At 65.0% G+C, this 226,467-nt stretch carries 210 protein-coding genes and 4 tRNA genes (2 of these 214 running past the window's edge); 101 read left to right on the forward strand and 113 right to left on the reverse strand.

Annotated elements, in window-relative coordinates:
• Positions 1-1,079 carry the 5' portion of a tetratricopeptide repeat protein gene (locus JQ617_RS06685; RefSeq protein ID WP_349630596.1) on the reverse strand. It extends 31 nt beyond the left edge of the window, so the window shows 1,079 of its 1,110 coding nt (coding positions 1-1,079); its start codon is at positions 1,077-1,079; its stop codon lies off the left edge, out of view.
• 162 nt (positions 1,080-1,241) lie between these two features.
• On the opposite strand from JQ617_RS06685, the gene JQ617_RS06690 reads away from it, so the two are divergent.
• Both JQ617_RS06690 and JQ617_RS06695 read left to right on the forward strand, forming a co-directional pair.
• The gene (locus tag JQ617_RS06690; protein WP_063683444.1) at positions 1,242-2,183 is read left to right on the forward strand and encodes a hypothetical protein; all 942 of its coding nucleotides are present in this window, start codon (positions 1,242-1,244) and stop codon (positions 2,181-2,183) included.
• A 166-nt stretch (positions 2,184-2,349) separates the two neighbouring features.
• On the forward strand, positions 2,350-2,592 hold the full coding sequence (locus tag JQ617_RS06695; protein ID WP_212025325.1) for a hypothetical protein: 243 nt from the start codon (positions 2,350-2,352) through the stop codon (positions 2,590-2,592).
• 92 nt (positions 2,593-2,684) lie between these two features.
• Here the strand turns inward: JQ617_RS06695 and rimO are convergent, their stop codons facing one another.
• Positions 2,685-4,010 carry a 30S ribosomal protein S12 methylthiotransferase RimO gene (gene rimO, locus JQ617_RS06700; protein WP_145659978.1) on the reverse strand — a complete coding sequence of 442 codons (1,326 nt, stop codon included), beginning with the start codon at positions 4,008-4,010 and terminating at the stop codon, positions 2,685-2,687.
• Between the two features lie 111 nt (positions 4,011-4,121).
• Between rimO and JQ617_RS06705 the strand changes: the two genes are divergently transcribed.
• The 5 genes from JQ617_RS06705 (at position 4,122) to JQ617_RS06725 (ending at position 10,069) form a co-directional block, all read left to right on the forward strand.
• Positions 4,122-4,712 (forward strand): ANTAR domain-containing response regulator, encoded by a 591-nt coding sequence (locus JQ617_RS06705; RefSeq protein WP_063683447.1) that lies wholly within the window; start codon positions 4,122-4,124, stop codon positions 4,710-4,712.
• Complete coding sequence (locus tag JQ617_RS06710; protein WP_212025327.1) at positions 4,709-5,872, forward strand: CmpA/NrtA family ABC transporter substrate-binding protein; 1,164 nt, start codon at positions 4,709-4,711, stop codon at positions 5,870-5,872. The genes JQ617_RS06705 and JQ617_RS06710 overlap by 4 nt, the downstream gene beginning before the upstream one ends.
• 337 nt (positions 5,873-6,209) lie before the next feature.
• Entirely contained in the window at positions 6,210-7,991 is a 1,782-nt protein-coding gene (locus tag JQ617_RS06715; RefSeq protein ID WP_212025329.1) for a NirA family protein, read from the forward strand.
• Positions 7,988-9,595 (forward strand): sulfite reductase subunit alpha, encoded by a 1,608-nt coding sequence (locus JQ617_RS06720; RefSeq protein WP_212025331.1) that lies wholly within the window; start codon positions 7,988-7,990, stop codon positions 9,593-9,595. The genes JQ617_RS06715 and JQ617_RS06720 overlap by 4 nt, the downstream gene beginning before the upstream one ends.
• 321 nt (positions 9,596-9,916) lie before the next feature.
• Positions 9,917-10,069 carry a hypothetical protein gene (locus tag JQ617_RS06725; RefSeq protein ID WP_212025333.1) on the forward strand — a complete coding sequence of 51 codons (153 nt, stop codon included), beginning with the start codon at positions 9,917-9,919 and terminating at the stop codon, positions 10,067-10,069.
• Positions 10,070-10,190: 121 nt separating this feature from the next.
• On the opposite strand, the gene JQ617_RS06730 is transcribed toward JQ617_RS06725, so the two are convergent.
• Genes JQ617_RS06730 through pxpB form a run of 3 tightly spaced genes read right to left on the reverse strand, consistent with a single transcriptional unit; the run spans position 10,191 to position 12,759 of the window.
• Complete coding sequence (locus JQ617_RS06730) at positions 10,191-10,961, reverse strand: LamB/YcsF family protein (RefSeq protein ID WP_212025335.1); 771 nt, start codon at positions 10,959-10,961, stop codon at positions 10,191-10,193.
• A 32-nt stretch (positions 10,962-10,993) separates the two neighbouring features.
• Positions 10,994-12,031, reverse strand: a complete 1,038-nt coding sequence (locus JQ617_RS06735; RefSeq protein ID WP_212025337.1) for a 5-oxoprolinase subunit C family protein — start codon at positions 12,029-12,031, stop codon at positions 10,994-10,996.
• A complete protein-coding gene (pxpB, locus tag JQ617_RS06740; protein ID WP_212025340.1) occupies positions 12,028-12,759 on the reverse strand; it encodes a 5-oxoprolinase subunit PxpB in 732 nt (243 codons plus the stop codon). Before pxpB ends, JQ617_RS06735 begins: the two co-directional genes overlap by 4 nt.
• Positions 12,760-13,015: 256 nt before the next feature.
• On the opposite strand from pxpB, the gene JQ617_RS06745 reads away from it, so the two are divergent.
• Together JQ617_RS06745 and JQ617_RS06750 are read left to right on the forward strand one after the other, a co-directional pair.
• Positions 13,016-13,714, forward strand: coding sequence for a ribonuclease activity regulator RraA (locus JQ617_RS06745; RefSeq protein ID WP_027536148.1), 699 nt, complete (start codon positions 13,016-13,018; stop codon positions 13,712-13,714).
• A 26-nt stretch (positions 13,715-13,740) separates the two neighbouring features.
• Positions 13,741-14,145, forward strand: coding sequence for a (R)-mandelonitrile lyase (locus JQ617_RS06750; RefSeq protein ID WP_063683455.1), 405 nt, complete (start codon positions 13,741-13,743; stop codon positions 14,143-14,145).
• 142 nt (positions 14,146-14,287) lie between these two features.
• Here the strand turns inward: JQ617_RS06750 and JQ617_RS06755 are convergent, their stop codons facing one another.
• The 3 genes from JQ617_RS06755 to JQ617_RS06765 form a co-directional block, all read right to left on the reverse strand.
• Positions 14,288-14,644 (reverse strand): hypothetical protein, encoded by a 357-nt coding sequence (locus tag JQ617_RS06755; protein WP_212025342.1) that lies wholly within the window; start codon positions 14,642-14,644, stop codon positions 14,288-14,290.
• A gap of 181 nt (positions 14,645-14,825) precedes the next feature.
• Positions 14,826-15,704: a DUF2147 domain-containing protein gene (locus tag JQ617_RS06760; protein WP_212025344.1), complete on the reverse strand. Its 879-nt coding sequence runs from the start codon at positions 15,702-15,704 to the stop codon at positions 14,826-14,828.
• A 226-nt stretch (positions 15,705-15,930) separates the two neighbouring features.
• The gene (locus tag JQ617_RS06765; protein WP_063684829.1) at positions 15,931-16,722 is read right to left on the reverse strand and encodes a transporter substrate-binding domain-containing protein; all 792 of its coding nucleotides are present in this window, start codon (positions 16,720-16,722) and stop codon (positions 15,931-15,933) included.
• A gap of 111 nt (positions 16,723-16,833) precedes the next feature.
• On the opposite strand from JQ617_RS06765, the gene JQ617_RS06770 reads away from it, so the two are divergent.
• Entirely contained in the window at positions 16,834-17,331 is a 498-nt protein-coding gene (locus tag JQ617_RS06770) for a DUF1993 domain-containing protein (protein WP_212025986.1), read from the forward strand.
• A 57-nt stretch (positions 17,332-17,388) separates the two neighbouring features.
• Here the strand turns inward: JQ617_RS06770 and JQ617_RS06775 are convergent, their stop codons facing one another.
• From JQ617_RS06775 to JQ617_RS06800, 6 genes are all read right to left on the reverse strand, one after another.
• Complete coding sequence (locus JQ617_RS06775) at positions 17,389-17,925, reverse strand: hypothetical protein (RefSeq protein ID WP_212025346.1); 537 nt, start codon at positions 17,923-17,925, stop codon at positions 17,389-17,391.
• Positions 17,926-18,094: 169 nt separating this feature from the next.
• A complete protein-coding gene (locus JQ617_RS06780; protein WP_212025348.1) occupies positions 18,095-19,084 on the reverse strand; it encodes a hydroxyacid dehydrogenase in 990 nt (329 codons plus the stop codon).
• 36 nt (positions 19,085-19,120) lie between these two features.
• Complete coding sequence (locus JQ617_RS06785) at positions 19,121-20,221, reverse strand: ABC transporter ATP-binding protein (protein WP_212025350.1); 1,101 nt, start codon at positions 20,219-20,221, stop codon at positions 19,121-19,123.
• A 6-nt stretch (positions 20,222-20,227) separates the two neighbouring features.
• Positions 20,228-21,139, reverse strand: coding sequence for a carbohydrate ABC transporter permease (locus JQ617_RS06790; RefSeq protein ID WP_063683464.1), 912 nt, complete (start codon positions 21,137-21,139; stop codon positions 20,228-20,230).
• Positions 21,139-22,077, reverse strand: a complete 939-nt coding sequence (locus JQ617_RS06795) for a carbohydrate ABC transporter permease (protein WP_063683465.1) — start codon at positions 22,075-22,077, stop codon at positions 21,139-21,141. The genes JQ617_RS06790 and JQ617_RS06795 overlap by 1 nt, the downstream gene beginning before the upstream one ends.
• 154 nt (positions 22,078-22,231) lie before the next feature.
• Positions 22,232-23,572 carry an ABC transporter substrate-binding protein gene (locus JQ617_RS06800; protein ID WP_063683466.1) on the reverse strand — a complete coding sequence of 447 codons (1,341 nt, stop codon included), beginning with the start codon at positions 23,570-23,572 and terminating at the stop codon, positions 22,232-22,234.
• A 516-nt stretch (positions 23,573-24,088) separates the two neighbouring features.
• On the opposite strand from JQ617_RS06800, the gene JQ617_RS06805 reads away from it, so the two are divergent.
• Positions 24,089-24,910, forward strand: coding sequence for a Spy/CpxP family protein refolding chaperone (locus JQ617_RS06805; RefSeq protein ID WP_212025352.1), 822 nt, complete (start codon positions 24,089-24,091; stop codon positions 24,908-24,910).
• A gap of 112 nt (positions 24,911-25,022) precedes the next feature.
• Positions 25,023-25,400: a response regulator gene (locus tag JQ617_RS06810; RefSeq protein ID WP_212025355.1), complete on the forward strand. Its 378-nt coding sequence runs from the start codon at positions 25,023-25,025 to the stop codon at positions 25,398-25,400.
• A 91-nt stretch (positions 25,401-25,491) separates the two neighbouring features.
• Here JQ617_RS06810 and JQ617_RS06815 read toward each other — a convergent pair whose 3' ends face one another.
• The 3 genes from JQ617_RS06815 to glk all read right to left on the reverse strand — a co-directional run bounded on the left by JQ617_RS06815 (position 25,492) and on the right by glk (position 27,130).
• Positions 25,492-25,647 (reverse strand): hypothetical protein, encoded by a 156-nt coding sequence (locus JQ617_RS06815; protein ID WP_212025357.1) that lies wholly within the window; start codon positions 25,645-25,647, stop codon positions 25,492-25,494.
• Positions 25,648-25,805: 158 nt separating this feature from the next.
• The gene (locus tag JQ617_RS06820; RefSeq protein WP_212025358.1) at positions 25,806-26,009 is read right to left on the reverse strand and encodes a hypothetical protein; all 204 of its coding nucleotides are present in this window, start codon (positions 26,007-26,009) and stop codon (positions 25,806-25,808) included.
• Positions 26,010-26,158: 149 nt separating this feature from the next.
• A complete protein-coding gene (gene glk, locus JQ617_RS06825; RefSeq protein WP_212025360.1) occupies positions 26,159-27,130 on the reverse strand; it encodes a glucokinase in 972 nt (323 codons plus the stop codon).
• Positions 27,131-27,395: 265 nt separating this feature from the next.
• Here glk and pncA point away from each other — a divergent pair, with 265 nt between their 5' ends.
• The 10 genes from pncA (at position 27,396) to JQ617_RS06875 (ending at position 38,530) form a co-directional block, all read left to right on the forward strand.
• Positions 27,396-28,040 (forward strand): bifunctional nicotinamidase/pyrazinamidase, encoded by a 645-nt coding sequence (gene pncA / locus JQ617_RS06830; protein ID WP_212025363.1) that lies wholly within the window; start codon positions 27,396-27,398, stop codon positions 28,038-28,040.
• Between the two features lie 16 nt (positions 28,041-28,056).
• On the forward strand, positions 28,057-29,175 hold the full coding sequence (locus tag JQ617_RS06835) for an alpha/beta fold hydrolase (RefSeq protein WP_212025365.1): 1,119 nt from the start codon (positions 28,057-28,059) through the stop codon (positions 29,173-29,175).
• A 138-nt stretch (positions 29,176-29,313) separates the two neighbouring features.
• On the forward strand, positions 29,314-31,347 hold the full coding sequence (locus tag JQ617_RS06840) for an NAD(+) synthase (RefSeq protein WP_212025367.1): 2,034 nt from the start codon (positions 29,314-29,316) through the stop codon (positions 31,345-31,347).
• A gap of 39 nt (positions 31,348-31,386) precedes the next feature.
• On the forward strand, positions 31,387-31,770 hold the full coding sequence (locus tag JQ617_RS06845) for a GrlR family regulatory protein (protein WP_212025369.1): 384 nt from the start codon (positions 31,387-31,389) through the stop codon (positions 31,768-31,770).
• A gap of 452 nt (positions 31,771-32,222) precedes the next feature.
• The gene (locus JQ617_RS06850; protein WP_212025371.1) at positions 32,223-33,038 is read left to right on the forward strand and encodes a sugar phosphate isomerase/epimerase family protein; all 816 of its coding nucleotides are present in this window, start codon (positions 32,223-32,225) and stop codon (positions 33,036-33,038) included.
• A 30-nt stretch (positions 33,039-33,068) separates the two neighbouring features.
• Positions 33,069-34,706: an ABC transporter substrate-binding protein gene (locus JQ617_RS06855; RefSeq protein WP_212025373.1), complete on the forward strand. Its 1,638-nt coding sequence runs from the start codon at positions 33,069-33,071 to the stop codon at positions 34,704-34,706.
• Positions 34,707-34,708: 2 nt separating this feature from the next.
• On the forward strand, positions 34,709-35,692 hold the full coding sequence (locus JQ617_RS06860) for an ABC transporter ATP-binding protein (protein ID WP_212025375.1): 984 nt from the start codon (positions 34,709-34,711) through the stop codon (positions 35,690-35,692).
• On the forward strand, positions 35,689-36,681 hold the full coding sequence (locus JQ617_RS06865) for an ABC transporter ATP-binding protein (protein WP_212025377.1): 993 nt from the start codon (positions 35,689-35,691) through the stop codon (positions 36,679-36,681). The genes JQ617_RS06860 and JQ617_RS06865 overlap by 4 nt, the downstream gene beginning before the upstream one ends.
• Complete coding sequence (locus tag JQ617_RS06870; RefSeq protein ID WP_212025379.1) at positions 36,681-37,610, forward strand: ABC transporter permease; 930 nt, start codon at positions 36,681-36,683, stop codon at positions 37,608-37,610. The genes JQ617_RS06865 and JQ617_RS06870 overlap by 1 nt, the downstream gene beginning before the upstream one ends.
• Complete coding sequence (locus tag JQ617_RS06875) at positions 37,607-38,530, forward strand: ABC transporter permease (RefSeq protein ID WP_249156673.1); 924 nt, start codon at positions 37,607-37,609, stop codon at positions 38,528-38,530. Before JQ617_RS06870 ends, JQ617_RS06875 begins: the two co-directional genes overlap by 4 nt.
• A 16-nt stretch (positions 38,531-38,546) precedes the next feature.
• Here JQ617_RS06875 and JQ617_RS06880 read toward each other — a convergent pair whose 3' ends face one another.
• Both JQ617_RS06880 and JQ617_RS06885 read right to left on the reverse strand, forming a co-directional pair.
• Positions 38,547-39,923 (reverse strand): SagB/ThcOx family dehydrogenase, encoded by a 1,377-nt coding sequence (locus JQ617_RS06880; RefSeq protein WP_212025988.1) that lies wholly within the window; start codon positions 39,921-39,923, stop codon positions 38,547-38,549.
• A 94-nt stretch (positions 39,924-40,017) separates the two neighbouring features.
• Positions 40,018-42,264, reverse strand: a complete 2,247-nt coding sequence (locus JQ617_RS06885) for a TOMM precursor leader peptide-binding protein (protein WP_212025380.1) — start codon at positions 42,262-42,264, stop codon at positions 40,018-40,020.
• Positions 42,265-43,074: 810 nt separating this feature from the next.
• Between JQ617_RS06885 and JQ617_RS06890 the strand changes: the two genes are divergently transcribed.
• The 4 genes from JQ617_RS06890 (at position 43,075) to JQ617_RS06905 (ending at position 47,579) form a co-directional block, all read left to right on the forward strand.
• Positions 43,075-43,944 carry a VOC family protein gene (locus JQ617_RS06890; protein ID WP_349630597.1) on the forward strand — a complete coding sequence of 290 codons (870 nt, stop codon included), beginning with the start codon at positions 43,075-43,077 and terminating at the stop codon, positions 43,942-43,944.
• Positions 43,945-44,124: 180 nt separating this feature from the next.
• Positions 44,125-45,975, forward strand: coding sequence for a dihydroxy-acid dehydratase (gene ilvD / locus JQ617_RS06895; protein WP_212025382.1), 1,851 nt, complete (start codon positions 44,125-44,127; stop codon positions 45,973-45,975).
• Between the two features lie 218 nt (positions 45,976-46,193).
• Positions 46,194-46,517: a hypothetical protein gene (locus JQ617_RS06900; RefSeq protein ID WP_212025384.1), complete on the forward strand. Its 324-nt coding sequence runs from the start codon at positions 46,194-46,196 to the stop codon at positions 46,515-46,517.
• Between the two features lie 318 nt (positions 46,518-46,835).
• A complete protein-coding gene (locus tag JQ617_RS06905) occupies positions 46,836-47,579 on the forward strand; it encodes a hypothetical protein (RefSeq protein WP_212025386.1) in 744 nt (247 codons plus the stop codon).
• A gap of 72 nt (positions 47,580-47,651) precedes the next feature.
• Here the strand turns inward: JQ617_RS06905 and JQ617_RS06910 are convergent, their stop codons facing one another.
• A complete protein-coding gene (locus JQ617_RS06910; protein WP_156527675.1) occupies positions 47,652-47,822 on the reverse strand; it encodes a hypothetical protein in 171 nt (56 codons plus the stop codon).
• Between the two features lie 464 nt (positions 47,823-48,286).
• On the opposite strand from JQ617_RS06910, the gene JQ617_RS06915 reads away from it, so the two are divergent.
• From JQ617_RS06915 to JQ617_RS06945, 7 genes are all read left to right on the forward strand, one after another.
• Positions 48,287-49,561, forward strand: coding sequence for a tyrosine-type recombinase/integrase (locus JQ617_RS06915; RefSeq protein ID WP_212025388.1), 1,275 nt, complete (start codon positions 48,287-48,289; stop codon positions 49,559-49,561).
• Positions 49,558-50,040 (forward strand): hypothetical protein, encoded by a 483-nt coding sequence (locus JQ617_RS06920; protein WP_212025390.1) that lies wholly within the window; start codon positions 49,558-49,560, stop codon positions 50,038-50,040. Before JQ617_RS06915 ends, JQ617_RS06920 begins: the two co-directional genes overlap by 4 nt.
• Positions 50,041-50,137: 97 nt before the next feature.
• A complete protein-coding gene (locus tag JQ617_RS06925) occupies positions 50,138-50,332 on the forward strand; it encodes an AlpA family phage regulatory protein (protein WP_212025392.1) in 195 nt (64 codons plus the stop codon).
• A gap of 11 nt (positions 50,333-50,343) precedes the next feature.
• Entirely contained in the window at positions 50,344-50,565 is a 222-nt protein-coding gene (locus JQ617_RS06930; protein WP_212025394.1) for a hypothetical protein, read from the forward strand.
• Positions 50,562-50,825: a hypothetical protein gene (locus tag JQ617_RS06935; RefSeq protein ID WP_249156678.1), complete on the forward strand. Its 264-nt coding sequence runs from the start codon at positions 50,562-50,564 to the stop codon at positions 50,823-50,825. Before JQ617_RS06930 ends, JQ617_RS06935 begins: the two co-directional genes overlap by 4 nt.
• Positions 50,822-51,991, forward strand: a complete 1,170-nt coding sequence (locus JQ617_RS06940) for an AAA family ATPase (RefSeq protein WP_212025396.1) — start codon at positions 50,822-50,824, stop codon at positions 51,989-51,991. The genes JQ617_RS06935 and JQ617_RS06940 overlap by 4 nt, the downstream gene beginning before the upstream one ends.
• Positions 51,984-52,913: a terminase small subunit-like protein gene (locus tag JQ617_RS06945; protein WP_212025398.1), complete on the forward strand. Its 930-nt coding sequence runs from the start codon at positions 51,984-51,986 to the stop codon at positions 52,911-52,913. The genes JQ617_RS06940 and JQ617_RS06945 overlap by 8 nt, the downstream gene beginning before the upstream one ends.
• Here JQ617_RS06945 and JQ617_RS06950 read toward each other — a convergent pair.
• Positions 52,883-53,077, reverse strand: coding sequence for a hypothetical protein (locus JQ617_RS06950; protein WP_212025400.1), 195 nt, complete (start codon positions 53,075-53,077; stop codon positions 52,883-52,885). The genes JQ617_RS06945 and JQ617_RS06950 overlap by 31 nt on opposite strands.
• Positions 53,078-53,450: 373 nt before the next feature.
• Here JQ617_RS06950 and JQ617_RS06955 point away from each other — a divergent pair, with 373 nt between their 5' ends.
• The 13 genes from JQ617_RS06955 to JQ617_RS07015 all read left to right on the forward strand — a co-directional run bounded on the left by JQ617_RS06955 (position 53,451) and on the right by JQ617_RS07015 (position 60,651).
• Positions 53,451-53,876, forward strand: coding sequence for a hypothetical protein (locus JQ617_RS06955; RefSeq protein ID WP_212025402.1), 426 nt, complete (start codon positions 53,451-53,453; stop codon positions 53,874-53,876).
• Positions 53,877-53,881: 5 nt separating this feature from the next.
• Positions 53,882-54,256 (forward strand): hypothetical protein, encoded by a 375-nt coding sequence (locus tag JQ617_RS06960; protein WP_212025404.1) that lies wholly within the window; start codon positions 53,882-53,884, stop codon positions 54,254-54,256.
• The gene (locus JQ617_RS06965) at positions 54,249-54,599 is read left to right on the forward strand and encodes a hypothetical protein (RefSeq protein ID WP_212025406.1); all 351 of its coding nucleotides are present in this window, start codon (positions 54,249-54,251) and stop codon (positions 54,597-54,599) included. Before JQ617_RS06960 ends, JQ617_RS06965 begins: the two co-directional genes overlap by 8 nt.
• Positions 54,599-55,633 carry a tail fiber protein gene (locus tag JQ617_RS06970; RefSeq protein WP_212025408.1) on the forward strand — a complete coding sequence of 345 codons (1,035 nt, stop codon included), beginning with the start codon at positions 54,599-54,601 and terminating at the stop codon, positions 55,631-55,633. Before JQ617_RS06965 ends, JQ617_RS06970 begins: the two co-directional genes overlap by 1 nt.
• 4 nt (positions 55,634-55,637) lie before the next feature.
• Positions 55,638-55,964, forward strand: coding sequence for a hypothetical protein (locus JQ617_RS06975; RefSeq protein WP_212025409.1), 327 nt, complete (start codon positions 55,638-55,640; stop codon positions 55,962-55,964).
• Positions 55,965-56,070: 106 nt separating this feature from the next.
• Positions 56,071-57,009 carry a hypothetical protein gene (locus JQ617_RS06980; RefSeq protein WP_212025411.1) on the forward strand — a complete coding sequence of 313 codons (939 nt, stop codon included), beginning with the start codon at positions 56,071-56,073 and terminating at the stop codon, positions 57,007-57,009.
• A 23-nt stretch (positions 57,010-57,032) separates the two neighbouring features.
• On the forward strand, positions 57,033-58,019 hold the full coding sequence (locus JQ617_RS06985) for a DUF5309 domain-containing protein (RefSeq protein ID WP_212025413.1): 987 nt from the start codon (positions 57,033-57,035) through the stop codon (positions 58,017-58,019).
• Positions 58,020-58,034: 15 nt separating this feature from the next.
• Positions 58,035-58,469, forward strand: a complete 435-nt coding sequence (locus JQ617_RS06990; RefSeq protein ID WP_212025415.1) for a hypothetical protein — start codon at positions 58,035-58,037, stop codon at positions 58,467-58,469.
• A gap of 52 nt (positions 58,470-58,521) precedes the next feature.
• Positions 58,522-58,827, forward strand: a complete 306-nt coding sequence (locus tag JQ617_RS06995) for a hypothetical protein (protein ID WP_212025417.1) — start codon at positions 58,522-58,524, stop codon at positions 58,825-58,827.
• Entirely contained in the window at positions 58,827-59,657 is an 831-nt protein-coding gene (locus JQ617_RS07000) for a hypothetical protein (RefSeq protein ID WP_212025419.1), read from the forward strand. Before JQ617_RS06995 ends, JQ617_RS07000 begins: the two co-directional genes overlap by 1 nt.
• Entirely contained in the window at positions 59,620-59,964 is a 345-nt protein-coding gene (locus tag JQ617_RS07005; protein WP_212025421.1) for a hypothetical protein, read from the forward strand. Before JQ617_RS07000 ends, JQ617_RS07005 begins: the two co-directional genes overlap by 38 nt.
• Positions 59,934-60,248: a hypothetical protein gene (locus tag JQ617_RS07010; protein WP_212025424.1), complete on the forward strand. Its 315-nt coding sequence runs from the start codon at positions 59,934-59,936 to the stop codon at positions 60,246-60,248. Before JQ617_RS07005 ends, JQ617_RS07010 begins: the two co-directional genes overlap by 31 nt.
• 184 nt (positions 60,249-60,432) lie before the next feature.
• Entirely contained in the window at positions 60,433-60,651 is a 219-nt protein-coding gene (locus tag JQ617_RS07015; RefSeq protein WP_212025426.1) for a hypothetical protein, read from the forward strand.
• Here JQ617_RS07015 and JQ617_RS07020 read toward each other — a convergent pair.
• Complete coding sequence (locus JQ617_RS07020) at positions 60,648-61,214, reverse strand: hypothetical protein (protein WP_212025427.1); 567 nt, start codon at positions 61,212-61,214, stop codon at positions 60,648-60,650. The two genes, JQ617_RS07015 and JQ617_RS07020, sit on opposite strands and share 4 nt — an antisense overlap.
• Before the next feature lie 250 nt (positions 61,215-61,464).
• Between JQ617_RS07020 and JQ617_RS07025 the strand changes: the two genes are divergently transcribed.
• Entirely contained in the window at positions 61,465-62,259 is a 795-nt protein-coding gene (locus tag JQ617_RS07025; protein ID WP_212025429.1) for a hypothetical protein, read from the forward strand.
• A gap of 450 nt (positions 62,260-62,709) precedes the next feature.
• A complete protein-coding gene (locus tag JQ617_RS07030) occupies positions 62,710-63,030 on the forward strand; it encodes a hypothetical protein (protein ID WP_212025431.1) in 321 nt (106 codons plus the stop codon).
• A gap of 151 nt (positions 63,031-63,181) precedes the next feature.
• Here the strand turns inward: JQ617_RS07030 and JQ617_RS07035 are convergent, their stop codons facing one another.
• From JQ617_RS07035 to JQ617_RS40180, 3 genes are all read right to left on the reverse strand, one after another.
• The gene (locus JQ617_RS07035; protein WP_212025433.1) at positions 63,182-63,562 is read right to left on the reverse strand and encodes a hypothetical protein; all 381 of its coding nucleotides are present in this window, start codon (positions 63,560-63,562) and stop codon (positions 63,182-63,184) included.
• A 529-nt stretch (positions 63,563-64,091) separates the two neighbouring features.
• Positions 64,092-64,181 (reverse strand) — tRNA-Ser (locus JQ617_RS07040).
• A 50-nt stretch (positions 64,182-64,231) separates the two neighbouring features.
• The gene (locus tag JQ617_RS40180) at positions 64,232-64,354 is read right to left on the reverse strand and encodes a hypothetical protein (protein WP_283842036.1); all 123 of its coding nucleotides are present in this window, start codon (positions 64,352-64,354) and stop codon (positions 64,232-64,234) included.
• 97 nt (positions 64,355-64,451) lie between these two features.
• Here JQ617_RS40180 and JQ617_RS07045 point away from each other — a divergent pair, with 97 nt between their 5' ends.
• Positions 64,452-64,643 carry a hypothetical protein gene (locus JQ617_RS07045; RefSeq protein ID WP_063683483.1) on the forward strand — a complete coding sequence of 64 codons (192 nt, stop codon included), beginning with the start codon at positions 64,452-64,454 and terminating at the stop codon, positions 64,641-64,643.
• Positions 64,644-64,704: 61 nt separating this feature from the next.
• Here the strand turns inward: JQ617_RS07045 and JQ617_RS07050 are convergent, their stop codons facing one another.
• On the reverse strand, positions 64,705-64,935 hold the full coding sequence (locus JQ617_RS07050) for a hypothetical protein (RefSeq protein ID WP_212025435.1): 231 nt from the start codon (positions 64,933-64,935) through the stop codon (positions 64,705-64,707).
• Positions 64,936-65,178: 243 nt separating this feature from the next.
• On the opposite strand from JQ617_RS07050, the gene JQ617_RS07055 reads away from it, so the two are divergent.
• Entirely contained in the window at positions 65,179-65,496 is a 318-nt protein-coding gene (locus JQ617_RS07055; RefSeq protein ID WP_212025437.1) for a DUF1476 domain-containing protein, read from the forward strand.
• Between the two features lie 18 nt (positions 65,497-65,514).
• Here the strand turns inward: JQ617_RS07055 and JQ617_RS07060 are convergent, their stop codons facing one another.
• A complete protein-coding gene (locus tag JQ617_RS07060) occupies positions 65,515-66,093 on the reverse strand; it encodes a TIGR00645 family protein (protein WP_212025439.1) in 579 nt (192 codons plus the stop codon).
• A gap of 244 nt (positions 66,094-66,337) precedes the next feature.
• Here JQ617_RS07060 and JQ617_RS07065 point away from each other — a divergent pair, with 244 nt between their 5' ends.
• On the forward strand, positions 66,338-66,571 hold the full coding sequence (locus JQ617_RS07065) for a hypothetical protein (protein ID WP_502754871.1): 234 nt from the start codon (positions 66,338-66,340) through the stop codon (positions 66,569-66,571).
• Positions 66,572-66,599: 28 nt separating this feature from the next.
• Here the strand turns inward: JQ617_RS07065 and JQ617_RS40185 are convergent, their stop codons facing one another.
• Positions 66,600-66,728, reverse strand: coding sequence for a hypothetical protein (locus JQ617_RS40185; RefSeq protein WP_283806131.1), 129 nt, complete (start codon positions 66,726-66,728; stop codon positions 66,600-66,602).
• An 818-nt stretch (positions 66,729-67,546) separates the two neighbouring features.
• On the opposite strand from JQ617_RS40185, the gene JQ617_RS07070 reads away from it, so the two are divergent.
• Entirely contained in the window at positions 67,547-68,482 is a 936-nt protein-coding gene (locus tag JQ617_RS07070; RefSeq protein ID WP_082884843.1) for a septal ring lytic transglycosylase RlpA family protein, read from the forward strand.
• A gap of 47 nt (positions 68,483-68,529) precedes the next feature.
• Here the strand turns inward: JQ617_RS07070 and JQ617_RS07075 are convergent, their stop codons facing one another.
• Positions 68,530-72,795 (reverse strand): IPT/TIG domain-containing protein, encoded by a 4,266-nt coding sequence (locus tag JQ617_RS07075; RefSeq protein WP_249156680.1) that lies wholly within the window; start codon positions 72,793-72,795, stop codon positions 68,530-68,532.
• A 458-nt stretch (positions 72,796-73,253) separates the two neighbouring features.
• On the opposite strand from JQ617_RS07075, the gene JQ617_RS07080 reads away from it, so the two are divergent.
• The 4 genes from JQ617_RS07080 to JQ617_RS07095 all read left to right on the forward strand — a co-directional run bounded on the left by JQ617_RS07080 (position 73,254) and on the right by JQ617_RS07095 (position 75,547).
• On the forward strand, positions 73,254-73,796 hold the full coding sequence (locus JQ617_RS07080) for a phage tail protein (RefSeq protein WP_212025441.1): 543 nt from the start codon (positions 73,254-73,256) through the stop codon (positions 73,794-73,796).
• A gap of 99 nt (positions 73,797-73,895) precedes the next feature.
• The gene (locus JQ617_RS07085; protein WP_212025443.1) at positions 73,896-74,423 is read left to right on the forward strand and encodes a phage tail protein; all 528 of its coding nucleotides are present in this window, start codon (positions 73,896-73,898) and stop codon (positions 74,421-74,423) included.
• A 39-nt stretch (positions 74,424-74,462) separates the two neighbouring features.
• Positions 74,463-75,005 (forward strand): phage tail protein, encoded by a 543-nt coding sequence (locus JQ617_RS07090; protein WP_212025445.1) that lies wholly within the window; start codon positions 74,463-74,465, stop codon positions 75,003-75,005.
• Between the two features lie 23 nt (positions 75,006-75,028).
• Positions 75,029-75,547 carry a GNAT family N-acetyltransferase gene (locus tag JQ617_RS07095; RefSeq protein WP_212025447.1) on the forward strand — a complete coding sequence of 173 codons (519 nt, stop codon included), beginning with the start codon at positions 75,029-75,031 and terminating at the stop codon, positions 75,545-75,547.
• Here JQ617_RS07095 and JQ617_RS07100 read toward each other — a convergent pair.
• Entirely contained in the window at positions 75,544-76,500 is a 957-nt protein-coding gene (locus JQ617_RS07100; RefSeq protein WP_212025449.1) for an alpha/beta fold hydrolase, read from the reverse strand. The two genes, JQ617_RS07095 and JQ617_RS07100, sit on opposite strands and share 4 nt — an antisense overlap.
• 152 nt (positions 76,501-76,652) lie before the next feature.
• Between JQ617_RS07100 and JQ617_RS07105 the strand changes: the two genes are divergently transcribed.
• The 6 genes from JQ617_RS07105 (at position 76,653) to JQ617_RS07130 (ending at position 83,395) form a co-directional block, all read left to right on the forward strand.
• Positions 76,653-77,915 (forward strand): D-alanyl-D-alanine carboxypeptidase family protein, encoded by a 1,263-nt coding sequence (locus JQ617_RS07105; protein WP_212025451.1) that lies wholly within the window; start codon positions 76,653-76,655, stop codon positions 77,913-77,915.
• 2 nt (positions 77,916-77,917) lie between these two features.
• Positions 77,918-78,604 carry a dTMP kinase gene (gene tmk / locus JQ617_RS07110; protein ID WP_212025452.1) on the forward strand — a complete coding sequence of 229 codons (687 nt, stop codon included), beginning with the start codon at positions 77,918-77,920 and terminating at the stop codon, positions 78,602-78,604.
• Positions 78,601-79,647, forward strand: a complete 1,047-nt coding sequence (locus JQ617_RS07115; RefSeq protein ID WP_212025454.1) for a DNA polymerase III subunit delta' — start codon at positions 78,601-78,603, stop codon at positions 79,645-79,647. The genes tmk and JQ617_RS07115 overlap by 4 nt, the downstream gene beginning before the upstream one ends.
• A gap of 111 nt (positions 79,648-79,758) precedes the next feature.
• Positions 79,759-81,795 carry a methionine--tRNA ligase gene (gene metG, locus JQ617_RS07120; protein ID WP_212025456.1) on the forward strand — a complete coding sequence of 679 codons (2,037 nt, stop codon included), beginning with the start codon at positions 79,759-79,761 and terminating at the stop codon, positions 81,793-81,795.
• 12 nt (positions 81,796-81,807) lie between these two features.
• Positions 81,808-82,584 carry a TatD family hydrolase gene (locus JQ617_RS07125; RefSeq protein ID WP_212025458.1) on the forward strand — a complete coding sequence of 259 codons (777 nt, stop codon included), beginning with the start codon at positions 81,808-81,810 and terminating at the stop codon, positions 82,582-82,584.
• Positions 82,585-82,597: 13 nt separating this feature from the next.
• Entirely contained in the window at positions 82,598-83,395 is a 798-nt protein-coding gene (locus JQ617_RS07130; protein WP_212025460.1) for an MBL fold metallo-hydrolase, read from the forward strand.
• Positions 83,396-83,402: 7 nt separating this feature from the next.
• On the opposite strand, the gene JQ617_RS39905 is transcribed toward JQ617_RS07130, so the two are convergent.
• From JQ617_RS39905 to JQ617_RS07155, 5 genes are all read right to left on the reverse strand, one after another.
• Complete coding sequence (locus tag JQ617_RS39905) at positions 83,403-84,791, reverse strand: autotransporter outer membrane beta-barrel domain-containing protein (protein ID WP_212025462.1); 1,389 nt, start codon at positions 84,789-84,791, stop codon at positions 83,403-83,405.
• 237 nt (positions 84,792-85,028) lie between these two features.
• The gene (locus JQ617_RS07140; protein ID WP_212025464.1) at positions 85,029-86,678 is read right to left on the reverse strand and encodes an acyl-CoA synthetase; all 1,650 of its coding nucleotides are present in this window, start codon (positions 86,676-86,678) and stop codon (positions 85,029-85,031) included.
• Between the two features lie 21 nt (positions 86,679-86,699).
• Positions 86,700-88,589, reverse strand: coding sequence for a TRAP transporter large permease (locus JQ617_RS07145; protein ID WP_212025466.1), 1,890 nt, complete (start codon positions 88,587-88,589; stop codon positions 86,700-86,702).
• Between the two features lie 15 nt (positions 88,590-88,604).
• A complete protein-coding gene (locus tag JQ617_RS07150; RefSeq protein ID WP_212025468.1) occupies positions 88,605-89,624 on the reverse strand; it encodes a TRAP transporter substrate-binding protein in 1,020 nt (339 codons plus the stop codon).
• A gap of 494 nt (positions 89,625-90,118) precedes the next feature.
• Positions 90,119-91,042: a helix-turn-helix domain-containing protein gene (locus JQ617_RS07155; RefSeq protein WP_212025470.1), complete on the reverse strand. Its 924-nt coding sequence runs from the start codon at positions 91,040-91,042 to the stop codon at positions 90,119-90,121.
• 197 nt (positions 91,043-91,239) lie between these two features.
• Here JQ617_RS07155 and JQ617_RS07160 point away from each other — a divergent pair, with 197 nt between their 5' ends.
• The 5 genes from JQ617_RS07160 to JQ617_RS07180 are packed head-to-tail and all read left to right on the forward strand — an operon-like array spanning position 91,240 to position 97,264.
• Positions 91,240-92,460, forward strand: coding sequence for an amino acid ABC transporter substrate-binding protein (locus JQ617_RS07160; protein WP_212025472.1), 1,221 nt, complete (start codon positions 91,240-91,242; stop codon positions 92,458-92,460).
• 58 nt (positions 92,461-92,518) lie between these two features.
• Positions 92,519-93,394: a branched-chain amino acid ABC transporter permease gene (locus tag JQ617_RS07165; RefSeq protein WP_212025474.1), complete on the forward strand. Its 876-nt coding sequence runs from the start codon at positions 92,519-92,521 to the stop codon at positions 93,392-93,394.
• On the forward strand, positions 93,391-95,061 hold the full coding sequence (locus JQ617_RS07170) for a branched-chain amino acid ABC transporter ATP-binding protein/permease (RefSeq protein WP_349630599.1): 1,671 nt from the start codon (positions 93,391-93,393) through the stop codon (positions 95,059-95,061). The genes JQ617_RS07165 and JQ617_RS07170 overlap by 4 nt, the downstream gene beginning before the upstream one ends.
• Positions 95,054-95,785, forward strand: coding sequence for an ABC transporter ATP-binding protein (locus tag JQ617_RS07175; RefSeq protein WP_212025476.1), 732 nt, complete (start codon positions 95,054-95,056; stop codon positions 95,783-95,785). The genes JQ617_RS07170 and JQ617_RS07175 overlap by 8 nt, the downstream gene beginning before the upstream one ends.
• Positions 95,786-95,812: 27 nt before the next feature.
• Positions 95,813-97,264 carry an aldehyde dehydrogenase gene (locus tag JQ617_RS07180; RefSeq protein WP_212025478.1) on the forward strand — a complete coding sequence of 484 codons (1,452 nt, stop codon included), beginning with the start codon at positions 95,813-95,815 and terminating at the stop codon, positions 97,262-97,264.
• Positions 97,265-97,444: 180 nt separating this feature from the next.
• Here the strand turns inward: JQ617_RS07180 and JQ617_RS07185 are convergent, their stop codons facing one another.
• The 3 genes from JQ617_RS07185 to JQ617_RS07195 form a co-directional block, all read right to left on the reverse strand.
• Positions 97,445-98,260, reverse strand: coding sequence for a hypothetical protein (locus JQ617_RS07185; RefSeq protein WP_212025480.1), 816 nt, complete (start codon positions 98,258-98,260; stop codon positions 97,445-97,447).
• An 86-nt stretch (positions 98,261-98,346) separates the two neighbouring features.
• A complete protein-coding gene (gene fsrB / locus JQ617_RS07190; RefSeq protein WP_212025482.1) occupies positions 98,347-99,636 on the reverse strand; it encodes a siderophore utilization protein FsrB in 1,290 nt (429 codons plus the stop codon).
• Between the two features lie 28 nt (positions 99,637-99,664).
• The gene (locus JQ617_RS07195) at positions 99,665-101,977 is read right to left on the reverse strand and encodes a TonB-dependent siderophore receptor (protein ID WP_212025484.1); all 2,313 of its coding nucleotides are present in this window, start codon (positions 101,975-101,977) and stop codon (positions 99,665-99,667) included.
• A 359-nt stretch (positions 101,978-102,336) separates the two neighbouring features.
• Between JQ617_RS07195 and JQ617_RS07200 the strand changes: the two genes are divergently transcribed.
• Positions 102,337-102,894 carry a helix-turn-helix domain-containing protein gene (locus JQ617_RS07200; RefSeq protein WP_212025486.1) on the forward strand — a complete coding sequence of 186 codons (558 nt, stop codon included), beginning with the start codon at positions 102,337-102,339 and terminating at the stop codon, positions 102,892-102,894.
• An 11-nt stretch (positions 102,895-102,905) separates the two neighbouring features.
• Here the strand turns inward: JQ617_RS07200 and JQ617_RS07205 are convergent, their stop codons facing one another.
• Positions 102,906-104,897 (reverse strand): primary-amine oxidase, encoded by a 1,992-nt coding sequence (locus tag JQ617_RS07205; protein WP_212025488.1) that lies wholly within the window; start codon positions 104,895-104,897, stop codon positions 102,906-102,908.
• Between the two features lie 216 nt (positions 104,898-105,113).
• Entirely contained in the window at positions 105,114-106,310 is a 1,197-nt protein-coding gene (locus tag JQ617_RS07210) for a serine hydrolase domain-containing protein (protein WP_212025490.1), read from the reverse strand.
• A gap of 183 nt (positions 106,311-106,493) precedes the next feature.
• Here JQ617_RS07210 and JQ617_RS07215 point away from each other — a divergent pair, with 183 nt between their 5' ends.
• From JQ617_RS07215 to JQ617_RS07225, 3 genes are read left to right on the forward strand one after another with little or no spacing between them, the layout of a single operon-like run.
• Positions 106,494-107,474, forward strand: a complete 981-nt coding sequence (locus JQ617_RS07215) for a helix-turn-helix domain-containing protein (RefSeq protein ID WP_212025492.1) — start codon at positions 106,494-106,496, stop codon at positions 107,472-107,474.
• A 50-nt stretch (positions 107,475-107,524) separates the two neighbouring features.
• Positions 107,525-107,926, forward strand: a complete 402-nt coding sequence (locus tag JQ617_RS07220; protein ID WP_212025494.1) for a CU044_2847 family protein — start codon at positions 107,525-107,527, stop codon at positions 107,924-107,926.
• Positions 107,927-107,952: 26 nt separating this feature from the next.
• On the forward strand, positions 107,953-112,863 hold the full coding sequence (locus JQ617_RS07225; RefSeq protein ID WP_349630600.1) for an nSTAND1 domain-containing NTPase: 4,911 nt from the start codon (positions 107,953-107,955) through the stop codon (positions 112,861-112,863).
• A gap of 99 nt (positions 112,864-112,962) precedes the next feature.
• Here JQ617_RS07225 and JQ617_RS07230 read toward each other — a convergent pair whose 3' ends face one another.
• From JQ617_RS07230 to JQ617_RS07255, 6 genes are all read right to left on the reverse strand, one after another.
• Positions 112,963-113,736 carry a MetQ/NlpA family ABC transporter substrate-binding protein gene (locus JQ617_RS07230; protein WP_212025498.1) on the reverse strand — a complete coding sequence of 258 codons (774 nt, stop codon included), beginning with the start codon at positions 113,734-113,736 and terminating at the stop codon, positions 112,963-112,965.
• Positions 113,737-113,764: 28 nt separating this feature from the next.
• A complete protein-coding gene (locus tag JQ617_RS07235; protein WP_212025500.1) occupies positions 113,765-114,430 on the reverse strand; it encodes a methionine ABC transporter permease in 666 nt (221 codons plus the stop codon).
• Positions 114,420-115,547 (reverse strand): methionine ABC transporter ATP-binding protein, encoded by a 1,128-nt coding sequence (locus tag JQ617_RS07240; protein ID WP_249156686.1) that lies wholly within the window; start codon positions 115,545-115,547, stop codon positions 114,420-114,422. Before JQ617_RS07240 ends, JQ617_RS07235 begins: the two co-directional genes overlap by 11 nt.
• Before the next feature lie 231 nt (positions 115,548-115,778).
• Positions 115,779-117,260, reverse strand: coding sequence for a DASS family sodium-coupled anion symporter (locus JQ617_RS07245; protein WP_212025504.1), 1,482 nt, complete (start codon positions 117,258-117,260; stop codon positions 115,779-115,781).
• Between the two features lie 113 nt (positions 117,261-117,373).
• Entirely contained in the window at positions 117,374-118,180 is an 807-nt protein-coding gene (locus JQ617_RS07250) for an enoyl-CoA hydratase/isomerase family protein (RefSeq protein WP_212025505.1), read from the reverse strand.
• A gap of 35 nt (positions 118,181-118,215) precedes the next feature.
• Complete coding sequence (locus JQ617_RS07255; RefSeq protein WP_212025507.1) at positions 118,216-118,974, reverse strand: PA4824 family protein; 759 nt, start codon at positions 118,972-118,974, stop codon at positions 118,216-118,218.
• Between the two features lie 62 nt (positions 118,975-119,036).
• On the opposite strand from JQ617_RS07255, the gene nthA reads away from it, so the two are divergent.
• The 3 genes from nthA to JQ617_RS07270 are packed head-to-tail and all read left to right on the forward strand — an operon-like array spanning position 119,037 to position 120,696.
• A complete protein-coding gene (gene nthA, locus JQ617_RS07260; protein ID WP_212025509.1) occupies positions 119,037-119,663 on the forward strand; it encodes a nitrile hydratase subunit alpha in 627 nt (208 codons plus the stop codon).
• Positions 119,660-120,319: a nitrile hydratase subunit beta gene (gene nthB, locus JQ617_RS07265; protein WP_212025510.1), complete on the forward strand. Its 660-nt coding sequence runs from the start codon at positions 119,660-119,662 to the stop codon at positions 120,317-120,319. Before nthA ends, nthB begins: the two co-directional genes overlap by 4 nt.
• Complete coding sequence (locus JQ617_RS07270) at positions 120,319-120,696, forward strand: nitrile hydratase accessory protein (protein ID WP_212025512.1); 378 nt, start codon at positions 120,319-120,321, stop codon at positions 120,694-120,696. The genes nthB and JQ617_RS07270 overlap by 1 nt, the downstream gene beginning before the upstream one ends.
• A 165-nt stretch (positions 120,697-120,861) precedes the next feature.
• On the opposite strand, the gene queC is transcribed toward JQ617_RS07270, so the two are convergent.
• A complete protein-coding gene (queC, locus tag JQ617_RS07275) occupies positions 120,862-121,575 on the reverse strand; it encodes a 7-cyano-7-deazaguanine synthase QueC (RefSeq protein WP_212025514.1) in 714 nt (237 codons plus the stop codon).
• A 127-nt stretch (positions 121,576-121,702) separates the two neighbouring features.
• Between queC and mazG the strand changes: the two genes are divergently transcribed.
• Positions 121,703-122,521: a nucleoside triphosphate pyrophosphohydrolase gene (mazG, locus tag JQ617_RS07280; RefSeq protein ID WP_212025516.1), complete on the forward strand. Its 819-nt coding sequence runs from the start codon at positions 121,703-121,705 to the stop codon at positions 122,519-122,521.
• On the forward strand, positions 122,521-122,994 hold the full coding sequence (locus JQ617_RS07285; RefSeq protein WP_249156861.1) for a GNAT family N-acetyltransferase: 474 nt from the start codon (positions 122,521-122,523) through the stop codon (positions 122,992-122,994). The genes mazG and JQ617_RS07285 overlap by 1 nt, the downstream gene beginning before the upstream one ends.
• A gap of 101 nt (positions 122,995-123,095) precedes the next feature.
• Here the strand turns inward: JQ617_RS07285 and hflX are convergent, their stop codons facing one another.
• The 12 genes from hflX to JQ617_RS07345 all read right to left on the reverse strand — a co-directional run bounded on the left by hflX (position 123,096) and on the right by JQ617_RS07345 (position 137,586).
• Complete coding sequence (hflX, locus tag JQ617_RS07290; protein ID WP_212025519.1) at positions 123,096-124,490, reverse strand: GTPase HflX; 1,395 nt, start codon at positions 124,488-124,490, stop codon at positions 123,096-123,098.
• A gap of 11 nt (positions 124,491-124,501) precedes the next feature.
• Complete coding sequence (gene hfq / locus JQ617_RS07295; protein ID WP_007591126.1) at positions 124,502-124,750, reverse strand: RNA chaperone Hfq; 249 nt, start codon at positions 124,748-124,750, stop codon at positions 124,502-124,504.
• Between the two features lie 312 nt (positions 124,751-125,062).
• The gene (ntrX, locus tag JQ617_RS07300; RefSeq protein WP_063683535.1) at positions 125,063-126,433 is read right to left on the reverse strand and encodes a nitrogen assimilation response regulator NtrX; all 1,371 of its coding nucleotides are present in this window, start codon (positions 126,431-126,433) and stop codon (positions 125,063-125,065) included.
• Positions 126,434-126,450: 17 nt separating this feature from the next.
• Positions 126,451-128,889, reverse strand: a complete 2,439-nt coding sequence (locus tag JQ617_RS07305) for a sensor histidine kinase NtrY-like (protein WP_212025521.1) — start codon at positions 128,887-128,889, stop codon at positions 126,451-126,453.
• A 204-nt stretch (positions 128,890-129,093) separates the two neighbouring features.
• Positions 129,094-129,558 carry a hypothetical protein gene (locus tag JQ617_RS07310; protein WP_212025523.1) on the reverse strand — a complete coding sequence of 155 codons (465 nt, stop codon included), beginning with the start codon at positions 129,556-129,558 and terminating at the stop codon, positions 129,094-129,096.
• Complete coding sequence (locus JQ617_RS07315) at positions 129,542-130,459, reverse strand: DUF2950 domain-containing protein (protein ID WP_212025524.1); 918 nt, start codon at positions 130,457-130,459, stop codon at positions 129,542-129,544. The genes JQ617_RS07310 and JQ617_RS07315 overlap by 17 nt, the downstream gene beginning before the upstream one ends.
• A complete protein-coding gene (locus tag JQ617_RS07320; RefSeq protein ID WP_212025526.1) occupies positions 130,456-132,183 on the reverse strand; it encodes a DUF3300 domain-containing protein in 1,728 nt (575 codons plus the stop codon). Before JQ617_RS07320 ends, JQ617_RS07315 begins: the two co-directional genes overlap by 4 nt.
• Before the next feature lie 116 nt (positions 132,184-132,299).
• Positions 132,300-133,295, reverse strand: a complete 996-nt coding sequence (locus tag JQ617_RS07325) for an ABC transporter substrate-binding protein (RefSeq protein WP_212025528.1) — start codon at positions 133,293-133,295, stop codon at positions 132,300-132,302.
• 108 nt (positions 133,296-133,403) lie between these two features.
• Positions 133,404-135,287, reverse strand: a complete 1,884-nt coding sequence (locus JQ617_RS07330) for a sensor histidine kinase (protein WP_212025530.1) — start codon at positions 135,285-135,287, stop codon at positions 133,404-133,406.
• Positions 135,288-135,511: 224 nt separating this feature from the next.
• Positions 135,512-135,925 carry a hypothetical protein gene (locus JQ617_RS07335; protein WP_212025532.1) on the reverse strand — a complete coding sequence of 138 codons (414 nt, stop codon included), beginning with the start codon at positions 135,923-135,925 and terminating at the stop codon, positions 135,512-135,514.
• 19 nt (positions 135,926-135,944) lie between these two features.
• The gene (locus JQ617_RS07340; RefSeq protein ID WP_212025534.1) at positions 135,945-137,177 is read right to left on the reverse strand and encodes an HlyD family secretion protein; all 1,233 of its coding nucleotides are present in this window, start codon (positions 137,175-137,177) and stop codon (positions 135,945-135,947) included.
• Complete coding sequence (locus JQ617_RS07345; RefSeq protein ID WP_249156863.1) at positions 137,170-137,586, reverse strand: hypothetical protein; 417 nt, start codon at positions 137,584-137,586, stop codon at positions 137,170-137,172. Before JQ617_RS07345 ends, JQ617_RS07340 begins: the two co-directional genes overlap by 8 nt.
• Positions 137,587-137,750: 164 nt before the next feature.
• Between JQ617_RS07345 and JQ617_RS07350 the strand changes: the two genes are divergently transcribed.
• Both JQ617_RS07350 and ppk2 read left to right on the forward strand, forming a co-directional pair.
• Positions 137,751-138,203, forward strand: a complete 453-nt coding sequence (locus JQ617_RS07350) for a hypothetical protein (protein WP_212025536.1) — start codon at positions 137,751-137,753, stop codon at positions 138,201-138,203.
• A 22-nt stretch (positions 138,204-138,225) separates the two neighbouring features.
• Positions 138,226-139,026 (forward strand): polyphosphate kinase 2, encoded by an 801-nt coding sequence (gene ppk2 / locus JQ617_RS07355; protein ID WP_212025538.1) that lies wholly within the window; start codon positions 138,226-138,228, stop codon positions 139,024-139,026.
• 69 nt (positions 139,027-139,095) lie between these two features.
• On the opposite strand, the gene JQ617_RS07360 is transcribed toward ppk2, so the two are convergent.
• The 4 genes from JQ617_RS07360 to JQ617_RS07375 all read right to left on the reverse strand — a co-directional run bounded on the left by JQ617_RS07360 (position 139,096) and on the right by JQ617_RS07375 (position 144,901).
• Entirely contained in the window at positions 139,096-139,530 is a 435-nt protein-coding gene (locus JQ617_RS07360; RefSeq protein ID WP_212025540.1) for a hypothetical protein, read from the reverse strand.
• Positions 139,531-139,544: 14 nt separating this feature from the next.
• On the reverse strand, positions 139,545-141,245 hold the full coding sequence (locus JQ617_RS07365) for an aspartate:alanine exchanger family transporter (protein WP_212025542.1): 1,701 nt from the start codon (positions 141,243-141,245) through the stop codon (positions 139,545-139,547).
• 18 nt (positions 141,246-141,263) lie between these two features.
• Positions 141,264-144,017: a decarboxylase gene (locus JQ617_RS07370; RefSeq protein WP_212025544.1), complete on the reverse strand. Its 2,754-nt coding sequence runs from the start codon at positions 144,015-144,017 to the stop codon at positions 141,264-141,266.
• Positions 144,018-144,220: 203 nt separating this feature from the next.
• Positions 144,221-144,901, reverse strand: a complete 681-nt coding sequence (locus JQ617_RS07375; protein ID WP_212025547.1) for a YoaK family protein — start codon at positions 144,899-144,901, stop codon at positions 144,221-144,223.
• A gap of 137 nt (positions 144,902-145,038) precedes the next feature.
• On the opposite strand from JQ617_RS07375, the gene JQ617_RS07380 reads away from it, so the two are divergent.
• From JQ617_RS07380 to JQ617_RS07390, 3 genes are read left to right on the forward strand one after another with little or no spacing between them, the layout of a single operon-like run.
• The gene (locus JQ617_RS07380; protein ID WP_212025549.1) at positions 145,039-146,727 is read left to right on the forward strand and encodes an aspartate:alanine exchanger family transporter; all 1,689 of its coding nucleotides are present in this window, start codon (positions 145,039-145,041) and stop codon (positions 146,725-146,727) included.
• A 10-nt stretch (positions 146,728-146,737) separates the two neighbouring features.
• The gene (locus JQ617_RS07385) at positions 146,738-147,625 is read left to right on the forward strand and encodes an alpha/beta hydrolase family protein (RefSeq protein ID WP_212025550.1); all 888 of its coding nucleotides are present in this window, start codon (positions 146,738-146,740) and stop codon (positions 147,623-147,625) included.
• Positions 147,626-147,648: 23 nt separating this feature from the next.
• The gene (locus JQ617_RS07390; protein ID WP_212025552.1) at positions 147,649-148,233 is read left to right on the forward strand and encodes an invasion associated locus B family protein; all 585 of its coding nucleotides are present in this window, start codon (positions 147,649-147,651) and stop codon (positions 148,231-148,233) included.
• Positions 148,234-148,247: 14 nt separating this feature from the next.
• Here JQ617_RS07390 and JQ617_RS07395 read toward each other — a convergent pair whose 3' ends face one another.
• Positions 148,248-148,616: a response regulator transcription factor gene (locus JQ617_RS07395; protein WP_212025553.1), complete on the reverse strand. Its 369-nt coding sequence runs from the start codon at positions 148,614-148,616 to the stop codon at positions 148,248-148,250.
• Positions 148,617-148,803: 187 nt separating this feature from the next.
• On the reverse strand, positions 148,804-149,430 hold the full coding sequence (locus JQ617_RS07400; RefSeq protein ID WP_249156689.1) for a response regulator transcription factor: 627 nt from the start codon (positions 149,428-149,430) through the stop codon (positions 148,804-148,806).
• A gap of 311 nt (positions 149,431-149,741) precedes the next feature.
• Between JQ617_RS07400 and JQ617_RS07405 the strand changes: the two genes are divergently transcribed.
• Positions 149,742-150,425, forward strand: a complete 684-nt coding sequence (locus JQ617_RS07405) for a helix-turn-helix domain-containing protein (protein ID WP_212025555.1) — start codon at positions 149,742-149,744, stop codon at positions 150,423-150,425.
• Positions 150,426-150,441: 16 nt separating this feature from the next.
• Here the strand turns inward: JQ617_RS07405 and JQ617_RS07410 are convergent, their stop codons facing one another.
• Genes JQ617_RS07410 through JQ617_RS07420 form a run of 3 tightly spaced genes read right to left on the reverse strand, consistent with a single transcriptional unit; the run spans position 150,442 to position 152,741 of the window.
• A complete protein-coding gene (locus tag JQ617_RS07410; protein WP_212025557.1) occupies positions 150,442-151,131 on the reverse strand; it encodes a MarC family protein in 690 nt (229 codons plus the stop codon).
• Entirely contained in the window at positions 151,124-151,576 is a 453-nt protein-coding gene (locus JQ617_RS07415; protein ID WP_212025559.1) for a potassium channel family protein, read from the reverse strand. The genes JQ617_RS07410 and JQ617_RS07415 overlap by 8 nt, the downstream gene beginning before the upstream one ends.
• 10 nt (positions 151,577-151,586) lie before the next feature.
• The gene (locus JQ617_RS07420; protein ID WP_249156690.1) at positions 151,587-152,741 is read right to left on the reverse strand and encodes an AI-2E family transporter; all 1,155 of its coding nucleotides are present in this window, start codon (positions 152,739-152,741) and stop codon (positions 151,587-151,589) included.
• Positions 152,742-153,095: 354 nt separating this feature from the next.
• On the opposite strand from JQ617_RS07420, the gene JQ617_RS07425 reads away from it, so the two are divergent.
• Positions 153,096-153,242, forward strand: a complete 147-nt coding sequence (locus tag JQ617_RS07425) for a hypothetical protein (protein WP_212025562.1) — start codon at positions 153,096-153,098, stop codon at positions 153,240-153,242.
• 216 nt (positions 153,243-153,458) lie between these two features.
• Here JQ617_RS07425 and ntrC read toward each other — a convergent pair whose 3' ends face one another.
• From ntrC to dusB, 3 genes are read right to left on the reverse strand one after another with little or no spacing between them, the layout of a single operon-like run.
• A complete protein-coding gene (gene ntrC / locus JQ617_RS07430; protein ID WP_212025564.1) occupies positions 153,459-154,901 on the reverse strand; it encodes a nitrogen regulation protein NR(I) in 1,443 nt (480 codons plus the stop codon).
• 9 nt (positions 154,902-154,910) lie between these two features.
• Positions 154,911-156,086: a two-component system sensor histidine kinase NtrB gene (locus JQ617_RS07435; RefSeq protein ID WP_063684848.1), complete on the reverse strand. Its 1,176-nt coding sequence runs from the start codon at positions 156,084-156,086 to the stop codon at positions 154,911-154,913.
• On the reverse strand, positions 156,083-157,084 hold the full coding sequence (dusB, locus tag JQ617_RS07440) for a tRNA dihydrouridine synthase DusB (protein ID WP_212025996.1): 1,002 nt from the start codon (positions 157,082-157,084) through the stop codon (positions 156,083-156,085). The genes JQ617_RS07435 and dusB overlap by 4 nt, the downstream gene beginning before the upstream one ends.
• Between dusB and JQ617_RS07445 the strand changes: the two genes are divergently transcribed.
• The 3 genes from JQ617_RS07445 to JQ617_RS07455 are packed head-to-tail and all read left to right on the forward strand — an operon-like array spanning position 157,056 to position 159,158.
• On the forward strand, positions 157,056-157,304 hold the full coding sequence (locus JQ617_RS07445) for a hypothetical protein (protein WP_167358181.1): 249 nt from the start codon (positions 157,056-157,058) through the stop codon (positions 157,302-157,304). The genes dusB and JQ617_RS07445 overlap by 29 nt on opposite strands.
• A 60-nt stretch (positions 157,305-157,364) precedes the next feature.
• Positions 157,365-158,546 carry a bifunctional 2-C-methyl-D-erythritol 4-phosphate cytidylyltransferase/2-C-methyl-D-erythritol 2,4-cyclodiphosphate synthase gene (locus tag JQ617_RS07450; protein WP_212025566.1) on the forward strand — a complete coding sequence of 394 codons (1,182 nt, stop codon included), beginning with the start codon at positions 157,365-157,367 and terminating at the stop codon, positions 158,544-158,546.
• 3 nt (positions 158,547-158,549) lie between these two features.
• Positions 158,550-159,158 (forward strand): CinA family protein, encoded by a 609-nt coding sequence (locus JQ617_RS07455; RefSeq protein ID WP_063683560.1) that lies wholly within the window; start codon positions 158,550-158,552, stop codon positions 159,156-159,158.
• A gap of 68 nt (positions 159,159-159,226) precedes the next feature.
• Here the strand turns inward: JQ617_RS07455 and JQ617_RS07460 are convergent, their stop codons facing one another.
• Entirely contained in the window at positions 159,227-160,006 is a 780-nt protein-coding gene (locus tag JQ617_RS07460; protein WP_212025568.1) for a mechanosensitive ion channel family protein, read from the reverse strand.
• A gap of 100 nt (positions 160,007-160,106) precedes the next feature.
• Entirely contained in the window at positions 160,107-160,301 is a 195-nt protein-coding gene (locus JQ617_RS07465; RefSeq protein WP_212025570.1) for a hypothetical protein, read from the reverse strand.
• Between the two features lie 304 nt (positions 160,302-160,605).
• Here JQ617_RS07465 and JQ617_RS07470 point away from each other — a divergent pair, with 304 nt between their 5' ends.
• The 7 genes from JQ617_RS07470 (at position 160,606) to JQ617_RS07500 (ending at position 166,595) form a co-directional block, all read left to right on the forward strand.
• Positions 160,606-161,070 (forward strand): MaoC/PaaZ C-terminal domain-containing protein, encoded by a 465-nt coding sequence (locus JQ617_RS07470; protein ID WP_212025572.1) that lies wholly within the window; start codon positions 160,606-160,608, stop codon positions 161,068-161,070.
• Between the two features lie 366 nt (positions 161,071-161,436).
• Positions 161,437-162,141 (forward strand): c-type cytochrome, encoded by a 705-nt coding sequence (locus JQ617_RS07475; RefSeq protein ID WP_212025574.1) that lies wholly within the window; start codon positions 161,437-161,439, stop codon positions 162,139-162,141.
• 11 nt (positions 162,142-162,152) lie between these two features.
• Positions 162,153-163,403: a cytochrome c gene (locus JQ617_RS07480; RefSeq protein ID WP_212025997.1), complete on the forward strand. Its 1,251-nt coding sequence runs from the start codon at positions 162,153-162,155 to the stop codon at positions 163,401-163,403.
• 19 nt (positions 163,404-163,422) lie between these two features.
• Positions 163,423-163,599: a hypothetical protein gene (locus JQ617_RS07485; protein WP_018641890.1), complete on the forward strand. Its 177-nt coding sequence runs from the start codon at positions 163,423-163,425 to the stop codon at positions 163,597-163,599.
• Entirely contained in the window at positions 163,596-164,171 is a 576-nt protein-coding gene (locus tag JQ617_RS07490; RefSeq protein ID WP_212025576.1) for a cupredoxin domain-containing protein, read from the forward strand. The genes JQ617_RS07485 and JQ617_RS07490 overlap by 4 nt, the downstream gene beginning before the upstream one ends.
• Positions 164,158-165,780, forward strand: coding sequence for a b(o/a)3-type cytochrome-c oxidase subunit 1 (locus tag JQ617_RS07495; protein WP_212025577.1), 1,623 nt, complete (start codon positions 164,158-164,160; stop codon positions 165,778-165,780). The genes JQ617_RS07490 and JQ617_RS07495 overlap by 14 nt, the downstream gene beginning before the upstream one ends.
• Positions 165,780-166,595 carry a c-type cytochrome gene (locus tag JQ617_RS07500; RefSeq protein ID WP_212025579.1) on the forward strand — a complete coding sequence of 272 codons (816 nt, stop codon included), beginning with the start codon at positions 165,780-165,782 and terminating at the stop codon, positions 166,593-166,595. The genes JQ617_RS07495 and JQ617_RS07500 overlap by 1 nt, the downstream gene beginning before the upstream one ends.
• Positions 166,596-166,781: 186 nt before the next feature.
• On the opposite strand, the gene JQ617_RS07505 is transcribed toward JQ617_RS07500, so the two are convergent.
• Positions 166,782-167,252: a type II toxin-antitoxin system RatA family toxin gene (locus JQ617_RS07505; protein ID WP_063683566.1), complete on the reverse strand. Its 471-nt coding sequence runs from the start codon at positions 167,250-167,252 to the stop codon at positions 166,782-166,784.
• A 6-nt stretch (positions 167,253-167,258) separates the two neighbouring features.
• The gene (gene lipA, locus JQ617_RS07510) at positions 167,259-168,215 is read right to left on the reverse strand and encodes a lipoyl synthase (protein WP_063683567.1); all 957 of its coding nucleotides are present in this window, start codon (positions 168,213-168,215) and stop codon (positions 167,259-167,261) included.
• Between the two features lie 130 nt (positions 168,216-168,345).
• Between lipA and JQ617_RS07515 the strand changes: the two genes are divergently transcribed.
• On the forward strand, positions 168,346-168,948 hold the full coding sequence (locus JQ617_RS07515; protein WP_212025581.1) for a DNA-3-methyladenine glycosylase: 603 nt from the start codon (positions 168,346-168,348) through the stop codon (positions 168,946-168,948).
• Positions 168,949-169,062: 114 nt separating this feature from the next.
• Here JQ617_RS07515 and JQ617_RS07520 read toward each other — a convergent pair whose 3' ends face one another.
• The 11 genes from JQ617_RS07520 to JQ617_RS07570 all read right to left on the reverse strand — a co-directional run bounded on the left by JQ617_RS07520 (position 169,063) and on the right by JQ617_RS07570 (position 182,054).
• Positions 169,063-171,939 (reverse strand): valine--tRNA ligase, encoded by a 2,877-nt coding sequence (locus JQ617_RS07520; RefSeq protein ID WP_212025583.1) that lies wholly within the window; start codon positions 171,937-171,939, stop codon positions 169,063-169,065.
• A 153-nt stretch (positions 171,940-172,092) separates the two neighbouring features.
• On the reverse strand, positions 172,093-172,869 hold the full coding sequence (locus JQ617_RS07525) for a PopZ family protein (RefSeq protein WP_063684852.1): 777 nt from the start codon (positions 172,867-172,869) through the stop codon (positions 172,093-172,095).
• 308 nt (positions 172,870-173,177) lie between these two features.
• Entirely contained in the window at positions 173,178-174,569 is a 1,392-nt protein-coding gene (locus JQ617_RS07530; RefSeq protein ID WP_212025998.1) for a TolC family outer membrane protein, read from the reverse strand.
• 206 nt (positions 174,570-174,775) lie between these two features.
• Entirely contained in the window at positions 174,776-175,438 is a 663-nt protein-coding gene (locus tag JQ617_RS07535; protein WP_212025584.1) for a protein-L-isoaspartate O-methyltransferase family protein, read from the reverse strand.
• A gap of 138 nt (positions 175,439-175,576) precedes the next feature.
• Complete coding sequence (locus JQ617_RS07540; RefSeq protein ID WP_212025586.1) at positions 175,577-175,756, reverse strand: hypothetical protein; 180 nt, start codon at positions 175,754-175,756, stop codon at positions 175,577-175,579.
• A 213-nt stretch (positions 175,757-175,969) separates the two neighbouring features.
• Positions 175,970-176,044 (reverse strand) — tRNA-Asn (locus JQ617_RS07545).
• 195 nt (positions 176,045-176,239) lie between these two features.
• Positions 176,240-176,608 carry a hypothetical protein gene (locus JQ617_RS07550; RefSeq protein WP_063683573.1) on the reverse strand — a complete coding sequence of 123 codons (369 nt, stop codon included), beginning with the start codon at positions 176,606-176,608 and terminating at the stop codon, positions 176,240-176,242.
• A 212-nt stretch (positions 176,609-176,820) separates the two neighbouring features.
• Positions 176,821-178,521 carry a flotillin family protein gene (locus JQ617_RS07555; RefSeq protein ID WP_212025588.1) on the reverse strand — a complete coding sequence of 567 codons (1,701 nt, stop codon included), beginning with the start codon at positions 178,519-178,521 and terminating at the stop codon, positions 176,821-176,823.
• Between the two features lie 20 nt (positions 178,522-178,541).
• On the reverse strand, positions 178,542-179,204 hold the full coding sequence (locus JQ617_RS07560; protein WP_212025590.1) for an OB-fold-containig protein: 663 nt from the start codon (positions 179,202-179,204) through the stop codon (positions 178,542-178,544).
• A 10-nt stretch (positions 179,205-179,214) separates the two neighbouring features.
• Positions 179,215-180,378 (reverse strand): PspA/IM30 family protein, encoded by a 1,164-nt coding sequence (locus JQ617_RS07565; RefSeq protein WP_212025593.1) that lies wholly within the window; start codon positions 180,376-180,378, stop codon positions 179,215-179,217.
• 1,412 nt (positions 180,379-181,790) lie between these two features.
• A complete protein-coding gene (locus tag JQ617_RS07570) occupies positions 181,791-182,054 on the reverse strand; it encodes a hypothetical protein (RefSeq protein ID WP_212025595.1) in 264 nt (87 codons plus the stop codon).
• Between the two features lie 251 nt (positions 182,055-182,305).
• Between JQ617_RS07570 and JQ617_RS07575 the strand changes: the two genes are divergently transcribed.
• On the forward strand, positions 182,306-182,500 hold the full coding sequence (locus JQ617_RS07575) for a hypothetical protein (protein ID WP_063683582.1): 195 nt from the start codon (positions 182,306-182,308) through the stop codon (positions 182,498-182,500).
• 88 nt (positions 182,501-182,588) lie between these two features.
• Here JQ617_RS07575 and JQ617_RS07580 read toward each other — a convergent pair whose 3' ends face one another.
• The 7 genes from JQ617_RS07580 to JQ617_RS07610 all read right to left on the reverse strand — a co-directional run bounded on the left by JQ617_RS07580 (position 182,589) and on the right by JQ617_RS07610 (position 193,052).
• Entirely contained in the window at positions 182,589-182,735 is a 147-nt protein-coding gene (locus JQ617_RS07580; RefSeq protein ID WP_212025596.1) for a hypothetical protein, read from the reverse strand.
• A 189-nt stretch (positions 182,736-182,924) separates the two neighbouring features.
• Positions 182,925-182,998, reverse strand: a tRNA-Cys gene (locus tag JQ617_RS07585).
• A gap of 99 nt (positions 182,999-183,097) precedes the next feature.
• Positions 183,098-183,832, reverse strand: coding sequence for a tRNA-uridine aminocarboxypropyltransferase (locus JQ617_RS07590; protein ID WP_212025598.1), 735 nt, complete (start codon positions 183,830-183,832; stop codon positions 183,098-183,100).
• A 37-nt stretch (positions 183,833-183,869) separates the two neighbouring features.
• Positions 183,870-186,977, reverse strand: a complete 3,108-nt coding sequence (locus tag JQ617_RS07595; protein WP_212025600.1) for an efflux RND transporter permease subunit — start codon at positions 186,975-186,977, stop codon at positions 183,870-183,872.
• A complete protein-coding gene (locus JQ617_RS07600) occupies positions 186,977-190,126 on the reverse strand; it encodes an efflux RND transporter permease subunit (protein ID WP_212025601.1) in 3,150 nt (1,049 codons plus the stop codon). Before JQ617_RS07600 ends, JQ617_RS07595 begins: the two co-directional genes overlap by 1 nt.
• A 36-nt stretch (positions 190,127-190,162) precedes the next feature.
• Positions 190,163-191,578, reverse strand: a complete 1,416-nt coding sequence (locus JQ617_RS07605) for an efflux RND transporter periplasmic adaptor subunit (protein ID WP_212025603.1) — start codon at positions 191,576-191,578, stop codon at positions 190,163-190,165.
• Positions 191,568-193,052: an efflux transporter outer membrane subunit gene (locus JQ617_RS07610; RefSeq protein ID WP_212025605.1), complete on the reverse strand. Its 1,485-nt coding sequence runs from the start codon at positions 193,050-193,052 to the stop codon at positions 191,568-191,570. The genes JQ617_RS07605 and JQ617_RS07610 overlap by 11 nt, the downstream gene beginning before the upstream one ends.
• Positions 193,053-193,712: 660 nt before the next feature.
• Here JQ617_RS07610 and JQ617_RS07615 point away from each other — a divergent pair.
• Complete coding sequence (locus JQ617_RS07615) at positions 193,713-194,747, forward strand: cysteine synthase A (RefSeq protein ID WP_212025607.1); 1,035 nt, start codon at positions 193,713-193,715, stop codon at positions 194,745-194,747.
• A gap of 13 nt (positions 194,748-194,760) precedes the next feature.
• Here the strand turns inward: JQ617_RS07615 and JQ617_RS07620 are convergent, their stop codons facing one another.
• From JQ617_RS07620 to JQ617_RS07655, 8 genes are all read right to left on the reverse strand, one after another.
• Complete coding sequence (locus tag JQ617_RS07620) at positions 194,761-195,294, reverse strand: DUF805 domain-containing protein (protein ID WP_212025609.1); 534 nt, start codon at positions 195,292-195,294, stop codon at positions 194,761-194,763.
• A gap of 126 nt (positions 195,295-195,420) precedes the next feature.
• Complete coding sequence (locus tag JQ617_RS07625; protein ID WP_212025611.1) at positions 195,421-197,658, reverse strand: O-linked N-acetylglucosamine transferase, SPINDLY family protein; 2,238 nt, start codon at positions 197,656-197,658, stop codon at positions 195,421-195,423.
• Complete coding sequence (locus tag JQ617_RS07630; RefSeq protein WP_212025613.1) at positions 197,655-199,892, reverse strand: O-linked N-acetylglucosamine transferase family protein; 2,238 nt, start codon at positions 199,890-199,892, stop codon at positions 197,655-197,657. The genes JQ617_RS07625 and JQ617_RS07630 overlap by 4 nt, the downstream gene beginning before the upstream one ends.
• A 129-nt stretch (positions 199,893-200,021) precedes the next feature.
• A complete protein-coding gene (locus JQ617_RS07635; RefSeq protein ID WP_502754866.1) occupies positions 200,022-202,259 on the reverse strand; it encodes an O-linked N-acetylglucosamine transferase, SPINDLY family protein in 2,238 nt (745 codons plus the stop codon).
• A gap of 96 nt (positions 202,260-202,355) precedes the next feature.
• Positions 202,356-203,093 carry an amino acid ABC transporter ATP-binding protein gene (locus JQ617_RS07640; RefSeq protein ID WP_063683592.1) on the reverse strand — a complete coding sequence of 246 codons (738 nt, stop codon included), beginning with the start codon at positions 203,091-203,093 and terminating at the stop codon, positions 202,356-202,358.
• Between the two features lie 11 nt (positions 203,094-203,104).
• Positions 203,105-204,610, reverse strand: a complete 1,506-nt coding sequence (locus JQ617_RS07645; protein WP_212025615.1) for an amino acid ABC transporter permease — start codon at positions 204,608-204,610, stop codon at positions 203,105-203,107.
• Positions 204,607-205,812 carry an amino acid ABC transporter permease gene (locus JQ617_RS07650; protein WP_212025617.1) on the reverse strand — a complete coding sequence of 402 codons (1,206 nt, stop codon included), beginning with the start codon at positions 205,810-205,812 and terminating at the stop codon, positions 204,607-204,609. Before JQ617_RS07650 ends, JQ617_RS07645 begins: the two co-directional genes overlap by 4 nt.
• A gap of 26 nt (positions 205,813-205,838) precedes the next feature.
• Positions 205,839-206,855, reverse strand: a complete 1,017-nt coding sequence (locus JQ617_RS07655; RefSeq protein WP_063683594.1) for an amino acid ABC transporter substrate-binding protein — start codon at positions 206,853-206,855, stop codon at positions 205,839-205,841.
• A gap of 382 nt (positions 206,856-207,237) precedes the next feature.
• Here JQ617_RS07655 and metC point away from each other — a divergent pair, with 382 nt between their 5' ends.
• Positions 207,238-208,422 carry a cystathionine beta-lyase gene (gene metC, locus JQ617_RS07660; RefSeq protein ID WP_212025619.1) on the forward strand — a complete coding sequence of 395 codons (1,185 nt, stop codon included), beginning with the start codon at positions 207,238-207,240 and terminating at the stop codon, positions 208,420-208,422.
• 12 nt (positions 208,423-208,434) lie between these two features.
• Here the strand turns inward: metC and JQ617_RS07665 are convergent, their stop codons facing one another.
• On the reverse strand, positions 208,435-209,475 hold the full coding sequence (locus JQ617_RS07665) for a hypothetical protein (protein WP_212025621.1): 1,041 nt from the start codon (positions 209,473-209,475) through the stop codon (positions 208,435-208,437).
• A 250-nt stretch (positions 209,476-209,725) separates the two neighbouring features.
• On the opposite strand from JQ617_RS07665, the gene JQ617_RS07670 reads away from it, so the two are divergent.
• Entirely contained in the window at positions 209,726-211,417 is a 1,692-nt protein-coding gene (locus tag JQ617_RS07670; protein ID WP_212025623.1) for a Na/Pi cotransporter family protein, read from the forward strand.
• Here the strand turns inward: JQ617_RS07670 and JQ617_RS07675 are convergent.
• From JQ617_RS07675 to JQ617_RS07710, 8 genes are all read right to left on the reverse strand, one after another.
• The gene (locus JQ617_RS07675) at positions 211,388-211,777 is read right to left on the reverse strand and encodes a DUF3592 domain-containing protein (protein WP_212025625.1); all 390 of its coding nucleotides are present in this window, start codon (positions 211,775-211,777) and stop codon (positions 211,388-211,390) included. The genes JQ617_RS07670 and JQ617_RS07675 overlap by 30 nt on opposite strands.
• A 93-nt stretch (positions 211,778-211,870) precedes the next feature.
• On the reverse strand, positions 211,871-212,209 hold the full coding sequence (locus JQ617_RS07680) for a lipid-A-disaccharide synthase N-terminal domain-containing protein (protein WP_063683599.1): 339 nt from the start codon (positions 212,207-212,209) through the stop codon (positions 211,871-211,873).
• Positions 212,206-212,940, reverse strand: coding sequence for a glycosyltransferase family 2 protein (locus JQ617_RS07685; protein ID WP_212025627.1), 735 nt, complete (start codon positions 212,938-212,940; stop codon positions 212,206-212,208). Before JQ617_RS07685 ends, JQ617_RS07680 begins: the two co-directional genes overlap by 4 nt.
• A 65-nt stretch (positions 212,941-213,005) precedes the next feature.
• Complete coding sequence (locus tag JQ617_RS07690) at positions 213,006-213,851, reverse strand: phosphatase PAP2 family protein (RefSeq protein WP_212025629.1); 846 nt, start codon at positions 213,849-213,851, stop codon at positions 213,006-213,008.
• 1 nt (position 213,852) lies between these two features.
• The gene (locus tag JQ617_RS07695; RefSeq protein ID WP_145659689.1) at positions 213,853-215,595 is read right to left on the reverse strand and encodes an ArnT family glycosyltransferase; all 1,743 of its coding nucleotides are present in this window, start codon (positions 215,593-215,595) and stop codon (positions 213,853-213,855) included.
• Positions 215,596-215,645: 50 nt separating this feature from the next.
• Positions 215,646-217,706, reverse strand: coding sequence for a penicillin-binding protein 1C (pbpC, locus tag JQ617_RS07700; protein ID WP_212025631.1), 2,061 nt, complete (start codon positions 217,704-217,706; stop codon positions 215,646-215,648).
• A 158-nt stretch (positions 217,707-217,864) separates the two neighbouring features.
• Complete coding sequence (locus JQ617_RS07705; protein WP_212025633.1) at positions 217,865-223,069, reverse strand: alpha-2-macroglobulin family protein; 5,205 nt, start codon at positions 223,067-223,069, stop codon at positions 217,865-217,867.
• Complete coding sequence (locus JQ617_RS07710) at positions 223,066-223,311, reverse strand: hypothetical protein (RefSeq protein ID WP_212025635.1); 246 nt, start codon at positions 223,309-223,311, stop codon at positions 223,066-223,068. The genes JQ617_RS07705 and JQ617_RS07710 overlap by 4 nt, the downstream gene beginning before the upstream one ends.
• Positions 223,312-223,473: 162 nt before the next feature.
• Between JQ617_RS07710 and JQ617_RS07715 the strand changes: the two genes are divergently transcribed.
• The 3 genes from JQ617_RS07715 to JQ617_RS07725 all read left to right on the forward strand — a co-directional run bounded on the left by JQ617_RS07715 (position 223,474) and on the right by JQ617_RS07725 (position 224,010).
• A tRNA-Arg gene (locus JQ617_RS07715) sits at positions 223,474-223,550 on the forward strand.
• Positions 223,551-223,650: 100 nt separating this feature from the next.
• Entirely contained in the window at positions 223,651-223,839 is a 189-nt protein-coding gene (locus JQ617_RS07720; RefSeq protein WP_212025637.1) for a hypothetical protein, read from the forward strand.
• A gap of 9 nt (positions 223,840-223,848) precedes the next feature.
• The gene (locus tag JQ617_RS07725) at positions 223,849-224,010 is read left to right on the forward strand and encodes a hypothetical protein (protein WP_212025639.1); all 162 of its coding nucleotides are present in this window, start codon (positions 223,849-223,851) and stop codon (positions 224,008-224,010) included.
• 99 nt (positions 224,011-224,109) lie between these two features.
• Here JQ617_RS07725 and JQ617_RS07730 read toward each other — a convergent pair whose 3' ends face one another.
• The 3 genes from JQ617_RS07730 to JQ617_RS07740 all read right to left on the reverse strand — a co-directional run.
• Positions 224,110-224,757, reverse strand: coding sequence for an SGNH/GDSL hydrolase family protein (locus tag JQ617_RS07730; RefSeq protein ID WP_212025641.1), 648 nt, complete (start codon positions 224,755-224,757; stop codon positions 224,110-224,112).
• Positions 224,758-225,707: 950 nt separating this feature from the next.
• Positions 225,708-225,911 carry a hypothetical protein gene (locus tag JQ617_RS07735; RefSeq protein ID WP_212025643.1) on the reverse strand — a complete coding sequence of 68 codons (204 nt, stop codon included), beginning with the start codon at positions 225,909-225,911 and terminating at the stop codon, positions 225,708-225,710.
• A 259-nt stretch (positions 225,912-226,170) separates the two neighbouring features.
• A protein-coding gene (locus JQ617_RS07740) for a helix-turn-helix domain-containing protein (protein WP_283842038.1) crosses the window boundary here: on the reverse strand, positions 226,171-226,467 show its 3' portion. 24 nt of this gene lie beyond the right edge of the window; 297 of the gene's 321 nt are visible here — the last part of the coding sequence; the start codon falls outside the window, past its right edge — the gene reads right to left on this strand; it ends in the stop codon at positions 226,171-226,173.

A 226,467-nucleotide genomic window follows, 5' to 3' on the forward strand; every position in this document is an offset into this window, starting at 1 on the left:
GCGATGCCGGGATTGATCGCTTTTGCCGCTGCGATGTCCCGCTCGGCGCCTTCAGTGTCGCCCTTCTTCCGCTTCGCAAGCCCGCGGCCGTAAAGCGAGCTGTCGAGCTGCGGCTTTGCGTTCAGCGCTGCGTCATAGTCGGCGATCGCCGCGTCGAGATTGCCGAGCTTGAGGTAGGCGAGGGCGCGGCTGTCGAGCGTATAGGGATCGTTGGGCGCCATCCGCAGCGACTGCTCGCAATCGGCCAGCGCCTCCTGCAGGCGCCCGAGGATCGCTCGCGTCATGCAGCGCGAATTGAACACGCCGGAATAGATCGGATTGGCCTGGATGGCGCGGTCGTAATCCGCGAGAGCCAGCGCGTAATCGTGCGTATCGAAATACATGCTCGCGCGCGCATAGAAATCGAGGTCGTTGTTCGGGGAGAGCTGAAGCGACTTGCCGAAATCGGCGAGTGCCCGGGCTCGGTCGCCGCGATCGCGATAGATCCGCGCGCGATTGCCATAGGCCTTGCCGTAATTCGGGTCGAGCTTGATCGACATGTCGAAATCGGCGAGCGCGCGGTCGGCCTCGCCGTGCTCGCGATAGGCCGTGCCGCGGTTGTAATAGGCCAATGCGAATTTCGGATCGAGCTTGATGGCCTGATCGTAATCGGCGAGCGCATGCGCGTAGTCGTCTTTGCCGATGTAGGAGTTGCCGCGGTTGTTGTAGTAGCGCGAATCGCCGGGCTTGAGCCGGATCGCGCCCGTATAGTCGACGATGGCATGATCGCGATCGCCGAGATCGTCATAGGTAATTCCGCGATTGTACCAGGCGATGGCGTCCTTGGGATCGAGGTCGATGGCGCGGTTGAGGTCGGCCAAGGCGCGCTCCGTCTCGCCCCTGCGCCGAAAGGTCTCGCCGCGATTGGCAAGCGCCCGTTCGTTGGACGGATCGGCCCGCAGCACCATCGAGCAGCCGGCGAGGCGCTGGTCGTCATCGATGCCGCTGGTGCCGAAGCACCATTGCCGCGCCTGCGCAGGTGAGGGGATTGGGCGGCGGCGGGAAGCGAAAGCAGAATCAATGCTGTGCCAATCGCGCACAGTCCGCCTCGGATACCAACCTTGTGATTGTTTTTCATCGATCGTCGCGTAGAAACCATTGAGCCTCTAGCGCGTTTGTGATCAAGGGACGCATATTGGTTCGAACCGGACGCCGAACGGTCGAGACCAAGAATGGCGGGACCAACCAGACAGTTTTCAGCCTTGTCCGATACCCCTTACCCGATCGACCTCGACAGCATTCGCGGCGCGTTTCCGCCGGGAATCGAAGCACCACCGCTGCTGGTCGACTTTGCCGGCTGGCTCAAGGGGCGCCCCTGGGGCAGCGTCGGCTGCTTCTCCCTGCAAGGCCAGTTCTCCGATTCCGCGCCGATCGTCGACGGCAGCCCGTTGCGCGACCGGTTTTCGCTGTTCATGCGCCTGCCTGATGGCTCGGCCGTCGGCGGCTGGTATGGCGCCGGTCTCGACCGCGACAATCCGCCGATCGTCGGGCTGGGATCGGAAGGCGACTACGAGCTGCTCGCGCCGAGCCTCGACGCCTTGCTGACCAAACTCACCTCGCAAGCCTTCGACAGCGCGTGGAGCGATCTGCGTCCGCACGAGGATGTCGAGTGCCAGACGGTCGAGCTCGCGCAATGGCTCGCCGGGCAGCCAGCCGGCGACAAGGCGGCCTGCGATGACGGCGCATCCGAGCTTCCGGACTTCCGCGGCTTCGTGGAAAAATGGAGCAGGGACCGCGAGGATTATTGGGCCAATCATCGCCTGATGGCCGAGCTCGGCTGGCGGCTCGCCGCGCATCTGCCGAAGGGCAAGAAGCCCTGGGACAAGACGCATTTCGAGATCGCGATCGTCGGCAAGCAGTATGAGGCCCGCGTGCTCTCGCGCGGCCCGCAGCCGTTCGAGGAAGCGGCCTCGATCGAATCGCTGCTGCGCGACCTGCGCGAGGAGATGCGCCGCGCCCAGCCCGAGCTCGGGCTGTGGTACGCGATGAAATTCGGCCTCTATGCCGACGGCCGCGTCATGCCGAGCTTCGAATACGACGTGCACCCGACCATCGACGGCGAGCCGGCGCTGCTCGCCGAGGCGAAGGCCGATCTCGCCCGCGCCCCGCGCCCGGAGCGCTGGGTGCCGAAATGGCTGGCGTGACGGCGCCTGCCGGTTTCTCGTTCTCTCGCCCGCCCAGCTAGCTCATCGTGCGTTCCGCCAGGCCGTGGCGTCATCGCGGTTTCCGATTGCAGGAATCCGTGCCGTCTACTTGTGGATTATGTTCCAGCCGCTATCCTGCCGCCGTTTTTCTTTGGGGGAGATTGCGGTGAAAATTCTTCGATTGAGTGTGTTGGCTGCGTTCGTTCTCACGTCACATGCCGCCCTGGCGCAAACGGTGATGAAGTCCGAGCCGCCTCCCGGGCAGCTCGGCCCGGGGCAGGTCGTCTACGTCGAATGCGGTCCCGGCAAGGCCAGGAAGATCACGGGCGGAAGCAATGTCAGCTCGAGCGGCGTCGTTGGTCCCGGCCAGCGTCGGCAATACGGGCCCTGCGTGGCGATGAAGCACTAGCCGGCGCCGTAAAACCCACGGGCAGACATCTCAATGGCCGAGAGACATCGGGCCGGCTTCGCCGACCCGGTATCGAGACCGTTCGTCGCGGGCTAGAATCCGGCGACGCTGCCGTGCAGATCATACTGATCGGCGCGTTCGATCTTCGCCGTGACGATCTCGCCGACGCGCAGGGGGCGCCGGCTGGAGAGATATACTGCGCCGTCGATCTCCGGCGCATCGGCCTTGGAGCGGCCCTTGGCCACGGTGGGGCCGACCTCGTCGATGATGATCTGCTGGCGCGTACCGACCTTGCGCTTCAGCCTGCGCGCGGAGATCTTCTGCTGGCGGGCCATCAGCGCGTTGTAGCGCTCCTGCTTGACCTCTTCCGGCACCGGGTTCTCGATCGCGTTCGAGGTGGCGCCCGCAACCGGCTCGTATTTGAAGCAGCCGAGCCGATCGATCTCGGCCTCGTCGAGCCAGTCGAGCAGATAGGCGAAGTCGGCATCGGTCTCGCCGGGGAAGCCGACGATGAAGGTCGAGCGCAAAGCGAGATCCGGGCATTCCTCGCGCCAGCGCTTGATCCGCGCCAGCGTCTTGTCCTGCGCGGCCGGGCGCTTCATCGCCTTCAGCACCTCGGGGCTCGCATGCTGGAACGGGATGTCGAGATAAGGCAGCACCTTGCCCTCGTTCATCAGCGCGATGACCTCGTCGACATGCGGGTAGGGGTAGACGTATTGCAGCCGTACCCAGGCCCCGAGTTCGCCGAGCTCGCGGGCGAGGTCGAGGAATCTGGCGCGGACCTGGCGGTCCTTCCACGGGCTCTCGGCGTATTTGAGGTCGACGCCGTAGGCCGAGGTGTCCTGCGAGATCACCAGCAGCTCTTTCACGCCGGCGCCGACCAGGCGCTCGGCTTCGCGCAGCACGTCATTGGCCGGGCGCGAGACGAGGTCGCCGCGCAGCTTCGGGATGATGCAGAAGGTGCAGCGGTTGTTGCAGCCCTCGGAGATCTTCAAATAGGCGTAGTGGCGCGGCGTCAGCTTGATGCCCTGCGGCGGCACCAGGTCGAGATGCGGATTGTGCGCCGGCGGCAGCGCGCGGTGCACGGCGTCGAGCACGCTCTCATATTGCTGCGGGCCGGTGATGGAGAGCACGCCGGGATAGGCCTGCTCGATCTGCTCGGGCTCGGCGCCCATGCAGCCGGTCACGATCACCTTGCCGTTCTCGGCCATGGCCTCGCCGATCGCCGAGAGCGATTCCTGCTTGGCGCTGTCGAGGAAGCCGCAGGTGTTGACGATGACGATGTCGGCCCCGTCGTGCTTGCGCGCGAGCTCGTAGCCTTCGGCGCGCAGGCGCGTGATAATGCGCTCGGAATCCACCAATGCCTTGGGACACCCGAGCGACACGAAGCTGACCTTGGGCGCAGCCGTCTGATCCATATCCAAATCTGCCTGATTGACAGGCTTGAGCTAGTCCCAATTGCCCATAATTACAACCCTTTGCATGGCCTTCCGGCGTGCTATGGATGAATCACCTGCCGTGAGTGAGCTATGAGCGCCGAACAGTCGCCTAAAATCGTGATTGTCGACGAGAGCCCGATCCGGGCCGCGATCCTCCAGGAGGGGCTGCGGGAGGCCGGGTTCACCCAGGTGGTCCATATCAGCGAGATGCAGAGCCTCTTGGCCCGTATATATGCGGTGGACCCCGACATCATCCTGATCGATCTGGAGAACCCCAGCCGCGACGTGCTGGAGGCGATGTTCCAGGTCAGCCGCGCCGTGAAGCGCCCGGTCGCGATGTTCGTGGACCAGAGCGATTCAGCCTCGATCCAGGCCTCGGTCGAGGCGGGGGTGTCGGCCTATATCGTCGACGGGCTGAAGAAGGAGCGCATCAAGCCGATCCTCGACCTCTGCGTGTCCCGTTTCAACGCCTTCGCAAAACTCCAGGAGGAGCTGGAGCGCACCAAGTCGCAGCTCGAGGATCGCAAGATCATCGAGAAGGCCAAGGGCATCCTGATGAAGGTCAAGGGCCTCACCGAGGACGAGGCCTATGTGCTGCTGCGCTCCACCGCGATGCGCGAGAAGAAGAAAATCGGCGAGATCGCGCAGTCGATCATCACCGCGTCGGAGATGCTGAAATGACCGGACCGCTCCGCATCGGGTTCATCCCGCTGGTCGATGCCGCTGCGCTCATCGTTGCGGTCGACAAGGGGTTTGCCGCCGCCGAAGGCCTCGAGGTCGAGCTGGTCCGCGAGGTCTCCTGGTCCAACGTCCGCGACAAGCTCAATATCGGCCTGTTCGACGCCGCGCATCTGCTCGCGCCCGTGGCCATTGCGTCCTCGCTCGGTCTCGGCCACGTCAAGGTGCCGATCGCAGCGCCGTTCAATCTCGGCATCAACGGCAATGCGATCACGGTGTCGCCGACGCTGTATGCGGCGCTGATGGAAGAGATCGACGGCGACCGCTTCGATCCGCTTGCCACCGCGAAAGCGCTGGCGAAGGTGGTCGCCAAGCGTCGCAAGGCCGGCGCGGAGCCGTTGACCTTCGGCATGACCTTCCCGTTCTCGACCCACAATTACCAGCTGCGGTTCTGGATGGCTGCGGCCGGCGTCGATCCGGATGAGGATGTGCGCCTCGTTGTGCTGCCGCCGCCCTACATGGTCGAGAGCCTCAAGAGCGGCCACGTCGATGCGTTCTGCGTCGGCGCGCCCTGGAATTCCGTCGCGGTCGATCTCGGCATCGGCCATATCCTGCATTTCGTCTCCGACATCCTGGTCCGCGCGGCGGAGAAGGTGCTGGCGCTGCGCCAGGTCTGGGCCGACAAGAATCCCGATGTGGTCGCAGCATTGGTGCGCGCGGCGGTGAAGGGAGCCGAGTTCATCGAGCAGCCCGCGAACCTGGCGGAGGCCGCGCAAATCCTCGCGCAGCCCGAGCGCATCGGCGTCGATGCCGAAGTCATTCAGCGCACTCTCACCGGGCGCCTCAAGATCTCGCCCGATGGCACCTTGCGCGAAAGCGGCCGCTACCTCCTCGTGGGACGCGAAGGGGCAGGGCGTCCGGAGCCGGTCCAGGCGGCCTGGCTCTACGCCCAGATGGTCCGCTGGGGGCAGACCGCGCTGACGCCTGATGGCGTCAAGACGGCCATGGCGGTGTTCAGACCGGACCTCTACGACGCGGCCGTGGGGCGTGAGCCGCCCGCCGATGCCCCGGCAGCCTTCGGTGCATTCACCGGGCCCGCCTTCGATGCCGACAATATCCGGGGGCACCTGGAGGCCTTCGAAGTCGGCCGCTGGAAGGCCTGATTCGCTTCCTGCATAAAGATTAGGCAATATGTGTCATCGGCTAAATTTTGAGCCGAGTGCTCGAATTTCGTGTGAGTTCCGGGGTCGGTAGTTTCCGGGGCAGCTCGTATTCCACTGAAATCTAACGCGTTTCCTTTCCGTCAAAGCTGGCACGCAACTTGTATGTTGCACTGCGGCCAGCTTGTCATTGGTGCCTGCTGAGCCAAGTCCCGCAGCAACGAAGCTGATTGGACCGTCGGGTAAGCAGAGCTGGCTCCAGCGCCAGCCGTCTTCCCCGCGGGTCGCGCAATTGTCCGTCGATCCCACCGTGGTGGCCGCAGGAGCTTCGTTACCGACCATGAAAATCGATACGGTCTCAGTCGACTTTACCGACGAGCAGAAACGTTATCTCGAAGGCTTCACGACGGGCTTGCAGATCAGCCGCGTCGGTCGCGGACTTGGCGGCGGAGCCGGCAAGGCGAATGCCGAGCCCACCGGTCCCGATGCCGTGCACATCAAGGCGCAGGACAAGGTCATCGCGGCAGGCAAGAAGCTCGCCGACCAGGAGAAGTTCAAGCGCGACGAGCATCCCTTCGATGCCTATCCGCGGCTGCGCCAGCAGGCCCACGACAACGCCCCGCCGAGCCCCGCCGACAATTTCCGCTGGCGCTATTACGGCATCTTCTACGTCGCGCCGACGCAGGACTCCTACATGAGCCGCCTGCGCATCCCCAATGGCATCATGAAGCACTGGCAGATGTCGGGCCTTGCCGATCTCGCCGACGAGCTCTGCGGCCCCTACAGCCACGTCACGACGCGCGCCAACCTCCAGCTACGCGAGATCCCGCCGAAGCACGCCATCAAGCTGCTCGAGGGCATCCAGGATCTCGGCCTGTGCTCGCGCGGCTCCGGTGCCGACAACATCCGCAACGTGACGGGAACGCCGACGGCCGGCGTCGATCCGCAGGAGATCATCGACACGCGGCCCTTTGCGCGCGAGTGGCACCATCACATCCTCAACGACCGCTCGCTCTACGGCCTGCCGCGCAAGTTCAACGTCGCCTTCGACGGCGCCGGCAAGATCGCGGTGCTGGAAGAGACCAACGACATCGCCTTCACCGCCTATGAGGTGAAGGACGGTTTCGGCGTCGAGCCCGGCGTCTGGTTCCGGCTCGGTCTCGGCGGCATCACCGGCCACAAGGATTTCGCAAAGTACTCCGGCATCATCGTCCGGCCGGAACAGGCGACCGCCGTCGCTGACGCCATCGTGCGTGTCTTCATCGACCATGGCGACCGCACCAACCGCAACAAGGCGCGGCTGAAATACGTGCTCGACGCGATGGGCCATGATGGCTTCCTCAAGCTCGTCGAAGAGCGGCTGAAGACGCCTTTCGCACGCGTACCGGAGGAGGCCTTCGTGCCGCGGCCTGCGGCCGACCGTATGGCCCATGTCGGCGTGCACAAGCAGAAGCAGGACGGCCTCAACTGGATCGGCGTGTCGCTGTCCCTCGGCAAGCTCAGCTGCGAGCAGATGCGCGGCCTTGCCAAGGTCTCGCGGGATCTCGGCGACGGCGAGATCCGCCTGACGGTCTGGCAGAACCTGTTGATCTCGGGCGTGGGTGACGAGAATGTCGAGCTCGCCATTGCCGCGATCAAGCAGATCGGTCTCGCGGTCGAGGCTTCGCATATCAAGGCCGGCCTGATCGCCTGCACGGGCAATGCGGGCTGCCGTTTCGCGGCCTCCAACACCAAGCGCAATGCCGCCGAGATCGGCGACTGGTGCGAGCCGCGCGTCGCGATGGACAAGCCGGTCAACATTCACCTGACGGGTTGCCACCATTCCTGTGCGCAGCATTATATCAGCGATATCGGCCTGATCGGGGCGCGGGTGCCCGTGAACGAGGAGGACACGGTCGAGGGCTATCACCTCTTCACCGGCGGCGGGTTCGGTCCCGACGCCGATGTCGGGCAGGAGGTCTATCACGACCTCAAGGCCGAGGACGCGCCGAAGACGGTCGAAGCGCTGCTCAAGGCCTATCTCGCCCATCGCTCGTCGCCCGACGAAACCTTCCTGTCCTTTGCGCGCCGCCATGACGGCGAAACGCTGCGCAAGCTTGCCGATGCACAGGTGTCCGCATGAACCAGATCACCCCTCCGCCGAAACTCGACATCATTCCCTCAAGCGCCCCGTTCTCGGATGCGCAGCGCTCCTGGCTGAACGGCTTCTTTGCCGGCCTCTTGTCGCCCGACGTCGCAACGCCGTTGTCGGCGGAGCAGGGCGCCGCCGTCATGTCGGCCGGGGACGGCGACGACGGCGAAGCGCCGTGGCACGACCAGACCATGCCGATCGCCGATCGCATGAAGCTCGCCGAGGGCCGCCCCGTGCGCCGCAAGATGATGGCGGCGATGGCACAGCAGGATTGCGGCCAGTGCGGCTACAATTGCCACGACTATTCGGAGGCGATCGCGGGCCGCAGCGAAGCACGGCTCAATCTCTGCGTCCCCGGCGGCAAGGAAACCGCGCGGATGCTGAAGTCGCTGTACGAGGAGCTGGACAAGGCGCCCGCGGCGAAAGCACCGGAGAAGTCGGACGCGATCGCCGCGCCCGCCGTCACCGTGACCATCGCCGAGCCCGGCCGCTCGCGCGACAATCCGACCGAGGCCACTTTTCTGTCGCGCCGTCTCCTCAACAAGGGGAAGTCGGAGAAGGAGACCTATCACGTCGAGTTCGATCTCTCCGCGAGCAAGCTCGACTACGTCGTCGGCGACAGTTTTGGCGTGTTCGCGCGCAACGACGTCGGCCTCGTCGACCAGATCATCGCGCTGCTCGGCGCCTCCCACACCACCAAGGTCAACGGCAAGACGCTGCGCGAGGCGCTGATCGACGACGTTTCGCTGTCGCCCGCGCCGGACTCGCTGTTCGAGCTGATCTCCTTCATCACCGGCGGTGCGCAGCGCGAGAAGGCGCGGGCGCTGGCGCAGGGCGAGGATCCCGATGGCGATGCGGCGACCCTCGACGTGATGGCGGCGCTGCAGAAGTTTTCCGGCACGCGGCCGCATCCCGAAGCCTTCGTCGAGGCGCTGGAACCGCTGCAGCCGCGACTCTATTCGATCTCGTCCTCGCACAATGCGACGCCCGGGAAGCTGTCGCTGACGGTCGATTCCGTGCGCTACGTGATCGGCAAGCGCAAGCGCGTCGGCGTCGCCTCGACCTTCCTGGGCGAGCGCATCGCCGAGGGCGAGAAGCTCAAGGTCTACGTGCAGAAGGCGCACGCCTTCGGTCTGCCACAGGACCCGAAGACACCTGTGATCATGATCGGGCCGGGCACCGGCATCGCGCCGTTCCGCGCGTTCCTGTTCGACCGCAAGGCGACCGGCGCGCCCGGCAAGAACTGGCTGTTCTTCGGCCACCAGCGCAGCGATTGCGATTTCTTCTACCAGGACGAGCTCAATGCGATGAAGACCTCGGGTCTGCTGACGCGCATGTCGCTGGCCTGGTCGCGCGACGGCGAGAAGAAGTTCTACGTGCAGGACCGCATGCGCGAGGTCGGCCGTGAGCTGTGGACGTGGCTGGCCGAAGGTGCGCATCTCTACATCTGCGGCGATGCCAAGCGCATGGCCAAGGACGTCGAACGAGCGCTGGTCGACATCGTCGCCCAGTTCGGCGCGCGCTCGACGGACGAAGCCGTCAGTTTCGTTGCCGAGCTCAAGAAGACCGGCCGCTTCCAGGCTGACGTCTACTAAGCCGCGGCGGGGGCAACGGTTATCGTCCCGGCGGCGCAATCGCCGGGACGTCGCGCACCGGTCCGGTTTCTACTGTGCATGGGGTTGTTTTCGACGTTTTGTTTGGAGGGGGGCCCGACCGGCTGTCATCCCGGCGTCATGGAACCGGTTCCGGCTCGGTCGGATCTTAACGAATAAGATTCTTGGAACCGGCGCCTGAGAAGAATTTGCGCCTGCGATGGGGCTATCCGGGAGAACCCTCATCGCTATTTGTTCCGGAGTCTTGCCTGATCCCCCGGTCGATCCTTCATACTCCCACGGATGGAGCGTTGGAGATCGACCATGCGCGAACTATCGGCGGAAGCCAGACTGCACTTCTACGCGCGCTCGCTCTCACGGCGGACCGGGACGAGCATGCACCATGTCGCGCTCTACAGCGCGTTCGCGGTCATTGCAGCGATCGTGTTCGGGACGTTGTCGGTACACCCGTTCTAACGAGCGTAACCATTCTCGTAGGGTGGGCAAAGCGAAGCGTGCCCACCGCCTGTCTCGATCATGTGGAGATGGTGGGCACGGCGCATCCCGCCTTTGCCCACCCTACGGCACCTGACGTGCCTCACGCCCCGCGCTTGAACGGTGCGACCTCGATCCCCGCTTCCTTCAACGCCTGACGCAAGGTCCGCGCGATCTCGACTGCGCCGTGGGTATCGCCATGGATGCACACCGTGTCCGTGCGCATCTTGATGACCTTGCCGGTCACCGACACCACCGCACCGTCCTGCACCATGCGCACCACACGGTCGGCGATCGCCTTGGCATCGTGCAGCACCGCGCCAGGCTTCTTGCGCGAGACGAGGTTGCCGTCGTCCTCATAGGCGCGGTCGGCGAACACCTCGTGCACCAGCGGCAGATTGGCATCTTCGCCGGCTTTCACCAGCTTCGAATTGGCAAGCACGACGAAGATCAGATTGGGATCGACGGCCTTGATGCCGGCGGCGATCGCCTTCGCCGTCATGTCGTCCTCGCAGGCGACGTTGGAGAGCGCGCCGTGCGCCTTCACATGCGTGACCTTGTGGCCGGCCGCGGTCGCGATCGCCTGCAGCGCGCCGATCTGGTAGGCGACGAGGTTCTCGATCTCGGACGCCTTCAGGCCCGCGATCGGGTGGCGGCCGAAGCCGTGCAGGTCGCGGTAGCCGGGATGCGCGCCGACCGAGACGCCGCGCGCTTTCGCCAGCTCCACCGTGCGGCGCATGATGTCGGGGTCGCCGGCATGGAAGCCGCAGGCGACGTTGACCGAGCTGGCGAGCTCGATCATCGCGGCGTCGTTGCCCATCTCCCACGCGCCAAACCCTTCGCCGAGGTCGCAATTAAGGTCGATCGTCTTCATGGGGTGCTCTCCGCCTCTGGTCTTGTTGCCGCTTACGGTTCCGCCGTCACCTGCCACGTTCCGGCGTCGACTGCGCTCACTGCATAGCCGGCGACGTTGGCATCGCTCAGCGCCTCGATGTTGAGCTCGACGGTGTCGGAGGAGCGCAGGCGGTCGGGGAGGCCGCGGATCAATTGGGCGAACTTGCGCGCCTCGTCCTGCGCCTCGGCCATGCCGACCTGCTTGAAGCGGAACGCCGTTCCTGCCGAGGTCTGTGCCAGCCGGCCGATGTCTGCGGTGATCACGGTCGCGATCTTCGGATAACCGCCGGAGGTACCACGGTCCATCATCAGCGCGATCGGCGAGCCGTTGCCGGGCACCTGGATGCTGCCATTGACGGTGCCGTCCGAGACGATGTTGTGGCCGTGCAGGTGCTTGATCGCGGGGCCTTCGAGCCGGTAGCCCATCCGGTCCGACGTCGCCGAGATCTTCCATTCGCTGTCGAGGAACAGCGCCTTGTTGGCATCGTCGAATTCGTCGTCCTGTGGACCCAGCAGCACGCGGATCGGACCTGTCGCGGGCTTCGGCAGCTCGATGCGCAGCTCCGGCGCGCCGCTCGCGGCATCGGCGGTGAACTCGTCGCCGGCCTGGAGCGGACGCGGGTAGGGGCTGCCGAGGCCGGCCCGGGCGTTCACGGCAAGGCTTCCGAACACGAGCTCGCCTTTGATGCCGCCTTCGATCGCCAGATAGGTGAAGGCGCCGCCGCGGGCAAAGCCCAGCGTCAAGGTCTCACCGTCCTTCAGCGTCACCGACGTGTCCATGGCCACCGGCTTCCCCGCGACGTCGGCATTGCGCGGCGCGCCCGCGATCGCCACGCGCACGGCGCCATCCTTGGCGGTGAACGTGGCGCCGAACGGGCCGATCTCGACGCTGGCCGCGAACGGGGCGTTGCCGACCAGCGTGTTCGCCGCCGCCAGCGACAGGCGGTCCATCGCGCCACTGACCGTCAGGCCGTAGCGCTGCGCACCGTGGCGGCCGCCGTCCTGGACGGAGCTTGCCGGCCCGATGCTGGCAATGACGAGCCGGCTCATGCGTCCACCTGCTCGGCGATGATCTCGCCAGCCTCGGCGGCGCGGTCCATGTCTTCGAACGTCTTGTGGTCGATGGCGAAAAACGTCACGCGGTCACCGGGTTCGGTGAGGAAGGTCGGATTGCGATGGAGCTGATAGGTTCTGACCGGCGTGCGGCCGAGCAGGTGCCAGCCGCTCGGCGCGGCCAGGCACTGGATGCCGGCCTGGATGCCGCCGATCGAGATCGTGCCGGCCGGCGTCAGCAGCCGCGGCGATTGCCGCCGCGACATGTGCAGGGATTTGTCGAGGCCGCTGAGATACGACCAGCCCGGCGTGAAGCCGATCATGGCGACCTTGTAGTCGCCGCCCGCATGCCGGGCGATGATGTCCTCGGGCGTGGTGTTGAGGGCCTTGGCGACATCCTCGAGGTCGATGCCATGCTCGCCGCCATACGCCACGGGAACGCGCCAGCGCCGCGCCTTGGTGGCCGGAGGCAACGGCCGGCTGGCGATCGGGAGGATCTTCTCGCCGAGCGCGTCGAAGCCGATCTTGCCGGGATCGTAGTGCACCAGCAGCGAACGATAGGTCGGCACGGTCTCGGTGATGCCGTCGATCGGGCTGGCGGCGAGCGCCTTGTCGAGCGCCAGCACGCGCTGGTTGGCGTCGTCGTCGATGGTGCGGCTGAACTCGACCGTGACGGCACTGTCGCCACTGGGCAGAAGACGGGGCGGGGGAAGCGTCGCGGCCATGAGCTGTCAAAGCGCTGTCGAAATCGGGCTTCTCGGGAAAGCGGGCTCGACCTTGAGTTCCGCTTGTCCCTGCTTCGCGTAAATGCGCCCGCAAGTCCAATAAATTAATGCCGGGGGGAGCGATAAAGCCTTGTTATCGCGTCGCATAACGGCGCTGCCGCCCTGCATTCCTGCGGGCCTTTTCGCCCTTGACGCACGGCGCGCGGCTCGCAAGATGCGCGCGTTCTTTCCCGCACCTCGGAGCTCGTTCTCGTCCATGTCGCTGTCCCCCGAAGCCCGCAAGACCCTCGCCGGCATCACCACTGCCACCATCACCACGGTCCTGCTGAAGAAGGGCCTGCGTAACGTCTGGATGCGCGGCGCGCGTCCGCTGCGTCCGGGCCTGCCGCGCCTGGTGGGGCCGGCCTTCACGCTGCGCTTCGTGCCGGCGCGCGAGGATCTGGCGACGCCGGAATCCTGGTCCTCGCCGATCTCGACCCGCACCGCGATCGAGGCGATGCCGGAAGGCTGCATCGCCGTGGTCGATGCCATGGGCATCACCGATGCCGGCATCTTCGGCGACATCCTGTGCGCGCGCATGATGAAGCGCGGCGTCACCGCGCTCGTCACCGACGGCGTGGTGCGTGACGTCGAGGGCGTGCTCGGCACCAATCTGCCGGTGTGGTGCGACGGCTACGCCGCGCCGCCGTCGGTCGCGGGCCTCACCTTCGTCGGCTGGGGCGAGCCGATCGGCTGCGGCGGCGTTGCCGTTTTCCCGAACGACATCGTGGTCGCCGACCAGGACGGCTGCGTGCTGATCCCGCAGGCGATGCTCGAGCACGTCCTCAACGAGGGCGTCGAGCAGGAGCGCATGGAAGCCTGGATCGTCAACGAGGTGAACAACGGCGCCGTGCTGCCGGGCCTCTATCCCATGAACGCCGAGACCAAGGCGCGCTACGCCGCCAGCAAGAAGTAACAACACCCCAAAAGCGAGGTACCCCCATGGAGATTCACGTCGCAGGCACGCGGCCGACCCGCCGCGCGCCCAAGGAAAACTTCACCGGTACGGTGTGGCAGGACCCTGTGATCATGACGCCGGAGCCGGCGCACCTGAATTGCTCGCGCGTCTCGTTCGAGCCCGGCGCGCGCACCAACTGGCATCATCATCCGCTCGGGCAGACGCTGTACGTCATCTCCGGCGTCGGCCGCATCCAGGCCAAGGGCGGCCCGATCCGCGAGATCCGCCCCGGTGACACCATCTGGATCCCGCCCGGCGAACTGCACTGGCACGGCGCGTCGCCGACCAACGGCATGTGCCACATCGCCATGCAGGAAGCGCTCGACGGCAAGTTCTCGACCTGGCTCCATCCGGTGACGGACGAGGAATACGGCGCAGCCCTGGGCTGATCTTTCGTGTCCCGGACAAGACGCATCGCGGAAGCGATGCGTCGCCGATCCGGGACCCAGAGATCTGGACCACGAAGAGTGCTGGGTCCCGGCTCAGCGTCGCGGCACTTGGCGCCGCGCCGCTGAGCCGGGACAAGAGAAATCACATCCGCTCCGCCGTCCAGGTGCCCGTGCACAGCGCGCCGCGCCAGGTGCCGGAGCCGGAGGTGCCGCTGAGCCGGCCGAAGCCGACCGCGCGCTTGATGCCGGTGCTCAGGGTGACGTTGATGCTGCCGGCCTCGGCCACGCGGCCCGAGGCCGTCACCGCGCTGCTGCTCGAGGCGATCTGGCCGTTGTTGATGCCGATCGCGACGGTCGCGCCGTTGCCGCAGGTCTCGCTCGACGACGAGATGCGGACGTTCCACGTGCCGTCGAAGCTGCTTGTCGCGGCAGACGCCTGCGTCAGCGGACAGGCGATGGCGACAAGAGTAGCGAAGAGTCCTCTGCGAAAGCCGTGCATGGCACGCCCCTGTGGTTGACAATGCGGGGGAACGTGGCACGGCGTGCGGAACCGGCGATGTGAGGGGGCTCACGCCTGCAAGCGGCTCTGTGAGGTGGCTCACCTCGCAGTGAGATCGCGGGCAAAGCAAAGGGGCCCGGATCGCGGGCCCCTTGTTTTGGTCAGAGCGTCGACGCCGAACTCAGTTCACGCGCGTCCAGGTCTGGCCGCCGCAGAACATGCCGCCGAAGGCGCAGCCCTGCACGCGCAGGCGGTCGGTGCCCTTCATGGCGATCGTGGAGTCGTAGGTCGATCCGCTGTTGGGATCGAGGATGCGGCCGGACCATTTCTGATCCTTGCCGGGCTTCATGTTGATCAGCACCTGCTCGCCGTTCTGGTTCGATTTGCTGTCGACCGAATAGCCGCAGAGATTGCTGCCGCACTGTTCGATGCGGACCTTGCCTTCCTTCTCCTCGGTGAGCCAGACGCCGAGCGGCGAATTGAGATCGCGCGTGGGCGCGGCGGCCGGAGCCGGCGGGGCGACGGCGGCGGATTGGACCGGTGCGGGGGCCGGCGCCGGCGGCGGGGCCGGGGGAGCGGGCGGCGCAGCTGCCGCTGTGGCAGGCGGCGGCGCAGGTGGTGCCGCGGGAGCGGCCTGCTGCTCGGCGGGAGCGGGGGCCGGAGGCGGTGCGGGTGGAGGCACGAGAGCCGCGTCGGCCGGAGCGGCGTTGGCGGTCGCGGGTGGTGGCGGAGCAGGCGGCGGAGGCGGTGCGGCCACGACGGGCGCGGGAGCCTGCGTGGCGACGGGCGGAGCTGCGGCCGGAGCAGGTGGAGGCGCCGGTGCGGCCGGCGGCTGCGGATCGACCTTGGCCTCCTGCGGCTGCTGGCCCGGCGCCGCCTCGTTCTTCTTGGTGGTCTTCTTGGCCTTGCCCTGACCGGTGTTGTCGTACACGCCGGGGATTTGCACCGTGCCGCGGTCGGGATCGATGCGGATGGTGCGCCCGCCATATTCGAAGGTGTACTGCGCCTGCGCGGCAGTGCTCACCAAAAGGAATGCGGCCGCGGCCAACAGCTTCCTCATTTCCATCTCCTGAACAGGTGGTCCCCGCACCGACGCTTACGCGCCGGCTTCATTCCAAAACGTGATCTAGATCACTGTCTCGGTATGAGTCGTCGTCCCGCTGTTCCCGGTTCAATACGCGAGGGGCCGGTCCAAAGTTTGGCGGAGGCAAGCGACAGGAGGACGCGGCCTGGCGCGCCGTTCCCCCGGAATCGGAACGGCGCGCGAGCTCCAGCGCGCGAAACGCCTAGTCGAACCAGGCGGCGTAGATCTTCCTGTAGCTGCCGTCTTCCATGGAGATGTGCAGCCACTGGTCAACGAAGGCCTTGAACGCCATGTCGCGCTGGAGCCAGTAGGCCTTCTCGGAGAAGTCGAACGGCTTTTCCGGATGCACCGCGCAGAGCACGCCAGCGTGCTGCTTCTGCTGGTAGCGCGTCTCGGAGGCGTCCGTCATCATCAGGTCGGCATTGCCCTTGGCGATTTCGTCGAAGATCACGGTGTTGTCGGCGAACACGGTGATCTCGGCGTCCTTGATGTTGGCGCGCGCGAAGCGCTCGTTGGTGCCGCCGGGATTGACGATGACGCGGGTGCCCTTCTTGTCGATGTCGGCGATGCTCTGGTACTTGCCGACGTCGCCGCAGCGCGTGATCGGCGTCTTGCCCTCGCGCATGATCGGCATCGAGAAGAAGCCTTTCTTCTGCCGGTCGAGCGTCACCGACACGCCGCCCATGGCGATGTCGAACTGGTCCGCCTCGAAATCCTTCATCAGCTTCGGCCAGGCCGTGGCGACGTATTCGACCTTGACGCCGAGCGCCTTGCCGAGCGCTTCCGCCATGTCGACGTCGAAGCCGCTGAACTGCTGCGTGGTCTTGTCGAGATAGGTGAAGGGCTTGTAGTCGCCGGTCATGCCGACCCGCAACGTGCCGCGCTTGACGATCTCGTCGAGGCGCGAGGGCGCCTGCTGTGCCTGCGCCGAAAGGTTTGCCAGCAACGCCACGGCCAAGGCCGTCACGATTCGAACGGATATTCGAACGATCATCTTTTCCACCCATGCCCGAGCTGTCATTGTGCAGCTCTTCAGACGTGGATTTAGACCAGATGCCCGCCGCTGGCGAGGCGGAATTGAAAGGAATGCCGGGTGACGATCTCGATGTACGAGGCCTCGGTCGGCCTCTTCGTGCCGAATTTGCGCAACCTGTCGGTTCTGCTCGACAAGGGTGTTGCCTATGCCGAGGCCCGCAAGTTCAATCCGGCGGTCTTGCTCGGCATGCGCCTTGCGCCGAACATGTACGATCTGGCGCAGCAGATCGGCGAGGCCTGCCGCCACGCCACCGTCGCGCCGGCCCTGCTGGCGCAGCAAGAGCCGGTGGCGCTGCCGGTGCTGGAGCACGACATGGCGGGGCTGCAGGCGCGCATCGCCACCTCGATCGAATTCATCGAGAGCCTGCCGCGCGCGGCGATCGATGCCGCGGCGGAGCAGAACGTCTTCTTCAGGCTGAAAAACGGGACCGAGCTGCCCTTCACCGGGCGGACGCTGCTGCTGACGTTCAGCGTCCCGCAGTTCTTCTTCCACGTCACCACCGCCTACGACCTATTGCGGCACGCAGGCGTCGAGCTCGTGAAGAAGGATTATCTCGGGCGGAAGTAGCGGGAGGCGGGATAGGCACCTCTCCCCGGCGGGGGAGAGGTCAAGATCATGCGGGCGTCAGGATTCGCCCTTGCGCTCGAACTCGGCGAGCGAGCTGCGGCCGGCGATCTCGCTGCGCAGCAGCTCGAAACGCCTGTTGGCTTCGTCCTCGTGCGCATCGACGAAATGCACGGCGGCCTCGCTCGTCATCGGGCCGCTGACCACGGGCGTGGACTGCTCGCCGATGGTCTCGTGGACGTAGTACTGGCCGTCATCGCCGCGATGAACCGTCCATTTGAGGCGGATCGCCACCATCGGCCCGGGCCCGACCTTGCTGTAGCCGTCGGCATCGGTGTGCTCCGGCACCAGCGGCTGCTCCTCGACCACGGGATGCTCATCGGCGACCACATGCTCATCGGCGACCACATGCTCGTCGGCGGAGGCTGAATGCTCGCTCGCGACCGTATCCTCGTTGGCGCCCGTATCCTCGTGAGCGACCGTCTCCTCGTCGGTGGCCGCCGCTTCGGTGTCGCGGGCGACGAGGGCGGGCTCGGGGTTCTCCAGGATGCTGGCGATGGTCGCCAGCGCGTGGTCGGTCGGGTCGATCTCTGACAAGGGTCCATCCTCCAGCTCGACGCGGCCGGCAAGTCTGTCCCACTGCCGCCGCGGCCGGGAACATTACGCAGGTTTGATTAAGGCTGAGTTGGGGCCCGATCTGCACCAAAATGGGACGCTTTCTGGCGGTCCGAAGGCGGGCGGCATGGGCGGCCCGCCTTCGTTGAGCTCAGCCGAGCACGTCCTGATTGATGACGTTCTGCGTGATCGGATCGCCGTCGAGCACGCTCAAAATGTTGCGCGCGGTCTGCTCGCTCATGCGCTGCACCGCCTCGACGGTGACGCCGGCGACGTGCGGAGCCATGATGACGTTGGGCAGCGCGAACAGCGCGTTGCTGACCGGCGGCGGCTCCACCTCGAACACGTCGATGCCGGCGCCCGCGAGCTTTCCGGACACCAGCGCGTCGTACAGCGCGGCTTCCTTCACGATGCCGCCGCGAGCGGTGTTGATGAGATAGGATTTCGGCTTCATCCGGCCGATCCGCGCGGCGTCGAACAGGCCGACGGTCTCCGGCGTCTTCGGGCAGTGGATGGTGACGAAATCGGCGTTCGGCAGCGCGGCGTCGAGATCGGTAACCGGTTCGCATCCGGCCGCCTTGATGTCGGCCGCGCCCTTGTAGGGATCGTAGACCTGCACCTTCATTTCCATCGCCAGGCAGCGCTTGGCGGTGCGGCTGCCGATGCGGCCGAAGCCGATGATCAGCACGGTCTTGCCGTAGAGATCGAACGGCAGCATCCCAAGCCGATTGGCCCATTGGCCGTCCTTGACGCAGGAATGCATTTCCTGGGCACGCTTGGCGAGCGTCAGCATCATGAACAGGGCCTGCTCGGCGACGGACGGCGAGTTCGCGCTGCCGGCGACCATCAGCGGCACCTTGCGGCGGGAGAGGGCGGGGACGTCGACGGCGTCATAGCCGACGCCGATACGGGTCACCACCTTCATGTCCCTGGAGGCCTCGAGCTCGGTCTCGCCGAAGGCGGTGGCGCCGAGCGCCACGCCATGGACCGGCGCATGGCTCTTCAGCATGGCCTCGAAGTCCTTGGCCGAGATCAGATTCGAAAACTCGACGAGCTCGATATCATCCCGCTGGGTGAGGAGGGCGCGTGCCCCTTGCGACAAAGTTTGTGTAACGAAAATCTTCTTCTTGTTGGACGCCATCGCTCCCCTGCCTGCCTTGCGTTTCTTGAGCCGGCGTCACAGGACGGCGCCGGTCTCCTCGTTTAGCAGGTGCATGTTGTTGAGGTCCATCGCCAAACGCATGGGAGCCCCGTCCTTGGCGCCGGCATTGGGATCGACACGGCCGCAGACCGGTGTGCCGTCGAGCCCGAAATAGACCAGGGTCTCCATTCCCATCGGCTCGGTGACGTCGAGCACGGTGTCGAAGGTCTCGACGCCCGGCCCCAGATGCGCATGCGCCTCGGTGAGATGCTCGGGCCGGATGCCGAGCAGCAGCTTGTCGGTCCGCGGCAGCGCGTTGTAGCGCGCGGCGCGGGCCGCCGGCAGCGCGAAGGCGATGCGGTCGGTGAGGCGAAGCTGAAGCGCGCCGTCGACATCCTCGAGGCGGCACGGGAGGAAGTTCATCGCGGGCGAGCCGATAAAGCCCGCCACGAAGCGCGTCGCCGGCTTGTGGTAGAGCTCGTTCGGCGTGCCGATCTGCTCGATCTTGCCCTTGTTCATCACCACGACGCGATCGGCCAGCGTCATCGCCTCGACCTGGTCGTGGGTGACGTAGACCGTGGTGGTGCGCACCTTCTGGTGCACCTTCTTGATCTCGATCCGCATCTGCACGCGGAGTTTCGCGTCGAGATTGGACAGCGGCTCGTCGAACAGGAAGACCTTCGGGTTGCGCACGATGGCGCGCCCCATCGCGACGCGCTGGCGCTGGCCGCCGGAGAGCTGCTTCGGCTTGCGGTCGATCAGGTCGGTGATGTCGAGGAGCCGGGCGGCTTCCGTCACGCGGGCCTTGATCTCGGCCTTGGGATAGTGCTTCAGGCGCAGCCCGAACGACATGTTCTCGGCGACCGTCATGTGCGGGTACAGCGCGTAGTTCTGGAACACCATCGCGATGTCGCGATCCTTCGGTGGCACGTCGTTGACGACGTCGCCGCCGATCATGATGTCGCCGTCGCTGATGTCCTCGAGCCCGGCGATCATGCGCAGGGTGGTCGACTTGCCGCAGCCGGAGGGGCCGACCAGCACGATGAACTCATGGTCGGCGATATCGAGGTCGATGCCGCGCACGGCTTCGACATCGTCGTAACGCTTGACCACCTTCCGCAAAGCAACGTCAGCCATGAGTCATCAACCCTTTGTCGCACCGGCGGTCAGGCCGGCAATGTAGTAGTCCATCAGGAATGCGTAGATGATCAGCGGCGGCGCGGCGCCGAGCAGCGCGCCGGTCATGATCTGTCCCCAGTTGAACACGTCGCCCTTGATCAGCGTGGTGGTGATGCCGACCGGCAGCACGAGCTGATCGACCGACGTCGTGAACACCAGGGGATACAGGAACTGCGCCCAGGACACCGTGAAGGCGAAGATGGTCGCGGCGATCAACCCGGGCAGCGCGACGGGGATGAAGATCCGCGTCAGGGTCTGCAGCCAGGAGGCACCGTCGATGAGGGCGGCCTCGTCGAGCTCCTTCGGGATCGAGGCGAAATAGCCGATCATGATCCACGTGCAGAACGGCACCGTCAACGTCGGATACACGAACAGCAGCACGTACCATCGGTTGAGCAGCGTGATGCCGGTCACGTCCTGGACCACCCCGAGCATCTTGAACAGCGGGATGAACAGAAGGCTGTCCGGGATCAGGTAGGTCAGGAAGACGCCGGTGGCGAGCGTCGCCGAACCCCAGAATTTCATCCGCGCCAGCGCGAAGGCCGCGGGGATGCTGATCAGCATCGTCACGATGACGACGACGATCGACACGATCGCCGAATTCCAGAAGAAGCGCAGGAACTGGTTCGAGGTCAGCAGCTCGACATAGTTCGACAGCGTCGGGTGGAATACCCACCAGGGATTGGTGGCCGCCGATATCTCCGCGCTGCTCTTGAGCGAGGTGATCAGCATGTACACCGGCGGCGTCAGGAAGAAGATCGCGAACAGCACCAGGAAAAAATAGGACCAGCGCAGCGCCCAGGTGCGGTCGCGGCTCATGCTGCCGTATTTGACCTTGCGGGAGGGGCCGGCCTTGTCGATTGCAAGCGTGCTCATCAGGCTTCGTTCCCGCGTTTGTTGACATCGCGCAGGATGAAGATCGCTGCGACGGCGAGGATCGGCACCATGAACAGCGAGACGCAGGCGCCGAGCGGAATGTCGCTGCTCTGGATGCCGACCTGGAACGCCCAGGTGGCGAACAGATGCGTCGTATCCAGCGGGCCGCCCGACGTCAGGATGCGCACGATGTCGAAATTGGCAAAGGTCACGATCAGCGAGAACAGGGTCGTGATCGCGATGATGTTGCGCATCATCGGCAAGGTGATGTGCCAGATCTTCTGCCACCAATTGGCGCCGTCGATCGACGCCGCCTCGTAGAGCTGGTCCGGCACGGATTTCAGCGCGGCGAGATACATGATCAGGAAGAACGGCGCGCCGTACCAGACGTTGACGAGGATGACGGAGAAGCGCGCCCAGAAGGTGTCGCCGAGCCAGGGGATCGGGCCGACGCCGAAGAAGGACAGCGTATAGTTGAAGGCGCTGTAGGAGGGGTCGAACAGCCAGAGCCACGCCAGCGTGCTCATCGCAGGCGGGATCACCCAGGGCACCAGCAGCATGCCGCGCCATTTGCGCTGCTTCTTGCCGGGAATGTTGTGGACGAAATGCGCGACGATGAAGCCGATCAGCGCCTTGAAGATCACGGCGGTGATCGCGAAGATGCAGGATTGCTGCACCACCATCCAGAACGTCTCGCGCTTGAACAGGAAGGTGAAGTTGCCGAGGCCGACGAATTTCGTCATCGCCTTGTTCAAGGTCGCCAGATAGAGCGAATAGAAGGCGGGGTAGAGCACCAGCAGCGCGATCAGCAGGATCAGCGGCAGCGTCAGGAGGAACGCGACCGTCGATTTCCGCCCTAGCGTATTGCGCAGGCTTGATCCCTTACGCGCGCCCGTCGCACGGGCGACGGGACCTCGCTCAACGACGACATCGGCCATGTCAGCTTCCTTGAATCAGCTCTCTTGAGTGCTTCTCTTCGCGGACTTCCAACTGCAAAGCCGGCCGTTCGGGCGGCTTCGCAGGCATGCGAATCCGGTGATGGGATGCGGACGACTCGCGCACGCGGCGCGAGCCGTCCTGTCCCATCGCGGTCTAGCTTCGCATGAAGCCTTCGCACTCGCCTTCGGCCCAGGCGAGCGCCTGCTCCATGGTTTCGCCGCGCGCAAAGCGCAGCGCCATCTTGGTCAACGTCGCCTGGAAGTAGATCTGTTGCGCGATCTTCGGCGGCGCCGGCGACGCTGCGATCGACAGCGTCTGATGCTTGTAGGGGTCCGGATAGTGGAACAGCGTTCCCTTCGGCGGACCTTCCTCCTCCCATGTCTTGAACTTGGTCATGTTCGCGTAGGCCGGCAGGTCATAGCCGCCGCTGACTGCCACGAACTTCTCGATCGACGAGGGCGAGGACATGTGAACGAGCAGGCTCTTGGCGGCCTCCTTGTTCTTCCCGAAGCTCCAGACGCCCCAGAAGTAGGGCAGGTACGGTGCGAACCGCCCCTTCGGACCGGACGGGAAGCCGTGTGTCCAGCACTGCTCGGCGACCTGCGGTGCGTCGCGTTTGGCAACGGCCCACGCGCTCGGCGGATTGAGGATCATCGCGCCGCGGCCGGAGATCAGCCATTTGTTGTTGGAGGCGTCGTCCCAGGACGGCGCATCCGGCGGCAGGAAGGCGATCAGCTTCTTGTAGAACTCCATCGCCTGGCGGACCTGGTCGGTCTTCACCGTGATGTCGCCCTTGGCATTGACGAGCTCGGCGCCGAACGACTGGAAGATCGCACCGGCGGTGTCCACGCTGTCGGTGGTCTCGCCCATGCCGATGCCGAACGCGAAGCCTGCCTTCTGGCAAGCCTCGGCCGCCTTCAGGAAGGTCTCCATGGTCCAGTTCTCGACCTTGGGCGGGCCGCCGGCCGGATACATCTCCTGCACGTCGATGCCGGCGTGCTTCTTCATCAGGTCGATGCGGGAGCAGGGGCCCTTGATCTGGCTGCCGGGCGTCGCAGGCACTGCGAGCCATTTGCCGCCCGACTGCCCGAGATATTTGACGGTGCCGTTCACCTCGCCGTTCTGCTTGAGCAGCGGCTCCATGACGTCGTTGAGCGGCTCGAGATTCTCGGCGTAAGCCTGCGGCCACCAGCTCGGCATCTGCAGGATGTCGTGACCGGACTTGGCCTGCGCTTCGGCGGCGGCGGTCAGCTCGATCTTCTTGTTGTTGCTGGTGATGTAGTCGATGGAGACTTCGACCTTCTCCTTGGCGGCCCATTCATTGACGAGATCGGTCGAGGCCTTGTTGGCGCCCGGCACCCAATGGTCCCAGAAGCCTATCGAGAGTTTGCCGGCGGCGTAGGCGCCGCGGACGTAAGGCGCTGAGATCAGCGCCGCGGAGGACATTGCAGTGGCAGCCACAAATTGACGTCGCGTCAGTGTCTTTCGTGACATCTCGTTTCCTCGCTTGGGTGTTTTATTGTTCTGGGTTTCCTCTGAACTCTTCCGAGTTTTGCTTTTGATTTTCTTGTTGGCGTTTCTTGTTGATCGCAGCTTGATCGCGTCTTGCCGGTGCCGTCAGCGCCGATCCCGATCATGCGCCGCGCGACAAATTGGTAGCGCGATCAGATCATGATTGATTGCATCTGTCGAGAAAGCCGAACGGCGTTTGTCTAGAACTAACGTTGTGCTTGGATGCGCGGCAGCGCCTTGCGTTGCTGCGCGCCGGACGCAAGCCGGCGTCGGCTTCTTTTGCGCCGCACACGTGGCGTCAGCCGTGCGGGAACGCTCCGTGCGCAATTACGCCGCAGTTTCGAATAAGCCTGCATAACCGCTTCGCGCGAAAGACTTTTCGGGCGTGGACAGCGATTGACTGCGTCTGGACCTCGAAGCGGCGAAAACGATAGAGTTGCAACCGGCGGGAAGCTCCCACCCCGACAGAGGCCAATCCGTTCGACGATGGAGACGAGAATGATCGACCCGGCGCCGCCAGCGCGGCTTCACCTGCGACGATGGCTGGCGTTGGGGAGCGTGCTCACAGTGCTGCTCGGCGCGGCCGCGGTTGCCAATGCTCAAGGATTGGTCAAAGGCGTTCAGGAGGGCGCGGCGGCCGGGAACAAGGCGGCCGGCCCGGTCGGTGGCGTGCTTGGCGGCGCGATCGGCGGCGTAGTCGGCGTGTTCACCGGCGTGCTCGGTGTCGGCAACAACAACAATGCCAATCCGCCGCCCGCTGCCAACAAGGATGCCAGCAAGGATTCGAAGGACGCCAAGCAGCAGGGCGCCGGCAAGGACGCAAAGGACGCAAAGAGCGCCAAGGAGAATGCCAAGGCTGGCAAGGGCAGCAAGGCGAGCAAGGAAGCCAAGAACGCCCCGCAGGATGCCAAGGACACCAAGGACAAGGACGTCACCGTCCTGACCCAGCCCGGCGCGCCGCAACAGACCGCCGAGCAGATCGTCGCCAACAGCGATTCCTACATCGAGCGGATCAAGACGGAGCTGAATCTCACGCCCGACCAGGAGAAGCACTGGTACGGCTTCTCGAGCGCAATGCACTACCTCGGGCATAATGGTGCAGAGCGGCTCAACCTGCGGGTTGCCCGCGCCAAGCGCGATCCGCCCGACGACATCATCGAGCAGATGCGCAACGAGGCGCAATTCCTGATCGACCGCGCCTCCGACCAGCGCAACGTCGCCGACGCTGCCGAGCCGCTCTATTCGAGCCTCGACGACAAGCAGAAGCAGGTCTTCATCCAGGAGATGGTGCGCCTCAGCCACGAGCGCGGACTGGATTGATCAAGTTGAATCGGATTGCGGGCGCCTGAATTAACGGCGCTCGCCACGAATTCGTGAATCCTCTCCGCGATTCGGGTATGGTTAGCTTCGCAAGGCTGACTGCGGGGTTGATATGGCGGACGGACTCTCCGTTTTCCTGGTCGAAGACGAGGCGTTGATCCGGATGATGATGGCCGACATGGTGGAAGAGCTCGGCCACCACGTTGTCGCGGAAGCGGACAATGTCCGGGACGCGAGCGCCTTTGCGATGACCGCGCAATATGATTTCGCCATCCTCGACATCAATCTCATGGGCCTCTACGTCGATCCGGTCGCCGACCTGATCGAGCGCCGCGGCAAGCCGTTCCTGTTCGCGACCGGCTACGGGCCGGAATTGCTGCCGTCCTTGCTTCGCCGCAGGCCCATCCTGCGCAAGCCGATTTCGATCGACCAGCTCAAGGCGATGATCGATTCGATGTTTCCGGAAGCCACTGCAAAAGTGTCGCACTGAGCCCGCGCGCTGGACGATGGGCCGAGGCGCCGCGCCAACGAAAATGGCCGCCCGAGGGGGCGGCCATGTCGCGAAAGGAATTCGTCCCGGCTCACATCAGGCCGGCGCTGATATCGATGCCGCGCGCCATCAGGCCGAGCGAGGCGAGAAGGCCCGCGCAGCAGAACAGCAAGATGGTCTTGAACGAAGAATTGGCAAAACGCGCTTCGGCAGCGACCGGCATTGCGGCAAGCGAAAGCATGCTCATGTTCATTCCCCCCTGTGTTGATCCTGAATTGCATCAGGTGAGGGAACTCTTAGAGCAAAAAGTTTGACGCGAGCTTGCGAGGGATCCTTAACGGAATCGCAATCGGTACGCATTGGCGCGCGTGCCGCGACCGGCTCACACGCTACGGCATTGCAGGCTCAGCCGCGTCCGTTCCTAAGCACGGTGGCGATGGTATGGGCCGTCATGGCGGCGCGATCCGAGGCGCGCTGGGCGGCCAGCCGGTCTCGCGCCTTTTCCTCGATCAAGAGCTCAATCAGCGCGCGCCGCTTGTCCTCGTCGTCCGCCTCGGTCAGCAGGCGGTGATAGCGGTGATAGTCGAATCCTACGTCCTGCTTACGCATGTCACGCCCCCGCAACTAACGCCACACACAGGCGCGAATTGTTTCCCATCGGAAACAAAGGGGCAAGCAGGATCGCGCGTGGAACCACGTGTGCACTGCAATCAGCTGTGAATAGTTAACGGACCGGACAGCCTCGCTGCCGGTCGTGCTCAATCCGGATTGTGGTCGGCAAAGGTCTTCAGGCCGAGGAAGCTCGCATCGGGCTTGGTGACCAGCCGGGTCGGAATGTTGCGCAGGTAATCCTGGAAGCGCCCCTTGGCTTCGAAGCGCGCGCGGAAGGCCGAGGCCGCGAGGAATTCCGGGAAGCGCGGCACGATCCCGCCGGCGATATAGACGCCGCCACGGGCGCCGAAGGTCACCGCGAGATTGCCGGCGACCGAGCCGAGGATGGCGCAAAACATCTCCAGCGTCGCGCGGCTGTGCGCACAGCTGCCGTCGAGGGCCGCCTTGGTGATCGCGGCGGCATCGCGGTGCGGCACCTGGGCGCCGTCGACCTCCGCCAGAGCCTCATAGAGGCTTTGCAAGCCGGAGCCGGAGAGGGCGCCGCGCTCGATCGAGACATGGCCGAGGCGCTGCCGCAAGGCCGCGATGACGCGCTCCTCGCGCTCGTTCTCGGCCGGAAGCGTGGCGTGCCCCGCCTCGGTGACGACGGCGAGCCGCGCCCCGTGGCGCTCGACCAGGCAGGAGACGCCAAAGCCGGTTCCGGGGCCGACCACCAGCAACGGTTCTCCGGACAGGCCGTCTTGTCCGCCGAGCGGAATGAGGTCGGCCGGCTGCAACGCGGGCAGGGACCACGCCACCACCTCGAAATCGTTGAGCACGTGGACGCGGTCGAAGCCGAGCGCCGGCTGCAGCTCGTAGCCGTCGATGACCCAGGGGCTGTTGGTCATGACGCAGCGATTGTTGGTGACCGGGCCCGCCACGGCCAGCACGGCGCGCGGGGGCGCTTCGCCGCCGGTCCGGCGCGCCAGCACATCGGCAATGGCTTCCCGAACCGTCGGGAAGTCGGCGACCTTCACATAGTCGATGGCCCCGATCTGGTCGCCCTGGCTCAGCGCGAAGCGCGCATTGGTGCCGCCGATATCGGCGAGAAGAATTTGGCCTGTCTTGCCGATACCCATGTCCTGCTGATTCCGATGCCCTGCGGCTGCCGCGGCCTTTCCGGCCTGCGGGAACCCTTGTCGCCGTTGCTGATCCGGTCCGCAACTCGCGAACGGTTCGAGACTCCTCGCCTGATTGTGCCTAGTCAACACGGAGGATGCGAAACCGTTGCATTCCCATGACGCGCATTGGCTCGGCGCGACATCGCCACACGCTGTCGGTGGTTGCGAAGCCGGGCCGGAAGATCGACATTGAGGGAGCGCCGGGCGGTTCGTTGACCGGCGGATGGAATGGAGCCTTGCGATGAAGATTGCCGACCGCGACGTGCTGCTGGTGATCGACGTCCAGAACGACTTCTGCACCGGCGGGGCGCTGGCCGTGCCCGGCGGCGAGAAGGTCGTGCCCGCCATCAATCGCATCGCCCAAAAATTCGCCAATGTGGTGCTGACCCAGGACTGGCATCCGGGCGATCACGTTTCCTTCGCGCAAAACCATGCCGGCAGGCAGCCGTTCCAGACCATCGAGCTCGACTACGGCACCCAGGTGCTGTGGCCGACGCATTGCGTGCAGGGCACGGACGGCGCCGAATTCCACCGCGCGCTGGACGCCTCAAGGGCGAACCTCGTGGTGCGCAAGGGCTTTCGCCGCGGCATCGATTCCTATTCGGCGCTGTTCGAGAATGATCACAAGACGCCGACGGGCCTGCTCGGCTATCTGCGTGAGCGCGAGCTCAGAACCGTTTTCGTCGCAGGACTGGCGCTCGACTTCTGTGTCCGCTTCTCGGCGGAGGATGCCCGCAAGGCGGGGTTCGAGGTCGTCGTGATCGAGGACGCCTGTCGCGGCATCGACCTCGACGGCTCCATGGCGGCGGCCCATCGGAGCTTCGGCGAACACGGCATTTCCGTCATCAGCTTCGAGGCGTTCTTGTGAGGCGCGCGAGATAGATTTGGTGGACAAGACGGGCAAACAACCGGGCGGACCGGATCACGTCCAGGGCGACCAGCTGCTCTGGCCGTTTGCGGCGGCGCGCCTCGCTTTGGATGCCTGTTTCTGGTGGATGGAGCGCGGACCGGCCGACCCGCCGGCCGACAGCAGCCTGCCCTGGACCACGCCCGGCACGGTTGCGCTCGAGCTCGCGACCATGCGCCTGCGCGCCTGCGCGAAGGACCGGTCCGGCCAGCCGGCGCTGGTCTGCGCACCCTATGCGCTGCATCGGGCCCTGATCGCCGACTTCGCGCCGGGACACAGCGTGGTGCAGTCGCTGCAAAATGGCGGCGTCGACCGGGTCTATCTCACCGACTGGCGGTCGGCGACACCGGACATGCGCTACCTCTCGATCGACAGCTACCTTGGGGATCTCAACGTCGCCATCGACGAGATCGGTGCGCCGGTCGACCTGGTCGGCCTGTGCCAGGGCGGCTGGCTGTCTCTGCTCTACGCCGCGCGGTTTCCGGCCAAGGTGCGGCGGCTGGTCCTGGTCGGCGCGCCGGTCGATCTGTCGATCGAGTCTTCGCTGTCCCGGCTTGCCCGCAACGCGCCAGAGCTGGTCTACGACCAGCTCGTCGCGCGCGGCGGCGGCAATGTCAGCGGCGAGGAGATGCTGCGCTTCTGGTCGCGGACGCCCAGCCGCGAGGATATCGCAGCCGCTTTGCAAAGGGAGCTCGCGGACGAGGAGGGCGCGGCGCTGCTGGCGCGCTTTGACCACTGGAACGTGGAGACTCTGGATCTGCCCGGCAGCTATTATCTCGAGATCGTCAACCGGATATTCCGGGAGAACCGGATTGCCGGCGGCGACTTCGTCGCGCTCGGGCGCCGGGTTGATCTGAAGGACGTCAAGGCGCCGGTCTTCCTGCTAGCCGGGCTTGACGACGACGTGGTGCCGGCGACGCAGGCTCTTGCTACCGCCGCACTCGTCGGCACGCCGCCGGCCTTCATTGCTGCGGCGTCCGAGCCGAGCAACCATCTCGGCCTGTTCATGGGCGCGCGGACCCACGCGCATGCCTGGCCCCGGATCGCGCAATGGCTGCGCGGCGACCTGTCCGGCGTGCTGGCCCGTAGCGCCTGAGATCGCCGGGATTGGCCCGGCCGGAGCGCAAATCCGTTATGCATGACGGCGGATGACCTGCACGGGGCGGGGTCCATAGGTTACATAAGAGGCGGAGCTGACGGCTGCGGCCGGCCGCGAAGAGATTAAGGGTACTGGATGACTTTCCACTCGATCTACGCCCACGGATTTGCGCGCGTGGCGGCCTGCGTGACCACCTCCCATGTGGCCGATCCTTCGGCCAATGCGAAGGCCGTTCTGGCGGCGGCCAATGCCTGCCACGAGCAGTCGGTTGTGGTCGCCGTGTTTCCCGAGCTGTGCCTGTCCGGTTACGCGATCGAGGACCTCGTGAAGCAGGACCCGCTGCTCGACGCGGTCGAGCGCGGGCTCGCCACCATCGTCGAGGCTTCCGCGGCGCTGATGACCGTGCTGATCGTGGGGGCGCCGCTGCGCTTTGGCCACCGCATCTACAATTGCGCCGTCGTCATCCATCGCGGCAACGTCCTTGGCGTCGTGCCGAAAAGCTACCTGCCGACCTACCGCGAATTCTACGAGGGCCGCCATTTCGCCTCTGGAGCAGGGATCGCCGGCGAGACCATTGCCTTTGGCGGACTGCATGCTCCGTTCGGCGTCGACCTTCTGTTCGCCGCGGAGGACGTCCCGGGCCTGACCCTTGGCGTCGAGATCTGCGAGGACATGTGGATCCCGGTGACGCCGGCCTCGGAGCTGGCGCTGGCCGGTGCCAGCGTGCTGGTCAACCTCTCGGGCAGTCCGATCACCATCGGCCGGGCCCGCTCGCGCGCGCTGTTGTGCCAGTCGACCTCGGCGCGCTGCCTCGCCGCGTACGTCTATTCTGCTGCCGGTGCCGGAGAGTCGACAACGGATCTGGCCTGGGATGGCCAGACCTCGATCTACGAGAACGGCGTGCTGCTGGCCGAGGGCGAACGGTTCCGCCAGGGCGGCCAGGTCACCACGGCCGACGTCGATCTCGACCTGCTCAGGCAGGAGCGCGCCCTGATGGGCACGTTCGACGACAACCGCCGCCAGCGCGAGGCGTTCTTCCGCAAGGTGACGTTCGCGCTCAAGCCGCCTTCCGGCGACATCGGTTTCCTGCGCAAGGTCGAGCGCTTTCCGTTCGTGCCGAGCGACGAGAGCCTCTTGGAGCAGGATTGCTACGAGGCCTACAACATCCAGGTCGCCGGCCTCGTGCAGCGTATGCGCGCGACCGGCACCAAGCGCGTCGTCATTGGCGTCTCCGGCGGCCTCGATTCCACGCATGCGCTGATCGTCGCCGCCAAGGCCGTCGATCTGCTCGGACTGCCGCGAGAGAACATCCTGGCCTACACCATGCCGGGCTTTGCCACCGGCAGCGAAAGCAAGACCAACGCGCTGGCGCTGATGAAGGCGTTGCAGACGACCTGGCAGGAGCTCGACATCCGCACCACCGCGACGCAGATGTTGAAGGACATCGGCCATCCCTTCGGCAAGGGCGAGAAGGTCTATGACGTCACCTTCGAGAACGTGCAGGCGGGCCTGCGCACGGACTATCTGTTTCGCCTCGCCAACCATCACGGCGGCATCGTCATCGGAACCGGCGACCTCTCCGAGCTCGCGCTCGGCTGGTGCACCTATGGCGTCGGCGACCAGATGGCGCATTACAACGTCAACGCCGGCGTGCCGAAGACGCTGATCCAGCATCTGATCCGCTGGGTGATCGCCTCGAAACAGTTCAGCGGCGACGTGAACCGGACGCTCGCCTCGATCCTGTCGGCTGAAATCTCACCGGAGCTGGTTCCGGTGCAGCCGGGCGAGAAGCCGCAGAGCACGGAAGCGTCCGTCGGTCCCTACGAGTTGCAGGACTTCAATCTGTTCTACACGCTGCGTTTCGGCATGCGGCCGTCCAAGATCGCCTTCATGGCGCTCCAGGCGTGGAAGGACGTCGCCGGGGGCGAGTGGCCGCCGGCATTCCCGACCGACAAGCGAAGGGCTTATGATCTTCCCGAGATCCGGCGCTGGCTGGAGGTGTTCCTGCGCCGCTTCTTCGCCTTCAGCCAGTTCAAGCGCTCGGCCATGCCGAACGGCCCGAAGGTGTCGGCCGGCGGCTCCTTGTCGCCGCGCGGCGACTGGCGCGCGCCGTCGGATTCGAGCGCGGCGGCCTGGCTCGAGGATCTCGAGCGCAACGTGCCGAACTGATTTGGCGGGGGCGGATCGGGCACCAGGGGAGACGATCTGATGTCGGCCGGAGCAGGCGCAGAAGCGGGTGAAGGGGCCAGCGTCGTCAACGGCCTCTACATCTTCGACATCGAGATGCGGGACGGCAAGCGCGGGCAGGCGAGGGGCGTGGTCGTGCTCTGCGACGGCCGCATCATGGGCGGCGACAGCTACTTCTACTACACCGGCAGCTACACCTTCCGGAACGGCAAGTGGCGCGGCGACATGATCGTCAATCAGCACACCGAGGCGGTCGGCAGGACGCTCGCCTTTGGCGGCAGGGAGGTCAGCTGCGGCTTTTCCGGCGATTATTTCGCTGGAGGAGCCGACATCGAGGGTATGGCGCTGGTCGGCAAGACCAGCGTGACCTTCACGGCGCGGCTGACGCTGCAGGATGCGATGTGAGCTGACGCTCGGCGCGAACTGCTTCGCGGCAAGCACATGTGGATCTCGGAATATCTGGCGTGCCCGCGCTGATGGAAAGCGCGAGGTCCGGAGTGCCTAGGAGTCCGGACCTCGTCACCTTGCCCCAGCCTTCGATCCCCCGCCCCAGTTGGTCCCCCAACCCCTTGGTGCGCGATCAGAGGGTGATGCCCTTGGAAGTGGCCGCCGATCGATGTCGCGCGATGTACGCGAGATCGGGATAGGATTCCATTCCGGGTCACTACGGACACGATTGAACTTGCTTCTGCGGCAAACTGCACGCGGCTGCATCGACGGCGGCGCTGCTGCACAAGATCGATGCGGGCGATGCGCGGGATGTCCACATCTGCCGCTACTGCGGAACCTCGATTTCACGGGCCTGTCACTGAACTGGTCTAGCGCTGCTCCCGTCATCGCAGACGAAGGAGCAAGCCATGTCGAAGCCGGTGTTGGGCGCCGCATTGTCCATCAAGTCGATCCCCGCGCATCGTGACTGGCTGCTGGAACGGCAGCGCGATCTCGAGATCCAGGATTTCTTCCGCGCCGATCTACTCGACAGCGACTGGCGTGCGACCGCCGGCGAGATCAAGCAGATGCTCGCGGGCCACACTGGCCGGCTCGGCATCCACGGGCCGTTCTGGGGCTTCAAGATCGACAGCCACGACCCGATGATCCGCCAGGCTGTGACCAAGCGCCTGCTGCAGGGCCTCGATGCCGCTGAGTTCCTCGGCGCGACGCAGATGGTGATCCATTCGCCGTTCACGACCTGGGACCACAACAATCTCGACCTCTATCCCGACAACCGCACCAACATCGTCGAACGCGTCAAGGCGACGCTCGCCGAGGTGATCGCGCGCGCCGAGACGATCGGCTGCGAGATCGTGATCGAGAACATCGAGGACAAGGATCCGCGTGACCGCGTGCGCCTCGCCAAGGCGCTCGAAAGCAGCAAGGTCCGCGTTTCGCTCGACACCGGACATGCCAACTACGCGCACATCTCCACCGGCGCGCCGCCGGTCGATTATTACGTCGAGACCGCCGGCGACATGCTGACGCATGTCCACCTCCAGGACACCGACGGCTTCGCCGACCGGCACTGGGCGCCGGGCGAAGGCAACATCCCGTGGGTCGCCGTGTTCCGCGCGCTGGGACGGCTGACCTCGAACCCGCGGCTGATCCTGGAACTCCGCAACCACGACGACGTCCGCAAGGGCGCAGCGCATCTCGCCGCGCTCGGTCTCGCCGAATAACCGACATCACAGAGGGCAGGGGCTATTGCCATGACCAAATTCACCCGTCGCACCATCCTGAAGACCGGCGGCGCGGCCGCAGGCACGCTGCTACTGCCGCGCTTTGCCATCGGCCAAAGCGACAACCGTCCGTCGGTGACCATCGCCGTGCAGAAGGTGACCAATTCGAACGTGCTCGACGTGCTGCGCGAGCAGTCCAATGTCGGCGAGCGCGTGTTCTTCTCCTCGATCTGGGAAGGCCTGATCTCCAAGAACTGGCGCGGCAGTCTCGAAGCCGTGCCGGGCCTTGCCACCGAGTGGCGCCGCATCGACGACCAGACCGTCGAGGTGAAGCTGCGTCAGGGCGTCAAGTTCCACAATGGCGACGAGCTGACGTCGGAAGACGTGGTCTTTACCTTCAGCCGCCAGCGCATGTTCGGCGAGACCGAGGCCAAGAGCCGCAGCACCATTCAGGCCTTCGAGAAGATCCCGACGCCGCGCCCGGGCAAGGAGCTGCCGCCTGACGTTCCCGCCGTTGCCCGTCGCATCTGGCCGGACCTCGTGCGCGTCGACGCCGTCGACAAGTACACGGTGCGCTTCTACAACGCGACGCCCGACGTCACCATCGAGGGCCGGCTGTCGCGCTACGGCTCCGACATCGCAAACCGCCGCGCCTGGGAAGAGTCCGCCAGCTATCTCGACTGGGCCCGCAAGCCGATCACCACGGGGCCGTACAAGGTCGTCGAGCTCAAGCCCGACGTGTCGCTGACCTTGGAGGCCCACGACGAATATTGGGGCGGCCGTCCGCCGCTCAAGCGCATCCGCTTCCTCGAAGTGCCCGAGGTCGCGAGCCGCATCAACGGGCTCTTGTCGGGCGAATACCAGTTCGCCTGCGACATTCCGCCAGACCAGATCGCCGGCATCGAGAAGAACACCGCGTTCGAAGTGCAGGGCGGCACCATCCTCAATCACCGCCTCACCGTGTTCGACAAGAACCACGCCGTGCTCGCCAATCCGCTGGTCAGGCGCGCCTTCACCCACGCAATCGACCGCCAGGCCATCGTCGACAGCCTGTGGGCCGGCCGCACCCGCGTGCCGAAGGGCCTGCAGTGGGAGTTCTACGGCGACATGTTCAACGCCGACTGGAGCGTGCCGGCCTACGATCCCAAGCTCGCGCAGGATCTCTTGAAGCAGGCCAATTACAAGGGCGATCCGATTCCCTATCGCCTGCTCAACAACTACTACACCAACCAGGTCGCGACCGCGCAGGTCCTGGTCGAGATGTGGAAGTCGGTCGGACTCAACGTGCAGATCGAGACCAAGGAGAACTGGTCGCAGATCATGGAACGTGCGCCGAGCCGAGCCGTGCGCGACTGGTCGAACTCGGCCGCCTTCAACGATCCGGTGTCCTCGCTGGTCGCCCAGCACGGGCCGAACGGCCAGCAGCAGCAGATCGGCGAATGGACCAATGCCGAGCTGAACACGCTCTCGGAGTTCCTGGAGACCTCGACCGACCGCGCCGCCCGCAAGAAGGCGTTCCGCCGCATGCTCGAGATCGCCGAGCGCGAGGATCCCGCCTACACGGTGCTGCACCAGAACGCGACCTTCACGGCCAAGCCGAAATCGATCAAGTGGAAGGCGGCGCCCGCCTTCGCGATGGATTTCCGCGCCGGCAATTTCGAGGCCTGAAGGTGTCGCCGCTGGTCAGCATCCAGGGCCTGAGCGTCGCGTTCAACGGCGTGCCGGTCCTGCGCGGTGTCGACATCGCTCTCGGCAAGGGCGAGGCCCTCGGCCTCGTCGGCGAGTCCGGCTCCGGCAAGTCGGTGACCTGGCTTGCTGCGCTCGGCCTGTTGCCCCGGCATGCCCGGGTCTCAGGCTCGGTGCGGCTCGACGGACGCGAACTCCTTGGTGCGCCGGCGGCCGAGCTGGATCGCGTCAGGGGCGGGCGGGTTGCCATGATCTTCCAGGATCCGGCAAGTGCGCTCAACCCGGTGCTGACCATCCGCAAGCAGCTCTGCGAAGCGCTGGCGCTGCATCGCAATCTCCAGGGCGAGGCGGTCAAGGCCGAAGCCAAGCGCCTGCTCGACCTCGTCGGTATTCCCGATGCGGCGCGCCGGCTGTCCGCCTATCCGCACGAGTTTTCGGGTGGCCAGGTCCAGCGCATCATGATCGCGATGGCACTCGCCGGAAATCCTGATGTCCTGGTAGCGGACGAGCCGACCACGGCGCTCGATGCCACCATCCAGGCGCAGATCCTCGAACTGCTCTCAACCATCCGCCGCGACATGAATATGGCGATGGTGCTGATCAGCCACGACCTCGGTGTCGTCGCCGAGAATTGCGACCGCGTGGCGGTGATGTATGCCGGCCGCATCGTCGAACAGGCCCCCAGTAACCAGCTCTTCGCCGACCCTGTTCATCCCTATGCGCAGGGCCTGATCGGCGCGCTGCCGCCGCTCGACGGTCCGCGCCGCCGCCTCACCGCCATCCCCGGCACTGTGCCCGATCCCGCGCATATGCCCGGCGGCTGTGCCTTCGCGCCGCGCTGCGCGCTGGCGGAAGAGGCCTGCGGCCTTGGCGCGCCCAGCTTGGCGCCGATTGCGAACGACCGGACCGTTGCCTGCATCCGCGCCGAAGCCTCGCGGCGGGCGCTGCTCGGAATCGCCGCCGAATGAGCCCGCCGCTCGTCGAAGTGTCCGGGATCTCGCGCAGCTACGCCATGCGCTCCGGAATGTTCGGCCGCAGTACCGCCGTCCATGCGGTCGACGGCGTGTCGCTGACGATCGCCAAGGGCGAAACGCTGGGCCTCGTCGGTGAGTCCGGTTCGGGCAAGTCCACCACCGGTCGCATCGTCCTCGGCCTCGAGCCGCCCGACCGCGGCGAGGTGCGGTTCGACGGCAAGCCGATGGCCGCACCGGGGACCGCCGCATGGCGTGCACAACGTGCGCGCATGCAGATGATCTTCCAGGATCCGCTGGGCGCGCTGGACCGGCGCCTGCCGGTTGCGACGCAGATCCGCGAGCCCTTGGACATTCACGGCCTCGGTTCGTCTGCCGAGCGCGAAGACCGCGTCCGCGAATTGCTGCGCGCGGTCGAGCTGACGCCGGCGCATGGCGCACGCTATCCCGGCGCGCTCTCTGGCGGGCAGCGTCAGCGCATCGTGCTGGCGCGGGCGCTGGCGACGAAGCCGGACTTCCTGGTCTGCGACGAGCCGGTCAGCGCGCTCGACGTCTCGATCCAGGCACAAGTGGTGAACCTGCTTTGCGATCTTCAGGCCCAGCTGTCACTGACGCTGCTGTTCATCAGCCACGATCTGCGCGTCGTCAGGCAGATCAGCAATGTCGTCGCCGTGATGTATCTCGGCCGCATCGTCGAAATCGGCAGCGCCGATGATCTCTTTGCGCGCCCCGAGCATCCCTACACGCAGGCGCTGGTCTCGGCCTCGCCCGCGCCGGGCCGCCGCAGCGCCGGCCGCATCGTGCTGGCGGGCGATCCGCCGAACCCTGCGGCGCGTCCGCAGGGCTGCGCCTTCCATCCGCGCTGCCCGCGCGCCATCGCGCGCTGTGCGAGCGAGGTGCCGGCACTCTCGTCCGTCGGCGGCGACAGGCAGGTCGCCTGCCATCTCGTCACCGGGCCGCGGGTCGAAACGCGGGATGCGGCGTGATGGGACGCTATGTCGCCATTCGCATCGGACGCGCGGCGCTGACCATCGTGCTGGTCGTGACCTTTGCCTTCGTGGTGCTGCGCCTCTCCGGCGATCCCGCTCTGATGATCCTGGGACCCGAGGCGCCGCCCGAGGTGATCGCTGCCTTCCGCAAAGCCTGGGGGCTCGATGATCCCATCTGGCTCCAATATCTCGATTACTTCAGCGCGATCGCCCAGGGTGAGCTCGGCCGCTCCATGCGCGACGGCCGGCCCGCGATCCAGCTGGTGCTGGAACGCATCCCGGCCACGCTGGCGCTGACGCTGCCGGCCTTCTTCTTCAAGGTCGCGCTCGGCGTTCCCGCCGGCATCTACGCCGCGCTGCATCGGGGCTCGGGGATTGATCGCGCCGTGATGATGACAGCGGTGGCCGGCTTCACGGTGCCGAGCTTCGTGCTGGCATTGCTGCTGGTCCTCGTCTTCGCCGTGCAACTCGGCTGGCTGCCGTCGGGCGGGCAGGACAGCTGGCGCCACGCCATCTTGCCGATCATCACGCTCAGCCTTGGCGGCGCGGCGGTGCTGGCGCGGTTCACCCGCAGCGCCATGCTGGAGGTGCTGGGCCAGCCCTATATCCGCACCGCCTCGGCCAAGGGCGTGCCGTGGCGCAAGGTGGTGACCTCGCATGCGTTGCCCAATGCGGCGATCCCGACCGTGACCATTCTGGGCTTCATGGTGGGCACGCTGATCGCGGGCGCGGTCGTGGTCGAGAGCGTGTTCGCCTGGCCGGGAGTTGGGCGCCTCCTCGTCGTCGCCGTCGCCAACCGCGACCTTGCCGTCGTGCAATGCATCCTGCTGCTGGTCGCGATGACCATGGTGACGTCCAACCTGATCGTCGATTTCCTATACGGCTTCCTCGATCCGCGCCTGCGCGCCAAGGGAGCGCACGCATGACCGACGCGACGCTGAAGGATACCAAAGCGTTTTCAAGCGAAGCGGATACCGGTTCGCGTAAAGAAAACGCGTCAAAACTAGAATCTAGTGTTCGCCGCCGGTTCAGCCTGCCGGCCATTCCGGTCTCGGTCGTGCTCGCGATCACCTGGATCGCGGCGATGCTGGTGGTCGCGGCTTTCGCCGAGAAGATCGCGCCCTACGGCTTCACCCAGCTCGACCTGCGCAACCGGCTGGCCGCGCCCGGCAATGCCGCACACTGGCTGGGTACCGACGAGCTTGGCCGCGACGTGCTGTCGCGCCTTCTCGTCTCCATCCGCATCTCGCTGCTGATCGCCTTTGGCGCCACCGCGATCTCGGCCGTCGTCGGTACCACACTCGGCTTCCTGGCCGCGCATTTCCGCGGAGCTGTCGAGCAACTCGTGCTGATGCTGACCGACTTCCAGGCCAGCATGCCCTTCCTGATCATGGCGCTCGCGGTGCTCGCCTTCTTCGGCAACTTGCTGCCGCTGCTGATCGGCCTGATGGGCCTGTTCGGCTGGGAGCGCTACGCCCGCATCGCCCGCGGCCTCGCCATCTCCGCCAACGCGCAAGGCTATGCCGCTGCGGTCCGCCAGCTGGGGGCTACGCCGTCGCGGATCTACCTGCGGCACATCCTGCCCAACATCGCATCCACGCTGATCGTCTCGACCACGCTGGTGTTTCCCGAGGTGATCCTGATGGAATCCGGCCTGTCCTTCCTCGGCCTCGGCGTGCAGCCGCCGATGACCAGCCTCGGCAACATGGTCGGTTATGGCCGCGAGTACCTGACCCGCGCGCCCTGGATCATGCTGGCGCCGGCGACCACCATCGTGGTGACGACGCTGGCGGTCTCGGTGATCGGCGACTGGCTGCGCGACCGGCTGGATCCGACGCTGCAATAGCGCGACCGGCTTGAGCCTAGCTTTGGACGTCCGGCTTCTTGCCGCGCCCGAGCGCGAATTGACCGACCGGGCCCTCTATATGCAATTCCAGCCCCGTCATTTTCGCGAACAGATCGATGTCGGTCGTTCCGATGGCGCAGCCACCAAGGCCCATATCGGTCGCTGCCAGATAGAACGTCTGAAGCAGGCTGCCGACGTCCTTCAGGATCAACGAATATGCGATTGAGCTGTATTTCCAGGAGACCCGCCCAAAGCGCGCCGCGATGGTGATCAGGATTTGCGGTTGACCAGGCGCGTCCATGGCGAACTGAGCCGCCACCGAGAGAGCCTGGAGTTGCTGGACGGAGGCGCTGATCGCGACCAGCGCGTGTTGCCCTGCGTCGTAGTGGTAGAATCCGCGCGCGATCCCTTCGCAGTTCGAGACTGCCAAATACAATTCCAGCTCGTATGCGCTGCCCGCCGACGGATAGGGCCTCGTGCTGTATGTGACTTCGGGACCGCCGTCAAAATACGGTCCGCTCTTCCATTCGGACACAACGCGCGCGGTGGTGTCGAGAAACTGCGCGAGTTCGTCGAGCGTGATCGGATGCTTGTCGTCGAAGTCCCGCGTTGAATGGCGTTCGCGCAACAGCTTCGGGAGGAGAGAGTGCGGCTCCAGGGAGGGGAATTTACGCAGGGCGATCTTGTTGCCGGGCCAGCGCGGACGCACCGCCGGCGGCGGCGGAACGACACTCGCGTAGCTGAACGCGGCACCGACCGGATTGGCTTGCCGGCCTTCCGTGCTCCGCGTGTGAAATACCAGATCATGGAAATCCCAGAGAACGAGATTGCCGTCGCCTTCATTCACCCGCAAGCCGTCGCCGCTTTTCGCATCGAGCTTGATCAGAATCTGGCATTCCGCCAGCAGTTCGAGCAGAAGGAGGTTGAACGAGAGCGCCTTCGCGTCGAGCTTGCCGATCTTCCGAGGCTGCGACAGCGCAGCAAGGGTAGCGGCGATGGCGGGATCGCCAATCCGGAACAGCGCGCCGGCGCGGGGCGATTCCAGCACCATCTCATTGCCGCGCCGGCGCAGATAGGCAAAGCGCGACAACACGACGGTATCGCGGCTGCCCAGCTTCGCGCGTCGCGGCCAGTAGTCGGGGACTTGAGGCTCGATGACCACGAGGTCCTGCTCGTCACGCGAGGAGGAGAGGCGGTATTCCAGCAGCCCGTGCCGGGCCAGGCGATGCACCAGCGCGTCGATTTCCCTGGCGAGTTTGCTCTTGCCTGCAAACGAAGCGAGCGGAAGGCCGGTGCTCAGATGTCGCGCATGGTCCATCGCAGCCTCGCTGAATTGTCCGAGGTTGACGGAATAGTCGCCCACAGTGGCTGTGATGTTTCCGTCCGGCTGCATCTGGAGGGAGAAGCGATGGCCCAATCGGGCAGCAATGTCTGGAGCGATCTTCCTGGTCGGCTTCTTCCGGGGAGCGCGCACGACGAGGAGGCCTTCAGGTGTGTGGAAGGAATGAAGTCAGATCGCTTTCCAGTCGCGGCCGGTCCAACAATCCGAGCTTGACCGGCACATCGTAAAGGCGGCCCGGTGCGAAGCGGCGATAAAAATGACGCAAGCCGGGAACGAGCACTCTGACGACCGGAACCTCGACGTCGGGACGTGTCTGATCGAGGACGAGGAAATCGTAGCCCGCACGGGCGGCGATCTCGACACAGGCGATGGCCTGGTCACGCGTATTGTCGTGAAGCTTGAGGCTCGGCGCTGGGGGGACGATCGGGCGATTGCTGGGGATCAGGAACGGGTAGTTTTCCAGGCGCAGCGGTGTCACCCCGTCGAGGGTCGGCTTCTCGCCGCTCGCACCCCCCATCATGCTGACGGACATGAATTGGGTCAGCTCGGTGAGGGAGCGCAGCAGGGCTATGCGGCGGTCGAAATGCGCGCCGGAGCCGAACTCGATATGCTCGTGTCCATTCTGCATCCAGTGCATGATTGCCACGTAAGTGGGAATGCCAAGGTCGGTCGTAACATCGAGCACCCACAGCTTGCGCCCGGCTTCCGCAAATTGAGACTGGAGATCCCGGACATAGAAATCGTCGAACTGCTCGAGGTCGACCTCGGCGCGCTGCACCCGGTTGTACCACCAGATCGCGTAGGCATCGCGTTCGATCAGTTCGAGGAAGCCCTGGACAATCGCTTCGTCGCGGGTGTTGCCGGCCGCGCATCCGTTGGAATCCGTATGAAAGCCGCCGTAAAAGAAATACAGCAGGCCCGTCGGCAGGTATTTGAAGCGTTTGTCGCGCAATGATGAGACGGGCGACCACTCGGTCCTCGTCGATGGATCGAACGGCTCGGGGACCGGATGGGGATCGTCCGGCTGCTGGAGAAATCTGTTCTTGAACTGCGTTTCGCTGAAGAGCTGGACATCGTTGGGAAGAATCGCGTCGCCAGGCGCGAAGTCGGCAAATCGACGCGTCGTCCTGATCTCGTCGCCCTGGAAAATGCCCGAATAGCGTTCGATCGATTCCATCAGCGCGCTGGCTTCACCCTGCTCGGCGGTCGATCCCTTGCCAAAACTGCCGCCGCTCAATCCGGACCTGAGCTGGTCGATGCTGTGGGCCGGCGCGGAGAAATTATGCTGGGCGAAGTAGTTGGTGTTCATGGGTAGATCGACGTCGATTCGTTCGAGCCTGGTCACCACCCCTGTCAGTGGGCTCACATGCTTGCGGAAGCGCGACACCGTGGATCGCGACGTCACGGTGCGATATCCACCGCTGGTCATGACGAGCCTCTTGCCCTCGGCAATCTCGACCAGGGCCGGAGATCGGCGCGGGTTGTTCAGCTTCCTGCTGCCGCAGGTCGGACATTGCGGACGTCGCGTCACGTAGTGCTTGGCGATGGCGGCGCCGGTCAGGTCGATACTTGCGATGTGATCGCACAGATCGGTACGAAAATCCGATGCAATCGCCTTGGCGATTTCGATGGCCGCAAAATGGATTCCGGTCTGGCCGACACTTTCTCTGACGAGCGGCGATATGGCAACCGCACGCGCCGGTCCCCGGTCGAGAAACCCCTTGATCTCCCGGTTGCGGATCATGCGATCGAACAGGCAGGTCCAACAGGCGCTCTCGCCCGGTTTGAACACGGGTCCGACCAGCGGAAATGGGCCGGATGGCTGTACCAGCAGCCAGGTCGTTTTGCCGGCCGCACGTTCCTGGTTCAGTTCGGCAAGTCGCCGGTCGAGATAGTCGTTCGCCAGCGTGATCGTGAGCTTCGGCGCTCGCTTGGCGATTTGAACACCGAGCTTGCTCAACGCCGCGGTCAGCTCCTTGGCGCCTTTGACGTCGATCGTCTCGATCTGGACGGGGCAATTGCGAAGATTTTGTTCCGCGATCTCCAGGGGCATGCCGAGGCTCGCCAGGAAACCGCCGACAGCGCCGTCGAATGCTTTCGGGGGCCGCGCAACGACGTAACGGCGATCGAGCAGCCGCTTGATCGCTTCCTCGACCTTGTTGGCCGGAAAGTGCTTCGAAAGCTGGCTGATGATTTCCGGCCACGCCTTGCCATGGTTTCCGATCGCAGTGGCCAGGGCACAGTAGAGCTCGCCGTGCAGGAAGAACTTGCGGTCCTCGGAATAGAGGCAAACCGCATCAGGAGGCAGGACGTAAGCGGTGAAATTCGGTGCAAATCGGAGAATGTCTTTGCGGGTCTGCCGCGCAGCGCGGGTCTTGCGAGTTGCAGTCATTGCGTCAGCACGCTGATCCTGTTGCCGTCACGCCGGTCGTCGCGAAATCAAGCAATTGGCCGGACCCTTTCGTGAGGCCGGCCAATAACCTATCAACCCGTAAATGTGACATTCGGAGCGCGCCGAGGCCTAGCACCAGCGGCAGCGGCCCCACGATGCGCAGCAGCCCGCGCATGATACGGCGCATCCCACCACGCCAACGCCACAGCCGACGGCACAACCCGCACATCGGCAACCGACGCCACATCGGCAGCCACGGCAACCCCGACAGCCTCTGCAGCCACGGCAACCGCCGCATCCGCGCCATGCCAGCTGCACGCGGCTGCCGGCGTTTTCCTTGTCGAAGAGATGGAAGGTGGCCAGGCTGACGTCAGCCATTTCCTCTTCATCGAGCGTGATTGCCTGACCCGATCCGAAGTGGGGTAATTGTTGTACGTCGGATGTTGGCACGGCGGACGCTGATGCGCCTCCTGCCAGCGAGAACGTCAACCCTGCGGCTCCGAACGCCGGCACGGCGACTTTGGTTACGCGCTTCTTCCCTTTAGAAGTCTTCTTCGCCTGCCGCATGGTCCAACCTCCGAGCATTGCAAGAAGCGTCCCAGCCGCGGTAAGCCTACGCCCAGGAAATGACGCGAGCAACAATTTCGCGCACGGAAGCGCGACGCAGCATGTTCAGGATGATGCATTCATCTTCATGAACGACATCGGCGCGGTCAGTTGACACAACGCATCAACGATCCACGCTGTTGGTGCGCGTGCAGTTTTGGTGCAGTGCCGCAAGTGCATCGCATCTCGAATGGAGAGAGCGGCGTGGCAAATCGATCAGGGCGTTTCGCTTGGTATGAACTCCTGACCACGGATGTCGCGGCGGCGGGCGCATTTTACAGCAAGGCCGTCGGCTGGGGCGTGAAGGACGAGTCGACCCCGGAACTGCCTTATACTGTGCTTAGTAGCGGCGGCGCTCCGCTCGGCGGGCTCATGGATATTCCGGAAGAGGGGCGGAGACTGGGGGCGACGCCGCGGTGGATGGGATACGTCGCCGTCGACGATTTGGACGCCACCGCCGCGCGGATCGGGCGTCTTGAAGGCACGATCCTTGTACCGCCAACCGACACCAATATTGGCCAGATAGCAGTCGTTGCCGATCCGCAGGAGGCGACGTTCGGGCTGATCAAAGAACCGACATATGGCCGGCGGAAGCCGGGCCGGCTGGACGAGCCGGGGCGCGTAGGCTGGCATGAGTTATTGGCCGCCGACCGGACCGTGATCTTCGATTTCTACAGAGAACTATTCGGTTGGCAGCAGGCCGACGCACAAAGCGATCCAGCGGACTGGTATCAATTGTTCTCGGCGGGTGGGCAGACGGTCGGCGGCATGCTCACGAAACTTCCGAGCGTCGCGCACCCGAGCTGGCTGCATTACTTCAATGTCGCCGACATCGGCGCTGCCAGCAAACATGTGATTGCCGGCGGAGGCCGGATCCTCCAGGGGCCGATCGAATTGCCTGATGGCTGCTGGATCGCGCGATGTGTCGATCCCCAAGGCGCCCTGTTTGCATTGCAGGGCGCCCGAGGTCAGACAAGCATTGAACCATCCTCGGCTTCGGAAATCGACTGGTCCGCCAAATGGGGTGGCATTGCCTCCCAAGGGAGAATTGTGCTGCCCAAGCCAAAGCGCTAGCGGTAGCGTCTGTCCGACACTGCCGCGACCCCTGCAATAACCCGCGCCGGGAGCAGGGAAGGCCTGCCATGCCCAAGTTCCCGTTGCGCGCGCCCGGTCCGTGCGCTATCCGGCCGGAAAGGCCTGAGGCGGCTCCATATTTTCCCGCCCGGCCACCCAAACCCGAGGACGGAAACCGCCATGCCAGCCTATCGCTCCCGCACCACCACCCACGGCCGCAACATGGCGGGCGCGCGCGGCCTCTGGCGCGCGACGGGCATGAAGGACGGCGATTTCGGCAAGCCGATCATCGCGGTCGTCAACTCCTTCACCCAGTTCGTGCCCGGCCACGTCCACCTCAAGGACCTCGGCCAGCTTGTCGCCCGTGAGATCGAGCAGGCCGGCGGCGTTGCCAAGGAATTCAACACCATCGCGGTCGATGACGGTATCGCCATGGGCCATGACGGCATGCTCTACAGCCTGCCGTCGCGCGAGCTGATCGCCGACAGCGTCGAGTACATGGCCAACGCGCATTGCGCCGACGGCCTCGTCTGCATCTCCAACTGCGACAAGATCACGCCCGGCATGCTGATGGCCGCGCTGCGGCTCAACATCCCCGCCGTGTTCGTCTCGGGCGGCCCGATGGAAGCCGGCAAGGTCAAGCTGCAGGGCAAGACCAAGGCCGTCGACCTCATCGACGCCATGGTGGCTGCGGCCGACTCGAAGGTCAGCGACGAGGACGTCAAGGTGATCGAGCGCTCGGCGTGCCCGACCTGCGGCTCCTGCTCGGGCATGTTCACCGCCAACTCCATGAACTGCCTGACCGAGGCGCTTGGCCTCGCGCTGCCCGGCAACGGCACCGTGGTCGCCACCCATGCCGACCGCAAGCGCCTGTTCGTGGAGGCCGGCCACACCATCGTCGATCTCGTCCGCCGCTATTACGAGCAGGACGACGCGAGCGTGCTGCCGCGCAACATCGCGAACTTCAAGGCGTTCGAGAACGCGATGACGCTCGACATCGCCATGGGCGGCTCGACCAACACCGTGCTGCATCTGCTCGCCGCCGCCCATGAAGGGCAGGTTGCGTTCACCATGCAGGACATCGACCGGCTGTCGCGCCGCGTGCCCGTGCTGTGCAAGGTGGCACCGTCCGTCGCCGATGTTCACGTCGAGGACGTGCATCGCGCCGGCGGCATCCTGGGCATTCTCGGCGAGCTCGACCGCGCCGGCCTGATCGACACGTCGTGCGCGACCGTGCACGCGCCGACGATGAACGAGGCGCTTGAGCGCTGGGACATCAAGCGCTCCAAGAGCGAGGCGGTGCGCACCTTCTATCGCGCCTCGCCCGGCGGCATCCCGACGCAAGTCGCCTTCAGCCAGGAGCGCCGCTACGACGAGCTCGACGCCGACCGCGAGAAGGGCGTCGTGCGCGACCTCGAACACGCTTTCAGCAAGGACGGCGGCCTCGCCGTGCTCTACGGCAACCTCGCGCAGGACGGCTGCATCGTGAAGACCGCGGGCGTCGACGCCTCGATCCTGAAATTCTCCGGCCCGGCACGCGTGTTCGAGAGCCAGGACGCGGCCGTCGACGGCATTCTCGGCGGCAAGGTCGTCGCCGGTGAGGTCGTGGTCATCATCTATGAAGGCCCGCGCGGCGGCCCCGGCATGCAGGAGATGCTGTATCCGACCAGCTATCTGAAATCGATGGGCCTCGGTAAGGCCTGCGCGCTTGTCACCGACGGCCGCTTCTCCGGCGGCTCCTCGGGCCTGTCGATCGGCCATCTCTCGCCGGAAGCGGCGGAAGGCGGCAACATCGGTCTCGTGCGCACCGGCGACATCATCGCGATCGACATCCCGAACCGCAGCATCACGCTGGAGGTCTCCGACGAGGAGCTCGCCAAGCGACGTGCGGCGGAAGAGGCGAAGGGCGACACCGCCTGGCAGGCGATCGGCCGCAAGCGCAACGTCTCGACCGCGCTGCAGGCTTACGCCGCGCTCACCACCAGCGCCGCGCGCGGCGCGGTGCGCGAGGTGAAGCGGCGTTCGAACTGAGCACTGCAACGCGCGCCACGCGCGCATGGTCAACAAGTCCTGAACGGCCGGCGAAAGCCGGCCGTTTGCATTAAGGACGTCCCCATGAACTTCAGCAGGTTCGGATTTTGCGGCGTATACTGCGGCGACCTTCGCAAATCCATTTCGGGCAACTGGGGCACCGCATAATGTCTCGTACTCTTGCTGTTGTTTTCTCCACGGCGATCGCCGCGATTTCCATGACGACTGCTGCTTCCGCCGGCTGCTACAATTGCTACACGCCGCCGCCGTGCCAGACCTGCTATCAGCAGCAATACGTCGCGCCGCAATACCGCACCGTGGACGAGACCGTGATGGTGTCGCCGGGCTCCGTCGTCGCGCATCGCACGCCGGCGCAGTATCGCACCGTGATGGTGCCGCAGACCGTGATGGTGGCGCCGCCGGGCGTGCAGTACGAGCGCATCCCGCCGCAATACGCCACGCGCCAGCGCGTCGAGATGGTCGCGCCGGGCTATTCCTATTACGCGCCGGTGCAGATGGGCTGCGCGTCCTGCGGCTACTGACGCCGACGCAGCAATCAACGTTTTCGAACGGCGCTCCCACGGAGCGCCGTTTTCTTTTGCGCATTCGCAAACGAGGCCCGGATTGGAGGTGAACCCAACCGGGCCTCGTCACCAGCGACGCCCTGGGAGATGTCGCCGGTATTGCGGAATGCTGAGGGCGATAGGCTAAGGCATCAGGCTGACATGCGCCTGACAGCCGCCGGATCAGGAAATTTCGTCTGATCGTTCCTGCGTTGCGCGGGACGCGCTTTCGATGAGAAGGATCCCATGCCAAAAGCTGGACCGCCATTGCCATGGTCGGGCATAGCGAGAGGAAGCATGGCGGACACATTTTGCAGCGACGACGTGCTTGCTTACGAACGCAGCCGGACGCGGTTCGCGCCCGGGCAAGGCATGATGCTCGACGATGCCTACCGTCTGGCGCATCTGCCCTTGGTCGCGCCTCATGATCCCAGGGTGATCGCGACGAAGGATGGCACCGCCTATGATATGGGGCGTCACCCAACGGCCTACTCGGTGGTGCTGCCGGTCCCGGCCGATGCACTGGAGGCATCGCCGGCCTATCAGGCGCTCGATGCGGAGCTGCGGGCAGCTCCCTTTGCGCGCAAGGTGGCGTGGCACGTGATGGGCAAACGGCGGGAGCGCCTGCACGCAACCATCTGCGGTGGCCTCGGCTCCGAACCGCCGGCGATCGACGCTGCCCGCCGCTCGGCCCTGGCCGGGCTCGGACCCATCAGGGCCGAAATCCGCGGGCTGTTCTCGGGGAATGTGAACCGGGGACGGCTCTACCTGCGAGTCTACCCAGCGCAGCGCGACGGCGCGAACCTGTTCCATGCCGTGCAGCACGCACTCGGCCGTCCGACGACGGATCTCTACGTGGTCGGCCTCTGGAATCTGATAGACGATCTCGATGCCGGCGAGGCGGCAATCCTGGCGGCGATGATCGAGCGCTGGTGGTCACGCTCGTTGCTGCAGGTCGAGGCCGACGAGCTTTGGTTGCTCGGCGCGCGCGACGACCTCGTACTGGACGGGGAGATCAGCGACCGCCTGCGGCTTCGTTGAGGTGTAGTGGGCTCGGATTTCACTGTAGATTGCGCTGGAGCCTTCTGATCTCCAACAGCTGCCATCTTGCTACTATTGCCAGAGCCGACGAGTGATGTTGAACAAACCGGCGAGCGGCACGCCGACCAAAACGCCCGCAAGGCCGTACGCAATCCCGAACAGCGCTGCCGTCCATGGCCCCGAGCTTGTAGCGAAGCCGTATGCCGCAGCCAGCGCGCCAAGTGCCCCCGCAATCGCGAACATGTTCCGGTCGTTGCGCGCCTCTACGTTATGGATCGGCGTCCGCTTACGACTAAGGACCGGAGGACCAAAAGGGTGTCGCGACCCGCAACTCGGGCACGCAGCGGCGTTCCCAGAGACTGAATGTCCACAGTCGTAGCAATCGATAAGTTCCTGAACGCGGCCCATCTCGGGCACCCTAGGCGGCGACACACACGTTGTCGATTCCGCGTGCTTTGTCCGCGGTGCCCTTTGATCCCCAATAGGCTGCCGGATCGCACCCGAAACGTTGGGCGGACCAGAACGTCTTTCGACTAGCAGATGGCGGAAGGGGTGGGATCATTTTTCTGGTCTCCGGAAGTCTACCGACTGCCATTATACCCCTTGTTTTGTAGCGGATGCGCACATTTTTAGGCTATACAGGATTCCAGAAGTCTACTAGCTTCCACGTCTGATTTGTACGTAGTTCGATACGTAGGAGCGGGGCGATGGGGCGAGCAGTCAACCAACTCTCGGACAAGTGGATCAAGAAGGCCGACATCCCGCCCGGCCTGTACGGCGACGGGAACGGGCTTTACCTCCAAGTCAGCCCCTCGACCACGGGCGACGAGCAGCCGACCAAGAGCTGGATTTTTCGGTTCATGATTCGCGGCCGAGCTCGGAAGATGGGTCTTGGCGATACTGACCAGGTCAGCCTCAAGGACGCCCGCAAGCTAGCCCAGGCGCAACGCCTGATCGTTGTTGAGGGCCGCGACCCGATCGAGGAGCGGAACACCCGCAAGCTTGCCCTGGTGACCGAGCACGAGGCTCAGAAGGCCAAGGCTACGACCTTCCGGCAGTGCGCCGAGGCATACATCAAGGCCAATCAGGCCGGCTGGAAGAGCGCCAAGCATGCCTCCCAATGGGAAGCCACGCTCGAAACGTATGCCTATCCGACCATCGGCAACCTGCCCGTAGCCCTAGTCGATCGCAACCACGTCATGAAGATCCTTGAGCCGATCTGGACGACCAAGACGGAGACGGCAAGCCGGGTCCGCGGCCGAATCGAGAAGGTACTGGACCGCGCCAAGGCGATGGGGCTGAGGGAAGGCGAGAACCCGGCTCGGTGGATCGGCCACCTCGACCAGCTCTTGCCCCGCAAGTCCCAGGTTGCGCCGGTGGAGCACTTTGCTGCGCTACCCTACAAGCAATTGCCCGCCTTCATGACAAAGCTTCGCAAGCGCGACGGCATCAGCGCGCGGGCGCTGGAGTTTACGATCCTCAACGTCACCCGCACCGCCAACACAATCGGCGCGAAATGGGATCAGATCGACACCAAGGAAAAGACGTGGACGATTCCGGGTGAACTGATGAAGGGCAAGAAGGGGAAGCGCCGGCCGAACCATGTCATCCCGCTCTCAGACCAGTCGCTGGCAATCCTGCAGGATCTGCCTCGCGATGGCGATCATGTCTTCCCGGGCGCGAAGGAAGGCACCGGACTGAGCAACATGGCGATGGCCGAAACCCTCAAGGAAATCGGGGTTGATGCGACGGTGCACGGCTTCCGCTCCACTTTCAAGGATTGGGCCTCCGAGCAGACGGCCTACGCCAACGAGCTGACCGAAATGGCGATGGCTCACATCGTCAGCGACAAGACCGAGCGGGCGTATCGTCGTGGTGACCAGCGGGAGAAGCGTGTTCGGCTAATGCAGGATTGGGCGAGCTACTGCGAAACGAAGGCGCCGGCCGGTGACAACGTGGTAGCGATCGGAGCTCACCGATGAGCCGTGGCGGCAAGCGAGATGGCGCGGGTCGGAAGCCAGACCTCCTGCCGGAGGATGCGAAGCTTATCCGCGAGGACTACGAGCAGCGCGCGAGGCAAGTCCGAAAGGTACAATGGGAGAAGGGGCTCGGGAGACAACTTAAGAAGAGGGACATCGAGCCGAATCCTGGCGAGCTAAAGTGTCCAAAGAGCTGGACCCCAGAGAGGGTGTTCGAGTTTCGGGCAAAGTACAATCCGATCGTTTCGGAATACGGCTTGTCGAGAAGGAAGGTACCGGAAGGGCTGCCAATGAATGTTGAGCACGCCATCATGAAGATGCGGCACAACAGACAGAAGGGCATAAGGAAACGGTATTTCTCGACCCAGGATCTGCCGCGACTCTATCGTGGCCGGCAAGCAGTAATTGAGGCAGTGGCTCATTCCTGGGGAATCTCTTCCCGGATGGTAAGGACTATCATTGAGGCCGATACAGGCGTTTGATTGTTGGCGCAATTGCGGGAGGTGACCACTTCCGCTTGGTGTCATCTTCCACCTCGTACTCCAGCGGACGCTGTCCGCCCAACAGACGAGGTAGAAAATGCAAAAGGCTCTACGGCTTCCCGCTGTGATGGAAGCAACCGGTCTGGCAAAGGCCACCATCTACAAGCACATCGGCACCGGAAAATTTCCGCCCGGCACTCGGCGAACCGACATCCGTCTGCACACTTGGGACGCCGACGAGATCGAGCGTTGGAAACGTGGCGAGTGGAAGCCGGCGGAGGCTGTGGCCTAATGCAGCCTCGCATGGAAAACCCCGCAACGCTGGCGGCGTGCGGGGCTCCGAAACCTGATCTGGCTGGCGCTTCGATCGGTTCGGAATTTATCGACAACCTTCCCGCAATTCAAGCCGATCCGATGGCGGAGCGCGCGTTTGCGTATCAGCTCGCCGCGATCGTTTTTGGCAAGCCTATCGCACCCGTAATCGAGCGGAAGCGACGGCGGCCGTTGTGGAGGCCCGCCCGATGAAGCAAGAGCGAATTTCGGTGCATCTTGCACCGAAAATGGAGCGCGGCTTGCTGGTGGTCTCCGACCCGGAGATCCGCAAGCAGCTTCAGCTTGCCGACCTGCGCTTCCTCTATAGCCGAGCTCATTGGCTTGCCCATGAAGCGAAGGTGATGGGGCTTGCGATCAAGAACGGCACCATGACGACGGCGGAGCTTGACGCGAAGCTGGAGGACATGGGCGCGCTGGATCTTGTTTATCCCGAGCTGATGAGGTGCGAATGAATCAGTTTAGCGCACCACCACCGCCTCCTAACCCGAGCGATCCGTTCCCCGACACTTGGCCGAAGGCTGAAACCGCCAAGGCTGAAAAGGATGAGCGCAAGCAGCGGCTGGCAACACTAAAGCCGCGCAAAAATGCCGATCTCAAGGTTGAGCCCATGGAAATCATCGGCGCCAACTTCGATGAAAGTCAAAAGGCGCACATTATCAAAGGCATCATAGCATGGGGCGAAACTTCGGCCTGGATCGCTCCGCCTGGCGGGATGAAATCGGCATTGCTCGCATCAGCAGCTATGAGCGTAGCGCTCGGCTCCTCTTGGTTCGGAAGAAGGCCGACGAACCCGATCGGAGTTGTCTACTTTGCCCTAGAACGCGCTGACTTGGTGAAGCGCCGATTGATCGCGCACTGCCGCAAGCTCGGACTTCCGGACAGCAAGCCGCTCCCCATCGTAGTGGTCGGCGGCATGCTCGACATGATGAACCCTGCCACGGTCCCTTTGGTCGTCGATGCCGTGCGCCGCGCCGAAGACTATTTCTCGTGGGTGGAAGGCGTTCATTGCTGCGGGCTGCTGATCTTCGACACTGTCGCCAAAATGATCGCTGCAGGAGGCGGCGACGAAAATAGCGCGAAGGATCAGGGCAAGGTCTTCGCGAACCTTCAGCGCATCAAGGACGACCTGTATGGCCCGCATATCGCGCTGATAGGCCACACCGGTAAGGACGAGACCCGCGGCGCGAGAGGCTCCAACGCGATCTATGGCGATGTTGACGTTATGGTGGAAATCGGTGGCGACACGATCAAGACCGCAACTGTGACAAAGGCCAACGACGCCCCGGAGGGCCGCCTATTCTCGTTCGGCTCCGAGATTTACACCTTCGGGGAAGACGAGGACGGCGACCCGATCACCGTCAACATTGTCAGCAGCGAGGAGGTTTCGGCGCAAGTTGCGGCAAAACCCGAAAAGCGACTGAGCGAAACGCAGGAGGCCATGTATCGCCTGCTACATGACGCAGGGCCGGCCGGGCTGAGTACCGACGACTGGAACGCCAAGGCTCGCGAGAACGGTTTAGGCAACCGCAGGGCCACGTTGGTCAACGTCAAAGCCCAGCTCCGCGACAAGGGGCTGGTTCGCGAATATGCCGGCATCTGGAAGGTGAACAATGGCTAGACCGTCAGAATATAGCCCGGAGGTCGTTGACGCGATCTGCGACCGCATGGTGAACGGGCAGGGGCTCTTAAAGATTTGCGCCGACGAAGGCATGCCAGGCCGCGTCACGGTCTATCGTTGGCTGGCGTCGAACCCTGAATTCAGGAAGCGCTTTGCAGAGGCTCGCGAAGCCCTGATGGACTTCTACGCCGAGCAGATACTCTCCATTGCCTTTGACGAGTCCGGGGACGTGATCCTGGACCAGGGCAAGGACGGCAAGACCTCGGCCGTTGCCAACCACGCCAAGGTGCAGCGCGACCGGCTCAAGGTGGACAGCCTGAAATGGACCGCCAGCCGGCTCTTCCCCAAGCGCTATGGCGACAAGATGGAGCTACTGGGCCAGAACGTCCAGGAGGGCGAGGCGATCAACAAGATCGAACTCGTTGGCGTGCAGGCCGGCGGCACCTTCCGCTGGAAAGACTCAATCCGAGTGATCGTCCACCCCATGTTGCGCGAAGATGGCTCCCTGATACCGCAGGGAACGCCAGAGCATGACGCCGCGGTGGAGAAGGCCGCCCAGGAGGCTCGAGCCAAAGGCGCCAAGAGCGTTACGCTGGGCTACGACGTCAGGGAGGGCGCGGACGCCTCAGTGGCCGACCTTATGCGCGAGGTGGACGGCAGAACGAGAACTGTGGACTTTGCTTGGAGGGGCGACACACCGAGGCCGGCAGACAAGACCCAACCAACGGAACCGCCCCAGCTCACCTATCAGCCCGCCCAACCGCCGGCAGATCTCACGCCAGAGGCATGGACGCGCATCAGCAGGGTCTCTGACCTGATCGAGCAGATCGCGCCGTCAGATGAGATGCCGGAAGCTGTCTTCGGGATCATCGAGGCAGCGCTGAGGAGCCACTACTTGGGCACGACCTTCAGACCAGCCTGATCGAGGCGGGTCAAGATCGCTTGCGTCAGGTGCCCGCACATTTCGCGCGAGGTATACACCGGGTCCCAAGAGAGGCCTTCATCAGTAGTGGGCGGTCGGTAGTTGGGGAAAGCGTCAAAGATCGCCTCGGCGATGATAGCGCCGGCCTTTGCCTGGTCAGTCACGAACTCCTCCAATCAACCGTCCAATCAACCGAACAAACGAAACAACTACGCGCGCGTGAGGGCGTTACGCGTTGCGGTTACGTCCACCCCTATAGGGTGGTGGACCGTAACGCAACGCCGCAACGCTAGGCCCTGATGTTGCGCGCAACGTTACCGCAACGCAGGCGCAACGCCGCAACGCAGACCTTGCGTCGCAAGTTGCGACGCATCAGGCGGAAACGTCTTCTGCCTGATGGCGCGGATCGATGCAGAAAAGCAAAGATAAATTCCAGCAACGTCTATCAGCGTACAATCCTACGTACAAAACGCGTGGCGAGTGTCGGGCGACTGCCCTACATTCTCAGCAACTGATTTGAACGGAGCGTGGCCCTTGATGGCCGGACTTCTCGACAATCTCGCTGGCACGGACGCACCCCAGGTGCCGCCCTCGATCCCCGATCGATCGGGCTGGGACTTCTCGGACGTTGCTCGCTCGTTCGGTAGCGGCCTGGTGAGCGGCGCCGGCATGTTGGCTGGGTTGCCTGGCGATGTGCGGCAGTTGATTGCCGCGGGCCATGACACCTATGTCCGGCCGATCGAACGCCGCCTTGGTTACGAAGGCCCGTCACCCGAGGTGATGCGCCAGATCTACGCTGGACATTCGTCGGTGCTGCCGAGCTCCGACCAACTCGCGCTGCAAGCGCAAGCGGTCCTGGGCCAGCCCCATCAGCCCCAAACGGATGCAGGCGACGTTGCCTACAAGATCGGGGAGAAGATCCCCGGCGTTCCCCTGTTTCTCGCTACTCGCGGCTTGAGGTGACGCATATGGCTGGACTTCTCGACTATATGTCTCGCAATCCCGCGTCGCCACGACCGGCTGGATTTGTCAGCCGTCTTGGAGCCGGCTTTCAGAGCATGGGCGACGGCGGCTCGTTTCTCTCGGGCTTCGCAGCCCAACCTCAGAACTTCACCGCTCAGCAGCCGCAGCCGATGGACGCAGTAGCCCCCGCGCGTGGCGGCTTCCTCTCGCGGCTCGCTGGCGGTGTGCAGCCAGCTCAAGACGCGCCGAGCATCGTTCTCGGCGGCTACGAGATGCCGCGGATCGGCGGCGCTGATGTGTATCAGACCCGTCAGCCGGGTTTCCTCGCGCGCTTAGGCGCTGCCGTGGCTGGGCCATTCCAGGGAAATTCCAATGCCTGAGTTTCGGTACGCCCGTGAAGAGCTTCTAAAGGCCGCTGCCGAGCGCAAGGGGCTGACTGTCTCTGCCTACCTTCGGTCTATTGCGGACGCTGCGTTGGCCGCTGAGGGCTTTCCCGTGGGCGAGCAGCAGTATTGCTTGGTGCGGGCCGGCGAGCTGATCTCGACTAGCTTCAAGCCGGCCAAAGATCCGGACGGCGGCGAATGGCTGCCGATCGAGAACGAGGACAACCAGCCCTTTGACCCGGCGCTGCACTGGCGCCTGAAGCCGCTCCCGCTCCGTCTCGACGGCGACAGGGTGGTCCGGGTTTACCCGGTGGTGCCCAAGTCGATGGAGCACGCCTGATGGTTGGACTTGCCTGGTGGTCGCAGACGGCGAGCAGCAATGCCACGCAGGATTCGACCGTGAATTGGCAGGAGGGCCAAAGCCCGTCCTCCGTTAATGACTCGGCTCGAGCTATGATGGCTTCGACTGCAAAGTGGCGCGATGACATTGCGGGCGCGATCACGACCGGGGGCACTTCGACCGCCTACACGGTGACGAGCTATCAGAGCTTTGACAGCCTTACCCGGCTGAATGGCCAAATGATTGCGTTCACGCCGCACGCGACCAACAACGGCACGACGACGCTAAACGTCGATGGCTTGGGAGCGAAGCCGCTGCGCTCGGCTCCGAGCACTGAGATTGTTGCCGGCCACCTTATTCAGGGCACACCCTACGTTGCGGTCTACAACAACAGCGATGCCGTGTTCTACCTGCATGGCTTCTTTGGCAACCCCTACATGCTGCCGATTGGCGGCGTGCTGCCGTTTGCAGGGGCTACCGCACCGAACAGCTCGTTCGTTCTGGCGTATGGGCAAGCGATCAGCCGGACGACCTATAGCTCGCTGTTCTCGCTGCTCGGCACGACCTATGGCACGGGCGACGGATCGACCACGTTCAACGTGCCCGATCTCCGTGGCCGTGTCATTGCCGGTAAGGACGACATGGGCGGAAGCGCCGCGAGCCGTTTGACTTCATCCTATTTCGGAACGGGCGCAACCACGTTAGGCGGCGTCGGCTCCAGCAGCGAGAGCACGACACTCACACTCGCGCAGCTCCCCACCGGGATCACGTCGGCAAACACCGGCAATATCGGGCTTTCCGTGATTTCGGCAGATTTTTCCGTCAGGTCTCCGTCGAATACAACCAGCTCATCGGTCGGTGGCGGTACTGTCGTCGGTCAGCTTGGTTCTCTCGGTGCAGTGGTCGATCGCATTACATCCACGGGTTCTATTACGACAGGAAACGCCGTCGTCACATCGAACAACACGAGCGGCAACGCTCATAGGACCGTTCAGCCGACAATCATCCTGAATTACCTTCTGAGGATCATCTGATCCGATGAGTTGGACCGCCAAGATCAAGGCGCACAGCGCTAGCAAGCAACCGAAGCCTCGCAAGCCGCGGGCTGCCCGCTATTCAACGATGGCACAGACGCGAGCTCCCAACGAAGAGACCGGAGATCCTGGCGCTGTGATGGCCGTGCACTACACATTCGACGGCAGCACGGTGACGCTGACGGACCCCAAGGGCATCGCGCTCGAAGGCAAGATGAATTCCTATGTGTTGCAGCCTGGTGAGACTGCGCTGCGGATGGCAACGCGCCTTGCGTTAGCAGGGAGGGAGCGCAGCGATTACGCCGCTCCTGATGCGGCATGGGTCGTTTGAGTTTTCAGAGCTTGGCGTGGGATCTCCGTCCCAGGTCGAGGTCCAAGACTGGCGACAAGGGGAAGACCCCCCTTGTCGCTCTTTTGGGCCGATAGAGGATAGGTAAATGGAAGCCGACGCCCGCGCAGACGCGCCCGTCAATGCTCAATCTACCGAGTTGACCGTCGCAACCGCGGCGGAAGTCTTGTCGTCTGATTTCCATGACGATGCTGTCCCGGCCCAACGCCGCACGCCAGCCGTTGAGGAAAACAAAGCCGAGCCGCCGGCACTGAGCGATGACAGAAAGGTCACGCTGAAGGACGGCGCAGAGCTTTCATTGCGAGAATTGAAGCGCGGCTACATCAGCCGCAAAACGTTTACCGCGAAAACTCAAGCCCTCGCTGAGGAGCGAGCTCGCTTTGAGGAACATCGCGCTCAAGTCCAGCGCCACGCAGGCCTGGTTGCAGAATTGCGCCAAACGCTGGACGTGGTCGCCGCTGTCCTGCTGCCTCAGCAACCCGATCCCAGCTTGATCGATGCTGACCCTCAGCTCTGGAAGGACCAACAGGCGGAATACGAGTTCAAGATGGGCGTCGTAGCGCACGCCCAACAAACCGCTCGGAATGAAGTCGAGGCTGCACAGGCAGCACGCGAGGCCGAAGGGCGCGATTTCGTGCATCGGCAGTTGATGGCAATGCACCAGCAGAAAGAGAAGCTGCTCGAGGTCATGCCGGAACTGGCGAACCCGAAGGAAGCCCGGCGATTTCAGGAAGACGCGATCGACACCATGGCGGAATACGGCTGCTCGATTGGGGAGCTGAACGCCATGCTGAACGATTGGCGGAATTTCCGGATCGTCCGCGACCTGACCAAGTACCTGAGGGCCGTTAAAGCGGTCTCGCAGGTCAAGGACAAGGTTGCAGGCGCGCCAATGCTGTCGAGCAACCGGCGCATGAACAGGGTCGCGAGATCCGACCGCGCTGCACGATCGAAATTCGAGCATTTCCAGAACACCGGGCGATTGGATGACGCAGCAGCGATCCTCGCCCAACGCATGAAAGACTGACAATGACTGTCGTTTCCGGAACGTTGCAGACCTACGATCGTGTAGGCAACCGCGAAGACCTGGAGGATGTTGTTTACAACATCTCGCCGAAAGACACCCCGTTTGTGTCTCTTATCGGCTCTGTCCCGGTCTCCGCAACTCGTCATGACTGGCAGACGGACACGCTCCGCGCGCCGGCCACCAATGCTCAGGTCGAGGGCGACGACTTCGCCTTCCAGACCAAGACCCCGACCGTTCGCGTGCAGAACTTCACCCAGATTGCGAGCGATACGCTGATCGTCTCCCAATCCCAGGAGAAGGCAGACAAGGCCGGCCGCAAGTCGGAATTGGGCTACCAGCTCGCCAAGATGGGCGCTGAGATCAAGAAGGACGTCGAGCTTTCGCTCGTCTCCAACGTCGCTTCGTCGGCCGGCAGCTCGACCACGGGCCGCGTCTCGGCGGGCTTCCCCGCATGGATCAGCTCCGCAACCTCAACCAACGGACTGCGTGGCGCGGCGGGTACCTCTGGCGGCTTCAACTCCGGCACCGGCCTTGTTGCGGCAGCCGGCAACGGCACGCAACGTGCGTTCACGAAGACGCTGCTCGATACCGCGATCTCGACTTGCTACAACGCTGGCGGCAATCCGACCACGGTGATGGTCTCCCCGTACAACAAGCGGGTGTTCTCGACCTTCATGTCGGACACGAACGTCGCGAACCAGCGTTACGAGACGCCGAAGCGGAAGCAGACCACGATCGTCGCCGCCGCGGATATGTACCTGTCGGACTTCGGCGAACTGGCCGTGGTGCCCAATCGCGTGATGCTCAACGCCTCAGCCTCGCGCAACGTCCTTGTCATTGACCCGGATTTCGTTGCTCGTGGCGTCTTCCGTGCGATGGGGACTGAAAAGCTTGCCAAGACCGGCGACGCCGAGAAGCGCGCCGTCGTGACCGAGTTCACGCTGGTCATGAAGAATGAGCAGGCCTCCACCGTCATTGCCGACACCTTCGGCCTGAGCGCCAGCACCTAAGAGGGACAAACGAAGATGCCTGTTACTCATTTTCCGATCTCGGTGCCTGATGCGGCCACCTACACGGTGGACCCGGACAATGCCGGCCTAGTTCACTACATGCCGGACCTGACGGCGACCTGTACGATCACGCTCCCGACGCCCCAGACTGGGCTTTGGTTCGAATTCGCCTACATTGGCGCGGCTGCCGATGCCCAGAACTGGATCATCAGCACCGGCTCGAACACCAACTACTACAAGGGTGGCGTCATCCACATGGACTCCGACGCTGGCGCTGGCACTGACGAACTCGTGCCTGTTCGCAGCAATGGCAGCTCCAATGCCAAGCTGACCGTTGTGACACCCGACGTCGGAACGCGCATTCGCATTGAGTGCGCTGACGGCACGCGCTGGAATCTCGTGGGCCACGTCGTCAGCACGACGATCCCCACGATCGCAGACCTGCCGTAACGCGACCTGGGGCGGCCCTTCGGGGCCGCTCCTCCTACCGGAGCCCGCTTGAATGGAAGACTGGAAGGTTCTCTCTCGTGACGAAGACGGTACCGTGACCTATTTCATGGACATCGGCAACGCTTGGGTGGTCAAGACTGAGACGCCGGTTGATGATCTGCTCGCGGCAAACAGCGAGGAGTTCAATAACTCCCTTGGGCAGCGGTTCGGTGATGGCAAGGTCGTTGCGCGTCTGCCTCTCAATCTATTTTTCGACAAACTGGCCGAGCCGATGAGGCAGCGCGATCGGAAGTACATCAAGCGCTTTCTGAATGACTCGAGCCATGCCGCTTTCCGTACCTTCAGAGGAAATATCTGATGACGAATGCTCTAACCCTGACCGAGGCGGCAGAGCGGCTTGCTCCTGTCTTTGCCGAAGAGACCGGCACGTCTACCGCCTTGGTCTCCAGCCCCAAGGGCAAATGGTTGTCACTTGACGACGCTGCTTCTGTTCTGTCGGAGCGTGTAACCGGGAAGGCGCCGACAGAGCGGAAGACAAAGAAGTCGGACGTAACGATCAGACAGGCTGCTCGGCAGATCGATACGCCCTTCGCGGATCTTTCCGAGTTGAGACGGGCTCGATCTGCGGCCACCCGCAAGCAATTAGAGCATCACGCTACCCTTACGGACTTCATTGATCGCGCCTTGCCGCTGTTCAACGGCATGGACGACATATCCATCCTGAGCAATCCCGATTTTCAGGCGGCCTATGGCTATGCTCTGGGCCTACGGCAGCCTTACGAACAAGCTTGCAAGGAAGAGGACGACGCCTGGAAGGCGGAATGCGCGGCTGAAGTCGAGGCCTTCGAGGCGCTGCGGCCGGAATGGTCGGCTGAAGATTCAGAGCGGGTTGCCTCCATGGTGGAGAGCCTGGGCGGTGATCGTACCGAGCTCCTGCAGTTATGGACGACACCGACGCCACTCAATTTGGCAAGCCCGATCTGTCTGCGGATTGCACAACTAGCTACCGGCATTCAGGGGCAGGGGGCTGTGACAGAAGGGCTCGCAAGCGTCGGCTTCAGCGATCGAGAGATCCAGGCCGCAATGGCGGGCACCGCGCCCGTGCTTCTGCGAGATCATCGCATTCAGGAACTGGTGGCGAGGGCGACCGATGCTCACACAACGGCAAAAGATCGCGAAGCTGCTTGATAGCCCCTTTGAGGGCGAGCGGGCGGCGGCACAAGCGGCGCTGGAGCGGACAGAGGCGGCGCCTCCACCGCCGGGCTCGCCTGAGTGGTGTGCGGCCATGATTGAGCACAAGGACATGGTTACGGAGTGCGCGGTTCGCATCGACACTCCGGGACTAACGGCTGACGAGGTCGCGACGATCAGGCGATGGGCGCGGTTTGTCGGCAAACCTTGGGAAGACGGCGCCGAAGAGCTGCGGCGCATTCACCGGCAACTGATGACAGAGGAGCAAGAGCAATGTCTGCTACCATCCATGACGAAGGCGTGATTGCGTTGATGCTCGAGCGCCGTCTGGTCGAGGTGGCCTCTGCCGGCATGGACAGCGAGACCAGCGCCGAGGTCGCTCAGTTGGTGGCGGATGCCTCGAAGCTGACCCTGGCTGGCCTGATCGCCTGTGGCCGGGCCCTGCATGCCGCCGCGGCGGTCTGCTTCGCTCGGGGCGACGATGACGCCGAGATCCTGCACGACATGGCTCAGCGGTTGATCGGGATGGCCTTTGACCAGGTGACCCTGGCTGCGGAGCCGGTGCCGGCGGGGGCGTCGCGGCACTGAGCGGCGACGCCCCTGGGCGGGTTCAATCGATGGGCTGGTGTATCCAAAATGGCCAGCCGCCTAAACCAAAGAATGCCTAGCAGGTTGGCAATTCGTGAAACAAAATTGCGCAACAACGGGAACCACTCGTCAAGAGACTCGTTGTACACTTCCCCTGCCGGCCAACCCTGCTTGGAGGGCTGAAATGAAGCTTCGTGGCTATGTTCAGTCTGCAACGTCAGTTGCGTTTGCTTCGTTGCTATTTTTTGGCTTCGTGATTGCGTACGGTGCGGCAGCAATTGGCATGCTGGGTTTTTTGTCTAGCTGGAAGGTGGCGCCAGTCACGTTATCTGGCGCGACGATCGCATTCGTCGCGATGGTTGGCTATTTTTTTGTCGAACTGCGCAGACTTAGCAAAGGTTAGGCAACCTCAATAATCTGAACAACCCGTCTGGTTCGGTTCGAGACCAAGAGAACGGCGCCGCTTCTGTCATATGTAAAGCTAAAGCTTGCTAGTTGTGGAATTTTGTCAACCACGACGCGCGGCAATACTTCGAGCCGCGAAGTTATTTCATCTCCAACCCTCGTCGAGAGCGGCGTATCGGTCTTAACGGGCTTTAGCGCAGTGCGCAGAAAGGCGATCTCATCTGCAGCCAACTGCAACGGCAGATCGACCGCGCTCGGTGGCATCGCAGAGCCTACCTTGCCTTCGATGCGGGAAAGCGACGCTTGAGTTTTGATATCGATTGACCGCAAGGCCTCCTGAATGGCCGTTTGCTGTTCTTTCAAAAACCCGAAGTTCGCCTTGACTACTGCGACGTCAACCTTGAGATCCCCGATCTGAAAATAGAGTGCAACCGCACCGGCGATCAGCGTGCCGAGTAGTCCAATGACCCCCCACGTCATCTTCTGAACGAGATCAAGACGATCGACAACGCCTTGAATAACTATGCTGGTTTCGCGGATCGTCTTAGGTTCAGTCGCCATGAAAACAATGACTTTTTGAAATGCGAGTTTGAATTCGTGAATTCAACCCCAATCTTGAAACAAATGCAACCTGCGGTCTAGCACGAGGGGGATAGGGTCATACCGCCGCCGCGACTCAGGCGCGCCCTTCCGCAGCGCAATTCTGCGCTTAGCGGAGGATGCAATGGGTCTCTCTAGGAAAGGCCGTAAACCAACAGACCTACGCGGGCTCGCAAATCCCGATCTTGTTATGGCACGTCTCGAGAGCGGGTTGCCGCTCAAGGATGCGGTGAACCGCAGCTATGATGGATACTACTCTCATTGCAAACTGCATCCAGCTTGGGCTCGGCGGGCTCAAGCGCTTGTCGAGCGCAATGCCCAACCTGGAAAGCTGCGCAAGCTGGAACAGATGGGGGTTCTTGCAAAGCGAGCAAAAACGCATTGCTCGAGAGGGCACAGGTTCACGCCCGAAAACACCCGCCTCAGAACGCGCTGCGGAGGCGTTCAACGGGAGTGCCGCCAATGCGAACGGGACAGACAGGCCGACCGCGGACCGCTTCCGAAGCCCGAGGTCCTAGCGAAACTTGCCGAGGCTCTCCGAAGGAAGCTCACCTTCAATTCCATCCTGCGTCATGTTCGGAACGATTGCTGCGCCTTCTACCGCGCGGTGCGGCAGGTGCCAGAGCTTCGGGCACTGCACGAAGAATGGAAAAAGGGCACTGCCGAGCGCAAGGCACGGGCGAACATCCGGACCGGCGACAAGAAGCGCGTAGCGCTCGTGATGGATTTGTTGCCGGCACACCTTTCGCAAAGCGCGAAGCTACAGATCGTCGGAGCGGTGATCGAGGCTCACCGCGTGCGCCGTTACAGGGGCAAGCCGTTCGGGATCACCAAGACCAAGTCGCGCATTAAGGAATTTATCGCCGACTATTGGCGAGATAACCCAACGAAGGCCTACGGGGACATCAAGACGCCATGGTCTCTCGACGCGCCGCTTTACGACGACGGGGCGACAACCCTTGCTGACCGGGCAACCCGCAGCATTTGGGACGAAGTGCCCCTGTAGGGGATGGATTTTTTACCAAATCAGTGGTGCACTGAGGGCGGAGCGTGAGAACTCCCGCCAAACAGCCTTGCCGGGCTGCGTTTGGCACCAGGGCGATGGCAGGGCGATCCTTGCCGGATCATCCGTCGCCGTCGATTAGGACGCGCTGGTTAGCCGCCAGCGTGAACGGCACCACTATGCCGGGAGAGCGGCGGCTATACAAGACCCGAAAGGGAAAGGCCGTCGCGCATCGTCTCTGGCGATGTTCTCACCCTCCCGGCGCCAGTGCTGCCCACTGGCACCCGGCCGTGAGAAGCCGGTAATCCAGAGAACCGAACCATGAAAAACAGTGCCCAGAAGGCCCTTAGGGAGCCTCAGGAATCGTTCGCCGCGCTCGCGGTAGCTCTACCGCCCAATTGGCATCAGGCCATCCTACGACTCGCTAAAGCGACTGAGCGGGTGGAAAGGCGGATGGACGAGATGGGGCTTTGTGAATCCCCGATGACCTTCCAGCAGAAGATGCGCCAGATGGTCGATGACCTGCTGGTGCTGCTCGACGGTCTGGAGGCTGACCCCGACCTCGAGCCCACGGCCGGCGACTCCTGCAACGACGAATGCGAGCCGGAGGAGACCGAGCCGTCCCTTGGCAGCCTAGATCGGGTGATCAACCAGGAGCGCGCTTGGCGCGGTGACGGCTATTTCGCTGACCTGGAGCTGGACGACTGCGACCGCGAGGATGGCGACCCGGACGAGGGGAAGCAGCAAGCGCCGGAAATGTGCCCGTGCGCCTGATCCGGCTTCTGCTCGGTCGGCTCTGCTTCAAGCTGAGCTTGTCCCTCGCAATGGCGGGCGCAATCATCAGCGGGCTTGATGCCGCGAAGCCAGCATTCCCCGCCTATCATTACTGACGAGAGGGGCCCGCCAGTTCACGCTGGCGGGCCTTTCAGTAGTAGCGGCGCCTCGGACGAGGTTCGTAGTAATCGCCGTAATAGCCTTGTCGGCCCTGCTGAAACTGCGGCGGCACGGTGCCAGTCGGGTAGCATTGTCCGTCACGAGTATCGATGTCCGCACCATGGCCACAAGGAACTGGGTAATGGCCGTATCCACCGCCGCGGTAATAACGTCGCGCAGCCTGTTCTTGCGGCGGCAGGTATCCGTTTGGATAACACATGCCGTCGCGGGCGCTGATGTCCCACCCGTGGCCGCAGGGGGGACGCTTAACAGGCACGCCGTATTGGATGGCCTGAATGTCGGGTGGACTGGCAAGTGGCGCTGAGGAGCCAACGTGGAGCGCAAGGGCGGCCGCAGCAATGCTCATGATCATGATCGGATTTCCTTTTCGAGCAAGTTGGCGCAGGCGCGCTGAATGCTCGGTGAATGCCGCCGGTTCACGCTAGCAGACCCGCCCTTCGTTAGTCGGATATTAACCATAAAAATCCAATGCTGGACCTGCAGCATTGGAGGCTCGCTATGAACCTGCTCACCACTGTCTCGGTCTACTTTTGCCTAGCAGTCGTTGTGGTTTTTAACTTATTGGACGCCGGCGTTTTGCCGTCCCTCTAAGTCAGGCTGAGTTAGCGCTTCTCGAGCTACTGGCTATCGTGCCTACAAGAATGCCCTCACCAGCCAACGAAGCGTGAGAGCCTAGAAGCTCTCAGGCTGCTACTCGATTCCTGGATCATGCTGCTGAGCCTTCATGACGATCGCCAGCAGGCCGGCGACGGCCAAGGCCAGAAGCAGGATAAGCCCGCCGATGATCCAGAGACAGGTCATCGCCTGCCTCCGGTCATTGTACGTTCAATTGTACGCTGGAGCGCCTCAATCGGGATAAATAACTGATTTTCTTGATGTTTTGGCGGAAGGGGTGGGATTCGAACCCACGGTGCCCTTGCAGGCACGCCGGTTTTCAAGACCGGTGCCTTAAACCACTCGGCCACCCTTCCTGACGGAGAGGCTGTCGCTTAGCCCAGCCGACCGCCCAAGGCAACGCGAACTAACCGGCGAGCCAGCATTGCGGCGTGCGGCGCACCTTCCGCGCTACGATCGCCTTCGAGAACAAATGCCGGATCGGCGTCGGCACGCCGACATCAATATGCCTGACCAGGTCCTCGCGCATGGCGCTAATTAACTGATATTGTGTGGTTTTAGCCGGCTTTTGCCGCGGTTTCGCGTCGATCGATGGAACCCTTTTAGGTCATCCGCGTTGTCTCGGCATGACTGAAGACCTTTCTTTTCGACGCAAACCCTTGACCCCCGAACAGCGCCAGGCGCGCGATGCGGCACGCCGCGTCGAGGCCGAAAAGGCCATGCGCGATCATGAAGAGGCGCAGAAGGCGTTTTACGCCAACAAGGAACGGCTGAAGGCCGAGCGCCTCGCGCGCGAAGCCGCGGCAGCCAAGGGCTGACCGAGCCGTTCGTACACTCCCGAGACCAATCCGAGATCAACCTTGCCGGTCGATGCCGCGTCTAGTGCCGGTGTCGGCCGGGAATGCGTGTTGGAATCAAGGCCAGCTTGAGGGCCTGCACCGCGCTCGCGAAGCCGCCGCGGGGCGTTTGCGCCTCGATCGCTTCGGCCGCGATGCGGCAATCGTCGGCGACCTTGAGCAGCCCGGATCGTGTCAGGTCCATGTTGGAGAGGGCAGCCTGCTCCAGGCAGAGGCGTTCAAGTCGTCGAAACTCGCGCAGCTCTCTGTTCATGTGTCAGCTCTTGATGTGTCCCCCGGGGCCATGCGGCGCTGAGTCTGCTTAACAAGCAGTAAACATCGAGATGTTGGCCGGTCTGGCTGGCGCGGGGCTGGTGCTGCCGCGGTCGGCCAGATGCAGGCTTGACGGACTTTGCCTTCCGGGACGAAGCTTCAAATGATCCTCAACTGACACGAAATACGGAGACGTTCGCTCCCAGCCAGTCCATCCCATCCGCGAAACGCAATGGAGCTGTCCATGACCACGTTCGACAAGCGCGAGCAGGGCTTCGAGGCCAAATTCGCCCACGACGAGGAGCTCATGTTCAAGGCCGCGGCCCGGTCCAACAAGCTGCTCGGGCTCTGGGCGGCCGGCCAGCTGGGCCTCACCGGGGATGAAGCGGCCAACTACGCGACGACGCTGGTGACCGACAATGTCGCGAATCAGACGATGGATGAAGTCCTGGACAAGGTGTCTGGTGATCTCGCCGGCAAGGGCATCGCCCGCGAGCAGGTCGCAGCCAAGCTCCAGGAATGTCTGCACGCGGCCCTGCAGCAGCTCGAGTCGAGCAAGTAGGCGCTCAAATCCCGCATCTCATTCGGCATGCCTGCGCATTCCGGACTCGCTGAGCTTGTCGACGAAGGCGATGCCGAGCGCGGAGACGATGAAAGTGATGTGGATCAGCACCTGCCACATCACGCCGGTCTCGGTGAAGCCGGCGCGGTTCGAGCCGAGATTGCCGGCCTCGATGAAGGTGCGCAGCAGCGCGATCGAGGAGATGCCGATGATGGCCATGGCGAGCTTGATCTTCAGGACGCTCGCATTGACGTGGCCGAGCCATTCCGGCTCGTCCGGATGGCCCTGGAGGTCGAGCCGCGAGACGAAGGTCTCGTAGCCGCCGACGATGACCATCACGAGCAGGTTCGAGATCATCACGACGTCGATCAGCGCCAGCACGCTCATCATGATCTGCTGCTCGGTGAGATCGATCGCGTGCCAGGAGAGGTGCCAGAGCTCCTTGAGAAACAGCACGATGTAGACGCATTGCGCCACGATCAGTCCGAGATAGAGCGGCAGTTGCAGCCATCGCGAGCCGAAGATGATCATCGGCAGCACGCCGAGGCGCGGCGAGGGCGAACGGGATCCGGTCCTTGGCTCAGGCTCAACCGACATTCAGGCAGCATCCTTGCGAGCGGAGACGATCTCGCTCTCATGTACCCCGGCAAGATGGCCGGTGGAAGACGCGAGGCATGCCTGGCTGGTTCGGATGGCCGCCTCTCTTGGCTGTTGTCCGGGGATCGTGCAGTTTCGTGCTAGCCTGGGATGCGGCCGTCGCGTGACGGCCCGGATGGGAGACGAGAGGTTGCAGAGTTGCTTCGGCAAAAGGCCCGGCGGTTTGGCGCTGGTTGCGGTGGTGATGCTTGGTGCCGGCATCGGCGAGGCATTGGCTACGCCGCTGACGCCGTTTCGCTACGAAGCGCAGGCGCAGCGGCATTGTCCGCATGACCAGGTGGTCTGGCTGGATTTCAGGAAGGGCATCTACTACGCGAAAGGCCAGAAGCGTTATGGCCAGGGCTTCGACGGCAGCTTCGTCTGCCGCAGCGAAGCCCGTGAGAGCTTCTATCGCCGGTCGCTGCTCGGACTGCGCTGAGTGCGTGACCGGCGCTCCGGGACACCGGTTATTTCTGGCCCGGCAGCTTCACCGGCACGTGCGGGGAGGTGCTGATGATGCGGGGGCTTCCGTCGGGATAGGTGCGGTCGCCACGGATCAGGGATTCCAGAACCAGAAAAAATTTCTCGGCAAGCATTTGCGTCACCTTCGTTGGTGAGGGCCTCTTGAAATGAGTCGAGGCGTCGAATGCAGAAATTCAATCAACTAAAGGAGAGCAGGGCAATCCAAAACGGATGGCATGCTGCATCGCGGTGTAGTTGTCGTTAGAAATGAGGAAACTCGTGGTCGTGCTCAGGCGAAGGCCAATGCCATGAGGCTCGAGCACAACAGCACCAGACCGCCTGCGGTCAATGCCAGGAAGCCATCGGATACGAGGTCATGGTTGCTGCGCATGGGACACCTATTGGGACACCTGCCGCTCTCGTCTTCGATGCTCGGTCGGATTGATTAAAACTGTCCGAACGTGCCGTCTTGAAAGAGGTGATGCTTGCCGCCCGCGCGAGTACCCTCAGGCCCTCGTACGGTAACCTTCAAACGCATGGGCCAGGAAGATCCCCGCGCTTACCAGACCCATCAGTGCCGAAACCGTCTCGATCATCGTTAAATTCCAAATCCCGCCCTTGCATCCGAGAGAACGCGGGCGGCCTTGCACAGTCAAAAGAATTCCAGTGAGAGGCGCGACAATGGGGGTGGAGTGAGGATTTAGCGCAACAGAATGTCCAGGAGTGGCACAAAGCAGGCGCCTTCACTCCGTAGATCGACGGGGAGAAACGAACGCGGCGTTTACCATCCCGGCGCGATGGCTGTGGGCTCCCCATTTCCGCCGTGTTCGGGTTGCGTTATCCTTACTGCATCTGACGCGGTGGTGGGCCGCCTCGGATTGGATGACCGGACGGCGCTCCCCGTAGCTAAAGCGGGTTAGGTACGCCTCCGGCGAAGTGGTATTTGGGGCACATGGGGATCCGACGGTCAGATTCGGTTTTGCGGGCCGCGCGCGGTGTCGCGGTGGTCGCAAGCTGCCTCGCGCTCGCCAATTGCGCCTCCTCGAACAAATTCGCCAGCCGGGTCGATCCGAAATACGGCGTGTCGTCGAGCCCCCGGGTTGTCGCCTTTGGCGAGCCGGTCCCGAAGGGCGGCGGCACCTACCGCGTCGGCAAACCCTATGTGGTGGCGGGCAAGACCTACGTGCCCGAAGAGGACGTCAACTACCGCGCCGAGGGCATGGCCTCCTGGTACGGCGACGATTTCCACGGCCGCCTGACCGCCAATGGTGAAGTGTTCGACATGGGCTCGCTGACCGCGGCGCATCCGACCCTGCCGATGCCGTCCTATGCGCGGGTCACCAACGTCTCGAACGGCAAGTCGCTGATCGTTCGCGTCAACGACCGCGGGCCCTATCATGGCAACCGGCTCATCGACGTCTCGAACAAGGCCGCCGAACTCCTTGAATTCAAAGGCAATGGCGTCGCCAAGGTCCGGGTCGAATATGTCGGCCGGGCGCCCCTCGAAGGCTCCGACGACCGCCAGCTGATGGCCACCTTGCGCACCGGGATCCCGGCGCCGTCGCCCTCGATGGTCCGGGTCGCCTCGGCCAGGCCCTTCGTGCCGGAGCTGCCGTCATCGAACCGTGGCGCCATCCGCGGCGAGGTTCCGATGCCGGAAGGGCGGCCCTACAATCTCGGCAATACGTCCGCCGACATGGCCTCGCTCAATGCGACCTCGGAGATGTCGGCCTCGAGCCGCAGCCGGGGCCGGGCGCTCCAGAACGCCCGGCAGGTGTCCTATGACGACGAGGGGCGCTATGCGACCGAGAGCGCGCCGTCGGCCGCCTACACTTCGGACGGCGCCGCCGAGGCCCGCAGCATCCTGAGCGGCCGCGGCCTCTACTAAGCCTCGCAAGTCAATCAGCGACGAAGCCCGTCGCTGAGATCCGGTGATCAGAACGGGATGCGCGCGCGTCCGCTGAAGGTCCAGATCTGCGTGTTGCCGCCAATTCCGCCGAGCTCGGCGCCGAAGCCGACGGTGGCCCCGCCCGCCAGCCTTGCACCGATGCCGCCGGTGACGCGCGCCGACCAGCCCTGGAGCAGCGGCGTCGAAGCGAGCGGGATGCCACCCGCAGCAACGATCGCGGCCGCGTCGTCCTGGGTGAAGTAGTAATCGGCGTAGACGCCGGCATAGGGCAGCAGCAGCACGCTATCGAGCCAGGGCACGGGGTAGGAGACCCTGTTGCCGGCCGAGGCGCGGCCGCTGGAGAAGGTGCGGGCGGCCTGCTGGGTGCCGAGCGAATCGACATAGGCGTTCTCACGCTCCCATAGCGCGTAGACCTTGGCCGATGGCTCGATATTGAAATTGGCCCAGCTGTAGCTGCCGGTGAAGCCGGTCGCGAACATCCAGCGATTGCCGTTGAAATTACCCTGCGCCGTGCCGGCGGTGCCGTCGTAGCCGATGCCAGAATAGGTCACCGCCGCGTCGTAGCGCAGCGTCGGGATGATCTTCCAGCCGACATAGGCACCGACGGTCCAGCCGTCGCCCCTGAGCTTTCCGTTGATGTCGGTCTGGGTGTAGCTGAAATTCTCGTAGCCACCGACGACACCGACCAGAACATTGGGAGCGGCCCGGTAGGTCAGGCCCGAAAGCAGGTTGACCTGCTGACCGTAGAGCGTGGCTTGCGTTGCGCCCTGACCGATGTTGCCGGACGAGCCCCAGCGGTCGATGCCGGTGCCGCGGACGTCGATCCAGAACAGCCAGTCCTTCTGCTCCTTGAACCGCGCATGCGGCGCCTTGGTCGGCGCCGCGCGGTCGATCGCGGCGAAGGCATCGTCGATCCGCGAGGACCCGCCGGCACGGCCGGTCCGGCCGGAGCGTCCGTCGCCGGCATAGGCATTGGAGCTCCGCTGATCGCTTGAACGGCCGGCCGGTGGTTCGTCGTCGCCATCGGGCGCGGCGGCGAAGTTGACCCGCATCCCGCCGCCGCCCGGGCTGATGTATTGTCCGCCATTGCTGAAGCCCTCGGAGATGGCGGTGTCGATGGCGCCGGAGATCGCCTGTCCCGAGCTTTGTGCGACGATCTTGGTGACGTTGAGCTGAAGCGCGCGCAGCCTGGCGCTGTCGGCGGGGATATCCACCGACTGGGTCAGGGCAGGAGAGGTCGAGGCATTGAACGCCGGCGAGACGTTGTAGGTCGCGGTGATCGTGTGATTGCCGACCGCGAGCGTGGTTGTCGCGAAAGTCGCAGTGCCCGCCGACAGTGCCGACGTTCCAATCGGCGCGCCGCCGTCGTTGAATGTGACCGTTCCGGTCGGCGTTCCGCCCAAGCTGCTCACCTTGGCGGTGAATGTGACGGACTGCCCGTAGCTGCTCGGATTCTGCGACGACGTCACCTCGGTCGTCGTCGTCGAGGACAGATAGGTAAAGCGGTCAGCGGCCGAGGTCGGCGACGTGCCGCCGACCGTGGTCACCGTGACGTCGACCGTGCCGGAGCCGGCCGGCGAGGTCGCCGTGATCGACGTCGCCGAGTTCACTGTGAAGCTTGCCGTATTGGCGCCGAACTTCACGGCGGTGGCGCCGGTAAAGCCGGTCCCGGTGATCACCACGGACGTGTTGCCCACCGCAGGGCCGGATGTCGGCGAGATCGAGGTCACCGACGGCGCCGGCGAGTAGCTGAATTGATCCGATGCTGACGTCGGGGAGGTCCCTCCGGGCGTCGTCACGGTGACATCGACGGTGCCGGCGCCGGCGCCGGGCGGCGAGGTCGCCGTGATCGAGGTCGCCGAATTGACGGTGAAGCCGGTGGCCGTGACGGTGCCGAACTTCACGGCGGTCGCGCCGGACAACGCGGTGCCGGTGATGGTGACCGACGTGCCGCCCGTGGTCGGGCCTGCATTCGGCGACACCGACGTCACTGTCGGCGTTGCGGCGTAGGTGAACTGATCCGCGGCAGAGGTGGCCGACGTTCCGCCTGGTGTCGTGACCGTCAGGTCAACTGTGCCCGCGCCAGCAGGGGAGGTCGCGGTGATCTGGGTCGCCGAATTGACTGCGAAGCCCGTGGCATTCACTGCTCCGAACTTGACGGCGGTCGCACCGGTGAAATTGGTGCCGGTGATCGTCACCGATGTGCCACCGGCCAGCGGGCCGCCGGTCGGCGAAATCGACGTCACCGTCGGTGTGCCGAAATAGGTGAACTGATCCGCCGCCGAGCTCGCCGAGGTGCCGCCGGTGGTCGTCACTTTGACGTCGACGACGCCGGTCCCGGCGGGCGAGGTCGCGGTGATCTGGGTTGCGGAATTGACGGTGAAGCCTGTCGCAGGCACCGCGCCGAAGGCCACTGCGGTTGCTCCGGTGAAATTGGTGCCGGTGATGACCACTGACGTGCCACCGGCCTGCGGGCCGAGCGTCGGCGAGATCGAGGTCACCGTCGGCGTCGCAACATAGGTGAACTGGTCAGCCGCAGAAGGTGCCGAGGTGCCCCCGGCTGTTGTCACCCTGATGTCGACAGTGCTGGCGCCGGACGGTGATGTCGCCGTGATCTGGGTAGCGGAATCGACATTGTAGCCCGTCGCAGCTATCGCACCGAATGTCACCGCGGTCGCGGCGGTGAAATTGGTGCCGGTGATCGTCACCGTGGTGCCGCCTGTAGCCGGACCCGTGGTCGGCGAAATCGAGGTGACCGTCGGTGCTGCAACATAGGTGAATTGATCGGCGCCCGAGATCGCCGACGTTCCGCCAGGTGTCGTGACGGTGATGTCGACAACGCCGGTGCCGGCCGGCGCGGTCGCGGTGATCTGGGTCGGCGTATTGACGGCGAATCCGGTTGCCGCCGTGGCGCCGAAAGTCACCGCCGAAGCACCCGACAGGTTGGTGCCGCTGATGACGACGCTTGTGCCGCCGGTTTGTGGACCTGAAGTCGGCGAGATCGACGTGACGGAAGGTACCGCGAAATAGGTGAACTGGTCCGCCGCGGAAGTCGCCGACGTGCCCCCTGGAGTCGTGACCCTGACGTCGACCGTGCCAGTGCCCGCGGGAGAGGTCACGGTGATCGTCGTCGCGTTGACGACCGAGAAGCCACCTGCCGTTGTCCCTCCAAAGTTGACGGCCGTGGCGCCGGTGAAATTGGTGCCGGTGATCGTCACCGACGTGCCGCCGGCCGTGGGCCCCGAGGTTGGCGAGATCGAGGTGACGGTGGGAGCGGCGATATAGGTGAACTGGTCTGCCGCCGAAACTGCTGACGTGCCTCCGATCGTCGTCACCCTGACGTCGACGGTGCCCGAGCCTGCCGGTGCGGTCGCCGTGATCTGGGTCCCGGAATCGACATTGAAGCCCGTCGCAGCTACGCCGCCAAAGGTCACAGCCGTCGCGCCCGAGAAGTTGGTGCCGGTGATGACCACCGACGTGCCGCCCGTCGCCGGCCCCGAGGTCGGCGAGATCGACGTGACAGTCGGCGCGGCGACATAGGTGAACTGGTCCGCGGCCGAAGTCGCCGACGTTGCGACCGACGTCGTCACCGTGACATCGACAATGCCGGCGGTGCCTGCCGGGGAGGTCGCCGTGATCTGCGTACTGGAATTGACGGTGACGCCGGTTGCATTGTTGGCGCCGAATTTCACGGCGCTGGCGCCGCTCAGATTGGTGCCCGTGATGATCACGGTCGTGCCGCCGGTTGTTGGACCTGATGTCGGCGATATCGAGGTCACGGTCGGCGGGTTGGGCAGATTGACCGTGATCGTGAACGAAGTGTCAGTGAGATGAACACCGGAGTTGCAAGGCGCACTCTGCGAGCAGCTGCTGGTGTACCAGAGGGTGATCGTATCGGTGCCGCTTCCGGAAATCGTGTTGATCTGGATGTCGTATTCATCTGTGTGCTGGTTGTTGACCCCGTTGTTGACGGGCACCAGGGTGTAAGTGGCATTTGCCGTCGTGTAGTTCAGGTTCGTGAGGGTCGTTCCCCCGGCGGTCATCGGATAGTGCTGGAAGGCATCGATGTTTGGATTGGTGCCGTTCGAGGAGCCGTAGAGACCCCACCTGACCGTATCGTTGCTCACGCAGAGCCCGACCGCGTTGCCGGCACCGGTCCCGGTGAAAGTGATCGTGCCGCCAGTGGGCGACGCGGACGAGAAATTGCACGCCGCGTTCGCTGCGGCCATCGCGCCGAGCATCAGGACGACCGCGATGCAGATGCGTTGAATCGTACGCCAGAGGGTCCGCAACGCGTGCCGCGACACGGCTCCGCTATTGCGTACGGAGATCGCCAATTCCCCGCTTATTCCTGGCACGGCCACCGCAATTGCGTGACTCACCGGCCCCCCTTCGCGGCACTCTTACGCGGAGCTCCGCCCTAAAATCCCTGATTGTGTAATTTTTCACTGATATCGTTGCGTGCATTTGGCTGAGATGCGGTGCACAACGCAAGCGTGTGAGCCTGAACACCGCGCTTCTAGCGCAACTTTTCAGCGAGCCGTTGCGCCGCGGCAACAAAAGCGTGATCAAGCATAAGTAAGTTATTTGACGGTGAGCGCATTTATGGTTGCGCTGGCGCTTGACTGTCGAGACGGTCTGTTGAACAATCTTGGCGGGTATATCGTTTATCGTGCATTTTATAATTTAATAGACTGTCGTCGTCGCATCATGAGCCGACGGGGCGCCTGTTCTTTTTCGGGGAGGGGTCATGCCGTACCAGCCTGTTCTCGGCCAGATCATGCCTTTTGCCAGCGCCATCGTTCCCAGAGGCTGGGCGCCCTGCAACGGCGCATTGGTGGCGATCCAGACCAATCAAGCGCTGTTCTCGCTGATCGGAACTTATTACGGCGGCAACGGCGTGACGACGTTCGCGCTTCCGGATCTTCGCGGCCGTGCCATCATGGGCTCGTCCGGCGGCGGTGGCCAATATCCCGTGGGCATGGTCAACGGATCGATATCGATCACCCTCACGGTGCCTCAGCTGCCCAGCCACAATCACATGATCCAGGCGGTCGCGACGCAGGGAAGCGGGCGTGGTGCGCCGGTTGCGGGCAACATCTTCGGCACGAACACGCTGCCGTCCGATAATCCGAAGAAGATATTCGGCCCGGCCGGGAGCGCCGATACGCCTTTGGCAACCGCCACCAATCTGGTGAACGAAGGCCAGGGGCAGCCTCACAACAACATGCAGCCCTATCTCGTCATCAGCTACCTGATCGCGATGCAGGGAATTTATCCGTCGCGAAACTAGGCGGCGCGCCGCGACATTTTCGCAGCCGTTGATATCGATTTCAAAGATCGGCGCATTGCCCGACCGGATCGGGGGCGCCCAGGCAGGGGATCAAGTGCAATGGCGGATCCGTTTATCGGCGAGATCAGGTTGTTTGGTTTTCCGCGGGTGCCGACCGGTTGGTTCGCCTGCAATGGTCAGGCGATGTCGATTTCGACGTATCAGGCGCTCTACACGGTGATCGGCACCACCTACGGCGGTGATGGCGTCAACACTTTCAATCTTCCCGACCTTCGCGGGCGCGTCGCGATCGGACAAGGGCAGGGGACGGGCTTTCCGATCTATGCGCTGGGCCAGGCCGCGGGCGAGGAAGATCATACGCTGGTCGAGGCCGAAATGCCGACCCATAGTCATGCGCTTGTATCCTCGACCGCGACGGGCGAAACGTCCGTACCCGGGCAGACCGTGCATCTCGCCACCGCCTCGACCAGCAATCTCTATGCGCCGGTTGCGAACGCCGAGCCCTACTCAACCATGGCTGCGTGCGTGACGCCGGCAGGCAACAGCGTCGGGCACAACAACATGATGCCTACCGTCGTAGCCAATTACTGCATCTGCAGCGACGGCATCTTCCCGTCGCCCGGCTAGCATCGCGCGTCGATCCGCATTCAGTCTCGAGGAGACACCATGTCAAGTCCGTATGTCGGGGAAATACAGGCCTTTACGTTTCCCTTTGCGACCGGCGGTTTCAACAATGCCTGGCTTCCATGCCTTGGCCAGATCGTTCCAATTCAGCAATACACCCCGCTATTTGCGCTGATCGGCACCAACTATGGCGGCAACGGCACGACCAATTTCGCTCTGCCCAACCTGAACGGTTCGGTCGTGATCAGCCAGGGCCAGGGTCAGGGGTTACAGGACCGCATCATCGGCGAGGTCGTCGGCAGTCCGACGGTCAACCTGATTTCGAGCGAGATGGCCATTCACACGCACGCCCTGCAGCTCGGGGCCGGCAACGCACAGAATGCCGCGCCGGCTCCCGGGACGGCGCAGAACATGGTCGCACTCGATCCGCAATTCAACGGCTTCATCGCGCCGCCCGGCAACCTCACTTTGGCCCCCAATGCCGTCACGCTGACCGGGCAAGGGCAGGCCCACGACAACATGCAGCCGACGCTGGCCATCGTCTGGTGCATCGCCTATGCGGGAATCTTCCCGTCCTTCGGCTGAACGCGCGGGCGCGGCGTGACGGCATGATCGACGGCATGTCGCTCGATATCGTCCCTGACGATCCGGCTCTGCGGCTGCGATCGGTGAGCCCGATCGACGCCTCGTTCATCCGCCATCTCTTCGAGCAGGTCAGGACGGCGCAATTCACCGCGACGGGCTTGTCGGGACCGATCGTCAGGCAGATCGTCGCGCAACAATTCCGCAGCCAGACGACAGCCTATGCCACGCAGTTTCCGGAGGCGATTTCGCTGATCGTCACGCGAGACGGGACCGCGATCGGCCGGCTGCTGCTTCACTGCGCGCGCGAGCATTGGCACATCATCGACATCGCGCTGCTGCCCGCCGATTGCGGTCTGGGTGCCGGCACGAAGATCGTCGAGGCGCTCGGCGCCGGCGCGCGGCAGCACGGCGTCTCGGCGCTGACGCTCGCGGTGCTCGCGGCCAATCAGGGCGCGCGCCGGTTTTATCAGCGACACGGATTTGCCGAGACCGGGGCGCTGGGCGCCGCGCACGTCGCGATGCGGAAGGACCTTGCGGCCTAGCGTGCCGAAGCCTCGCGCAGGAATTTCACCAGCGCGGCATTCACCTCCTCGGGCCGCTCCTGCTGCACCCAATGACCGGCGCCTTCGATGATGAGCTTCCGCGTCAGATTGGGCAGCACGCGCTCGAGCTCGTTGACGCGCTTGGCCCCGATCAGCCCGGTGATGACGGCATCCTTCGAGCCGGCAATGAAGAGGGAGGGCTGATGGATCTGCGCATCCTGCCAGGGCGCCGTGAGCTCCCAGTTGCGGTCGAGGTTGCGATACCAGTTCAGCCCGCCGCGGAAGCCCGATTTGCGGAAGGTCTCGGTGAAATAGGCGAGGTCGGTCTCGCTGAGCCAGGCGGGCAGCGGCTCCTCGGTGCTCGCGTGGCCGAGAAAGCCCTTGCCCTCCTGCACGAACATGGCGGCGCTGGGATCGGCGAGGCCGCGACCGCCGAGCACGATGCGCATGGTGCGGGCGACGTCGCGCTCGAGCTCGGCCTCGGCGACGCCGGGCGCCTGGAAATACTGCCAGTAGAAATTGGTGACCCCGCCCTGGCGCAGCAGGTCGAGCGGCTTGCCGCGGCCGCGGAACGGCGGCGGCACGCTCAAGCCTGCCACCGCGCTGAAGATGTCGGGCCGGAACAGCGCCGCATGCCAGGCCACCGGCGCACCCCAGTCGTGGCCAACCACCATCGCCCTGGTCTCGCCCAGTGCCTGCACCAGGCCGACGACGTCGCCGACGGTGTCGAAGATGGAGTAGGCGCTCACGTCCGCCGGTGCCGCGCTCGCGCCATAGCCGCGCATGTCGGGGGCGACGACGTGAAACCCGGCCTCGGCCAAGGCCGGGATCTGGTGGCGCCAGGAATAGGACAGTTCCGGCCAGCCATGGCAGAGCACGACGAGGGGACCCTGGCCGGCTTCGCGGATGAACAGCTCGATCCCGTTCGCCTTGATCACACGGGTGGACGACATCGCTTTTCCGCCTTTTTTCAGGGGTTTGGTCGCTAAAGATGAGGCGTCACGATAGGGGCGCCGCGAGAATCATGCAAACTCGGAGGCCGGCGCCAACCTCGTATTGTTCGGCCCGGTTCCAACTGTTAGAACGCCGCTCTCAGGGCTTGGCCATGGCATTTCGTCTTTTTCCGCTCCGTCACACCGGGTCCACCGCCGGAGTGCTGGCGCGCGGGCTGATCGCTGCGGTCCTGGTGGCGGGCATCGGCTGGGGCGGGGCGCTCTATGCGGCCAACCAGAGTGTCCAGGGTGCCAAGAAGACGGAAGAGGTCGGCTTCGACGGCGATGCGCCCACCGCGATCCTGATCGAGGCCTCCAGCGGCAGCGTGCTGTTCGAGAAGAACGCCGACGAGCTGCGCGCGCCCTCCAGCATGATGAAGCTGATGACGGCCGAGGTGGTCTTCAACGCCATCAAGAAGGGCGACATCAAGCTCACCGACGAGTACCGGATCAGCGAGAACGCCTGGCGCAAGGGCGGCGCGCCCTCGGGCGGCTCGACCATGTTCGCCGCCATCAACAGCAAGGTCTCGGTCGACGATCTCCTGCATGGCGCGATCATCCAGAGCGGCAATGATGCCTGCATCGCGCTCGCCGAAGCCATGGCGGGCAACGAGCGCATCTTCGCCGCCGACTTCATGACCAAGCGGGCCCGCGAGCTCGGCATGCCGAAGTCGACCTTCGGCAATTCCAACGGTCTGCCTGACCCCGCCAACAAGATGACGGTGCGCGAGCTCGGCGTCCTCGCCAGGCACATCATCCTGGACTTTCCGGAGTTCTACAAACTGTTCGGCGAGAAGGAGTACACCTGGAACAAGATCCGCCAGCCCAACCGCAATCCGCTGCTCAATTCGATGGAGGGCGCTGACGGCCTCAAGACCGGCTACACCAAGGAAGGCGGCTACGGCATGGTCGGCTCGGCGGTGCAGAACGGCACGCGGTTGATCGTCGTCGTCAACGGGCTGGAAGATCCCGAGGATCGCGCCACCGAAGCCAAGAAGATGCTGGAATGGGGCTTTCGCAACTTCGAGACCCGCACGCTGATCGCCGCCGACCAGCCGGTCGGCTACGCAAAAGTGTTTGGCGGCGAGAGCCGCTCGGTCAAGCTGGTCGCCAAGACGCCCGTGAAGGTGATGGTGCACAAGAACGGCAGCGACAAGCTGATCGCCCGCGTGGTCTATAAGGGCCCGGTGCGGGCACCGGTCGAGGCCGGCCAGCAGGTCGGCGTGGTCAAGGTCTGGCGCAGCGGCAACATCGCGGTGGAGACGCCGGTCTATGCGGCCGAGGCGATCGGGACGGGCTCGACGATGCGCCGCGCGATCGATGGTGCCAGCGAGCTCGTGATCGGCATGTTCCGCGCGGGCGCCGAGAAGCTCTGACCATGAGTGACAACGCGGCAAAGCGACCGTCCGGACGCGGACGTTTCATCACCTTTGAGGGCGGCGAGGGGACCGGCAAGTCCACCCAGATCAAGAAGCTTGCCGACCGCCTCAAGGCGGCGAGGATGCGCATCCTCGTCACGCGCGAGCCGGGCGGGTCGCCGGGCGCCGAGATCATGCGCCATCTGGTGCTGTCGGGGATGGGCAAGCTGCTCGGTCCCGAGGCGGAGACGCTGCTGTTTGCCGCGGCGCGCGACGACCATGTCCGCACCGTGATCCAGCCCGCGCTCAACCAGGGTGCCTGGGTGCTGTGCGATCGCTTTGCCGATTCCACGCGGGCCTATCAGGGCAGCCTCGGTCGCGTCCCCCTCGGGCTGATCAACGCGATGCAGCGGGTCACGATCGGCGATCTCAAGCCGGACCTCACCATCATCCTCGACCTCCCGGTCGAGATTGGCCTGCAGCGCGCGGCCGTTCGCCGCGGCACCGGCACGCCCGACCGGTTCGAGGGTGAGCAGCTCAGCTTCCATCAGGGCCTGCGCGAGGCCTATCGCAAGATCGCGGCGGAAGAGCCGGCGCGCTGCGTGCTGATCGATGCCAATTTCGATCCCGATACGGTCGCGGACCGCGTCTGGACGGCGCTGCGCGAGCGTCTGCTTCCCACGACCGCCTCGGTGATCTCCGCATGAGCCCGCGTCAGGTCGAGCGTGAGAGCGCCATTCCGCATCCGCGCGAAACGAGCCTCCTGTTTGGTCATCGCGAGGCCGAGACGGCGCTGCTGACGGCCTATCGCAGCGGGCGGATTCCGCACGCCTGGCTGATCGGCGGGCCGCAAGGCATCGGCAAGGCGACGCTGGCCTACCGCATGGCGCGCTTCGTGCTGGCGCACGGCCAGCCGCTTGCGCCGGCCGTGCAGAGCGCCGACAGCCTCGCGATCGATCCCGACGACGCCGTTGCGCGGCAGATCGCCGCCGGCTCGCATGGCGGCCTGCTGACGCTGGAGCGCACCGCCAACGACCGCGGGGTGATGCGCACGGTGATCACGGTCGACGAGACCCGCGAGACGATAGGCTTCTTCGGCTCGACTGCCGCTGCGGAAGGCTGGCGTGTCTGCATCGTCGACACCGTCGACGAGCTCAATCCCAACGCGGCGAACGCGCTGCTGAAAATCCTCGAGGAACCGCCGCAGCAATCGCTGTTCCTGCTGGTGAGCCATGCCCCCGCACGCGTGCTCGCCACGATCCAGTCCCGTTGCCGCAAGCTGCGCCTGCGCTCGCTTTCAACCGATGACGTGATCGGCGCGGCCGCTGCGGCTGCGGACCTTGCACCGACCGATCTGGCGCTGCGCGAGGCGGCCGAGGCCTCCGAGGGCAGCGTTGCGCGGGCCCTGACGCTGCTCGGCGGCGATGCGCTGAAGCTCCAGCAACGCACGGCGGCGATGCTCGCGCGACTGCCGGAGGTCGATCCGCGCGAGTTGCACACGCTCGGCGATTCGCTTCCCACCAACGATCGCGTCGCGCTTGCGGCCTTCATCGACGGGATCGATCGCTGGATCGCCGATCGCCTGCACGCGGACGAGGCCAACGCCAACCAGAACCTGCCGCGCCTTGCGCGCCTTGGCGAGGTATGGGAAAAGATCGTCCGCGCCGCGCGCGACACCGAAACCTACAATCTGGAGCGAAAGCCCTTGGTTTTCTCGGTGTTCGGCTGGCTGGCGGACGCAACGCGCTAGAAGCATGATCCGGAAAAGTGCGCAGCGGTTTTCCGAGACGATCATGCGCAAAACAATGACCTAACTCAGGTTCGTTTCCAAATTTCGAGAAGCCGGTAAAAGGAATTCGTCGTGGCAACGCGAGCTAAGAAAACCGTCAAAGCCAAGGGCAGCAAGAAAGCTGCAAAGAAAGCCACGAAAAAGGCTGTGAAGGCGCGCGCCGGCAAGGCCGTCAAGAAGGTCAAGAAGACCAAAAAAGCGGCCGCCAAGAAGGGCGCGAAGAAGAGCGTCGCGAAGACGGCAAAGAAGGCCGGCAACAAAGCTGCAAAGAAGCAGGCCGTCGCCAAGAAGACCGTGAAGAAGGCGGCCAAAAAGCCAGCCAAGAGTCCGGCTACGAGCAAGGCTCCGGCGAAGAAAGTGGCCAAGAATGCGAGGGTGAGTGCGCCTGCCGTTGCCGTTGCGCCGGCCCCTGTTGCTTCGCCTCCGAAGGTCGTGAAGCCCAAGGTGTCGAAGCCCAAGATCTTGAAATCCGAGATCGCAAAGCCCGAGATCGCAAAACGCGTGGCGCCGCCTGCGCCGAAGCCCGTTGCAGATCCGCAAGCCGCAGCACCAATTGCAGCGCCCGCGCGCGACAACGTCTTCTACATCACGACCGCGATTGCCTATCCCAACGGCGTTCCGCATATCGGTCACGCCTATGAGGCGATCGCGACCGACGTGCTGGCGCGCTTTGCGCGGCTCGACGGCAAGGACGTGTTCTTCCTGACCGGCACCGACGAGCACGGTCAGAAGATGGTTCAGACGGCCGCCGCTGAAAACATGCCGGTCTCCGCACTCGCCGCCCGCAACGCCGGCCGCTTCAAGGAGATGGACGAGCGTCTGAACGTGTCGTTCGACCGCTTCATCCGCACCACCGAGGAGCAGCATCATCGCTCTAGCCAGGAGATCTGGCGGCGCATGGAAGCGAACGGGGACATCTACGCCGACACCTATGCCGGCTGGTACTCGGTTCGCGACGAAGCTTATTACGCCGAGGACGAGACACGCCTGAACGACGACGGCGTGCGCCTCGGGCCGCAGGGTACGCCGGTCGATTGGGTCGAGGAGAAGAGCTATTTCTTCCGCCTGTCCGCCTATCAGGACAAGCTGCTCAAGCTGTACACGGACAACCCCGATTTCATCGGCCCGGACTCGCGCCGCAACGAGGTGGTGAGCTTCGTCAGGGGCGGCCTGCGCGATCTCTCGATCTCGCGCACCACGTTCGACTGGGGCGTCAAGGTGCCCGGCGACGAAGAGCACGTGATGTATGTCTGGGTCGACGCGCTGACCAACTACATCACCGGCGTCGGCTTCCCCGACGAGAGCGACAAGAACTGGCGCTACTGGCCGGCCGACGTGCACATCATCGGCAAGGACATCATCCGCTTCCACGCGGTGTACTGGCCCGCATTCCTGATGTCGGCCGGCATCCCCGTGCAGAAGCGCGTCTATGCGCATGGCTTCCTGTTCAACAGGGGCGAGAAGATGTCGAAGTCGGTCGGCAACGTCGTCGATCCCTTCAACCTCGCCGACCAGTATGGCGTCGACCAGATGCGCTATTTCTTCCTGCGCGAGGTGCCGTTTGGGCAGGACGGCAACTACAACCACGAGGCCATCGTCGCGCGCATCAATGCCGATCTCGCCAACGATCTCGGCAATCTTGCGCAGCGTTCGCTGTCGATGATCGCAAAGCAGCTCAGTGGCGTGCTGCCGGAGCCGGGCGAGTTCAGCGACAACGACAAGGCGATCCTGGCGATGGCCGACGGCATGATCGCCGCGAGCCGCGAGGCCATGGCGACACAGCAGATCCATCACTGGCTCAATGCCGTGTGGGCCGTGGTCGCGGAGGCCAACCGCTATTTCGCGGGCGAAGCGCCGTGGGCGCTCGCCAAGACCGATCCTGCCAGGCAGAAGACGGTGCTCTACGTCACCGCCGAAGTCGTGCGCCAGATCGCGATCCTGGCCCAGCCGGCGATGCCGACCGCTTCGAACCTACTGCTCGACTGCCTCGGCATTCCCGCAGGCGAGCGCAGTTTTGCGATGCTCGGCGGTGACAGGCGGATCGCACCAGGCTCGACGCTGCCGGCGCCGACGCCGGCGTTCCCGCGCTACATCGAACCGGCGGCGTAGGCGGACGTCACGATGCTGGTCGACAGTCACTGTCATCTGGATTTTCCGGACTTTGCGGAAGATCTCGACGGGATCGTGTCGCGCGCCCGTGCGGCCGGTCTCGTGCGCATGGTCACGATCTCGACGCGGGTGAAGAAGCTCGATCAGCTTCTCGCGATCGCCGAACGCTTCGACGACGTCTATTGCTCGGTCGGCACGCATCCGCACAATGCGGATGAGGAGGACGGCATCACACCTGACGAGCTGATCGCGGCGACGCAGCACCCCAAGGTGGTCGCGCTTGGCGAGGCCGGGCTCGACTACTTCTACGACGACGGCTCGCCTGAGGCGCAGGCGAGGGGATTCCGCGCCCACATCGCAGCCGCGCGCGCCACCGGCCTTCCGCTCGTGATCCACACCCGCGAGGCCGACGAGGACTGTGCCCGTATCCTGGAAGAGGAGACGGCCAAGGGATCGTTTAACGCCGTGCTGCATTGTTACACCGGCGGCCGAGAGCTGGCGCTCAAGGCGGTGTCCCTCGGGCTCTATATCGGATTTACTGGCATCCTGACCTTCAAGAAGTCGGAGGCCTTGCGCGCGCTTGCGGCCGAACTGCCGTCCGATCGTATTCTGGTTGAAACCGACTCGCCCTATCTTGCGCCGGGCAAGTTCCGGGGCAAGCGCAACGAGCCGGCCTATGTGGTCGAGGTGGCGAAAGTGCTCGCCGAGACGCGCGACGTGTCCTTCGACGAGATCTCGCGTCAGACAAGCGAAAACTTCTTCCGCCTGTTCTCCAAGGTGAAAGCATAGAACTGGGAGCCGCATGACTCTGACGCTGACGATCCTGGGCTGCGGCTCCTCCGCCGGCGTGCCGCGCCCGGCACTCGGCTGGGGCGCCTGCGATCCGAACAATCCGAAGAACCGCCGCCGGCGCTGTTCATTGCTGGTCGAACGGACCTCCGAGCACGGCACCACGCGGATCGTGATCGACACCTCGCCGGACCTGCGCGAGCAGTTGCTCTCGACCAATGTCGACCACATCGACGCGGTGTTCCTGACGCACGAACATGCCGACCAGACCCACGGCATGGACGATCTGCGCTCGGTCGTGATGCACATGCGCCGCCGTATCCCGACCTATTTCAACCAGTCGACCGCCAAGGACATTCTGTCGCGCTTCTCCTATTGCTTCATTTCGCCTGAGGGCAGCGACTATCCGCCGATCCTGACGCGGCATTCGATCGAGGCGGGCGGGAGCCAGACCATTCTGGGGAAGGGCGGCGCCGTGACGATGACGGCCTTCCTGGTCCAGCACGGCACCATCCCCGCGCTCGGCTATCGCATCGGCGACGCCGCCTACACGCCCGACCTCAACGACATCCCGCGCGAGAGCTGGGGCGCGCTCGAAAATCTCGATCTCTGGATCGTCGACGGCCTGCGCTACACCCAGCATGTCAGCCATTTCAGCATCAACGACGCGCTGTCCTGGATCGAGCGCTTCAAGCCGAAGCGCGCCGTCATCACCAACATGACGGCCGACGTCGACTACGAGGTCATCAGGCAGTCGCTGCCATCAGGCGTGGTGCCGGCCTATGACGGCTTGCGGCTGGAGACGCGCTGAGCGCCGTCTACCAGGCGTAGCGTAGCACGGCCTTGCCGGTGTAGGAGCGCAGCAGGCTCGACACTTCGCTGTCGAAGTTCGCCGCAGCGGACCAGCCGTTCGCAGCGCGCAGCTCGAGTGCGAGGCCCGTCAGCATGGCGTTCGGCGCCAGGGACGTAGCCGCGGCGGTCGATCCCGGACCGGGCTGCAATTGGAACGCCGCCGGGATCGCTTGCCCCGCGTTGAAGCCATGCGCCCAAGCGAGCCGGCCGCGTAGGTTCACTTCGCTTCCCGCCAGGGCAAGAGACGTGCTCGTGCGGAGGCCGAGCTCGGTGCGGCTGTCGGTGAAACTGTCGCTGCCGGACGGGCCCGAAAACGCATTGCCTGCGCCCGGCGGCGGCTGCGTCGCACTGGTCGAGGAGGGCAGGCGGAAGCTGGTGATCTGTGCCGCTGCGTAGGGTGTGATGCCAAGCCAGAGTGTGGCAAGACGATAGCCGCCTTCGATGCGGCCGGAATAGGCGTTGGCGTTGATCGCCGTGGCGAGCTGGCCGGAGCCGGCTGGCGTCACCGGATGATCATTGCTGATGGCTTGCCAGCCATAGGCGAGGCCGGTGGCAACATAGGTCGGTCCGACGCTGTGCCGGACGAAGGCGCCGGCCTGGAACAGATCGGAGCGGCCGCTGGAAAAATTGTTGGCGAAGCCAGTGCCGCCACCGGCCAGTGCAAAGCCCATCCGGGTCTGCGGCGAGAGCGAGTAATCGGCTCCGGCCACGGTGCCGAAACTGCGGCTGGCGGAGCCGGTGCTGCCGGTCGACATCTGCGAGCCGCCGAAGGCCGCCGCCCAGACGTTCCATTGCGGGGCTGCGAGCGAGGGCCTGCCGTAGATCGCCCCGTAGGCGTCGCGGCCGATGCCGCCATGGGTCGGATCGTTGCCGATATCGGCGTAGGCCGCCAGCTCAGCGTCCAGTTCGGACCGGCCTGGGCCGCGGCCATCGACGGCGGGATCGAGCAGGGTCTGCGTGAACTGGGACATCGCCAGGAACGTGGCCTGCGCCGTCTCGCGCTGCGGGCTCTGGTCGGAGCCGCTACCGAAGCCCTGTCGCATGCCGAACCGCGCCGTGCCGGCAAGTCCGGGCGGCTCGGCGTTCCAGCCATAGTTCGGCGGCATGCCGCCGGCGCCACCATTGCCGCCGCCGAACGGCGCTCCGCCAAAACCGGAGGCTTGCGGTCCGCCGTACATCGGACCACTCATCGCGCCGCCGAAATTATTGAAGCCGTTGCCGGGCGGGTTCGGACCCGGCGCGCCGAAATTCTCGGAGCCTCCGAACGCGCCGAATTCGCGCATGACCTGCGCGTCGGCCGCGCGCGGCAGCAGCAACACGGCCGTCAATAGCAGCAGCGTCAGACGCACACGCACGTCTGCGCTCACGACACAAACCGCATGAAGCGCCCCAACCGCGCCGGATGCCAGCCGCGCAGCCCGCGCGGCGAATCAAGTGGAAACAGCGAATCCGACGGAGTTGAATCGTAAATGCGTCTCTAATGTTTTCCAATCTTTTCCTGGCATGTCGCGATGTCGTCGAACCCGCGCAAACGGTTTCGCGACGATGCGGCCATCGCCGCCGCGCTCATTGTTTCAAAATGTGTCTGCGGCTCAGGCCGTGATCGCCTTCGCCGAGCCCACCTCGTTGCGCAGCAGGAATTTCTGGATCTTGCCCGTGGAGGTCTTCGGGATCGGCCCGAACACGACGGACTTCGGCGTCTTGAATCCGCTCATCTGCGTGCGGCAGAACGCGATGATGTCGGCTTCGCTCGCGCTGGCGCCGTCCTTCAGCTCGACGAAGGCGCAGGGCACTTCGCCCCATTTCGGATCGGGCTTTGCGACGACGGCCGCGAACAGCACGGCCGGGTGCTTGTAGAGGACGTCCTCGACCTCGACGGACGAGATGTTCTCGCCGCCGGAGATGATGATGTCCTTGGAGCGGTCCTTGATGGTGACGTAGCCGTGCTCGTCGAGCACGCCGAGATCGCCGGTGTGAAACCAGCCGCCTTCGAACGCTTCCTTCGTCGCCTTCTCGTTCTTCAGGTAACCCTTCATCACGATGTTGCCGCGGAACATGACCTCGCCGATGGTCTCGCTGTCGCGCGGCACCTCCCGCATCGTCTGCGGATTGATCACGGTGACGCCTTCCTCGAGCGGGTAGGGCACGCCCTGCCGCCGCTTCATCCGCGCGCGCTCGGGCGCGGGAAGATCGTCCCAGCCGGGCTGCTCGGCGCAGACGGAGGCGGGGCCGTAGACCTCGGTCAGGCCGTAGACATGCGTGAGCTTGATGCCGATGCTTTCGGCGCCTTCCAGCACCGCGACCGGCGGCGCCGCGCCCGCGATCAGGCCGACGACACGGCGGGCCGCGTTGCCCTTCGGTGCATCAGGCGCGTTGATCAGCGTGTTGTAGACGATCGGCGCGCCGCACATGTGGGTGACGCCGTGCTGCTTGATCAGCTCGAAGATCCTGGTCGGCTCGACCTTGCGCAGGCAGACATTGATGCCGGCCGCGGCCGCGATGGTCCAGGGGAAGCACCAGCCGTTGCAGTGGAACATCGGCAGCGTCCAGAGATACACCGGATGCTGGCCGAGATTGCCGGCGAGGATGTTGCTGACGGCGTTCAGATAGGCGCCGCGATGATGCGTGACGACGCCCTTGGGATTGCCTGTCGTGCCCGAGGTGTAGCTCAGCGCGATCGCATCCCATTCGTCGCTGAGCGGGACCGCGGCGAAGCCGGGATCGCCTTGGGCCACGGCGGCCTCGTATTCGATCTCGCCGATGCGCTTGCCGCCCTTGAAGGCGGCGTCGTCGACGTCGATCACGAACGGCTTCGGCCCGCTCATTCGCGCCAGCGCGTCGGTGATGACGCCGGAAAATTCGGGATCGACCAGGATGATCTTGGCGCCGCCATGGTCGAGCTGGAACGCGATCGAGGGCGCATCGAGACGGATGTTGAGCGCGTTGAGCACGGCGCCCGTCATCGGCACGGCGAAGTGCGCCTCGTTCATGGCCGGGATGTTCGGCAGCATCGCCGCCACGGTGTCGCCGACGCCGATGCCCTTGCCTGCGAGATACGACGCAAAGCGCCGGCAGCGGTCATAGGTCTGCCCCCACGTGAAGCTGCGGCCGTCATAGACGGTGCTGACGTGGTCGGGATAGACCGCCGCGCTGCGCGCGAGAAAACTCAGCGGGCTCAGCGGAACGTAGTTGGCGGGGGTCTTGTCGAGGCCGATATTGTAGGGGTTCTGGCGCTCACTCATCGACACCCTCCTTCAAACGCGTCAAAGAAATCCGATCGAGATCCATGGGAAGATCGCGACGATGATCAATCCCACCAAGAGCGCCAGCAGATAGCCCCAGATCGGCCTGATGCCTTCGGCCGGATCGACGCGTCCGATGGCGCAGGCGGCATAATAGCCGACACCGAAGGGCGGAGCGAACAGCCCGATACCCATCGCCAGAATGATCACCATCGCATAGTGCACCTCGTGCACGCCGACGGCGCGGGCGATCGGAAACAGCAGCGGGCCGAACAGCACGATCGCCGGGATGCCCTCGAGCACGCTGCCGAGGATGGTGAAGGCCAGGATCGACACCGCGATGAAGGTCGCTGCTCCCCCGGGCAATCCCGTCATGGCTGATGCCAGCGAGCGCGAGAAGCCGGATTGCGTCAGGCCCCAGGCCATGCCGGTCGCCGTGCCGATGATCAGAAGGATCGCGCCCGACAGCGCCGCGGTCTCGACCAGCATAGGAAACAGCCGCCGCCAGTCGAAGCGGCGGTAGACGAGGAGGCCGACCAGGGCGCCGTAGACGATGCCGATGGTGGAGACTTCGGTCGCGGTCGCAATGCCCTCGACCACGGCGTAGCGGATCACGAAGGGCAGTGCGAGCGCGGGCAGGGCAATGACGAAGGTCTTGCCGATCTCACTGGCCGTGGCGCGGCGGACATGGCTCATGTCCTCGTGACGGTAACGCCACCACACCAGCATGCAGAGCGTGACGGCGAGCACGACGCCGGGCAGCAGGCCGCCGGTGAACAGCGCGGCGATCGAGACGCCCGTGACGGAGCCGATCGTGATCAGCACGAGGCTCGGCGGAATGGTTTCGGTCTGGGCGCCCGTCGCCGCCAGCAGCGCGACGAGATCGCCGGGCTTGGCCCCGCGCTGCTTCATCTCCGGGAACAGCACGGGGGCGACCGCGGCCATGTCGGCGGCCTTGGCGCCGGAGATGCCCGAGACCAGGTACATGGCGCCGACCAGCACGTAATTGAGGCCGCCACGGACATGGCCGAGCAGGCTCGCCAGGAACGCCACCATGGCCCGCGCCATGCCCGTCATCTCGATCAGCAGCCCCAGGAACACGAACAGCGGCACCGAGAGCAGGATGAGGTGGCTCATGCCCTCGTCCATCCGCCCGACCAGCACCATGACCGGCGTGCGCGTGGTCAGCGCCAGATAGCCGAAGATCGCAAGGCCAAAGCCGAACGCAATGGGAACGCCGGCAAAGACGCAGAAGCCGGCGACTCCGACGAAGAAGATGACGAGGTTGAGGTTGCCGAGCGGCCGTAGGTAAGGCTGCGCCAGCCAGAACAGGCCGACCACGATGGCGACCGAGATCACGGCCGCCAGCACCATGCGGTAGTCGGCGGCGCGCAGCAGCCGCAGCAGCGCGAACGCCGCCATCAGGCAGATGCCGGCCGGCAGCGCCGCCGCACGCCACATGTTCGAGATCTGCAGCGCCGGCGTGGTGATGAAGCTTTCCTCGTAGGCGTATTCGGCCGACGGCCACACGATCAGCGCCAGGAACGCCAGCGCCGCCGAGGTCGCGACAACGTCGAGATAGGCGCGCATGGCCGGCCGCGCGCTGGCGACGATCGCGGTCATGCGCATGTGCTCGGAGCGGCGGAAAGCCACCGCCGCGCCCAGCATGGCCAGCCACAGGAACAGAATCGAGGCGAGCTCGTCGGACCAGATCAGCGGCCGGTGCACGCCGTAGCGGGCGACGACGCCCGCAAACAGGATCACGATCTCCGCGACCACCAGGATGGCCGCAGGGATCTCGACCAGGAGGCCGAGCAGGCGCTCTGTCGAGGCCAACAGCGAAGGTCGGCGAGGGGACTGTGCCGTCGCCTCGCCCGCTACTTCCATCACTTGAGCCTCGACATGAGCCATGACGGCTCCAACGCGTTACGACAGCTTGCCGACGGCCTTTTCCAGGAGATCCCAGGCCTGGTCGCCGTATTTACCCTTCCACTCGGCATAGAAGCCGGCGGTCCGCAGCTTGTCGCGGAACGGCGCGACCGCGGGCTGGTTGAAGGTCAGGCCCTTGCCCGCGAGCTCCTGCTGCAGGTTCGCATTGAGCTTGGCGGTATCCTCGCGCTCCTTGACGGCGGCGGCGTTGATGTTCTTGGCGACGATGGTGCGGATGTCCTCCGGCAGCGCGCTCCAGGCGCGGCGGTTGGCCAGGAACCAGAAGCCGTCCCACATGTGGTTGGTCAGCGAGCAGTACTTCTGCACCTCGTAGAGCTTGGCGGTCGAGATGATCGCCAACGGGTTCTCCTGGCCTTCGACGATCTTGGTCTGCAGCGCCGAATAGACCTCGGCGAAGTTGATGGAGGCGGGCGCGGCATCGAACGCCTTGAACATCGAGGTCCACAGCGGCGACACCGGCACGCGGATCTTGAAGCCCTTGAAATCGTCCGGGCCGTTGATCGGCTTGCTCGACGACGTGGTCTGGCGGAAGCCGTTGTCCCAGATCTTGTCCATGACCTCGAGGCCGGCCTTCTTGATCTCGCCGCGGACGAAGCCGCCGAGATCGCCGTCCATGGCCTTCCAGACCGTGTCGTAGTCCGGGAACGCGAAGCCGATGCCGTTGATGGACGCGGCCGGCACCAGGGTGGACAGGATCAGGCCGGACAGCGTGAAGAACTCGACGCCGCCGGAGCGGATCTGGCTCAGCATGTCGGTGTCGGACCCGAGCTGGTTGTTCGGGAAGATCTGAAGGTCGAACTTGCCGTTGGTCTCGGTCTTGATCGCCGCCGCCATCTCCCGGGCGCGCACGTTCAGTGGATGGGTGTCCGGCAGGTTGTTGGCGTATTTATAGGTGAACTCGGCGCTCTGGGCGCGGGCCACATGGGGCGCGCCAATGCCGCCCAGGACCGCGGTCGCGGCGGAGGCCTTGAGAAGCGTGCGTCGGGAAAAACTCATGGGTCTGCTTCCTCGGAAGTTTGTTCTTGTTGTGAGATGCAAACCTATACGGACGTCACGTCAGAAGGTCATCTGCGATCTCGCGAAGCTCGCTTATTGCAGCCGGACAACGTCACGGCAATATCGGCTTTCGCCACATGCGGCCGGATACAAAATCGCGCAAACAACCCCATGCACAGTAGCCGTCAAGCGTTGCGATGACGCTCGGATGCCGAGGCCGAAAACGGCGCGGGAGCGAAGGTGCAGTGGCAGGAATTCTGCCTAAATATCTGATCCAATTGTATATAAAGATATTCCATAATATACCTTATGCGAATTACGGATATGGCTGGAGCTAGACGGGCCGGACTGTTCCCGGCTGGCCGGACGGCCGTTCTCCAGTGCTCCCCGCTGGGCCATGCCTCGTGGATTGGATGGCCGCAGGCTGCAGCAGCTGGCGCGAATTGCAGCGCCGATGGTCCGTGCTCCGGCCAATCGATTCTGGCGTCAGGCGCTCACGGCCAGTCGGCGAAGTTGAGCGTCGGCGGCGATCGTCCGGCGCGGACGCGGGCCGCAACGCGCCGGCGCCAGACGCCTGGAGCCTCGCCGGTGTGCTTGCGGAAGAAGCGGTTGAAATAGGCGGTGTCCTTGAAGCCCAGCGCAAAGGCGATCTGCTTGACGGCAACCGTGCCGGCCTCGAGCCGGCTTGCGGCTTCCTTGACGACGCGCTGCTGGATCAGCTCGCTCGGCGAACGCTTCAGCTCGCGGCTGCAGAGTGCGTGCAGGCGGTCCGGCGTCATGCCGAGGAGGCCGGCGTAATCGCCGACGCGCAGATGCTGGTGGTAGCGCTCCTCGAGCAGCCTGCGGAAGCGGCTCAGGATCTCGGTGCTACTGCCCTCCTCGTCCCGGTCGGTATCGCCTGCGAACAGACGCCAGAAGCGCAGCACGCACAGCGTCAGCTCGGCGGAGAGGATCGACGCCGCGCCGCTGCGTGCCGGCGACGCGATCTCGGCGGCGATTGCCGCTATCGAGCGCGACATCGTGGTCACGAGGTCGGGGGCGACCGGCCGCGCCATGATGCCGCCGGCGGCTTCGAGCGCGAGATAGGCCGTTTCGGCTGATGGCGGCAGATAGCGATGCCACACGCCCGCGCGCAGCTGCAGCAGCTCGGCGCGCGCACCGGCCGACACCTCAAGCCATTCGGCCGATCCCGCCGGTAGCCAGACGATGACCGGGCCGGTGAATGTCGTGGTCTTGCCGGGCTGGCAGACCTCGGCCGTGGAAGCGCTGTGCAGGCACAGCAGGTGAATGAACGGCCGTGCCGCTTTCGAGGTCAGCATCCAGCGCCGGGCGACATAGTGCGAGGCGATCAGCTCGGCGCCGACGGGCGCGGCGCCGCTCGCGGCCACTGGACCTGGGCCCGCGACGCCTCGACGCACCAGACCGTCCCGACCAGAAAAGTCCAATCTTTCGCCGGATCTGTCCATTGTGCGAACAAATCCCCAGGTGCTTGCTAGGTCAAGTCCTGATCGCGGCGGGCTCAAACATGCCGCACCTCAAGAAGTCGGGACTGAGAGGAACGACCCAGTACATCGTCGCGAACAATCGTTTGCGTGAAACACGAGGGAGGATCGACATGTTTTCGGCGAACCGTCGAACGTTGCTGCGCGTCACTGGCCTTGTGGCCGTCGCCACCGCACTGGGGACCTTTGCGTCCACCGCCGAGGCGCAGGAGAAGATCCGGATCGGCTATGCCATCTCCAAGACCGGCCCCTATGCCGGCGGCGCCGGCATCACCACCCTGCCCAATTACGAGCTGTGGGTGAAGGACGTGAACGCCGCCGGAGGCATCAAGCTCGGCGACAAGAAGCTGGCGATCGAGGTGGTCGAATACGATGACCGCAGCAGCTCGGAGGAAGCCGTCAAGGCGATCGAGCGGCTGGCCAACCAGGACAAGGTCGATTTCATTCTTCCGCCCTGGAGCACGGGCCTCAACCTCGCGGTCGGCCCGACGCTCAATCGCCTCGGCTACCCGCACCTCGCGGTGACCTCGGTGACCGACAAGGCGCCGGAGCTCGCCAAGCGCTGGTCGAATGCGACGTTCTGGCTCGGCACGTCGGCGCAAATCTCCGAGGGCCTGGCTGATCTGCTCGGCAAGCTCAAGAGCGAAGGCAAGATCGGCGCGAACGTCGCGATGGTCAGCGTCGCCGACCAGTTCGGCATCGAGCTCTCCGCCGCCGGCCGCGAAGCCTTCAAGAAACACGGCTTCACCCTCACCTATGACAAGACCTATCCGATGGGCGCGCAGGATCTTCAGCCGCTGCTGAAGGACGCGATCGCGTCGAACCCGGATGCGTTCGTCGCCTTCAGCTATCCGCCGGATACGATCGCGCTGACCGAGCAGGCGCAGCTCCTGAAGTTCAATCCGAAGGTCTTCTATGTCGGCGTCGGCACCGCCTTCCCGCTCTACAAGGGCAAGTTCGCCGGCAACAGCGACGGCGTGATGGGGATCGGCGGCTGGAACGCGGATTCGCCGCAGCTGAAGGACTATCTCGCGCGCCATAAGGCCGCGACCGGCAAGGAGCCGGATCGCTGGGCGAGCTCGATCACCTATGCGAGCCTCCAGGTGCTGCAGCAGGCGATCGAAAAGGTCGGCAAGCTCGATCGCGCCGCGGTCGCAGCCGAGATCCGCTCGGGCACGTTCGATACCATCATCGGCAAGGTCAAGCTGAAGGACGGACTGCTCCAGGACGTCTGGAGCGTCGGCCAGTGGCAGAACGGCGAGTTCTACGCGCTCGCGCCGGCCTCGCTGCCGGGCGCGCGTGCGCCGGTCGTGCCCAAGGCACCGTGGCAGTAAGGCCGCTGGCAGGCCTCCCGCTTGCGAGGCCTGCCGTCCGCTCGAAGGGCTCCGTTTCATGCTGCTTGTCGACATCATCCTGCCGGGCCTCGTGCTCGGCGGCATGTACGCGCTGATCGCGCTCGGGCTGACGCTGCAATACGGCGTGGCGCGGATCATGAACCTGTCCTACGGGGAGTCGCTGGTCGCGGCCGCCTTCGGCGCGTTCTCGCTCTACAGCGGTCTCGGACTCAGCCCGCTGGCTGCGCTGCTGCTGGCCGTCCCGGTCGCGATGGTGGTGAACTGGCTGCTCTATCGCTTCCTGCTCGAACGGCTGATGCGAAGGGGCAAGGACCGCGGCGCGCAGGAGATCGACAGCATCCTCGTGACCTTCGGCGTGCTGTTCGTGATCCAGGGCGCCATGCTGGTCGCCTTCGGCGGCCAGTATTACAGCTATAGCTATCTCTCCATTCCACTCACGATCATGGGCTCGACCCTGGCGGTCAATCGCCTGGTTGCGCTGCTGTTCGCGGCCGTCGTCGGCTTTGCGGTGTATCTCGCCCTCACCCGCACCCGCATCGGCACCGCCGTCCGCGCCATCGCGGTGGATGCGAATGCCGCGCGCCTTGTTGGCATCGACGTGGCCGCGCTGTCAGGGTTTGCATTTGCTTTCGGCGGCGGTCTCGTCGCCGTCGGCGGCGTGCTGGTCAGCATGTTCCTCACCTTCAATGCGGCAATGGGCGTGGTCTTCACCATGAAGGCGCTGGTCGTCGTCATCATGGGCGGCGTCGGCAACGTCCTGGGTGCGCTGGTGGCGGGGCTGCTGCTCGGCGTGGTCGAGACCGCGGTGGCGCGGCTGGTCGATCCCGGGCTGACGCTGGCTGCGACCTACGCGCTGTTTCTCGGCGTGCTGCTGATCAAGCCGACCGGCCTGTTCGGGAGGGCCGCGTCGTGACCGGGCCCATGCGTGCGGCGCTGTGGTGTGCAGCCCTTGGCCTGGCTGCGGCCGTCGTCACCTATCCGCTCTACGCCAACGGCTACTATCTCGCTCTCGGCATCAGCGTGCTCTATTTCACCATCCTCGCGACGGCGTGGGCGATGTTCTCGGGGCCGACCCGCTACGTCTCGCTTGCGACGGTCGCCTTCTTCGGCCTCGGCGCCTACACGGCCGCGGTGCTCGGCGAGACCATGTCCTGGCCGGTCGTGCTGCTGGCCGCCGCCGGCGTCGGCGCCCTGACCGCTGCCATCACCGGGCTTTCGACCCTGCGGCTGTCGGGCATCTATTTCGTGATCTTCTCGTTCGGGCTGGCCGAGCTGATCCGCCAGCTCGTGATCTGGTACGAGGTCAATATCCACAAATCGGTCGGCCGCTATCTCTTCAGCGCGGTGACGCAGGACATTCTCTACTGGCAGCTCCTGGGCCTGACCGCCATCGTCTTCCTGGTGGGCTGGCTGCTCGGGCGCTCGCGCTATGGCCTCGCCTTGCGCGCCATCGGTGCCGACGAGACCGCGGCCAGCCATTCCGGCATCGATGCGACGCGCATCAAGCTCGGCGTCTTCATCCTGAGCGCGACATTCATGGCGATGACCGGTGCGGTGATGGCGCCGCGTTGGACCTATATCGATCCCGCGATCGCCTTCAACCCGACCATCTCGTTCCAGGTCGTGATCATGGCCCTGCTCGGCGGCGCCGGCTCGCTGTTCGGGCCCGTGCTCGGCGTCATCCCGCTGGTGCTGCTGTTCGAGGTGCTGACCGCGACGCTGCCGAACCATTTCAGCATCGTTCTCGGCATCATCTTCGTTGTCATCGTCATGGCGCTGCCGAACGGCGTGATCGGCCTGTTCGGGGCAGGCCGCTGGCGCGTTCCGGCGGGTAATCCCGCCCCCGGGTCAGCTCGTAAGACGGATGCAACGCTGCTTGCCGTCGACGGCGTCAGCAAATCGTTCAGCGGGCTGCGCGCGGTCGAGGCTGTCAGCTTCACGGTCGCGCCGGGCGAGATCATCGGCATCATCGGCCCGAACGGGTCGGGCAAGACGACGCTGCTCAACACGCTGTCCGGCGCCTTGCGCCCGTCGTCCGGCACGATCCGGTTCAGCGGCACCGTCCTCAACGGCCTGCGCGCGCATCAGATCGCGCGCCTCGGCCTTGCGCGCACGTTCCAGCTCGTGCGGGTGATGCCGGACCTGACCGTCGCCGAGAACGTGGCCGCGGCGCGGCTGTTCTCCACCTCGAACGGTTCGGACGCGACGGGAGGCGAGCTGCTGGATCTGGTCGGGCTCGGCACGATGCATGAAGCTGCCGCCAGCGAGTTGACCTATATCGACCAGAAGCGGCTCGAGCTTGCCCGCGCGCTGGCGCTGCAGCCGCGCCTGGTGCTGCTCGACGAATGGCTGGCGGGCCTCAATCCGAGCGAGCTCGAGACCGGCATCGCGCTGATCGCGAAACTGCGCGACCGCGGCCTCACCATCATCATGGTCGAGCATGTCATGGATGCGATCCGGGCGCTGTGCAGCCATTGCATCGTCATGAACGCCGGCAGCGTGATCGCGCGCGGCACGCCTGATGATGTGCTGGCCGACCCGAAGGTCGTCGCCGCCTATCTCGGAGGCGACGATGCTTGAGGTCACCGCCCTCTCCCACTTCTACGGCAAGCACCAGGCCCTGGCCGATGTCGCGCTCGGCATTGGGAAGGGCGAGATCGTCGCGATCCTCGGCGCCAACGGCGCCGGCAAGTCCACCCTGCTCAAGAGCATTGCCGGGCTGATCAGGCCCGCGCCGGGCGCGACGATCGCCTTCGAGGGACAGAGCATCGGCGAGCTGCCCGCCCATCTGATCGTGGAGCGCGGCATCGCCCTGGTGCCGGAGGGACGCGGCGTGTTCGGTGACCTGACCGTTGCCGAGAACTTGCAGCTCGGCGCCTTCCCCGCCCGTGCGCGCGCGGGCGAAGCGGATCGGCTCGCCGGGATCCTGCAGCTCTTCCCGCGTCTTGCCGAGCGCATGACCCAGGCCGTCCGCACCATGAGCGGCGGCGAGCAGCAGATGGTGGCGATCGGCCGGGCACTGATGTCGAACCCTCTGCTGCTTTTGCTCGACGAGCCCTCGCTTGGCCTCTCCCCCCTCCTCAGCCGCGAGGTGTTTCGCGCGCTGGCGCAGATCCGGAGCAGTGGCCTCAGTGTGCTGCTGGTCGAGCAGAACGCCCGCGCCAGCCTCGACATCGCCGATCGAGTCTACCTGATCGAGTCCGGCCGCAACGCCGGCAGCGGGCCGGCGGCCGCGATGAAGAACGATCCCGAGATCCAGCGCGCCTATCTCGGCAAGGCGCGCGCCGCATCGCCCCCTCATTGATCACCCCAGCACCTCGTGGAGAGCGCCATGAACGCAATCGACCTTCTCATCGGCGGCAAGGACCAGTCGGCCAGCAACCAGCGGACCTTCCAGCGCCGCAATCCGATCTCCGGCGAGGTCGCGACAACAGTCGCCGCAGCCTCGATCGACGATGCGATGCGCGCCGCCGATGCCGCGGCCGCCGCCTTCCCGGCCTGGTCGCAGCTCGGCCCTTCCGAACGCCGCAAGCGGCTCAGCGCGGCCGCCGACATCCTCGCGCGCCGGGCCCCGGAGTTCACCGCGCTGATGGTGGCCGAGACCGGCGCCACCGCGGGCTGGGCCGGCTTCAACGTGCATCTCGCCGAAGGCATGCTGCGCGAGGCTGCCGCCATGACGACGCAGATCTCGGGCGAGGTCATTCCGTCCGATAAGCCCGACAATCTCGCGATGGCGTTCCGCCAGCCGGTCGGCGTCGTGCTCGGAATTGCGCCGTGGAATGCGCCCGTCATTCTCGGCGTGCGGTCGGTCGCGATGCCGCTCGCCTGCGGCAACACGGTGGTGCTGAAGGCCTCCGAGATGAGCCCCGGCGTGCACCGCCTGATCGGAAGCTGCCTGGCGGAGGCCGGGCTCGGCGACGGCGTCGTCAATGTCGTGACCAATGCGCCGGAGGATGCGCAGGCCGTGGTCGAGGCGCTGATCGCCCATCCCGCCATTCGCCGCGTCAACTTCACCGGCTCGACGCGGGTCGGCCGTCTCATCGCCCTGGCTTGCGCCAAGCATCTCAAGCGCGCGCTGCTGGAGCTCGGCGGCAAGGCCCCGCTCGTCATCCTCGACGATGCCGACCTCGATGCCGCCGTGAACGCCGCGGCCTTCGGCGCCTTCATGAACCAGGGGCAGATCTGCATGTCGACGGAGCGGATCGTCGTCGACGACAAGGTGGCGGACGCGTTCATCGCCAAGTTCGCCGCCAAGGCGAAGAGCCTGCCCCACGGCGATCCCGGCAAGGGCAATGTCGTACTCGGCTCGCTGATCAGCGGCGCTGCGTGCGAGCGCGTCCGCGGCCTGATCGACGATGCCGTCGCCAAGGGCGCGGTGCTTGCGGCGGGCGGACACGGGAGCGGCACGATCATGCCGGCCACCATCGTCGATCACGTCACCCCGGCGATGCGCATCTATGGCGAGGAAAGCTTTGGCCCGGTCGTGACGGTCGTGCGGGTCAGCGGCGTGGACGAGGCGGTGCGGGTCGCCAATGACACTGAATACGGCCTCTCCTCCGCGGTGTTCGGCCGCGACATCGCGCGCGCCCTTGGCGTCGCCAAGCGGATCGAAGCCGGCATCTGCCACGTCAATGCGCCGACCGTGCACGACGAGCCGCAGATGCCGTTCGGTGGCACCAAGGCGTCAGGCTACGGTCGCTTCGGCGGCAAGGCCGCGATCGACGAATTCACGGAGCTGCGCTGGATCACGGTGCAGACCGGGCCGCGGCACTATCCGTTCTGAAGCGCTAGCTCCGGTGCTGGGTCATCGCAGATGAAAGCGTTTCCCCTGTGGCCATCCTTCGAGACGCCCGCCGTTGGCGGGCCCTCAGGATGAGGATAGAATGCGCGGCCGTCGTTTCGGCAGGAGCCTGCGCATCAGGCGTCTCGAAGGACGAGGCGCGCGCTCAGGTCGCGCGGCGCCCTAGCGCAGCAGTAGCTCGTCAAGCTGGCTCTGGGCCTTCTTCACCGCCGCAGCGAACCAGGGCTGGCTCGGCGCTTCCCTGGCAAAACACTTGGTGTAGGCGTCCATGGCCTGATCCTCCCTGGCCATGTCGTCCTGCGGGGTCTTTTTGGCCATCATCTGCTTCCAGACCTTCTCGCAGGCCGGGATGTCCGCCGTCTTCACGGCGTCCGTTGCGGCGAGGAAAAAGACCTTGTCGCCCTGGATCGTGACGACGTCGATCTCTTGCGGCGTGCCCTTGAGCCCGCCATTGCCGCGCAGGCCGAGCACGGCGAACGCAGCGCTTGCCGACGCGGGTTTTGTCACCGGCAGCGGCGCATAGATCGCGAAGGCGGCGTCCTGGATGGCGTAGTAGTAGAAGCGGTCCGATTTGAAGGCGGCGCCGACGTCCTGCGGCATGCCGTCGGAGCGGTGCTCGGCCAGCCAGTGCTTGAGCAGCCCGGTCGTGGTGACCACGGCCTGCCTCTTGTCGCCTTCGGTCGCGAAACCGAGCCCGTCGAGATGACCGAACCCGATGTCGCTCTTGAAGAGCGTGTCGACGTTCGACTTGCCGTCCGCCGGCAGCCCCTTGATCGTGACCGGCCCCACGAGGCCGCGCAGCACGCCCGCCAGCTCCTTCAAGGCGGCGTCATGCTGCTTGTAGATCTCCTCGCTCTCCTTGGCCTTCGAGAACTTGGCGATGTAGCGGTCGCGCAGGTCGAGATAATGCTGCTCGGGCGCGGCCGCCCGCGCGGGCATGGCCAGGATGAGCAGGCAGAGCAAGGCAAGCGATCTCATGAAAGGTCCGGCAGGCTGGCAGCGATCTCCAGTCTTTGTGCCCCTGCCGGACGGTCAGGTTCATTTCCTTGGGAGTTCGGACGCCCCTACTCCGCCGGCGTCAGCTGCCGGTTCAGGCGTATCGCCGCGGTCTCGCGCACGCGGACCCGGGCGCGGCGCTTGCGCCACCAGATCACGACGCCGGTCACCGAGAGCGCGGCCACCACGAGCCCCATGATCGAGATCAGGATGCGGCCGGGCAGCCCGACGATGCGGCCCGAATGCAGCGGGAATTGCGCCTGCACGAAGATGTCGGCGGCCGTGCCGACCCAGGGCAGCCTCTCGCCGATCGGGCGGCCGTCCTCGCTGTCGTAATAGAGCTGCGCCGGGCCGACGCCGCCGGCGCCGTGATCGTCGCCGGGGTGGAAGAACGCGGCGGCATAGACGCCATGGGCCGGGCCGTAGCTGAGCGCGCCGACCGGGGTGGTCCAGCCGCGCGCCTTGCCGTCGGCGGCGGCGCGCGCTGCGATCTCGGCGAATGTCATCCGGGGTTCGATGGGATTGTCGAGATCGCGATAGGGCCGCTGCTCATACGGCGTCGGCGTGTAGTTCGACACCATCTTCATCAGCGGCGAGAACACCTCAAAATAGAGGTTCAGCGAGAACGCCGTGAAGGCGATGATGAACAGGACGCCCCAGGTCCACAGGCTGAAGGCGCGGTGGATGTCGAAATTGATCCGGTACGCGCTGCCCGAGGTCTTGATGGTCCACGCCGGCGCCCAGCGCGCCCAGAAGCCGCGTTCGAGCTGTCGCGAGACCTCGGGCGCGCGCGCCGCCTTGGCGCGGCGCCGCGAGGGCAGCGTCAGGTAGAAGCCGACGAAGCAGTCGATGGTCCAGATGATCGCGATGACACCGAGCACGCGCATGCCCCAGCGATCGCTCCCCCAGAATTCGGGGATGTGCATGGTGTAGTGCAGCTTGTAGAGAAACGAGACGAAATTTTCGCGCGTGACCGGCCACACCGCGCCCCAATAGCGGCGGCCGAGCTCCGCGCCGGTGTTGGGATCGAGGAAGACCTGGTTGTAGTCGAGCGGATAGCGCTTGCCGGTCGCCGGATCGATCCGCGGCATGATGAAGAACCACAGCGAGTGGCCCTCCTCCGGCGTCATGAAGAGATAGACGACGCGCGCCCGCGGGTCGCGCTGCTCGATCATCTTCGCAAGCTCGATCGAGGGGATGGCCGGGCCCTTGGTCGTCACGTCGAACAGATGGCTGTTCAGGACGTCGTCGATCTCGTGGTCCCAGGAGATGATGGCGCCCGTGATGCCGGAGAAGAACAGGAATCCGGCCGTCAGCAGTCCCGCCCAGCGATGCAGCTTGCCGAATATCGCTCTCATGGTTCGTCTCTCATGAAGCCGTCAAACCTCACCACCGGTAGGTCAGCTTGCCGATGGCCTTGCGTCCCTCCGCATAGAAGCAGCCCGACAGGCTGTAGCAGGCGGCGACATAGCGGGTATCGGCGAGGTTGGTCACGTTCAGCGACAGGCGCCAATTGTCCCGGCTGTAGGCGAGCAGCGCATCCAGCACCGTGGAGGCGCCGACCTTGAACGTGTTGGCGTCGTCGCCCCAGGTCGCGCCGACATAGCGGATGCCACCGCCGAACTGCAGGCCCGCCAGCATCCCGCTCTGGAGCGTGTAGTCGCTCCACAGCGAGGCGCGGTTGAGCGGCACGGTGACCGGTGCCTTGCCGACATTGACCGGATCCTGTGTGACCATGGCGTCGACATAGGCGTAGGCCGCGCGCAGGTTCCAGCCGTCGGCGAGCGACATCGTGCCTTCGAACTCGATGCCGCGCGAATTCACTTGGCCGGTCTGCTCGGCGAACACCGACCCCGGAGCATAGACGACGACGTTGTCGCGGGTGAGGTCGAAGGCGGCGAAGGTGAACAGCGCGTTCCAGCCGAGCGGCTGGTACTTGACGCCGACCTCGTACTGGACGCCGGTTTCGGGATTGAGCATCTGCCCGCCCGGCCCCGTCGCCAGCACCGGCAGGAACGATTCCGAATAGCTGAAGTAAGGCGCGATGCCGTTGTCGAAATTGTACATCACGGCGGCGCGGCCGGTGAAGGCCGAGGCATCCTTCGAGACCGTCGTATTGGCGATGCCGCTGTCGACCTGGGTCGTCACGAAGTCCTGGCGGCCGCCGAGCTGGAATGACAGCCGGCCGAGCTTGATCTGGTCCTGCGCATAGAGCCCGGCCTGCGACTGCTTGACGCCGGTGTCGTCGCTCTTGCCGCCGATCGCATAGTCGTAGCTGTAGACCGGATTGAATACGTTGATCTCGGGCGCCGACGTGGTGACGCCGAAGGCGGTGTCGCGGAAGGTGGTGTTGCGATAGTCGAACCCGACCAGCGTGGTGTGGCTCAGGATGCCGGTCGTGAACTTGCCCTGGAGCTGGTTATCGACCGCGAAGGAGTTGATGTAGGAGTTGCTGGTGCTGCCGTAGCGGGCGAGTTGCCCCGCGGTTTCGTTGGTGTAGCCGCCGCCGTAGAACACCTTCTCCTCGTTGTGCTGGTAGGCGTAGCGCAGGTTCTGGCGGAACGTGATGTTGTCGGTGAAATTGTGCGACAGCAGGTAGCCGACCGTCGCGATCTCGGTGTTGAAGGCATCGAAGCTCGGTACGCCCGCGAAGAACGAGACCGGGATGCTGCGGCCGTTGTTCGGCCACACCGTGCCGGAGGCCGGCAGGAACTGGAGGCCCCACCCTGCCCGGTCCCTCTGGTAATTGGCGAGCACGGTGAGGGTCGTATCCTCGTTCGGCTTGAAGGTGACGGCGGGTGCGATGAAGACGCGGTTGTCCTTGCTGAAATCGACCTGGGTCTCGCCGTCGCGCACCACGCCGGTCAGGCGCCACAGCACGGTGCCTTCCTTGTTGGCGGGACCGCCCATGTCGAACTGGCCCTGGTAGCGGTTGAAGCTGCCGCCGGAGATCGAGACCTCGCCGAATTGCTGCGCGGTCGGCAGCTTGCTCACGTAGTTGAGCAGGCCGCCGGTGCCGCTGCCGCCATACATCGCGGAGGACGGGCCCTTGAGAACCTCGAGGCGTTCGGCGCCGTAGGGATCGAGGCCGTTGAAATGCACGTAGTTGCTGGAGGGAATCCGCAGGCCGTCGATATAGAGCCCCGGCATGGTCATGTCGAAGCCGCGGATCTGCAGGCCGCCGAAGCGGGTGTCCGAGCCGCCGTTGACGTCGCCGCTGACGCCGGCAGTGTAGCGCAGCGCCTCGCCGATCGAGACCGCGCCCTGGTTCCTGACCTGCTCGGTGGTGATGACGGAGATCGACTGCGGCGTTTCGATCAGCGGCGTGTCGGTCTTGGTGCCGGTGCCGCTGCGGGTGGCGACGAAGCCGCGGACGGGGCCGCCGGCGCGTTCACCCGAAGTGCCGTTCGCCGCCGACGCGTTTGGCGCAGCCTGCTGCGCCGGCGCGCGACGGTTGGCGCGGGCGCTGCGCGTCGCCGCCGAGCGTCGCGAGGCCGCAACCGCTGCAGGTCGCGCGCGCTGGGCCGGCGCGTCGACGGTGACGGAGGGAATTTGCGTCTGTGCCTGCACGGGACCTAACGGAAGGATCAGAGCGGCTGAACTGACGGCGCCGAAGAAGAGCACCTGAAGCTGTCGATGGCGCGTTTGAACACGCGAAGGAAGTTGGAAGTCGGTCACGTCTGTCGCAGCCCCACGCACTGCCGGCTTTGCCGGTATCGTTTTTGATGTCCCGCCGTAACGCAGGCGGTTTCGCAGGGCGATAGGAACCGGGTTAGAACTTCTCCAGACCTGTGCGTGGGATGTGCGGCGAATGCGCTCAGCTGCGATGAGAGCGAGCGTGCTCTTCGCGGTTTGGAATCTTTCTAGACGATGACGAAGCGCGCGCTCCCCTGACGTGCGAACGCGGGCGTGAAGAACGAATCCTTTACCATGGCCGCGGCGCTCGATTGAGCCCGGGGAACCGCAGCGGTAGAATCTGTTGCGGGATATTTCATTTGCGTTGCCGACCGTGTCGCAACGCCGTGCCAGCTTATGCTGGGCATCCGGGGGCGACGTCCATGAGCGAATTGCGCGCTGCGACCAGGCAATCCACGGCGAGGACCGGGCTCGTCGAGTTCGACGGCCCCAGGGGCACCGTCAGCATCCCCTGCACGATCGCGGACGTCTCAGGCACCGGCGCACGGCTGAAGCTCGACTGGTCGCTGGCGTTTCCGAAAGAGGCCACGCTGATCTTCGCCGACGGGCTGCGGAAGACCTGCCGTGTCGTCTGGCAGAAGCGGCGGCTGCTCGGCGTCGCCTTCGCCGACGGCGTTGCGAGCCTCGACGAGCAGGCGCTCATGATGACCGAGGAAGAGCAGGTCCTGCACCGGCGGCATATCGGCGCCCAGGTGCGCGCCGCGCGCGAGGCACGGGGCTATACCGAAAGCCAGATGGCGAACCTCATCGGCCTCCCGCCCGGCGATCTGTCGCGGGCCGAGCGCGGCGAGATCAGCATCCCGCTGCACCAGCTCACGCACATGGCCGATCTGCTGCTGGTCGACCTCGACAGCCTCGTGGCTGGGCCCGCCTCGATCGAATCGCCGCCCCTCGGCGACGCTGAGCTCGCGGCCGGCTGATTGCCGCGCCGCTAGTCCTTGTGGCAGCACGCGGCGCTGCCGCCCTTCCCTTCGCCCGCGAGCACGCTGCGGCTGTTGCGCTCCGGCGGGATGTCGCCCGCGGCATTGGCCGCGAAGAAGCCGGTCGGCTTCAGCATGAAGCCGGCATATTCGACCGGCATGATCGGAAAATCCTCGGGCTTGCAGACATGGGTGTGGCCGAAGGAATGCCACACCACGATATCCGCGTTCTCGATGTTGCGGTTCTGCGCGGCATAGCGCGGCAGGCCGTCGCCGCCGGCATGGACGTTGGGATAGTCGCCGCTGGCGTATTTCTCAGCCGGGTCAAACGCAGTCACCCAGACATGTTTGGTGGCGAAGCCGCCGCGCTTGCGCACATAGCTGCCCTCCTGCGCCAGCATCAGCGGGCTCGGATTGACGACGAGCTTGTAGGCCGGCGCGTTGCCGACGGAATTGGTCTCGTTGGGATTGCTGATCTTCCAGAACCGCCCGGTCTCGCCATTGGCGACCGCGGCCGCGTCGCGCTCTCGTGACAGCACGCGCGTCGTGGTGTCGAACACGTTGCCATGGGGATTGTCGTGGCCCCAGGGCCGCGGCACGAAATCGTGCTCCGTCACGGTGTTGCCGCCGCCGTCGATATCCATGTGCAGGCGGACGTTGAAGAAGTGCTGGTGCGTCGGCCCGCCCAGATTGTCGTCGACCATGCCGCCCCATTTGTACTGTTCGCCTGACGGCACGGCGGCGGTCTGAATGATGCCGGTGAGCTTTGTTTCGAGCTGGATCGTGCCGTCTTGGTAGAGATACCAATAGAAGCCGTAATCGTAATTGCCGACGGTGGCGAAGAACGAGATCACGAGCCGCCGGGACCTGCGCACCTCGAACAGGCCGTTGCGGAATTCGTAGTGTTTCCAAGCAATTCCGTAGTCTTCTTCATGCATGCAGATAGCGTTCTGCATGACGAAAGGCTCGCCCTTGTTGTCGGCGGCCGCGACGTCGAAATAGTGGATGTTGCCGAGGCAGTCGCAGCCGAGCTCGAGCGCGTTGGCGAGCATGCCGAGCCCGTATTCGCCGGCGTCGAACGCCGACTTCCAGAAATGGTTCGCGGTGGGATCGGCGTAAGGCACCACCATCTCGGTGACGCTGGCGCGGTGGATCAGCGCGCGTTTTCGTGTGCCGTCCTGATAGGCGAGCTGATGCAGCACCAGGCCCTCGCGCGGCGTGAAGCCGACGCGAAAGCTCCATTTCTGCCAGTCGACCTTCCAGCCGTCGACGCGAAAGCTCGCGCCCTCCGGCTGCTCGATGTGGAGCGGCTTGATGTCGGTGCGCGGATCCTTGACCTCGTGCGCGCCGTAATTCCGCTTCTTGCGCGGGATCGGGACGATCGGGTCCTCGTCGGTGAGGTCGATCACCCTGCCCCCGATCAGGTCGACGACGGCGACGACGCCCTCGATCGGATGGGCATAACCATTGTCCTGCAGGTGCTCGCGGAAATAGCTGACGGCCCGCACGATGCGCGCACCGCGCTCGAATTCCTTGTCGAAGAAGCCCGACGAGAACGGATCGACCTGGACCAGTTCGATGTCCTTGTCGGTCAGCCCGCGCCGGGCCATCGCCGCGCGCCAGCCGGGATCGGCCTTCACCACGGCCTCGCACTTGAAGAACTCTTCCAGCATCACCGAGGGCTGCCCGTAGGGCGCCTCGCGGTTCGGGATGGTCTTTCGCGTGACGATCTCGCTGCGGGCGAGATCGACGATTTGCTCGATCGCCTCGCCGGTGGTCACGTCCAGCGTCAGCACGAAGGCGCGGCGCGCTCCTCCGCCCGCCGCAAGCTCCTGCTTGGTCGGCTCTTCCAGGCGCACCGTCGGAAAGCGGCAATTTTCCGGTGAGGCCGCGGCGGCACGCACCAGCGTGCAGGCCGCGGTGATCTCTGCGGCGGTCAGCGGATCGAGCGGATGCGGCGCGGCGGCCCGCGCCTGGGATTCGGCTTTAATTGTGTCGAGCATCTGTCTCTCCGAAAGTTGTCAGCGCGCGCTTTTTGGCTCGACGCGGCCGCGGGCTCGGTTCACCTCGCCCGCTTGCGGGAGAGGTCGCCGCGAAGCGGCGGGTGAGGGTTTTCTCCTCTTGGGGGTTCTCGCCTGCGGAGACACCCCCACCCCAACCCTCCCCCGCAAGCGGGAGAGGGAGCGCATCGAGCCCGTGGTCGGCAACCGACCGCATCCTCAGGCTTCGGCGAGATGCGCGGTGATGGCGTTGAAGGCGGCAAACCAGCGCTGGTCGATCGGAACGTCCATCGCCTTGGGCTGGGTCGCGAGCTTGGCGATGACCGTGTCGGAATCGAGATCGACATAGAGGTGCTGGCCGTGAATGCCGATCGCGGTGAGCGCGTTGCGCGACGGATCGATCGTGAACCATTTGCTGCGGTAGCGCGCGCCCGGGAAGAACTCGGCGAGATCGCCATCGGCCCAGGCCTGGGGATCGCCGTTCTCGCGGATGTCGTCGATCCACCAGCCCGGTACCACTTGCCGCCCCTCGACCACGCCGCGGCAGCGCATCATCTCGCCGAAACGGATGAGATCGCGCGCGGTGACGGAGATGCCGCCGGCGATGCGGCCCATGCCGTGACTGTCGAGCGTGAGCGAGCCGTCCTCTTCGGTGCCCAGGGGCTGCCAGAGATATTCGGAGAGGATGCGATGATAGGGCATGCCGCAGGCGCGCTCATAGACCCAGCCGAGCACCTCGGTGTTGGTCGAGACGTAGTGGAACACCTTGCCGTGCGGCTTGCCCGTCCCGCGCAACGTCGTGAGATAGGTGCGCTGGTGGCCGGGCTCGACGCCCGGCGGCGGCACGTCCCAGCCCGAGGAGAAGCGGTAGCGCGCGACGTCGCCGGCAGGGTCCTCGTAATCCTCCTCGAACTGGATGGCGACGGCCATGTCGAGCAGGTTGCGGACGGTGCAGCCGGCGTAGACCGAGGTCTCCAGCTCCGGCACGTAGCGCAGTACCCTCGCCTCGGGATCAATCAGGCCCCGCGCGGCGAGAATGCCGCCGAGCGTCCCGGCGATGGCCTTGCTGATCGAGCAGATCAGATGCGGCGTGGTCGCGGTCATGCCATCGCCGTACCATTCGTGGATCAGGGTACCCCGGTGCATCACGAGCAGCGTGTCGGTGAAAGTCTCGCGCAGCGTGGCCTCGATCGTGGTCTCTTTGCCGTCGGGCGCAGTGAAGCCGAGCTTTGCCAGCTCGCGCGGTGCGCTCGGCATCGGCGTCGGCTGAGCCGAGCGGCGGATCTCGGCGGTCGGCAGCACTTCGCGGGTGTGGGTAAAACCCCAGCGGATGGCAGGAAAGCTGCGCCAGTTGGCGCGCGTTACCTGGGCCTCCGGCGCGGGCGGGCTGCCGCGCATGACGTCAGTCGGTCGCATCTCGATCCCTCCGCAAAGAGCCATTTCGGCCGCGATGTTGGAGCGGCCGCAACGGAAGCCTGCACCGCAGCGCGTCCGGGCGTTATCGAAATCGCGCAATATTTTGCTGGACACGGGCGTGGGGCGTGCCAGTCTTGGCGCAGTTCTTGCTGGTTTCCGGCTGGCAAATTCCGACGTAGCGTCATGGCCTTGAGCGCAACTCTTCCGATTCAGGACTCGGCTGCCAGCCTGTTCCAGGCGAGCAGCACGGATGTCGACGAGCACTGCGCCGCGCTCGGCCGCTGGCGGCTCAGCTACGACCAGATCAGCGCCGGCGCCTTCCGCGGCAGCTTTACCCAGCTCTCTCTGCCTCGCGTCGAGGTGTTCCGCGAGATCACCAGCCAGCAGGTGCGGCAATACGGCCAGCTCGGTACCGACAGCTTTGGCATCGGCTTGCCCTGGGACGGCGATGGCGAGCTCAGTTGCAACGGCACCAGTGCCGGGGGCGCCCACGTGCTCGCCAGCATCGATGCCGAGATCGACATGTGCACGCCGAAGGCCTTCGAGCTGCGCGGCGTCGTCGCCAGCACGGCGCTGATCGCCGAGCTGGCGGCCAGGCTCGATATCGAGCTGCCGCGGAGTGTCTGGCATCAGTTGCGGGTGATCGAGATGGCGGAAGCGCCGGTCGCGCGGCTGCGCGCGGATCTTGCCGCCATTCACGAGACCATCACATCGGCCCCCGGGCAGTTCGACGATCCCGCGGCGCGGCAGGCGCTGGAGGATACCCTCCTCCTCGACATCATGGACATGCTGCCGACGGCGCGGCCGAGCGATCCCGGCCGCAGCGCCACGGCGCGCAGGCGCACCGTCGATCGCGCCCGCGAGTTGATGCATGGCAGCGGCGACCGCGCGCTGTCGCTGCTGGAGGTCTGCAAGGCGGTCGGCGCCAGCCCGCGCAAGCTCGGTTATTGCTTCCGGGAGGTCGTGGGCACGAGCCCGATGCACTACTGGCGCGCGATGCGGCTCAACCGGGTGCGGCGCGACCTGAAGCGCGGCACCGACGCATCAGTCTACGACGTCGCCGTGCAGCACGGCTTCTGGCACTTCAGCCAGTTCTCGCTCGACTACAAACGCCACTTCTCCGAGCTGCCCTCGGAAACGCTGCGGCGCGCCAGGCTGGCATAGACGGGCCCGATCGAGGCCATATCGGTTGCTCCTGGTGCCCTGAGCGGACCATGCTGATCAACAGCCGACCTCACGTTGAGGTTGAATATCTCCGCGAAATCATTCACACTTGTACTATTAAAGTCCGGAATATTGCCATGGGATCGCGATTGATTGAGTTCCCGGTTGCGTCCGAAAACGAAGCCAGGATCCGAATTGAAGTCCAGGACGATGAAGCGGGCAACGTACCGGTTGGCCGCAGTATCGAATACGCTACCCGCACGTTCGAAGAAGTGATCGCGCAGGTCAAGCCGGCGATCGATGTTGTGATGGCGCAGCTTCAGCAGCTTGCGATCAAGCCTGAGACGACGAGCGTCGAATTCGGCATCAAGCTGTCGGCGGGAGCTGACGCATGGATCGCAAAGACGGCACTTGAGGGCAATCTGAAGGTTTCCTTCACCTTCAAGAAATAGCTGATCCGGCCTATTTTGGGGTGGCAGTGTCTACTCTCGTCCAGCAAGGCATCGCGAGAATAAGAGCTTCCCACAACGCCGTCATAGGGAGTGGTTTTGCGCTGTCGCGAAGGCACGTCATGACATGCGCTCACGTGGTCAATCAGGCGTTGGGCCGCCCGTGGGACAGCGCCGATCGTCCCGAACGGAGCAATGAAGTCGTCGTCGACTTTCCATTTTCGGCGAGGTCGAAGGAGCGTTTCACGGGACATGTGGTGGAGTGGTTTCCTCCACAGGAAGCTCCGGCAGCCGACATTGCTGTGATTGAAATCTCCGGCGAAGCCCATGTGCAGGCGCTGCGGCCGACCCGAGAACCTGTGTTCCCCGGTCAGGATTTCTGGACGATCGGCTTTCCGTTCGGCCAGGACGGCGGAATGGATGCCCGCGGACAGATCGGACGGCTGGCGGAGCACGACCGCCTGATCGCGCATGGCGATCAGCTCCCCGGCTTCTTCATCGAAGGCGGATATAGTGGTGCCCCGATCGTAGATCGGCAATCGGCGGTGCTGATAGGCATGGCAGCGATGGCGGTGCGCGAGAAGGAAAAGCGCACAGCCTTCATTCTGCCTATCCAGGACATCGAGCGCGCCTGGCCGCTGCTGGCAAGGCCCTATCAAGGCCTCTCGGCCTTTCGAGAGAGCGACGCGCGGTTCTTCAAGGGCCGCGATCGCTATGTGCGCGCGCTTGCGGAGAAGCTCGACAAGATTCCGCTCGTCGCAGTCGTGGGCCCTTCGGGTAGCGGAAAATCTTCACTTGTTCGCGCCGGGCTTCTGCCGCAGCTACGTGCGCGGCAGGACTGGAAGGTCATCGTGTTCCGGCCGGCCTCGCCGACCTCTAATCCTTTTGCCAATCTCGTCGTGGCGTTGGACGACCGGGTGCTCAACGCCCCCTTGGTCGAGCTGCTCGCGCGGGAGGAAAAGGAGGTCAAGGTCGTAGCAGCTTCGTTGCTCGATAATCCAAAGGAGTTCGGCTCGATCCTGCGGCGCCTCGCGAGCTCCGATGGGCGCCCTCTCCTTCTTGTCAGCGACCAGTTTGAGGAGTTATTCACGGCCGTTGCCGATCCATTCGAACACGATATCGAGCGGAGCGTCCGGGCAAAATTCGTCCGGGCCTTGGCGGCCGGCTTGCGGGCAGAGCCAAGTTGCAGATGCGTCCTGACGATCCGCGCCGATTATATGGGCAGGGTCCTCGAGATACCCGACCTGGCGTCCCTCCTGCAGGATGCGGACGTCAAGTTGGGTCCCATGACGCCAGGTGAGTTGCGAGAAGCGATCACGCAGCCGGGCGCGATCCTGGGCGTGGACATCGACGATGCGCTGGTGAGCGAACTGCTGGTCGAAGTCGGCGGCACTCCGGACGCATTGCCACTTCTTGAATTTGCCCTGACAGAGCTCTGGTCCCAGCAGCAAGAGCGACAAATCAGGCGCTCTATTCCGTCAGACGGGTCGCAAGACGATGCGGCCGGCATTCAGGCTCCGCTCATCCGTCATGCGGAGAGCGTGTTCGCGGACATGGTTCGCGAATGCGGCGAGACAACGTTTCGCAGCGTCATGGTCGGCCTTGTGTGGATTGCAGACAAGGAAGCTGGCGGCCAGGACACGCGCCGCCCGCGTTCCAAAGACAGCTTCGACGGCGCGGAATGGAACATCGTGGAGCAACTGGCGTCGGAGCAGCGAGAGGCCCGGCTGGTCACGATGCGGGGTGACCATCGTGACGGCGAGATCACAGCCGAAATCGCGCATGAAGTGCTTATCCGGCAGTGGCCTCGTCTCCAGCGCTGGCTCGACGAAGACCGGGCTTTTCGTCTCTGGCTCCAGAGCGCCGAGCGCGATGCGAAAGAGTGGCGCAAGGCCGCGGACAAGGATCTTCTTTATCGGGGCGGAAGATTGCAGGAAGCCCTGCGCTGGCAGCGTGAGCGCGCTGCTTCGGACCTGTCTGTCGTCAGCGATTTCCTCCATGCTGCCGAACAGCAACATCACGTCGAAACGGATGCGCGCAAGCGGGCCGAAGAGGAGCATCTGCTTGCTTTGACCGAGAGGGCAGAAGCAGAAGAGCGTGCCAGAGTGGAAGCCGAGCGTCGAGCGGCCCAGGAGCGCGCCGCGGCCAAAGAAGCCACGCGTTTGCAGGCCGAAACAAATGTTGCGCTCAAGCAGGTCGAGCAGGAAAAGGCCGCGGCGGACCGAGCGCTGCGCCGAAGCAGGATTGCGCTGGGATCGGCGATTTTTGCGTTCGTTTTTGCAGTGCTCGCCGCATTTTACGCGTTGCTTCAATGGGAACAGGGCAAGCGTTTGGAACGCCTCGCAGTCGCTAACGAGAGCCGGGCACTATCCGCACTCTCTCGGGTGGAGCTTTCCCGTCACCATATGGCAGATGCGCTCAAACTCGGGCTCGCGGCATGGCCCCGCAAGGCGACGGATCGACGACCGCGGCTGGAAACGACACTGGCGACAATCTCGGAAGTGATCTCGACTGAGCAAATCCCGCTGCGTGAATTCATCCATGAAAGCCGGATTCGTGGTGCCCGGCTTATCAGGGGCGAGCGCCTAATCCTATCGTGGTCCGACAATAAGTTACGGCTGTGGGACGTGGAGACTGAACGGCAGATCGGCGCCGTCATGCAGCACGATGACGACGTCAACGGCGCCGTGATGAGCAAGGACGAGCGCCGCATTCTCTCGTGGTCGTCCGACAAGACGCTGCGGCTGTGGGATGCGGCGACCGGACAGCAGATCGGCCCCGCCATGCAGCACGACAATCCAGTCTGGGGCGGGCAGCTGAGCAAGGACGAGCTCCGCATTCTCTCGTGGTCGTCCGACAAGACGCTGCGGCTGTGGGATGCCGCAACCGGACGGCAGATCGGCCCCGCGATGCGGCACGGCGAGCGAGTCTGGGGCGCGCAGCTGAGCAAGGATGAGGGCCAGATCCTATCGTGGTCGTTCGATAACACCATCCGGCTGTGGGATACAGCGACTGGACAGCAAATCGGCCCCGCCATGCGGCACGACAACTGGGTCTTGGGCGTGCAGCTGAGTGAGGACGAGCGCCGCATCCTCTCGTGGTCGTCCGACAAGACGCTGCGGCTGTGGGATGCCGCGACCGGACAACAGATCGGCCCCGCCATGCGGCACGAGGGCCTCGTCTGGGGCGCGCGGCTGACCAAGGACGAGCAGCGCATCCTTTCATGGTCCTCCGACAAGTCACTACGATTGTGGGATGCGGCAACCGGACAACAAATCGGCCTCGCCATGCGGCACGATGGCTCGGTGTCGGGAGCGCGGCCGAGCAAGGACGAGCGGCGTATTCTCTCGTGGTCGGACGACAAGACGGTGCGGCTGTGGGATACTGCGACTGGGCTGCAGATCGGCCCCGCCATGCAACACGACGGCCCGGTTGTCGGCGCACGGCTGACCAAGGACGAGCAGCGCATCCTGTCATGGTCGTCCGACAAGACACTACGGCTGTGGGATGCGGTGACCGGACAGCAAATCGGCCCGGCCATGCGGCACAAAGACCGGATATCAGGCACGCAGGTGAACGAGACCGAGGACCGCGTTCTGTCGTGGTCGTTCGACAACAGCCTTCAATTATGGGATATGTCAACCGGACGGCAGGTCGGTTCGGCTATTCCGCTCGACGGTCGGGTCTTGGGGGCGCAGCTTAGCAAGGACGGGCGCCTCATCCTGTCGCGATCGTCCGACAAGACGATGCGGCTGTGGGACACCGCGACCCGACATCAGATCGGCCCAGCCATGCAGCACAACGGCGACATCTACGGCGCGCGGCTGTTTCAGGACGAACAGCGCATTCTCTCCTGGTCGGATGATAAAACGCTGCGGCTATGGGATGCCGCAACCGGGCAACAGATCGGCCCAGCCATGCAGCATGATGACCGGGTCTTGGGCACACAGCTGAGCAAGGATGAGCGCCGCATCCTGTCGTGGTCGTCCGACAAGACGCTGCGGCTGTGGGATGCGGCGACCGGACACCAGATCGGCCCCGCCATGTGGCATTCTGGCCCGATCTGGGCCGCGCAACTGAGCAAGGACGAGCGCCGCATCTTGTCGTGGTCACAGGACAAGACAGTGCGGCTGTGGGATGCCGCGACCGGACAGCAGATCGGCGCCGCCATGCAGCACGACGACATAGTCTGGGGCGCGCAACTGAGCAAAGACGAGCGCCGCATCTTGTCGTGGTCACAGGACAAGACAGTACGGCTGTGGGACGCCGCGACCGGACACCAGATTGGTCCCACCATACGGCACGATGGTACGGTCCGGGGCGCGCAACTGAGCAACGACGAGCAGCGCATCCTATCGTGGTCGGAGGACAGGACACTGCGATTGTGGAATGCCGCGACCGGCCAGCAAATTGGCCCCACCATGCAGCACGATGGCCCGATCTATAGCGCGCAGTTCAGCAAGGACGAGCGCCGGATTCTGTCGCGGTCATCCGACAAGACGCTGCGACTGTGGGATGCGGCAACCGGTCAGCAGATCGGCCCTGCCATGCGGCACGACGCCGAAATCAACGGCGCGCAGCTAAGCAAGGACGAACGTCGCATCTTGTCGTGGTCGCTCGACAAGACATTGCGGCTGTGGGATGTCGCGACCGGACAGCAAATCGGTCCCTCTATGCAACACAACGACGTCGTTTATGGTGCGCAGCTGAGCAACGACGAGCGCCGCGTCCTGTCGTGGTCATCCGATAAAACCCTGCGGCTGTGGAATATCGCTTGGCCGGAGGGCAACATCCTGGAAGTCGCGTGCGCTTTGATCCACGACCGCGACCTCTCCAGGGTTTCGCGGAGCTTCGGCATCGCGATTTCCGAGCCAATTTGCCAGTCGAAGAACGACCTTGCGCCGATCGATTGGTCGGTCATTGAAAGGTCGTCGCAATGAGCATTGTCGACGATCGGACAAACAACCGGTCCCAAATCAAAGGGCTCGTCGTTCAAATCGAAATCTGCTTGCCAGGGGAATGGTACGAACCCTGTCGCGTTACCACGTCGGCAGATACGTTCCCTTGAAGCGCGTCTCCAGGAACGCCTTCACGGGCTCGGAGTGATAGGCCTCGATCAGCTGCTTGACCCACGGCTTGTCCTTGTCCTCCTCGCGGACGGCGAGGATGTTGACCCAGGGTCCGTCGGGGTTTTCGCGTGCGATGGCGTCGGTCGCCGGGTTGAGGCCGGCCTGCACCGCATAGTTGTTGTTGATCGAGACGACGTCGACATCCTGCAGCGCGCGCGGCAGCTGGGCGGCATCGAGCTCGACGAAGCGCAGCTTTTTCGGGTTGTCGGTGATGTCGGCAATCGTCGAAGAGACGTTGTTCGCGTCCTTCAGCTTGATCACGCCGTGCAGCGCCAGGATCATCAGGCCGCGCGCGCCGTTGGACGGATCGTTGGCGATGGCGACGCGGGCGCCCTCGGGCAGGTCCGCGAGCTTCTTGTATTTCTGCGAATAGACGCCTTGCGGCGAGCCGATCGTGTTGGCGACCTTGACGATCTTCCAGCCGGTCTTGGAGATCTGGTTCTTCAGGTACGGCTCGTGCTGGAACGAGTTGGCCTCGAGGTCCTTCAGGGCCAGCGCCTGGTTGGGGATCACGTAGTCGGTGAACTCGACCACCTTGATGTCGAGGCCGCGCTCGGCACCGACCTTCTTCACGACGTCGAGGATTTCGGCGTGAGGGCCGGCGGTGACGCCGACCCGGATGGTTTCCGCCTGGGCGGTGGTCGCAAGCAAGGCTGCAGCCGCAAGGGTTGCGAGAAAACGCATTGAAGTCTCCAGTTTCAGGAAGTTTGGATCAGCGATGCCGCAGCCGGCGATTGACCCGGCGCGCCAGATAGTCGCCGGCGCTCTGCACGAGCTGCACCAGCGCGATCAGCACGACGACGACGGCGAGCATCATCTCCGGCATGAAGCGCTGATAGCCGTAGCGGATGCCGAGGTCGCCAAGGCCGCCGCCGCCGACCGCGCCGACCATGGCGGAGTAGCCGAGCAGGCTGACCACCGCGAGCGTCAGCGCCAGCAAGAGGCCCGGCAGCGCCTCGGGGATCAGGACCTTGAGCACGATCTGGATCGGCGATGCACCGAACGAGGATGCGGTCTCGATCAGGCCGCCATCGACCTCACGGATCGCAGCCTCGACGAGGCGCGCGATGAACGGCGTGGAGGCGATGGTCAGCGGCACGATCGCTGCCGTCGAGCCGATCGAGGTGCCCGCAACAAACCGCGTGAACGGGATGATGGCGACGACGAGGATGATGAAGGGCGTCGAGCGCGTCGCGTTGACGACGGCGCCCAGCACGCGATTCACGAGCGGCGATGCGAACAGCTCGCCCTTCCGGCTGGTGGCGAGAAAGACGCCGAGCGGCAGGCCGAAGGCGGTGCCGAGAGCGGCGGCAATGCCGACCATGTACAGGCTCTCGAAGGTCGCCTGGACGATGAGGTTGATGAGTTCAGGCGACATAGCCGAGACGCTCCGCCGGGAATTGATATTGAGACAGCCAGGCGAGCGTCCGCGTCACCGCGTCCTCGCCGCCAGAAATATTGAGAGGAATACCGAGCGTCAGCGAGCCCACATGCTGGCCGCCGATCTCGTCGATGCGGGCCGACAGTAGCGCCACGTCGAGGCCGAGCTCGCGCGCCAGCCGCGCCACCACGGTGTCGCCCGCCCCTGCCCCGCGCACCTGCACGCGGATCACGGCCTGTCCGCCGGCCGCTGCTTGCGGAACGATGCGGCTCGCCAGCGAGACCGGCAGGCTGTCGCCGATGACTTCGGCGAGGAAGGATTGCGTGATCGGATGCTTGGGGTGCGTGAAGATGTCGGCGACATGGCCGCTCTCGACGACATGGCCGGCATCGAGCACCACGACTTCCTTGGCGAGCTGGCGTACCACGGACATTTCATGCGTGATCAGCACGATGGTCACCCCCAGCTCGCGGTTGATGTTGGCGAGCAGATCGAGAATGGCGCGCGTGGTCTGCGGATCGAGCGCGGAGGTCGCCTCGTCCGACAGCAGCACGCTTGGCCGCGTCGCCAGCGCGCGGGCAATGCCGACGCGCTGCTTCTGGCCGCCGGAGAGTTCCGACGGATAGCGGTCGTGCTTGTCGGCGATGCCGACCAGCGCCAGCAGCTCGGCGACGCGGGCCTTGATGTCGGCCTTGGCCCAGCCGGCGATCTCGAGCGGCAGCGCGATGTTGTCGGCGGCGGTGCGCGAGGACAGCAGGTTGAAGTGCTGGAAGATCATGCCGATCGAGCGCTGCGCCAGCCGTAGCTCGCGCCCGGCCAGGGCCGAGATATCGCGGCCATCCACGATCACGCGTCCGGTGGTCGGCTTCTCCAGCCCGTTGATGAGACGGACGAGGCTCGACTTGCCGGCGCCGGAACGGCCGATCACGCCGGTGATCGAGCCGCGCGGGATCGCGAAGTCGATATTCTCTAGCGCCTTGACGCCGGGCTTGCCGCGATAGGCCGGATAGGTTTTCGAGATGGCTTCGAACCGGACCATCGCGTCCGGTTCAGAGGCAATCGCTGCGCGTGTCTCGATCGGTTCTCCGACCAGCAGCGATGGGTGCGCGTTCATGGAAGCAGCTTTCATGCACGAAATTTAGCTCGCCCGCTCGAACGGCGCACGAGGCTGAGGTCGCATCAGCGACGGGAGGTGGAACAGCAGCAGATCGTCCGGGTGCGGCGCGCTGCACTGCAGCACACCATCGCCCGAACCGGTCTTCCTTGCAATTTCAGATATTTGCGGGGACTTGGACGAAGATTTCCCAATCCCTCCCCGGAGAAGAATATTCCTCCGCCGGGGGTATCAGCCTCCGGACCTGAGCTGCAACCAGGGCAATACGATCAGCAGCAGGCCTGCGAAATACAGCAGGCCGAAGATCAGCCCAAATCCCCAGAACTGCCCCTTCCCGATATAGCCGCTGCCGAAATACATCGGCGCCGGCCCCGTCGCGTAGGGCGAGATCACGCCCATCAGGCCGAGCGAGTACATGCACAGCATGGCCAGCGTCGTCACGGGCAGGCCGGGAATGCCCGAGCCGACCGCGAGCACCACCGGCAGCACGGCGGCGGCATGCGAGGTGATGCTCGAGAAGAAATAGTGGATCCAGAAGAACAGCGCGACCAGCAGCAGCATCGCGGTCGACGGCGACAGTCCCGCGAGCGGCTTTGCGTATTCGGTCGCGAACCATTTGATGAAGCCGATCTCGTTGAGGCCCGAGGCCAGCGTCAGCAGCGAGGTGAAATAGAAGAACACCTCCCAGGCGCTCTTCTCGCTGACGATGTCGGCAAACTCGATCACGCCGCTCACCAGCATCAGGGAGATCACGATGAACACGACGGTGGTGGCGTTGACGAAGTTGGAGCCTATACCGGGCACGTGGATGTCCGGGCTCGAGCCCGCGATCCAGAGGAACATTGCCAGCACGATCAGGGCCAGCATGATCCACTCGTTGCGCGACATCGGGCCCATCTCGCTGAGCTCCTTTGCCGCCCATTCGGTGATCTCCGGGCTGCGCTTCACCTCGGGCCGGCAGACCAGATAGCTGAGCAGAGGCACGACGATCATGAGAAGAAGACCGAGCGGGGCAAAGCCCATGAACCATTGCGCCCAGCTCACCTCGACGCCGGCGGTCTTCTTGGCGATCGCCAGCGCCGCCGCATTGGGCGCGAGCGCGGTGAAGAACAGCGAGCTGGTGATCGCGGTCGCCGCGAACGCGGTCCACATCACGTAGGTGCCGATCTTGCCCGCGGTCGGCCCGGGCTCGGAGCCGTAGATGCGCGGGATGTTACTGATGATGGGATAGACGATGCCGCCGCTGCGCGCGGTGTTGGAGGGCGTTGCCGGCGCCAGCAGGAAGTCGGACATCGCAACCGCATAACCGAGCCCGAGCGTGTTGCGGCCGAGCCGCTGCACCAGCACCAGCGCGATGCGCCGGCCGAGCTGGCTCTTGCGATAGCCGATCGAGAACACGAAGGCGCCGACGATCAGCCACACCGTGCTCTCGGCAAAGCCCGCCAGCATCCAGCGCAGCGACTTGCCGGGGTCGGGATCGATATAGCCGGCAACGCCCGCGACCGTCAGGCCGATGAAGCCGACCGCGCCGACCGGCATCGATTCCAGGATGAGCCCGGTGATCACGGCCGCGAACACCGCGAAATAGTGCCATTGATTGACGTTGAGGCCTGATGGCACCGGCCACAGATAGATCACCAGCCACACCACGAGCGGCGCGATCAGCTTCCAGCGAAACCCCTTTGCTGCGGGCGCCTGCGAACCAGCGGCCATGAATCCTCCCCTCGATTGCCGTTACTTCGTGCGCCCGTTGGCCGGGCTGCTTTTGTCCTTCCGCGGCGTATACGGATTGTCCGCGATGCGATCAATGGTCTGGCGGAAGGTTTCTACCGTCCCTTGAAACGCGGCTTGCGCCGCGTCAGGAACGCCTCGACTCCCTCCTTGTGGTCCTCGCTGAGGCTCGCGAGCGCAAACTGGTCGACATCCATGTGGCTGGCGAGATCGTCCAGCGCATGCGTGAGGCGATTGACGGTCAGCTTGGTCATGGCGACCGAAAGCGGCGGCTGCGCGGCGACCTTGCGGGCGAGTTCCATGGCGGCATCGAACGCATGGCCGGGATCGGCCACCTCTTCCACCAGGCCCCATTCATAGGCCTCCTCCGCGCTGATGCGCTGGTCGGCCAGAATGACCGCCTGCTTGGTGCGGGCCGGCCCGACCAGGTGCAGCATGCGCGGGATGCTCTGCCAGCTCATGTTCATGCCGAGCCCGATCTCGGGCACGCGCAGATGCGCGTCGCGTCCCATGATGCGGAAGTCGAGCGCCACGGCAAGGGCGACACCGCCGCCGACGCAAAAGCCCTCGATCGCCGCGATGGTGATCTGCTCCATCTCCTGCCAGGCGTGGGTGAGACGCGGCCCGAGCTTGAGATGCCGCCGCAGCGCGCCGAGATCCATGTCCTTGCGCGAGCGGCCCTCGGCGTCCTTCAGGTCGAAGCCGGCGCTGAAGGCGCTGGTGCTGCCCGTCAGCACCACGACGGAGGTCTCGGCGTCGTCCTCGAAGCTGCGCGCGGCCGCAGTGAGCTGGCGCAGCGCCTCGGGCGAGAGCGCATTGATGCCGTCATTGCGGTCGAAGCGCACGATCGCGATCCGCCCCTCCGGCCCGTGCCCCTTCTCGATCGTCACATAGTCGCTCACCACAGGCCTCCCTGTTCTTGTTGTTCTTGGATCGCTCACAAATGCCCGGTGCGCCGATGCTCCGGTTCACTGCCGCGCACCGGAAACCGGATCGTGGTACCGATGGTGATCCAGTTGGCATTCTCGCCGGTGATGTTGCGGCCGTAGATCACATCGACGGAAAATATCTCGTTCGGCCGGTAGCGTACACCGGTCTGGAAGCGCGGTTGCACAATGCTCGCGATTTCGGATCTGCCCGCCTGGCCAAACGCCTCGATCGTCCACTGCAACGTGTCGGTGAACTTCCAGTCGAAGCCGATGCCGTAGGTCAGATAGTGGCGATCCACAGTACGATCCCAGAGCCAGCCGCCGTTGACGTTGATCCGCATGGTCTCCGACAGGCGAAAGGTCGCGGGTATCACCGCAAAGGCGGACAGCGCCTCGCCGGTCATGACATCGAACGACCCGCCGCCATAGGCCGACAGCCCCCACCGCCCGATCCCGGTCGGGATGAAATTCGTCTTGGCCTTTGGAGCGACCGTCGTGCTCCAGTCGCCGTCGCTGCGGGCGCGGATGGTCTGCATGCTCAGCTCGATCGGCCTGAAGGGATCGACGACGCAGGACGGGTTGGCGACCGCCAGGACATCCGTGTTGGTCGCCGCCGACATCCAGCTTTCGACCTTGCAGGAGCCGACCTCCGAGATGTCGGCGGCATCCACCGCATAGGCACCATTCGCGGCGCGCGCATCCTGGGTCGCAAGTGCGACAAGAGCCGCGATTGCAGCGGTTATTCCAGTGTCTTTGGCCCAGCCCATGCCCCGATGTTAGCAGAGTCTTCGTCTCGACAAGGCCCGGATTCTGGGACTATCTTCGCGCCATGAGCGAGCATCATCACGACCACGATCACGACCATTCCGAGCTGTCGGAGACCGAGCTGCGCGTGCGCGCGCTCGAAACGATCCTGACCGAAAAAGGCTATGTCGAGCCGGCCGCGCTCGATGCCATCATCCAGGCCTACGAGACCAAGATCGGCCCGCATAACGGCGCCCGCGTCGTCGCCAAGGCCTGGTCCGATCCGGCGTTCAAGCAGGCGCTGCTGGAGGATGGCTCCAAGGCAATCGGCACGCTCGGCCATGTCAGCCGCGTCGGCGATCATCTCGTCGTGGTCGAGAACACGCCGGAGCGGCACAACATGGTCGTGTGCACGCTGTGCTCCTGCTACCCCTGGGAAATGCTGGGGCTGCCGCCGGTCTGGTACAAGGCTGCGCCCTATCGTTCGCGCGCGGTGAAGGATCCGCGCGGCGTGCTCGCCGATTTCGACGTGACCCTGCCCAAGGACATCGAGATCCGGGTCTGGGACTCCACGGCCGAGACGCGCTTCCTGGTGCTTCCGATGCGCCCCGCGGGCACCGAGGGCTGGAGCGAGGAGCAGCTCGCAGAGCTCGTCACGCGCGACTCCATGATCGGGACCGGCTTTCCGAGGATGCCGGGAGCACCGTCATGAACGGCGTGCACGACATGGGCGGCATGGATGGGTTCGGCAAGGTCGAGGCTGAGCTGAACGAACCTGTCTTCCACGAGGAGTGGGAAGCGCGCGTGCTGGCGATGGTGCGTGCGATGGGCGCCGCCGGGGCCTTCAACATCGACACCTCGCGCTTCTATCGCGAGTCGCTGCCGCCGCACGTGTATCTGTCGAGCTCCTACTACAAGAAATGGTTTCTCGGTCTTGAGGAGATGCTGATCGAGAAGGGCTACCTCACGCGCGAGGAGGTTGCCGCCGGCCACGCAATGCAGCCCGGCAAGGCGCTGAAGCACGGCAAGTTCGATCTCACCCAGGTCGAGCGCATCATGGTGCGCGGCAAGTTCGCCCGCCCTGCCCCGGCGCCGGCCCGATTCAACATCGGCGATCGCGTGCGGGCGAAGAACATCCATCCGGCGACGCATACGCGGCTGCCGCGCTATGTGCGCGGCCATGTCGGCGTGGTCGAGCTCAACCATGGCTGTCACGTGTTTCCGGATTCGGCGGCGATGGAGCTCGGCGAGAATCCGCAATGGCTCTACACCGTGGTGTTCGAGGGCCGCGATCTCTGGGGCGAGGATGGTGATCCCTCGCTGAAAGTGTCGATCGACGCGTTCGAGCCGTATCTGGACCCGGCGTGATGAGCAGCAATGCTGCCGCGGCCGCGACGGCGGCGATCCCGAGCATTCCGCGCGACGACGAAGGACCGGTGTTTCGCGCGCCCTGGGAGGCGCATGCCTTCGCGATGGCGTTGACCCTGCACGAGCGCGGCGTCTTCACCTGGCCTGAATGGGCCGCAGCCCTGGCCTCCGAGATCAAGCGCGCGCAGGCCGCCGGCGATCCTGATACGGGCGAGACCTACTATCTGCACTGGCTCGCCACGCTGGAAGGCCTCGTCGCGCGCAAGGGCGTGGCTTCGATGGACACCCTGCACCGCTACCGCGACGCTTGGGATCACGCCGCGGATCGCACGCCGCACGGCAAGCCGATCGAGCTGCGGGACGAGGATTTCAGGTAGTTCGCGCTGCGCTGGTGTCCCGGACGCGCTGCAGCGTGCAACGCTGCTGCGCAGAGCCGGGACCCAGAAAGCCACACAGCACCATACAGAGGCATGGGCCCCCGGCTCTGCAGCGCATCGCTGAAGGAGCGCTGCGTCCGGGGCACGAGAGCCGAATGGGAGGCGCTACCTCGCCGCCGCAAACTCCCGCCAGCCCTTCGCCCGCAGGCTGCATGCGGGGCACTCGCCGCAGCCATAGCCCCACTCATGCCGCGCGCCGCGTTCGCCGAGATAGCAGGTGTGGGACTGCTCGCGGATGAGATCGACCAGCCCGTCGCCGCCGAGATCATGCGCGAGCTTCCAGGTCGCGGCCTTGTCGATCCACATCAAGGGGGTGTGCAATTCGAATTTCCTGGCCATGCCGAGCGAGAGCGCGGCCTGCATGGCGCGGATGGTGTCGTCGCGGCAATCGGGATAGCCGGAATAGTCGGTCTCGCACATGCCGCCGACGATGTGGGTGATGCCGCGCCGGTAGGCCAGCGCCGAGGCAAAGGTCAGGAACACCAGATTGCGGCCGGGCACGAAGGTGTTGGGGAGGCCGTCGGCGCCCATCGCGATGGCGACGTCGCGCGTCAGTGCCGTCTCAGACACCGCCGCCAGCGTCGGGATCGACAGCGTATGGCTCTCGCCAAGCTTTGCGGCCCAGTCGGCGCGCAGGGCCTTGACGCCGTCGAACAGGCTCTCGCGGCAGGCCAGCTCGATGGCATGACGCTGGCCGTACTCGAACCCCAGCGTCTCCACGCGCGCGAAGCGGCTCAACGCCCAGGCGAGGCAGGTGGTGGAATCCTGGCCGCCGGAGAACAGTACCAAAGCGGTTTGTGATGAAAATGCGTCGCTCATGGCCCGCGCTTTAGCACTGTGGAACGTCCCAGCCAATCGGTGGAAATCGGCCTGTTCCGTGCCGTTACGCTGGGATCGACCGGCTGCTTTTGGCATAAGTCTCGAGACCCAGGAGAGACGCCCCGCAATGACCCCTTCCCGCGACATTTCCCGCCTGATCGAGATCATGGCGGCGCTGCGCACGCCGGTGACCGGCTGCCCCTGGGACCTCGAGCAGGATTTTGCGACGATTGCGCCCTACACAATCGAGGAGGCCTATGAGGTGGTGGACGCCATCACCCGCGGCGATCTCGACGATCTCAGGGAGGAGCTCGGCGACCTCCTGCTGCAGGTCGTGTTCCACGCCCAGATGGCCGAGGAGCAGAACGCCTTCGCCTTTGGCGACGTCGTCGAGGCCATCACCCGCAAGATGATCCGGCGCCATCCCCATGTCTTCGCCGACAAGAACGGCAATCTCGCCCCGCACCACGTCAAGGAGGTCTGGGACCGCATCAAGGCCGAGGAGAAGGCCGAGCGCGCCGCGCGACGGCCCAAGGAAGAAGCACCGGCGCACACATCGCTGCTGTCGGGCATCAAGGCCGGCCAGCCGGCGCTGACGCGCGCCATGGAGCTGCAGCGCAAGGCCTCCACCGTCGGCTTCGACTGGAACGATCCGCGTGCCGTGCTGGCGAAGATCCGCGAGGAAGCCGACGAGATCGAGGCGGCGCTGGAGCGCGGCGACAAGCAGGAATTGGCGGAAGAGACCGGCGACCTGATGTTCGCCCTCGTCAACCTCGCCCGCCATGTCGATGCGGACCCGGAAGCCGCACTGCGTGCGACCAACGCGAAGTTCGAGCGGCGTTTTGCCTATATCGAGCGGGCACTCGAGGCGCAGGGCCGCACGCTCGAGCAGGCTTCGCTCGCGGAGATGGACGCGCTGTGGAATGCGGCGAAGACGGCCACGTGATGCAAGTGCGCGCCATGGAGATCAGGCAGGATGATCCGAGGGCGCCACACGTCGCCGACCTGCTGGCACATCATCTGGAAGAGCTCCGCAGCGTCATGGGCGAGCACGCGCAGGCGCTGGATGCGAGCGGTCTTTCGGCTCCCTCGGTGACGTTCTGGACGGTCTGGCACGGCGATGCGCTGGTTGGATTTGGCGCCCTGAAGCAACTGGACGACACGCACGCGGAGGTGAAGTCCATGCGCGCCGCACCTGCCGCGCGCGGGACCGGGGTCGGCCGCGCGATCCTGCAGCACATCATTGCCGAAGCCCGCAAGCGCGGCTATGCGCGGCTCAGCCTGGAGACTGGCACGGCGCCGCTGCATGCTCCTGCCGTCGCGCTCTACCGCAGTGCCGGCTTCGTATCGTGCGAGCCGTTCGCCGATTACGAGGCGAGCCCGCACAACCAGTTCATGAGCCTCGACCTGTCCAGGTGACCCGTTGCGTAGCCCGGATAGAGCGGAGCGCAATCCGGGACCGGTGCGACGAGACGCGAGAATCCCGGATTTCGCTCCGCTCCATCCGGGCTACGAAAGGATCACGCCACGCGCGGCACGGCGTCGAACCTGTTCACCACGATATCCCGCTTGGTCTCGTCCACGCGCACCGTCATGTCGAAGCGGCCGTCGTGCAGCTCTTTCGCCAGCACCTCGGAATTGCGGTGGAGCCAGGAGATACCGGCGCCGTCGGCGGCGTCGATGGAGAGGTCGAGCGTGGTGCGCTTGGCGGCTAGCCGTTCCTCGATCGCGGCGAGCAGTGCGTCGACGCCCTCCCCGGACACGGCGGAGACCAGCATCGCGGGATGATCTTCAGGCCGGCGCGCGGCGATGTTCAGCAACTCTTCGCGCTGCTCGGCATCGTAACGGTCGATCTTGTTCCAGACCTCGATGATGCGGCCGCTATCATCGGGGTTGATGCCGAGCTGGCGGAGCACGGCGTCGACGTCGCTCTGCTGCGCCTCGGCATCTTCATGGGAGATGTCGCGCACATGCAGGATGACGTCGGCCTCCAGCACCTCCTCCAGCGTGGCGCGGAAGGCGGCGACGAGCTGGGTCGGCAAATTGGAGATGAAGCCGACGGTGTCCGACAGCATCGCCTTGCCGCCATGCGGCAGGTTGAGCGCGCGCAGGGTCGGGTCGAGCGTGGCGAACAACATGTCGGCCGCCTGCACGTCGGCACGCGTCAGGCGGTTAAACAGCGTCGACTTGCCGGCATTGGTGTAGCCGACCAGCGCGACCACGCGATACGGCACGCGCTGGCGTCCGGCGCGATGTAGCCGCCGTGTCGCCTGCACCTTCTTGAGCTCGCTCTCGAGCTTGGAGATGCGCTCCTGGATCAGGCGGCGGTCGGCCTCGATCTGCGTTTCGCCCGGGCCGCCCATGAAGCCGAAGCCGCCGCGCTGGCGCTCCAGATGGGTCCATGAGCGCACCAGGCGCGAACGCTGGTAGTTGAGATGCGCGAGCTCGACCTGGAGCGAACCCTCCCTGGTCTTGGCGCGGCGGCCGAAGATTTCCAGAATGAGGCCGGTGCGGTCGAGCACCTTGGCATGCAGCTCCTTCTCGAGATTGCGCTGCTGGATCGGCGCCAGCGCGCAGTCCATCACCACGAGCTCGACGTCGAGGCTCTTGGCGAGCGCTGCGATCTCCTCGACCTTGCCCTTGCCGATATAGGTGGCGGGCCGGATCTGGCTGATCGGCGCGATGATGGCGTCGGCAATGACGAGATCGATCGCGCGTGCGAGGCCCGCAGCTTCGTCGAGCCGGGCCTCGGCGTCACGCTGAACATGATTGGGAAGGGCATGGCTTTCCGATTGCGCGTCGGCACTTCCCGCGCGCGCTCGCAAATAGGGACCGATGACAAGCACCCGCCCCGTCTGCTTAGCCCCTGCCGGCCGCGGACGGTCGGCATCCCCGTCGAAATTCCGGGGTTCCAATCAGATCACTCTCAAGCCGGCTGATCCTCGCCGCCTTCAAACAACTGGATCGGAGCACCCGGCATGATGGTCGAGATCGCGTGCTTGTAGACAAGCTGCGAATGACCGTCGCGCCGAAGCAGCAAACAGAAATTGTCGAACCAGGTCACGATACCCTGGAGCTTCACTCCGTTGACCAGAAAGATTGTCAGTGGCGTTTTGGTTTTACGAACGTGATTGAGGAAGGTGTCCTGTAGGTTTTGTGCGCGGTCTGCCGCCATTGTTTTTTTCTCGCTTTGAGTTTCTTTTTATTGCGCCGGATGCGGCCCTCTTTGTCGAGCTCGGGGCCTCCTCCGGTTGCCGCTCCTCATGAGATCCCCCTCGGAGGGAACAGCGGTTCGATTAGAGGACAGGTCGGCTTATTAGGCAAGCCGCTTCACGCGGCAGGCGATGTTCTAATGCTCCGAAAAACTACGGAAATGGATGATTTTGTTCGTTTTTCCCAAGCGCGGCGCCGCAACGTCGCGGCGCCCGGCCTGTTGTCTCGGTACGATTGCTGTATGCGGAGCGGTATCCACTTCGCTCGCGACGTCCTAGCCGACGCCGAGCGCCTTCAGCTTCCGATGCAGCGCCGACCGTTCCATGCCAACGAACTCGGCCGTTCGAGAAATATTTCCTGAAAAACGGCTGATCTGAGCAATCAAATAGTCGCGCTCGAAGACTTCGCGCGCTTCGCGCAGCGGCAAGCCCATGATGTGCTCGCCATTGTTGCTGGTCGGCATTGCCGGCACCATCGAGCCGACGTCCTGCGGCAGCATGTCGGCGGTGATGATCACCTCCGGTCCACCCGCGGCCAGAATCATGACTCTCTCAACGTTGTTGCGGAGCTGGCGCACATTGCCGGGCCAGACATGCGACTGCAGCACCGCCATCGCGTCCTGCCCGATCTGGCGCTTGGGCAGGCCGCTGCCAGCCGAGATCTGCTCCATGAAGTAGTCGATCAATTCCGGGATGTCCTCGCGACGCTCCGAGAGCGCGGGCACGCGGATCGGCACCACCGAGAGCCGGTGATAGAGATCCTCGCGGAAATGGCCGGCCGCGATCTCCTCTTCGAGATTGCGTGCGGTGGAGGAAATGATGCGCACGTCGACCTGCACCTTGGAGGTGCCGCCGACGCGCTGGAACGACTGCTCGACCAGCACGCGCAGGATCTTGTTCTGGGTCTCGCGCGGCATGTCCGCGATCTCGTCGATGAACAGCGTGCCGCCATGCGCCTCTTCGAGCGCGCCGGGCTTGCGCGGCTGCTCGCCATTGGACTGCTCGATGCCGAACAGCTCGTGCTCCATGCGCTCGGGCGTGATCGCGGCGGCATTGATCACGACGAAGGGGCCGTCGGCACGGCCCGACGCGGTATGCAGGGTGCGCGCGGTCAGCTCCTTGCCGGCGCCGGCGGGACCGACGATCAGGATGCGGCTGTTGGCCTTGGCCGCACGCTCGATGGTCTGGCGCAGCTGGTTCATGCTGGGCGAGCGTCCGACGAGCTGGCTGGCGCTCGGCGCGAGCTGCTTCAGCTCCTTGACCTCGCGCTTCAGCCGCGAGTTCTCCAGCGCACGGTTGGCGACGAGGATGAGCCGGTCGGCCTTGAACGGCTTCTCGATGAAATCATAGGCGCCGCGCTTAATCGCGGCGACGGCGGTCTCGATGTTGCCGTGGCCGGAGATCATCACGACCGGCAGGTCGGCATTGTCCTTCTTGACCTGCTCCAGCAGCTGCAAGCCGTCGAGCTTGGAGCCCTGCAGCCAGATGTCGAGGAACACCAGGTGCGGCCTGCGATTGGCGATCTCGGCGAGCGCCGAGTCGCTGTCGCGTGCGGTCCTTGTGACGAACCCCTCGTCTTCGAGAATGCCCGCAACGAGATCCCGAATATCGGCCTCGTCATCGACAATCAGAATTTCACTAGCCATGGGTCGCGCCTGTCTTCTCAGCTGCCTGTTGAGGCTTCGATTTTCGTTGAATCATTGGTCATTTCAGCCGGCTCTTTGGTTTGGGCGGCCGGCTCTTTTGTTTCCAGGCCCTTGTCGGAATCCTTCACGGATTCCTGGCCGGATTCCCTAGGGGATTCCGGGGGCGTGTCCTTGGTGTCGGGCTTGGTCGCGGGCTCGGGCGCCTGTTCGGCTCCCTGGCCCTTCGCGGGTTGGCCCGTGATCGCAAAGCGCATCCGCATCCAGGCGCCGCGCTGGCCCTCGCGGAAATCGGAGGCGTCCTTCAGCTCGATGCGCCCGCCATGGTCCTCCAGCACGCGGCCGACGATCGCCAGCCCAAGGCCGGTGCCCTTGGCGCGCGTGGTCACATAGGGTTCGAGCAGCCGCGAGCGCGCGACCTTGGGCAGGCCGATGCCGTTGTCGATGACGTCGATCAGCACGTCCTCGCCGTCGCGCGACACCACGACGTCGATGCGGCCCTTGCCACCGTCCTTGCCGAGCTCCTCCGGCGGGACCTGCTCGATCGCCTCGGTGGCGTTCTTGACGATGTTGGTGACCGCCTGCGAGATCAGCCGCCGGTCGAACTGCGCCCGGAGCGGATCCTCTTTGAATTCCGCCTCGATATCGAGCTCGGGATGGGCGACCTTCATCAGGAACACCGCCTGCCGCACCGTGTCGGCGACGTCCTCGCCCTCCATCACGGGCTTGGGCATCCGCGCGAAGCGCGAGAACTCGTCGACCATGCGCCTGATATCGTCGACCTGGCGCACGATGGTGTCGGTGCACTGATCGAAGATCTGCTTGTCCTTGGCCTCGGTGATGTCCTTGCCGAATTTGCGGCGGATGCGCTCGGCGGAGAGCTGGATCGGCGTCAGCGGGTTCTTGATCTCGTGGGCGATGCGGCGCGCCACGTCGCCCCAGGCCGAGGTGCGCTGCGCCGAGACCAGCTCGGTGATGTCGTCGAGCGTGATGATGTAGCTGTCGTGCGGCTGGTTCTTCTCGGCGCTGACGCGGACCGACAGATTGCGCTCGGCGCCGTCGCGGGTGATCGTGATCTGGCCCTGAACCAGGCGCTGGGTCCCTTCCCGCGCGGCCTTCATCATCTCGTCGAGCTCGGGCAGCACATCGGAGAGCGGATGGCCGAGCGTCTCGGCTTCGGAGTGCCCGATCAGCTTCTCGGCGGAGCGGTTGAGGATGCCGACGCTGCCCGATGTATCGACGCCGATGATGCCGGCGCTCGCCGAGGACAGCACGGCCTCGATGAAGCGGCGGCGGCTGTCGATGAGATCGCTGGCGTTGACGAGCTCGTCGCGCTGGCTGCGCAATTCCTGCGTCATCTTGTTGAAGGTCTCGCCGAGCTGGGCGAGGTCGCCTTCCGACTGGTGCACCGGCACTTTGACGTGGAGGTCGCCGGTCGAGACGGTATGGGCCGCGTTCATCAGCCGCCGGATCGGCGCCACCAGCGAGTTGGCGAAGTTCAGGCCGATCAGCACCGAGGCCATCAGAATGGTCAGCGCGATCACCGCGAACATCAGCGCGAAGGCGACCTGGATGCCGAGCCGCCGCGACTCGATCTGGGCATATTCGGCGACGCTGACCTCGGTCTGCTTGAGCTGGTTGACCACATTGGGATCGAGCGGCCGCGCGACATAGAGGAAGGTGTCGTTGAAGGCGCGCAGCCGGATCACCGCGGCGACGAAGCTCGCATCCGGCAGCACCGCGATCTCGGGCTCGTTCTCGTTGACGTTGCTGAGGAAGTCGGGGGCCGGCGGCGAATAGGCCAGCCGCATGCCGGTGTCGGCGGATTCCAGGATGTTGGTGTTCTTGTCGATGATCATCGCGCCCGGAAGATTGCGCGAGCTCGCGCTGGCGGTCAGCATCTCGCGGAACGAGCGCCGGTCCTGATCGTAGAGCGGCCTTGCATGCGCGATGTCGTTGGCCATGCCGAGAATGTCGCCGCGGATCAGCTGCGCGTGGTCTTGCATGTAGGCGCGCGCGATGTTCAGCGAGTTCTGGATGACCTCCTTGGTCGGCCCCGAAAACAGCCGGTCGAGGCCGCGCTCGAGGGTGACGTTGGCGACCACGGAGACCAGCACCGCCGGCAGCACCGCGACGATCGAGAACAGGCTGACGATCTGGACGTGGAGGCGTGCCGCCGCCCTGCCCCGCCGCCGCGCCAGGATGAGCTGCCAGAGCTCGCGGACGATGATCCCGACCAGCAGGAGGATCGTGCCGGCATTGATCAGGTAGAACGAGCGCACCACCTCCGGCGTCGGCTCGATCCGCGTCAGCCCGGTCAGGACCAGGAAGGTCAGGAGCCCCGAGAGCAGTGCCAGCGCCACGGCAAAGGGCGCCAGCCATCGTCGCGGCGACCAGCGCCGCGGCTCTTCGGCTGGGGCCGTGTCAAAGGATGCGGCCGAGGTATCTGCGCTGGTCATTCCGGCAATGGTGCTGAAAAACGGGTCCGCGGCTGGCGGAAACTGATGTATTCGTACCACATTGTTGCCGAGACACTACAGTGTCAAATAGCCACGCAATGTCAGTAGCTTAGAGAATTCAACTTCTTCTTTTAGCCATGATTTACCAAATCGGCGGCAACGGGATTCGACACTTGCCGGCCGCTCGCCGCAGCCCTTCCCGTCCTACTTCAGCGCGATGGTGATCTGGCCGATGTTGGCCGCGAGCTCCAGGCCCGCCTTCGCGCCTTGCAGCGTGAGCGTCACGCCCTTCTCGTTGCGCAGCTGGACGCCGTTGATGCCACCGACGAGGGCGAAGCCGCCGCCGACGGAACTGTAGGTCCCGGCAAAGTCGCCGACCTCGCGGATCCCCGACGCCCGTCCCTCGAACCGGCCGACGCTCGCGCCGGCGGTGATGCCAAAGCTCAACCCCGCGACCTTGAAGGGATAGTTCCGGCCGCGATAGGTCAGGACGCCGCTGCCCGCCCCGCCGCCGACCAGAAGGCCGGCCTTGACGATCTTGACGCGGACCTGGCCGCTCGCCTGCGCGAAGGCCGGCGTGGTCGGCATCGCGAGCAGGACCATCGCCACTACCGCGAAGCCGGCCGCGATCACGCCTCGCATGCGCTTCGGCTCAGGGCTTTGCGGCATCGACCTTCTTCCAGGTCTCGTCGGGATCGAACAGCGTGGTGCGCTCGGCGATGAACTCGGTGCGCTTGCCGAGATCCTTCTGATAGACGACGCCATCATGATTGACCAGGAAGGTCATGATGCCGGAATTGCCGTATTCCGCAGGCCAGGCGATCAGTGCGAAGCCTCCGATCATCTTGCCCTTGACGACGTAATTGAGCGCACCGCCCGGCGCATCGCGGCCCTGCCCCTTGAGAATGTGGAAGTAGTAGCCGTGATACGGTGCGGGGCCCACATCGCCGCCCCGGTATCCTTCCTTCGAGGCCTCCGCCACCAGCGCACCGAGCGGGCTCGGATCCTTGTCGTCGCGCCAGAACAGGCCGTCCTTCTTGCCTGGCGAGGAGACGATGCGCTGGGCATAGACGCCGGCGCCCTCGCCGCGGTCCTTGTCGGCGTATTCGTTCTGCGCGTCGACGAAGGCGAGCGCGGTCTGGATCGCGTCGAGCTCGTTACGGCCGATGCGACGGCGCAGCACTTCAATGCGGCCCTCGGCAGTGTCGAACTCCCAACCGGCCTTCGCGTTGACCAGCGGAATCGGGAACGGGAAATCATCCGGCCCCAGCATCAGCGTTGCGGTCTTGTTGCCCTCCGCCTTGATGCCGTGCTTGACGTCGTACATCGAGGTGAAGCGCGCGCGGATGTCCTTGTCGGCGATCTCGTCGCCGGAGGAGACGATGTCCTCGGCGGCTCGGCCAAGTACTTTCAGGATGTCGTCCGGACCGCTCTTGACCGCGGCCGCAAGCGCGGCGGCCGCGTCTTCCGGAGTCTTGTAGGATTGCTGCGCCTGCGACGCCGTGCCGAGCAACGTCAGTGCGACCAGGCCCGGAAAGACGGCGCGGCGAAACGATTTCAGGCCAGTCATGGCGTCACCTCCGCAGGAATTTTCGCGCCGCCAGCGAGCCAGTCGCGGTAGGTGCGGAATTTCAGGCCAAGCATGTCGTAGTGGACGCGCAGATAACCGTCGCTGCCGCGGCTCACCGCCGCCGGCATCACACTTTCGACCTCCTGCGCCATGACGCCGACATAGGCCTTGTCGCTGCCGATATAGCTAAAGCGATAGTAGCCGAGGCCGTTGGAGAGATGACCAAGCAGAGCAATGTCGTGCTTCAGCGCGATGTCGGAACGCCGGCCGCCACCGCCGCCACCTCGCCCACCGCCTCCGCCGAAGCCGCCGCCACCGCCGCCACGCATTGCCATTCCGCCACCGCCGCCGCGACCGGCCATGGCCGCTCCGCCGCCACCGCGCGGCATGCTCGCCATGCTGGAGCGTCCGCGCGCCGAGGCCGCGGCCGCCGACCGGCCCGAGGAGACGTTCATCGCGCCGCCGCGGTTGCCGCCGCCGCCACGGTTGGCGGCAGCACCGCCGCCGGCACGGTTCGCAGCCTTGGCGCGGTCACCACCGCCCTTTGCACGATCACCGCCACCCTTGGCCCGATCACCGCCGCCCTTGGCGCGATCTGCCGCACCTGCGCGATCGCCACCACCGGGACGGTCGCCGCGATTGCCCGCGCGGTCGCCTGCACGATCTCCCGCTCGATCTCCTGCACGGTCACCCGGGCCGCCACGATCACCGGCGCGGTCGCCCGCGCGATCACCCGCACGGTCTCCAGCACCTTGGCTCGGCTTCAGCACCTGGTTGCCGTCACGGCCGCGGAAGTCCATCCGGTCGGACGCGCCGGCCCTGACGTTGTTGTTGCCGAAGCGGTTCTGAACGTTGGTGTTGTTGTAGCGCACGCCGCCGCGATGCGCCGGATTGTGCTGCCAGCCATTGCCGATGTTGGTGGTGCGATGATTGACGTAGACGTTGCGGTTGCCCCAGTTGCAGCCGCCGCCCCAGTAATTGCCCCAGCGTCCGATTGCCCAGGCCGTGCCGAAAGCAAGGCCTGCCGCAACGACTCCCGCGCCGATATAGGACGGATAGCCCCAGTAATATGGCGGATATTCCGCATAGGGCCAGCTGCCATAGACCGTCGCCGGATCGTAATACGGCACATACATCTCCGCGGGATTGGCCTGCTGGATCACGACGACCTGCTTGCCCTCCTGCGACTGGACGCTGACCTTCTGCTGCTTGGTGGTGGTGAGCTTCTTGTTGTCGTAGGCCTTGTTGCGCAGGCGCTGGATCGCATCCATCACGTCGGGCTGCTGGGCGAGAAAGGCATCGCCGAGCTTCTTGGTCCATTCGAGCTGGTCGCTCATCATGGTCAGGACGTCGGCGGTGCTGGCGAGCGCCTTGATGCTGTCGTCCCAGCCCTGCTTTTCCACCTCGGTCCGCAGCGCATCGCCCTTCAGCGTCTTGCGCTCCTTCAGCCAGCGGTCGGCCTGCACGACCTCGAGCGGATAGGTCGAGGCGGCCAGCACGTTGGCGAGCAGCTCATCGGGATAGAGCGCGATCGGCGCGACCAGGGCTTCGAGCTGCTCCGGCTTCAACAGCTCTGCGGCAGGCGCTGGTGCCGGTGCCGGCGGAGAAGCCGGCTGGGCCTGCGTGCTCGGCGTCGCCGGTTTGTCGGCCGTTTGCGCGATTGCCGCCACCGGCAGCGCCAGCATCAGCGCAACCGCCATCAGGGTTTTCCTGCAGCGAGACATTCGACCCTCCATTCCAGCTTTCCGACCGCGAAGATCGGGGCCGCGGCATGGGCATTCGTTGATCGAGATCAACGAAACGGAGGGCTGCGCATCTGTTGCAACGCGAGACCATGGGCTCACTCGATCAGCTCGGCCTCGATCAGAAAGCGGCCCGGGACGGTCAGCCCGAGCGCATGGACGGTCTTCATGTTGATCACGAGCTCGAACGTGCTGGCGAACTGCACCGGCAATGTACGGATGTCCGCTCCGCGCAGGATGCGGTCGACGTAACCGGCGCCATCGCGAAACTGCTGGGTCAGATCGGCACCATACGACATCAGGCCGCCATTGGCGGCGTAGAACCGGACCGCGAAGATGGCAGGCACACGGCGCTGCGCCAGCAGCGAGATCGTCATCGCGCTCTGTGCGCCGAAGAAGCCGCCGTCCGGCAGCACGACAAGGCCTGCGCCGTTGCGCGCCGCCGCGTCGATGACCCCCGCGATGTCGGCCGCGCTCCGAACGCTCGCCCCCGCGACCTTCATGCCGAGACGGTTCTCCATCTGGTGCGCGGCCTCGATGTAGAACGGCGCATAGGGCGCGGAGTCCGGATTGAACAGGACCGCGGCGCTCGTCATGCCCGGCACCATCTCCTTGAGCAGGCTGAGCCACTTCCCGCTCATCGAGTGCTCGTAGAGCGAGAAGCCCGTCAGATTGCCGCTCGGCCGCGCCAGATTGGCGACGAGACCGGTCCCGACGGGATCGGAGAGCCCGACGAAGACGATCGGAATCCGCTGCGTCGCATCCCGCAGCGCCCGGGTCGTGCCCGTGCTGGTCGCAAACAGGACGTCCGGCGCGGTGGCGACGAGCTCGAGCGCCTCCAGTCTTTGCCGCGCCGGATCGGGGCCGGGCCAGCGAATCTCGAGCCGATAGTTCTGATTGGCGACCCAGCCGCGATCGGCCAGTCCCTGCTGGAACGCAGCGACCCGCATCTGGGCACCGGAATCGCCCGGAATATTGCCGGTCAGGACGCCCACCGACGGCATCGACTGCCACGCCGGCCTTTCCTGCCCACGCACCGAGACTGGAAACGCAGCCGCAGCGCCCAGCAGAGCCATGAACTCACGGCGCTTCATGATTGAACCACTCATCCCCACCATGCCCGCGCCCAGCCCGGCCATGACGCAAGTGCGAAGAAAACGGCTCCGGCGGGCGGAGGTTTGATCAAGATCAATGTACCGGTGTCAGCCAATGAGGGGCAGCCTGATCGTGAACAGGGCACCGCCCCATGGCTGGTTCTCGGCGGCGATCGTGCCGTGATGGGCCTCGACGATGGTTCGTGCGATCGCAAGCCCCATCCCCATGCCCTCCGGCTTGGTCGTGAAGAACGGATTGAAGACGCTGCCGAGATCGGCGGAGGCGATGCCCGGGCCGGTATCGGCGATCCGGATCTCGGCCTGGTGGCCGGCACGAACGGTCGACACGCTGACCTCACGCTTCTTCATGTCGCCGTCCGAGACGGCATCCATCGCATTGATGATCAGGTTCAGCACGACCTGCTGAAGCTGCACGGGGTCGCCCCGGACATGGAGATTCACGAGCGCGGGCGTATAGGCCAGCGTGATGCGGCGACCATCGGCAAGCGCCCGCACCAGGCCGATCGCCTCCCGCACGGTGTCGTTGAGCTCGATGTCCCTGACCTCGAACGGCGTCTTCTTCAGCACGCTGCGCAGCCTGCGGATCACCTCGCTCGCCCGCTGATCGTCGCGTCTGATGTCGGCGAGGATGTGCCGGATCTCGTCCATGTCGGGCGAGGCCCCTCTCAGCATGAGCTCGGCCGTCTCGGTGTTGGTCAGGATCGAGCCGAGCGGCTGGTTCAGTTCATGCGCGATCGACGTGGTCAGCTCGCCGACGGCCGAGTACCGGTTCACATGAGCGAGCTCCGCCAGCCGCTGGCGGGATTCCACCTCGGCGAGCCGGCGGTGGCGGCGCTCGTGCAGCAGTCCGCTGATGAGTCCGGCCTGCACCAGGAACACGGCCGCGATCATCAGCATCTGCCAGCGAAAGCGCTCCCAGATGTTCGGCTCGCGAAACAGGATCTCGCTGCCGGCAGGCAACCTGCTCTCGCTGATGCCCCAGCGCTGTAATTCCCGCCAGTCATATCTCGGCGCCGAGAAACCGAGCGGCTCGTAATTGATGCTCGAAGGTTTCTCGCCTCCGAGAACGCGGATCGCGACGCTGACGGTCCTCGCGCTGGTTTCCGCAACCGAATGCATCGGCCCACCGACGGTGTTGCCCCCGAAGAACGGGTCCTGGTAGGAAAAGATCGGCGCGTTCGCGACCGCATGCAGGCTGCGGAGGGCAATGTCGCTCTCGTGGACGATCCCGGCCGCGTCGACCGACATCAGGCCCCAGAACAGCACCGTGTGCGGCGGAAGCTTCGCGGCGCGCTTCAATATCTCCTCGAACGACAGGTCCGAAAACCAGACGAGCTCCAGTCGCTCGTCCAGGGGTTTGAGCTCTCGCTTCACCTCATCGAGCCAGTACCTCTCGAGCGGCGAGGCGCCGATCACGATCGCGACCTTCCTGGTGTCAGGCAGCAGCTGAAGGATGTTGCCGAACGCGGCCATGAAGTCGTTGCGGATCGCGACGACGGCGTCGTTGTCGGTGAGGTCGGCACGATTGACCAGCCGGCTCTCGACCGCGGCAAGAACGAGCGGCGTGTCGGGGAATAGTTTGGCGCGGTATCTCTGCGCAAACCGCGCAGCGGGCGCGCCGATGCTCAACACGATGTCGGGCAACGCCCCCTGGTAGAGCGATTGCAGATATTCGACGAAGGGCGCCTCGGGGCCGGGATTGTTGAATCGTGCCGTGAGCAGCGCGTGCTCCTGGATGTCCAGCGGCCACGGCGATTGCTGCTCGAGCCCGGACTTGATGGCACGCGCGTACTCGCTCCACGGCCGAAACTCGCGGCCGAAGGAATGCAGCACGAGGACGCGCTTGAGCTCTCCGCGCCGGCTCCGCTCGACGGCTCCGGCCGGCCCGAGCGTTAGGCACATGGCGGCGAACAGGGTCAAGCACAGCAGTGCGGCCGTGGCTGGCCACGGCCTGACCGTGTCAGAGGACATTCGCCCACTCAACTCCAATCCCTGCAGCTTCCAATGGCTGCTTGCATGGCATCCTAGCGACAATCGGCGCGTACGGACAGCCCGCGAGGCACGCTTCAATAGCGAGGGGTGGGCGGCCATGGGGGACTTGCCTGCACGCAGGACGGCGCGTCATGGGCCCTGGCGGCTCCCACGGCAGCGCCGGCAGCCACCGCCCGGCCCGTGGTCTTCCACGCAACTTGTTGCTAGGACGCCGGGCAGCGGTGATAGCGGATCTCCATGTCCTCCATGCCCGGGAACAGCCGTGCGATGCTGTTCGCGTCCAGCTCCTTCAGGCTGAACTGGACGCTGGACAGCATCATGTCGGTGGCGCAGGCCGCAATCAGGTTGACGTTCGGGCCGTTGTCTTTCCGCGCCTTGATCCGGCAACTGGCGAATTTGCCGATGATCCGGTCGCCGTCCACGATGAAGCCCCCGCCATAGACGTCGGACATGTCGGTGAAGCCGAGCTGGGAGCCCTTGCGCGCGAACACCTTGCTGCAATTGTCGGGATCGCTGGCCCAGGCGCCGTTGAGTTCGAGGGCATGGGCACGGCCACCGGCAAGCACCAGCGAAGTCAGCAGGACCGCGCAGGTCGCGGCAAATTTCCCTGGACGCATGTTCTGTCCCTCGCTCCCCTCAATGTCCGCTCAGCACCAGCGTCTGGATCGGCAGCAGCAGCGCCTGGATGCGCAACAGCAGCGCGTGCACGAGGCCGACGGCGTCGATGGCATGAAGTACGAACCTCCTGCCCGCCGGCGTGTCCTTGGCCGAGACCTCCTCGTGATTGCTGGTATAGGCGTTGACGATGCAGCTCGAGCCCGGCGTCACCCCGTCGAGGCCGCCTTTGTAGAGCGGCTCGAGGAACACCAGAATGGTTCCGGGCTTCACCGCATTCTGCGCCTCGAGCAACTGCTCACCGGAACGGAACTGTCCGGCGGCGATGTAATCCTGCACCGTCGTGATCACCATCGGGATGATCACCCATGGCTTCGACATGCAGGTCGCCTCGGCGACCATGCCAGTCTGCATCACTTGCGCCTCGATCTGGCCGAATCCGGCTTGCAGCACCTTGCGGCCCGCTTCCTCCGGGATGAGAACGCCGGCAGGGCGCATCAGTTGATTGACGACGTCGCCGGGACGAACCAGGAACTGCTCGACGCGCCCGTTGACGCCGGCGCGCACGATGGTCTTGTCGAGATCGACCTGGGCCTGATCGCGTGCAGCCTCCGCGCTGGCCTTCTGTGCAGGCAGCGATGTCGAGACCTGCAACGCCGCCGCCTGTCTTGCGGCGTTTGCGGCATCGATGCCGGACTGGCGCTGATCGACCAGCACCTGCAGCTTGTCGATGTCACGCTGCGGGACGATGCCGGGATTGCGGCGCTGGAGCTCGCTCTTGACCTCGAGCTCGTCCTTGGCCTGCTGGTAGTTGGCCTTGGCCTCGCCGACCTGCGCCTCCGCCTTGACCACGTCGGCCTGGGCCGTCTGCATCATGGCATCGACCTCGGCCACCTTCCGCTGGGCCGTCTCGAGCGCGGCCTGCTGCTTCGAGCTGTCGAGCGTAAACAGCACGTCGCCCTTCTTGACCGGCGCGCTGAAGCCGATCTTGACCTCGGCGACGCGGCCCGAGCCCTCGGGGAGGATCGGCACGGTGCGGAAATACAGCGTGGCCGATGACGTCGAGGGGTGGAAGTAGAAGATCAGCGTGATCAGCGACACCGTCAGCATCAGGCAGCCGGTGATGCCCCAACGCAGCTCGTACCAGACCGAGAAAAAGGTGATCTCCTTGCCGAACCGCTTGCCCTGGCCGTAGCGGCGATAGAGGTAGTCGGGCACGATCGTCACCAGGGAGCAGATCATCAGCTCAAGCATGGCTGGGCTCCTTCCTGGTCGTCTCCGTGGTCGCCGCGGGGACAGGAGCTGGCGTGTCCTCTATCGGCGTACCGTCCTGGCCTGGCGTTGCATCGGCAATCTTCTCGACGGAGTCGGCGATGCTGCGCAGCGGCGTCCCGAAATCGGGGATGTCGATCAGCGCGAGCAGGAGTCCGGCGACCCAGAAGATGTGCATGTGCGTGAACAGCGAGATCAGTCCGAGCACCGCAACGAGTTCGAACTGCAGCTTTTGCGACTTGTGCGCCATTCGCTCGGGCAGGCTGTGCAGCTTCCAATACAGCGTGCCGACCCAAAGGATGGTGCCGATCAGGAATATGCCCATCACCACCATCAGCGTGTCGGTCCCGCTCCCCGGCGCGAGGAAGAACGGCAGATGGTGTGGGGCCATCGGATGTAGCTGGTCGCTCAAACGTTTCTCCCGGGTCAGCGGACGTGCTCTCGCGGCACTCTGTTCAGCCAGCTTCCCGGATTGCTTGACCTGAATCAAGGGAATGCCCGCCGCCGGTCCTAGCGTTCGGGCTGCTGATTGGACAACCATCAGGAGCCGCAGTCATGCCCGGCCTCGACGATCTCATCCCCAATGCCGCCCAAATCCGGAAGGAATCCGCCCTCAAGGAGGCCGAGAAGGCCGAGGAATATGTCCGCCTGGCCGCCGCCGCCGAGGCCGAGAAGATCGCGCTGATCGAGCGGCTTAGCAAGCCATCCGGCAAGAGCGAGGAGGAGAAGATCAAGCTCGCCTCCTCCATCATCCAGCGCGCGGTGCGCAACGGCCTCACCGAAGTGCTGGTCTATCGTTTCCCCAACTCGCTCTGCACCGACAAGGGGCGCGCCATCAACCAGATGGAAAAGGGCTGGGAAACCACGCTGACCGGGATCCCCAAGGAAATCTTCCAGCTCTGGACCGACTATCTGAAGCCGCGCGGCTACCGCATCGGCTACCAGGTCATCGATTTTCCGGGCGGCGTGCCCGGCGATATCGGCGTGACCATTTCCTGGGACGAGTGATTTTTCGAGAGAGAGGACCGGCATGGCCAAGGACGAGCCCGCGGAGAAGATGAAGCGGAAGGCCTATGAGAAGGAGCTCGAGAAGCTTCAGGTCGAGCTGTGTCATCTCCAGGAATGGGTCAAGGCCCAGAAGCTGAAGGTCATCGTCATCTTCGAGGGCCGCGATGCCGCCGGCAAGGGCGGCACCATCAAGGCGTTGACCGAGAAGGTCAGCCCGCGCGTCTTCCGCGTCTGCGCCCTGCCCGCGCCGTCCGACCGGCAGAAATCCCAGCTGTTCCTGCAGCGCTATATCGAGCAATTTCCGGCCGGCGGCGAAATCGTGATCTTCGACCGCAGCTGGTACAACCGCGCCGGCGTCGAATATGTCATGGGCTTCTGCTCGCCGGCCGATCACAAGCGCTTCCTTGAACTCTGTCCGCTGGTGGAGAAATTCGCCGTCGACGCCGGCATCATCCTGATCAAGCTCTGGCTCGAGGTCGGGATGGAGGAGCAGGAGCTCCGCTTCAAGGCGCGCATCGAGGATCCGCTGCGGCAGTGGAAGCTCAGTCCGATGGACACCGAGTCGTTCGGGCGCTGGTACGATTACTCGCGCGCGCGGGACATGATGTTCGAGGCGACCGACACCAAGCATGCGCCGTGGCGGCTGATCCGTTCCGACGACAAGCGGCGGGCGCGGCTCAACGTGATCTCGCACATCCTGCGGACGATCCCCTACAAGAAGGTCAAGCGGGACAAGGTCAAGCTGCCGCCGCGCTCGCACAAGGGCCGCTACAACGACCAGGCCAGCCTGCGCGGACTGAAGTTCGTCGAGGAACGATACTGAGACGCAAGCTGTCGAACGGCAAAACGGGCTGCGTCACCGCAGCCCGTTTATGTTGCGGCCGTGTCAGGCCTATTTCAGGCGGATCGTCACGCCGCCGACCGCCGCCGACACTTCCGCGCCGACCCTCGGGCCGGTGAGCTGAAGGATCACGCCATTGCCGTTCTGCAACTGGACCGCCCCGGCGCCGGCCGCGACCGCACCGCCGGCTCCGCCCACCGCGTAGGACCCTTCGATGGACGCGGGCCCCCTCAGATTGAGGGCCTTGCCCACGAACTTGCTGGTCGATGCGCCGATCGTGAAGCCGACGCTCATGCCCGATACGGTGAAGGGATATCTCTTTCCCCTCAGAAGCAGCACGCCCTCGCCGCCGCCGACGCCGACGATGAATCCGCCCTTGGTGAAGACCACCGCGACGTCACCGGTCTCGGCGCGCGATGGCGTGCTGAAACCGGCAACGGCTGCGAGTGAGGCGACCAGGACGGCGCCGATGGTGAACTTTCTCATGACGTTTCTTCCCCCTATTGAGCCAGGATCATGGCGAAGTAGCCGAACACGGTGAGCAGGATGCCCGAGACGGCATAGCCGACCGGGAATCCGATCCAGGGCACCGAGCTCTGGATCTCGACCGCCGCTTCGCGGCACGGGCCGGAATGCGAGCGGGCGCCGGCGACGCCGCCCATCAGCACCGCCGGGTTGATCTTGAAGACGTGGAAGCCGATCGCCCAGACGATGAAGGGCGGGATGGTGCAGGCGATGAAGCCGACCAGGAAGATCTTCAACGCAACGGCACCGGTGAGCTGGGCGAGCAGTCCCGCGCCGGCATTGACGCCGACAATGGCGACGAACACGACGAGACCGAGATCCTCCAGCACGTTGCGCGCCGCATTCGGCGTATTGCCGAAGAAGCGCAGCCGCGACACGATCGACGACACGATCACGCCCGACAGCAACAGGCCACCGGCATTGCCAAGGCCGATCTTGGCCCCGAACGCCGGAAACTCGATCATGCCGATCAGGAAGCCGATGATCATGCCGACGGCGAGCGTCAGGAGGTCGGTCGAGGTGTTGCTGCGCGCGATGCGCCCCCACATCTCGCCGAGTTCGTTGACGGCGGACTTGAGGCCGACCACCGAGACGATGTCCATCCGCTCCAGCTTGGTCTTGAGACCGGCCGGGATCTGGACGCCGCCACGCTCGACCTTGGTGACCTGCAACTGGCCCGCGATCGCGGTGTCGCGGAAGGACTCGAAGGTGCGACCGACCATCTCCTTGTTGGTGACGAGGATGTCCGCCTGGTCCATGGGAATGCCGAGCGTCTTGGCGTCCGCAACCTCCGGGCCGATCAGGCCCATCTTCTCGGTGAGATGCTCGGTCGCGCCGCCGAGCGCGACGACGTCGCCCTTCTGCAGCACGAAGTCGGGATCGGCCCCTTGCGGCTCACCGTTCCGGCCCACATTGACGATCCGGTATTCCGGATTGACCGTGCGGAATTTCGCGATGCTCATGCCGATCGTCGCCGGATTGTCCAGCCGGTAGGCGCGCAGACCAAACTGGCGATAGCCGGTCAGTCCGCCGCCTTCGAGATCCTTGACCCCGTAGTCCTTCTCATACTGCCTCGCCGCAGATTTGGCGTCGACGCCCCACCAGCGCGGCAGATATTTGCAGATCAGGATGATGCCGACGGTGCCCCAGATGTAGGTGATGCCGTAGGACAGCGCGATCATTCCGGAGGCGTCCTCGGGCTTCATGCCCGGAGGCAGCTTGACGACGCCGGAGGTGACGGCCTGCTCGGCCGAGCCGATCGCCGCCGACATGGTCTGCGATCCCGCCAGCACGCCGCCGGCCGCACCGGGCGGCAGCGAGAACATCTTGGCGCCGATCACGACGAGCGCGAGACCGATGACGCTCGACACCACGGCCAGGAGACAGAATTTGAGGCCGTCGCCTTTGAGGCTGTTGATGAAGGACGGTCCGACCCGCAGGCCCACGCCATACATGAAGAGATAGTAGAAGAGGCTCTTGGCGAAATTATTCAGCTCGAGTTTCACGCCGTAGGTGGAGGCCCACACCGACAGACCGGCGCCGACCACGATGGCGCCGGCGACCATGCCGAGGCCATAACCCTTGATGCTGGCCCGCCCGATATAGACGGCGAGCCCGACGACGAAGAACAGCAGCAGAAACGGATTCTGCGCCAGGAATGTGAAGAACGCCTGCATGTTGGTCCCCTCCAAGCCTTACGACGCGGCCTTCAGCTTCTGCTGGGCACCTGGCTTCGGCCGGCCGAGTTTCGCCAAGGCTTCCGTGCGCACGAGCTTCAATCCTTCCTTGGCGTCGTAGCCATGGATCTCCTTCACATCGAGCTTGCGCATGAAGTCGATGGTTTCCTGGGTGATGACCTGCCCGGGCACCATGATCGGGAAGCCCGGCGGATACGGGATCACGAAATTGGCCGAGACGAGCTCGGGCCCGGCCTTCAGCCGCCGGTCGATCTCGGGATCGCCCAGGCGGATGTGCTCGCATCCGGCGACGTCATAGGCGGCATAGAATCCGGTGCGGATGTCGCCTTCGTTGGTCTTGGTGCCGGCATCGCCGCGGAAGCTCGGATGGAAATGAGAGAAGTTCGGCAGATCCGGCACGTCCTTCATCAGGCTCGTCACCCGCGCCTCGAAGGTCTTCCGGGCATTGGCGCCGCCCTGGGCAAGGCCGCGGTCGATCTCGCCCGCGATCTCGGCGAGCACCCGGACGAGATGGGCGACGTCGCTGCGGGTGTTGTTGATGTTGGACTGGACCAGGACCGAGTTGCGCGAGGTCTTGTTGACCTGGATGTTGTACTCGTTGGCCAGGATGCCCTTGAACTGGGTGCCGTCGAAGCCGGCCATGCCGCACACCAGCGTCATGCGGGTCGGGTCGAGGCAGAATTCGTCCTCGTCCAGGCTCTTGAGCGTGTTCACCCAGTTGACGCCGTCGGCGAGGAAGTCGGTGAAGCCGCTCTGGCGATATTGCGCCGGTACCATGGCGTCGGCGCCGAGGATGCGGAAGTATTTCGAGATCAGCGGATTGTTGTTGATCGCCTGGCGGATGGCGAATGCGATCTCGATCGCATTGGCGACGAGGCCATAGCCCTCCAGCTCCATCTGCCGCCGCGAGACGTCGAGGCTGGCGATCAGCTGCTGGTTCGGGCTGGTCGAGGCGTGGGTGAACACCGCCTCCTTGAATTGCTGCTCGACGGTGTGGAATTCGACGTCCTTGACCGAGAGCATCGAGCCCTGGCGGATCGCCGACATCGACTTGTGGGTCGAGTTGGTCTGGTAGACGCGCAAGCGGATCTGCCTGGGGTCGGGAATCAGCCGGGTCTTGAGCAGCAGCTCGTCCGACGGGGTCTTGCCGAGCTCGGCCTGCTGCTTCTCATAGGCCGCGACCGACTTCGGATCGTGCATCCAGGCCTCGATCTCGTTGGCGGCGCCGAGGCCGGTGCGGCGGCGCAGAAACGGCGAGAAGCGCGCGAAGCCGAACCAGGCCTCGTCCCACAGGAAGATCAGGTCGGGCTTGATCGCGAGGCATTCCTCCATCACCCGCCGGGTGTTGTAGATGTGGCCGTCGAAGGTGCAGTTGGTGAGGTCGACCATCTTGACGCGGTCGAGCCGGCCGTCGGCCTTGGCGTTCAGCAGGGCCTGCTTGATCGTCTTCAGCGGCACCGCGCCGTACATCGAATATTCCGTCATCGGGAAGGCTTCGACGTAGAGCGGCTGGGCACCTGCCAGCACCATGCCATAGTGATGCGACTTGTGGCAGTTGCGGTCGACGATCGCGATGTCGCCCGGCGCCAGCAGCGCCTGCACCGCCATCTTGTTCGACGTCGAGGTGCCGTTGGTGACGAAGAAGACCCGATCGGCGCCGAGCGCCCTCGCCGCCTTCTCCTGCGCCTTCTTGATGTTGCCGGTCGGCTCCAGCATGCTGTCGAGGCCGCCCGTGGTGGCGCTGCTCTCGGCCAGGAACAGGTTCGGCCCGTAGAACTCGCCCATGTCGCGGATCCAGTCGGACTTGAAGATCGACTTGCCGCGGGCGATCGGCAGCGCGTGGAAGGTGCCGATCGGGCGCTGGGCGTATTTCTTGAGATTGTCGAAGAACGGCGTGTCGTAGCGGTCCTGGATGCCTTCGAGGATCGACAGGTGCAGCTCCAGAAGCTCTTCCACCGAGTAGAAGATGCGGCGGACGGCGCTGGCCTCGGGATTGCCGGCCAGCTCCTCCACGTCGCGGTTCGAGATCATGTAGAGATCGAGCTCGGGCCTGACCCGCTTGATGATTTGCGCGAGCCGCAGTGCCGAGGCGTCGGTTTCGTCGCTGAGACCGGCCGCGGACATGATCGAGCGGAGCACCGGCGCATTGTGCCGCGAACGCAGTCCAAAGCCCTCGTTGACGATCACAGCCCCGATGTTCGGATTGAGCATCGTGGCGCAGAAGGCGTCCTCCAGGCTGCCGACGATGACGGGCTCATAGATGAAGGCATCGACCGGACGCCGCAGCTTGCGCCATTCCGCCGCGAGTGACGGCCATTGGCCAGGTGACACTCCGGTGACGATCAGGGTCTCGAAATAGGGCCGGCGCGTCGTATGCGCGCCGAAGCTCGGCGGCACCAGCTCGGGCACATCGCCGTTGCCGTCGTCCTTTGCGCTCCAGTCGCCGGCATGCTGGCGGAACGACCGCGTCGCCAGCGCCTGGGCGATCCTGGTCGCCAGCGCAAACGAGGTTGCCCCGTCGCCCGCAGCGGCGGCTTCTCGCAGCGCCGCCATCAACTGCATGCCGGGATAGCCGTGAAATTCCTCGGTGATCGTCAGATCGGCCAGCGCTGCGTCAAAGGCCGCGCGATTGCCGACCCGTGCCCAGATCTTTGCAGCCTCCACCAGGTCGCGCCAATCGTCCGCGCGTGCACCGGGGCCGGAGAAGAACTGATCGATACGCTTCTGTGCGGGCTTGGCGTCGTTGGACATGTCTCTCTCCCGATCGGTGCCGGCCTTGGGCGAAGGTGATGGCGGATCGTGAGTGCGGGGGCCGAGGCTCCATTGATCCAAGTCAAGGGTCGCGCTTTATGGCGGACGGTCGATCCCGCCGCAGGTCCTGCTTGCAACGCAGCACGCTTCTCAGGCCGTGCGCCACGATGACGACGCCGTCGAGCTCGCGTCGAGCGGCGTGTTCATCTGATCGCCTCAGGTGGTGTCGTTTCGCAGCGCAAGAGGACAATCAGCAGCGCGACCACGGGAATGCCGAGCGCGAGATCCGGAATGGCCCTGGTGGCGAAGGCGCCGGCAGCCGCGCCGCAGCCGAACACAGCACACAGCGCGAAGAAGATGACGGCCTTGCGCAGGGTTCCGAGCGGCGCCCCTCCGTAGACGGCCGCAAAAATGTTCTCGACGGACTGGCGCATGTTGCCGGTGATCATCACCGTGCTGCACACGGCGCCCTCGACCTTGACGAACATGGCCGCCTGCAACGCCGCGACCATGGAAATGCCAAGTGTGCCGGCCAGATCCGGAAGGCGGTTATGCAGGATGCCGACCGTGATCAAGACCACGATCTCGACGAGGATGCTGAGCGCGCTCGCCCGTTCACCTGCGACCCGGCGCAGCCATGCCGCGATCACGATGCCGGCGGTGAAGGCCAGGATCGGCGGTACGAAGTGAAATGCCTTCGCCCACTCGCCTCCCATCGCATGGACCCACAGGAAGATCACGTTGGCGGTCTGCGCATTCGCCATCACGCCATGGATGATCCAGGTATAGGCGTCGATATAGCCGCCGGCGAAAGCGAGCAGCAGCACGATTTCGACGGTTTCATCGCGGCGGATCGCGCCGGCTGAGACGTCCAGAGTGCTCATGTCGGCAAAGGCTGCTGTCGCGGACGCTTCATCGCATCATTGGCGGCGGCATGCCACCGGCTGGGCTTGATCTGGATCAAGCAAAGTTCCCGCGTGCCCGATCAAATCCCACCACGGATAGCCGGGGAGACGCAATCATGAGCACCGTCAGGTGGATCATCAGCACTGCGCCGGAAATCTTTCTGCTGCTGACCATTGCGATCGGCACCATCCTCGGCCGCATCAAGATCCGCGGTTTCTCGATCGGCACCACCGCCTGCATCCTGATCGTCGCCGTTCTGATCGGACAGCTCGGCAGCTTCAGCTTCCCGCCGATTCTGAGGGCGATCCTGTTCAGCCTCTTCGTCTTCACCATCGGCTACCGCTCCGGCCCGGAGTTCTTCGCCTCCTTGAGCGTGCGGACCCTTGCGCAGGTGGTGTTGGCGCTGGTCATCGGAGCCACGGGTCTCGTTCTTGTGCTCATGTTCGCCCACGTGTTCAAGCTCGATACCGGAACGGCCGCCGGTCTTACGGCCGGCGCGTTGACGCAGTCTTCGGTGATCGGCACCGCGTCGGGCGCGCTGGCGCAGCTCGGTCTTTCCGCCGACGTGCTGAAGCAGCAGGAAGCCAACATCGCCGCCGGCTATGCCGTGACCTACGTGCTGGGCTACATCCTCACCCTGCTGTTCGTCCCCTTCGTCGCGCCGCGGCTGATGCGGGTGGACCTGAAGGCGGAGGCGATCAAGCTCGAGGCCGAGCTTGCCGGCGGCGCGCCCGCGAAAACGGACAATCTATCCTATCGCAAATTCCAGGCCCGGGCCTACCGCGTCTCGCACGCCGCAGGCCGTACGGTCGAGGCCATCGAGGCGGAGATCGGCCACCGCACCGTGGTGGAGCGAATTGTTCGCCGCGGCGCCGACGTCGCGCCGAACCGCGACATCTTGCTCGAAGACGGCGACGACATCGTCCTGACCGGCCCGACCGCGGCCATTGTCTCGGCGAAGCCCGTCATTGGCCAGGAAATCGACGCCGACGAGCTGCTGCGCAGCCTGCCCGGCAATGTCATCGACGTGCTCGTGGAGAATTCAAAGCTGCATGGCCGCTCGATCCGCGAGGTCGCCGAGGTCGTGGGCGACAATGCGCGCGGTGTCTTCCTGCGCACTCTCACGAGGATGGGCCGCGAGGTGCCGCTCGGTCCCGATACGCTCGTCTATGTCGGCGACGTGATGACGCTGGTCGGCAGCACCGGCAATATCGCGCGGGCCACGGCTCAAGTCGGTCACGCCCTGAGCGCAGGCGACCGCACCGACATCGCCTTCATCGCCGCCGGTATCGCGGTCGGCCTGCTGGCCGGCCTTGCCAGCTTCAAGGTAGGCGCGGTCGCGCTGACGCTCGGCGGCGGCGGCGGCGCGCTGATCGCAGGCCTCGTCTGCGGCTGGCTGCGCTCGCGCAGGCCTACCATGGGTGCGATGCCGCCGGCTGCGCAACAGACGCTGAGCGACCTCGGTCTCGGTGGCTTCATCGCGGCGATCGGGCTCGGCAACGGCCTCGCCGCCTGGTCGGCAATCCAGGCCCACGGTCTGTTGCTGGTCGGCATGGGGATTGTCGTCACCTTGGTACCGCTCACGGTCGGAACGCTCGTTGCCTATTACCTGCTGCGCATGAACCCGGTCGTGACCTGTGGCGCCCTCGCCGGCGCCATGACCGTTGATGCCGCCGTTACCGGCGCCTGCGACGTGGCCGAGAGCCAGACCCCGGTGCTCGGTGTCGCCGTCCCCTACGCCGTCGGCAATGTCGTTCTCACCGTGCTTGGTCCGATCGTGGTGGCTGCCACGTACAGCGGTTGAGGAGACCAGCATGCGTTTTGACGTACCCGCAATCGGCCGCCTCTTCGCGATCATCCTGCTTCTTTTCGCCGGGCTCTCGGCGCCGGTCCGCGCCGAGGACGAGATCCGTATCCAGGAAGAGCTCTGGGCCCTTACATTGCCGCTGCCAATGTTCGCCTATGTGGTACGCCCGGTCGATGACGGCCCCTTCCCGCTCGTGATCATGAACCACGGCGTCTCGCTCAACGTGACCGATCGCAGTTTCTTTCCGCTGGTCGAGTTCCGCGACGCCGCCAAATGGTTCGCAAAGCGCGGCTATTTCGTGGTCGCCCCGGTCGGCACCGGTTATGGCGCGGCTGCGGTCGATATCCCCGAACGCGCCCTGTACGGGCCGTTCTTCTCCAAGGTCGGCAAGTGCACCAATCCCAATTTCCACGACGCAGGCCGCGCCGTTGCCCAGGTCGATCGCTGGATCATCGACTATCTGGCTGCGGAAAAACGTGTCATCCCCAAGGATGTGATCGTGGTGGGGCAATCCGCCGGCGGCTGGGCCTCGATCGCCCTGTCGAGCGTCAACCCGCCAGAGGTGAAAGCCATCATCACCTTCGCCGCCGGTCGCGGCGGGCGGGTCGGCGGCAAGCCCAACAACAATTGCGCGCCCGACAAACTCGTGGAGGCCACTGCGGATTTCGGCCGCACCTCGCGGGTGCCGATGCTGTGGATCTACATCGAGAACGACACGTTCTTCGGACCCGAGCTGTCGAAGCGGATGCATGCGGCGTTTACCGCGGGCGGCGGCCGGGCCGAGTATCATCTGATGCCGCCGTTCGGCAACGAGGGACATTTCTTCATCGGCTCGCCTGACGCCATCCCGCTCTGGTCGCCGCTGGTGACGAAATTTCTCGACGCACAGAAATAGCGCCTGCCTTGGGAGGCCCGCTCATGTCCGCTCTTCGCAACCGACTCTGTGGCCTGCTGATCGCCGTCATCTTCGGAGCCACGACATTTGCCGCCATCGCCGCGCCGAAAGCCGCACGGACCGATAAACCTGCCGAGGTGGCGACGCGCGGCCAGCGCGAAGCCAAGGACGTCACCTACGGCGATTGGCAAAAGCTCTGCTTCAAGGCCGGCGGCGCGCCGTCGCTGTGCCGGACGTCGATCACCGGAAAATTCCCAACAGGCCAGATGGCCGTGCGCGTCGATCTGATCGAACGCGAGGACACTCCGACCACCCGGCTGCAACTCTTCGTGCCCGTCGGCATGTATCTGCAGCGGCCGGCCAAGCTGTCGATCGACCAGGGGAGCAGCTTTAATCTTCCCTACAGCTGGTGCCTGACCAACGCCTGCATCGCGGCAGACGTCGTCCCGCCGGGAATCGTCAAGGAGATGGAATCCGGAAAGACGCTGGCGCTCGAGGTGGTGGATTCAAACCTGCTGGTCCTAACGACCAGCGTGCCGCTGGCGCAGTTCGTCTCGGCTCATAAGGGGGCACCGGCGAAGACGCTGGAGCAGTATGTCGAGGAATGATCGGCGCTTCACCGCTAAGCGGCCGCCGCGCGCGCGACGGAATCGATCAGGGACTGCGCCGTGAACGGCTTGGTCAGATAAGCGACGCAACCCGAGGCCACCGCAGCCGTGCGGTTCACCGCGCTGTCGTTGCCGGTAATGTAGATCACGGGCGCCGTGACGCCCCCCGCCGCCAGCTTCCGGCGTAGATCGACGCCTGACTTGCCGTCGAGATTGATGTCGAGAACGATGCAGATCGCCGTCTCGAACGAGTCATGATCGAGCAAGGCCTCCGCGGAGTCGAACAGCGTCACGACGAATCCGTGCGCGCGCAGCAGCCTGTTCAGGCTTGCCCGCATGGAGGGATCGTCATCGACGACAAAAACGGATTCACGCGTCGGCAAGGAAGGAACCTTTCCGGCTTGGCAGGAACGCTGACGCTGCGGCTGCTATCGATGCGCGCTGTCACGATCACTCGCGAGGACGAACACAACGCCTGACGCGCCATCATGGAGCACTGCCTCAGCGCACTTCATATTGACCTTTGGGGCAGTGACACCGCAGGAACTGTATCTGAAAGCGACAGCGCAGCTAACTGCCGTTCGAATCCAGCATTCCGAGCCGCTCCGCGATCGAAACGAGCTCTGCAAGCGAATGAACCTGCATCTTCTCCATCACCTGATGGCGGTGCGCCTTTACAGTACGCTCGGTCGTGCCGAGCTCATACGCGATCTGCTTGTTGATCTTGCCGCGAACGATGAGATCGAACACCTGACGTTCGCGCTGGGTCAGCGTCGCAAGATGCACGCGGAAGCCATCGAGCCTGCCGCGCTGGCTGCGCGTGGCGTCCTGTCTCGCCAGTGCGCGCGTGATCGCATCGAGCAGCAACTCCGACGAAACCGGCTTGGTCAGGAAGTCCTCCGCGCCTGCCTTGATGGCCTGCACGGTGGTCGGTGTGTCGGCGTGCCCGGTCAGGAATATAATCGGCAGGGTCGAACCCGAGGCGATCAGGCGGCTCTGCAGTTCCGGGCCGCTCAAGCCCGGGATGCGTACGTCGAGGAGGATGCATCCCGGCCGCGCGTCGTCCGGCGCTGCATCCAGGAGGTCCTGGGCGGAGGCGTAGGTGGCGACGTCATAGCCGGCAAGCTTCAGCCGGCGTTCGATCGCCGTCCGGAACGATGCGTCATCATCGACGACATGGACAAGACCCGACACCATTTACCTCGCGCGAATTCATGCAAATCAACGATGGGGAGTCTTTAACCGAGGAAATGCGGATGCCAATAGTTTGGAAATTGAAATAAGTGCTTCGCAACAGGATAATTCCGGACCGCAGAAGGTCCTTCTCAATCCGTGCAGCAAACCTCCGTGCTGTCCCTTGGTACATTGAACCTTGGGACAATGGTTGGGAATACCGCGATAGTCGTAAATCAACCACGGCGGGAGAGCGGGTTCAGCGCGGCGCTCTTGCCGCTGCAGGGGTTTTTCGTCTGACAGACCAATTCAGCGTTCAGCAGAGGAGTTGGCCTATGTTCGTTCGCATCACCACCGATTCCGCGCCTCGTCCCAATTCCCTCCGCGACCTCGGCATGACCAGCGAGACAAATGCTCTCGTCAGTTTAATCGAATTTTCCTACAAAAAAGGCACCGAGATCTACGGCGAGAAGGAGCCCGCCGAATATGTCTACCAGGTCAAGTCTGGCGCGGTACGGAGCTACAAGCTGCTGTCCGACGGCCGCAGGCAGATCGGCGCCTTTCACCTGACCGGCGACATCTTTGGCCTGGCGAATGGAAACGAGCACCGTTTCACGGCGGAGGCGATCGTCGACACCACAGTGCGGATCGTCAGGCGGCAGAGCCTGGAGATCGTGGCCGAAAGCGATGCCATGGTCGCCAGGAACCTGCTCAGCATGACCACGCGCAATCTTCAGCACGCGGAAGACCACATGCTGCTGCTCGGCCGCAAGACCTCGCTGGAGCGGGTCGCGGCTTTCCTGCTGGAGATGGACAAGAGGCTGACCGCCGCGGGCGTGATGGCGCTGCCGATGTCGCGGCGCGATATCGCCGATTATCTCGGCCTGACGCTGGAAACCGTCTCGCGCGCCCTCTCGCGGCTGCATGAGCTCGGCGTGCTCGGCTTCATCGGCAACACCCAGCGACAGATCGTGCTTCTGGACCGCCATCAGCTCGCCGGCCTCGACCTGCAGCCCTGAACGACGCGGGAGCGCGTTATGTAATCGCGCGCGGAGCCGTCTCCATGATGGACCGCGCGACCTCCGAAATCCCCGTGATGATGATCTGCACGCCGATGCAGAGCAGCAGGAACGCCGACAGTTTCGTGACGACGCTGGTGCCTTCCTGGCCGAACAGGCGCGCCATGGCGCTGGACTTGCGGTAGGCATGGTAGATCGCCGCGGTCATGGCCAGTGCGACGAGCAGCGACACGATCGATGACGCAAATCTGGCATCCAGGCTGTCCGATCGGCTGATGCCGATCGCGATGGCGGCGGCGATCGTCCCGGGCCCGGTCGTGAGCGGGATGGTCAGCGGGAAGAAAGCCATGCGCTGGATCGTCGCGGCATCGGCCGACGAGACCGCATGCGGCCCTTGGGACGTCGGCTCCGCATGCAGCATGGACCACCCGGTTGCGGCCACGACGAGCCCGCCGGCGATGCGCAGCGCCGGAATCGTGATGCCGAAAAAGTTGAGGATCTGGCTGCCGAGGAACTGCGACACCAGCAGGACCGCGAACGCATAGGCTGCGACGCGCCTTGCGACGCGGGCGCGCTCGGGCTCGGACAGGCTTATTGTCCTGTCCAGGAAGATGAAGGCGAGACCATACGGATTGATGATCGCAAACAGCGCGCCGAAGCCGAACAGGAAATCCTCAACCCACTTCGACGACGAGATTTCAAGCATTCGTCTTGCCCGGGAGCCGTTCGATCGCTTCGAGATGCTCGAGCGCCTTGCGCAGGACTTCGAACAGGATGGCCGCCGACCAGCCGAACAGCAGGATGCCGTTCATGGCCGTCAACGGTCCGATCAGCCGCCATTCGGGCACCGGCGTGATGTCGCCATAGCCGAGCGTCGTGTAGTTCACGAACACGAAATACAAGAGTTCGCTTCCTGGCGGCGCCGCCTGGACCAGCCAATAGGTGCAGGCCCAGACCAGAGCCTCCAGGGTGTGTGCGAGGCTCAGCGCCACGGCGGTTGCGATCATCACGCCCATCAGGTGCAGTCGCGGACCATCGCTCTGCCTGTAGCCGGCCGTTCGCGCGATCGATATGACAGCGACCGTCGCCAGCGCGTGGATCCCGATATTGGTCGCGCTGACCAGCGTGCTGACAAGGACTTGAAGCAGCATGGGAACCAGCTCATCTCTGAACGGCAGTGGAAACCCCGGATTTGGAAATCTCGGGATTCGTCTCTGAGTTGGCAATCCCGGACGTCTCCTGCTCCTGCAACGCTGCGGCGCGGTCGATCCGGATCCAGGCCGCCGCGAGCTCCCAGGCGACCGCCAGGATGATCGGGCCGATGAAGAGGCCGATGATGCCGTGCGCCAGGGTGCCGCCGATGACCCCGATCAGGATGACGAGCGTCGGCGTGCTCAGGCCGCGGCCCATGACCAATGGTTTGAGGATGTTGTCGAGCAGGCCGACGACGACGAGGAAGATCGTCAGCAGCAGCGCCGTCGTCACGTCCTTGTCCATCCAGATCCAGATCACCACGGGCACGATGACGATCGCTGCACCGATCTGCACGATCGACAGCAGCAGGACGATGATGGCGAGCAAGCCGGCGCTGGGAATGGCCGCGAGTTTGAGGCCGATGCCGGCCAGCAGCGCCTGCACGATCGCGACCCCGATCACGCCTTGCGACACCGCGCGGATCGTCGCACCTGCGAGCTCGAGAAAATGCTCGCTCTGCTCCGGCACGATGCGGAACAGGAAACCGCGGACCGCGCCGACGAGCTGCGGTCCGTATGGGAACAGGAAGCCGGCCACGAGCACCGACAGCAGGAACTGCAGCGTGCCGACACCGGCGCTGCCGGCGAACGACAGCATCACCCCCGCCAGCGGCTTCAGATACGGCCCCACCTCGCGCAGAACGGCGCGGATGTTGGTGTAGGCCAGGGTCCAGAGATCGAACAGCTGCTGGCCGACCAGCGGCCAGTCCTTGAGTGATTCCGGCGCGGCCTGCAGCGCGAGGTCGCCGCTGCCGATCTGGGTCGCGAGGTCCTTGATGCCCTCGACCGCGCTGAGCCCGAGCCATGTCGCCGGACCGATGACGATGCCGAGCGTCGTCACCGTGAGAATGGCTGCGGCGGTCCGGGGCCGGCCGCCGAGGCGTTTGGCGAGCCAGCTGAAGGCGGGATAGAACGCGACCGCAAGCACGGCGCTCCAGGTCAGGATCGGCACGAACGGGCGGATGATCAGATACGTCCATGCGATCAGGAGCGCCAGCAATCCGATACGGATCACGAGCTGGACAACCTGGTCTCCCGACAGAAGCTTGCGAAGTGGGGTCAAGACGGCGCCGTCCTCTGGGAGAGCGGATATCCGATGGACGTAGCGGCCTCCGGCGCGCTGCATTCTTGATCCAGATCAAGCGATCTCGGCGACCGGTTCCTGCTCCCTGAGCACGCGCCGCCCGGGGCGGCTCGATGCCGATCGAGGCCGTCCTGCAATCAGAGGGCCGCCGCTGGGTGCGCCTGAAAAACGCCGACCAGACATCCGCGCGACAGAGGCCGGCAAGCGAGGGTTCGGTAAGCAACTGTAATATTGCTGGTATTTCCCCGGCACCCGGAGGGCGTAATCCACAGCTGAAAGGCAGATCCGCGACCTCAGGCGGGAACGGATTCCCTTGCCTGTGGATTGACGGGCATGGACAGGTTCTTTCTCGCGACGATGATTTCAGCCGTGCTGCTGCTGATTGTGGCCGCCGATCTTCTGGTCAACGGCATAGGGCTGCAGCCGCCGCCGACGCAACTGGCCGACATCGTGCCGGTGCCCGCGCGGCTGGTCAGGTAAGGTTCGGTGTCGCGTCCTGCGGCCGAATGACAATATTCGACGGACACGCGGAACATTTCAGCCCGATCCGGACTTCTGCTCACCGCGCCAGCCAAAACGGCCAGCGCGATCCGGACAGGCTCAGCTCCGCTGTGGTAGGGGGAGCTGAGCCACCTCGGCGCAAACGCGCTAGCGTTTGTCGCCCGCGCAAATGCGCCCGGTGTTTTGCCGCGAAAGCTAGCCCCCGCTCCGATAGACCTGGATATCGAGGTCGCGGATCTTCTTGCGCAGCGTGTTGCGGTTGAGGCCGAGCAGGTCGGCCGCGCGGATCTGGTTGCCGCGCGTCGCTGCGAGTGCGGCCGTGAGCAGCGGCACCTCGATCTCCTTGAGGATGCGGTGATAGAGGCCCGGCGGCGGCATGCCGTTCGGAAAGCCCTGGAAGTGCGAGGACAGATACGCTTCCACGGCGCCGCCGAGATTGTCGACACCCTGCTGGACTGCGGCACCCGGGCTGACCGTGGGCGGCGCCAGCTCGCCGTCGATGACGGAGCCGGTGATGACGTCCTGCGGATAGAGCGCCGCCAAGCGGCGGGCGAGGTTTTCCAGCTCGCGCACGTTGCCGGGCCAGCGGTGCTGCTTCATCCGCTCCAGCGCCAGCGCGTCGAGCTTCTTCGGCGGCAGTCCGTCCTTCTCGGCGAGCGAGAAGAAGTGACGCACCAGATCCGGCAGGTCCTCGATGCGCTCGCGCAGCGGCGGCAGCCGCAGCGGCACGACGTTGAGGCGGAAGAACAGATCCTCGCGGAACAGGCCCTGCTGGATCAGCACGCGCAGATCCTTGTTGGACGCCGCGACGATACGGACATCGGTCTTGATCGGGGTGCGGCCGCCGACGGTGGTGTATTCGCCCTGCTGCAGCACGCGCAGCAGCCGGGTCTGCGCCTCCATCGGCATGTCGCCGATTTCGTCGAGGAACAGCGTGCCGCCCTCGGCCTGCTCGAAGCGGCCGGAAGCGCGGGTGTTGGCGCCGGTGAAGGCGCCGCGCTCATGGCCGAACAGTTCCGATTCTATGAGGTCGCGCGGGATCGCGGCCATGTTGACCGCGACGAACGGGCCGTTGCGGCGCTTGCCGTAATCGTGCAGCGCGCGCGCCACCAGTTCCTTGCCCGTGCCGGACTCGCCCGTGATCATCACGGTGAGGTCGGTCTGCATCAGCCGCGCCAGCACGCGGTAGATTTCCTGCATCGCCGGCGAGCGGCCGACCAGCGGGATCGCCTCCATCTCGGCGTCCTCGTCAGGCGTCGAGACCCGTTCCTTCGGCTCGGCCAGTGCGCGGCCGACGATGGCGATCAGTTCCTTCAGGTCGAAGGGTTTTGGCAGATATTCATAAGCCCCGCGCTCGGAGGCGCGGATCGCGGTCATGAAGGTGTTTTGCGCGCTCATGACGATGACGGGCAGATTCGGCCGCATCTTCTTGATCCGCGGCAACAGATCGAAGGCGTTTTCGTCGGGCATCACCACGTCGGTGATGACGAGATCGCCCTCCCCCTGGCTGACCCAGCGCCACAGTGTGGCGGCGTTGCCGGTGAGCCTGACTTCATAGCCGGCCCGGGAAAGTGCCTGATTGAGAACCGTGCGGATGGCGGTGTCGTCATCAGCAACGAGAATGCTACCTGCGGGCATCGTTAATCCTCATTTTGCCCCCTGTGACGCAGACGACGACTTCCCGGCAGAGCCGTCGCGACTGCTGTGATCGGCATGTTTCACCGATGTGGAATACATCGGCATCAGCACGCGGAAGGTGGTCTTGCGCGGCTGAGATTCGCATTCGATGATGCCCCCGTGATCGCCGACGATCTTGGCGACCAGAGCAAGACCCAGGCCAGAGCCGGTCTGCTTGGTGGTCACGAAGGGATCGAACAGATTGGGCAGAAGATCGTCCGGCACGCCTGGTCCATTGTCCTTCACGCAGAACTCGAGCGGCAGGGATACCCGGGATTTTTGACCGGGGACTGACAGTCGCACGCCGGGGCGGAACGCGGTGGTGAGCTGGATCTCGGCGTCGGGCACGTCGATCAGCGCTTCGGCGGCATTCTTCACCAGATTGAGGAACACCTGGATCAGCTGGTCCTGGTTCGCCAGCACCGGCGGGAGCGAGGGATCGTAGTCCTCGATGAAGCGGATGTTGCGGGCAAAGCCCGACTGCGCCAGCCGCTTCACGTGATCGAGCACGGAATGGATGTTGACGGGCCCGCGCACCACGGGGCGCTCGTCGCCGAACACCTCCATGCGGTCGACCAGCGTCACGATGCGGTCGGCCTCGTCGCAGATCAGCCGCGTCAGCATGCGGTCCTCGGACGAGGCCTGCTGCTCCAAGAGCTGCGCCGCGCCGCGGATGCCCGAGAGCGGATTCTTGATCTCATGCGCGAGCATGGCTGCCAGCGCGATCACCGAGCGCGCGGCGCTGCGATGGGTGAGCTGGCGGTCCATCTTGTCGGCGATGGTGCGCTCCTGCAGCATCACTACGATGTGGCCGGGCCGCTCCGTCAGCGGCGCCACATGCAGGTCGACCTGGCGGTCGCCGCCCATGCGCGGCGTGCCAAGATCGACCTTGTATTCGTTGACCGGCGCGTTCGACGAGCGCACCTGGTCGATCAGCGCCAGCAAGGGGCTGCCGAAGGGCACCAGCTCTTTCAGCGACTGCCGCTTCAGAAACTGCGTCGAGATCTCGAAAAAGGCTTCGGTCGCGATATTGGCGGCGACGATCTTGCCGTCCGGCCCGATCATCAGCACGGGATTGGGAAGTGCATCCAGGATCGCGTCGCTGTCGGACGGGATCGGCCGACGATGTTCAGCAGCTGAGCTCATGCAGCAGCGCTCCATGCGAAGTCGTCGAAGGCATCTTGCAATGACTGGTGGACGAGGCGCGGATCCTCGGAGGTGAGGATCTTCTGGCGCCAGGCTTTCAGCGTCTCCGCCGGCGCGCGGCTGGCATCGGCCGCGACGTCGAGCGCCCAGCCGAGATGCTTGCGCGCATGCTTGAGACCGACGCGCAGGCCATAGAGCGCGCAGACGCCTTCATAAAGCGTGCGGACATAATGCAGCTGTGTCGCGAGCGACGGCGCCATTTCCACCGGCCCGCCATTGAGGCGGCGGCCGATCTGGCCGGGCAGCCAGGGCTGGCCGTTGGCGCCGCGGCCGATCATCACGGCGTCGGCGCCGGAGGCCTCGAGCGCCGCGAGCGCCTTTTCGTAAGTGGTGATGTCGCCGTTGACGATGAGCGGGATAGAGATCGCCTCGCGCACGGCGCGGATCGCGTCCCAATCGGCCTCACCCTTGTAGAACTGGCAGCGGGTGCGACCGTGCACGGTCACGAGCTTGATGCCGGCGGCTTGCGCGCGCCGCGCCAGCTCCGGCGCGTTGCGGGTGCGATCGTCCCAGCCGAGCCGCATCTTCAGCGTCACCGGCACCTTCACCGCCGCGATCGTCGCGTCGATCAAGCTGACGGCATGGTCGAGGTCGCGCATCAGGGCCGAGCCGGACTGGCCGCCGGTGACGTGCCGGGCGGGGCAGCCCATGTTGATGTCGATGATGTCGGCGCCTTCGGCTTCGGCGATCCGGGCGCCTTCGGCCATCCAGTGCGCCTCGCAGCCGGCGAGCTGGACCACGTGCGGCCCGATTCCGGTCGCTTCGCAGCGCAACCGGGACATCCGGTGGCCGTTGGCCAGCTCATCGCTCGCGGTCATCTCGGAGACGACCAGACCGGCCCCGAGCTCGGCGACCAACCGGCGGACGGGCGAGTCAGTCACCCCCGACATCGGCGCCAGGAAGACCGGGGTGGCGACTTCAATATCGCCTATTTTCAACGGCTTAGAGCCGGATATTGCCGGGCCGGTCACGGGGGTCTCGTCAACTCAGCAGCGCCTCATCGCGCTGGCCATGATCTATCTTGCGCACAATTCTTGTGCAGTCAAGCGTCATGCCTACAGTTTAGACAGTTCTGCAAATCTTTCAAGTGCAGTGCAGCAAATTGCTGTTTCCCACAATCCGGGGAAACCCCCTTTTTTTGCGGGCCTGCCGTGCTAGAGGCATGCGGCATCACCCCACTCCCCGACTCTTTCACGAACAACTGAGTATTTGAGTCCTATGGCGAAATCACAGCGCACCGCAGTCGTTCTTGTCGCGGCCGGACGCGGCCTGCGCGCAGGCGCCGGCGGGCCGAAGCAGTATCGGACGATCGGCGGCGTGCCGGTGATCTTCCGCGCCATGGAAGCGTTCAGCCGCCATCCCGATGTGTTCGCGGTGCAGCCGGTGGTGAACCCCGACGACGCTGCGATGTTCACGGCGGCGGTCGCAGGATTGAATCACGAGGCTCCGACCAATGGCGGCGCCACCCGTCAGGCGTCGGTGCTCGCCGGCCTCGAAGCGCTGGCCAGGCACAAGCCGGACATCGTCCTGATCCACGACGCCGCGCGGCCCTTCGTCTCGGCAGGCGTGATCTCGCGCGCGATCGAGGCGGCGAGCCGCACGGGTGCCGCAATCCCTGTCGTTCCCGTCACCGATACGATCAAGGTCACCGGCGCAAGCGGCGATGTCGAGGACACGCCGGACCGCGCCGCCTTGCGAATCGCGCAGACGCCGCAATCCTTTCGCTTCGATGTCATCCTGGAGGCGCATCGTCGCGCCGCAAAGGACGGGCGCAGCGATTTCACCGACGATGCCGCGATTGCCGAATGGGCGGGATTGACGGTTGCAACCTTTGAAGGCGATGTTGCCAATATGAAGCTCACCACTCCCGAGGATTTCGTGCGCGAGGAGGCGCGCCTGGCTGCCCAGCTCGGCGACATCAGGACCGGCACCGGTTACGACGTGCATGCCTTCGGCGAAGGCGATCACGTCATGCTCTGCGGCGTGCGCGTTCCGCACAGCAAGGGTTTTCTCGCCCATTCCGACGGCGATGTCGGCCTGCATGCACTGGTCGACGCCATCCTCGGCGCGCTTGCCGACGGCGACATCGGCTCGCACTTCCCTCCGACCGACCCGAAGTGGAAGGGGGCCTCCTCCGACCAGTTCCTGAAATACGCCATCGAGCGCGTTACGGCGCGCGGCGGCCGCGTCGCCAATCTCGAGGTGACGATGATCTGCGAGCGGCCGAAGATCGGCCCGTTGCGCGATACCATGCGTGCCCGCATCGCCGAGATCTCCGGCGTCGACATCTCCCGCGTCGCGGTGAAGGCGACGACCAGCGAGCGGCTCGGCTTCACCGGCCGCGAGGAAGGCATCGCGGCCACCGCGAGTGCCACCATCCGTCTGCCCTGGAGCCTGTAGATCATGGCCGGCAGCGACGCACGCGCCCTCTCCCGCTCGCTGCTCGACCTCTGCCGGATGCGCAAGCTGACGATCGCGACCGCGGAGTCCTGCACGGGCGGCCTCGTCGCCGGCGCGCTGACCGACATTCCCGGCTCCTCCGACGTCATCGACCGCGGCTTCGTCACCTATTCCAATGACGCCAAGCGCGCGATGCTCGGGGTCGAGGCGAGCACGCTCACCAATTTCGGCGCCGTCAGCAAGGAGACCGCAACTGCGATGGCGGTCGGCGCACTGGAGCGCGCCGATGTCGACCTCGCCGTCGCCATCACCGGCATCGCCGGCCCCGGCGGCGCCACGCCGGGCAAGCCGGTCGGGCTCGTGCACTTTGCCGCGGCCGCGCGCGATGGCCGCATCATCCACCGCGAGCACCGCTTCGGCGCGATCGGCCGCAGCGCCGTACGCGCCCGTTCGGTGGTGGAGGCGCTGCGCATGCTGATGGACCTTGCCCGCGGCCCGCAAGTCCAGGCCAAGCCACAACGCACCGCCGCAAGCCGCCTGCGCCCCCGCGTCACCCGCTCGCCGCGCCGGCATGCGGTCAAGCGCAGAACTCCGCGATCGCCGCGGGGCTGAGGCTCCCGTAGCCCGGATGGAGCGAAGCGCAATCCGGGCTACGAGACCGCACGAACTGAGAGACCGCCTCACGCCGCCGCCAGCAACGCGCTGGCGTGATCGAGGACGCACTGCTTCACCGCACCGGCCTCGGACGGCTTCGCCTTCGCGCTGACCGTCAACTCCAGGATCGGCGCCGCGGGATTGGCGACATCCAGCACCTTGGTGACGGAGACGGCAGGCTGCGCCTGATGGTCGAGGCGCGCGTCCTTGCGCAATTCCTCCAGGATGCGATCGGCCAGCGTATTGGCCGCATTTGCCGGGACCGGAAACGCCACCTTGACCTCGCCAGTGCCGGGATAGGCGCTGTGGTTGACGATCGCCGCACCCCAGACCTGCCCGTTCGGCAACAGGATCTGCGTGTTGTCGGCCGCGACCAGCTCGGTCATGAACAGCGACAGCGATCTCACCTTGCCGGCCTTGCCGGCGACTTCGACTTCGTCGCCGATGTGAAACGGCCGGAACAGCAGCAGCATCACGCCAGCGGCGAGATTGGACAGCGTCCCCTGCAGCGCCAGACCGATGGCCAGCGATGTCGCGCCCAGCACGGCGACGAGGCTCGCGGTCTGGATGCCGAACAGCTGCAGCACGGCGATGCCGACGATCGCCAGCACCCCGTAGCGCGCAAGGCTGCCGACGAACAGGGTGACGAGCGGATCGACACGGTGGGTGACGCTCAGCATGCGCGTGACGAAGCGCTGCATCGCGCCGGACAGATACCAGCCGATCGCGAGCAGCAGAATCGCGTAGATCGCATTCAGCCCATAGAGAACCAGCGAGGCTTTCAGCGTTTCGAAATTGACGGTCATGACGGCTCCAACCGGGACAATCGGTTGAGAACTCGCTGTCGCGCGAAATGATCCCTTCCGGGAACGACGCGAAACCGCATCGCCAGCAGCTATTCCGCCCTCACCGGGCGGCCTGTCGCTGCGGCGTTCGCTCGTTCCGATAGATCACGGGGAGCTTTTGCTCGATCGCCTTCGCGAGGACTGTTCCCGTGGTCCGTCCGAGCTCCTTCGCGATCGTCGTGACCGGCTTGGTGCCCGCGAGCTTCCTCAGCCGGCTGAGGTCTTCCTCGCTCCACGATTGCTTCCAGCGCGCCATCTGTCCTGGTCCCGCTTCACAAGCCCCGCGCCCGATTCGGATGTTAGTTGAGCATCCCATGAAATACACCCCTTGCAGGTGTGCCGTGTGCGGCAAGGGGTGTTCCGTCACGGCCCGGCGCTTTGGCACAAACTGCACTTGTCACCTTCGCGGCCACGCCGCGTCAGCCCCGTGAGCGGACATGACCAGCTGGATTGGTCATGTCTGCCAAGGGCCAGAACCGGACGTGCTGACGTTGAGCGGCACCGAGACTATAGTGGCGTTGCAATCCCTATAGTTTAGTCCGCTCGCAGAGGATTGACTGATGACCCCTATATATTTCGAAGACGCCGAAATTGGTACCGTCAGAAAGGCGGGTCCTTATCTGGTCTCGAAGGAAGAAATTATTCAATTCGCCAAGCAATACGATCCGATACCGCGCCACATCGATGAGGAGGCCGCAGCACGTTCAGTTTTTGGAGGACTAACCGCATCGGGCGCCCACACATTCGCAGTCTTCATCTCGCTTACGCCCAAGCTCCAGCCTCGGCCACTCCATGTCCTCGCCGGAATGGGCTGGGATGAGCTGAGGTTGCCGAACCCGGTACGCCCAGGAGATGAACTTAATCTCGAAGCGATTATCCTGGAGAAGCTGGAATCAAAGTCGAAAGCTGATCGCGGTATCGTGCGCAATCAAATCCGACTACGTAATCAAAGAAACGAAATCGTCTTGCAATGCATCGGCACCATCCTCGTTGCAAGGCAACCGGACGCGAAAGCATCGGCGTAAGCCGTTATACAAGGTGCCGTCGGTTGGTTTCACTCCGATGTCTCTTGCAGGTCATAACCGGACCTCGTGGGCCTGCTGGGCCGAAGTCCTACCCCCGAAGGCGGACGGTTAGCGACCCTTGCGCTGCTGCTTGTGCGCCCACAGCCGGCAGGTTTCGTCCTCGCAAACGCCGCGAGAGCGCACCGTCATGTCTGCTTTTCAAAAAGCACGCAATTCTTGTCGAATCCGATCAGGATCACAAACATGCAGACGCGACCAAACGTCGTCATTCATGTCCGATCTTGCGTCGGAAAATATAGACGCAATAATGTCGCCCTACGTTGTGATCCGGAATCAACCGGACCAGCATTGTGGAGGGCGACGACTGTGTTCGCTCGCGTCGCGGCTTCGGCCGTCATCGTCACTTTGGCCGCCTTTGATGGCGCGGCTGCGCAAACCGCCAACCAACCGCCGGATACCATGGCGGCGCGGGTGGAGGCGTGCACGCCCTGTCACGGCAACAAGGGCGAAGGCACCAGCGACGTCTATTTCCCGCGGCTCGCCGGCAAACCAGCCGGCTATCTCTACAACCAGCTTCTCGCCTTCCGCAGCGGACGACGCAAATACCCGCCGATGAACTATCTGCTGGAATTCCTGCCCGATCCCTATCTGGAAGCGATGGCGGAATATTTTGCCGGCGAGCATCCGCCGCTGCCGCAGCCGGCGCCGAGCGAGGTCAGCAAGGAGGTTCTGGCGCAGGGCGAATTGCTCGCGACCAGCGGCGATGCCGGTCGTAACATACCGGCGTGCGTGAGCTGTCACGGTCCGGGCCTCACCGGCATGCAGCCCGGTATCCCCGGCCTGTTGGGCCTGCGCGCCCCCTATATCAGCGCCCAGCTCGGCGCCTGGCGCTACGGCACCCGCACGGCGAAATCGCCGGACTGCATGCAGCTCGTCGCCGGCCACCTGACCGAGGCCGACGTGACCGCCGTCGCAGCCTGGCTTGCAACGCGGCCAGCCCCTGCCAATCCTGCTCCCGTGCCGAAAGGCACCTACGCGCTGCCGTTCGGCTGCGGCAGCCAGCCCAACTGACGAGGCGGATGATGGGCTCGAAACTGTCGATCGCATTCCTGGCATTCGCCGCGCTCACTGGCGTCGCGCAGGCGCAGGACAAGATCAGCGACAAACCCGGCGACATCATCGCGCGCGGCGAATATCTCGCACGCGCCGGCGATTGCACCGCCTGCCACACCGCGCCCGAGGGACGCCTGTTCGCCGGCGGCCGCGCCATGCCGACCCCGTTCGGCACGCTCTACACCTCCAACATCACGCCCGATCCGGAAACCGGCATCGGCAAATGGACTGCCGACGATTTCTATAAGACCATGCACAGCGGCCGCTTCCCGGACGGTGGGCTGATCTATCCGGCGATGCCGTTCGCCTCCTACACCAAGGTCACGCGCGCCGACAGCGATGCCATCTTCGCCTATCTGCGCTCGATCCCGCCGGTGAACCAGAAGAACAAGCCGCACGAGCTGCGCTTCCCCTATGACAACCGCCAGCTCATCCTCGGCTGGCGCACGCTGTTTTTCCGCGAGGGCGAGTTCAAGCCCGATCCGACCAAGTCGGCCGAATGGAATCGCGGCGCCTATCTGGTCGAGGGCCTCGGCCATTGCGGCATGTGCCATTCGCCGATCAACGCGCTCGGCGGCACCTCGCAATCCGACGCCTTCAAGGGCGGCCTGATCCCGATGCAGAACTGGTACGCGCCCTCGCTCACCTCCAACCGCGAGGCCGGCCTGGGCGACTGGAGCATCAAGGACATCGCCGATCTGCTCCAGACCGGCGTGTCCGCGCGCGGCGTGGTCTACGGCCCGATGGCCGAGGTCGTGCACAACAGCCTGCAATATCTCAGCGACGAAGATACGAAGGCGATGGCCGTCTACCTCAAGGGCATCTCGGAGCCCTCCCCGCCGCCGCCGGCGAGCTCGACGCTGCCGACCACGGAAAGCAGCCTGCTGATCAGTCTCGGCAAGACCGTCTACGACAAGCACTGCGCGAGCTGTCATGGCGCGCAGGGCGAAGGCAAGCCGCCGCACTGGCCGCCGCTCGCCAACAACCAGTCGATCGAGATGCAGTCGGCGGTCAATCCGATCCGCATGGTGCTCAATGGCGGCTATCCGCCCGGCACCAAGGGCAACCCGATGCCGTACGGCATGCCCCCGTTCGCCGGCATCCTCTCCGACAACGAGATCGCCGCCGTCGTCTCCTACATTCGCACCGCCTGGGGCAATCGCGGCACGCCGGTCTCGGCGCGCGAGGCCAACGAGCTGCGCTCCGCACCGCTGAACTGAGAGGCGCCAGAGACCCGTCATGATCAATTCCGATCCGCCGACCAGCCCAGCCGCCGCCGATCAGGCCGTCGAGGAGGTCGTGGCGCAAGGCCCCTCCGGCGCCATCGTGCTCGCGGGCATCGCGACGGCCTGCGTCGTCGCGATGTGGCTCGCCTTCTATCTGTTCGTCTTCCTGCCGCGCGGGCCGCTGCAATGAGCACCGAGGAAACCCATGGACACGGCAGCGCCAGCGCCGAGGTCGCGGCCCGCGTCGAGCGGCGCTGGGCGACCATTGCCGTGGTCATCATCGTGATGATGGCCTTGCTCGCGGCATTCGCCGGCATCCATCGCGCGACCATGCCGCAGCCGCGCGTCGAGACCACCGATCCCTCCCGGATTCATCTGTCCGGCGAGTTCATCGAGAGCAATCTCGGCAGCGTGCTGGAAGCCAACGGCAATGTGACCGTGCGCGCGATCGGCCAGCAATATTCCTTCACGCCGGCTTGCATCGTGGTGCCCGTGGATACCCCGATCACGCTGCGCGCCACCAGCGCCGACGTCGTCCACGGCATCCTGGTCCAGGGCACCAACATCAACACCATGCTGGTGCCGGGCTACGTCTCCGAGCAGCTGATGCGCTTTGCGAGGACCGGCGACTATCTGATGCCCTGCCAGGAGTTCTGCTCCTTCGGCCACGAGGGCATGTGGGGCAAGGTCAGGGTGATCGACAAGACCGAATTCGCCAATCGTGCGAAGGGCGGCGGGAGGCTGAGCTGTGTTGGTCAATAGGAAGCTCATCCTCGCCCATTTCTGGCTGGCCTTCGGCGTGTTCGGCATCGCGCTGACGCTCGGCGCCTGGCAGATGTTCATCCGGAGCCCGATCGGCACCTGGCTGTCCAATCCGGAGCTCTACTACCGCTCGCTGACCGCGCACGGCACGGTGATGGGCTACGTCTTCCCGACGCTGGTCGCGATGGGATTCGGCTATGCCATCAGCGAATCCGCGCTGCAGCAGCGCCTGGTCGGTGTGCGCTGGGCCTGGGCCGGATTCTGGCTGATCGTCGCCGGCAGCATCATGGCGGTGATCCCGATCGCACTGGGGCGCGCCTCGGTGCTCTACACGTTCTATCCGCCGTTGATCGGCAACGTCTTCTACTATCTCGGCGTCGTGCTGGTCGTGGTCGGCTCCTGGATCTGGGTCGCGCTGATGTCGATCAATCTGCGCGTCTGGCGGAAGGCCAATCCCGGCGCGGCCGTGCCACTCGCCATGTTCGCCAATGTCGCGGGCTCCTATCTGTGGGCCTGGACTGCCGTCGGCGCCGCGCTCGAGCTGCTGCTGCAGATCATTCCGGTCGCGGCCGGACTGAAGGCGACGATCGATGCGGGTCTCGCGCGCGTCTTCTTCTCCTGGACGCTGCACGCCATCGTTTATTTCTGGCTGATGCCGACCTACATCGCCTATTACACCATCGTGCCGCGCGCGATCGGCGGGCGGGTCTATTCCGACAGCATGGCGCGGATCTCCTTCATCCTGTTCCTGGTGGTGGCAATGCCGATCGGCATGCACCACACCTTCGCCGATCCGCAAGTCGGCGCCGGCTTCAAGTTCATCCATTCGGCCTTCACCGCGCTGGTCGCGCTGCCGACGCTGCTGACGGTGTTCACGATCTGCGCCTCGGTCGAGATCGCGGCGCGGCTGCGCGGCGGCCGCGGCATGTTCGGCTGGATCAGGACCCTGCCCTGGGACAATCCGATGATGCTGGCGCTGGCCTTCTCCTTCGTCATGCTCGGCTTCGGCGGTGCCGGCGGCCTCATCAACATGAGCTACCAGCTCGACGCCTCGATCCACAACACGCAGTGGATCACCGGCCATTTCCACCTGATCTTCGGCGGCGCCATCGTGATCATGTATTTCGCGATCGCCTACGACCTGTGGCCGCATTTGACGGGGCGCGAGCTGATCGACCTCCGCCTGATCCGCACCCAGCTCTGGCTGTGGTTCATCGGCATGATCGTCACGACCTTCCCGTGGCACTGGGTCGGAATTCTCGGCATGCCGCGCCGCATGGCCTATTTCGACTTCGGCGATCCCGCCATCGCGCCGCAGGCGCTCTCCGTCACGCTTTCCGCGATCGGCGGCTTCATCCTGCTGACCTCAGGCATCCTGTTCCTGGTCGTCCTCGCCCGCGGCATGCGCGCGCCTCAGGCTGACGCGGGGCCCTATCGCTTTGCGGTGGCCGTGCATCAGCCCGTGACCGTGCCGGTTGCGCTCAACACCCATGCTTTGTGGGTGGCGCTGATGATCGCGCTGACCCTCACCAATTACGGCTATCCGATCCTGACGCTCGCGCTGACCGAGGGCACGTCGGTGCCGGCCGTCTATGTGGGGGCGCAGTGATGAGCGCACGCGACCTCTTCACCTTCAACAACCCGCATTTTACGCGCGGCGTCGGCATCACTGCTGCGATCCTGGTCGTGACGGCGATCGTCGGCTTCATCGTGCTGCCGTTCGCCCAGCCCTGGGTCCAGTTCGCCAATGTCTGGGATGCGATCTGCAGCGCCGCCGGCGTGCCGCAGCGCGCCGCTTCCATCGCAGCGCCGGCGCAGGACAAGCGTCTGTCCGAGGTCGTGCTGACGTCGAGCACGTTGTCACGCCCGAGCCAGGAGGCGATCGGCCGCGGCGCCACGCTGGCGCAGCGCTGCGCGATCTGCCACGGCCCGACCGGCGTCAGCCGCGCCGACTCACCGAACCTCGCCGGTCAATATGCCGCCGTGATCTACAAGGAGCTGCACGACTTCCGATCGGGCGCGCGCACTAATGCCGTGATGTCGCCGTTTGCCGTCAATCTGACCGACCAGGAGATCGCCGATCTCTCGAATTACTACGCGTACCTGCCGCGGCTGCCGGCCTATCACCCGACGCCGCAACTGCCCAAGCCGAACATCGTCATCTTCGGCGCGCCGATGCGCGGGATCGCGCCGTGCGGCTCCTGCCATGGCAGCCTCGACAACAAGACCGGCAGCCCGTGGCTGGAAGGCCAGTCCGAAGCCTATATGAAGGCGCAGCTCCAGGCTTTCGCGTCGGGCGAGCGGCGCAACGACATCAGCCAGCAGATGCGCAACATCGCCCGCGCGATGACGCCGCAGGAAATCGAGCAGGCCGCGGCGTATTACGCCTCGCAGCCGCCGGATGTGGTGAAGGCGGTGGATTGAGGACAGTCCCGTGCCCCGGACGCAGCGCAGCGCCGCCGGCGATGCGAAGCATCGTCCGGTGTGGTGCGCTGCAGAGCCGGGGCCCATCTCTGTGCATGTTGCCGTGTTGCCTTCTGGGTCCCGGCTCTGCGGAGCAGCGCTGCGCGCTGCACCGCGTCCGGGACACGAGAGCGTGCTCGATGGACGCTACGTCGGCGCCAGCTTCGGCCGGCCGTAGATCGCATCGGCCCGCTTCTCGAACGCCGTCGAGAACCGCGCGAAGGCTGCGTCGAACATCGAGCCCATCAGCATCGCCAGCATGCGGCTCTTGAATTCGTAGGACAGGAAGAAGCCGACGTCGCAGACGCCCTCGCCTTTGGGCTCGAACGTCCAGCGATTTTCGAGGTTGCTGAACGGACCTTGCAGATATTCGACCAGGATTTTCAGATTGGCGCGATCGAGCGTCACGCGGCTGGTGAAGGACTCCTTGACCAGCTTGAACGACACCGTCATGTCCGCGACCAGCACCTCGATGCCGTCGGGCTTCGCCATGCGCTGGCGCACCTTCAGCGCGCTGCACAGCGGCACGAATTCCGGATAGCGCTCGACGTCGGCGACCAGATCGAACATCTCGGATGCGCTGTGATCGACACGGCGCTTGCTCGAAAAACGGGGCATATCTGTTCAGCGGGCGCTAGCTGCCCGTGCGGCCTTCAGTCTCGCAAAATCCTCTCCGGCATGATGCGAGGAGCGGGTGAGCGGGCTCGCCGACACCATCAGGAACCCCTTGGTGTAGGCGACCTTCTCGTAGGACGAAAACTCGTCCGGCGGCACATAGCGCATCACCGCGTGATGCTTGCGGGTCGGCTGCAGGTATTGCCCGATGGTCAGGAAGTCGACGTCGGCCGAGCGCAGATCGTCCATCACCTGCTGCACCTCGTGGCGCTCCTCGCCGAGGCCGACCATGATGCCGGACTTGGTGAAGATGGTGGGGTCGAGTTCCTTGACCCGCTGCAGCAGCCGGATCGAATGGAAGTAGCGCGCGCCCGGCCGCACCGTCAGGTAACGCGACGGCACCGTCTCGAGATTGTGGTTGAACACGTCGGGCCTTGCCGCGACCACCACCTCGAGCGCGCCCTCCTTGCGCAGGAAGTCGGGCGTCAGGATCTCGATCGTGGTCGAGGGACACGCGGCGCGGATGGCGCGGATGGTTTGGGCAAAATGCTCGGCGCCGCCGTCGGCGAGATCGTCGCGGTCGACGGAGGTGATGACGACGTGGGCAAGGCCGAGCTTGGCGACGGCTTCGGCCACGTTCTGCGGCTCGGCGGCATCCAGCGCGTTGGGCAGCCCGGTCTTGACGTTGCAGAAGGCGCAGGCCCGGGTGCAGGTGTCACCCATGATCATGAAGGTCGCGTGCTTCTTGTCCCAGCACTCGCCGATGTTCGGGCAGCCCGCCTCCTCGCACACCGTATGCAGCCCGTTGGCGCGCACGATGTTGCGGGTGTCGGCATAGCCGCGGGTGTTGGGCGCGCGCACGCGGATCCAGTCCGGCTTCGGCGGGGAAGCGGAATCGGGGCGATTCACCTTTTCGGGGTGGCGCGGGCGCAGCGGGTTCGAGATGGTATCGACGATAACGACCATGGGGTGTCCGGTCTGTTCAGGTCCTACCTAGTCGGTCTGGCCCGGCATCGCAACCCGGCTCGCATCACTTCAGGGAACATGGCAGATATGGGCAATATCCTGCTCTGTTCTCAGGCGATTCTCACCTCGAATGGCTCCAGTCTCGAAACCTTCCACACCCCGGCTTGGCAAGGCCCTGAAGCGCGCCTTTTTCAACCGCGACGTCCGCGAGGTCGCACGCGACCTGATCGGGGCCACCATGCTGGTCGACGGCGTCGGCGGGATCATCGTCGAGGTCGAGGCCTATCACCATACCGAACCGGCGGCGCACTCCTACAACGGCCCCACGCCGCGGAACCAGATCATGTTCGGCCCGCCCGGCTATGCCTATGTCTACCGCTCCTACGGCATCCACTGGTGCGTCAACTTCGTCTGTGAGGAGGCAGGCTCGGCCAGCGCCGTGCTGATCCGCGCACTGGAACCGACCCATGGCCTCGCCGCCATGCGCCGCCGCCGTCATCTGCAGGAGGTTCACGCGCTCTGCTCGGGCCCAGGAAAGCTGACTGAGGCGCTCGGCATCACCATCGCGCACAACACCCTGCCGCTGGACCGCCCGCCGATCGCGCTGCATGCGCGGACGGAGGATGTGGAGGTCGTGGCCGGCATCCGGATCGGCATCACCAAGGCGGTCGAGCTGCCCTGGCGCTATGGCGTCAGGGGCTCGAAGTTTCTGAGCAAGCCGTTTCCGAAGTGACGGTCATTCCGGGGCGATGCGCAGCATCGAACCCGGAATCTCGAGATTCTCAGGTGCGCAATCGCACACCGGAGTTCGGCTCTTCGAGCCGCCCCGGAATGACGGCGGGTGGACTTACGACGCCTGCTTCAGCCGCTCCAGCGCCTCGAGCAGCTTGGCTTTGCGCGCCAGCGCCGCCTCGCGCTTTTCGCGCTCCTCCTCGACGACCTCCTCGGCCGCGTTGGCGACGAATTTCTCGTTTGCCAGCTTGGATTCGGCGCGCTTGATGTCGGCATCGGCCTTGCCGATCTCCTTGTCGAGGCGCGTCTGCTCGGCGGCGACGTCGATGACGCCCTTGAGCGGCAAGGCGGCGACCTCGCCGCGCACGAGCAGCTGGACGGCGCCGTCCGGCGCACGGTCGGCGAACGAGATATCCGACAGCCGCGCCATGCGCTTGATGACGTCGGTCCAGCGCGGTGCGCGCTCTTTCGTCTCGGCGGAGGCGCCCGCGAGCACCAGCGCCGTCAGCGTTGCCGGCGGGATGTTCATCTCCGCGCGCACCGAACGGATCTGCGTGACGAGATCGATGACCCAGCCGATCTCGGCTTCAGCCTTGGGATCGGTGAAGTCGGCATGGTCGAAGATCGGCATGACCAGTGCCGGCGAGATCAGCGGATCGGTGGGACCTGCCGCAGCGGCAAGCATCGCGAGCTGCTCCGGCGACGGCTCGGCCGGCTTGAGCGGCCACGGCGCCAATGCGAGCAGACCCTCGCGCTTGGCCGTCACCTCCCACAGCTCCTCGGTGATGAAGGGCATGAAGGGGTGCAGCAGCTTGAGGATCTCGTCGCGCGCCCAGGCGACCATGGCGCGGGTCTCGTCCTTGGCCGGGCTGTCGGGACCGAGCAGCACGGGCTTGGCGAGCTCGACATACCAGTCGCAATAGACGTTCCAGACGAAGCGGTAGATCGCGCCGGCCGCGTCGTTGAAACGGTAGGCCTCGATCGCCTCGGTCACCTCGCGCGTGGTGTGCGCGCTCTCATGCGCGATCCAGCGGTTCAGCGTCTCCTTGGCCTTCGCCGGCTCGAAACCGTCGGGCACGGCACAATGGTTCATCTCGGCGAAGCGCGAGGCGTTCCAGAGCTTGGTCGCGAAATTGCGGTAGCCCTCGACGCGGCTGGTGGCAAGCTTGATGTCGCGGCCCTGCGCCGCCATCGCGGCCAGCGTGAAGCGCAGCGCGTCCGCGCCGTATTCGTCGATCAGGTTGAGCGGGTCGATGACGTTGCCCTTCGACTTCGACATCTTGGCGCCCTTCTCGTCGCGGACGAGGGCGTGGATGTAGATGGTCGAGAACGGCACCTCCTTCATGAAGTGCAGGCCCATCATCATCATGCGGGCGACCCAGAAGAAGATGATGTCGAAGCCGGTCACCAGCGCGTTGGTCGGATAGTAGCGCTGCACCTCGGGTGCGTCTTCGGGCCAGCCGAGCGTCGAGAACGGCCACAGCGCCGAGGAGAACCAGGTGTCGAGCACGTCCTCGTCACGCGTGATGAAGCCCTCGCGCTTGTTGCGGTCGAGCGCCATCTCGCGCCCCTGCTCCGGCGTGATGACCTCCTGCTCGACGTAATAGCCGAGCGCGTGGCTGATCGCCTCCTCCTCGGTCTCGGCGACGAACACCTTGCCGTCGGGACCGTACCAGGCCGGGATCTGATGGCCCCACCACAGCTGGCGCGAGATGCACCAGGGCTGGATGTTCTCCATCCACTCGAAATAGGTCTTTTCCCAGTTCTTCGGCACGAACGAGGTCTCGCCCGAGCGCACCGCCGCGATCGCCGGCTTCGCCATCGTCTTGGCGTCGACATACCACTGGTCGGTCAAATACGGCTCGATCACGCTGTTGGAGCGGTCGCCGTGCGGCACCATGTGGGTGTGCGGCTCGATCCGCTCGACGAAGCCGAACGATTCCAGCCGCTCGACAATGCGCTTGCGCGCGACGAAGCGGTCGACCTTGTTGAACTCCTCGGCGAAATGCGAAGCGCCTTCCGGCAGGTCGCGCAGATAGTCCTCGTTGTCGACGAGATCGAGGCAGCCTTCCTTGTCGAGCACGCTGATGCGGCGCAGGCCGTGGCGGTTGCCGACCTCGAAGTCGTTGAAGTCGTGCGCCGGCGTCACCTTGACCGCGCCCGAGCCCTTCTCGGGGTCGGAGTAGTCGTCGGCGACGATCTTGATCTTGCGGCCGACCAGCGGCAGGACGACGTTCTTGCCGATCAGCTTCAGATAGCGCTCGTCCTCGGGATGCACGGCAACGCCAGTGTCGCCGAGCATGGTCTCGGGGCGCGTGGTAGCGACGACGATGAAGGTCGAGGGATCCTCGGGGTTGAACGTCTTGCCTTCGATCGGATAGCGCAGATACCAGAGGTGACCCTTGACCTCGGTCTGCTGCACCTCGAGATCGGAGATCGCGGTGAGCAGCTTGGTGTCCCAGTTCACCAGCCGCTTGTCCTTGTAGATCAGGCCGTCGCGATGCAGCTCGACAAACACCTTGATGACGGCCTTCGACAGGCCCTCGTCCATGGTGAAGCGCTCGCGCGACCAGTCGCAGGACGCACCGAGCCGCTTGAGCTGGTTGATGATGGTGTCGCCGCTCTCGGCCTTCCACTGCCAGACGCGCTCGAGAAACTTCTCGCGGCCCATCTCACGACGGCCGGGCTGCTGGCGCTCCATCAACTGCCGCTCGACCACCATCTGGGTGGCGATGCCGGCATGGTCGGTGCCGGGCTGCCACAGCACGTCGCGGCCGCGCATGCGCTCGAAGCGGCAGAGAATGTCCTGGAGCGTGTTGTTGAGGGCGTGGCCCATGTGCAGTGAGCCCGTCACGTTCGGCGGCGGGATCACGATGGTAAACGGCGCTGCGTCGCGGCGGTCGGGACGGCCGGCCTTGAAGGCAAGGCTGTCCTCCCACACCACGGACATGCGGGCTTCGATATCGGCGGGCTGGTAATTTTTCTCGATCATGGGCTGCTAGAAAGCCGCGCGAGCGGGTCAAGTCAACGAAAAGGTCGACAGAGGGGCAGCAGAAGGCGCCGCGGCAAATCGGCTTCCCGGCCCGCTCGGAACGGCCAAATCATGATGCTTAAGCGCGGCTTAATGAGGGCCCTCGCCCGAGGCCTACCGGCCGCCGCGCGAGACCCGCTCGATTTCCGCCTTCACGATGCGTTCAACCAGACCCGGAAGGTTGTCGTCGAGCCAGGATTTCAGCATCGGGCGCAGCATCTCCTTGACCAGATCCTCCAGCGTCCGCGCATTGCTGCTGAGCACCGTATGGGCCAGGGAGTTGAAGGCCGATTCGACCGCGGAGACCGTCGATTGCGCCAGGATCGGCTGTTGCGGCGGCAGCGGCGGGGCATCGAAGTCGACCGGCGCAAAGGATGGTGCCGGGCGCGGCGGCGGCGCCTCGGCAAATTCGAGGTCGTCCCGCGGCTCGACCTTGCGGAAGCTCGGCGGCGGCGGAGCCGGTGTCGGCACCGGGTCCATCGCCATCTCGTCGGTCAATTCGAGCACGTCGGGTTCAGGCTCCGGCTCCGGTTCCGGAGCACGCATCTCGGGTGCAGGCGTCGCCGCGTCGAGCCCCGCGAGCAGCGCGTCGATATCGTCCTGGTTGTTCGGTCCGGCATCCGCCGCGGGCGCCGGAGGCGGCGGCGCGGGAGCCGGCTTTGCCGCCGGCGGTGGCGCGGGCTTCTCGGCGGCGGGTTTTGCGGGGGCGACCTTGGAGGGCGGGATGTCGTTCATGGCCTGCGGCTTGGGCGGCGCGGCGGGGGCTGCAGCCTTCTCGGGCTTCGCAGCTTCAGCCGGCGGCGGCTTGGCCTCATCGTCGGCAATGATGCGCCGGATCGAGGCCAGAATCTCCTCCATCGAGGGTTCTGTGACCTTTGCAGGCTGCGTCATCTCCGACTCCACATCATCATCAACGCCCTCGCATGCGTTGTTTTACACCAAGCACGACAGGATTGGCCGGTTCCGCAACGAACGCCCCGACATTTTCGTCGCGGCAGCCCGACTTGTCCCCAGATCACGGCTCAACGTGCGGCGGTGCGCCCCTGCCCTCGGCACTCAAGCTTTACGCACACGACATCGAATGCGGAGCGAATCGATCCGCATCATCTTGGCAAGGCTATGTCAGGGGTTTTGATGATTGCAAGCAAAGCACCGATCGGCCTTCGCTGTTTGCGAGGCCGACCGGATCACTACGGGACTCAGCGCCCGTCAGGAATACGCACGCCGGCCCAGCTGTCGCGGACCTGCTGGTAGTGCACGCTCGGATCGTAGACCGTGGTGTTGAGACCAAGCACCTGCGGTGCGAGACGGCCCACCGCGTTGAGCACCGAGTAGGATGCAACCACGCGATCGTGCTGCGCGGTCACCAGCGCAACGCGCGCGTTGACCAGCGCCTGCTGCGCGTTGAGCACGTCGAGCGTGGTGCGCTGGCCGGCCTTGGCTTCTTCGCGCACGCCGTTCAGTGCGATCTCGGACGCCGTCACCTGCGCCTGTGCGGACTGCACCTGCGCCTTGCCGGCTTCGAGCTGGCCCCAGGCCTGCACGATGTTGGCGCGGGTCTGGTCGCGGGTGGTTTCGAGATTGAGGCGCTGCTGCGCCAGGTTCTCTTTCGACTGCCGGATCAGCGCGTATTCCGCGCCACCCTGGAAGATCGGCACGGAGGCCGTCGCGATCGCCGATCCGGTCGTAGTCCGGAACACCGTCAGGGTCTGCTGGTACGACTGGGTGATGCCAGCCTGCACCGTGACCGTCGGAAGCAGCGCGCCCTCGTTGATCTTGACCTGGAGATAGTTGACGTCGATGCCGAACATCGCGGCCGTGACGTTCGGGTTCTCAACCAGGCCGAGATTGACCGCGGAGGCGATCGTCCCGGGCAGGAAGCGATCGACCGGCGAGCCCGGAGCCAGGTTCGCCGGCTCGTTGCCGATGATGCGGCGGAAGTTCGCGCGCGTCGTCGTGAGATTCGATTCGGCGGTCAGGGCCTGCGTCTTGCCGGCCGCGAGCTGGGCTTCGGACTGCGCCACGTCCGTGCGCGTCACCTCGCCGACATTGAAGCGATCGCGCGTCTGCTTGAGCGTCTGCTCGAGCACGCGCACGTTGCTGCGCTGAACTTCGAGCGTTGCCGAGTCGCGCAGGTAGTCCATGTAGGTGGTGGCAGCCTGCAGCAGCACCGTCTGCTCGAGCACACGCAGCGCCTCGCGCGAACCGGAGACCTGGCTCTCGGCGGCGCGCGTCCTGTTGGCGGTCTGATTGCCGTTATAGAGCGTCTGGTTGATGGTCAGGCTGGCGGCGTTGGGCTGCAGCGGCGGGTCGCTGTGGATCGGCAGGCCCTTCTGGGTCTGCTGGATATCCTGATACTGATAGCCGCTGCTGAGGCTCAAATTGACCTTGGGGCGGTAGCCCGACAAAGCTTGCGGCACGTTTTCGTCGGTCGAGCGCACCTGCGCGCGCTGTGCGTTGAGCTGCGGATTGTTTTGATAGGCGCGCACCAATGCGGCCTCGATCGTGTCCGCCAAGGCAGGCGTCGGCCCAGCGAGCGCCAGCAGCAGGACCGAAACTGCAGCTCCGGTGAAGAACTTCACCCCATGCATCCCAAAAATTCCGTTCATTCTAACGCCCGACTCGTGCCCGCGAGCTGGGTTATCGTCTACCGAGTGGAGTCGTTGCCCCGCCGCAACATAGGACGCGGATTGGCGCGACGGAACTACCTCAAGGTAGTTCTCGGTGGAAACTCTTCACGTGCAGCATCCCGGCCACACTTCTGATTCAGAACGGTATTTTAACGGGATTTTGGGGGTCAGAAGACGAAAGCGGCGGCCCGCTCCAGCCCGGGAAGCACCGGAGCCGCGGCGTCGAACAGCGCCCGATGGCCGAATTCGCCGTGGGTATGGGTCACGATCATGGCCCGGGGCGGCCGCGATTCGGCCGACACGCCGACGAGGCGCCCACCCTCTTTGAGCTGCCCGAAAAGCGCTTCCGGGGTGACCTCGGTGGCGCCATTGAGGATGATCACATCATAGGGGGCGGCAGACGGGTCGCCCTCGGTGCAGGAAGCGGCCTTGCAAGTGAAATTGGTGACGCCCAGCGCGGCCAGGGTCTCCCTGGCCTTTGCGGCCAGAGCCGAATCGCATTCCGTGGCGGTGACCTGGCGGGCGAGCTTGGAGGCCAGCGCGGCGAGGTATCCGGTGGCGCAGCCGACGACCAGGACGTTGTCGCCCTCGCCGATCTCGGCGGCCTGGAGCAGCTTGCCGGTCAGCTGCGGCTTGATCAGGAACCGCTTGGGGCCGCCCTCGCTGACATCGAGATCGAGGTCGAGATAGGCCAAGGCTTGCCGGCTCGCCGGCACAAAGGCCTCGCGCGGAACGGTGAGCATGGCATCGAGAATTCGACGATCGGTGACGTCATTGGTGCGCACCTGGCCATCGACCATTTTGAGGCGCGCGGTCGAGAAACCGGACATTTGCGGACCCTGAAATGCGGACGATGCCGCGGACGGAAGTTGCCGGCATCTTTGGAACATGCCCGGCGAAAACGCAACATGGCCGTTGGCGCCGGCCTGCCACGCCGCACATCTCACCGCATCAGGGAACAGGACGAATTATTCGATCGTCACCGCGAGACGGCCGATCAAGGCGGCAACCTCGTCCAGCCGCGCCGAATCGGGCGTCTCGACCGCACGCTTCAGGCGGGCAAGGCACTCGTCGTCGCTGAGCTCGGGAACGTCGGCCGGCAGAATCGAGGGAGCCAGGTGGGCGCGGTCGATCTGGATGTCGGGCATGGGAATCAGCTCCGTAAGAGTCCGGCCCTCCGAAGCTCGATTTGAATTAAGTCGATTTGGTGCCGCACCCGCGGCCTGGGGCGGGACTGCGCACACATCTGGTTGAACGCGATTCTGGCTGGAACGGGCGCGGAAGGGCTTGAGAGACTGCGCGAACGCGGTCGTGCGCCACATCAGAAGGCGCTCACAAGGCGCTGATTTTACGGTGAAATTTGGCTCCCCGGGCTGGATTCGAACCAGCGACCATCCGATTAACAGTCGGATGCTCTACCGCTGAGCTACCGAGGAAAAGGGCGAACTGTCGTCCGCGCGCGGGTGCGTATAACAAAGCCGGTTGCGCTTGCAAAGGACGAATTCGTCATCTTCCGCAACGCATTCGAGGAAGGGCCTGGGCCGGCCCCTCCTCAGGGTCACAAGGTTTTGGTCTGCCGCGTTGTCTTGACGCGAGCGTGTATTCGCCCGAAGGCGCTCTCGCCGCGAAAACTATTCGGCGACGAAAGACGTGGTCTTGGTGCCGGGATCGTAGCGCAGCCGGAGCGCGGTCATCTTGCAGAGGTTGACGTTCTTCCACAACACGGCCTCGTCGTAGTTCTGCCAGTCGACGCGGATGTTCCAGACGCAGCCCTCGTCGTCCTCGTCGAACTCGACATAGGTGCTCGCCTGGTTCTGCAAGACCTTCTCGAGCTCGTTCTCCCATTCGTCCAGGCCATCGTCCGGCGCGTTGAAGCCGAGGAACTTGATGGCATAGCCGGTCTCGTTGACGACGGTGACGTTACGGGCATCGGCGGCGAATGACGCCGTGGCCGCGATCGAGAGGCCGATCGCAAGCAGTCCGGAGAGAAAATACTTCATGTGAAAAATCCTCGGATCGAAACAGGCTTGAGGCGCCTGACGTCGATCGGCGCAGGCGCCGCGGCAACAAATGACGTTGCCTCCTCAAAGCGTCCGGAGTGCGATCGAACGATACGAGACGCGATCGACCAGCACTCCGGGACGTTGCGCGACGCGAGACGCGCAGGGCCTGTTTCTATCGTTTCGATTTCTCAGCAGCAATGAATGGGCATTCATAGATCGGCGGCGTTTGTTTTCTCCGGCGCGGGCGCCGGCACTGCGGCGCCGTTGCTCTTGCCCGTCACGGCACCGACCAGCGCCTTCACGGGATCGTCGCCCGGCGCAAAGCCGCTCTGGCGCAGGATCTCGTCGATCATCGGGCGCAGCGCGTGCACCTTGAGCAGCTCGCCGGCAAGGCCTTCGCCGAAGCCGACGCCACCGCCCGCGGCGCCATTGCCGTTGCCGCCGAAGGCGCCGCCGGTATGGAGGATGCGGACATCCTTCAGGTTGGCGATCGGCTTCACCATCTCGGCCAGCGCCGAGGGCATGGTCTCGATCCGCTTCTTGGCGATCTCGAAATCGATGACATTGCTGCCGAGCTTGTTCTGCGCCTCGTTCTTCATGGTGATGACGGCGGCTTCCGCCTCACCGATATTCCTGACGCCGACCGCCTTGATCTTGTTGGACTCGGCCTCCGCCGTGGCCAGCGTCTTGACAGCCTCGGCACGGTCGAGCGAGGCCTTCTTCTCGGCCTCGGCGGCGACGATCAGCTCGGTCGATTTGCGCTCGGCCTCGGTGCGTGCGGCGAGCACCTGGGTGAGACGGGCGCGGTCGGCGACTTCGACCGCGCGTGCCGTGACGACCTTTTCCTCCGCGGAGACGGCGACGGCTTCGGCGGTCTTGGCTTCGGCGACCGCTTCCGAGGTCTGCTTGCTCTTGGATGCGATCTGGATCTCGTTCTCCTGCGTCGCGATCTGGATCTCGCGCTGGGCGTCGGTCTTGCGCTTGTTGATGGCGAGATCGGACTCGATCACCGCAGTTTCCTTGATCTGCTTGGCGCCTGCCTCCTTCTCGGCGACCGCACGGTCGGTGTCGATGCGGGCGTTCTCCTCGGTCAGGCGGGCGGTTTGCGTCGCGGACGCGACCTCGGCGCGGGTGCTGGCCGTCTTGTTGGCGATGTCGCGCTCCTGCGACAGCTCGGCTTCCTTCTTGGTCCGCTCGATCCCGAGCGTCTGCTGCCGCGCCTCGAGGTCCTTCTGGGCGATCGCCACCTCGTTGTCGCGCACGATGGCGTTGCGGTCGCGCCGGCGGGTTTCCGTGACGGTCTTGAGCTGGGTCAGGCCTTCGGCGTCGAAGAAGTTCTCGGGGTTGAAGAACTTGACGTCGGTCTGGTCGAGCTTCGTGAGCGACACAGATTCAAGCTCGAGCCCGTTGGACTTCACGTCGGACTCGACGGTCGCCTGGACGTGCTTGACGAAGTCGCTGCGCTTTTCCTGCAATTCCAGAATGGTCATGGTTGCGGCCACGGACCGCAGGCCATCGACGAACTTCGCCTCGACCTGGTTGCGCAGGGCTTCCGCGTCATTGGTCAGTGCGCCCAGCGTCTGGCTCGCGAGCGCGATGCTCTCGTCGTCGGGGCGGACGCGCACGTAGAACTCGGCGACGATGTCGACGCGCAGGCGGTCCTTTGTGATGAGGGATTCCCGCTCCTTGCGCTCGACCGTGAGCCGCAGCGTCTTCAAATTGACGCTGGCATAGGAGTGGAAGATCGGAAGGATCATGGCGCCGCCGTCGAGCACGACCTTCTTGCCGCCGAGGCCGGTGCGCACGAAGGCCTCGTCACGCGTGGCGCGCTTGTAGAGGATGGTGAAGACGATCCCCAGGACAACGATCAGCGCGACGCCGATCATGGCCGGGACTGCGATGTCGAACATGACTTTCTCCAATGAATGACCTAGCTGCTGCTTAGACTGGGCTTGGACGGCTTGAGTTCATCCTCGGCTTTCACCGCCACGAAGCGGGTGCCATCGCGATCGACGAGAAGCACCAGGGTTCCCTGCGGCAGGGGCGATGACGAAGGCGCCGCCACCGCCAGCACGAAATGGCGGTTGCCGTGGACGTCGGCGACGCTGACGCGGCCCGGCGGCCCCTGATCGAGCGGACCGACCACCACCTCACCGACACGGCCGACGAGATCGCCGAGGCCGACGACGTAAGTCTCGTCCTTCGGAATGACCCGTGCGATGGCGCCGCTGGCGGCACGCACCAGCGGAACCGAGACCGCGACGGCCGCGATCGAGGCGACCGTCGCCGGCAAGGGACCCGCCACCATCCGCGCGATGTCCTGGATCAGGAAGCCGGTGATGGAGAAGGCGCCGAGCGCCAGCAACAGGAAGATCAGCAGCGGCACGCCGCCGACATTGATCCAGGAGATGGCGTTCAGCACGCCGTTGTCGCTGGGATGGCTGAAATCGATGCTGGTGCCGAGCATCTCGCTGAGGGACGCTCCGACCAGCATCGAGATCACTTCGAGCGAGCCGACGATTAGGATCATGGCCGCCGCGATCGAGAACGGCCTGACCTCCGGCATCATGACGTGTTCGAGCAATGTGCTCATGACACGGCACTCAGGAGCGCGACTTCAACCGCGCCAGCCTCGCAGCAATTTCCTTGTCGCGATGCAACGCGCTGAGCTCGTCGATGTCGCTTGAATACGGGATGCCCTGCGGCACGCCGGTTGCCCTTGCCACCGCCCTGCCCGCCCGCAAGGCTTTTGCCGCTGCAGAGCTGCCGCCGGACTTGCGGGGCGACGTCGAGGCCTGGTGGCTGGCGTGGGCCTCGCTCTTCTCGAGATCGGCGCGGCGCTGCTCGGCATCCTGCAGCGCCGACAGCACCGCGCGAAGCGAGGTCACGCATTGCTCGATCTTCTCGTTGTTCTCGTCGATGGCGCGGGAGAGCACCTCGAACTGCGCCTCCAGATCCATCTGCCGCGCGATGCCGGCGCGGGCCAGATCATCGCGGCTGTCGGTGATCGCGCCCTCGATCTTGGCGGCAAGATCGGTCATCTCGCGCTCGATCTCGCCACGGCGGGCGTTGAGCCGATATTCCTCGGCCCGTGCGGCCGCGAGCGCGTCGCGCGCCTCGCTTTCCGCACGCTCGATCTCGCGGATGGCCTGACCGACCACCTTGAGCTTGTTCTTGCCTTCCGCCTGCTCGATCGCGTCGTAGGCGATCCCGGCGATCAGGCGGCCGACCCGGGACAGGAAGTTGTCGGGGGCGGCAGCGATGGTATCCATAGCGTTCTCCTCCTCTGGCAGACTGTTCGGCGTGACGCCGTAGTGAACTTCGAAACCGTCGTCGGTGCGGATGAGGTGGGCGGGCACGCTCTGCCCCCAGCCCTCGGCATAGCCGGCATAGTCGAAGGGCACGCTGAAGCGCCCTTGCACGGTCGCAATCGAAATGGTGGCGGGTCCCTTGATCTTGGCGAGCTTGTCGTCGAGCGGCAGGCGGCGGCCTTGCGCGGCGCGATACTCCGCGCGGTCGCGCAGGCCCAGCGTCACCAGGCGCGAGGGCAGCGCGGTCTCTTTCCGGATCGGCTCATAGGCATGGGCGTGGAGCAGGACGACGTTGGAGCCCACATTGTGGGTCCGCGCGACCTCGTCGAGGATCTCCATCATGCGGTCATAGGCGAGAAACGTCGCCTCGATGGCGGCCTTGGCGGCCGGCTCAGGGGCAAGCCTGTAACGCAGCGCGGACGGAGCGTTCTTGGGCGACGGGCTCATGAAAAGCACTAAAGCACCATTTTGGTGCTTTAGGAAGAGGAAGGTCGATCACGTTCCACTGATCCTTGTGCACTCCATGAGTTAGTCGCTGTCGCCCGGGGCTGCGTTCAAGGCGGCGGATCACTGCTGGATCACCGCCGATCAAGACTTCTTGCACGCGCGGGTTGCGGTTTGCATCGAAGCCGGAGCTGGTGTCCCGGACGCGCTGCAGCGTTCTTACGCTGCTGCGCAGAGCCGGGACCCAGTGGCCTGCCGCCGGATGGGCCCCGACTCTGCAGCGCACCGTTGAAGGAGCGCTGCGCAGCGTCCGGGGCGCGGGATTGGAGTGTGACGCACGACTCTCTCCGCGCCGTCATTGCGAGGAGCCCGCGACAAAATTGCGAAGCAATTTTGCGCTGGTGCCACGAAGCAATCCAGAGTCTTGCCGCGGAAGGATTCTGGATTGCTTCCGCCTTGGCCAAGGCTTCGGCGGACAAGTCGCGGCGCTCGCAATGACGGAGCAAGGAGCAACATCGCCTCCAATCACGCACATCTCAGCTCGCAGACACATCTTCGCATCCTCGCGGCTCATTTCGCCCGAGCTTTGCATCGTCCCACCCTCCTCCGTCAGAGGGCGCAGGGAAGACCGGGTGCCGGCCGGGCACCCACGGTCCACTGTGCGAAAGTTGCGCTACAAAAAGCTGCACAGCGGCATACAGGTGAAGCCTGACATCCGGCCTTCCCTGCGCGGTGGTTTTACGGCTTATGCCGAGCTCTCCCCGGGGAGCGATGCACTATTGCCCCCGTCGCCTTGCGGATGGCTGATGCACGTGCCCGGTTGGGCCGCCGCATCACCGCAAGACTTGACGCACAGACCCCGGGCGTCAGGACGACACGGTTTTACCGTACGCAGACCTCACCGGTCGTGTGCGCGCGGCTGCCGCTCACGGTTTCCCGCCCTGCGATGCCCGTCGCGCCGATGTGGCCTGCGTCCACCACGGCTCACCCCGCGTTCGTGACGATCGCGATACGCCCCTCTGACTGGGATGAGGTGGCGGCAGAATGCGACAAACCCGAATTTCTGTAAAGGCGAATATTTTGGTGCGAGCCGATTGACCGAGCCGTAGCGTGTTTTGCCCGGCGGGCAGCTCAATATCTCGACGCCCGCCGGCAGGTGCGGGATTCCGAATTCGGGAGAACCAAATGATCTTGGCGGGCACAGCACTCTTCCCGATCAGGGAATCATTCGGTGAAGCTGCTTGACGGATATATGACGCTCTCCGCCGGAATTGCGTCGCTCGCACGAAGCATCTGCGCGCGATATCCGCAGCAAATCAACCGGCTTTCCACAGCCTGTCCGCAGCATATCCACAGCCCGACTATGCCGGATTCGCGAGGCCGCACGAGGTGCTTGCTGCGCACAAACCCACAGGACAGCCATGTCAGCCGCCGGCCTGGTCGAACACGCTGCGGCAAGCCTCGCTCAAGCTTGAGCGGTTACGGCGCAAACAGGCCGAGATGGCGCGGACATTGGGGATCTCGCCGGCGCAGAGCCGGTAGACGTCGGGGGTGCAGGCGCGGCGCTGCTCGGGCGTGCCCTGCTGCGCCTGAGCGGCGGAGGCGAACAACGTCAGGAACAACCCGATCGTGGAGGCGCGGCGTGCCCTGCTCTTCACACCCGCAAACCGCAAGAACCTTGCCTTCATGACAAACTCTCCCGTTCTGCCCGCCCCGGCCCGAATGGGCCGTTGCGCGAGGGGTAGGAGAAATAAAACGCGGGGGATGTGATCTCTTTCACACTCGCGCTGCCCGGGAGGACCGTAGGGTTCCCGCGGGGATTTTTAGAAATCGCTAACCAATCGGGACCTGATCGCCGGATCGTTAAAATGCGAACGATCGGCTCAATCGGGTAACAAACCGGCTTTGCGACAGTGCGCCATCCGTTCCGGAGGGTGTGATGAGCGAAGCCGAATTCAACTTGATGCTGGATGCCGTCCGCGACGCCATGATCAACGAAGATTTCGCGCCCGTGCCGGAGGAGGATTTCGTGCCCCGCTCCTGGTCGTATGCCGCAACGCCCAAAGCCGCGAACGACAACGAGGGCGCTTGGCCCCTCCTGCCGTTTCCGGACGGCTGGTACGCGGCCTGCTGAGAGGCTTCTCCCACCCGCGAACCTTCAACGCCCGCGCCTCGCGGGCGTTTTGCTGCAGGCCCTGTGCCGAAAGTCGGCGCGGCCGCGATCAGGTCTTAACGCGATCCTCACCGTCCTGCGGCGCCCGGTCGGGCGCGGCCGGCGGAAAGATGCTGTCATAGATCGCGCGGGCCTCACGGATGAGGCGTGCCCGCTCCAGCTCGGATTTCGGAACAAACCGGACGATGTCGCCCACGTGCTCTCCAGCGCTCGGGTGATGGGAAGTGCATCACTTCGCAGATGCGAACTCTATGCCAGCGAGCTGAATCGCGGGTTTCCGCCAGACCCCGGGCAAACCCGGTGGTGGCGCCCCGCCGCGGCGCGCGCGGCATCGGTGGAAGCCCGCGGAGATATCGATTCTTGCTGAAGGATCAGAAACTTATGATGGAGGCCACGTCGGGACTCGAACCCGAGTAAACGGTTTTGCAGACCGGCGCGTAACCACTCCGCCACGTGGCCCCATAAGGGCGGACCAATATAGGGGATCAATGGCTTAGGCAACCGCCTTCGTCCGACTTTGACGGCGGCGGCCTCTTCCCGATGTGGCCGACGTCAGGCTTACTTGCGCCGCCGGAAATCGCGCCGGCGGTCCTTCGCGGCCGGCTTTGGCGCCAGTTCCGGCATCTCGGCCTGGACCTCGCGGTAGCGCGCCAGCATCCGCTCGAAGCTGGCGTTCAGGGTTTCGGCGATGTCGGGACGCTTCTCAAGACCGGCCATCAGCGTCGCGGCGGCTTCGATGGTCGAGAGGCCGTCGCTGCGCGGCTCCTTGCGCAGGCGGCCATAGCGCGATGGGCGCGACGGGTTGAGGATCACGCGCTGGCATTTCAGCATCCAGGGATTGCGCCACCACAGCGCCTTGGCCTGGCTCCAGGTGCCGTCGAGCAGCACCACGCCTTCGAGCTTGCCGAGGCGCTCGCGCTGCTTGTCAGCCACCTCGCCCTTGCGGTTAAGCGCAACGATCTCGGCCTCGGTCTCAAGGTCGGCAGCCCGGGCCGAGCCGAGATAGAGCACGGCCCAGTGCGAGGCGTTCTCGACCGGCCGCCCCAGCGCCTTGGACAGGCTTGGCCAGGACAGGCCGACCCGCACCGTGGCGTCCTCGAAATGTTGTGCAAGCAGCCGCGCCGTGCCGAGCGCCCTGTCCTGCTCCTGCGGATGCTGCAGGATCAGGAGCGAGAGGCGGTTTTCAATGGCCGTGACACTGTCGCAGATGCACAGCGGCATCGGCTTCTGGCAGTGCGGGCATTCGGGGATCGGTTCGGGCGCGGCGGCCGCGGTCTCGGACGGGTTCGACATGGCCGCCGCTATACGCTTCGCGCAGCGCCGCAACAACCTATTCCGCCGGCGCGGCGACCGGACGGGGTTCGGAGCGCCGCCGCAGGCGGTCGACCAGCAGGTAGATCACGGGCGTCGTGTAGAGCGTCAGGATCTGCGAGACGAACAGGCCGCCGATGATGGTGATGCCGAGCGGCCGCCGCAGCTCCGTGCCGGGGCCGGTTGCGATCACCAGCGGGATGCCGGCGAACAGCGCCGCCATCGTCGTCATCAGGATGGGCCGGAAGCGGGCCTGGCAGGCCTCGAAGATCGCTTCCGCCGAGGACAGGCCGCGCTGGCGCTCCGCGTCGAGCGCGAAGTCCACCATCATGATGCCGTTCTTCTTGACGATGCCGATCAGGAGGATGATGCCGACGAAGGCGATCACCGTCAGCGGCGTGTTGGTGATCTGCAAGGCCAGCAGCGCACCGAGGCCAGCCGAAGGCAGCGTCGAGATGATCGTGAGCGGATGGGCAAGGCTCTCGTAAAGCACCCCCAGCACGATATACATCGCCACCAGCGCGCCGAGGATCAGCAGCGGCTGCCGGCCACTGGTCCTGGCGAAATCGCCGGCATTGCCGTCAAAGCTGCCGCGAATGCCCTCGGGCATGTGCAGCTCCTCGACCGCGCGCTGGATGTTCTGCGTGGCGGTCTGGAGCGGCACGTCAGGCAGCAGGTTGAACGACACCGTGGTCGAGGGGAACGACTGCGAATGGTAGACCGCGAGCGCGGCAAGCCCGCGCGTCGCATGCACCACGGCCGACAGCGGCACCTGCGTGTCGTTGGCGCCGGCGACGTAGATGCGTTCGAGGTTGGACGGATCGACCTGGAATTTCGGATCGATCTCCAGCACCGTCATGTACTGGTTGCGCTGGGTGTAGATGATCGAGATCTGCCGCTGCGAGAACGCGTTGTTGAGCGCGTTGTCGATGTCCTGGACCTTGACTCCGAGCGCCGATGCCTTCTGGCGGTCGATCGACAGCGTCAGCTGCAGCCCGCCGGGATCGCGGTCGCTGGAAATGTCGGTGATGCCCTCGACGCTCTCCATGCGCTTGGCGACGATCGGCGCCCATTTCTGGAGCAGGCCGAGGTCGGTGCTTGTCAGGGTGTACTGGTAGTCGGAATCGCTTTGCCGTCCGCCGGCGCGCACGTCCTGGGCGGCGAACATGAAGAGGCGGATGCCGGGCACGGGATAGAGCGCGCGCCGCAGGCGATCGATCACCACCTGCGTCGAGACGTGGTCGCGCTCTTCGGGCGGCTTCAGGCTGATGAACATGGTGCCGCGGTTCGAGGTCGCCGCACCCGGGCCCCCGCCTCCGCTGCCGACGGTCGAGCCGATGCCGGCCACCGCCGGATCCTGCATCACGATGTCGGCGAGGCGCTGCTGCAGGCCCAGCATCGACTGGAACGAGATGTCGGCCGAGGCGCGCGTCGCGCCGATGACGAAGCCGGAATCATCGGTCGGGAAATAGCCCTTGGGGACCTTGATGTAGAGCGTCACGGTGAGGCCGATCGTGGCGAAGAACACCAGCAATGTCAGCATCGGGTATTCCAGCACGGTCCTCAAGGTCCGGGCGTAGAAGGCAACGATGCGCGTCAGCGAACCCTCGATGATGCGGTCGAACAGCGTCGCAGTACCGGAGGTGGTCTGGCGGATGTAATGCGCGCAGATCATCGGCGTCACCGTCAGCGACACCAGCGTCGAGACCAGGATCGCGAAGGTCAGCGTCAGCGAGAATTCGCGCAGGAGGCGGCCGACGATCCCGTCCATGAAGATCAGCGGCGTGAACGCCGCGATCAGCGACAGGCTGATCGAGACCACGGTGAAGCCGATCTGCTTCGCGCCCTCCTGTGCCGCCTGGAACGGCCGCATGCCGTGCTCGAGATTGCGGTACATGTTCTCGATCATGACGATGGCGTCGTCGACCACGAAGCCGACGGAGATGGCGAGCGCCATCAGCGACAGATTGTCGATCGAGAAGCCGGCGACCCACATGCCGGCGCAAGTACCGGCCAGCGCCAGCGGCACCGAGATTCCGGCCGCGATCGTCGGCGTCAGCCGCCGCAGGAACACGAACACCACGACCATCACCAGAAATGCGGTCGCCAGCAGCGTCCATTGCATGTCGAGCACGCTGGCGCGGATCGTCCCGGTGCGGTCGACCAGGGTGGAGATGTCCACGCCGGCCGGAATCCACTGCTTAAGCTCGGGGATCAGCGCCTTGACCCGGTCCACGGTGTCGATGACGTTGGCGTCGCCCTGCTTGGTGATCTGGATCAGCACCGCCGGCTGCTTGTTGAACCAGGCGATGGAGCGGGCGTTGCGGACGGAGTCCTCGATGTCGGCGACGTCGGCGAGCCGGACGAAATTGCCGTTCGAGCTCTTGATGACGATGTCGCGGAACTCTTTCGCCGTGCGCATCTGCTTGTTCAGCGACAGCGTCTCGCTCTGGCGCTCGCCGTTGAAGATGCCGACGGGACCGAGCGGATTGGCGTTGACGATGGCGGTCCGGACGTCGTCGGTGGCGATGCCCGCGTTCGACAGCGCGACCGGATTGAGCTGTACCCGTACCGCCGGCTGGTCGGCGCCCGACACGGTGACGTCGCCGACGCCCGGCACCTGCGAGATGCGCTGCGCCAGCACGGTATCGGCGACGTCGTAGATCGCGCTGGCCGACAACGTCTTCGAGGTCAGCGCCAGAACGAAGACGGGCGCGCCGGCCGTGTTCGCCTTCCGGAACTTCGGCAGGGTCGGCAGGTCGCTCGGCAGGTCGACCAATGATGCATTGATCGCGGCCTGCACGTCGCGCGCGGCCTTGTCGATGTTGCGGCCGATGTCGAACTGGAGCTGGATGCTGGTGGTGCCGAGCGAGCTCGTGGACGTAATCTGGTTGATGCCGGCGATCTCGCCGAGGCGCCGCTCCAGCGGCGAGGCCACTGTCGCTGCCATCACGGAGGGATCGGCGCCCGGCCGGCTCGCCGAGACGAAGATGGCGGGGAAATCGACGTTCGGGACCGAGGCGACGGGCAGGAACTCGTAGGCGACGACACCCAGCAGGAACAACCCGATCGACAGCAGCGTGGTCGCCACGGGCCTCCGGATGAAGGGCTCCGAGATCGATACCATCACTGCATCCCCTCGGTCGCACCCGCGATCGGCGGGCCGCCGGATTCAGCCGGCGGCAGCGCCTGCTCGAGGCGGCGGTTGATGCGGTCGAGCGCGAGATAGATCACGGGCGTGGTGTAGAGCGTCAGCAACTGGCTCAGCAGCAGGCCGCCGATGATGGAGATGCCGAGCGGAAAGCGCAGCTCGGCGCCGGTGCCGCTCTCGATCGCCAGCGGCAGCGCGCCGAACAACGCCGCCAGCGTCGTCATCATGATCGGGCGGAAGCGCAACAGGCAGGCCTGCACGATGGCCTCGTTGGGCGACATCCCCTGCCCGCGCTCGGCTTCCAGCGCGAAGTCGATCATCATGATCGCGTTCTTCTTGACGATGCCCATCAGGAGGATGATGCCGATCAGGCCGATCACCGAGAGGTCCTGCCCGCACAGCACCAGCGCCAGGATCGCGCCGACGCCGGCCGAGGGCAGCGTCGACAGGATCGTGATCGGGTGGATGTAGCTCTCGTAGAGCACGCCAAGCACGATGTAGATCGTGATTACGGCGGCGAGCAGCAGCCAGGGCTGTCCGGCGAGCGCCTTGGCGAATTCGGCGGCATCGCCGGCATAGACGCCGACGATGCTGTTGGGCATCTCGATCCGGGTCTCGATCGCCTTGACGGCTTCGACGGCATCGCCGAGCGCCGCGCCCGGCGCGAGGTTGAAGCTGAGCGACACCGACGGGAACTGCGCCTGATGCGAGATCGCGAGCGGCGCCGTGGTGCGCTTCAGCGTCGCCACCGCGTCGAGCGGCACCTGGGCGTTCGGCGCGCCGACGGTGCTGCTGGCGGCACCCGGCAAATAGAGTTTTGACAGGATCGAGGGATCGCGCTGGTACATCGGCAGCGCCTCCAGCACCACGCGGTACTGGTTGGCCTGGCCGTAGATGGTCGAGATCTGCCGCTGCGCGAAGGCGTCGTTCAGCGTGTCGGTGATGGCCTGCAGGCTGACACCGAGCTGGCCGGCGCGGGTGCGGTCGACATCGAGCTGGGCTCGCAGGCCGCCCTCCTGCGCCTCCGAGGAGACGTCGCGGAACAACGGATCGCGCCGCATCTCCGCGACCAGCTTGCGCGCCCATTCGGACACCAGCGCCGCATCGGTGCCGGTCAGCGTGTACTGGTATTGCGAGCGGCTCGACTGGGTCGAGATCTGCACGTCCTGCACCGGCTGGAAATAGACCGTCATGCCGGGAATGCCGGCCACGCGCTCCTTCAGCCGCGTCACGACCACGCTGACATCGTCGCGCCGCTCGCCGCGCGGCTTGAGCGTCATGACCAGGCGTCCGACATTGGTGGTCGGGTTGACCGAGCCTGCGCCGATCACGGAGACCACGCCGACCACGTCGGGGTCGGCCTTGATGGCGTCGGCGGCCTCGGCCTGCCGTTTCTGCATCTCCGCGAACGAGACGTCGGGCCCCGCCTCCGTCACCGCCGTGATCGAGGCGGTGTCCTGCAGCGGCAGGAAGCCCTTCGGCGCAACGACATAGAGAACGAGGGTCGCAATCAGCGTTGCGAAGGTCACGACCAGCGTGAGGCGCTGGTGCTGCAGAACCACCAGCAGCGTACGATGATAGAATTCCACGGTGCGATCGATGAAACGGCTGATCGCGGCAAGGCCCGGCACCGCCAGCTCCTCGTGGGCATGCTTGAGCAGCCGCGAGCACATCATCGGTGTCAGCGTCAGCGAGACCACGGCCGAGGTGACGACCGCGATCGTCAGCGTCAGCGCGAATTCGCGGAACATGCGCCCGACGAGACCCGACATGAACAGCAGCGGGATGAACACGGCGATCAGCGACACCGTCAGCGAGATCACGGTGAAGCCGATTTCGCTGGCACCCTTCAGCGAGGCCTGCATCGGACCGTCGCCGTTCTCCATGTGGCGGACGATGTTCTCGATCATGACGATGGCGTCGTCGACGACGAAGCCGGTGCCGATCGTGAGCGCCATCAGCGACAGATTGTCGAGGCTGAAGCCAGCGAAATACATGATGCCGAAGCTGGTGATCAGCGACAGCGGCAGCGCGACGCCCGCGATCAGCGTGGCCCGCAACGAGCGCAGGAACAGCAGCACCACCAGCGTCACCAGCACGACGCTGAGGACCAGCGTGAACTGCACGTCGCGCACCGAGGCGCGGATGGTGACGGTGCGGTCGGACACGATGGTGAGGTTCACGCCGGCCGGAATGGCGCGCTGGACCTTCGGGATTTCGGCGCGGATCTGGCTGACGACGTCGATGACGTTGGCGCCGGGCTGGCGCTGGATGTCGATGATGACGGCCGGCGAGCCCTGGTACCAGCCGCCGGTGCGGTCGTTCTCGAGCCCGTCGACGATCTGCGCGACGTCGCCGATCGTGACCGGCGAGCCGTTGCGGTAGGCGATGATGACGGGCTTGTAGGCCTCGGCGGCGGCGATCTGGTCGTTGGCGGCGATGATGTAGGATTGCTGGGCGCCGTCGAGCGAGCCCTTCGGTCCCGACACGTTGGCATTGGCAATCGCGGTGCGCAGATCCTCCATGGCGATGCCATAGGCCGCAAGCCGCGCCAGGTCCGCCTGGATGCGCACGGCCGGCTTCAGCCCGCCGAGCACGGAGACGCGGCCGACGCCGGAGATCTGGCTCAAGCGTTGCGCCAGGAGCGTATCGGCGATGTCGCTCATCGCCCGCAGCGAGATCGTGTCCGAGCGCAGTGCCAGCGTCATGACCGGCGCGTCGGCCGGGTTCACCTTGGCGTAGGTCGGCGGGTAAGGCAGCGTCTTGGGCAGCACGCCGGCCGCCGCGTTGATGGCGGCCTGGACGTCCTGCGTCGCGCCGTCGATGTCGCGGTTGAGGTCGAACTGCAGCGAGATCTGGCTGACGCCGTACGAGCTCGTCGAGTTCATCGCCGACAGCGACGGGATCTGGCCGAGCTGCCGCTCCAGCGGCGCGGTGATCAGCGAGGCGATCACGTCGGGGCTCGCGCCCGGCAGCTGCGTCGTCACCTGCACGGTCGGGAAATCGACCTGCGGCAGCGCCGAGACCGGCAGCGAGAAATAGCCGAGCAGCCCGCCGATCAGCAGCGCGATGCCGAGCAGCGAGGTCGCGATGGGCCGGCGGATGAAGGGTTCGGAGACACCCATGGGATCTGCCTGCCGCCTAGGCGGCTGTTGTCGGGATCATGGCTGCTTGGCTCCAGATCCCGATGCGCCAGGCCCAGGTGCGGGCCCCGGAGCCGGACCAGTCTGCCCCTTCTGGTCGCCCTCACTGTTGCTGCGCTTGGCGCGATGCTCGCCGTCCTTGCCCTGCCACTCTTTCTGGCCGTCCTTCTGGCCTTCCTTGGCCCCGTCCTTCTTCTGGCCGTCCGGCCCGCGCGATCGCTTGCGCGGGGCGAGATCGGCCGACGGCGTCTGATCGTCGCGGCCGACGACCACCTTGGAGCCGTCGGACAGATTGGCAAAGCCCGTGGTGACGACCTTGTCGTTCGGCGACAGGCCGCTCGCGATCACGGCGTCATGCTCGTTCTGCTGCGTCACCGTTACGGGCTTGGCCGAGACCACATTGTCCTCGCCGATGACATAGCTGAAGGTCCCGATCGGGCCGCGCTGCACCGCCGAGGTCGGCACCACCAGCGCCTGCGCAAGGGTCTCGACCTTGAGGCGCACATTGACGAACTGGCCGGGCCAGAGCTGGTAATTGGCGTTGGGGAATTCCGCCTTGAGCCTCAGCGTGCCGGTGGTCTGGTCGACCTGGTTGTCGATGCCGGTCAATTTGCCGGTGTCGATCACGGTGACGCCGTCATTGCCGAACACGTCGACCGCGAGCGAGCCCTTGGCTGCGGCCGCGTTGACGCGCATGATCTGCTGCTGCGGCAGGCTGAACCACACCGCGATCGGCTGCAATTGCGTGATCACCACAAGGCCCGTGGTGTCGGAGGCGTGGATGATGTTGCCCTGGTCGACCTGACGCAGGCCGGCGCGTCCCGACAGCGGCGCCACGATCTTGGTGTAGCTCAGCGTTGCCGCCGCATTGTCGATCGCGGCCTGGTCGGCCTTCACCAGCGCCTCGGTCTGCGCGACCAGCGCGCGCTGGGTGTCGGCCTGCTGCTTGGAGCCGGCATTGGAGGCAGCCAGCTGCTCGTAGCGTGTCAGGTCGATGCGCTGGTTGGCGAGCTGGGCCTGGTCTTGCGCCTTCTTGGCGACCGCCTGGTCGTAGGTCGCCTGATAGAGCGCGGGATCGATCTCGCCGAGCACGTCGCCCTTTTTGACGTCCTGGCCTTCGGTGAAATTCACGGCGATCAGCTTGCCGTCGACCTGCGAGCGCACGGTCACGGTGTTGAGCGCGCGGATCGCGCCGACGCCGTCGAGATAAACCGGCACGTCCTGGATGCGTGGGGTCGCCGCCAGCACGGGTACCGGCAGATCGGGTCGCTGGTTGCGGTTGTTCGCCTGCTGCTGATGCGTGACGGTCCAGCCGACATAGAAGAGGCCGCCGAGGATCGCGAGCGTGATCAGGGTCATGACGAAGCCGCGGCCGCGCGATTTTTTCGCAGTCCCCTCTTTCGCGCCTTCCTTCGTATCCGGCTTAAAGAGCATTGACCGGTTTCTCCATTCGCGGCTCCCAGCCGCCGCCGAGCGCCTGATACAGGCTGACGATGGCGAGTAGCCGTGCGAGTTGCGCCTGCGACAGCGCGTCTTCCGCCGTGAACAGCGTCAGCTGGGTGTTGAGCACGGTAACGATGTCGGCGGTGCCGGCGCGCAATTGCTGCTCCGACAGGTCGAAGGCACGGCGCGAGGCGGCGACGACGTCGCGCTGCAATTGCAGCTTGATCGTGGTTTGCCTGATCGAGAACAGCGCGTTGTCGACGTCGGTGAAAGCCTGGACGATGGTCTTGCGGTAGGTCTGCAGCAATTCGTCCTGCCGCGCCTTGGCGAATTCGAAATTGCCCAGGATCTTGCCGCCGTCGAAGATCGGCTGCGTCGCGCTGCCGACGAGCTGGAAGAACGCTGCATGCGGCTGGAACAGCGAGACCAGCGCCGAGCTCTGATAGCCGCCATTGCCGGTGAGCTGGATGGTGGGGAAAAACTGCGCACGCGCGTTGCCGATATTGGCGGTCGCCGAGGCGAGTTGCGCCTCCTGCCGGCGGATGTCCGGCCGCTGCGTCAGGATCTCCGACGGCAGGCCGGGCGTGACGCGCGGGATCGCGACGCTGTTCAGCGAGCCGCCGTCGATGCGCACACTCTCCGGCGGCCGCGATACCAGCACGGCGAGCGCATTCCGGTTCTGATCCAGCGTCTGGCGCAGCGGCGGCACCAGCGCCTTCTGATTGGCGAGCACGCTCTCCTGCTGCGCGACGTCGAGATCGGTGCCGGTGCCGGCCTTGCGGCGCTCCTTCACCGCATCGAGGATGCGCTGCGCGCTCGCGATGTTACGCTGCGAGGTCCTGATGCGATCCTGCGAGGCAAGCACCTGGAAATAGGCGTTGGCAACGCTCGCCAGCGTCGTCAGCGCGACCGTATCGCGATCGAAACGGTTGGCGTTCGCGGTCTCTTCCGCCGTCTGCAGCGCGTCACGGTTCTGGCCCCAGAAGTCGAGCTGGTAGCTCGCACTGAGCGAAGCCGAATAGTTGACGACCTCGCGCCCGCCATTGGTGAGGCCGGACGACGAGGAGCCCGAGGTGCGCGAATAGGTTTCGGATCCGCCGCCCGACAGGCTCGGCAACAGCGCTGCACCGGCCTGCCGTGCCTGGGCGTCAGCCTGGACGATGCGCGCGACGGCGGCCGCGATGTCGAGATTGACGGTCTGCGCCTCCTCCATCAACTGCGTCAGTTCGGCGGACCGGAAGCCGCGCCACCAATCCAGCGACGGCGGCGCATCGCCCTTCCCGGCATATTTGTAACTTGTGGGAACGTCGAGCGCGGGATCGGGAAGATCCTGCGTCAGCACGCAGGCGCCTGAACTTGCCGCAAGGCACACCACTGCAAGCCAGCGCGCCGTGCGACGCGTCCGGGACGCAGACCCCAAAGACCGCCGCATGGCGATCGCCGGAACATGCTGTGTCACATCCACCCCCCGCCGGGCAGATCGAACCGCCACCGCAGAGCCGGATTAACCGATTCGCAGGCAGACAGTCGGGGGGCTTTCGGCAACTCGTGCACAGGTGATGCTTTCTGCGGAACCTTGAGCTTCATACTAGCCGGGCGCGGAACAGCGGGACAGTCCCGCAGGTGCGAACTGACGGGCGCCCTGCTTTCCAAGCGAGACCTTGCAAATCCAAAATGTGGCTGTCTCGCAATGGTTTCTCGGCTTTCGATGCCGTCGCAAACCGCGCTCAAGCTTACCAAGATTTCATGTGATATTGGAGCCACACCTGCAGAGAAGCCGTCGATCCCCCTGCACTGCCCGGCAACGAGCTGCATGCGGCGGCAGCGCCATGGCGACGCGCGGGCGCATTACGCTGGAAGCGGACCTCGCGTGCTCGAGCGCGATACCCGGCTGCCGCAGGTGAAAACCATTATCTTCCACGCTCCGACGTTGGCGCGACATATCATTCCACTGATGTCGAGCACCACAGCCCACATTGCCCGCGCTGATCTTTGCTGCGGAATATGGCTGCTCCTCCGGCCATTCCCACCGCCTTCGCCGCAGCGCAAAAGCCTTCCCCTTTGGGCTCCCAGGCACTAGGTTCTGGCCAGCCAGATCAACCCTTTGCCAGTGATTTCCCCCGACATGACCTTTCGAACCAACGTTGTCGAAGCCATCGGCAACACCCCGCTGATCAAGCTCAAGCGCGCCTCGGAATTGACCGGCTGCACCATCCTCGGCAAGGCCGAGTTCATGAATCCCGGCCAGTCGGTGAAGGACCGCGCCGGCAAATGGATGATCCTGGAAGCGGAGAAGCGCGGCGAGCTCAAGCCGGGCGGTCTCGTGGTGGAAGCCACCGCCGGCAATACCGGCATTGGCCTCGCTGTCGTCGCCAGTGCCCGCGGCTACCGCACGCTGATCGTGATCCCGGAGACGCAGAGCCAGGAGAAGAAAGACTTTCTCAAGCTGTGCGGCGCCGAGCTGATCGAGGTGCCGGCCCTGCCCTACGCCAACCCGAACAACTACCAGCATGTCGGCCGCCGCCTCGCCGACGAGCTGCGCAAGACCGAGCCGAACGGCGTGCTGTTCGCCGACCAGTGGAACAACCTCGACAATGCCAAGGCCCATTACGACTCGACCGGCCCTGAGATCTGGGAGCAGACCGGCGGCAAGGTCGACGGTTTCGTCTGCTCGGTCGGCAGCGGCGGCACACTCGCCGGCATCAGCCGCTTTCTGAAGGAAAAGAACAAGGACGTCCGGATTGCCTGCGCCGATCCGGCCGGCGCCGGCATGTATGAATATTTCAGGACGGGGACCGCCAAGGCTACCCCCGGCGATTCCATCACCGAAGGCATCGGGCTCGGCCGCTCGACCGCGATCGTCGAGAGCGCGAAGGTCGATGACGCCTATCTCATTCCCGATGCCGAAGCGGTGACGATGATCTACGAGCTGCTCCAGCACGAAGGCCTGTGCCTCGGCGGCTCCACCGGCATCAACATCGTGGGCGCAATGCGTCTCGCAAAACAGCTCGGGCCCGGCAAGACGATCGTCACCGTGCTGTGCGATTCCGGCAGCCGCTACCAGTCCAAGCTGTTCAACGCGGACTTCATGCGCGCCAAGAACCTTCCGGTGCCGGAATGGCTGGAGAAGCGCAGCAACATCAAGCCGCCCTTCGTCTAAAGCACGAAGCCGATCAGCTCCAGGTCGGACGCTGCGCACCCTGCGACACGCGCGCCAGGCGCTCGTTCGTCAGTGACGGCGGCGCCGCCTGCGGGCGCGACTGGAAGGGGTTGGCATAAGAGCCTTCGCTGCCGGCGCTCGGCCAGAACGTGAGCGCCAGGATCAGCACGAGATTGACCAGCGCGCCGACGGCCGTGCCCTGGTGCTCCCCACCGATGGCCCAGGCCGGAAACCGGCCGGCGACGACGTGATCGACGACCATCAGCGCGATCCAGGCCGGCACCACGCAAACCGGGTCCCAGCCGATGTCGCGGATGCGCATCGATTGCAGCATGAAGGTCGACAATCCGAACAGCACCATCGCGGCGATGACCGCCCGGTTCTTCAGCAGATCTTCCGGCCGGATCAGGGCGGGCGACGTATCGTGAAAGACAGCCATCGCGATCGCAAAGCAGATCGCCGTCATCACGACCGCAAGCGCGATCGTCGCGAGGAAGAAGTGCAAGCGTCCGAGACGCGCATTGAAGCCGAACAGGAAACCGAGCATTGGCGCACCCTATTTGGCGCCATATGCACAGAAAGAGCTTTCGGAGCCGTGAAACGGCGCGGCCGCGCAGCCGCGCATGGTTTCCCGAAAGCTAATTTGGGCGTTCGCCCCCGGGGATCGGCTGGGTCAGGCGCCCTCGCCTTGCCCGGCAGCGGCGGCGCAATAGTCGCGCCAGAACCGGCGATAGCCTGCCTCGAGCTCACGCGTGTAGATCCCGACATTGCCGGCGGGTGACGCTGCGATCCGGGCCGGCAGATCCGCGCGCAACTTCGCCAGAAGCTCGGGCTGCGAGGCAAATCTGCGGGCGATCTCGATATAGCCCTCGTCATCCTCGGCGACCCAATCGCCGAGCCCGACGGAGGCCACGATGGAGGCGCCGGCGCGCGAGGAGGCACCATTGCCGAGCTTGGCCACGACAGGAACGCCCTTGTAGAGCGACTCCCAGGTGCTGATGCCGCCGTTCTGCGGGAACGTATCGAGGGAAATATCGACCTGCCCGAAGGCCAGCAGGTGGTCGTCGCGCGAAGTGGTGCCGAGGCAAGTGATGTCCTCCTCGGCAATGCCTTGCGCCACAAAGCGTGCGATCAGGCCGTCGCGCACCAATGCATCGTCAAGCAGGGTATGTTTGATGATGATCTTCGATCCGCTCACCTCGCGCATCACTTTCGCCCATACGCGGCTGACCTCGTCCGAGATCTTGTTGACGCGGTTGAACACGCCGAAGGTCACATGGCCGTTGCGGAGCATGGGAAGCTCCGAAGGCGGCACATCCAGGATCGGATCGATCGTGTTCAGGCACGGCAGGTCAAAGACCTTTTCGGCCAACAGATGCCGTGCCGATTGCGGAATGAAGACAGGGTCCGCGAGCACATAGTCCATGGTCCGAAGGCCCGTGCCTGTGGCGTGCCCGAAACCGGTGGCCTGGATCGGGGCCGGCTTCCGGGCGAAGACAGGCAACCTGTTGCCGGTCGTATGCCCTGATACGTCGATCAGGATATCGACCTTGTCGGCCTCGATGCGATCGGCCAGCTCGTCGTCCGAAAGCTGCCAGGCATCGACCCAGACGTCTGCCAACGATTTGAACTTGGCGGTCAGCTCGTCTCGTGACGGCGAGCACGAATAGCAGTTGATCTTGAAGCTCTCGCGATCATGCTGGCGCAGGACCGGCAGCAAGGTGAGCCCTGCCGAGTGTTGCCGGAATTCGGCGGCGACGTAGCCGACCACAATCTGCCTGTCCGGATCAAGCGATCGCTCTTGCAGCTTCCGCCGCGGTATCTTGGAGCCGATCAAGTCCCACCAATCTCGCCGTACCGCCTGCTGGATCGCGAAATCGGCCTCGGCGCGGAAGTCCTGAAGGAAGATCTTTCCCGTGATCGCATCCCCATAGTCCGGGCGGATCGCCAGCGCGCGATCGAGATACTCGATTGCGGCGTCCATTTCTCCCTGGTTCGAATGAGCAAAGCCCATCATCGCCAGCCCCACCTCCGAGCGCGGATTTCCCTCGATCAAGGCTGCGGCGGCGGCCATCGCCTGCGCGGTCTTTCCCATCGTGAGGCAGACCTGTGCCTTGCCCCGGAGCGCCAGCTCGAGCCTGGGCGAAATCGCAAGCGCCGCCTCGAAATCCGCTAGCGCCGGCTCCAGGCGTTGCAACTCGTAACTGAGCCGCCCACGCTGCGCCAGGATCTTCGCCGAACCGGGCCTGATCGCGAGCGCCGCTGCGAGCGCGGCTTCCGCCTCATCGAAATGCTTGAGCTCGATGCTGACCACGCCTTTGCCGGCGAGCGCCTCGGCGTGGCGCGGTTGAAACAACAGAGCGCGCTCCAAGCTTTGCCTGGAGCGCTCAAACTGGCCCAGCGCCAACTCGGCCAGGCCACGATTGCAGATCGCATCGGCATGGTCGGGCTTCAGGGCGATGGCGCGATCGTACATCTCGATAGCCTGCTCGCGCAGCTTCATCTGAAGCAAGGTATTGCCGAGACCGACCAGGGCCGGCACAAAGTTCGGCTTCAGCGCGATCGCCCTCTCCTGACAGGCGCGGGCCGCTTCGAAGTTCTGAAGGACGAAGTACACGGTCGCGAGGTTGTTATGAGCCTCGTGCGAACGCGGATCGATCGCGATCGCGCGCTCGAGCAACTGTTGAGCTTCGTCGAGGCGCCCGCTTTGTTGCACGCACAGTCCGAGAAAATGCAAGGCGTCGAAATGATCCGGAATCGCCTGCAAGACCTGGCGGCAGAGCGCATCGGTCTCCGCATGCCTGCCCTGGCCAAAGGCGCTCGACGCAGCAGAGATGATGGCGTCCGCCTGCTTCTTCAATTTCTTCTGCAATCGCGCATTCTGGAATGCGCGCGCGCTGGCGCTGCTCAAATTGTCTCTCCGGAGGCCGCGGCACAATAGTCGCGCCAGAACTTGCGATAGCCAGCCTCGAGCTCACGCGTGTAGATCTCGACATTGCCGGCGGGCGACGCTGCGATCTGAGCGGGCAAGCCCGCGCGCAGCTGCGCCAGAAGCGCGGGCTGCGAGGCAAATTTGCGGGCGATCTCGATATAGCCCTCGTCATCTTCGGCGACCCAGTCACCGAGACCGACGGAGGCCACGATGGAGGCGCCGGCGCGCGAGGAAGCACCGTTGCCGAGCTTGGCCACGACGGGAACGCCCTTGTAGAGCGACTCCCAGGTGCTGATGCCGCCGTTTTGCGGGAACGTGTCGAGGGATATATCGATCTGCCCGAAAGCCAGCAGGTGGTCGTCGCGCGAGGTGGTGCCGAGGCAGGTGATATTCTCCTCGGCAATGCCCTGCGCCACGAAGCGTGCAACGAGGCTGTCGCGCAGCAGGGGATCATCGAGCAGACCGTGCTTGAGGATGATCTTCGATCCCGGCAACTCCCGCATCAGGCGTGACCAGACGCCGATTGCCTGATCCGAAATCTTGTAGATACGGTTGAACACGCCGAAGGTGACATAGCCGTTGCGCAGCATCGGCAGCTCGGTCGGCTGCAGATTCGTGACCGGCTCCATCGTGATCAGGCATGGCAGATCGTGGATTTTCTCGGGAAACAGATGCCGGACTGACGGCGGAATGAAAACGGGATCCGCGAGCACATAGTCCATGGTCTGCATGCCGGTGCCCGTCGCGTGGCCGAAGCCGGTGGCCTGGATCGGCGCCGGCTTCATCGCAAAGACCTGCAGCCTGTTGCCGGTCGTGTGGCCCGACACGTCGATCAGGATGTCGACATCGTCGGCCTGAATGCGATCGGCGAGCTCCTCGTCCGAAAGACCCCAGGCGTCGACCCAGACGTCCGCCATCTCCTTGAACCAGGCCGTGTACTCGTCCGAGCCCGGCCATGAGTAATAGCAGATGATCTTGAAGTTGGCGTGATCGTGATTGCGCAGCACCGGCAGCAGGGTGAGGCCTGCCGAGTGTTGCCGGAATTCGGCCGCGACATAGCCGACCACGATCTGCTTGTCCGGATCGAGCGGCCGCTTCGCCAGCGTCCGCCGCGGCAGCTTGGAGCCGATCAGATCCCACCAGTCTCGTCGTACCGCCTGCTGGACCACGAAATCGGCCTCGGCGCGGTAGTCCTGCAGGAAGATCTTGCCCCTGATCGCATCGCCATAGGCCGGGCGGATCGCCAGCGCGCGATCGAGATACTCGATCGCGGTGTCCATATCGCCCTGGTTCGAATAGGAGAAGCCCATCAGGGCCAGGCCCATCTCGGAGCGCGGATTCTGCTCGATCAAGGCCGTTGCCGCCGCCATCGCCTGCGCGGTCCTTCCCATCACGAGGCAGGTCTGCGCCTTGCCCCGGAGCGCGAGCTCGAGCTTGGGCGAGATCGCAAGCGCCGCCTCGAAATCCGCGAGCGCGGGCTCCAGCTGCTGCAGCTCGTAACTGAGCCGCCCGCGCTGGGCCAGAATCCTCGGCGCGCCGGGCTTGATGGTCAGCGCCATGGCAAACTTGGCCGCCGCTTCCTCGTAGTGCCGGAGCTCCGAGCAGACCATGCCGCTGCCGACAATCGCCTCGGCGTGACGCGGCTGAAACAGCAGGGCGCGCTCGAAGCTTTCCTTGGCGCGCATGATCTGGCCAAGCACGATTTCGACCATGCCGCGGTTGCAGAGCGCGTCGGCATAGTCCGGCTTGATCTTGATGGCGCGGTCGTGCAGCTCGATCGCCTTTTCGTACTGGCCGAGATGCATCAGCGTGTTGCCGAGGTTGGTCAGCGCCACCGCGAAATTCGGTTTCAGCGCGATGGCCTTCTCCTGGCACCGCCGTGCCTCCTCGAGATTGCCGAGGTCGAAATGCACGGTCGCGAGGTTGTTGTGGGCATCGTGCAGGCGCGGGTCCAGCGCGATCACGCGCTCGAGCAGCTCCCGCGCCTCCTCCAGGCGCCGGCCGTCATGCGCACACATCCCGAGCAGGTGAATGGCGTCGATATGCTCGGGGAGCACCTTGAGGATCTCGCGGCAGAGCGCCTCGGTCTCGGCATATCGTCCCTGGCCATAGGCGCCGGCCGCAGCGGAGAGGATCGTCTCCGCCTGCTTCATCAATTTCTTCTGCAATCGCGCGTTCTGGAATGCGCGTGCGCCGGCGCCGCTGTTCTGCAAGGTTGCTCTCCGGAGGATGGCCCGAGACGAGTCTAACTGATTCGTCAGCCCGGCCAGCCGGCCGGCTGGACCGGCCGTGCCCCCGGAATTTCCCGGTGTTCGCGTCCGCTGATCCGGCGTAGCCGATGGCTACGCCACCTCGCCGCGTGCCGAGGCCGAGGCACAATAGTCGCGCCAGAACTGGCGATACCCCGCCTCGATCCTGCGCGTGTAGCTCTCGACGTTGCCGGCCGGCGAATTGGCGATCTGGGCCGGCAGCTCCGCGCGCAGCTTGGCCAGATGCGCGGGCTGGGCGGCATATCTGCACGCGATCGCGGCATAGCCCTCATCGTCCTCGGCAACCCAGTCGCCAAGACCGACGGCCGCCACGATCGACCCGCCGGCCCGCGCTGAGGAACCGTTGCCGAGCTTGGCCACGACCGGCACGCCCGCATAGAGGGATTCCCAGGTGCTGATGCCGCCGTTCTGCGGGAAGGTATCGAGCGAGATGTCGACATTGGCAAAGGCCCGCAAATGCTCGTTGCGCGGGGTCGTGCCCATGCAGATGACGTGCTCCTCGGCAATGCCCTGCGCCACGAACCGGGCGACCAGGCGGTCGCGCAGCAAGGGGTCGTCAAGGAGCCCGTTCTTGATGATGATCTTCGATCCCGTCAGCTGGCGCATCACCTTCGACCATACCCGGATCGCCTCGTCCGATATCTTGAAGATGCGGTTGAAGACGCCGAAGGTCACATAGCCGTTGCGGAGCATGGGCAGCTCCGAAGGCGGCACGTCCAGGATGGGATCGATCGTGATCAGGCAGGGCAAATCGTGGACCTTCTCGGCCAGCAGGTGGCGCGCCGAGTGCGGAATGAACGTCGGGTCCGCGAGCACGTAGTCCATGGTCTGCAGGCCGGTTCCGGTGGCATGCCCGAAGCCCGTGACCTGGATGGGGGCCGGCTTGCGCGCGAACATATGGAGGCGGCTGCCGGTCGTATGCCCGGAGACGTCGATCAGGACGTCGATGCCGTCGGCCTGGATGCGATCGGCCAACTCGTCGTCCGAGAACTGCGCGGCCTCGACCCAGACGTCGGCGCAGGCCTTGAACTTCTCGGTCATCTCGTCCTGCAGCGGCCAGCAGGAATAACAGACGATCTTGAAGTCGGCGCGATCGTGATGGCGCAGCACCGGCAGCAGCGAATACGCCGCCGAGTGCTGCCTGAATTCGGAAGCGACATAGCCGACCACGATCTGCCTGTCCGGATCGAGATTGCGCGGCCCCAGCGTCCGTTGCGGAAGCTTGGCGCCGATCTGGTCCCACCAGTATTTCCGCGCCGCCTGCTGGATCACGAAATCGGCCTCCGGCAGGTAGTCGAGCACGAAGATCTTGTATCCGATGGCCTCGGGGAAATCCGGCGCGATCGCCAGCGCCGCATCGAGATGCACGAGCGCGGTCGCGATGTCGCCCTGGTTCGCATAGCAGGCGGCCAGCAGCGCCATGCCCGCCTCGGACTGCGGATTGACCTCGAGCAGGGTCTTGACGCCCGCCATCGCCCCCGCCGTGTTCCGCACCATGATGTCGACTTGCGCCCGCCAGCACAGCGCGAGCTCGTTCCGCGGCGATTGCGCCAGTGCGGCGTCGAAATCCTCCGCAGCCTTCTGCAGCCGGGACAGGGTCAGATAGAGCCGTCCGCGTTGCACCAGAATGCGCGGCGAGCCCGGCTTGAGCGCCAGTGCCAGATCGAGGGCGGCTTCCGCCTGCTCGAAATGCCGGAGCTCGAGGCACACCATGCCCTTGCCGGCGATCGCTTCCGCGTGACGCGGCTGAAGCGACAGGGCGCGATCGAAGTTCTGACCGGCGCGCTCGAACTCGCCGATCATCAGTTCCGCCATGCCGCGGTTGCAGAACGCATCGGCATAGTCCGGCTTCAGCCTGAGGGCGCGCTCGTGCAGCGCGATTGCCTCCTTGGCGAGGCCCATGTGCAGCATCGTATTGCCGAGATTGGTAAGGCTGGTCGCGCAATTCGGCTTCAGCGCAATGGCCTTTTCCTGGCACGCGCGGGCGTCCTTGTACTTCTCGAGCGCGAAATACACGGCCCCGAGATTGCTGTGCGCATCGGGCGAACGCGGATCGAGCATGATCGCGCGCTCGAGCAGGAATTGCGCGTCCTCGAAGTGCCCGCCGTCGAATGCCCGCAGGCCGAGCACGTGCGTGGCGTGGAAGTGATCCGGAACCTCTTTCAGGATCTCGCGGCAGAGGATCTCGGCCTCGGCAAGATTACCCTGCCCGATCGCCTCAATCGCGATCGACATGACGGCGTCCGCCTGCTTCCTCAGCTTCTTCTCCAGGCGCGCAGCCTGGTATGCGCGTGCGCCGACACTGCTCAAGGTCTCTCTCCGGAATCTGGTCCGAAGAAGAGACAAGTGATTCGGATGGTGCGAAGCTGGTGGCGCAGTCCCGCAGGGCCGCCAGGCGGCAGGCAGTTACCGCAGGATCTGGCTCAGGAACAACTTGGTGCGGGCATGCTGCGGGCTGGCGAAGAACTCGTTCGGGGTGTTGGCCTCGATGATCTGGCCGGCGTCCATGAACACGACGCGGTTGGCGACCTCGCGGGCAAAACCCATTTCGTGGGTGACGACCAGCATGGTCATGCCCTCTTCGGCGAGGTCGACCATGGTGTCGAGCACCTCCTTGACCATCTCGGGGTCGAGCGCCGAGGTCGGCTCGTCGAACAGCATCACCTTCGGGTTCATGGTCAACGCGCGGGCGATCGCGACGCGCTGCTGCTGGCCGCCGGACATCTGGCCCGGGAACTTGTTGGCCTGGTGCGGGATCTTGACCCGCTCCAGGAATTTCATCGCGGTCGCCTCGGCATCCCGCTTGGGGATGTTGCGCACCCAGATCGGGGCCAGCGTGCAGTTGTCGAGCACCGTGAGGTGCGGGAACAGGTTGAAGCTCTGGAACACCATGCCGACCTCGCGGCGCACGGCATCGATGTGCTTGAGGTTCGGCCCGAGCTCGATGCCGTCGACGACGATCTCGCCCTCCTGGAACTCCTCCAGCGCGTTGATGCAGCGGATCAGCGTCGACTTGCCGGAGCCCGAGGGGCCGCAGATCACGATGCGCTCTCCCTTGCGGACCTCGAGGTCTATGTCGCGCAGGACGTGGAAGTCGCCGTACCATTTGTTCAGGCCGGTAATCTTGACGATGGGGTCGGACATGATGGCCTCGATCAGTTGCGACGGTGGGCGTTGAGACGGTGCTCGACGAACAGCGAGTAGCGCGACATTCCAAAGCAGAACAGGAAATAGATGATACCCGCAAAGGCAAAGCCGGTGAACAGCGTCGAGGGCGCCGACCATTTCGGATCGGCGAACGAGGCGCGCAGCGATCCCAAGAGATCGAACAGCGCCACGATCGAAACCAGCGAGGTGTCCTTGAACAGCGAGATGAAGCTGTTGACGAGGTTCGGGATGACGTGGCGCAGCGCCTGCGGCAGCACGATCAGGGAGGTGGTCTTCCACCAGGACAATCCCAGCGCGGCGGCGGCCTCGCCCTGCCCGCGCGGGATCGCGGCAAGCCCGCCCCGGACGTTCTCGGCCTGGTAGGCGCCGGTGAACAGCGCGATGCCGATCAGGGCGCGGACGAGGCCGTCGACCGTGAAATTGCCCGGCAGGAACAGGGGCAGCATGTAGGTGGCGAAGAACAGCACGGTGATCAGCGGCACGCCGCGCCAGAACTCGATGAAGGCGATCGAGAATATCCGGATCAGGGGAATGCTGGAGCGGCGGCCGAGCGCGAGCGCAATGCCGATCGGCAGCGAGGTGACGATGCCGGCGACGGAGACCACCAGCGTCACCAGAAGCCCGCCCCAGAGCCGTGTCTGCACGACGGACAGTCCGCCGTGGTCGAGCCCCATCAGCTTGATCACGATCGCGATGGCGGCGAACGTGGCGAGGCTCCACGCCAGCGGACGCCATCCCGTGCGCACGCCGCCGCCCAACACGAAAGCGATAAGGGACACGACGGCGGTCGTGATGGTGAAGTCGGCCCAGACCGACTGGCCCGAGGCCTCGAGCTGGTCACGCAGCCAGGTCAGCGGAAAGATCAGCCAGTAGATCGCCTTGCCGACCAGCACGATGAGACTGCCGAGCACCCACAGCAGCGGCGCGATGGCCGAGGTCTTGCTGAGACTGAGCAGGACCTGCCCGGCGCCGATGATGCTGTCGTCGAACAATTGCAGCAGGCCGGCGGTCCAGCTCAGGCCGAAGCCCGAGATGCCGCCGCCATGCAGCAGGAAGAATGCGACGACGGGAAAGGCGAAGAAGAACAGGCTGGCGTTGATCGCCTTCGCCGGCAGGCGGGGCACCAGCATCGGCACCAGCAGGACCGCGGCAAGCGCGAATGTGAGGTTGACGCGCCAGCGCTCGGCCTCGGGATAGAAGCCATAGATCAGTTGCGGCAGCTTGGCCTGGATGTACGGCCAGCAGGCACCGTTCTCGGTCAGGCACGCCGTGCGGTCCGTGCCGGTCCAGACCGCGTCCACGAACAGGAACTTGACGCTGGGAACGATGGTGAACCAGAGCAACAGGGCACTGACGATGGTGATCAGGATGTTGGTCGGCGAATTGAGCAGGCGCGTGCGCACCAGGCCGATGAAGCCTGTCGTCTTCACCGGCGCGGGACGCTCGGTGAGGAGATCCTGGCGGACATAGGCGGATGCGGTCATATCGCTCATGCGCCCAGGCTCCGGCTGACGCGCCAACCGTAGACGCTCATGATCGCGCTGGTGAGTAGCGAGATCAAGAGATAGACGCCCATCGTCATCGCGATGATCTCGATCGCCTGCCCGGTCTGGCTCAGCGACGTGCCGGCCCATACCGACACGAGGTCAGGATAGCCGATCGCGACCGCCAGCGACGAATTCTTGGTGAGATTGAGATATTGGTTGGTCAGCGGCGGCACGATGACGCGCATCGCCTGCGGCACCACGATCAGGCGCAGCGTGGCGCCGCGGCTGAGGCCGAGCGAAGACCCCGCCTCCATCTGGCCCTTGTGCACCGACAGGATGCCGGCGCGCACGATCTCGGCGATGAAGGCGGCGGTGTAGGTCGACAGCGCCAGCGTCAGCGCCACGAACTCCGGAATGATGCGCGAGCCGCCGGCGAAATTGAAGCCCTTGAGCTGCGGCAGCTCGAGCGTGAACGGCAAGCCGAACACCAGCATGGTGGCGAGCGGCAGGCCGAACAGCAGGCCCAGCACATAGGGCCAGATGCGGATGACCTGCCCGCGCTGGAACAGCGCGCGCCGCGCATGGAAGCGCAGCGCCAGAGAGGCCACGATGCCGAGCGCCAGCACCGCCAGGAACGGCATCAGGCCGCTGCCGCCGATCGGCGCGGGGATGACGAGGCCGCGATTGCTGATGAAGGCGACGCCGAGCAGCGAAATGCTCTGCCGCGGATTGGGCAGCGCCGCCAGCACCGCGAGGTACCAGAACAGGATCTGGAACAGCAGCGGCAGGTTGCGGATGATCTCGACATAGATCTCGCCGACCCGCGACAGCAGCCAGTTCGGCGACAGCCGGCACAGCGCGACGATGAAGCCGAGCACGGTGGCGAAGAAGATGCCCACCACCGAGACCACGAGCGTGTTGAGGAGCCCGACCACGAACACGCGCAGGAACGTGTCCGAGCCGGTGTAGGAGATCAGGGTCTGGTTGACGTCGAAGCCGGCATTGTTCCGCAGGAAGCCGAAGCCGGCGGCGATGTGCTGGTTCTCGAGGTTGGCGCGGGCATTGGAGACGATTTCATAGCCGATCCAGCCCAGGATCGCCGCGAAGGCAAACTGGACGGCAACGCCGTTCCAGCCTGCCTTGCCGCCCAGAATGCGCCTGATCTTCAGCGCGATCTGGGCCGGCGGTTTTCGAGCCTCGGTGCTCATCGCCGCGAGCTGCTGATCAGGAGCGATCAGCGGATCGGGGGCGCGTACTGGAGACCGCCCTTGTTCCAGAGATTGTTGAGACCGCGGTTGATGGCGAGCGGCGAGCCGGCGCCGACATTGCGGTCAAACACCTCGCCGTAATTGCCGACCGCCTTCACGATCCGCACCACCCAGTCCTTGGTCAGGCCGAGCTGTTCGCCGAAATTGCCGTCGGTGCCGAGCACGCGCTTCAGCTCCGGGCTCTCCAGCTTGGCCTTCTCGTCGACGTTCTTGGAGGTGATGCCGAGCTCTTCGGCCGTGACCATCGCAAACAGCGTCCATTTCACGATGTCGAACCACTGGTCGTCGCCGTGGCGCACCATCGGGCCGAGCGGCTCCTTCGAGATGATCTCGGGGAGCACCATGTGGTCGTTGGGATTGGCGAGCTTGAGGCGGTTGGCGTAGAGGCCGGACTGGTCGGTGGTGAAGACGTCGCAGCGGCCGGCCTCATAGGCCTTGACGGTCTCGTCGTTGGTGCCGAACGCGATCACCTCGTACTTCATGTTGTTGGCCTTGAAGTAGTCGGCGAGGTTCTGCTCCGTGGTGGTGCCGGTCTGCACGCAGACCGAGGCGCTGTTCAGTTCCAGCGCCGAATTCACCTTGAGCGACTTCTTCACCATGAAGCCCTGCCCGTCGTAATAGGTCACGCCGGTGAAATTGGCGCCGAGCGAGGTGTCGCGCGAGATGGTCCAGGTGGTGTTGCGCGACAGCACGTCGATTTCGCCGGACTGCAGCGCGGTGAAGCGGTCCTTGGCCGAGGTCGGCACGTACTTGACCTTGGACGGGTCGTTGAAGATGGCGGCCGCGATGGCACGGCAGACGTCGACGTCGAGGCCGGTCCAGTTGCCCTTGTCGTCGGGCGAGGAGAAACCCGGCAGGCCCTGGCTGACGCCGCAGGAGAGCGTGCCCCGATCCTTGATCGTCTTGAGCGTTTGCGCATCGGCAGCCTGGGCGGACAGGCCGGCGGCGAGAGCGAGGGTAAGAGCCAAGGTTACGCGTTTCATGGGCTAAAGGCCTTTCAAGGTCGTCTCAAGGTCAGGAATGTTGTCTTTGGGATCGTCTCTGCCGGGGGGTAGCCTTGCAAGAGTCATGCTGGGAAGCCTTGCCGAACACCCGCCGATATCGGGAGGCCATACCTTAATCCACGCCGGATGCGCCCGCATCTCTGGCTGTGGCGCAAGGTCCGGTCAAACGATGGATCGAAGGTCGCGCAGGCCCCTCAACATGCAGCGACTGAATAGCACCTGCGCATCTCAGAACGACTGGCGAGCCGGGTCAAGGGGTTGACGGGAGTCTTCTGTGTTCTGTTATTAACGCGAGCGGCCTTTCGGCCGGCCTGCCAGGCGCAAGGCGCCCCGGCGGAAACGCGGTTTTGAAAGCAGACGCATGGATTCCTCGCACCCCTCCCAGCAGCAGGCCGAGACCCGGCTGGTCACCTCCGGCCGCGACACCAAGGCGCAGAAGGGGTTCGTCAATCCGCCGGTGTTCCACGGCTCGACCGTGCTCTACCCGACCGCCGAGGACCTCCATGCCCATCGCGGCGAGTTCACCTATGGCCGCCACGGCACCCCCACGACCAGGGCGTTCCAGGACACGCTGATGGCCCTGGAGGGGCCGCAATGCGCCGGCGTCGGCATCGTGCCGTCGGGGCTGTCGGCGATCTCCACCACCCTGCTCTCGGTGCTGAAGACCGGCGACCATATCCTGGTCGTCGACAACATCTACCGGCCCTCGCGCAATTTCTGCAACGGCATGCTGACCCGCTATGGCGTCGAGACCACCTATTTCGATCCGCTGATCGGCGCCGGCATCGAAAAGCTGTTCAAGCCCAACACCCGTGCGGTGCTGGTGGAGGCGCCCGGCTCGCAATCCTTCGAGATGCCCGACATCCGCGCCATCGCCGAGGTCGCGCATGCGAAGGGCGCGCTCGTCATCGACGACAACACCTGGGCGACGCCGCTCTATCACCGCTCGCTCGAGCAGGGTGTCGACATCAGCATGCAGGCCGCCACCAAATATATCGGCGGCCACTCCGACATCATGTTCGGCACCATCTCGGCCAACGCCAAGGCCTGGCCGCAGATCGCCGAGGGCATCCGCCTGCTCGGTGTCTGCGCCGGCCCCGACGACGTCTTCCTGGCGCTGCGCGGCTTGCGCACGCTGTCGGTGCGGCTCGCACAGCACCATCGCTCCGGGCTCGACATGGCGCTCTGGCTGGCGGAGCGTCCAGAGGTCGCGCGCGTGCTGCATCCGGGATTGGAAACCGATCCCGGCCACGCGATCTGGAAGCGCGACTTCACCGGCGCCTCGGGCCTGTTCAGCATCGTCCTGAAGCCGGCGCCGCAGCAGGCCGTCGACACCATGCTCAACACGCTCAAGCTGTTCGGCATGGGATTCTCCTGGGGCGGCTTCGAGAGCCTCGCGATTCCCTTCGACTGCAACGACTATCGCACCGCGACCAAGTGGGCGCCCGGCGGCCCGACCCTCCGCCTCCATATCGGCCTCGAGAGCGTCGACGATCTCAAGGCCGATCTCGATCGCGGCTTTGCTGCTCTCAAGACGGCGATGTGAGCTCGACCGGCCTCACATCGCATTCAATGCCGGAAGATTGAATTCCAGCACGGTGATGGTGTCGCCGTTGGCGATCGCGAAGCGGCCGCTTGAGGGATCGAGGGCCATGACGGGCGGCATCGCATCGCCGCTCAGCCCCCAAATGATGCTGCCGTCCTGACGGCCGGAGGAGAGCTCGGTCCAGGCGTGGACGACAGTTCCGGTCGAAAGCTCTATCAGCTTCGGATGCCGGTAGAGGGACAACACGTGGCGTTTCCCGAGCGGCAAGATCGTTCCAGGCGGCTCGTTCATCTTGAAGCCCCGCAGGCAGGTCCGGTTCGCGACATCGTAGACGGCGAGCCCGCACGGATGCAGGCGAGGTTCGCGGTCGTCCTCGATGCTGTCCTGCTCGGGCTCGGCTGAGGCCGCCACCGCAAGGCGATCATCGTCGAGCCAGCAGGCCGAACTCTCCTCGACCAGACCTGGATTGAATGATGCGCTGAGTTCATGGCGGCCATCGAGGTGACAGGGGTCCGCGATGGCTTGCGCGACGTCGTAGCACACCGCGAGACTGAGCGGATGCCATAGCCACCCGGCACTGAGCAGACGCCTTCCGTCAGGGCTCGCGCTTAGTCGCGAATGGAAAAAATCCGACGGCTTGCGCTCGACCGATGCCGTGAGCGGCCGGCCTGTTTCGGCCTCCTCCAGTTCGAGGCGGCAATAGTTTCCGGGACAATGTGCCAGCAAGAGCCGGCCGTCCGGAGCGTTGAACAGGACAACAGGGAATTCGTAGGCGTCTGCGAAGTAGTAGCTACGGTCCAGCTCACGAACAATCCGTCCGTCGCGAAGCAGGAGCCCCTTCGTGCCCAGCCTCTCGTAGATCACGACGAAGCGGCCATCCGGCGACGCCGTGGCGGCGTCGAACCGATAACCGAACTTCACGATCGCGCGCTTTTCCGCACCGTCGAGCGTGAATGCGCGCCCGCCGCCGACCCAATCCACGAGCTCATCGCCGCGCCAACAGAGCGAGCGTACATCGGACGCACTGAAATGGGATTGCTTGAAGAGGGCCATTGAGATTCGCAGGCTATCGAGAGCCGGTATCATAGGTTTGACCGCGCTCTTGCGATAGCCAGCCGCGCAATTCGACCCGAGCGCCGCCGGGAGAATGCCCTGAAGGCAGCAATGTGAGCCTGCTCACAAGGCATCGCGCTGCGGGAACGAGCAGTCCGCGCAAACGTTAACGCCGATGCGCCAACAAATGGTTTGATCCCCAAGCTTTTGGCGCTAGCCTCACCAATCGACTCCAATCCGGACACGGAGCATGGGAACGTTGGTTCTGCTCGATCTGATGGGCGGCGTTGCGCTGCTGCTGTGGGGCCTGCACATGGTCCACAGCGGAATCCTGCGCGCGTTCGGTCCCGACCTGCGGCGGCTGCTCGGCAAGGCGCTGGGCAACCGCATCAGTGCGTTTGCGGCAGGTCTCGGCCTCACCGCGCTGCTCCAGAGCAGCACCGCGACGGCCCTGATCACTTCGTCGTTCGCGGCCGAGGGCCTCGTCAGCCTCGCAGCCGCGCTCGCGATCATGCTGGGCGCCAATGTCGGCACGACGCTGATCGTGCAGGTGCTGTCGTTCAACATCGCCGCTGTCGCGCCCGTCCTGTTCGTGCTCGGCCTCGTCGCCTTCCGCTCCGGACCGCGCTCCCGGATCAAGGACATCGGCCGCGTCTGCATCGGCCTCGGCCTGATGCTGCTGTCGCTGCACATCCTGCTCGACACGCTGGCGCCGGCGGAGAACGCACCCGGCATGCGCGTCGTGATGGCGGCGATAACGGGCGATCCCGTGCTCTGCATCCTCATCGCCGCGCTCGTCACCTGGGCGGTGCATTCGAGCGTCGCCAGCGTCCTGCTGATCATGTCGCTGGCCTATTCGCAGTTCATCACGCCGTACGCCGCGCTGGCCCTGGTGCTCGGGGCCAATCTCGGCAGCGCCATCAATCCCGTGTTCGAAGGCGCACGGCGCGACGATCCCGCAAGCTACCGCCTTCCGGTCGGCAATCTCGTCAACCGCGTGGTCGGGATCGCCCTCGTCCTACCGTTCCTGGGCGTGATCGCCGGACACATGCACGCCTGGCAGCCGGATCTGGCGAAGATGACGGCCGCGTTCCACATCGCCTTCAACGCCGGAACCGCGATCATCTTCATCGGCCTGCTCGACACCATGTCGCGCCTGCTCACCCGCCTGCTGCCCGACCGCGTGCAGGAGGCCGATCCAGGCCGACCGCGCTATCTCGACGAGACCGCGCTGGAGACGCCGTCACTGGCGCTGGCCGACGCCGCCCGCGAGGTGCTGCGCATGGGCGATCTCGTCGAGGTCATGCTGCGCAAGGTGATGACCGCGATGATGACCGGCGACCGGGCGCTGGTCGATCAGGTCTCGAAGACGGACAACATCGTCGACGGTCTCGACGAGGCGATCAAGCTCTACGTGACCAAGCTGATGCGCGGCAGCCTCGACGAGAGCGAGGGGCGGCGCGCGATGGAGATCGTCTCCTTCGCCATCAATCTCGAGCATATCGGCGACATCATCGACAAGAGCCTGAGCGAGCTTGCGACCAAGAAGATCAAGCGCCGCTTCCAGTTCTCGGCCGAGGGTGCCGAGGAGCTCGCCGCCTTCCACAAGCGCACGATGGAATCGCTGCGGATCGCTTTCGGCGTGTTCATGTCGGGCGACGCCAATGAGGCGCGCAAGCTGCTGGTCGAGAAGACCATGCTCAAGAACACCGAGCTTGCCGCCGTCGAGCGCCATCTCGACCGATTGCGCGAGGGACGGCCTGAGACCATCGAAACCACCTCGCTGCATCTCGACGTGCTGCGTGACCTGCGCCGCATCCACTCGCACATCTGCTCCGTCGCCTATCCCGTGCTGGATGCGGCCGGCGAGCCCTATCGCAGGACCGAGGCGGAGACCGCCGCCCTGCCCGGCTCAGGCGCGGCCTCGGCGCTGCCGCGCTAGGGCGATGCGAACGGCAATCGCGCCGCCGGCCAGAAGCAGCCCCGCGGCGCAAAGCAGGATGGGAGCGATCCAAAGCGTCAGGAACGACAGCAGCCGCGCATCCTCCGGCCGCCGGGGATCGTAGGCGATCCGGACCCGCTCGCCCTCCGCATAAGGCTGGCTTGTCGACCCCGATGAGGATGTGAACGTGATCGGGCGCCCGTCCGCCGTCTGGAATTGAAACGTCGGATAGAGAAACGTCCCGCCGTGGTTTCCGCCGCTGCGCGCGACGGCACCGGCGAAACGCGCCTCGGCCTGCTCGGCCCTTGCGAGAAATGCGACGACGCCGCCGGTCTCGAACAGGCCGAGCCCAAGCAGCACAAGGCCGATCAGAACAACCGATCCAAACAGAGCTGCCGGTAACTTGCGCATGGCGATCGGGATATCCGGATGCCCTGCCGTCGTAGACCGCGATCAGCGCTCCAGCGTCTTCGAGGCGCGGCCGCGGTTCTTGATGATCAGCATGATGTTGCGGATATAGATGATGGTCGCGAGCGACTGGCCGAGGATGATGACGGGCTCGCGCTTCACGACGCCATAGACCAGCGTCATCAGGCCGCCGCCCATCGAGCAGAACCAGAACGCCATCGGCACCACGCTGTTGCCGGCGCGCTCGCTCGCGATCCACTGCACCAGGAAGCGCGCGGTGAAGAACAGCTGCGCGACGAGGCCGAACGCGAGCCAGAAGTCGAACTTGGCGACGAAGACGTCGTAGAGATAGTTGCTCAGCGCCTGACCGTATTGGATGATCATGCGTTCACCTCAGTCACATCTGGTGTCGTCTTCTTGCGGCGGATCAGCCACCACACGCCGGCCAGGTCCATGATGCCGATCCACAGCCGGTCGAAGAAGCCATAGTTGGACACGCCGGACCGGCGCGGCCGGTCGATCACGTCGACATAGGCAATGTCAAAGCCCTCGCGGCGGACCAGCGCCGGCAGAAAGCGATGCAGCCCGTCGAAATAGGGCATCATCAGGAACACGTCGCGGCGGAACGCCTTCAGCCCGCAGCCGGTATCGCGCGTGCCGTCTTGCAGGATCGCGTTGCGGACCTTGTTGGCCACGCGCGACTGGAATTTCTTGAAGCCGGTATCCTTTCGCCCGACGCGCTGTCCCGCGGCGAGACCGACATTGGCGCCCTTCTCGACCGCCGAGATCAGGTCCGGCAGGAACGCCGGATTGTTCTGTCCGTCGCCGTCGAGCGTGGCGACGATCACCCCGCGCGCCGCGCGCACGCCGCTGCGCACCGCGGCCGACTGGCCGCCCGATCTGACGTGCCGCAGCTGACGCAGATTGCTCCGCTGCGCCATCACGGCCTTGAGTCGCTCGCCGGTCGCGTCCGTCGAGCCGTCGTTGACGTAGATGATCTCGTAATCCCAGCGGCCATCGAGCGCCGCGGTGATCTCCTCGATCAGCGGCACGATGTTGTCGGCTTCGTTGCGCACGGGAACGACGATGGAAACCGATGGCTGGGACGTCGACAAATCGAGGCTCGTGGTTGGAATTGGCCTGCCCTCGGGGAACCGGCGGCCCCGGCAGGCAGCCGCTTTTATGGGGCGGACGCCCCGCGGGCAACCCTTTTGAGGCGCCCTGTGACCGGCCCCGGAAGCGGCACGATGGTGCCGTCGGCGCGGATGGCGAAGGCGAGCCGGCGCGCCGCAAACCAGTACCGGACCGTCATGGCGCCGACGATGCCGACCAGAGCCCCGGCGGTGACGTCGCTGGGGTGATGCGCGAGCAGCACGAGGCGCGTCAGCAGGATCACGATTGCGTAAGTGAACATGAACACCCGCAGCCGAGGCCACAGCGCGGAGACCGCAAACGCCAGCGCGAACGCCGTGATCGCATGGCCCGACGGCAGACTGGCATAGGCTCCCGAGCCCTCGAACGGGATGAAGTTGAACGGATCGGCCTTGCCTCCGACGAACGGACGCCCGCGGCCGATGAGATATTTCAGGATTTCACCGACGAACACGGACAGGGCAACGGACAGAAACAGGAACTGCAGACGCGTGCCGAGGCCCAGCAGCAGCGCACGCCGTGTGCCGTGAAGCCCCGCCGCGACCAGCGCCACGACGACCAGCATCACGCCCAGCACCGAGAGCACGTACTCGTCCTTGCCGAAATCGGTGAGGATGCGGATCGGCCACAGGCTGGGCGTGCCGCGCGCCGGCATCAGCTGGATCTCGGTCAGGTCGAACGCCAGCATCAGCGCGATGACCAGGGCCGCGCCCGCCATGCTGAGCCACAGCGAGTGCCGCGCCAGCTTTCGCGCGGCCTCGGCGCGGCGGGAATGCGAGGGCGAGCGCACCAGCTGCGCCAGCGCGCGCCCCGACACCGTGAGCAATTGCACGGGATAGGCCGGGCGCGAGGCGCTATCGGCGGTCGCGGGCATCTTACTCGGTGCCCTCCGAGCGGAAGATCGAGATCGAGATCGCGCGCCCTTGCGAGAAATTATAGCCGTCGATGCGCGCGCCGACCTTGTAGCGCAGCCCGATCGCCTCGGCGCGCTGCACGAAGCTGCGCTCCGAGCGCTGCTCGATCAGCGCGAAGCGGCAGCTGCCCTGGCGCAGGAAGTCCGCCGCCCCCGAGCCGTCGGTGAGCAACGTCTGCGTGCCGACCAGGAAGACGAGGCTCGGCTCGTGATAGCCGGCCGATGCCGCCTTCGGCCCGACACAGGTGACGCTGCGCAAGGCGCGCGCGATCTCGATGCTCGGGAACAGCGGTGTCAGCGACGGCAGCACGATGCCGTAGACCGTCACGGCCAGCATGAGGGCTGCGACCAGCGCATTCAGCACCGAGCGCTCGGCGCGGTTGGTGTCGAACAGCCACCAGGCGAACAGGCCGAAGATCAGCGAGGCCGCGATGAACGGCCAGGCCACGAAGGCCGGCTGCCGCGTCAGCATGACCGCGCCAACCACCGCGATGATCGAGGCCGCCGCAGGGATCGCGAACCACCAGGCCGAGCCGCGTGCGAGCCAGGACCGCGACAGCACCCGCCGCTCCAGCGCGCCGACGGTGAGGATCGCGATCGCGGGATAGAGCGGCAGCACATAATGCGGCAGCTTGGTCAGGACCGCCTCGAACACGATCCAGGACGGGATCAGCCACGCCAGCAGGAACTGCGCGCCGGGCTCGCGCCGCGCCCGCCACACCGCGGGCGCCGCCATCGCGGCCAGCGGCGCACCGGGCCAGAACGTGATCCAGAACAGCGCCAGGTAAAGTCCGGGCGGCGCGCCATGGGATTCCTGGGCGCCGAGCTTGCTGAGCATGTCGCCGCCGACGGAATCGGCGAAGAAGGCGTCCCCGGCGCGCCAGAAGATCGCGATGAACCAGGGCAGCACCAGCACCAGCGTCCACATCAGGCCCCAGAGCGGACGCAGTTTCCACAGCCAGGAGGCATCGCGATCCAGGATCGCGAGTGCGACGATGGTGAGGCCGGCGAACATCAGGATCAGCGGGCCCTTGATCAGGATGCCGACCGCAAGCGCGCTCCAGAAGATCGCGGGCCAGCTCCAGGGCGGATGCGTCTCGTCCTCGGCGCGCTGCCAGGACAAATAGGCTCGCGCCATCGCGCCCATCGCGGCGGTCACGCAGAACAGCAGCATCGCGTCGGTCTTGGCGAGCCGCGCCTCGACGCCGAGCAGCACCGAGGCGCACATCAACAGCGCCGCGAGCACGGCCGCGCGGCGCGTGACGAAAGCGAGCGCCGCCCAATAGGTCATAAGCACGGCGCCGATGGCGCCGATCAGCGAGGGAATCCGGTACACCCAGATCCGCAATTCGGCCTTCGGCAGCCTGAGGGCGGACGCGGCTTCAACGGCCGCAGATTGCAACCAGTAGATGCCGACCGGCTTCTTGTAGCGGACGTCCTCCTGGAAGCGGATGTCGACATAGTCGCCGCTCTCGACCATCTGCTTGGTCGCCTGGGCGAAGCGCGCCTCGTCGCGATCGATCGGCGGGATGGTGAAGAAGCCTGGCAGGAACAGCAGCAGCGCGCAGAGCAGCAGGAACGCGACCGCGCGGGCGTGGCTGGCCGTCGCGATATCGAGCATGGTCACGAGCCGGCTGCCCGGATTTACGGGCGATTTCGGCTCGCGGGGGGCTCCAAAACGGGGACTTGGGTAGGTCTCGGCCATTGGTTCCGCTTACGCTGAAACCGCCATCGCCACAACCGCTTAAGCCGGGCTCATTGAATTCGAATGACAACTGTGTCCGCGGCGCCCGTGGCATCGATCACGGTGAGCCGCGCAAAGCCCGGCCCCGGCGGATCGATCAGGCGTTGGCGGCGGCCATCGATCTCGCCGCGCGCAGCGCCGTTAACCATGACGGTCATGGGCAGAACCCCGCCGGCGACCTTGACCGGCATGGCAGCGCTCTCGGGTCCGCCCGAGCGATCGACGTCGATGCGCGAGCCGTTCAGCGGAAACTGGATGTGCAGCGCCTGCTCGCCGCCGGTCCGCACCAGCTCTCCGACCGGGCGGAACCGTTTGAGGGGCAGCGGCAGTTTGGCGTTGCTGGCAACCAGAGTTCCCTTCGGCGGCTTCGGCAACGGAGCCAGCGTCTTGCCGGTCCGGGCGAAGGCGTCGAACAGGATGGGCGCGGCGGCGACGCGGCCGATCAGGCCGGGAACCGGCGCGCCGTCGGGCCGTCCGACCCAGACGCCGATGGTCATGCGTCCGTCGAAGCCGACCGACCAGGCGTCGCGATAGCCGTAGGAGGTGCCGGTCTTGAAGGCGATGCGGTTGTGGGCGGCGTTCTCCGGCGGCGGCGTGCCGAGCAGGACATTGCCGACCTGCCATGCCGCGACCGGATCCAGCAGCCGCATCGGCTCGCGGTCGTCGTTGGCGGCGACGATCTCGCGCAGCGGCTTGGTGGTTCCGAGACGGGCGAAGCCGGCGTAGAGCTGCGCAAGGTCCTGCAGCGTGACGCCGACACCGCCGAGGCCCATGGCAAGGCCCGGCGCTTCGTCCTTGGGCAGGATGAGGTTGCCGCCGGCCTGCCGCAGCCGCGATGCCAGACGGCTCGAGCCGACCCGGTCGAGCAGCACGATCGCAGGCACGTTCAGCGACAATTGCAGCGCCTTCTTCACGGGCACCGTGCCCTGGAAGGTCATGTCGAAATTTTCCGGCGCATAGGAGCCGAAGCGGACCGGACGGTCGTCGATCAGGCTGTCGGGATGGATGAAACCATCCTCGAAGGCGAGGCCGTAGATGAACGGCTTCAGCGTCGAGCCCGGCGAGCGAATGGCGCGGGTCATGTCGACCTGCCCTGCCCGGCTCTCGTCGAAATAATCGGCCGAGCCGACGCGCGCGAGCACATCGCCGCTCTCGTTGTCGACCACGATGATGCCGACCGAGATGTTGGGCCCGAGCGCAATGGCGCGGTCGCGCGCCAGCGGCTCCAGCACCTTCTGCAAGGTCGCATCCAGCGTCAGCTTGATGATCGGTGCGTCCTTGACCGTCGACATCGCCGCGTCGGAGGCGTGCGGCGCCAGGATCGGCATCGGCCTGCGCAATGTCGGCACCGGCACGGCCTTGGCTTGCCTGGCGTCGTCCGCGCTGACCACATGCTCCGAGACCATGCGATCGAGCACGCGGTCGCGCGCCTTGCGCGCGGCGTCGGGATAGCGGTCGAGCCGGCGCGTCTCCGGCGATTGCGGCAGCGCGACCAGCAGCGCGGCCTCGGCCAGCGACAGCCGCTTCGGCTCCTTGCCGAGATAGGCGATCGAGGCCGAGCGGATGCCTTCGAGGTTGCCGCCATAGGGCGCGAGCGCAAGATAGAGATCGAGGATCTGCTCCTTGCTCATGGTGCGCTCGATCTCGATCGCACGCACCATCTGCCGCAGCTTGGCGTAGAGCGAGCGTTGCCGCCGCGGCTCCATCAGGCGCGCCAGCTGCATCGTGATGGTCGAGCCGCCCGAGACGATGTGGCCGCGCGTGCCGAGCTGCAACGCCGCGCGCCCCAGCGCCAGCGGGTCGATGCCGTCATGGGCGTAGAAGCGCTGGTCCTCATAAGCGAACAGCAGCTTCAGATAGGTCGGATCGACGTTGGTCCTGGCGTCGACCGGCAGCCGCCAGCGGCCGTCGGCCATCGCATAGGCGCGCAGCAGCTTGCCGTTGCGGTCGACGATGGTGGCCGAGACCTGCCTCGCCTCGTCGAGCGGCAGCGGGCCGAGCGAATAGACCCAGCCGACGAAGCCGACGATGGCGAGGATGAAGGTGAAAGCGAGGGCTGAGAGGATGCGCATGATGGTGCGCCCTCCTCCACGACCGTCATTCGGGGGCGGCCCGAAGAGCCGAACTACGGTGCGCAATTGCGCACCGGAGAATCTCGAGATTCCGGGTCTGGTCCTTCGGACCATCCCGGAATGACGAGAACTATTGTCGGCCTCGCTCATCTCACCACTCACTTCGCCGCCCGCACCTCGACCGTACCCGTGCCGGTGCGGCCATAGCGCGAGGGATTGTACATGTCCTCGACATAGGCCTGCGGCAGCACGTATTTACCGGGCGAGACCGCGCGCACGACATAGGCGACGGTGAACACCGACTTGGAGTCCGAGGCGCGGTCCACGGCGGCGGTGAAGCGGTCGTCGCGGAACTCGGTATCCTCGGGCTCCTCGCCGTCCTCGATCCAGTCCAGCGTGCCGCTGTCGCCGGAGGAGACCAGCTTCGGATTGTCGATCTCGAGGCCCGCGGGGAGATAGTCGGACACCATGATGTGGCCGTACTCCGGCTTGGCCTCGGTGATCTTCAGCACCACCGCGAAGCGCTGGTTCTGCTTGATCTTGCTGATATCGGCGGGCTTGCCGTCGAGCGTGAAGTAGCTGCGCTCGATCTTGAAGCCGTTCGATGCCGCCGGCTCCGGCGTCACCGGCGAGCCCGACACCGAGACCACCGCCTGCACCGGCGCATCGCCGGTGTTGGTGATCTTCAGCGGCTTGCCGCTCAGCGTGTCCGACTTGTAGCTGCGGTACAGCGCGGTCTTGACCGGTTGGCCGTCGACCTCGATCGAGAGGTTCTCCTTGGCCAGCGCCCGCGCCGCCAGCACCAGCCACGCATTCTCCTGCGTGGAGGTGTAGGGCGTCAGCCCGCGCGCGGTCTCGACCCGGCTCACCGCCTGCGTCAGCGTCGCTTTCGGCGCATTGCCTTCGCTGGCGAGCGAGACCAGCGCTGCGGCATCGCGCAGCTGCGAGCCGTAGTCGGTGCGGCCGAACTCCAGCACCGGCTTTGGCGCGAGGCTGTCGAGCGCGGCACCATAGACGCGTTCGGCGCGGTTGCGGTCGCCGACCAGCGCGAGCGCCGCAGCAAGCTGCGACTTCGCAATCGGCGTTGCGAGGTTGGACAGCTTGGTATCGGCGAGATAGCGGAGGTCACCGATGGGAGCAGCGCCGTTGCGGGCGAGCACATAGAGGCCATAGGCGAGATCGCGGCCGCCGTCCTTCTCCGGCTCGTTGCCGTTGACGACGGAGTTGCGGATGCGGTCGAGCGCGTTCTTGAACAGGACATCCGGCACCGCAAAGCCCTTTTCGCGGGCGCGGGTGAGGAAGTCCGTCACGTACGCATCGAGCCACGCGTCGTCGCCGCCGGCCGACCACAGGCCGAACGAGCCGTTGGAGCCCTGACGGGCCAACAGCCGCTCGATGGCGTCGCGGATGCGCTGGTCGACCTCGGTGTCCATGGCGAGGTGCGCGCCGGCCGCGAGGTCGTTGACGTAGAGCAGCGGCATGGCGCGGCTCGTGATCTGCTCCGAGCAGCCATAGGGATAGCGGTCCAGCGCTTTCAGGATCGTCGCCGCATCGAGCGCGGTGGACAGGCTCGCCGAGACCGAGACGCTGCCGGTGCCCGGCACGAGGTCGGAGAACATGTCCGAGGTCAGCGTCAGGCTCTCGCCCTTCGCCAGCGTCCGGATCGAGCGCCGCGCCAAAACTTGCGTCGCCGCCTTGACGTCGAACGCATAGTGACGCGCCAGCGCGAGGCCGTTCGGACCCTTGATGTCGACGTCGAGCGTCGCCTGCCCCGCCGCGGTCGCGTCGAGCGCGAGCGTGAACGCATTGCGCTGCTTGGCGGCGAGCTTGACGGTGGTGGCGGGGTTGCCGGTCATCTTCACCGGGCCGCCGGTCTTGACGTTGATGACGTAGTCGCCGGCCTGGCCCTCGACATTGTCGATCTCGAGATTGACCGTGCCGTGGTCGCCGTTGAGCAGGAAGCGCGGCAGGGTCGTGGTCAGCACCACGGGATCGCGGATCACGACGTCGGTGTTGGCGCGGCCGAGCTTGGTCGCGGTCCATGCCACCGCCATGACGCGGGCCGTGCCGGCGAACTCCGGAATGTCGAAGCTCACTTCAGTAGTGCCATCGGCCCCGACCGTCACGATGCCCGAATAGAGCGCCAGCGGCTTTTGCGAGGGCGGCGAGCCCTGCAGGTCGGCCGCACCGGCATCGCCGCCGGACTTGATCTGGCCGCGCGTGCCCGACATGCCGTCGATGAGCTGCCCGTAGAGATCGCGGATCTCCGCGGAGAGACGGCGCTGGCCGAGATAGTAATCATCCGGGGCCGGCGGCTTGTAATTGGTGAGGTTGAGGATGCCGACATCGACGGCGGCGATGACGATCTTGGCGTCCTCGCCGGGATTGAGCCCGTCGAGCTTGACCGGGATCTTCAGCATCGCGTTGGGGCGGATCAGCGCCGGCGGCGTCAGCTTCACGGCAAGCGTGCGGGCCTGCTTGTCGATGCCGAACCATTTCAGGCCGATGGCACGGCCCGGCATGCGCTGGGCGGCGGCATCGAGCGGACGGCGCAGCGTTGCCACCACGTAGGCGCCGGTGCCCCAATCCTTGCCGACCGGCAGCTTCACCTGCGCGGTGCCTTCCCTAACGTCGACGGTCTGCGTCGTCAGCAGGCGGTCACCGAGCACGTTGATGGTGAGCTTGCCGGCAGAGCGAACGTTGACCGACACCGTCATGGTGTCGCCGGAGGAATATTGCGGCTTGTCGATCGAGGTTTCCAGCAGGTCCGGCGTGTCGGCGCTGCCGTCGGAGTACCAGCCGACGTCGAACTGCACCGAGGTCACGGGGCCATCGGCATCGTTCGACTTCACGTCCAGCCGGTAGCGGCCGGGCTGCGGGCTGAGCGAAATCCGCGACGGCTTGTCGGCGGCAATCGTGACGTCACCGTCGGAGACGCGCGAGGTCGACTTGACCGGCTCGTACTCCCAGTAATTGTTCTGGCGGTACCATTGGTAACGCGACTCCATCTTCAGCAGCTCGTAGCGCAGGCCGTCGCGGCGCAGCGTCTGGCCCTCGGGCGAGACGAACACGACGTCGAACTCGGCCTTGTCGCCCTCGGCGACGTTCTTGTCGCCGAACAGCGGCTTGATGCCGATCTGCGCCGCGGTCGGCGCGACCGGCAGCACGATCTTGCGCTCGACGGCGCGGCCGCCGGTCTCGACCATGCGGACGAAGATCTGCGCTTCCTGCGGACGCGTCGAGGCCGGCTGCTTGTCCAGCGTCACCGGGAAGGTCGCAACGCCATTGGCGTCAGCTTCGGGCAGGCCCTCCAGCGGCGTGCGCTCGTTCGAGGTGGTCTCCTCGTCGGCGACGCCGAACTGATAGCCAACAAAGCCAGGACGTCCGGCCGCAGGCGCGACCAGCATGTCGCCTTCGAGCGCAAGGCCCGAGGCCGGCGCGCCATAGAGGAAATGACCATCCGCCTTAAGCTCTACTGGAGCGTTAGCTTTGATCAGCTTGTCCTTGGCGGATAAGTCGAATTCGATCCGATCGGGGACGTAGTCCTCGACCATGAAGGTGGTCTCGCCGACGGAAGCGCCCTTCGGATCGGTGAAGGCGCGCACCCGCCATGTGCCGGTCGGCACGGCCGAGTTGAGCGGCACGGACAGCGTGCGGCCGCCGGCGCCCTGGTCGGCCAGCACGGCGCGGCGATATTCGACGCCGTCGGGGCGCTCGATGACGAGGGTCATCGGACCGCCGGTCACGGCATTGCCCTGCCCGTCGCGCAGCAGCGCGGTGAGGAAGACGGTCTCGCTGGAGCGGTAGACGCCGCGCTCGGCATAGACGAAGGCATCGGCGCCAGCGGGCACGGCGCGCCCCGAGACGCCGCGATCGGACAGGTCGAACGCCGAGGTCTTCAGGCTGAGGAAGGCGTAGTCGGCCTTCTCGCCGCTAACCGTGAGCATCGCCGGCGACAGGCCGCCCTCGCCGCGCGCCAGGCCCGCCTCGAACAGCACGTGGCCGCTCTCGTCGGTCTTGCGCGTCGCGAGGATCTCGTTGTTGCGGGCAACCAGCCGCACCTCGGCCTTGCCGACCGGATCGGTCGAGGCCAGCGAATTCACGAAGACATGGATGCCGTCATTGCCGGAGTAAGCGGCCACCCCGAGGTCCGAGACGATGAACCATTGCGTGGCGAGCTGGTACTCGTCGTCCGAGCCCGGGCCCTTGGCCGCAGCGGTCATCACGTAGACGCCGGGCTGCAGCTCGCCGAGCGCCTGGTCCACCGGGAATGCCGTGGTGACGTCCTGGTTCAGCGTCATCGCGGTCGAAAGCTCGCCGGTCCAGACCTTGACGCCGCGCTCGTCGCCGAGATCGCTGAGCTGGTACTTGGTCAGCGTCTTCTGGAAATCGCTGTCGACCACCGTGTTGATCAGGTTGCGATCGCCAATGCGGAAGACGTTGATGTTGACCGCGGGCGTGTTGACGCTGACCACGGGAATGCCGCGCTGGCCGGTCCTGGGCAGCACATAGGCGCGGCTGGTGAAGCGCACGAACGGCTTGCGGTCGCGGACATAGACGTTGAACTCGGCCGATTTCGGCAGCCCCTCCTTCACCGTGGACGGCAGGCCGGCGCGCAGATTGATGTTGTAGCGCTCGCCGTGCTTCAGCCCGTCGACGCAGAGCTGCTTGCCCTCGGCCGACAGTGCCGGCTTGTCCTGGCCCGCCAGCGCCAGGAACGGCGCGAAGTCGGTGCGCTTGGCGAGCTCCTCCGAGAACTGGAAGCAGGCGCGCGGGCTCGCCGAGTCCGAATCCACGGTGTAGTCGAGCAGGCGGAAGCCGTGCTCGTCGCGCATCTTCTCATATTGGCCGCGGACGTCGGCGACCTCGCGCATGTCGAGCGACAGCCGCAGCGCGTCCAGCGCCGGCCGCCACAGCTTGCGTTCGGCGAGCGACTTGCCGAGCACGGCGAGCGCGTCGGCCTCCTCGCCTGGGTTTCCGGCGCGGGTGTAGGCGATGTAGGCCGCGGTCGAGGCGCGCTCCAGCAGGAAGGTCTGCTCGCTCGAGTTCTTCGGCCAGATCTGGAAGATGACCTTGGCGAGCCGGAGCCAATTGCCGGCGTCCTCGGGCGTGGTGGCCGCGATCTGGCCGAGCACCGACAGGCCGGTGCGGTAGTCGTTGCGCTTGAAGGCGGCATCCGCATCCGTGCGCAGCGTCGCACTGGTCTTCGCGACCGGCCCTGCCTCGCTCTTGATCTGCGCCTCCAGCTTGATCGCGGAATCGGCGAGGTCGTCGCGCTTGAAGGCTTTGTCGGCGGCCTGCGCGGCCGACAGGCCGAGCGCCAGCGCTGCGCAGATTGTGACGGCGCGAACAAGACCGATCATGGATGGACTCCCGGGAATCGCGGACGAACGCCGCTGGTCGCATGAAATGCGTGGAAAGGTGACGGACTCAAGGCGATGGAACCAAAGGTGCAAATCGTCGCATTCGCCATGACAAGGCAGGCCCAGAGGAGACCGGCCGAGATACCGCCGCGCACGCCGTCCTGATGGCGCAGCAACACCTCACCGATCGTCCGGCGACCGCATCCCGGAAGCTGTTCAGCGTCTCCGGCGATGTGAACCATCGTCCGGTCCGCTGCCGCTCAACCCGGCACCCTGACACGCCACCGTTCCGCTTTGTCGCGGCATTGAGGAAAACGGTTCGGTTCAGGCTTGGCGAAAGACGAGATTTTTCATATTGGCATGCTAGATGAACGGCCAGCCGCCCCGCCCGGGCGGCCCAGGACGGTCCCGTAGCTCAACTGGATAGAGTAGCGGATTTCTACTCCGCGGGTTGCAGGTTCGAGTCCTGCCGGGATCGCCAGTGTTTCCTTCATAACATCAAGAGCTTGGCCGAGTATTGGCGTCGTTCTCGGGGCAAAACCGTATTGCGCGGCGCGGCGAAGCCCATCGTAGCAAATTCAATGCGTTACGCGGCATTTCAATCCGCTCCACGCAACACGGCGGCAACACCGCTTTTCGCTACCTGCTCACTGGAGACGCGCCATGATCCGCTTCTGGATCACCGAATTGCCTTGCGGGTGGCCGCCATCGTGCTCGCCCTCTTGGTGATCGTCCTCAAGGCTCAACAGCCCGAGCCAGGAATCGAATAGAGTGCGTCTATGGCCCTGAACACCAAGACCGTGCTCGTGGCACCGGCGATCGTTATTGCGCTTCTGGTCGTCGCGCGCATCCTGCGATACGAGCCGTATGGCGCGGACCAACACCGCAATCGCTACACCGGAGCAATTTGCAACGTCTCCGAAGAATGCTGGTTCAAGTGAGCGGTCGGTTCGGATTTGCTCGACGCTGCAGCATTGCTACGGCTGGCAGTAGCTCGCTCGCGTTCCGAACTGCCGATACGAATTTCAGTTCAGCTTCGTCTAGGACGCGGTACACTTTTGGGTGATCGCCGCTTTCAGGGCGGGAATCCATGAGCTGTAGGCTGCGGCCCGATAATGGACCTTATCCGGCATCATCGAGTCGGCCGTTGCTGGAATCCGAGGCTTCACAAAGGCGACGCCACGGGCGGCCGTCGCAGCGGCAATTTCCCGGTTCGTCGCCTCATCGGACGTCACAGCAACCGCCACAAGCGGGCGCTGCGAGAGCGGCTTGGCGGCATCAATCAGCGCAACGAAATCACTTTGCGCCGACGCCGATCCGATATCGTTTGCTCCTACCGTAAGAGCAACCAGGAAAGCGCCACGTTCGCCTAGGACACGCGTTGCCAACCGTTTCGCCTCTTGAATCGTTTGGCCACCAACACCCGCATTAATAACCGGATGCCCGCACAGCTCGCGCGGAAGAGCGGCCATCTCGGTAATGCTATCGCCGAGCACGAAGATGGGTTCGGCAGCGTCGGCCAGTGCGGCTGCAATCATGTATTCCCGCACGTCTTTGTGATCGTGGAATTCGTGGCGGGTCAGTTCGCCGATGCGGTCCTTGAGCCGGTGGACCTCCGAGAAAGCGGCTCCGGCCGCGATAAAACACACATCGGCCGCCGTCCACGGAATAGCTTTCCACAGTCCCATTGCAAATTTCAAAGATCATCATTCTTAGAAAGATGCAACCCGGCCACGTCGATCAATGGAAAGGCTCGCCAGCGTGGACCGGCGGGCCTCTTCTGCCCCACCAGTGCAAGACGTAGGCTCGCTCGGAAGCCGAGCCGGAAGGCTAGCAGGCGGATTAGGCGCACGGGCTCATTTCCATCGCTTGCTGCTTCGCCTCGTCGGGGTCGTCGTACTCCCCCGTCGGCGACGTCCAGCTCGTGGTCAGCGACGTAGCCCACGCTTCCCCTTTTCGCCTTTCGTGGCGCCGCAAGCCAGCGCTCGCGGGGGATAACGGTTCGGTGAACGAAACAACTTGCTTGTCGCTCGAAGCATACCGGAAACAGACGGAGCCTAGTCTGCGACATCAGATTTAGTGGGGAGACTGAACATGATTGCCCTCAAGCTCATTGCAGTTGCTCTTGGCGCCGGCGTCGTTCTTTCAATGTATTTCGGCGACCTCGGGGCTGACGTCGTGCTCGCCATCATCTCCTGCCTGGCATGATCGAATGCGCCCGCCAGCGTGAACTGGCGGGCATCACGGTTCAGCGGCCACCCGTCGAGATCCAATTAGGCCGCGCCCTGCTCTGGGCAGCCCCCCAGCATCTCGATCATGACGTGGGATGAAGTTGGCCCGCCACTTTGATGGCTGCATGCCGCGAGACGTCCACCACGACACGCCTTGATACGACGATGACCGCGGTCCGGCCCGCCGAATTTCGAACACGGCAAGCGCCGCCCGCCCGCGAGTTCCAACGCATTTCAGCGCCCAGGCTTCGACCGCACTCCCTGAAGGCCGTGTTTCGCGCGCAACTTGACATTTGATAAGGCGGGAACTTTCGGCAATCCGGTACATTGGAATTGCTGCTGATTTTTGAACTGTTCATCGCCGTACCGGATCCCTCAGGTCTGAGGAGTTGCCGTTGAACCGGGACTTAAAGGAATTCCGCAGACTCGAGCGCGCTTGCCGAGAGCATGCGGCTGTCGCTTCCTTCGACCTTGAGCGTGAGAGCCTGCTCAAGGTGGCCGAGTATTATCGAAAAGCTATCGAGGCCTTGCAGCGTAACCCGCAGCGGACAGCCGATCTGTAAATTTCCCAAGAGACAATCCAGCAGCGGCGAGCGGGCATTGGCCTCCATGCGGCATCGAAGCGCACGGATGGTTGGAACGCGCACCAGAGCGCAGCGTTCTCCCCGTCCCGCCTGACCTTTCATTCTCAGGGATCGATGGTAATGGGTTTGCCTGCAAGCTGGCGTCTCACGCTCGCGCCGATGTCGCTCGTCCAAATCGTCAGGCCTGCGACGACAGAGGCAAAACCCGCTAACGACAATCAGCTGGCCTGGCCCTTGATCGCGTTTCCCGCGGGATGGCACGCGTCGAATTAATCGTCAGGGCCTGCTACCGTCTGGAAGCTATTTGCACGCGAAAGCCCTTCGCCTCGATCGCGCGGATCAGATCCTGAAGATCGGGTGGAGGCGCTTGACCAGGGTCTGGGGCCGCGTGCATCGCCGCCACCAGCGCAGAAGGTTCGACCGCCAGAATTTTCGCCAAACGCCGGACCGTTGATGCGATCGGTACGCGCTTGCGGTTTTCCCACAGCCAGACCGAAGCGACGGAGACGCCGAGTAGATCGGCCAGCGCGACCAACGTCATCTTCCTGGCCTGCCGAAGCTCGCGTAGGCGGGCTCCGAAGAC

The sequence above is a fragment of the Bradyrhizobium sp. KB893862 SZCCT0404 genome, from assembly GCF_018130885.1.
Classification (GTDB): Bacteria; Pseudomonadota; Alphaproteobacteria; order Rhizobiales; family Xanthobacteraceae; genus Bradyrhizobium; species Bradyrhizobium stylosanthis.

What these genes read in the sequence shown, in the direction of transcription:
- rimO (WP_145659978.1), bottom strand. Translation starts at nt 4,010, where the DNA reads ATGGATCAGACGGCTGCGCCCAAGGTCAGCTTCGTGTCGCTCGGGTGT.
- JQ617_RS06705 (WP_063683447.1), top strand. Translation starts at nt 4,122, where the DNA reads ATGAGCGCCGAACAGTCGCCTAAAATCGTGATTGTCGACGAGAGCCCG.
- JQ617_RS06710 (WP_212025327.1), top strand. Translation starts at nt 4,709, where the DNA reads ATGACCGGACCGCTCCGCATCGGGTTCATCCCGCTGGTCGATGCCGCT.
- JQ617_RS06715 (WP_212025329.1), top strand. Translation starts at nt 6,210, where the DNA reads ATGAAAATCGATACGGTCTCAGTCGACTTTACCGACGAGCAGAAACGT.
- JQ617_RS06720 (WP_212025331.1), top strand. Translation starts at nt 7,988, where the DNA reads ATGAACCAGATCACCCCTCCGCCGAAACTCGACATCATTCCCTCAAGC.
- JQ617_RS06725 (WP_212025333.1), top strand. Translation starts at nt 9,917, where the DNA reads ATGCGCGAACTATCGGCGGAAGCCAGACTGCACTTCTACGCGCGCTCG.
- JQ617_RS06730 (WP_212025335.1), bottom strand. Translation starts at nt 10,961, where the DNA reads ATGAAGACGATCGACCTTAATTGCGACCTCGGCGAAGGGTTTGGCGCG.
- JQ617_RS06735 (WP_212025337.1), bottom strand. Translation starts at nt 12,031, where the DNA reads ATGAGCCGGCTCGTCATTGCCAGCATCGGGCCGGCAAGCTCCGTCCAG.
- pxpB (WP_212025340.1), bottom strand. Translation starts at nt 12,759, where the DNA reads ATGGCCGCGACGCTTCCCCCGCCCCGTCTTCTGCCCAGTGGCGACAGT.
- JQ617_RS06745 (WP_027536148.1), top strand. Translation starts at nt 13,016, where the DNA reads ATGTCGCTGTCCCCCGAAGCCCGCAAGACCCTCGCCGGCATCACCACT.
- JQ617_RS06750 (WP_063683455.1), top strand. Translation starts at nt 13,741, where the DNA reads ATGGAGATTCACGTCGCAGGCACGCGGCCGACCCGCCGCGCGCCCAAG.
- JQ617_RS06755 (WP_212025342.1), bottom strand. Translation starts at nt 14,644, where the DNA reads ATGCACGGCTTTCGCAGAGGACTCTTCGCTACTCTTGTCGCCATCGCC.
- JQ617_RS06760 (WP_212025344.1), bottom strand. Translation starts at nt 15,704, where the DNA reads ATGAGGAAGCTGTTGGCCGCGGCCGCATTCCTTTTGGTGAGCACTGCC.
- JQ617_RS06765 (WP_063684829.1), bottom strand. Translation starts at nt 16,722, where the DNA reads ATGATCGTTCGAATATCCGTTCGAATCGTGACGGCCTTGGCCGTGGCG.
- JQ617_RS06770 (WP_212025986.1), top strand. Translation starts at nt 16,834, where the DNA reads ATGTACGAGGCCTCGGTCGGCCTCTTCGTGCCGAATTTGCGCAACCTG.
- JQ617_RS06780 (WP_212025348.1), bottom strand. Translation starts at nt 19,084, where the DNA reads ATGGCGTCCAACAAGAAGAAGATTTTCGTTACACAAACTTTGTCGCAA.
- JQ617_RS06785 (WP_212025350.1), bottom strand. Translation starts at nt 20,221, where the DNA reads ATGGCTGACGTTGCTTTGCGGAAGGTGGTCAAGCGTTACGACGATGTC.
- JQ617_RS06790 (WP_063683464.1), bottom strand. Translation starts at nt 21,139, where the DNA reads ATGAGCACGCTTGCAATCGACAAGGCCGGCCCCTCCCGCAAGGTCAAA.
- JQ617_RS06795 (WP_063683465.1), bottom strand. Translation starts at nt 22,077, where the DNA reads ATGGCCGATGTCGTCGTTGAGCGAGGTCCCGTCGCCCGTGCGACGGGC.
- JQ617_RS06800 (WP_063683466.1), bottom strand. Translation starts at nt 23,572, where the DNA reads ATGTCACGAAAGACACTGACGCGACGTCAATTTGTGGCTGCCACTGCA.
- JQ617_RS06805 (WP_212025352.1), top strand. Translation starts at nt 24,089, where the DNA reads ATGATCGACCCGGCGCCGCCAGCGCGGCTTCACCTGCGACGATGGCTG.
- JQ617_RS06810 (WP_212025355.1), top strand. Translation starts at nt 25,023, where the DNA reads ATGGCGGACGGACTCTCCGTTTTCCTGGTCGAAGACGAGGCGTTGATC.
- JQ617_RS06815 (WP_212025357.1), bottom strand. Translation starts at nt 25,647, where the DNA reads ATGAGCATGCTTTCGCTTGCCGCAATGCCGGTCGCTGCCGAAGCGCGT.
- JQ617_RS06820 (WP_212025358.1), bottom strand. Translation starts at nt 26,009, where the DNA reads ATGCGTAAGCAGGACGTAGGATTCGACTATCACCGCTATCACCGCCTG.
- glk (WP_212025360.1), bottom strand. Translation starts at nt 27,130, where the DNA reads ATGGGTATCGGCAAGACAGGCCAAATTCTTCTCGCCGATATCGGCGGC.
- pncA (WP_212025363.1), top strand. Translation starts at nt 27,396, where the DNA reads ATGGAATGGAGCCTTGCGATGAAGATTGCCGACCGCGACGTGCTGCTG.
- JQ617_RS06840 (WP_212025367.1), top strand. Translation starts at nt 29,314, where the DNA reads ATGACTTTCCACTCGATCTACGCCCACGGATTTGCGCGCGTGGCGGCC.
- JQ617_RS06845 (WP_212025369.1), top strand. Translation starts at nt 31,387, where the DNA reads ATGTCGGCCGGAGCAGGCGCAGAAGCGGGTGAAGGGGCCAGCGTCGTC.
- JQ617_RS06850 (WP_212025371.1), top strand. Translation starts at nt 32,223, where the DNA reads ATGTCGAAGCCGGTGTTGGGCGCCGCATTGTCCATCAAGTCGATCCCC.
- JQ617_RS06855 (WP_212025373.1), top strand. Translation starts at nt 33,069, where the DNA reads ATGACCAAATTCACCCGTCGCACCATCCTGAAGACCGGCGGCGCGGCC.
- JQ617_RS06865 (WP_212025377.1), top strand. Translation starts at nt 35,689, where the DNA reads ATGAGCCCGCCGCTCGTCGAAGTGTCCGGGATCTCGCGCAGCTACGCC.
- JQ617_RS06870 (WP_212025379.1), top strand. Translation starts at nt 36,681, where the DNA reads ATGGGACGCTATGTCGCCATTCGCATCGGACGCGCGGCGCTGACCATC.
- JQ617_RS06875 (WP_249156673.1), top strand. Translation starts at nt 37,607, where the DNA reads ATGACCGACGCGACGCTGAAGGATACCAAAGCGTTTTCAAGCGAAGCG.
- JQ617_RS06880 (WP_212025988.1), bottom strand. Translation starts at nt 39,923, where the DNA reads ATGCAGCCGGACGGAAACATCACAGCCACTGTGGGCGACTATTCCGTC.
- JQ617_RS06885 (WP_212025380.1), bottom strand. Translation starts at nt 42,264, where the DNA reads ATGACTGCAACTCGCAAGACCCGCGCTGCGCGGCAGACCCGCAAAGAC.
- ilvD (WP_212025382.1), top strand. Translation starts at nt 44,125, where the DNA reads ATGCCAGCCTATCGCTCCCGCACCACCACCCACGGCCGCAACATGGCG.
- JQ617_RS06900 (WP_212025384.1), top strand. Translation starts at nt 46,194, where the DNA reads ATGACGACTGCTGCTTCCGCCGGCTGCTACAATTGCTACACGCCGCCG.
- JQ617_RS06905 (WP_212025386.1), top strand. Translation starts at nt 46,836, where the DNA reads ATGGCGGACACATTTTGCAGCGACGACGTGCTTGCTTACGAACGCAGC.
- JQ617_RS06910 (WP_156527675.1), bottom strand. Translation starts at nt 47,822, where the DNA reads ATGTTCGCGATTGCGGGGGCACTTGGCGCGCTGGCTGCGGCATACGGC.
- JQ617_RS06915 (WP_212025388.1), top strand. Translation starts at nt 48,287, where the DNA reads ATGGGGCGAGCAGTCAACCAACTCTCGGACAAGTGGATCAAGAAGGCC.
- JQ617_RS06920 (WP_212025390.1), top strand. Translation starts at nt 49,558, where the DNA reads ATGAGCCGTGGCGGCAAGCGAGATGGCGCGGGTCGGAAGCCAGACCTC.
- JQ617_RS06925 (WP_212025392.1), top strand. Translation starts at nt 50,138, where the DNA reads ATGCAAAAGGCTCTACGGCTTCCCGCTGTGATGGAAGCAACCGGTCTG.
- JQ617_RS06930 (WP_212025394.1), top strand. Translation starts at nt 50,344, where the DNA reads ATGGAAAACCCCGCAACGCTGGCGGCGTGCGGGGCTCCGAAACCTGAT.
- JQ617_RS06935 (WP_249156678.1), top strand. Translation starts at nt 50,562, where the DNA reads ATGAAGCAAGAGCGAATTTCGGTGCATCTTGCACCGAAAATGGAGCGC.
- JQ617_RS06940 (WP_212025396.1), top strand. Translation starts at nt 50,822, where the DNA reads ATGAATCAGTTTAGCGCACCACCACCGCCTCCTAACCCGAGCGATCCG.
- JQ617_RS06945 (WP_212025398.1), top strand. Translation starts at nt 51,984, where the DNA reads ATGGCTAGACCGTCAGAATATAGCCCGGAGGTCGTTGACGCGATCTGC.
- JQ617_RS06955 (WP_212025402.1), top strand. Translation starts at nt 53,451, where the DNA reads ATGGCCGGACTTCTCGACAATCTCGCTGGCACGGACGCACCCCAGGTG.
- JQ617_RS06960 (WP_212025404.1), top strand. Translation starts at nt 53,882, where the DNA reads ATGGCTGGACTTCTCGACTATATGTCTCGCAATCCCGCGTCGCCACGA.
- JQ617_RS06965 (WP_212025406.1), top strand. Translation starts at nt 54,249, where the DNA reads ATGCCTGAGTTTCGGTACGCCCGTGAAGAGCTTCTAAAGGCCGCTGCC.
- JQ617_RS06970 (WP_212025408.1), top strand. Translation starts at nt 54,599, where the DNA reads ATGGTTGGACTTGCCTGGTGGTCGCAGACGGCGAGCAGCAATGCCACG.
- JQ617_RS06975 (WP_212025409.1), top strand. Translation starts at nt 55,638, where the DNA reads ATGAGTTGGACCGCCAAGATCAAGGCGCACAGCGCTAGCAAGCAACCG.
- JQ617_RS06980 (WP_212025411.1), top strand. Translation starts at nt 56,071, where the DNA reads ATGGAAGCCGACGCCCGCGCAGACGCGCCCGTCAATGCTCAATCTACC.
- JQ617_RS06990 (WP_212025415.1), top strand. Translation starts at nt 58,035, where the DNA reads ATGCCTGTTACTCATTTTCCGATCTCGGTGCCTGATGCGGCCACCTAC.
- JQ617_RS06995 (WP_212025417.1), top strand. Translation starts at nt 58,522, where the DNA reads ATGGAAGACTGGAAGGTTCTCTCTCGTGACGAAGACGGTACCGTGACC.
- JQ617_RS07000 (WP_212025419.1), top strand. Translation starts at nt 58,827, where the DNA reads ATGACGAATGCTCTAACCCTGACCGAGGCGGCAGAGCGGCTTGCTCCT.
- JQ617_RS07005 (WP_212025421.1), top strand. Translation starts at nt 59,620, where the DNA reads ATGCTCACACAACGGCAAAAGATCGCGAAGCTGCTTGATAGCCCCTTT.
- JQ617_RS07010 (WP_212025424.1), top strand. Translation starts at nt 59,934, where the DNA reads ATGTCTGCTACCATCCATGACGAAGGCGTGATTGCGTTGATGCTCGAG.
- JQ617_RS07015 (WP_212025426.1), top strand. Translation starts at nt 60,433, where the DNA reads ATGAAGCTTCGTGGCTATGTTCAGTCTGCAACGTCAGTTGCGTTTGCT.
- JQ617_RS07020 (WP_212025427.1), bottom strand. Translation starts at nt 61,214, where the DNA reads ATGGCGACTGAACCTAAGACGATCCGCGAAACCAGCATAGTTATTCAA.
- JQ617_RS07030 (WP_212025431.1), top strand. Translation starts at nt 62,710, where the DNA reads ATGGACGAGATGGGGCTTTGTGAATCCCCGATGACCTTCCAGCAGAAG.
- JQ617_RS07035 (WP_212025433.1), bottom strand. Translation starts at nt 63,562, where the DNA reads ATGATCATGAGCATTGCTGCGGCCGCCCTTGCGCTCCACGTTGGCTCC.
- JQ617_RS40180 (WP_283842036.1), bottom strand. Translation starts at nt 64,354, where the DNA reads ATGCGCGAGGACCTGGTCAGGCATATTGATGTCGGCGTGCCGACGCCG.
- JQ617_RS07045 (WP_063683483.1), top strand. Translation starts at nt 64,452, where the DNA reads ATGACTGAAGACCTTTCTTTTCGACGCAAACCCTTGACCCCCGAACAG.
- JQ617_RS07050 (WP_212025435.1), bottom strand. Translation starts at nt 64,935, where the DNA reads ATGAACAGAGAGCTGCGCGAGTTTCGACGACTTGAACGCCTCTGCCTG.
- JQ617_RS07055 (WP_212025437.1), top strand. Translation starts at nt 65,179, where the DNA reads ATGACCACGTTCGACAAGCGCGAGCAGGGCTTCGAGGCCAAATTCGCC.
- JQ617_RS07060 (WP_212025439.1), bottom strand. Translation starts at nt 66,093, where the DNA reads ATGTCGGTTGAGCCTGAGCCAAGGACCGGATCCCGTTCGCCCTCGCCG.
- JQ617_RS07065 (WP_502754871.1), top strand. Translation starts at nt 66,338, where the DNA reads ATGCTTGGTGCCGGCATCGGCGAGGCATTGGCTACGCCGCTGACGCCG.
- JQ617_RS40185 (WP_283806131.1), bottom strand. Translation starts at nt 66,728, where the DNA reads ATGCTTGCCGAGAAATTTTTTCTGGTTCTGGAATCCCTGATCCGTGGC.
- JQ617_RS07070 (WP_082884843.1), top strand. Translation starts at nt 67,547, where the DNA reads ATGGGGATCCGACGGTCAGATTCGGTTTTGCGGGCCGCGCGCGGTGTC.
- JQ617_RS07080 (WP_212025441.1), top strand. Translation starts at nt 73,254, where the DNA reads ATGCCGTACCAGCCTGTTCTCGGCCAGATCATGCCTTTTGCCAGCGCC.
- JQ617_RS07085 (WP_212025443.1), top strand. Translation starts at nt 73,896, where the DNA reads ATGGCGGATCCGTTTATCGGCGAGATCAGGTTGTTTGGTTTTCCGCGG.
- JQ617_RS07090 (WP_212025445.1), top strand. Translation starts at nt 74,463, where the DNA reads ATGTCAAGTCCGTATGTCGGGGAAATACAGGCCTTTACGTTTCCCTTT.
- JQ617_RS07095 (WP_212025447.1), top strand. Translation starts at nt 75,029, where the DNA reads ATGATCGACGGCATGTCGCTCGATATCGTCCCTGACGATCCGGCTCTG.
- JQ617_RS07100 (WP_212025449.1), bottom strand. Translation starts at nt 76,500, where the DNA reads ATGTCGTCCACCCGTGTGATCAAGGCGAACGGGATCGAGCTGTTCATC.
- JQ617_RS07105 (WP_212025451.1), top strand. Translation starts at nt 76,653, where the DNA reads ATGGCATTTCGTCTTTTTCCGCTCCGTCACACCGGGTCCACCGCCGGA.
- tmk (WP_212025452.1), top strand. Translation starts at nt 77,918, where the DNA reads ATGAGTGACAACGCGGCAAAGCGACCGTCCGGACGCGGACGTTTCATC.
- JQ617_RS07115 (WP_212025454.1), top strand. Translation starts at nt 78,601, where the DNA reads ATGAGCCCGCGTCAGGTCGAGCGTGAGAGCGCCATTCCGCATCCGCGC.
- JQ617_RS07125 (WP_212025458.1), top strand. Translation starts at nt 81,808, where the DNA reads ATGCTGGTCGACAGTCACTGTCATCTGGATTTTCCGGACTTTGCGGAA.
- JQ617_RS07130 (WP_212025460.1), top strand. Translation starts at nt 82,598, where the DNA reads ATGACTCTGACGCTGACGATCCTGGGCTGCGGCTCCTCCGCCGGCGTG.
- JQ617_RS07140 (WP_212025464.1), bottom strand. Translation starts at nt 86,678, where the DNA reads ATGAGTGAGCGCCAGAACCCCTACAATATCGGCCTCGACAAGACCCCC.
- JQ617_RS07145 (WP_212025466.1), bottom strand. Translation starts at nt 88,589, where the DNA reads ATGGCTCATGTCGAGGCTCAAGTGATGGAAGTAGCGGGCGAGGCGACG.
- JQ617_RS07150 (WP_212025468.1), bottom strand. Translation starts at nt 89,624, where the DNA reads ATGAGTTTTTCCCGACGCACGCTTCTCAAGGCCTCCGCCGCGACCGCG.
- JQ617_RS07160 (WP_212025472.1), top strand. Translation starts at nt 91,240, where the DNA reads ATGTTTTCGGCGAACCGTCGAACGTTGCTGCGCGTCACTGGCCTTGTG.
- JQ617_RS07165 (WP_212025474.1), top strand. Translation starts at nt 92,519, where the DNA reads ATGCTGCTTGTCGACATCATCCTGCCGGGCCTCGTGCTCGGCGGCATG.
- JQ617_RS07175 (WP_212025476.1), top strand. Translation starts at nt 95,054, where the DNA reads ATGCTTGAGGTCACCGCCCTCTCCCACTTCTACGGCAAGCACCAGGCC.
- JQ617_RS07180 (WP_212025478.1), top strand. Translation starts at nt 95,813, where the DNA reads ATGAACGCAATCGACCTTCTCATCGGCGGCAAGGACCAGTCGGCCAGC.
- JQ617_RS07185 (WP_212025480.1), bottom strand. Translation starts at nt 98,260, where the DNA reads ATGAGATCGCTTGCCTTGCTCTGCCTGCTCATCCTGGCCATGCCCGCG.
- fsrB (WP_212025482.1), bottom strand. Translation starts at nt 99,636, where the DNA reads ATGAGAGCGATATTCGGCAAGCTGCATCGCTGGGCGGGACTGCTGACG.
- JQ617_RS07200 (WP_212025486.1), top strand. Translation starts at nt 102,337, where the DNA reads ATGAGCGAATTGCGCGCTGCGACCAGGCAATCCACGGCGAGGACCGGG.
- JQ617_RS07205 (WP_212025488.1), bottom strand. Translation starts at nt 104,897, where the DNA reads ATGCTCGACACAATTAAAGCCGAATCCCAGGCGCGGGCCGCCGCGCCG.
- JQ617_RS07210 (WP_212025490.1), bottom strand. Translation starts at nt 106,310, where the DNA reads ATGCGACCGACTGACGTCATGCGCGGCAGCCCGCCCGCGCCGGAGGCC.
- JQ617_RS07215 (WP_212025492.1), top strand. Translation starts at nt 106,494, where the DNA reads ATGGCCTTGAGCGCAACTCTTCCGATTCAGGACTCGGCTGCCAGCCTG.
- JQ617_RS07220 (WP_212025494.1), top strand. Translation starts at nt 107,525, where the DNA reads ATGCTGATCAACAGCCGACCTCACGTTGAGGTTGAATATCTCCGCGAA.
- JQ617_RS07230 (WP_212025498.1), bottom strand. Translation starts at nt 113,736, where the DNA reads ATGCGTTTTCTCGCAACCCTTGCGGCTGCAGCCTTGCTTGCGACCACC.
- JQ617_RS07235 (WP_212025500.1), bottom strand. Translation starts at nt 114,430, where the DNA reads ATGTCGCCTGAACTCATCAACCTCATCGTCCAGGCGACCTTCGAGAGC.
- JQ617_RS07240 (WP_249156686.1), bottom strand. Translation starts at nt 115,547, where the DNA reads ATGAACGCGCACCCATCGCTGCTGGTCGGAGAACCGATCGAGACACGC.
- JQ617_RS07245 (WP_212025504.1), bottom strand. Translation starts at nt 117,260, where the DNA reads ATGGCCGCTGGTTCGCAGGCGCCCGCAGCAAAGGGGTTTCGCTGGAAG.
- JQ617_RS07255 (WP_212025507.1), bottom strand. Translation starts at nt 118,974, where the DNA reads ATGGGCTGGGCCAAAGACACTGGAATAACCGCTGCAATCGCGGCTCTT.
- nthA (WP_212025509.1), top strand. Translation starts at nt 119,037, where the DNA reads ATGAGCGAGCATCATCACGACCACGATCACGACCATTCCGAGCTGTCG.
- nthB (WP_212025510.1), top strand. Translation starts at nt 119,660, where the DNA reads ATGAACGGCGTGCACGACATGGGCGGCATGGATGGGTTCGGCAAGGTC.
- JQ617_RS07270 (WP_212025512.1), top strand. Translation starts at nt 120,319, where the DNA reads ATGAGCAGCAATGCTGCCGCGGCCGCGACGGCGGCGATCCCGAGCATT.
- queC (WP_212025514.1), bottom strand. Translation starts at nt 121,575, where the DNA reads ATGAGCGACGCATTTTCATCACAAACCGCTTTGGTACTGTTCTCCGGC.
- mazG (WP_212025516.1), top strand. Translation starts at nt 121,703, where the DNA reads ATGACCCCTTCCCGCGACATTTCCCGCCTGATCGAGATCATGGCGGCG.
- JQ617_RS07285 (WP_249156861.1), top strand. Translation starts at nt 122,521, where the DNA reads ATGCAAGTGCGCGCCATGGAGATCAGGCAGGATGATCCGAGGGCGCCA.
- hfq (WP_007591126.1), bottom strand. Translation starts at nt 124,750, where the DNA reads ATGGCGGCAGACCGCGCACAAAACCTACAGGACACCTTCCTCAATCAC.
- ntrX (WP_063683535.1), bottom strand. Translation starts at nt 126,433, where the DNA reads ATGGCTAGTGAAATTCTGATTGTCGATGACGAGGCCGATATTCGGGAT.
- JQ617_RS07305 (WP_212025521.1), bottom strand. Translation starts at nt 128,889, where the DNA reads ATGACCAGCGCAGATACCTCGGCCGCATCCTTTGACACGGCCCCAGCC.
- JQ617_RS07310 (WP_212025523.1), bottom strand. Translation starts at nt 129,558, where the DNA reads ATGCCGCAAAGCCCTGAGCCGAAGCGCATGCGAGGCGTGATCGCGGCC.
- JQ617_RS07315 (WP_212025524.1), bottom strand. Translation starts at nt 130,459, where the DNA reads ATGACTGGCCTGAAATCGTTTCGCCGCGCCGTCTTTCCGGGCCTGGTC.
- JQ617_RS07320 (WP_212025526.1), bottom strand. Translation starts at nt 132,183, where the DNA reads ATGTCTCGCTGCAGGAAAACCCTGATGGCGGTTGCGCTGATGCTGGCG.
- JQ617_RS07325 (WP_212025528.1), bottom strand. Translation starts at nt 133,295, where the DNA reads ATGAAGCGCCGTGAGTTCATGGCTCTGCTGGGCGCTGCGGCTGCGTTT.
- JQ617_RS07330 (WP_212025530.1), bottom strand. Translation starts at nt 135,287, where the DNA reads ATGTCCTCTGACACGGTCAGGCCGTGGCCAGCCACGGCCGCACTGCTG.
- JQ617_RS07335 (WP_212025532.1), bottom strand. Translation starts at nt 135,925, where the DNA reads ATGCGTCCAGGGAAATTTGCCGCGACCTGCGCGGTCCTGCTGACTTCG.
- JQ617_RS07340 (WP_212025534.1), bottom strand. Translation starts at nt 137,177, where the DNA reads ATGCTTGAGCTGATGATCTGCTCCCTGGTGACGATCGTGCCCGACTAC.
- JQ617_RS07345 (WP_249156863.1), bottom strand. Translation starts at nt 137,586, where the DNA reads ATGGCCCCACACCATCTGCCGTTCTTCCTCGCGCCGGGGAGCGGGACC.
- JQ617_RS07350 (WP_212025536.1), top strand. Translation starts at nt 137,751, where the DNA reads ATGCCCGGCCTCGACGATCTCATCCCCAATGCCGCCCAAATCCGGAAG.
- ppk2 (WP_212025538.1), top strand. Translation starts at nt 138,226, where the DNA reads ATGGCCAAGGACGAGCCCGCGGAGAAGATGAAGCGGAAGGCCTATGAG.
- JQ617_RS07360 (WP_212025540.1), bottom strand. Translation starts at nt 139,530, where the DNA reads ATGAGAAAGTTCACCATCGGCGCCGTCCTGGTCGCCTCACTCGCAGCC.
- JQ617_RS07365 (WP_212025542.1), bottom strand. Translation starts at nt 141,245, where the DNA reads ATGCAGGCGTTCTTCACATTCCTGGCGCAGAATCCGTTTCTGCTGCTG.
- JQ617_RS07370 (WP_212025544.1), bottom strand. Translation starts at nt 144,017, where the DNA reads ATGTCCAACGACGCCAAGCCCGCACAGAAGCGTATCGATCAGTTCTTC.
- JQ617_RS07375 (WP_212025547.1), bottom strand. Translation starts at nt 144,901, where the DNA reads ATGAGCACTCTGGACGTCTCAGCCGGCGCGATCCGCCGCGATGAAACC.
- JQ617_RS07380 (WP_212025549.1), top strand. Translation starts at nt 145,039, where the DNA reads ATGAGCACCGTCAGGTGGATCATCAGCACTGCGCCGGAAATCTTTCTG.
- JQ617_RS07385 (WP_212025550.1), top strand. Translation starts at nt 146,738, where the DNA reads ATGCGTTTTGACGTACCCGCAATCGGCCGCCTCTTCGCGATCATCCTG.
- JQ617_RS07390 (WP_212025552.1), top strand. Translation starts at nt 147,649, where the DNA reads ATGTCCGCTCTTCGCAACCGACTCTGTGGCCTGCTGATCGCCGTCATC.
- JQ617_RS07400 (WP_249156689.1), bottom strand. Translation starts at nt 149,430, where the DNA reads ATGGTGTCGGGTCTTGTCCATGTCGTCGATGATGACGCATCGTTCCGG.
- JQ617_RS07405 (WP_212025555.1), top strand. Translation starts at nt 149,742, where the DNA reads ATGTTCGTTCGCATCACCACCGATTCCGCGCCTCGTCCCAATTCCCTC.
- JQ617_RS07410 (WP_212025557.1), bottom strand. Translation starts at nt 151,131, where the DNA reads ATGCTTGAAATCTCGTCGTCGAAGTGGGTTGAGGATTTCCTGTTCGGC.
- JQ617_RS07415 (WP_212025559.1), bottom strand. Translation starts at nt 151,576, where the DNA reads ATGCTGCTTCAAGTCCTTGTCAGCACGCTGGTCAGCGCGACCAATATC.
- JQ617_RS07425 (WP_212025562.1), top strand. Translation starts at nt 153,096, where the DNA reads ATGGACAGGTTCTTTCTCGCGACGATGATTTCAGCCGTGCTGCTGCTG.
- ntrC (WP_212025564.1), bottom strand. Translation starts at nt 154,901, where the DNA reads ATGCCCGCAGGTAGCATTCTCGTTGCTGATGACGACACCGCCATCCGC.
- JQ617_RS07435 (WP_063684848.1), bottom strand. Translation starts at nt 156,086, where the DNA reads ATGAGCTCAGCTGCTGAACATCGTCGGCCGATCCCGTCCGACAGCGAC.
- JQ617_RS07450 (WP_212025566.1), top strand. Translation starts at nt 157,365, where the DNA reads ATGGCGAAATCACAGCGCACCGCAGTCGTTCTTGTCGCGGCCGGACGC.
- JQ617_RS07455 (WP_063683560.1), top strand. Translation starts at nt 158,550, where the DNA reads ATGGCCGGCAGCGACGCACGCGCCCTCTCCCGCTCGCTGCTCGACCTC.
- JQ617_RS07460 (WP_212025568.1), bottom strand. Translation starts at nt 160,006, where the DNA reads ATGACCGTCAATTTCGAAACGCTGAAAGCCTCGCTGGTTCTCTATGGG.
- JQ617_RS07465 (WP_212025570.1), bottom strand. Translation starts at nt 160,301, where the DNA reads ATGGCGCGCTGGAAGCAATCGTGGAGCGAGGAAGACCTCAGCCGGCTG.
- JQ617_RS07470 (WP_212025572.1), top strand. Translation starts at nt 160,606, where the DNA reads ATGACCCCTATATATTTCGAAGACGCCGAAATTGGTACCGTCAGAAAG.
- JQ617_RS07480 (WP_212025997.1), top strand. Translation starts at nt 162,153, where the DNA reads ATGGGCTCGAAACTGTCGATCGCATTCCTGGCATTCGCCGCGCTCACT.
- JQ617_RS07485 (WP_018641890.1), top strand. Translation starts at nt 163,423, where the DNA reads ATGATCAATTCCGATCCGCCGACCAGCCCAGCCGCCGCCGATCAGGCC.
- JQ617_RS07490 (WP_212025576.1), top strand. Translation starts at nt 163,596, where the DNA reads ATGAGCACCGAGGAAACCCATGGACACGGCAGCGCCAGCGCCGAGGTC.
- JQ617_RS07500 (WP_212025579.1), top strand. Translation starts at nt 165,780, where the DNA reads ATGAGCGCACGCGACCTCTTCACCTTCAACAACCCGCATTTTACGCGC.
- JQ617_RS07505 (WP_063683566.1), bottom strand. Translation starts at nt 167,252, where the DNA reads ATGCCCCGTTTTTCGAGCAAGCGCCGTGTCGATCACAGCGCATCCGAG.
- lipA (WP_063683567.1), bottom strand. Translation starts at nt 168,215, where the DNA reads ATGGTCGTTATCGTCGATACCATCTCGAACCCGCTGCGCCCGCGCCAC.
- JQ617_RS07515 (WP_212025581.1), top strand. Translation starts at nt 168,346, where the DNA reads ATGGCTCCAGTCTCGAAACCTTCCACACCCCGGCTTGGCAAGGCCCTG.
- JQ617_RS07520 (WP_212025583.1), bottom strand. Translation starts at nt 171,939, where the DNA reads ATGATCGAGAAAAATTACCAGCCCGCCGATATCGAAGCCCGCATGTCC.
- JQ617_RS07525 (WP_063684852.1), bottom strand. Translation starts at nt 172,869, where the DNA reads ATGACGCAGCCTGCAAAGGTCACAGAACCCTCGATGGAGGAGATTCTG.
- JQ617_RS07530 (WP_212025998.1), bottom strand. Translation starts at nt 174,569, where the DNA reads ATGCATGGGGTGAAGTTCTTCACCGGAGCTGCAGTTTCGGTCCTGCTG.
- JQ617_RS07535 (WP_212025584.1), bottom strand. Translation starts at nt 175,438, where the DNA reads ATGTCCGGTTTCTCGACCGCGCGCCTCAAAATGGTCGATGGCCAGGTG.
- JQ617_RS07540 (WP_212025586.1), bottom strand. Translation starts at nt 175,756, where the DNA reads ATGCCCGACATCCAGATCGACCGCGCCCACCTGGCTCCCTCGATTCTG.
- JQ617_RS07550 (WP_063683573.1), bottom strand. Translation starts at nt 176,608, where the DNA reads ATGAAGTATTTTCTCTCCGGACTGCTTGCGATCGGCCTCTCGATCGCG.
- JQ617_RS07555 (WP_212025588.1), bottom strand. Translation starts at nt 178,521, where the DNA reads ATGTTCGACATCGCAGTCCCGGCCATGATCGGCGTCGCGCTGATCGTT.
- JQ617_RS07560 (WP_212025590.1), bottom strand. Translation starts at nt 179,204, where the DNA reads ATGAGCACATTGCTCGAACACGTCATGATGCCGGAGGTCAGGCCGTTC.
- JQ617_RS07570 (WP_212025595.1), bottom strand. Translation starts at nt 182,054, where the DNA reads ATGAAGGCAAGGTTCTTGCGGTTTGCGGGTGTGAAGAGCAGGGCACGC.
- JQ617_RS07575 (WP_063683582.1), top strand. Translation starts at nt 182,306, where the DNA reads ATGAGCGAAGCCGAATTCAACTTGATGCTGGATGCCGTCCGCGACGCC.
- JQ617_RS07590 (WP_212025598.1), bottom strand. Translation starts at nt 183,832, where the DNA reads ATGTCGAACCCGTCCGAGACCGCGGCCGCCGCGCCCGAACCGATCCCC.
- JQ617_RS07595 (WP_212025600.1), bottom strand. Translation starts at nt 186,977, where the DNA reads ATGGTATCGATCTCGGAGCCCTTCATCCGGAGGCCCGTGGCGACCACG.
- JQ617_RS07600 (WP_212025601.1), bottom strand. Translation starts at nt 190,126, where the DNA reads ATGGGTGTCTCCGAACCCTTCATCCGCCGGCCCATCGCGACCTCGCTG.
- JQ617_RS07605 (WP_212025603.1), bottom strand. Translation starts at nt 191,578, where the DNA reads ATGCTCTTTAAGCCGGATACGAAGGAAGGCGCGAAAGAGGGGACTGCG.
- JQ617_RS07615 (WP_212025607.1), top strand. Translation starts at nt 193,713, where the DNA reads ATGACCTTTCGAACCAACGTTGTCGAAGCCATCGGCAACACCCCGCTG.
- JQ617_RS07620 (WP_212025609.1), bottom strand. Translation starts at nt 195,294, where the DNA reads ATGCTCGGTTTCCTGTTCGGCTTCAATGCGCGTCTCGGACGCTTGCAC.
- JQ617_RS07640 (WP_063683592.1), bottom strand. Translation starts at nt 203,093, where the DNA reads ATGTCCGACCCCATCGTCAAGATTACCGGCCTGAACAAATGGTACGGC.
- JQ617_RS07645 (WP_212025615.1), bottom strand. Translation starts at nt 204,610, where the DNA reads ATGAGCGATATGACCGCATCCGCCTATGTCCGCCAGGATCTCCTCACC.
- JQ617_RS07650 (WP_212025617.1), bottom strand. Translation starts at nt 205,812, where the DNA reads ATGAGCACCGAGGCTCGAAAACCGCCGGCCCAGATCGCGCTGAAGATC.
- JQ617_RS07655 (WP_063683594.1), bottom strand. Translation starts at nt 206,855, where the DNA reads ATGAAACGCGTAACCTTGGCTCTTACCCTCGCTCTCGCCGCCGGCCTG.
- metC (WP_212025619.1), top strand. Translation starts at nt 207,238, where the DNA reads ATGGATTCCTCGCACCCCTCCCAGCAGCAGGCCGAGACCCGGCTGGTC.
- JQ617_RS07665 (WP_212025621.1), bottom strand. Translation starts at nt 209,475, where the DNA reads ATGGCCCTCTTCAAGCAATCCCATTTCAGTGCGTCCGATGTACGCTCG.
- JQ617_RS07670 (WP_212025623.1), top strand. Translation starts at nt 209,726, where the DNA reads ATGGGAACGTTGGTTCTGCTCGATCTGATGGGCGGCGTTGCGCTGCTG.
- JQ617_RS07680 (WP_063683599.1), bottom strand. Translation starts at nt 212,209, where the DNA reads ATGATCATCCAATACGGTCAGGCGCTGAGCAACTATCTCTACGACGTC.
- JQ617_RS07690 (WP_212025629.1), bottom strand. Translation starts at nt 213,851, where the DNA reads ATGCCCGCGACCGCCGATAGCGCCTCGCGCCCGGCCTATCCCGTGCAA.
- JQ617_RS07695 (WP_145659689.1), bottom strand. Translation starts at nt 215,595, where the DNA reads ATGGCCGAGACCTACCCAAGTCCCCGTTTTGGAGCCCCCCGCGAGCCG.
- pbpC (WP_212025631.1), bottom strand. Translation starts at nt 217,706, where the DNA reads ATGCGCATCCTCTCAGCCCTCGCTTTCACCTTCATCCTCGCCATCGTC.
- JQ617_RS07705 (WP_212025633.1), bottom strand. Translation starts at nt 223,069, where the DNA reads ATGATCGGTCTTGTTCGCGCCGTCACAATCTGCGCAGCGCTGGCGCTC.
- JQ617_RS07710 (WP_212025635.1), bottom strand. Translation starts at nt 223,311, where the DNA reads ATGGTTCACATCGCCGGAGACGCTGAACAGCTTCCGGGATGCGGTCGC.
- JQ617_RS07720 (WP_212025637.1), top strand. Translation starts at nt 223,651, where the DNA reads ATGCGTTACGCGGCATTTCAATCCGCTCCACGCAACACGGCGGCAACA.
- JQ617_RS07725 (WP_212025639.1), top strand. Translation starts at nt 223,849, where the DNA reads ATGGCCCTGAACACCAAGACCGTGCTCGTGGCACCGGCGATCGTTATT.
- JQ617_RS07730 (WP_212025641.1), bottom strand. Translation starts at nt 224,757, where the DNA reads ATGGGACTGTGGAAAGCTATTCCGTGGACGGCGGCCGATGTGTGTTTT.
- JQ617_RS07735 (WP_212025643.1), bottom strand. Translation starts at nt 225,911, where the DNA reads ATGGAGGCCAATGCCCGCTCGCCGCTGCTGGATTGTCTCTTGGGAAAT.